The organism is Bacillus bruguierae, assembly GCF_037104725.1.
GTDB classification, from domain to species: domain Bacteria; phylum Bacillota; class Bacilli; order Bacillales; family Bacillaceae_G; genus Bacillus_A; species Bacillus_A bruguierae.
Genome location: NZ_JBAWSX010000006.1, coordinates 55741 through 260208, shown reverse-complemented (window position 1 = coordinate 260208; position 204468 = coordinate 55741). Strand labels below are relative to the sequence as shown.

The 204468-nt window shown below is 35.3% G+C and carries 192 protein-coding genes, 9 pseudogenes and 3 other annotated features (1 of these 204 only partly in view); of the genes and pseudogenes, 144 read left to right on the top strand and 57 right to left on the bottom strand.

From position 1 onward, the window contains the following. The 3 genes from WAZ07_RS13090 to WAZ07_RS13080 form a co-directional block, all read left to right on the top strand. On the top strand, nucleotides 1–126 hold a 126-nt coding region (locus WAZ07_RS13090; RefSeq protein WP_336472815.1), incomplete at its 5' end, for a CocE/NonD family hydrolase C-terminal non-catalytic domain-containing protein. Nucleotides 127–841: 715 nt separating this feature from the next. Then, nucleotides 842–1546, top strand: coding sequence for an alpha/beta hydrolase (locus WAZ07_RS13085; protein WP_396548272.1), 705 nt, complete (start codon nucleotides 842–844; stop codon nucleotides 1544–1546). A 329-nt stretch (nucleotides 1547–1875) separates the two neighbouring features. After that, nucleotides 1876–2493: an HAD family hydrolase gene (locus WAZ07_RS13080; RefSeq protein ID WP_336472799.1), complete on the top strand. Its 618-nt coding sequence runs from the start codon at nucleotides 1876–1878 to the stop codon at nucleotides 2491–2493. Nucleotides 2494–2860: 367 nt separating this feature from the next. On the opposite strand, the gene WAZ07_RS13075 is transcribed toward WAZ07_RS13080, so the two are convergent. Next, nucleotides 2861–3328, bottom strand: a complete 468-nt coding sequence (locus WAZ07_RS13075; protein ID WP_336472798.1) for a DUF4240 domain-containing protein — start codon at nucleotides 3326–3328, stop codon at nucleotides 2861–2863. Between the two features lie 206 nt (nucleotides 3329–3534). On the opposite strand from WAZ07_RS13075, the gene WAZ07_RS13070 reads away from it, so the two are divergent. Next, nucleotides 3535–5871: a glycoside hydrolase gene (locus WAZ07_RS13070; RefSeq protein ID WP_336472797.1), complete on the top strand. Its 2337-nt coding sequence runs from the start codon at nucleotides 3535–3537 to the stop codon at nucleotides 5869–5871. A gap of 471 nt (nucleotides 5872–6342) precedes the next feature. Next, a complete protein-coding gene (locus WAZ07_RS13065) occupies nucleotides 6343–6471 on the top strand; it encodes a hypothetical protein (RefSeq protein ID WP_090911976.1) in 129 nt (42 codons plus the stop codon). A 50-nt stretch (nucleotides 6472–6521) separates the two neighbouring features. Here WAZ07_RS13065 and WAZ07_RS13060 read toward each other — a convergent pair whose 3' ends face one another. Continuing rightward, the gene (locus WAZ07_RS13060) at nucleotides 6522–7373 is read right to left on the bottom strand and encodes a LysR family transcriptional regulator (RefSeq protein ID WP_336472796.1); all 852 of its coding nucleotides are present in this window, start codon (nucleotides 7371–7373) and stop codon (nucleotides 6522–6524) included. Nucleotides 7374–7471: 98 nt separating this feature from the next. Here WAZ07_RS13060 and WAZ07_RS13055 point away from each other — a divergent pair, with 98 nt between their 5' ends. Together WAZ07_RS13055 and WAZ07_RS13050 are read left to right on the top strand one after the other, a co-directional pair. Next, complete coding sequence (locus tag WAZ07_RS13055; RefSeq protein ID WP_336472795.1) at nucleotides 7472–8623, top strand: MFS transporter; 1152 nt, start codon at nucleotides 7472–7474, stop codon at nucleotides 8621–8623. 363 nt (nucleotides 8624–8986) lie between these two features. Continuing rightward, the gene (locus tag WAZ07_RS13050; protein ID WP_336472794.1) at nucleotides 8987–10798 is read left to right on the top strand and encodes an acyltransferase family protein; all 1812 of its coding nucleotides are present in this window, start codon (nucleotides 8987–8989) and stop codon (nucleotides 10796–10798) included. Between the two features lie 306 nt (nucleotides 10799–11104). Here WAZ07_RS13050 and WAZ07_RS13045 read toward each other — a convergent pair whose 3' ends face one another. Continuing rightward, a complete protein-coding gene (locus WAZ07_RS13045; RefSeq protein ID WP_090911967.1) occupies nucleotides 11105–11869 on the bottom strand; it encodes an alpha/beta fold hydrolase in 765 nt (254 codons plus the stop codon). Between the two features lie 824 nt (nucleotides 11870–12693). On the opposite strand from WAZ07_RS13045, the gene WAZ07_RS13040 reads away from it, so the two are divergent. The 3 genes from WAZ07_RS13040 to WAZ07_RS13030 all read left to right on the top strand — a co-directional run bounded on the left by WAZ07_RS13040 (nucleotide 12694) and on the right by WAZ07_RS13030 (nucleotide 15807). Beyond that, nucleotides 12694–13590, top strand: coding sequence for a LysR family transcriptional regulator (locus tag WAZ07_RS13040; protein WP_336472793.1), 897 nt, complete (start codon nucleotides 12694–12696; stop codon nucleotides 13588–13590). Nucleotides 13591–13642: 52 nt separating this feature from the next. Then, entirely contained in the window at nucleotides 13643–14476 is an 834-nt protein-coding gene (locus WAZ07_RS13035) for a YitT family protein (RefSeq protein WP_090911963.1), read from the top strand. 335 nt (nucleotides 14477–14811) lie between these two features. Then, nucleotides 14812–15807, top strand: a complete 996-nt coding sequence (locus tag WAZ07_RS13030) for an LCP family protein (RefSeq protein WP_461781908.1) — start codon at nucleotides 14812–14814, stop codon at nucleotides 15805–15807. 159 nt (nucleotides 15808–15966) lie between these two features. On the opposite strand, the gene WAZ07_RS13025 is transcribed toward WAZ07_RS13030, so the two are convergent. Continuing rightward, nucleotides 15967–16578: a LysE/ArgO family amino acid transporter gene (locus WAZ07_RS13025; protein ID WP_336472791.1), complete on the bottom strand. Its 612-nt coding sequence runs from the start codon at nucleotides 16576–16578 to the stop codon at nucleotides 15967–15969. A gap of 155 nt (nucleotides 16579–16733) precedes the next feature. Between WAZ07_RS13025 and WAZ07_RS13020 the strand changes: the two genes are divergently transcribed. Together WAZ07_RS13020 and WAZ07_RS13015 are read left to right on the top strand one after the other, a co-directional pair. Continuing rightward, a complete protein-coding gene (locus WAZ07_RS13020; RefSeq protein ID WP_336472790.1) occupies nucleotides 16734–18185 on the top strand; it encodes an aminotransferase-like domain-containing protein in 1452 nt (483 codons plus the stop codon). Nucleotides 18186–18410: 225 nt separating this feature from the next. Next, nucleotides 18411–18578, top strand: a complete 168-nt coding sequence (locus WAZ07_RS13015; RefSeq protein WP_090911955.1) for a DUF3933 family protein — start codon at nucleotides 18411–18413, stop codon at nucleotides 18576–18578. Nucleotides 18579–18880: 302 nt separating this feature from the next. Here WAZ07_RS13015 and WAZ07_RS13010 read toward each other — a convergent pair whose 3' ends face one another. Both WAZ07_RS13010 and WAZ07_RS13005 read right to left on the bottom strand, forming a co-directional pair. Then, a complete protein-coding gene (locus WAZ07_RS13010; RefSeq protein WP_336472789.1) occupies nucleotides 18881–19846 on the bottom strand; it encodes a patatin-like phospholipase family protein in 966 nt (321 codons plus the stop codon). A gap of 95 nt (nucleotides 19847–19941) precedes the next feature. After that, nucleotides 19942–20106 (bottom strand): YjcZ family sporulation protein, encoded by a 165-nt coding sequence (locus tag WAZ07_RS13005; protein ID WP_090911948.1) that lies wholly within the window; start codon nucleotides 20104–20106, stop codon nucleotides 19942–19944. 307 nt (nucleotides 20107–20413) lie between these two features. On the opposite strand from WAZ07_RS13005, the gene WAZ07_RS13000 reads away from it, so the two are divergent. Further along, complete coding sequence (locus tag WAZ07_RS13000) at nucleotides 20414–21187, top strand: YwqG family protein (protein ID WP_336472788.1); 774 nt, start codon at nucleotides 20414–20416, stop codon at nucleotides 21185–21187. A gap of 520 nt (nucleotides 21188–21707) precedes the next feature. Further along, nucleotides 21708–22865, top strand: coding sequence for a transglutaminase domain-containing protein (locus WAZ07_RS12995; RefSeq protein WP_336472787.1), 1158 nt, complete (start codon nucleotides 21708–21710; stop codon nucleotides 22863–22865). Nucleotides 22866–22907: 42 nt separating this feature from the next. Here WAZ07_RS12995 and WAZ07_RS12990 read toward each other — a convergent pair whose 3' ends face one another. Then, nucleotides 22908–23216, bottom strand: a complete 309-nt coding sequence (locus tag WAZ07_RS12990) for an ArsR/SmtB family transcription factor (protein ID WP_336472786.1) — start codon at nucleotides 23214–23216, stop codon at nucleotides 22908–22910. A gap of 117 nt (nucleotides 23217–23333) precedes the next feature. Here WAZ07_RS12990 and WAZ07_RS12985 point away from each other — a divergent pair, with 117 nt between their 5' ends. Together WAZ07_RS12985 and WAZ07_RS12980 are read left to right on the top strand one after the other, a co-directional pair. Continuing rightward, nucleotides 23334–24272 (top strand): aldo/keto reductase, encoded by a 939-nt coding sequence (locus WAZ07_RS12985; protein ID WP_336472785.1) that lies wholly within the window; start codon nucleotides 23334–23336, stop codon nucleotides 24270–24272. A gap of 247 nt (nucleotides 24273–24519) precedes the next feature. Continuing rightward, nucleotides 24520–25704, top strand: coding sequence for an MFS transporter (locus WAZ07_RS12980; RefSeq protein WP_336472814.1), 1185 nt, complete (start codon nucleotides 24520–24522; stop codon nucleotides 25702–25704). A gap of 64 nt (nucleotides 25705–25768) precedes the next feature. Here the strand turns inward: WAZ07_RS12980 and WAZ07_RS12975 are convergent, their stop codons facing one another. Continuing rightward, nucleotides 25769–25993 carry a hypothetical protein gene (locus WAZ07_RS12975; protein ID WP_139207577.1) on the bottom strand — a complete coding sequence of 75 codons (225 nt, stop codon included), beginning with the start codon at nucleotides 25991–25993 and terminating at the stop codon, nucleotides 25769–25771. A gap of 85 nt (nucleotides 25994–26078) precedes the next feature. Continuing rightward, on the bottom strand, nucleotides 26079–26426 hold the full coding sequence (locus tag WAZ07_RS12970; RefSeq protein ID WP_035438188.1) for a DUF4257 domain-containing protein: 348 nt from the start codon (nucleotides 26424–26426) through the stop codon (nucleotides 26079–26081). A 310-nt stretch (nucleotides 26427–26736) separates the two neighbouring features. On the opposite strand from WAZ07_RS12970, the gene rsgA reads away from it, so the two are divergent. Then, a complete protein-coding gene (rsgA, locus tag WAZ07_RS12965; protein ID WP_336472784.1) occupies nucleotides 26737–27789 on the top strand; it encodes a ribosome small subunit-dependent GTPase A in 1053 nt (350 codons plus the stop codon). Between the two features lie 203 nt (nucleotides 27790–27992). Then, the gene (locus WAZ07_RS12960; RefSeq protein ID WP_336472783.1) at nucleotides 27993–28364 is read left to right on the top strand and encodes a DUF3979 family protein; all 372 of its coding nucleotides are present in this window, start codon (nucleotides 27993–27995) and stop codon (nucleotides 28362–28364) included. Nucleotides 28365–28789: 425 nt separating this feature from the next. On the opposite strand, the gene WAZ07_RS12955 is transcribed toward WAZ07_RS12960, so the two are convergent. Beyond that, nucleotides 28790–29830, bottom strand: a complete 1041-nt coding sequence (locus WAZ07_RS12955) for a YkvI family membrane protein (protein WP_336472782.1) — start codon at nucleotides 29828–29830, stop codon at nucleotides 28790–28792. Between the two features lie 338 nt (nucleotides 29831–30168). Here WAZ07_RS12955 and WAZ07_RS12950 point away from each other — a divergent pair, with 338 nt between their 5' ends. After that, complete coding sequence (locus tag WAZ07_RS12950; RefSeq protein ID WP_336472781.1) at nucleotides 30169–30624, top strand: DUF3939 domain-containing protein; 456 nt, start codon at nucleotides 30169–30171, stop codon at nucleotides 30622–30624. 76 nt (nucleotides 30625–30700) lie between these two features. Then, entirely contained in the window at nucleotides 30701–31957 is a 1257-nt protein-coding gene (locus WAZ07_RS12945) for an MDR family MFS transporter (protein ID WP_336472780.1), read from the top strand. A gap of 287 nt (nucleotides 31958–32244) precedes the next feature. On the opposite strand, the gene WAZ07_RS12940 is transcribed toward WAZ07_RS12945, so the two are convergent. Both WAZ07_RS12940 and WAZ07_RS12935 read right to left on the bottom strand, forming a co-directional pair. Further along, nucleotides 32245–32661, bottom strand: coding sequence for a DUF1259 domain-containing protein (locus WAZ07_RS12940; RefSeq protein WP_336472779.1), 417 nt, complete (start codon nucleotides 32659–32661; stop codon nucleotides 32245–32247). A gap of 430 nt (nucleotides 32662–33091) precedes the next feature. Continuing rightward, nucleotides 33092–33283 carry a DUF3896 family protein gene (locus tag WAZ07_RS12935; protein ID WP_090911924.1) on the bottom strand — a complete coding sequence of 64 codons (192 nt, stop codon included), beginning with the start codon at nucleotides 33281–33283 and terminating at the stop codon, nucleotides 33092–33094. 180 nt (nucleotides 33284–33463) lie between these two features. Here WAZ07_RS12935 and WAZ07_RS12930 point away from each other — a divergent pair, with 180 nt between their 5' ends. Further along, a complete protein-coding gene (locus tag WAZ07_RS12930) occupies nucleotides 33464–34936 on the top strand; it encodes a flavin monoamine oxidase family protein (RefSeq protein ID WP_336472813.1) in 1473 nt (490 codons plus the stop codon). 39 nt (nucleotides 34937–34975) lie between these two features. Here the strand turns inward: WAZ07_RS12930 and WAZ07_RS12925 are convergent, their stop codons facing one another. Further along, complete coding sequence (locus WAZ07_RS12925; protein WP_336472778.1) at nucleotides 34976–35878, bottom strand: aldo/keto reductase; 903 nt, start codon at nucleotides 35876–35878, stop codon at nucleotides 34976–34978. A 181-nt stretch (nucleotides 35879–36059) separates the two neighbouring features. Between WAZ07_RS12925 and WAZ07_RS12920 the strand changes: the two genes are divergently transcribed. Beyond that, nucleotides 36060–37010, top strand: coding sequence for a CobW family GTP-binding protein (locus WAZ07_RS12920; protein WP_336472777.1), 951 nt, complete (start codon nucleotides 36060–36062; stop codon nucleotides 37008–37010). 30 nt (nucleotides 37011–37040) lie between these two features. Here the strand turns inward: WAZ07_RS12920 and WAZ07_RS12915 are convergent, their stop codons facing one another. Together WAZ07_RS12915 and WAZ07_RS12910 are read right to left on the bottom strand one after the other, a co-directional pair. Then, nucleotides 37041–37511, bottom strand: coding sequence for a GNAT family N-acetyltransferase (locus WAZ07_RS12915; protein ID WP_336472776.1), 471 nt, complete (start codon nucleotides 37509–37511; stop codon nucleotides 37041–37043). Nucleotides 37512–37849: 338 nt separating this feature from the next. Then, nucleotides 37850–38788, bottom strand: coding sequence for a metal ABC transporter substrate-binding protein (locus WAZ07_RS12910; RefSeq protein ID WP_336472775.1), 939 nt, complete (start codon nucleotides 38786–38788; stop codon nucleotides 37850–37852). A 272-nt stretch (nucleotides 38789–39060) separates the two neighbouring features. Between WAZ07_RS12910 and WAZ07_RS12905 the strand changes: the two genes are divergently transcribed. Together WAZ07_RS12905 and WAZ07_RS12900 are read left to right on the top strand one after the other, a co-directional pair. Beyond that, on the top strand, nucleotides 39061–39204 hold the full coding sequence (locus WAZ07_RS12905; protein WP_090911915.1) for a hypothetical protein: 144 nt from the start codon (nucleotides 39061–39063) through the stop codon (nucleotides 39202–39204). A gap of 77 nt (nucleotides 39205–39281) precedes the next feature. Next, nucleotides 39282–39941 (top strand): oxidoreductase, encoded by a 660-nt coding sequence (locus tag WAZ07_RS12900; RefSeq protein ID WP_336472774.1) that lies wholly within the window; start codon nucleotides 39282–39284, stop codon nucleotides 39939–39941. A 136-nt stretch (nucleotides 39942–40077) separates the two neighbouring features. Here WAZ07_RS12900 and namA read toward each other — a convergent pair whose 3' ends face one another. Next, nucleotides 40078–41118, bottom strand: coding sequence for an NADPH dehydrogenase NamA (gene namA, locus WAZ07_RS12895; RefSeq protein WP_336472773.1), 1041 nt, complete (start codon nucleotides 41116–41118; stop codon nucleotides 40078–40080). Between the two features lie 175 nt (nucleotides 41119–41293). On the opposite strand from namA, the gene WAZ07_RS12890 reads away from it, so the two are divergent. From WAZ07_RS12890 to WAZ07_RS12865, 6 genes are all read left to right on the top strand, one after another. After that, a complete protein-coding gene (locus WAZ07_RS12890; protein ID WP_272191512.1) occupies nucleotides 41294–41746 on the top strand; it encodes a methylated-DNA--[protein]-cysteine S-methyltransferase in 453 nt (150 codons plus the stop codon). A gap of 382 nt (nucleotides 41747–42128) precedes the next feature. Continuing rightward, nucleotides 42129–43787: a peptide ABC transporter substrate-binding protein gene (locus tag WAZ07_RS12885; protein ID WP_336472772.1), complete on the top strand. Its 1659-nt coding sequence runs from the start codon at nucleotides 42129–42131 to the stop codon at nucleotides 43785–43787. Between the two features lie 56 nt (nucleotides 43788–43843). After that, nucleotides 43844–44260, top strand: coding sequence for a FosB/FosD family fosfomycin resistance bacillithiol transferase (gene fosB / locus WAZ07_RS12880; RefSeq protein WP_090911906.1), 417 nt, complete (start codon nucleotides 43844–43846; stop codon nucleotides 44258–44260). Between the two features lie 21 nt (nucleotides 44261–44281). Beyond that, nucleotides 44282–44827 (top strand): short-chain dehydrogenase, encoded by a 546-nt coding sequence (locus WAZ07_RS12875; RefSeq protein ID WP_336472771.1) that lies wholly within the window; start codon nucleotides 44282–44284, stop codon nucleotides 44825–44827. A gap of 14 nt (nucleotides 44828–44841) precedes the next feature. Then, entirely contained in the window at nucleotides 44842–45459 is a 618-nt protein-coding gene (locus WAZ07_RS12870; RefSeq protein ID WP_336472770.1) for a phosphoserine phosphatase 1, read from the top strand. Nucleotides 45460–45673: 214 nt separating this feature from the next. Next, on the top strand, nucleotides 45674–46099 hold the full coding sequence (locus WAZ07_RS12865) for a hypothetical protein (RefSeq protein ID WP_336472769.1): 426 nt from the start codon (nucleotides 45674–45676) through the stop codon (nucleotides 46097–46099). A 21-nt stretch (nucleotides 46100–46120) separates the two neighbouring features. On the opposite strand, the pseudogene WAZ07_RS26255 reads toward WAZ07_RS12865, so the two are convergent. After that, nucleotides 46121–46165 (bottom strand): annotated as a pseudogene (locus WAZ07_RS26255) (hypothetical protein); the annotation flags it as partial. Nucleotides 46166–46586: 421 nt separating this feature from the next. On the opposite strand from WAZ07_RS26255, the gene WAZ07_RS12860 reads away from it, so the two are divergent. The 7 genes from WAZ07_RS12860 (at nucleotide 46587) to WAZ07_RS12830 (ending at nucleotide 54529) form a co-directional block, all read left to right on the top strand. Continuing rightward, entirely contained in the window at nucleotides 46587–47660 is a 1074-nt protein-coding gene (locus WAZ07_RS12860; protein WP_336472768.1) for a CotH kinase family protein, read from the top strand. An 82-nt stretch (nucleotides 47661–47742) separates the two neighbouring features. Continuing rightward, nucleotides 47743–48360 (top strand): NUDIX hydrolase, encoded by a 618-nt coding sequence (locus tag WAZ07_RS12855; RefSeq protein ID WP_336472767.1) that lies wholly within the window; start codon nucleotides 47743–47745, stop codon nucleotides 48358–48360. A gap of 807 nt (nucleotides 48361–49167) precedes the next feature. After that, nucleotides 49168–49770 carry an undecaprenyl phosphate transporter UptA gene (gene uptA, locus WAZ07_RS12850; RefSeq protein WP_336472766.1) on the top strand — a complete coding sequence of 201 codons (603 nt, stop codon included), beginning with the start codon at nucleotides 49168–49170 and terminating at the stop codon, nucleotides 49768–49770. A 269-nt stretch (nucleotides 49771–50039) separates the two neighbouring features. Beyond that, nucleotides 50040–51419 (top strand): putative polysaccharide biosynthesis protein, encoded by a 1380-nt coding sequence (locus WAZ07_RS12845; RefSeq protein WP_336472765.1) that lies wholly within the window; start codon nucleotides 50040–50042, stop codon nucleotides 51417–51419. Between the two features lie 187 nt (nucleotides 51420–51606). Continuing rightward, the gene (locus WAZ07_RS12840) at nucleotides 51607–52548 is read left to right on the top strand and encodes a magnesium transporter CorA family protein (RefSeq protein ID WP_090911894.1); all 942 of its coding nucleotides are present in this window, start codon (nucleotides 51607–51609) and stop codon (nucleotides 52546–52548) included. A 211-nt stretch (nucleotides 52549–52759) separates the two neighbouring features. Next, on the top strand, nucleotides 52760–53656 hold the full coding sequence (locus tag WAZ07_RS12835; protein ID WP_090911892.1) for a permease: 897 nt from the start codon (nucleotides 52760–52762) through the stop codon (nucleotides 53654–53656). Between the two features lie 3 nt (nucleotides 53657–53659). Continuing rightward, nucleotides 53660–54529 (top strand): TIGR03943 family putative permease subunit, encoded by an 870-nt coding sequence (locus tag WAZ07_RS12830; RefSeq protein ID WP_336472764.1) that lies wholly within the window; start codon nucleotides 53660–53662, stop codon nucleotides 54527–54529. A gap of 602 nt (nucleotides 54530–55131) precedes the next feature. Here the strand turns inward: WAZ07_RS12830 and WAZ07_RS12825 are convergent. After that, the gene (locus WAZ07_RS12825; protein WP_020060957.1) at nucleotides 55132–55221 is read right to left on the bottom strand and encodes a YjcZ family sporulation protein; all 90 of its coding nucleotides are present in this window, start codon (nucleotides 55219–55221) and stop codon (nucleotides 55132–55134) included. 657 nt (nucleotides 55222–55878) lie between these two features. On the opposite strand from WAZ07_RS12825, the gene WAZ07_RS12820 reads away from it, so the two are divergent. The 3 genes from WAZ07_RS12820 to WAZ07_RS12810 all read left to right on the top strand — a co-directional run bounded on the left by WAZ07_RS12820 (nucleotide 55879) and on the right by WAZ07_RS12810 (nucleotide 57818). Then, on the top strand, nucleotides 55879–56337 hold the full coding sequence (locus WAZ07_RS12820; RefSeq protein WP_336472763.1) for a spore coat protein: 459 nt from the start codon (nucleotides 55879–55881) through the stop codon (nucleotides 56335–56337). 560 nt (nucleotides 56338–56897) lie between these two features. Further along, the gene (locus WAZ07_RS12815; RefSeq protein ID WP_336472762.1) at nucleotides 56898–57092 is read left to right on the top strand and encodes a hypothetical protein; all 195 of its coding nucleotides are present in this window, start codon (nucleotides 56898–56900) and stop codon (nucleotides 57090–57092) included. Between the two features lie 105 nt (nucleotides 57093–57197). Next, complete coding sequence (locus tag WAZ07_RS12810; protein WP_336472761.1) at nucleotides 57198–57818, top strand: NAD(P)-dependent oxidoreductase; 621 nt, start codon at nucleotides 57198–57200, stop codon at nucleotides 57816–57818. A gap of 25 nt (nucleotides 57819–57843) precedes the next feature. Here WAZ07_RS12810 and WAZ07_RS12805 read toward each other — a convergent pair whose 3' ends face one another. Both WAZ07_RS12805 and WAZ07_RS12800 read right to left on the bottom strand, forming a co-directional pair. Beyond that, entirely contained in the window at nucleotides 57844–58326 is a 483-nt protein-coding gene (locus WAZ07_RS12805; protein WP_336472760.1) for a DUF456 domain-containing protein, read from the bottom strand. Continuing rightward, a complete protein-coding gene (locus WAZ07_RS12800) occupies nucleotides 58323–59636 on the bottom strand; it encodes a hemolysin family protein (RefSeq protein ID WP_336472759.1) in 1314 nt (437 codons plus the stop codon). The genes WAZ07_RS12805 and WAZ07_RS12800 overlap by 4 nt, the downstream gene beginning before the upstream one ends. Nucleotides 59637–60255: 619 nt before the next feature. On the opposite strand from WAZ07_RS12800, the gene WAZ07_RS12795 reads away from it, so the two are divergent. From WAZ07_RS12795 to WAZ07_RS12760, 8 genes are all read left to right on the top strand, one after another. After that, complete coding sequence (locus WAZ07_RS12795) at nucleotides 60256–60540, top strand: hypothetical protein (protein ID WP_336472758.1); 285 nt, start codon at nucleotides 60256–60258, stop codon at nucleotides 60538–60540. 501 nt (nucleotides 60541–61041) lie between these two features. Continuing rightward, a complete protein-coding gene (gene cbpA, locus WAZ07_RS12790; RefSeq protein ID WP_336472757.1) occupies nucleotides 61042–61689 on the top strand; it encodes a cyclic di-AMP binding protein CbpA in 648 nt (215 codons plus the stop codon). Nucleotides 61690–62200: 511 nt separating this feature from the next. Next, complete coding sequence (csaA, locus tag WAZ07_RS12785) at nucleotides 62201–62530, top strand: chaperone CsaA (protein WP_090911877.1); 330 nt, start codon at nucleotides 62201–62203, stop codon at nucleotides 62528–62530. Between the two features lie 16 nt (nucleotides 62531–62546). Continuing rightward, the gene (locus WAZ07_RS12780; protein WP_336472756.1) at nucleotides 62547–63062 is read left to right on the top strand and encodes a DUF1572 domain-containing protein; all 516 of its coding nucleotides are present in this window, start codon (nucleotides 62547–62549) and stop codon (nucleotides 63060–63062) included. Nucleotides 63063–63222: 160 nt separating this feature from the next. Continuing rightward, complete coding sequence (gene spoIIP, locus WAZ07_RS12775; RefSeq protein ID WP_336472755.1) at nucleotides 63223–64377, top strand: stage II sporulation protein P; 1155 nt, start codon at nucleotides 63223–63225, stop codon at nucleotides 64375–64377. 583 nt (nucleotides 64378–64960) lie between these two features. Continuing rightward, nucleotides 64961–65701 (top strand): M15 family metallopeptidase, encoded by a 741-nt coding sequence (locus WAZ07_RS12770; protein WP_336472754.1) that lies wholly within the window; start codon nucleotides 64961–64963, stop codon nucleotides 65699–65701. 398 nt (nucleotides 65702–66099) lie between these two features. Further along, nucleotides 66100–66531 carry an NfeD family protein gene (locus WAZ07_RS12765; protein ID WP_336472753.1) on the top strand — a complete coding sequence of 144 codons (432 nt, stop codon included), beginning with the start codon at nucleotides 66100–66102 and terminating at the stop codon, nucleotides 66529–66531. Further along, nucleotides 66531–67490 (top strand): SPFH domain-containing protein, encoded by a 960-nt coding sequence (locus tag WAZ07_RS12760; protein ID WP_090911864.1) that lies wholly within the window; start codon nucleotides 66531–66533, stop codon nucleotides 67488–67490. The genes WAZ07_RS12765 and WAZ07_RS12760 overlap by 1 nt, the downstream gene beginning before the upstream one ends. Before the next feature lie 108 nt (nucleotides 67491–67598). Here the strand turns inward: WAZ07_RS12760 and WAZ07_RS12755 are convergent, their stop codons facing one another. Beyond that, nucleotides 67599–68060 carry a DinB family protein gene (locus tag WAZ07_RS12755; RefSeq protein WP_336472752.1) on the bottom strand — a complete coding sequence of 154 codons (462 nt, stop codon included), beginning with the start codon at nucleotides 68058–68060 and terminating at the stop codon, nucleotides 67599–67601. 166 nt (nucleotides 68061–68226) lie between these two features. On the opposite strand from WAZ07_RS12755, the gene alr reads away from it, so the two are divergent. Further along, the gene (alr, locus tag WAZ07_RS12750) at nucleotides 68227–69402 is read left to right on the top strand and encodes an alanine racemase (protein ID WP_336472751.1); all 1176 of its coding nucleotides are present in this window, start codon (nucleotides 68227–68229) and stop codon (nucleotides 69400–69402) included. A 114-nt stretch (nucleotides 69403–69516) separates the two neighbouring features. Here the strand turns inward: alr and WAZ07_RS12745 are convergent, their stop codons facing one another. After that, on the bottom strand, nucleotides 69517–69933 hold the full coding sequence (locus WAZ07_RS12745; RefSeq protein WP_336472750.1) for a GNAT family N-acetyltransferase: 417 nt from the start codon (nucleotides 69931–69933) through the stop codon (nucleotides 69517–69519). 828 nt (nucleotides 69934–70761) lie between these two features. Further along, nucleotides 70762–72156 (bottom strand): MocR-like pyridoxine biosynthesis transcription factor PdxR, encoded by a 1395-nt coding sequence (pdxR, locus tag WAZ07_RS12740; RefSeq protein ID WP_336472749.1) that lies wholly within the window; start codon nucleotides 72154–72156, stop codon nucleotides 70762–70764. A gap of 130 nt (nucleotides 72157–72286) precedes the next feature. Between pdxR and WAZ07_RS12735 the strand changes: the two genes are divergently transcribed. Continuing rightward, complete coding sequence (locus WAZ07_RS12735; RefSeq protein ID WP_336472748.1) at nucleotides 72287–72715, top strand: GNAT family N-acetyltransferase; 429 nt, start codon at nucleotides 72287–72289, stop codon at nucleotides 72713–72715. 76 nt (nucleotides 72716–72791) lie between these two features. Here the strand turns inward: WAZ07_RS12735 and WAZ07_RS12730 are convergent, their stop codons facing one another. Then, complete coding sequence (locus tag WAZ07_RS12730) at nucleotides 72792–73808, bottom strand: ABC transporter permease subunit (RefSeq protein ID WP_336472747.1); 1017 nt, start codon at nucleotides 73806–73808, stop codon at nucleotides 72792–72794. After that, nucleotides 73805–74707, bottom strand: coding sequence for an ABC transporter permease subunit (locus WAZ07_RS12725; RefSeq protein WP_336472746.1), 903 nt, complete (start codon nucleotides 74705–74707; stop codon nucleotides 73805–73807). Before WAZ07_RS12725 ends, WAZ07_RS12730 begins: the two co-directional genes overlap by 4 nt. A 385-nt stretch (nucleotides 74708–75092) precedes the next feature. Here WAZ07_RS12725 and WAZ07_RS12720 point away from each other — a divergent pair, with 385 nt between their 5' ends. The 4 genes and pseudogenes from WAZ07_RS12720 (at nucleotide 75093) to WAZ07_RS12705 (ending at nucleotide 77539) form a co-directional block, all read left to right on the top strand. Then, complete coding sequence (locus WAZ07_RS12720; RefSeq protein ID WP_336472745.1) at nucleotides 75093–75578, top strand: GNAT family N-acetyltransferase; 486 nt, start codon at nucleotides 75093–75095, stop codon at nucleotides 75576–75578. A 23-nt stretch (nucleotides 75579–75601) separates the two neighbouring features. Then, entirely contained in the window at nucleotides 75602–76048 is a 447-nt protein-coding gene (locus WAZ07_RS12715) for a GNAT family N-acetyltransferase (protein WP_336472744.1), read from the top strand. Nucleotides 76049–76096: 48 nt separating this feature from the next. After that, a pseudogene (locus tag WAZ07_RS12710) lies at nucleotides 76097–76942 on the top strand (phosphotransferase family protein). A gap of 306 nt (nucleotides 76943–77248) precedes the next feature. Next, a complete protein-coding gene (locus WAZ07_RS12705) occupies nucleotides 77249–77539 on the top strand; it encodes an antibiotic biosynthesis monooxygenase family protein (protein ID WP_336472743.1) in 291 nt (96 codons plus the stop codon). A 71-nt stretch (nucleotides 77540–77610) separates the two neighbouring features. On the opposite strand, the gene WAZ07_RS12700 is transcribed toward WAZ07_RS12705, so the two are convergent. Beyond that, nucleotides 77611–78396, bottom strand: coding sequence for a GNAT family N-acetyltransferase (locus WAZ07_RS12700; protein WP_336472742.1), 786 nt, complete (start codon nucleotides 78394–78396; stop codon nucleotides 77611–77613). Between the two features lie 130 nt (nucleotides 78397–78526). Between WAZ07_RS12700 and ytfJ the strand changes: the two genes are divergently transcribed. The 4 genes from ytfJ (at nucleotide 78527) to WAZ07_RS12680 (ending at nucleotide 80540) form a co-directional block, all read left to right on the top strand. After that, nucleotides 78527–78952 (top strand): GerW family sporulation protein, encoded by a 426-nt coding sequence (gene ytfJ, locus WAZ07_RS12695; protein WP_336472741.1) that lies wholly within the window; start codon nucleotides 78527–78529, stop codon nucleotides 78950–78952. 161 nt (nucleotides 78953–79113) lie between these two features. After that, complete coding sequence (locus WAZ07_RS12690) at nucleotides 79114–79890, top strand: oxalate:formate antiporter (RefSeq protein WP_336472740.1); 777 nt, start codon at nucleotides 79114–79116, stop codon at nucleotides 79888–79890. Nucleotides 79891–79938: 48 nt separating this feature from the next. Next, on the top strand, nucleotides 79939–80259 hold the full coding sequence (locus tag WAZ07_RS12685) for a hypothetical protein (protein WP_336472739.1): 321 nt from the start codon (nucleotides 79939–79941) through the stop codon (nucleotides 80257–80259). A 68-nt stretch (nucleotides 80260–80327) separates the two neighbouring features. Continuing rightward, complete coding sequence (locus WAZ07_RS12680; protein ID WP_090911836.1) at nucleotides 80328–80540, top strand: hypothetical protein; 213 nt, start codon at nucleotides 80328–80330, stop codon at nucleotides 80538–80540. A 117-nt stretch (nucleotides 80541–80657) separates the two neighbouring features. On the opposite strand, the gene WAZ07_RS12675 is transcribed toward WAZ07_RS12680, so the two are convergent. Then, the gene (locus tag WAZ07_RS12675; protein ID WP_090911835.1) at nucleotides 80658–80996 is read right to left on the bottom strand and encodes a permease; all 339 of its coding nucleotides are present in this window, start codon (nucleotides 80994–80996) and stop codon (nucleotides 80658–80660) included. A gap of 210 nt (nucleotides 80997–81206) precedes the next feature. Here WAZ07_RS12675 and WAZ07_RS12670 point away from each other — a divergent pair, with 210 nt between their 5' ends. The 4 genes from WAZ07_RS12670 to WAZ07_RS12655 all read left to right on the top strand — a co-directional run bounded on the left by WAZ07_RS12670 (nucleotide 81207) and on the right by WAZ07_RS12655 (nucleotide 85512). Continuing rightward, complete coding sequence (locus WAZ07_RS12670; protein ID WP_336472812.1) at nucleotides 81207–81887, top strand: class I SAM-dependent methyltransferase; 681 nt, start codon at nucleotides 81207–81209, stop codon at nucleotides 81885–81887. A gap of 129 nt (nucleotides 81888–82016) precedes the next feature. Beyond that, nucleotides 82017–83705, top strand: coding sequence for a formate--tetrahydrofolate ligase (locus WAZ07_RS12665; protein ID WP_090912618.1), 1689 nt, complete (start codon nucleotides 82017–82019; stop codon nucleotides 83703–83705). Nucleotides 83706–83795: 90 nt separating this feature from the next. Beyond that, on the top strand, nucleotides 83796–84323 hold the full coding sequence (locus WAZ07_RS12660; protein WP_336472738.1) for a hypothetical protein: 528 nt from the start codon (nucleotides 83796–83798) through the stop codon (nucleotides 84321–84323). 19 nt (nucleotides 84324–84342) lie between these two features. After that, a complete protein-coding gene (locus WAZ07_RS12655; RefSeq protein WP_336472737.1) occupies nucleotides 84343–85512 on the top strand; it encodes a DEAD/DEAH box helicase in 1170 nt (389 codons plus the stop codon). A gap of 426 nt (nucleotides 85513–85938) precedes the next feature. On the opposite strand, the gene WAZ07_RS12650 is transcribed toward WAZ07_RS12655, so the two are convergent. Both WAZ07_RS12650 and WAZ07_RS12645 read right to left on the bottom strand, forming a co-directional pair. Continuing rightward, on the bottom strand, nucleotides 85939–86559 hold the full coding sequence (locus WAZ07_RS12650) for a hydrolase (RefSeq protein ID WP_336472736.1): 621 nt from the start codon (nucleotides 86557–86559) through the stop codon (nucleotides 85939–85941). Between the two features lie 31 nt (nucleotides 86560–86590). Beyond that, nucleotides 86591–87574, bottom strand: coding sequence for a quinone oxidoreductase family protein (locus WAZ07_RS12645; protein WP_336472735.1), 984 nt, complete (start codon nucleotides 87572–87574; stop codon nucleotides 86591–86593). A gap of 184 nt (nucleotides 87575–87758) precedes the next feature. Here WAZ07_RS12645 and WAZ07_RS12640 point away from each other — a divergent pair, with 184 nt between their 5' ends. Next, nucleotides 87759–88334, top strand: a complete 576-nt coding sequence (locus WAZ07_RS12640) for a sigma-70 family RNA polymerase sigma factor (RefSeq protein ID WP_336472734.1) — start codon at nucleotides 87759–87761, stop codon at nucleotides 88332–88334. After that, nucleotides 88334–89017, top strand: coding sequence for a DUF3600 domain-containing protein (locus tag WAZ07_RS12635; RefSeq protein WP_336472733.1), 684 nt, complete (start codon nucleotides 88334–88336; stop codon nucleotides 89015–89017). The genes WAZ07_RS12640 and WAZ07_RS12635 overlap by 1 nt, the downstream gene beginning before the upstream one ends. Nucleotides 89018–89290: 273 nt before the next feature. Here WAZ07_RS12635 and WAZ07_RS12630 read toward each other — a convergent pair whose 3' ends face one another. Continuing rightward, on the bottom strand, nucleotides 89291–90235 hold the full coding sequence (locus WAZ07_RS12630) for an MBL fold metallo-hydrolase (RefSeq protein WP_336472732.1): 945 nt from the start codon (nucleotides 90233–90235) through the stop codon (nucleotides 89291–89293). Between the two features lie 88 nt (nucleotides 90236–90323). Further along, complete coding sequence (locus WAZ07_RS12625) at nucleotides 90324–90545, bottom strand: DUF3925 family protein (RefSeq protein WP_170857689.1); 222 nt, start codon at nucleotides 90543–90545, stop codon at nucleotides 90324–90326. A 213-nt stretch (nucleotides 90546–90758) separates the two neighbouring features. Between WAZ07_RS12625 and WAZ07_RS12620 the strand changes: the two genes are divergently transcribed. Continuing rightward, nucleotides 90759–91238, top strand: a complete 480-nt coding sequence (locus WAZ07_RS12620) for a glutathione peroxidase (RefSeq protein ID WP_336472731.1) — start codon at nucleotides 90759–90761, stop codon at nucleotides 91236–91238. 187 nt (nucleotides 91239–91425) lie between these two features. Here WAZ07_RS12620 and WAZ07_RS12615 read toward each other — a convergent pair whose 3' ends face one another. From WAZ07_RS12615 to WAZ07_RS12605, 3 genes are all read right to left on the bottom strand, one after another. Next, nucleotides 91426–92175: a hypothetical protein gene (locus WAZ07_RS12615; protein ID WP_336472730.1), complete on the bottom strand. Its 750-nt coding sequence runs from the start codon at nucleotides 92173–92175 to the stop codon at nucleotides 91426–91428. 141 nt (nucleotides 92176–92316) lie between these two features. Beyond that, nucleotides 92317–92661 (bottom strand): hypothetical protein, encoded by a 345-nt coding sequence (locus WAZ07_RS12610; protein ID WP_336472729.1) that lies wholly within the window; start codon nucleotides 92659–92661, stop codon nucleotides 92317–92319. A 20-nt stretch (nucleotides 92662–92681) separates the two neighbouring features. Next, nucleotides 92682–93050 (bottom strand): hypothetical protein, encoded by a 369-nt coding sequence (locus WAZ07_RS12605; RefSeq protein WP_336472728.1) that lies wholly within the window; start codon nucleotides 93048–93050, stop codon nucleotides 92682–92684. Between the two features lie 207 nt (nucleotides 93051–93257). On the opposite strand from WAZ07_RS12605, the gene WAZ07_RS12600 reads away from it, so the two are divergent. Next, a complete protein-coding gene (locus WAZ07_RS12600) occupies nucleotides 93258–93701 on the top strand; it encodes a hypothetical protein (protein ID WP_336472727.1) in 444 nt (147 codons plus the stop codon). Nucleotides 93702–94024: 323 nt separating this feature from the next. Here WAZ07_RS12600 and WAZ07_RS12595 read toward each other — a convergent pair whose 3' ends face one another. From WAZ07_RS12595 to WAZ07_RS12585, 3 genes are all read right to left on the bottom strand, one after another. Next, nucleotides 94025–97669: a copper oxidase gene (locus WAZ07_RS12595; RefSeq protein WP_336472726.1), complete on the bottom strand. Its 3645-nt coding sequence runs from the start codon at nucleotides 97667–97669 to the stop codon at nucleotides 94025–94027. An 89-nt stretch (nucleotides 97670–97758) separates the two neighbouring features. Further along, nucleotides 97759–98919 carry a copper resistance protein CopC gene (locus tag WAZ07_RS12590; RefSeq protein WP_336472725.1) on the bottom strand — a complete coding sequence of 387 codons (1161 nt, stop codon included), beginning with the start codon at nucleotides 98917–98919 and terminating at the stop codon, nucleotides 97759–97761. 131 nt (nucleotides 98920–99050) lie between these two features. After that, nucleotides 99051–99464: a hypothetical protein gene (locus WAZ07_RS12585; RefSeq protein ID WP_336472724.1), complete on the bottom strand. Its 414-nt coding sequence runs from the start codon at nucleotides 99462–99464 to the stop codon at nucleotides 99051–99053. 78 nt (nucleotides 99465–99542) lie between these two features. On the opposite strand from WAZ07_RS12585, the gene WAZ07_RS12580 reads away from it, so the two are divergent. The 3 genes from WAZ07_RS12580 to WAZ07_RS12570 all read left to right on the top strand — a co-directional run bounded on the left by WAZ07_RS12580 (nucleotide 99543) and on the right by WAZ07_RS12570 (nucleotide 103511). Beyond that, complete coding sequence (locus WAZ07_RS12580; protein WP_336472723.1) at nucleotides 99543–100298, top strand: hypothetical protein; 756 nt, start codon at nucleotides 99543–99545, stop codon at nucleotides 100296–100298. A 505-nt stretch (nucleotides 100299–100803) separates the two neighbouring features. After that, nucleotides 100804–101331, top strand: a complete 528-nt coding sequence (locus WAZ07_RS12575; protein ID WP_336472722.1) for a hypothetical protein — start codon at nucleotides 100804–100806, stop codon at nucleotides 101329–101331. Nucleotides 101332–101594: 263 nt separating this feature from the next. Next, the gene (locus WAZ07_RS12570; protein ID WP_090911813.1) at nucleotides 101595–103511 is read left to right on the top strand and encodes an LTA synthase family protein; all 1917 of its coding nucleotides are present in this window, start codon (nucleotides 101595–101597) and stop codon (nucleotides 103509–103511) included. 115 nt (nucleotides 103512–103626) lie between these two features. Here the strand turns inward: WAZ07_RS12570 and WAZ07_RS12565 are convergent, their stop codons facing one another. Next, entirely contained in the window at nucleotides 103627–103713 is an 87-nt protein-coding gene (locus WAZ07_RS12565; protein WP_244547989.1) for an excalibur calcium-binding domain-containing protein, read from the bottom strand. A gap of 340 nt (nucleotides 103714–104053) precedes the next feature. On the opposite strand from WAZ07_RS12565, the gene WAZ07_RS12560 reads away from it, so the two are divergent. Next, nucleotides 104054–105076, top strand: a complete 1023-nt coding sequence (locus WAZ07_RS12560) for a GH25 family lysozyme (protein ID WP_336472721.1) — start codon at nucleotides 104054–104056, stop codon at nucleotides 105074–105076. Between the two features lie 250 nt (nucleotides 105077–105326). Here the strand turns inward: WAZ07_RS12560 and WAZ07_RS12555 are convergent. The 5 genes and pseudogenes from WAZ07_RS12555 to WAZ07_RS12535 form a co-directional block, all read right to left on the bottom strand. Then, nucleotides 105327–106028: pseudogene (locus WAZ07_RS12555) on the bottom strand (LVIVD repeat-containing protein); the annotation flags it as partial. 63 nt (nucleotides 106029–106091) lie between these two features. After that, nucleotides 106092–106490 (bottom strand): annotated as a pseudogene (locus tag WAZ07_RS12550) (hypothetical protein); the annotation flags it as partial. A gap of 941 nt (nucleotides 106491–107431) precedes the next feature. Beyond that, a pseudogene (locus WAZ07_RS12545) lies at nucleotides 107432–107758 on the bottom strand (hypothetical protein); the annotation flags it as partial. Nucleotides 107759–108517: 759 nt separating this feature from the next. Further along, nucleotides 108518–108838, bottom strand: a pseudogene (locus tag WAZ07_RS12540) (hypothetical protein); the annotation flags it as partial. 685 nt (nucleotides 108839–109523) lie between these two features. Then, nucleotides 109524–109883, bottom strand: coding sequence for a hypothetical protein (locus WAZ07_RS12535; RefSeq protein WP_413788887.1), 360 nt, complete (start codon nucleotides 109881–109883; stop codon nucleotides 109524–109526). A 109-nt stretch (nucleotides 109884–109992) separates the two neighbouring features. Between WAZ07_RS12535 and WAZ07_RS12530 the strand changes: the two genes are divergently transcribed. The 10 genes from WAZ07_RS12530 to WAZ07_RS12485 all read left to right on the top strand — a co-directional run bounded on the left by WAZ07_RS12530 (nucleotide 109993) and on the right by WAZ07_RS12485 (nucleotide 119948). Next, nucleotides 109993–110640, top strand: coding sequence for an HD domain-containing protein (locus WAZ07_RS12530; protein ID WP_336472720.1), 648 nt, complete (start codon nucleotides 109993–109995; stop codon nucleotides 110638–110640). Next, nucleotides 110637–112529, top strand: coding sequence for an ABC-F family ATP-binding cassette domain-containing protein (locus tag WAZ07_RS12525; protein ID WP_336472719.1), 1893 nt, complete (start codon nucleotides 110637–110639; stop codon nucleotides 112527–112529). The genes WAZ07_RS12530 and WAZ07_RS12525 overlap by 4 nt, the downstream gene beginning before the upstream one ends. 75 nt (nucleotides 112530–112604) lie before the next feature. Then, nucleotides 112605–113336, top strand: a complete 732-nt coding sequence (locus WAZ07_RS12520) for a Bax inhibitor-1/YccA family protein (protein WP_336472718.1) — start codon at nucleotides 112605–112607, stop codon at nucleotides 113334–113336. A gap of 159 nt (nucleotides 113337–113495) precedes the next feature. After that, complete coding sequence (locus tag WAZ07_RS12515; protein ID WP_336472717.1) at nucleotides 113496–113834, top strand: single-stranded DNA-binding protein; 339 nt, start codon at nucleotides 113496–113498, stop codon at nucleotides 113832–113834. Nucleotides 113835–113897: 63 nt separating this feature from the next. Further along, nucleotides 113898–115025, top strand: coding sequence for a conserved virulence factor C family protein (locus WAZ07_RS12510; protein WP_336472716.1), 1128 nt, complete (start codon nucleotides 113898–113900; stop codon nucleotides 115023–115025). Nucleotides 115026–115030: 5 nt separating this feature from the next. Next, nucleotides 115031–115414 (top strand): thiol-disulfide oxidoreductase DCC family protein, encoded by a 384-nt coding sequence (locus WAZ07_RS12505; protein ID WP_090911711.1) that lies wholly within the window; start codon nucleotides 115031–115033, stop codon nucleotides 115412–115414. Between the two features lie 84 nt (nucleotides 115415–115498). After that, on the top strand, nucleotides 115499–115933 hold the full coding sequence (locus WAZ07_RS12500) for a BrxA/BrxB family bacilliredoxin (RefSeq protein ID WP_090911710.1): 435 nt from the start codon (nucleotides 115499–115501) through the stop codon (nucleotides 115931–115933). A gap of 194 nt (nucleotides 115934–116127) precedes the next feature. Continuing rightward, the gene (locus WAZ07_RS12495) at nucleotides 116128–116904 is read left to right on the top strand and encodes a class I SAM-dependent methyltransferase (RefSeq protein WP_336472715.1); all 777 of its coding nucleotides are present in this window, start codon (nucleotides 116128–116130) and stop codon (nucleotides 116902–116904) included. A gap of 41 nt (nucleotides 116905–116945) precedes the next feature. After that, nucleotides 116946–117161: a binding site (T-box leader), on the top strand. Nucleotides 117162–117209: 48 nt separating this feature from the next. Beyond that, nucleotides 117210–118898 carry an arginine--tRNA ligase gene (gene argS, locus WAZ07_RS12490; protein WP_336472714.1) on the top strand — a complete coding sequence of 563 codons (1689 nt, stop codon included), beginning with the start codon at nucleotides 117210–117212 and terminating at the stop codon, nucleotides 118896–118898. A gap of 495 nt (nucleotides 118899–119393) precedes the next feature. Continuing rightward, on the top strand, nucleotides 119394–119948 hold the full coding sequence (locus tag WAZ07_RS12485; RefSeq protein ID WP_336472713.1) for an SMI1/KNR4 family protein: 555 nt from the start codon (nucleotides 119394–119396) through the stop codon (nucleotides 119946–119948). 210 nt (nucleotides 119949–120158) lie between these two features. Here WAZ07_RS12485 and WAZ07_RS12480 read toward each other — a convergent pair whose 3' ends face one another. After that, complete coding sequence (locus WAZ07_RS12480; protein ID WP_336472712.1) at nucleotides 120159–120848, bottom strand: YjjG family noncanonical pyrimidine nucleotidase; 690 nt, start codon at nucleotides 120846–120848, stop codon at nucleotides 120159–120161. A gap of 810 nt (nucleotides 120849–121658) precedes the next feature. Between WAZ07_RS12480 and WAZ07_RS12470 the strand changes: the two genes are divergently transcribed. Next, entirely contained in the window at nucleotides 121659–123893 is a 2235-nt protein-coding gene (locus WAZ07_RS12470) for a GW domain-containing glycosaminoglycan-binding protein (protein ID WP_396548187.1), read from the top strand. Between the two features lie 443 nt (nucleotides 123894–124336). Here the strand turns inward: WAZ07_RS12470 and WAZ07_RS12460 are convergent, their stop codons facing one another. Further along, nucleotides 124337–124573 (bottom strand): hypothetical protein, encoded by a 237-nt coding sequence (locus WAZ07_RS12460; RefSeq protein WP_336472711.1) that lies wholly within the window; start codon nucleotides 124571–124573, stop codon nucleotides 124337–124339. 185 nt (nucleotides 124574–124758) lie between these two features. Then, nucleotides 124759–125000 (top strand) — a binding site (T-box leader). A gap of 54 nt (nucleotides 125001–125054) precedes the next feature. Between WAZ07_RS12460 and ileS the strand changes: the two genes are divergently transcribed. The 3 genes from ileS to aspS all read left to right on the top strand — a co-directional run bounded on the left by ileS (nucleotide 125055) and on the right by aspS (nucleotide 134235). Further along, a complete protein-coding gene (gene ileS / locus WAZ07_RS12455) occupies nucleotides 125055–128159 on the top strand; it encodes an isoleucine--tRNA ligase (protein WP_336472710.1) in 3105 nt (1034 codons plus the stop codon). A gap of 113 nt (nucleotides 128160–128272) precedes the next feature. Beyond that, nucleotides 128273–132481, top strand: a complete 4209-nt coding sequence (locus tag WAZ07_RS12450) for a tetratricopeptide repeat protein (protein ID WP_336472709.1) — start codon at nucleotides 128273–128275, stop codon at nucleotides 132479–132481. A 139-nt stretch (nucleotides 132482–132620) separates the two neighbouring features. Next, nucleotides 132621–132833 (top strand) — a binding site (T-box leader). A gap of 109 nt (nucleotides 132834–132942) precedes the next feature. Continuing rightward, nucleotides 132943–134235 carry an aspartate--tRNA(Asn) ligase gene (gene aspS, locus WAZ07_RS12445; protein WP_336472708.1) on the top strand — a complete coding sequence of 431 codons (1293 nt, stop codon included), beginning with the start codon at nucleotides 132943–132945 and terminating at the stop codon, nucleotides 134233–134235. A 57-nt stretch (nucleotides 134236–134292) separates the two neighbouring features. On the opposite strand, the gene WAZ07_RS12440 is transcribed toward aspS, so the two are convergent. After that, on the bottom strand, nucleotides 134293–135090 hold the full coding sequence (locus WAZ07_RS12440) for a lipid II flippase family protein (protein WP_336472707.1): 798 nt from the start codon (nucleotides 135088–135090) through the stop codon (nucleotides 134293–134295). Nucleotides 135091–135273: 183 nt separating this feature from the next. Between WAZ07_RS12440 and WAZ07_RS12435 the strand changes: the two genes are divergently transcribed. The 5 genes and pseudogenes from WAZ07_RS12435 to WAZ07_RS12415 all read left to right on the top strand — a co-directional run bounded on the left by WAZ07_RS12435 (nucleotide 135274) and on the right by WAZ07_RS12415 (nucleotide 139388). After that, nucleotides 135274–135915 (top strand): class I SAM-dependent methyltransferase, encoded by a 642-nt coding sequence (locus WAZ07_RS12435; protein WP_336472706.1) that lies wholly within the window; start codon nucleotides 135274–135276, stop codon nucleotides 135913–135915. A 14-nt stretch (nucleotides 135916–135929) separates the two neighbouring features. Further along, nucleotides 135930–136586, top strand: a complete 657-nt coding sequence (locus WAZ07_RS12430; RefSeq protein ID WP_336472705.1) for an HAD family hydrolase — start codon at nucleotides 135930–135932, stop codon at nucleotides 136584–136586. A gap of 167 nt (nucleotides 136587–136753) precedes the next feature. Further along, complete coding sequence (locus WAZ07_RS12425) at nucleotides 136754–138193, top strand: GntP family permease (RefSeq protein WP_336472704.1); 1440 nt, start codon at nucleotides 136754–136756, stop codon at nucleotides 138191–138193. 330 nt (nucleotides 138194–138523) lie between these two features. Further along, nucleotides 138524–138951 (top strand): annotated as a pseudogene (locus tag WAZ07_RS12420) (TrmO family methyltransferase domain-containing protein). Continuing rightward, on the top strand, nucleotides 138948–139388 hold the full coding sequence (locus WAZ07_RS12415; RefSeq protein WP_336472703.1) for a GNAT family N-acetyltransferase: 441 nt from the start codon (nucleotides 138948–138950) through the stop codon (nucleotides 139386–139388). Before WAZ07_RS12420 ends, WAZ07_RS12415 begins: the two are co-directional and overlap by 4 nt. A gap of 468 nt (nucleotides 139389–139856) precedes the next feature. Here WAZ07_RS12415 and WAZ07_RS12410 read toward each other — a convergent pair whose 3' ends face one another. After that, nucleotides 139857–140396 (bottom strand): HAD-IIIA family hydrolase, encoded by a 540-nt coding sequence (locus WAZ07_RS12410; RefSeq protein ID WP_090911681.1) that lies wholly within the window; start codon nucleotides 140394–140396, stop codon nucleotides 139857–139859. Between the two features lie 215 nt (nucleotides 140397–140611). On the opposite strand from WAZ07_RS12410, the gene WAZ07_RS12405 reads away from it, so the two are divergent. From WAZ07_RS12405 to WAZ07_RS12385, 5 genes are all read left to right on the top strand, one after another. Beyond that, the gene (locus WAZ07_RS12405; protein WP_336472702.1) at nucleotides 140612–141337 is read left to right on the top strand and encodes an ABC transporter ATP-binding protein; all 726 of its coding nucleotides are present in this window, start codon (nucleotides 140612–140614) and stop codon (nucleotides 141335–141337) included. Beyond that, entirely contained in the window at nucleotides 141315–142532 is a 1218-nt protein-coding gene (locus WAZ07_RS12400; protein WP_336472701.1) for an ABC transporter permease, read from the top strand. Before WAZ07_RS12405 ends, WAZ07_RS12400 begins: the two co-directional genes overlap by 23 nt. 260 nt (nucleotides 142533–142792) lie before the next feature. Next, entirely contained in the window at nucleotides 142793–143368 is a 576-nt protein-coding gene (locus WAZ07_RS12395; RefSeq protein ID WP_336472700.1) for a YpjP family protein, read from the top strand. 119 nt (nucleotides 143369–143487) lie between these two features. Beyond that, nucleotides 143488–144117, top strand: a complete 630-nt coding sequence (locus WAZ07_RS12390) for an HAD-IB family phosphatase (protein ID WP_090911673.1) — start codon at nucleotides 143488–143490, stop codon at nucleotides 144115–144117. A 28-nt stretch (nucleotides 144118–144145) separates the two neighbouring features. Next, nucleotides 144146–144538: a VOC family protein gene (locus WAZ07_RS12385; protein WP_336472699.1), complete on the top strand. Its 393-nt coding sequence runs from the start codon at nucleotides 144146–144148 to the stop codon at nucleotides 144536–144538. 220 nt (nucleotides 144539–144758) lie between these two features. Here WAZ07_RS12385 and WAZ07_RS12380 read toward each other — a convergent pair whose 3' ends face one another. Further along, entirely contained in the window at nucleotides 144759–145241 is a 483-nt protein-coding gene (locus WAZ07_RS12380) for a hypothetical protein (RefSeq protein ID WP_336472698.1), read from the bottom strand. A gap of 126 nt (nucleotides 145242–145367) precedes the next feature. Here WAZ07_RS12380 and WAZ07_RS12375 point away from each other — a divergent pair, with 126 nt between their 5' ends. Together WAZ07_RS12375 and WAZ07_RS12370 are read left to right on the top strand one after the other, a co-directional pair. After that, complete coding sequence (locus tag WAZ07_RS12375) at nucleotides 145368–145655, top strand: L-lactate permease (protein ID WP_336472697.1); 288 nt, start codon at nucleotides 145368–145370, stop codon at nucleotides 145653–145655. Between the two features lie 72 nt (nucleotides 145656–145727). Beyond that, nucleotides 145728–146759: a serine hydrolase domain-containing protein gene (locus tag WAZ07_RS12370; protein ID WP_336472696.1), complete on the top strand. Its 1032-nt coding sequence runs from the start codon at nucleotides 145728–145730 to the stop codon at nucleotides 146757–146759. A gap of 147 nt (nucleotides 146760–146906) precedes the next feature. Here the strand turns inward: WAZ07_RS12370 and WAZ07_RS12365 are convergent, their stop codons facing one another. Further along, nucleotides 146907–148364: a serine hydrolase gene (locus tag WAZ07_RS12365; protein WP_336472695.1), complete on the bottom strand. Its 1458-nt coding sequence runs from the start codon at nucleotides 148362–148364 to the stop codon at nucleotides 146907–146909. 268 nt (nucleotides 148365–148632) lie between these two features. On the opposite strand from WAZ07_RS12365, the gene WAZ07_RS12360 reads away from it, so the two are divergent. From WAZ07_RS12360 to WAZ07_RS12340, 5 genes are all read left to right on the top strand, one after another. Further along, nucleotides 148633–149589, top strand: coding sequence for a thymidylate synthase (locus WAZ07_RS12360; RefSeq protein WP_336472694.1), 957 nt, complete (start codon nucleotides 148633–148635; stop codon nucleotides 149587–149589). A gap of 20 nt (nucleotides 149590–149609) precedes the next feature. Next, nucleotides 149610–150098: a dihydrofolate reductase gene (locus tag WAZ07_RS12355; protein ID WP_336472693.1), complete on the top strand. Its 489-nt coding sequence runs from the start codon at nucleotides 149610–149612 to the stop codon at nucleotides 150096–150098. A gap of 745 nt (nucleotides 150099–150843) precedes the next feature. Further along, nucleotides 150844–152838, top strand: a complete 1995-nt coding sequence (locus WAZ07_RS12350) for a penicillin-binding transpeptidase domain-containing protein (protein ID WP_336472692.1) — start codon at nucleotides 150844–150846, stop codon at nucleotides 152836–152838. 224 nt (nucleotides 152839–153062) lie between these two features. Next, nucleotides 153063–153698, top strand: a complete 636-nt coding sequence (locus WAZ07_RS12345; RefSeq protein ID WP_336472691.1) for an FMN-dependent NADH-azoreductase — start codon at nucleotides 153063–153065, stop codon at nucleotides 153696–153698. 113 nt (nucleotides 153699–153811) lie between these two features. Further along, nucleotides 153812–154531, top strand: a complete 720-nt coding sequence (locus tag WAZ07_RS12340; RefSeq protein ID WP_336472690.1) for a lysophospholipid acyltransferase family protein — start codon at nucleotides 153812–153814, stop codon at nucleotides 154529–154531. Between the two features lie 40 nt (nucleotides 154532–154571). Here the strand turns inward: WAZ07_RS12340 and trhA are convergent, their stop codons facing one another. Further along, entirely contained in the window at nucleotides 154572–155228 is a 657-nt protein-coding gene (trhA, locus tag WAZ07_RS12335; protein WP_336472689.1) for a PAQR family membrane homeostasis protein TrhA, read from the bottom strand. Nucleotides 155229–155421: 193 nt separating this feature from the next. Between trhA and tatA the strand changes: the two genes are divergently transcribed. The 4 genes from tatA to WAZ07_RS12315 all read left to right on the top strand — a co-directional run bounded on the left by tatA (nucleotide 155422) and on the right by WAZ07_RS12315 (nucleotide 157863). Then, nucleotides 155422–155586 (top strand): twin-arginine translocase TatA/TatE family subunit, encoded by a 165-nt coding sequence (gene tatA, locus WAZ07_RS12330; RefSeq protein ID WP_035430399.1) that lies wholly within the window; start codon nucleotides 155422–155424, stop codon nucleotides 155584–155586. Nucleotides 155587–155708: 122 nt separating this feature from the next. Next, complete coding sequence (tatC, locus tag WAZ07_RS12325; protein WP_336472688.1) at nucleotides 155709–156464, top strand: twin-arginine translocase subunit TatC; 756 nt, start codon at nucleotides 155709–155711, stop codon at nucleotides 156462–156464. A gap of 155 nt (nucleotides 156465–156619) precedes the next feature. Next, a complete protein-coding gene (locus WAZ07_RS12320) occupies nucleotides 156620–156871 on the top strand; it encodes a DUF2535 family protein (RefSeq protein ID WP_336472687.1) in 252 nt (83 codons plus the stop codon). 149 nt (nucleotides 156872–157020) lie between these two features. Next, nucleotides 157021–157863 carry a DegV family protein gene (locus tag WAZ07_RS12315; RefSeq protein WP_090911658.1) on the top strand — a complete coding sequence of 281 codons (843 nt, stop codon included), beginning with the start codon at nucleotides 157021–157023 and terminating at the stop codon, nucleotides 157861–157863. A 179-nt stretch (nucleotides 157864–158042) separates the two neighbouring features. On the opposite strand, the pseudogene WAZ07_RS12310 reads toward WAZ07_RS12315, so the two are convergent. Then, nucleotides 158043–158144: pseudogene (locus WAZ07_RS12310) on the bottom strand (MBL fold metallo-hydrolase); the annotation flags it as partial. Nucleotides 158145–158635: 491 nt separating this feature from the next. Here WAZ07_RS12310 and WAZ07_RS12300 point away from each other — a divergent pair. Both WAZ07_RS12300 and WAZ07_RS12295 read left to right on the top strand, forming a co-directional pair. Next, entirely contained in the window at nucleotides 158636–159094 is a 459-nt protein-coding gene (locus WAZ07_RS12300) for a helix-turn-helix transcriptional regulator (protein WP_336472686.1), read from the top strand. 118 nt (nucleotides 159095–159212) lie between these two features. Further along, nucleotides 159213–159800, top strand: a complete 588-nt coding sequence (locus WAZ07_RS12295) for an SCO family protein (protein ID WP_336472685.1) — start codon at nucleotides 159213–159215, stop codon at nucleotides 159798–159800. Nucleotides 159801–159942: 142 nt separating this feature from the next. Here the strand turns inward: WAZ07_RS12295 and WAZ07_RS12290 are convergent, their stop codons facing one another. Further along, a complete protein-coding gene (locus tag WAZ07_RS12290; RefSeq protein WP_090911652.1) occupies nucleotides 159943–160401 on the bottom strand; it encodes an Hsp20/alpha crystallin family protein in 459 nt (152 codons plus the stop codon). 414 nt (nucleotides 160402–160815) lie between these two features. Here WAZ07_RS12290 and asnB point away from each other — a divergent pair, with 414 nt between their 5' ends. The 9 genes from asnB to WAZ07_RS12245 all read left to right on the top strand — a co-directional run bounded on the left by asnB (nucleotide 160816) and on the right by WAZ07_RS12245 (nucleotide 169094). Further along, entirely contained in the window at nucleotides 160816–162717 is a 1902-nt protein-coding gene (gene asnB, locus WAZ07_RS12285) for an asparagine synthase (glutamine-hydrolyzing) (protein WP_090911650.1), read from the top strand. An 89-nt stretch (nucleotides 162718–162806) separates the two neighbouring features. Beyond that, nucleotides 162807–163166, top strand: coding sequence for a GNAT family N-acetyltransferase (locus WAZ07_RS12280; RefSeq protein ID WP_336472684.1), 360 nt, complete (start codon nucleotides 162807–162809; stop codon nucleotides 163164–163166). 16 nt (nucleotides 163167–163182) lie between these two features. Beyond that, the gene (locus tag WAZ07_RS12275) at nucleotides 163183–163671 is read left to right on the top strand and encodes a GNAT family N-acetyltransferase (protein WP_336472683.1); all 489 of its coding nucleotides are present in this window, start codon (nucleotides 163183–163185) and stop codon (nucleotides 163669–163671) included. An 18-nt stretch (nucleotides 163672–163689) separates the two neighbouring features. Beyond that, on the top strand, nucleotides 163690–164019 hold the full coding sequence (locus WAZ07_RS12270; RefSeq protein WP_139207584.1) for a hypothetical protein: 330 nt from the start codon (nucleotides 163690–163692) through the stop codon (nucleotides 164017–164019). Nucleotides 164020–164124: 105 nt separating this feature from the next. Next, on the top strand, nucleotides 164125–165111 hold the full coding sequence (locus WAZ07_RS12265; RefSeq protein WP_336472810.1) for an N-acetylmuramoyl-L-alanine amidase: 987 nt from the start codon (nucleotides 164125–164127) through the stop codon (nucleotides 165109–165111). Between the two features lie 607 nt (nucleotides 165112–165718). After that, a complete protein-coding gene (dat, locus tag WAZ07_RS12260; protein WP_336472682.1) occupies nucleotides 165719–166594 on the top strand; it encodes a D-amino-acid transaminase in 876 nt (291 codons plus the stop codon). Between the two features lie 422 nt (nucleotides 166595–167016). After that, on the top strand, nucleotides 167017–167664 hold the full coding sequence (locus tag WAZ07_RS12255) for a nitroreductase family protein (protein WP_336472681.1): 648 nt from the start codon (nucleotides 167017–167019) through the stop codon (nucleotides 167662–167664). Nucleotides 167665–167921: 257 nt separating this feature from the next. After that, nucleotides 167922–168410: a putative periplasmic lipoprotein gene (locus tag WAZ07_RS12250; protein WP_336472680.1), complete on the top strand. Its 489-nt coding sequence runs from the start codon at nucleotides 167922–167924 to the stop codon at nucleotides 168408–168410. A gap of 135 nt (nucleotides 168411–168545) precedes the next feature. Next, nucleotides 168546–169094: a cysteine hydrolase family protein gene (locus tag WAZ07_RS12245; protein WP_336472679.1), complete on the top strand. Its 549-nt coding sequence runs from the start codon at nucleotides 168546–168548 to the stop codon at nucleotides 169092–169094. Between the two features lie 42 nt (nucleotides 169095–169136). Here WAZ07_RS12245 and WAZ07_RS12240 read toward each other — a convergent pair whose 3' ends face one another. Then, nucleotides 169137–169727 carry a class I SAM-dependent methyltransferase gene (locus WAZ07_RS12240; protein ID WP_336472678.1) on the bottom strand — a complete coding sequence of 197 codons (591 nt, stop codon included), beginning with the start codon at nucleotides 169725–169727 and terminating at the stop codon, nucleotides 169137–169139. A gap of 114 nt (nucleotides 169728–169841) precedes the next feature. Between WAZ07_RS12240 and WAZ07_RS12235 the strand changes: the two are divergent. The 14 genes and pseudogenes from WAZ07_RS12235 to hcp form a co-directional block, all read left to right on the top strand. Continuing rightward, a pseudogene (locus WAZ07_RS12235) lies at nucleotides 169842–169964 on the top strand (alpha-crystallin domain-containing protein); the annotation flags it as partial. Nucleotides 169965–170180: 216 nt separating this feature from the next. Next, on the top strand, nucleotides 170181–171329 hold the full coding sequence (locus tag WAZ07_RS12230) for a GAF domain-containing sensor histidine kinase (RefSeq protein ID WP_396548147.1): 1149 nt from the start codon (nucleotides 170181–170183) through the stop codon (nucleotides 171327–171329). Next, nucleotides 171326–171961, top strand: coding sequence for a response regulator (locus WAZ07_RS12225; protein WP_090911631.1), 636 nt, complete (start codon nucleotides 171326–171328; stop codon nucleotides 171959–171961). The genes WAZ07_RS12230 and WAZ07_RS12225 overlap by 4 nt, the downstream gene beginning before the upstream one ends. A 154-nt stretch (nucleotides 171962–172115) precedes the next feature. Further along, nucleotides 172116–172652, top strand: coding sequence for an NADPH-dependent FMN reductase (locus WAZ07_RS12220; protein ID WP_336472677.1), 537 nt, complete (start codon nucleotides 172116–172118; stop codon nucleotides 172650–172652). A 1-nt stretch (nucleotide 172653) separates the two neighbouring features. Further along, nucleotides 172654–173883 (top strand): MFS transporter, encoded by a 1230-nt coding sequence (locus tag WAZ07_RS12215; protein ID WP_336472676.1) that lies wholly within the window; start codon nucleotides 172654–172656, stop codon nucleotides 173881–173883. Nucleotides 173884–174169: 286 nt separating this feature from the next. Next, on the top strand, nucleotides 174170–174724 hold the full coding sequence (locus WAZ07_RS12210) for a YdcF family protein (RefSeq protein WP_336472675.1): 555 nt from the start codon (nucleotides 174170–174172) through the stop codon (nucleotides 174722–174724). Between the two features lie 101 nt (nucleotides 174725–174825). Next, nucleotides 174826–175779 carry an ABC transporter ATP-binding protein gene (locus WAZ07_RS12205; protein ID WP_336472674.1) on the top strand — a complete coding sequence of 318 codons (954 nt, stop codon included), beginning with the start codon at nucleotides 174826–174828 and terminating at the stop codon, nucleotides 175777–175779. Between the two features lie 3 nt (nucleotides 175780–175782). Further along, the gene (locus tag WAZ07_RS12200) at nucleotides 175783–177294 is read left to right on the top strand and encodes an ABC transporter permease/substrate-binding protein (RefSeq protein WP_336472673.1); all 1512 of its coding nucleotides are present in this window, start codon (nucleotides 175783–175785) and stop codon (nucleotides 177292–177294) included. A gap of 388 nt (nucleotides 177295–177682) precedes the next feature. Beyond that, entirely contained in the window at nucleotides 177683–179110 is a 1428-nt protein-coding gene (arcD, locus tag WAZ07_RS12195; protein WP_336472808.1) for an arginine-ornithine antiporter, read from the top strand. Between the two features lie 148 nt (nucleotides 179111–179258). Further along, nucleotides 179259–179519, top strand: a complete 261-nt coding sequence (locus tag WAZ07_RS12190) for a LemA domain protein (RefSeq protein ID WP_336472672.1) — start codon at nucleotides 179259–179261, stop codon at nucleotides 179517–179519. Nucleotides 179520–179603: 84 nt separating this feature from the next. Beyond that, nucleotides 179604–181415 carry a hypothetical protein gene (locus WAZ07_RS12185; RefSeq protein WP_336472671.1) on the top strand — a complete coding sequence of 604 codons (1812 nt, stop codon included), beginning with the start codon at nucleotides 179604–179606 and terminating at the stop codon, nucleotides 181413–181415. Further along, a complete protein-coding gene (locus WAZ07_RS12180) occupies nucleotides 181405–183255 on the top strand; it encodes a hypothetical protein (protein WP_336472807.1) in 1851 nt (616 codons plus the stop codon). The genes WAZ07_RS12185 and WAZ07_RS12180 overlap by 11 nt, the downstream gene beginning before the upstream one ends. A gap of 267 nt (nucleotides 183256–183522) precedes the next feature. Further along, on the top strand, nucleotides 183523–184119 hold the full coding sequence (locus tag WAZ07_RS12175; RefSeq protein ID WP_090911610.1) for a hypothetical protein: 597 nt from the start codon (nucleotides 183523–183525) through the stop codon (nucleotides 184117–184119). 106 nt (nucleotides 184120–184225) lie between these two features. After that, nucleotides 184226–185512 (top strand): hydroxylamine reductase, encoded by a 1287-nt coding sequence (gene hcp / locus WAZ07_RS12170; protein WP_336472806.1) that lies wholly within the window; start codon nucleotides 184226–184228, stop codon nucleotides 185510–185512. A 47-nt stretch (nucleotides 185513–185559) separates the two neighbouring features. On the opposite strand, the gene WAZ07_RS12165 is transcribed toward hcp, so the two are convergent. Further along, complete coding sequence (locus WAZ07_RS12165; protein WP_336472670.1) at nucleotides 185560–186051, bottom strand: chromosome segregation protein; 492 nt, start codon at nucleotides 186049–186051, stop codon at nucleotides 185560–185562. Between the two features lie 758 nt (nucleotides 186052–186809). Between WAZ07_RS12165 and WAZ07_RS12160 the strand changes: the two genes are divergently transcribed. Beyond that, complete coding sequence (locus tag WAZ07_RS12160) at nucleotides 186810–188165, top strand: hemolysin family protein (protein ID WP_413788886.1); 1356 nt, start codon at nucleotides 186810–186812, stop codon at nucleotides 188163–188165. A gap of 176 nt (nucleotides 188166–188341) precedes the next feature. On the opposite strand, the gene WAZ07_RS12155 is transcribed toward WAZ07_RS12160, so the two are convergent. Further along, nucleotides 188342–188734: a YueI family protein gene (locus WAZ07_RS12155; RefSeq protein WP_336472669.1), complete on the bottom strand. Its 393-nt coding sequence runs from the start codon at nucleotides 188732–188734 to the stop codon at nucleotides 188342–188344. A 178-nt stretch (nucleotides 188735–188912) separates the two neighbouring features. Between WAZ07_RS12155 and WAZ07_RS12150 the strand changes: the two genes are divergently transcribed. Beyond that, on the top strand, nucleotides 188913–190046 hold the full coding sequence (locus tag WAZ07_RS12150; protein ID WP_336472668.1) for a BA2291 family sporulation histidine kinase: 1134 nt from the start codon (nucleotides 188913–188915) through the stop codon (nucleotides 190044–190046). Between the two features lie 268 nt (nucleotides 190047–190314). On the opposite strand, the gene WAZ07_RS12145 is transcribed toward WAZ07_RS12150, so the two are convergent. Both WAZ07_RS12145 and WAZ07_RS12140 read right to left on the bottom strand, forming a co-directional pair. Then, the gene (locus WAZ07_RS12145; RefSeq protein ID WP_336472667.1) at nucleotides 190315–191547 is read right to left on the bottom strand and encodes an aminopeptidase; all 1233 of its coding nucleotides are present in this window, start codon (nucleotides 191545–191547) and stop codon (nucleotides 190315–190317) included. A 91-nt stretch (nucleotides 191548–191638) separates the two neighbouring features. Next, nucleotides 191639–192403, bottom strand: a complete 765-nt coding sequence (locus tag WAZ07_RS12140; protein ID WP_336472666.1) for a DUF4397 domain-containing protein — start codon at nucleotides 192401–192403, stop codon at nucleotides 191639–191641. Between the two features lie 212 nt (nucleotides 192404–192615). Between WAZ07_RS12140 and WAZ07_RS12135 the strand changes: the two genes are divergently transcribed. The 12 genes from WAZ07_RS12135 to WAZ07_RS12080 form a co-directional block, all read left to right on the top strand. Further along, entirely contained in the window at nucleotides 192616–192771 is a 156-nt protein-coding gene (locus WAZ07_RS12135) for a YjcZ family sporulation protein (protein WP_090911596.1), read from the top strand. 367 nt (nucleotides 192772–193138) lie between these two features. Beyond that, the gene (locus WAZ07_RS12130) at nucleotides 193139–194611 is read left to right on the top strand and encodes an NAD(P)/FAD-dependent oxidoreductase (protein WP_336472665.1); all 1473 of its coding nucleotides are present in this window, start codon (nucleotides 193139–193141) and stop codon (nucleotides 194609–194611) included. Between the two features lie 421 nt (nucleotides 194612–195032). After that, nucleotides 195033–196343, top strand: coding sequence for an aspartate aminotransferase family protein (locus WAZ07_RS12125; protein WP_336472664.1), 1311 nt, complete (start codon nucleotides 195033–195035; stop codon nucleotides 196341–196343). Beyond that, entirely contained in the window at nucleotides 196340–197038 is a 699-nt protein-coding gene (locus tag WAZ07_RS12120) for a CoA transferase subunit A (protein ID WP_336472663.1), read from the top strand. The genes WAZ07_RS12125 and WAZ07_RS12120 overlap by 4 nt, the downstream gene beginning before the upstream one ends. Then, nucleotides 197023–197685, top strand: coding sequence for a CoA transferase subunit B (locus tag WAZ07_RS12115; RefSeq protein ID WP_336472804.1), 663 nt, complete (start codon nucleotides 197023–197025; stop codon nucleotides 197683–197685). The genes WAZ07_RS12120 and WAZ07_RS12115 overlap by 16 nt, the downstream gene beginning before the upstream one ends. Nucleotides 197686–197700: 15 nt before the next feature. After that, nucleotides 197701–198969: a peptidase gene (locus tag WAZ07_RS12110; RefSeq protein ID WP_336472662.1), complete on the top strand. Its 1269-nt coding sequence runs from the start codon at nucleotides 197701–197703 to the stop codon at nucleotides 198967–198969. Continuing rightward, nucleotides 198966–199811 (top strand): putative beta-lysine N-acetyltransferase, encoded by an 846-nt coding sequence (gene ablB / locus WAZ07_RS12105; protein ID WP_336472661.1) that lies wholly within the window; start codon nucleotides 198966–198968, stop codon nucleotides 199809–199811. The genes WAZ07_RS12110 and ablB overlap by 4 nt, the downstream gene beginning before the upstream one ends. Nucleotides 199812–199973: 162 nt before the next feature. Then, entirely contained in the window at nucleotides 199974–201353 is a 1380-nt protein-coding gene (locus WAZ07_RS12100) for a sigma-54 interaction domain-containing protein (protein ID WP_336472660.1), read from the top strand. 245 nt (nucleotides 201354–201598) lie between these two features. After that, on the top strand, nucleotides 201599–203017 hold the full coding sequence (kamA, locus tag WAZ07_RS12095) for a lysine 2,3-aminomutase (RefSeq protein WP_090911579.1): 1419 nt from the start codon (nucleotides 201599–201601) through the stop codon (nucleotides 203015–203017). Then, nucleotides 203014–203286: a YokU family protein gene (locus WAZ07_RS12090; protein WP_336472659.1), complete on the top strand. Its 273-nt coding sequence runs from the start codon at nucleotides 203014–203016 to the stop codon at nucleotides 203284–203286. The genes kamA and WAZ07_RS12090 overlap by 4 nt, the downstream gene beginning before the upstream one ends. Nucleotides 203287–203361: 75 nt before the next feature. Continuing rightward, complete coding sequence (locus WAZ07_RS12085) at nucleotides 203362–203577, top strand: YozE family protein (protein ID WP_336472658.1); 216 nt, start codon at nucleotides 203362–203364, stop codon at nucleotides 203575–203577. 345 nt (nucleotides 203578–203922) lie between these two features. Next, nucleotides 203923–204468, top strand: the 5' end (the start) of a protein-coding gene (locus WAZ07_RS12080) for a recombinase family protein (protein WP_336472657.1). The gene runs 930 nt beyond the window's last position; 546 of the gene's 1476 nt are visible here — the first part of the coding sequence; it begins with the start codon at nucleotides 203923–203925; its stop codon lies beyond the right edge, outside the window.

The window sequence follows — 204468 nt, the reverse complement described above, 5'->3', positions numbered from 1 at the left end:
TTTCAAGCCGGCCATCAAATAGGAGTCGTATTAATTGCAAGTGACTATGACTATACGATTCGTCCAAAAGCAGGGACGAAACTTACAGTAAAATTAAGTGAAGTAACATTACCAATTGTAAAATAGATAGAAGCCTCCGAATAGGGGCTGTTGACAAACTCTTCGAGTTTATCAATTTCTTCAAGCGTTTTAAGAGCCTGTGTAGTAACGATAGACTACACAGGCTCTTTTATTTGCTTTCAATGACTTCTCTCTGTCAATTTTCAATAAAAGCACCAGTTATGCTATTCCGCAGTCGGGCCATTTAATAGAATGAAATTTTAACATATTTCCAAAAGAATTCCCCCTTCCTCAAGGAATGAGAAGGGTTGAAGCCCAATGAATAGGAAGGGGATGAATTTGGGTTGGCGTAAGTCGAACGTTTTTTCTTTCTATTTCTGGTTCTGTTGCAAGGAGCTGATATTTTAAAAGTTTGTATTTGTGATATAATTTACATATATAGGAAAGGTGGGGGTTATGATTTAGCTAAGTTTCGTACATAGTGTACCCCTAAAGTAAAGTTTGATAATTTAAAACAAAGTCTGATCATTTATAAAAAAGTTTGATAAGAAATCCTGTGAGCTAGGATTTCTTATTTCACTAACGGAGCAGATCAGCTCAATAAGGGAATCAAAGTCGATAAACTTAATTCACAGTCTCGATGTTATACAGATGTAGAGAGATATTATAATTCATTCATGGTAAATTAGGAATAGTTTGATTTGTTTAAAACTAAGTAGAAGAATATAAAATGTATGCGATTTTTTGCCCAATCTCATATGTCTTATTCTATGGAGGAAATATGCTTAAAGATAATTTTAAAATTAGTAATATTCCCGCGGTTTTGTGGGGAGAAAAGAGTGAAAAAATTTTTATTGCAGTACATGGAAACATGTCAAATAAGGAAGATGCAGTTATTCAAATATTAGCTGAAGAAGCCAATCAAAAAGGTTATCAAGTGTTAAGCTTTGATTTACCTGAGCATGGAGAAAGAAAAAATGATAATACTCCTTGCAAAGTACAGTTTTGTGTTAATGAATTATCTATAATTATGAATTACGCAAAAGAACATTGGAAAGAAGTAAGCTTGTTTGCATGTAGTATGGGGGCTTATTTTAGCCTTTTAGCATATCAAAATGATGTGTTAAAAAAGGCATTATTTTTATCACCAGTAGTTAATATGGAACGAATTATCGAAAATATGATGAAATGGTTTAATGTAACACCAGAGCTTTTGCAAAAAGAAATGACTATAGAAACACCTATTGGTCAAAAGTTATATTGGGATTATTTATGCTATGTAAAAGAACATCCTATTAATACATGGAATACAGATACATATATTATGTATGGAGCCAAGGATGAACTGTGTGAATTTGAAACTATTAACTATTTTACAAAAAAACACCGTTGTGAATTAGAGGTCATGGAAGCAGGTGAACATTACTTTCATACTGAAGAACAGTTGAAGGTATTTGAGCAGTGGTTACACAAGCATATCGATTAACAAATTACAATTTATCTAAAGATTTAATGAAGAACCTGCTAGAGAAGAATTGTGAATATATAAACTGATATTATATTTGAGAGACATTATAAAGGTGAATTTATTTACTTAAATTATCGGGTGCGTTTGTTCAATAAGGAGCATTAAATCATCAAACTTTTTTATAAAAACTGTACACACAATCCCAGGGAAAAAGTCGATTTTGATCAATCTTTTTTCAAAATCGATTCTTTTTGTGTACCATAGAATGTAAGTTTGTAAGAGGTTTTTGATCAAACTTTATTTCAAAGCAACACATAGATGTTATAAATGATGAGGAGGACATACATATGGATAGCATAATTTTTGATTTGGATGGAACTATTTGGGATTCTATAGACACCGTACTACTTGCATGGAATAGTATAGTTGAGGAAAATAAACAAGTAGAAAAGAAATTAACAAGAAGAGACTTCGAAGGTACTATGGGACTGCAAATGGACGACATAAGTAGCAAGTTATTTCCAAACTTAGATTTAAACACTCGAACACAAATAATTAAACAGTGCTTTGAAATTGAAGGTAAATATATAGAGGAACACGGTGGAGCTCTTTTTGAAAACGTGGAAGATGTACTACATAACCTTTCTAAGAAATATAAACTTTTTATCGTCAGCAATTGTCAACAGGGTTATATTGAGGGGTTTTTTCGGTATCATAAACTTGAGAATTACTTTTTAGATTATGAAAACCCTAGTAGAACGGGTCTTACAAAAGGAGACAATATCAAATTAATAATTGAAAGAAACAATCTTTCAAAACCTGTTTATGTTGGAGACACAGAGAGTGATCTAAAAGCGTCTAGGCATGCAGGTATCCCTTTTGTTTACGCAAAGTACGGTTTTGGAAATGTAAGTGAATATGATCAAGTTATAGAGAAATTTGATGATCTTTTAGACCTATTCTAAAGAATAATAACAAATGATTAACAGAATAACATAATAACAGATTTTTACTTTAACAAAAAGCAAATTGAACACGCATTAGTATTATTAGAAAGTCATTCTTATAAATAAGTTGAAGAAATAAGAGGTATTAGTAAAAATATATTAATTTGAGCCAAGAAGAAAGCGCAAATCAGCATGCCTTTCAACTAAAAATAAAAGGACTCATTAATTGAGTTCTTTTATTTTTAGTTAGTGCCTTTTTCTTTGTTCGAATCAATGTACTTGAGGTTTGTGTAGTAATGGCACAGAAACGGTAGCTTGTTTAGAAAGAATAACGTTTTTTAGTATTTAGAGTTGATGAGCATAGTGTGCGCCCCCTATTAGCAATTTATCCTGTCCATTTGCTCTTATTACTGTATGTTTCATAATCAAACTTTGGCAGATAATCAAAATCCTCATCATTTTTCTGTTCGTATGCTTCTCTACTTATACTCAATAAAGATTCAAACTCCATATCTTTTGGCATTTCCTCTGGATGCTGCAACACATGATAATAAAAATCCCGCCCATTTGCTATAACCACGCATCTTGCATACAGAAAGTTATCTACGGAGAAAAACTCTTCTTCATCTACAAAGGAATACTCACCAATATTTTTGGCGTATTCAACCCCGTCCAAATCATAAAGTAATTTGGAGAGCATGTCCTCGAAAGCAAATATCTCTTCATTGGATTTTTTACTTAAATAATTTACCGCTTCTTCCAAAACTGTTTCATCATCACCTTCATGTTCCCAATCGAACATATCAATGATTTTCCAAAACTCGTTCTCGTCCATCTTTAAATCGTTAGACATATAAACCTTCTCCTTTCACTTCTTTAACTAAATAACATCTTTTAATTTTATCAAAGAGCATATGTTGAATACAATTTTCTTACCTGTATGCGCACCATATGAGACGTTATCAGAAGTTAATTAGATTTGTCTTATAAAATAATATTGTAACATTTCTGTCACAATACATGTCTATGATTGAAATACAAATAAGGGAGGTTATAAAAATGAAGAAAAAAGTTAAAAAGTTAGTTATTCCGATTTTGATGAGTTCGATATGCCTTACGTTGCCTTCTATGAGTTATGCGCAACAAACGAATTCTATGATAAAGGTTGAAAATACAGTCTCTCAATATAAAAACTTTACTTTTGATGTAAATCCTGAAACAGGTGAACTTTTTGTAGAAAAAGATGGTGTAAGAGAAAGTGCATCTCTACCATTACCAAAGAAAAAAGTAGAAAATCTTATAAGATCAAATAATTGTATATCGTGGAGTTATCCGGATGATCAAGTAGATGTAAAAATTGAAAAGAAAGAGTCCTATTTAAGCATTAAATTAAAATCTACTAAGTCTGAAGGAGCTAATGAATTTACTTGGCCAAAAGTAAGTGCTGACAGTTATACATTACCATTATGGGAAGGGAAAAATATACCTAGCAATGATTCAAGCTGGAAACAATTCTTAGGAAATCAAGATTTTTCATTTATAGAGAGCTTTTCTATGAGATTCTTTGCATTGAATAAATCTAAGTATTCTATCATGTATATTGCCGACAATATGTATAATGACAATATTCATTTTACTGCTGATTCTAATATACAGTTTAGTTTTACACATCAATATCCATCTATTAATAAAAACAAAGAATATGGATTTAGATTATATGTAACAGATAAAAATCCTGTTTCAATTGCAAACATTTACAAAAATTTTATAAAAGAACAGGGAGAATTTAAAACTCTAGAAGAAAAAGCAAAAGAAAATCCGAACATTAGAAAATTATATGGTGCTCCTCATATCTATTTTTGGAATCACCCTGGGATTTCAGTAGAAAATATCAAATGGGATAAATTTGCACAAAAAATAGATGAGAAATTTACAAATTGGATTGCTCAGTTGTTACAGGTAAATACAGAAGACGGATCAAAAGACTTTGAAACTGTTATGCAAGATATAAAGAAGCAAAAATCTATTAATAAAAGCCAGCAAAAAGTAATAGTGGATGCTATAAATCACGTATTACAATTAGAACAACTTTATAATAAAGATATTTTTGGAGGTCTAGGTACTCAGACAAATGATTTATTGAAAAAAGGAATTTATAATTTGAGTGAGCAAGAACTATATACTCTTAATAAAGAATTAATTAAAAGTAAATTAACAGATGCAGTGGATAGAATAAACCAATGGGAACAAAAAGAATCCACCGATGTCTTAACTGATATAAAGAAATCAGGTATTAATCAAGCGTGGATTGGTTTATCAAATTGGGCTAATGGATTAATGAATCCCAAAATGGTAGAAGAAGCAAATAAACTAGGTTATTTAATTGGACCTTACGATTCTTATCATTCTATTCACGAAGTTGGAAGTAGAGATTGGAATACTGCTTCTTTTAAAGATAAAACTTTATACCAAAATGCAACAATTTCGAATGAGAAAGGCGAAAAAATAGAAGGATTTGCAGGTAAAGGAAGAAAGTTAAATCCAACATTATCTTTACCGAGTGTGAAACAACGTGTGGGAGATATTTTACAAAATAATATACCGTTTAATTCTTGGTTTGTGGATTGCGATGCTACAGGCGAGGTTTATGATGATTATTCTCCAAATCACATTACTACTGAGGAGCAAGATGTTAAAGCAAGATTGGAAAGAATGAAATATATTAGCCAAGAAAAACATATGGTAGTTGGATCAGAAGGTGGAAATGATTTTGCAAGTACTGTTATAGCTTTTGCCCATGGAATAGAAACAATTGGGCCTGGACCTTGGCTTGATTCTGATATGGGAGATAAAAAAAGCCTGTACTACTTAGGAGGTTATAAGCCAACTTCACCAAATGGTGCCGTTCCAGAACAACTGGGAAAAACTATTCCTATTAAACCTATTTTTAAAGATATCTATAGTAATCCTATATATTCAATTCCTTTATATAAACTTGTATATAATGACTCAATTATTACTACCCACCAATGGGGATGGGGAAGCTTTAGAATTAAAGATGAAATAGGAAATAGAATGTTATCTGAAATGTTGTATAATGTACCACCTTTATATCAAATTGACAAAAATGAATGGGAGAAAAATAAATCCCTTATTATCTCATACTTAAAAGTATGGTCTCCATTTCATAAGAAAGCTGTCACAAAGCCAATGACAAATTTTGATATATTGTCTGAGGATCGTCAAGTTCAAAGTACGACATTTGGAAAAGATATGAAAGTAATTGTAAATTTCTCCAACCAAGATTTTAAATATAATAATGAACATATTAAAGCTAAAACTGCCCTGGTATATGATGGGAAGAAAAAACGCATATTAGAGGTTCCTAAATATTAAAATAGTGGAATAAATTTGGGATAATGCGAATTTTACTACTTCTTATAAAAAACTTAAGATTGGAAAAAACCTTATTCTTTCTGGAAAATGATAAGAAAGGATAGCGTTTGTTGGTTTAGGAGTACCGCTCCATCACCAACAAGTTAAGAAATTTATTGTTTCCCAAAACGAAAAAAATGAACTGAATTCCCATAGACAACTATGAGGAGATAAAATTTTCGTTTTGGGGATACTTCAAGATATTAGCTTGATGGGCATGCGGCAAGACCCCTGTATAAATAATATTGAATATATATTATTTAGAACTTTTTGTTAAATTGTTGTGAAATTGGAAATGGAGTAGATGGGTAAGAGTTCTAATTTTAGGGAATAAATATGAAAAAACAATGTTTCATTTACAACTAGTCAAAAAAATTCAATTGTACTTTATAAAAAGTAGTATGTATTAATTTTTAAAAAAGGATGTGCAGTATGAACAAAGAGAAAAAGTACACTGTTGTTGGTACCGATATTGATGAAGTGAAGAAGCTGAATAAGAACTCTGGTTTAACATATAACGAGGTAAAGCAATTATTAGCAAAACAAATGAAACAAAAGTGATTATCCATGAAACCGAAAGTATATTATTATTTTTGGTTCCATGGATACCGCTATAATTGATTGCACACTAAAAAGGCGTTTATAATAGGAGTTTGTTCTTTAAATGCAAGGCTAATTTGCCGATATTTTTTTTGTTTTAGTTTTTTTATTTCAATGTTTTTATGAGATTTAAAAAATAGTTCAGGTCCCATGCTAATTCCAATATTTTGTGAAATCATATTAACAATCGTTTCACAATGCAATACTTCTAATATAATGTTTGGATACACATCATAAGCGGATAAATTTTCTAAAACTAATGACTGATAGGAAGATTTTGGCATAATAAAGTCCATATTAGCAATAGTTTTTATATCAATTGTTTTCTCATTAACCAGTGGGTGATTTTTCGGTAACCCTAAGACAATTTCATCTTTTGTAATAGGTATTGATGGGAACTGTTTTTTTGTATCTTCTTCGATAATGAATCCTATATCTACAGTACCGTTATGAATCCAATCTACAATCTCCATATAAGTACCTTCATATAGTATTACCTTAATTTCTGAGTAGTTCTTTTTAAGCTGAGATAGCATTTTGGGTAATATTTGAGCTGCAGCACTTGTAAATGCGCCTATTTTTAAAGTGCCCTCTAGTTGATTGTTTTGAAGAGATATTTCTTGTTTAATAATAGCCTCACTGTTTAAAATTTGCCGAATGTGAGGAAGAATTCGATCTGCAAAAGCAGTTTTTTGAATCTTTGCTTGTTTGTTTCGATGTAATAAAGGATAACCAAATTCTTTTTCTAAACTAGAAATAGCATGACTTACTGCGGATTGTGTCATGTTAAGTTGTTCAGCCGCCCTAGTGAAATTCCCTAGTTCAACTACTTTTTGGAGTACCTCGTATCTTGCTATAGTCATGAGTTAAATTCATACCTCCTATGCTAAATATTAATTTCACTAATCATATTATACCCTTTACGATAGAAAAAGGAATAATTGACAAAAGGGTGATGATATTGAGAAAGATTGTTTTATTAACAATAGGGATGTTTGCGTTAGGGGTAGATGCTTATGTAATGGCAGGAATTTTACCAAGTATTGCAGATGAATTTCATGTATCTATAGGGAAAGCGGGGCAGGCGGTAAGTGTATTTACATTATGTTATGCGCTTGCAGCACCTTTGTTTGCTGCAATGATGAGTAAAACGAATGCAAAACATACATTATTAATAGCGTTGTCTATTTTCGTATTAGCCAATGTAGTAAGTACAATTACAAACAATTTTATCATGTTATTAATTTCAAGAGGAATAGCAGGTATAGGTGCTGGTTTGTATTCACCATTTGCTTCATCTGCAGCTGTTACATTCGTTCATGAAAGTAAAAAAGGTAGAGCGCTAGGCATGATACTACTTGGAATGAGTGCAGGAACCGTAATAGGTGTTCCTATCGGTATATATATTTCGGATATTTATGGGTGGCGTATGACAATATGGTTTATTGTTGCAATCGGTGTAGTAGGAATATTAGGCTTATGGTTTAGGCTTCCAGTCATACAATCAACCCATTTACCAACATTAAAAGAACGACTAGCGATGTTTCAAAACAAGGTTATTTCATTGGTCATGTTTATAACAATGATACTAAGTTTTTGTAGCTTAGGGTTATACACATATTTAGATCTTATCATAGCCTCTTATGGCTTTGAAAAATCCGTAGTCTTTATATGGATGTGGGGAATAGGTGGCATAGGAGGAAGTTTCATTATAGGATATATAATGGATTTTTATAAGAAACCTAAAATCATATTAATATATCTAATGATTATTATGTTTTTATCTTTAATATGTATGGGGATTTTTCAACAAATAGCAATTTTGGTGGCTATCTGTTTAATTCTTTGGGGAGCTACTGGATGGGGAGCAGTAGCGACTCAACAAAAAACATTAATTGAAATAAGTCCAGAACATGCCACTATTTCTATTGCCTTGCTTAGTTCTATTAATTATTTTGCTGGTTCAATGGGAACACTGGCAAATGGTATATTTCTAGAAAAGGGTATAGATCCTTTAAATTTTCCGTATTTTACAGCTGGTATATTAGTAGTTGCAATTGGATTGCAATCTACTTTAATAGTAAAAAAGAAGTATAGTGAAATAAATCAGTAAGGTATTGTTTGTACAAAAATAGTCTAAGTCGCGTATTATGACTTAGACTATTTTTATTTGTTAAGGATTATTTAAAGAGTCTAATACAATATTTTATTCTTTTTTCACTTCACTTTCGGTAAGGGAAATGTAATGAAGTAGTTATTTTTATTTGCATAAACAATTTTATAATAATAGATGATATGGTAGAATTTTATGTATGGTGTGCATTATTATACAAGATAAGTATGTTTATTATGATAATGTACTATTTTTGTAAACCTTTTATTTCGAAATTCGTTTATACTTGTTAAGTGTAAATTCGTAGAATTTCGTAATGTGAATAGTTACATAGTTTCTAGAGAAAGATGGGGGTGACTGTGAATGCCCACACCATTAAAGAAAAATAGTCGTTATATGGTTGGATTAGACAGTTTAAGGGGCCTAGCCATACTAGGTGTTATTTTGTATCATATCAATTTTAACTGGATACCTGGAGGATTTTTAGGTGTTACTGTGTTTTTTGTACTTTCGGGTTATTTAATTACGGATATTCTTGTTGTTGAATGGAAGGAAAAAAGAAGAATCGACTTGAAGAATTTCTGGTTGCGCCGGGCAAGGAGATTGCTCCCGGGAATGCTTGTCATGCTTGTTATAACTTTAGCTTGGATTACAATTTTTCATAGTTCATTACTTGGAAAAATGCGTGGAGATTCGGTAGCAGCTTTATTTTATTTTAGTAACTGGTGGTATATTTATCACAAATTATCATATTTTGATAGCTTCGGTAAACTGTCTCCACTAAATCATTTTTGGTCGTTAGCTGTTGAAGAACAGTTCTATGTGGTCTGGCCTCTTATCATTAGTTTAGGACTTTCTTATATAAAAAAACAATCACGTTTGACTTTATTTATTTTTCTCGGAGCGATTGCTTCAGCTGTCGCAATGGCAATAATATATGTACCAGGCGCTGATCCAAGTAGAGTGTATTATGGTACTGATACAAGGGCGTTTTCCTTACTAATTGGTGCAGCACTTGCTTTCATTTGGCCGAGCAGTAGATTAGCTAATAAAATTATCCCACCAGCTCGTCTCGTTCTTGATATAATTGGAGGAATTGCTCTTCTTATTATTCTCGTTATGTTTTGGAAGACGAATCAATATGATCCATTCCTATACCGCGGGGGAATGTTCCTTTTATCGATTGCTACTGCATTATTAGTAGCGAATCTTGCTCATCCAGCTAGCCGTATTAGTGTTTTTTTAAGATTCAGACCTTTGCGCTGGATTGGAGTTCGATCTTATGGGATATACCTTTGGCATTATCCGATCATCACATTGACAACTCCACAAGTAAGTACTGGAGAATTTCAGCTTACGAGAGCTATTTTTCAATTTTTTCTTATTTTGTTTATTGCGCAGCTTTCATGGAAATTTATCGAAAATCCAATTCGTCAAGGCGCATTGAGGAATATTCGTTTACATAACTTAAGAATAAGAAACTTAGCGTTAGGTGGTAAGTTAGCTTTAGCGTTTGCAATATTGGTTACTATGACAGCTAGTTTTGGTTTATCAACAGCGGGCAAAGCGAAAGAAAGCCCTAAAAACAAAGTAGAGGCGGTACAAACACAGCAAAAAGATCAGCCTAAACATCCAGACGCAGTTTTGGAAGAACCGGCTGATAAACCATCACAAAACAAAGAAGAAGTTAAGTCTGCGGGGGCTAAAGAATCTGCGCCGATTACAGCTATTGGAGATTCAATTATGATTGATGTCTCTCCCAATTTAAAAAATGCATTTCCTAATATTCGGATTGACGCGAAGATTGGAAGGCAAATGTCTGAAGCGACCTCTGCGGTAGACAGAATGAAAAAAGAGGGTACTTTAGGGGAGTGCGTTATTATTGGATTAGGTACAAATGGAGCATTTACTACTGAGCAAATAACATCACTAATCCAATTAATAGGTAATGAACGTAAAGTAGTATTAATTAATACAAGAGTACCGCGTCCATGGGAATCATTAGTTAATAAAAAGTTAGAAGAAGTAGCATCAAACTTCTCAAATGTTACGCTAGTTGATTGGTATTCAGCTAGTGCTGGGAAGCAAGAATACTTTGAACCAGATGGGGTTCATTTGACGAAAGCAGGAGCGGAGGTATATTCTTCGCTTATAGTGAAGAGTATTAAAAAGTAGAGTAATAGCAAATTGATAATTTTTTCACTTGATTTCACTTGGATGTGTAGAATTTTATTTTTTTTAATATATTTCTATATGTATACAAATTGAAAAAACAACATAATCCCCTTTTTTTAGGAGGGATGAGAGCGTCCGGCCATACATACAATCGGCTTAGATGTCGAAAAATTAAAATGGATTTTAAAAACATATGGATTATTAGGTGGGGATAAAAAAGAGAGATTGTACTCACATATAGTTTACATATGAGAAGAGAGTCGTGTTGATATGCGACTCTCTTTATTAAATAAAAAATGTTTTATATTATGACGATGTGTCTCGTAAAAATTGAGAGTACAAATCGAAAAAATAATTTGGCCGAAAGATATTTGCAGCATGACCAGCTAAGGGAATTTCTTTATATGAAACATTTGGAAGAATGGATTTTAAATCAAATAAACAAGATTTATAGAGATGATCGTGTTCTCCCATCACCCATAAAATTGGTTGTGTAAGTTCTCGTAATCGGGATTTTAAATCGAATTCCAAACGATGCCGCAGTGACTCTCGAATAATAGATGAGTGTAATTGTAACCCGAATCGATAGTAAATATTTTTGGAAACAATCGCAAATGGGTTGGCTTTTAGTATGCCACTTGGAAATATAGTACTTGCATACTGATGAAGCCAAGAAGAGTATTCATTATTTCGTTTGTCCCAAAACTTTTGGAAGACATTAAACAAAATAGATGGGTTATTATAATGACCTCCAATATGACAAAGGCTCAATACTTTTTCTGGGTACTTATGAGCAAATATAGAGGCAATATAGCATCCATAGCTTAGGGCGCAAATATGAGCTTGCTGGATCCCTTCTTTTTCATATAAATTTGACAATTGCTCTACTAATCGATCTAAAGAAAAATCAATGGCTTGTCCTTTGTCATCACCATGGCCAAGTAAGTCATATGTGATGATGTTATAAGATGAGGAAAATAGTTTACATTCTTTTTTAAATGCACGACGATTTCCAACTAGTCCATGAATGAATATAATCGTTTTTTTCTCAAAATCTTTTTTTGTTTGCAAAAGTATGCCCCTTTCAAGTCTATGGTAGAAAAAAGAAAATAAGTTCTACTAGAATGGTGTTATTACTAGTAAGCTTAGGCACCGATTATGCTCGGAACATTGAAATGAATGAATATATAATGATAGAAAACATGTTTATGGAAAGTGTATATAAAAATAACACAAGAATTCTTTGTACTAAGTTAATTTATTTTTCATGTTTAATAGATTGAGTACAACTAATTTTAAGTACCAGGTAATAATACCAGATAATTGTGGTGGTTGTAAAGGTAACTTTCCAACGAGGGTGTATTCATCTTAAATATGCCGGGAACTGTAAAATGATTTAATTTGATAATTGCTGATGGAGTGATCGTAAATGAGGATCTTCCGAATATTTGTACAACTTTTAAATTGTAGAAGTATAGTGAAAAGTATGAGAACTTCATTTCATGCTTTTAATTAAATCCATCCATCATTTTTTTAAATGGTTTCTATTAAAATAATTCATTTTATTTATTTTTATTATAAATATATAATAGCGATTAGGTGAGTGTATAGGACTGTTATCTATTTTTTCTTTCGTTTTTCATTCAGATGTGAAAGATTAAGAATGTATAAAGTTTACCTATGAAGCTAACTATTTCTATCAAAATAGTTAGCTTCATAGGTGTTTTAGAAAAGATTTTATTTCATATACTTTCTAATATCATTTTTCGTTATGATGGAAATATGATTATAACAATAAATTGATGATACGAGAATCTTGTAATCTTTATACATACATAAACCGTAATTTATGCTATTGAGGATGAAATAATGATTGTACAACAGGAGGCATTATTATGGAGCTGCGTCATTTGAAAACGTTTATTATTGTAGCAGAGAGCGGAGGATTTACACGGGCCGGAGAAAGACTCGGATATACACAATCAACAATCACAAATCATATTCAATCGCTGGAAGAAGTAATTGGAAGCCCGTTGTTTGATCGCCTCGGTAAAAAGATAGTTTTAACTGAAGTAGGAGAGCATATGCTTTCTTACGCGCAAAAAATATTGGCATTATCAAATGAAGCACTTGAATCATCTCAAATGAACGGCAAACCATCAGGAACGATACGTATTGGGGCAAATGAATCTTTAATGATATATCGATTACCTGTTATTTTATATGAATTTAAAAAGAAGTATCCGCAAGTTCATATCATTTTACAGCCATCAGAGAGTCAGGAGTTGCATAATGAATTAAAGTCAGGGAAATTTGATTTTGCTTTATTTACAAATCCAGAAAAACTAGGTGTAGATATTGTCACTCGTTCGCTTGTTAGAGAAACAATTGTGCTTGTTGCTCCGCCAGGGCATCCGTTAACGAAGCGAAAAATTGTTACTCCTGCTGATTTAGAAGGAGAAATGTTATTGCTTACCGAGCCAGGGAGTTATCGAGACTTACTAGAAAAATGGATAAAAGAAGAAGGGATTAGTTGTTCACGTATTCATTTTTGGAGTATAGAGGCAATTAAACAAACTGTTATGTGCGGGTTAGGGTTATCGTATTTACCGCTTATTACAGTTAAAGAAGAAATTGAGCGTGGAAAGTTAATTGCCTTGCCATGGATGTACAGTGAAGATTTTGTCACAACTGAACTGGCGTATCATAAAAGTAAATGGTTGACACCAGCGATGAAGAAGCTAATAGAAATGATAGAGAAACATGCAGAGAGATGGAGAGAGACAATTTAGTTTCCTATGATGTATAGAGATTAAACATAGGAATAGACGGGAGGAAAACGTAATGAATGAACGTATGAAAGAGATTATACTTGTTGTACTTGGATCGTTATTGTTTGCAATTGGAATTAACTTTTTTGCTATTCCAAACCGATTATCAGAAGGAGGAATTATCGGTCTTACGGTAATTACTTACTATTTGTTTGACTGGTCTCCTGGTGCTGTAAACCTTATAATGAATGCCATTTTACTTGCAATTGGTTATAAATTTTTTGATAAGAAAACGATGGTATATACAATTCTTGGTATTATATCTACATCTTTCTTTTTATATATCACAGAAGATGTGGCCACTCCGGTAAATCATGATACATTATTAGCAGCTCTGTTTGCAGGGGTTTTTGTTGGTGTTGGTTTAGGGTGTATGTTTCGTGCAGGTGGTACATCAGGTGGTTCAGCTATCATAGCTAGGTTAGCAAATCAATATTTAGGCTGGAGTGTTGGAAAAGGTGTGCTAATTATCGATATCGTTGTTATTGCTGGCTCAGTATTTATTATTGGACAAGAGAAAGCGATGTATACACTTGTAGCAGTCTTTATCGGTGCAAAGGTTATTGATTTTATTGTGGAAGGATTAAATACAAAAACAGCAGTGACGATTATTTCAAATAATCCAGATATTATTCGAGAATCCATTATGCAAAATATGACACGCGGTGTAACGGTATTAGAAGGACGAGGTGGTTACACAGGAAATAATAAGGAAGTGTTATATGTTGTCATTAATAAACAAGAACTCGTCCAATTAAAACAAGTTGTAGGTCGAAAAGATCAAAATGCATTTGTTGTGATTCATGATGTACGAGATGTATTAGGTGGCGGCTTTAAAGCGAGTTAAAAAATCTAGCCCTCAAATGTTTGAGGGCTAGATTTTTTGTCTATATAGCCAAAATGTCATTTATCTCCAATTAGTTCATAAAATAGTGTTGAAAATTATGCCAAATAAGTGAAAGATTACTTGGGATTTCAAAAAATATTTGTGTTAAAATTTCGTTGTCATCATTTTGTTACAAAACGATGTTATTTTTTTTGTAGCGAAAAGCTATGATTCGTACGTTGTAGATTCTTACAAAAATGTAAGGTTGATGAAATGTAATTCGATACAAAGGATGTTACATTTCAATTAAACTAATAGAAGATGTTCTGAAAGGGGGAAGTGAAATGAAAACGAACATGGAAGCAACAAGTAGAATTGAAAAGAAAAAGAAGCGCTCTAAAAAAAGAGGTTTTTTATTGTTTTTGATCATTCCTGTTTTATTTCTCGTTATTGGAGGAATAAGTTACAGTTCCTTTATATATAGTAAAGCAAAAGCGGTTGTAAGTAATTCTTATGCAGAAATAAATAAGTCTAATAAACGTGATACAGAGGTGGCTCCTTTAAAAGATAATATTTCTATTTTAATTATGGGTGTTGATGAAAGTGAGCAAAGAAAAAGTCAATATGGCGAAGCAGTTCGTACGGATGCATTGCTACTGGCAACGATTAATAAAAATGATAAATCGGTAAAGTTAGTGAGCATCCCTCGTGACTCGCGCGTATATATACCGTCACGAAAGAAATTAGATAAAATTACACATGCACACGTATTTGGCGGTGTGGAAAGTACACGTGATACGGTTGAACGCTTTTTAAATGTACCTGTTGATTATTATGTGAAATTTAATTTTGAATCGTTCATTAAAATAGTGGATTCACTTGGTGGTATTGATATTGATGTGCCGGTTACTTTTACGGAACAAGATAGTAAAGACCAAGCTGGTGCCATCCATCTTGAAAAAGGATACCAACATTTAAATGGAGAACAGGCGCTTGCGCTAGCGAGAACACGGAAAATTGATAGCGATGCAATGCGTGGTCAAAGACAGCAACTTGTAATCGAAGCAATTATGAAAAAAGCGGCATCAGTCCATTCAATCCCAAAACTTAGTTCATTATTAGATGCAGTGGATCAAAACTTGAAAACAAACTTAACATTCAATGATATGTTGGCAATTACAAAAAATATGGCAGGAACAGACTTGAAGTTAGAAAAAATACAAGTACAAGGTACAGACAAACGTATGAATGGTATTTATTATTATCAACCAGATGAGAAAAATGTTAAAGAAATATCAAAACAATTGAATGATCATCTTGGAATTGCTGAGAAATCAGAATCTAATAAATAAGGAAAAGGTTGGTTTTTTGCCAGCCTTTTTCTTATTTATTATTACCACTCTTATGCCCGGCTAGATGCTCTCGTTTTCCTATAAAAAGGAAAGGGGTTTTATGTCGGTTTTCTAACTTATATACATATATATCAGGATATTTTGAATATTCGACTGTAATTAAGTGAATAGTTTTACCAACATATAAAACGCAACAGCCCAAATTATAACACCAGAAATTTTATTTAATAGTTGTATTCGTTTTCCGGATGCATCCACTTTCCCTAGTATCCGTCCAGCGAATGCTAATCCGATAAACCATAGCCAAGAAACGAAAATTGTCGCGAAGGTAAACGCCCATTTTTCAGCACCAATGTACTGAATAGAGTTCGTTCCAATGACTCCAATCGTATCTAAAATAGCATGTGGATTGAGTAAAGAGACAGAAGCTGCAAATGCAATTTGTTTTTTTATTGTAATTGTTTGCTCTTCATTTTGGGAAGCGGTAGGTTCACTTTTCCATATCGCCCACCCCATGTAAAGAAGAAAGAAAAATCCAACTGTGTAGAGTGTAGTTGTTAGCCAGGAAAATGTTAATAGCACAAGAGATACGCCCTGCACAGCTACCAAAATCAAAATAGTGTCACAGATTGCCGCTGTTATAACAACTGGAGCAGCCTGTAATAGAGTAGATTGACTGGCACCTTGATTAAAAACAAACACATTTTGAACGCCTAAAGGAATAATAAGTCCAAATGAAAGAATGATGCCGTGAAGAAATGCTTCGCTCATTTTTTCGCCTCCTATGTAAAAGCATATTTTTTTGGGGTTACCTATTGGTGTCTAGTATATAAAGCGAAATATCAATTGTATCCATCCATATGGATGGATGATGACCCAACCAAAGTGTATACTACAAATTGTAGATACATAATTGGGGTGATGTTATGGAACGGTTTGATTGGCAACCAAATGCTTTATCTCCAATACCTTTATATAAGCAAATTGAAGATTATATAAAAGAGAAAATTGCAAATGGAGAATGGACAATCGGGATGAAATTACCATCTCAACGAACGTTAGCTGATGCATTTAAAGTTAACAGAAGCACAATTGTCACTGCACTAGATGAATTAGCTGCTCAAGGATTGATTGAAGGAAAAGGACGACAAGGAACGAGAGTGATAAATAATACATGGGGGTTATTAACTTCTTCGGCACCTCTGAATTGGAATTCATATGTTGATACTGGAATGCATTATCCTAATTTACCTATAATTAGAGAAATTAACCGAGCAGAGTTTGATCCGAATATCATTCGATTAGGAACAGGAGAACTCTCATCAGAACTTTTGCCGCAAGAGAAGACCAAACATATTATGAATATACTTTCGAAGCAGTATATACCTTTAGGGTATGAAGAACCAAAAGGAGATATTTTACTACGTGAACAGCTAGCAAAATATTTACAAACATTAGGAATACAGGCATCAACATCATCTATTTTAGTTGTTTCAGGTGGCATTCAGGCTTTACAGTTAATTTCTATGGGGCTATTACAAAAAGGAGCAACAATTTTAGTAGAAAAACCCTCTTACTTATATTCTCTTAACATTTTTCAGTCAGCAGGGATGCGTTTAATTGGTATTCCGATGGATCAGGATGGAATGCAATCAACACTTATTTCAAAATATAAAAAGCAATTTTTTAGTTCACTTCTTTATACCATTCCTTCTTTTCATAATCCAACTGGGATTTTGATGAGTGAAGAGAGAAGAAAGGTTGTTGTAGCAACTTGTAATGAAATTGGTCTACCTATAGTCGAAGATGGAGTGTATCAAGATTTGTGGTTCGGCTCGCCATCTTCAAAGCCCTTAAAGGCATATGATAGAAGTGGGAGTGTTCTTTACATAGGAAGTATGTCTAAGACAATTAGCCCAGGATTAAGAATTGGCTGGATTGTAGGGCCAGAGGCTGTTATTAATCGATTAGCAGATATTAAAATGCAAACAGATTATGGATCAAGTTCTTTGTCACAACGAGCTGCTGCTCAGTGGTTTTTAAGCGGATTGTACGAAGAACATTTAGATTGTATTCGGCAACAATTACAAATACGTAGAGATATTGCATTACATGCGTTGGAAAAACATTTTGCACATATTGCAACGTGGAATGTACCAGAAGGTGGTTTTTACATTTGGTTACATATAAATTTGAGATTTTCTATGCAGAAACTATTTTATAAAGTATTACAAGCAGGAATTTTGCTTAATCCAGGAAATTTGTATGATCGGCATGCTGAGCAACATTTGCGAATTTCTTACTCCTATGCATCGTTGCACGATATTGAAAGAGGAATTGAAAAACTTGCACGAATTATACAAGAAATAAAACAATAAATACGATAATATATAAATCCAAATTAAAAACCTGACATAAACCCCTTTTCTTTTTAGATGGTCGAGAGCGTCTGGCCATGCGTAGAAGCGGTCAGGGCCTTTTTCTTCCACGTGCGAAGTTCAAACAAAGAGAGAAAGAAAGTAGCAGGTTATTTTTTGTTCAGCATGGCGGCAACTTGTGTGTTGGAAAGTCAAGTTGGATTTATATATAAAAGGAGAATGAAAATGAAACGCTATGTCATTTGCCAAGTGATAAATGGAACAAAATATTTAGCTGCTTATGCAGAAACAAAACAAGAAGCAATTGAAAAAGCAGAACTGTTAGGGTTAAGAACGGGAGAACGTTATATTGTTATTACGGAGGAAGAAGCAGAGGGATTGCAATATCCGTAAAAGGACGGTAGTCATTATGGCTACCGTTTTTTCTTCTTATATTTATTTTTTTAGCAGTTTTTCTCTAATTAGCTGTATACAGTGAATTTAGACTTGAGGAGGGAATTATATGTCCCAATGCGAATGTATATGCGTGGTACATAGCCAGTCCCTCTCGACCACTTAAAAAAATGCTTTTCTATCGGTTTTTCATAGAGTGACTGAGTAGTTACACCATTTGAAAATATATAAGTAAGTCTCTTGAATTTACGTTTTGAAGGAAAGAAGAAATGAACTAAAATCTTACCGCTGGTAGTTTTATATTATTGTTTATCGTAATTAGTAGTTTGGCTGTGTATAGCACGAGATGATTCGCTACGATATTGACGTATATACTCTTTAAAATTCCAAGAGCTCAGAAATTTTTTAGCTGCCTGATAGCCAGAATGATAAAGCCAATCTCTTTCTTCATCACTTAAATTAAAGTGGGTACTCGTAATACTTCCAGTGGGGATTTTAATTGTGCGTGCGCTTGTTTCTGTATTGAGGTAGCGTAAATCGTGGGCTTGCATCATTGTTTTAAATAGCCCTTTAAACATAGAAACAGGTTCTTCATAATGCACAGGTTCAGCTTGAATTTCGTCTTTCATGAAATGAAATCCAAAGGTAGGCCAGCGAGGGATGTTTGGTGAGTCGAAAATCCATATCGGATAATTACTGAGAATGCCTCCATCAAGCATATAGCAAGGTTTATTCCACTTAGGGGTTTTCCATTTTACAGGTTGAAAAAAGAAAGGAATTGTTCCGCTCATTCTTGCTGCTTTTGCAATAGAAAATTTTTTATTTGGAAATCCATAATGCGGTAAGTCATCAGGGAAAATTACCATGTTCCCATTGCTAATATCAGAAGCGATAATTTTTAAGCCGCTCGGGTTAGGTAAGTCACTAAAACAATAAACGCCCTTTTGAGATAATAAATCCTCTAACCATTGTTCTATAAAATCGTTTTTATATATACCCATTTTGAACCATATATTTACTCCTTTTCCAATAAGGGGAATTTTATCTAACCATGTTTTTGTTATGAAGTTTGTATAATCAGCACTATTTATAATTGTTCGTAGTTCTTTTCCTGTATAACCGCATGCGAGCAGTGCGGCTATAATAGCACCGGCTGATGTACCAGCGACTCGCTCCCATTCATAACCATGTTCTTCTAATGCACAAATTGCTCCAACATGTGCAATGCCTCGAACGCCGCCGCCTTCAAAGACACCATCTATTTTCATGAAAATACCTCTCTTCAATTCATTATTTATAAAGTTAAAGAAAATAAAAAAGCACGACAAATGCGTGCTTTTCTACAATAGTTGTTAAAGATTACTTAGAAGACAAAGCCATTACAGCAGCTTGCTCCAATGATGATAAGAAGGATAAATAAAACGATTAATAAAGCAAAACCGCCAAATCCACAACCGCCATATCCTCCACAGCCGCCATATCCTCCATAACCGTAACCAAATCCACAACCGCCATATCCATAGCCCATATTTATTTCCTCCTTAATATAAGAATTTTGAGTAAAAAAAGTGGGAATTACGAGGGTGTCTTACAAAGGATGAAAAGTTTGCATGTTTGTAGGAACACTGTATATTATGTGTTAGAAAGGCATTCCGATTATAATGAACAAGCCCTTTTTCATAATGGGCAGTACAGGTAGAGATAAAGAAAAAAACGAAAGAAGCTTTATCATACCTAGCGAGATGACCCTCACCTCAAGCACGAAACGGTAGGTGGGGGTAGTTCAATAAATTTTATGATATGATGTAGGTAATCATGTAGAAAAAGGAGTTTGTATGACGAAGCATATTGAAGAATTAATTGACAAGTATCAACTGAATCATATAAAAGATGAATTGTTAGCCACAGCATTTGAATGTATAAAAGTGGTACCAAAACAAGAAGAGATATTGCCAATAGGGTGTTCAAAAATGGGAGGATCACCTGATTTACCAGCAGAGTTGGCGTATCCAGCTTATAAAGGGCGTCCCCTTCACTTTGTTGCACAGTTTAATTTAGCTGAAATTCAAGCTGTAGATATAAAAAATGATTTGCCTGAAAATGGCATGTTATATTTTTTCTATTTTGCTGATGATGAGCAAGAAGACTTTTATGAAGTGTATGGAAATGCAAACATAAAAGAAGGCTGGCGTGTTTTATATTATGAAGGAGCAATCGAGGATTTACAAAACACGAATCAAATGAAAGGGCAATTTTCTCAGTGCAGAATTACATTTGAAAAAGTGCAAAAACTTCCGGAGTTGTTTATTGAAAATGAAGATGATTCAGATCGTTTCTTGCAATTGTTAGAGGAATTAATACCTGACCACTATGACAATCATCAAATTTTTGGTACACCATTTTCCGTTCAAACAGAAGTATTTGAGGAAGCACAGGAATATATGAATGTGCATCATAGTGAGATGACATTATTATTTCAAGTAGATTCTGATGAGCAACATTTAAACATGATGTGGGGAGATATGGGAATGTTATATTTCTGTATTGCAAATGAAGATATAAAGCAACGCCGTTTTGAAAACGCTTGTTGTATTTTACAAAGTTTATAATTTAAAGAAGTTTCGCGTGTGAACGGAAATTACTTTTCCATATATACAAGTTAAAAAACCGATATAAAAACCCTCTTTTTTTAGGGGAGGACGAGAGCATCTGGCCGCGCATAGAAACGGTCAGAGCCTTTTCCTGCCACATGCAATGTTTAAAACAAAAGGAGGAAGCGAGAGTAGGTCATGTTGTATTCTCTATAGCAGTGACTTATATGTCGGAAAATTAAAATGGATTTATATAGTTCACCGTTGTTTGAATTACTTCACTTACGTGTATGTAATCTTTATATCTAGCACATACATTTTTAGGTGATGTCAACGAGTTTTTGTTGTCTAGGTCCGTATACTTAACTGGAAAAACGCGGAACTGCTGCCCGTTACGTGCTTAAAGATGTGGGTTTCTTTCGGAAATACGTTAAAATATCAAAAAAATGTATTTTCTTTTTTGATAGAATTAATATATGTTTATATATATTAGAAAATCATTTTTTATAATTACTTTATATTACGAGGATGTGATTAAATGAAGAAATCTGTAAAATGTTTATCAACTATAGTACTTTGTTCGTCTATTATAAGTGGAACGCTTCATATGCCTTCAGTATCATATGCTGCTACAAAACAGGTAGATAGTTCTGTAAGCGATGCAAAACTGATTGCAGCGTTTCAACAAGAGTTACAAAAGCATTTAAATAATCATGAAACAAATATTACAATTGTTTATAAGACAAAGAATTCAAACATAAAAGAAGTGTTAAATACACTGGTGCAAGCCTATAACCAAACGTTGGAAAAGGATGAATATTTAAAATATAATGTAAGTGGTACGAAATTTTCGATTCGTGGTGTACCAGGGAATTATTCATTTACATTGAATATTTCATACCGAGAAACGAAAGAACAATCACAGTACGTGATGAAGCAAGCAAAATCAATTGTAAATTCAATCATTACAGCCGGAATGGACCAAAATGAAAAAGTAAAAGCCATTCATGACTATGTAGTGAAAAATGTTTCATATGACACATCACTACGTTCTTACACTGCATATGAAGCGTTATCAAAACATTCGGCAGTTTGTCAAGGATATGCACTATTAACCTATCAGTTATTAAAAGAAGCGGGAATTCAATCTCATATTGTAACGGGAACTGGAAATGGGCAGTCTCATGCGTGGAACCTTGTGAATGTTGAGGGGAAATGGTATCACCTCGATACGACATTCGATGATCCCGTTCCGGATAAACAAGGACGTGTTACGTACTCTTATTTTAACTTGTCCGATGAGCAAATGAGTAAAGATCACCAGTGGGATCGTAGTAAATATCCAGCTGCAAATACAAGTTATTATAATGAGTTAACAAATAAAATTAAAGCAGGAAATAAGAAAGCTCCTATTTATCAACAAATCTTAAAAGATACAAATCTTGTTTATTTAGCAGCAGAATTTGGAGCTGAAAACTATAATCAGTTAAAACAAAAATTACAGCAAAAATTTACAACGAAACAAGAAAAGGTAGAACTTCGTTACCATCAAACAATTGATAACACGATGAACGATGTGAAAAAAGTACTGAATGAAGTTGCTTGGCCAAAAGGAGCAAAGCGAGTGTCATATCAGGTAGCTCCTTACCAGGCGCAAAGTGGATATTCATTGTTAACAATTACATTTTCATATTAATAACAAACAGGAGCATCTTTATGAAGATGCTCCTGTTTGTTATTAATAAGGTTCTGTCGCTTGTAAAATAGCGTCTAATAACCCTGGAAATCTCTTGTTTAAGTCTTCTGTCCTAATGGAGATGAAACGCTGTGTTCCTTCGATTCTCGTATACATAACACCGGACTCTCGTAATACTTTAAAATGATGAGAGAGTGTAGATTTTGCGATAGGGATGTTTAAAGCGCCGCAAGACTGTTCACCGCATGTCAGTAAGTCGTTTACAATCTTTAACCGGATTTGATCGCTAAGTGCATATAATACAGAGGAGAGTTGAATTTCCTCACGATTTGGATGGTATAGAGTTCGCATTTTTCCACCTGCTTTTCGTAACGTATTTTAGTTTCTATTTGCACTATAACATATATCATGATATATTTCTATTGTTCGAATATATTAGAACAATAGAAATATAAAGGGGATAGAAAAATGAAATTAGTAACTTTACAGAAGGCAAAATTGGAAGTTTCACAAATTGGTTTTGGAACAAATGCGGTTGGTGGCTATAACTTATTCTCAAATATTGATGAGGCAGAAGGAACGAAAATGATAGAAGAAGCTTTATATCAAGGAGTTACTTTTTTTGATACAGCAGACGTATATGGATTTGGACGTTCAGAAGAGTTATTAGGAGAAGTATTACGAAGGAAACGAAAAGATATTACACTTGCTACGAAAGGTGGGGTTCAAAAGTTATTAGGAGCTACTACTCGTATAAACAATAAACCTAGTTACATAAGAACAGCTGTAGAAAATAGTTTGCAACGATTACAGACAGATTATATAGATTTATATTATTTACACTTTTCAGATCCAGGAATTCCATTTTCAGAGTCAGTGGGGGAACTAGTACGTTTAAAAGAAGAAGGAAAGATACGAGCGATTGGTATTTCAAATATCAATATTAAACAGTTAAAAGAAGCGAATCAGCATGGGGATATTGCTGTTTTGCAATCACCATATAACATGTTGGATCGGACTGCGGAAAAAGAATTAATTCCGTATTGTATTGAACAAAATATTGCATTTATTCCATATGGACCTCTTGCTTTTGGAATTTTAGGTGGTAAATATCCGGAAAATTTGCAATTGAGTGAAGGAGACTGGAGAAGAAGTGTTTCTTTATTTGAAGAGGATGTATATAAGAAGAATTTTGTGAAGGTAGAAAAATTAAAGAAATTCGCAACGGAAAGAAATACGACTATGCCGAATTTAGCGTTAGCTTGGTTGCTTGCACAAGACGGGATTGATGCGGTCATTCCAGGAGGAAAACATGTAGAACAAATAAGAGAAAATATAAAAGTAAATCGAGTTACTTTACTCGAGAGTGATTTGCAAACGATTCAATCTATTTTAGAAGAGGAATAAGATAAAAGCTGCATGTGTTGCTTTTATCTATAAATATATATAAGTTAAAAAACTACATAAAAACCTCTTTCTTTTATGGGAGGATGAGAGCATCTGACCGTGCATAGAAGCGGTCAGGGCCTTTTCCTGACACATGGCAAGGTTTAAAACTAAGGGAGCAAGCGAATACAGGGCATGTTGTATTCTACATAGCAGAGACTTATATGTCGAAAAATTAAAATGGGTTTATATAGAAAGGGTGTTTATGGTGAAGAAAACGATGCTTTTATTTTTTATGATCATGTTTATGATAGGAACAGATACATTTTTAATTTCACCCCTCTTACCGACATTGCAAGAGTTATATAATGTCTCTACGGAAATATCAGGTTGGATGGTAAGTGCATACGCATTAGGGTATGCTCTATTTGCATTAATTGCTGGTCCTATTTCTGATGGTCTAGATAGAAAGCGGGTTATAATAGGTGGAATGATATTTTTTTCAATTAGTACGTTTTTATGTGGTATAGCTCCTACTTTTTGGTGGATGATTACCTTTCGTTTTTTAGCTGGTGTTAGCGCAGCATTTGTATCACCGCAAGTATGGGCGTCTATCCCGCTCCTTGTATCACCTCAGCATATTATGAAATGTATAGGAATTGTTACAGCTGGATTATCTTTGTCACAAATGTTTGGATTACCTATCGGAGCTTACCTTGCATCTGTGCATTATTCTACTCCGTTTTTTGTAATTGGAATTTGTTCTGCTATATTGGGGATACTCATATATTTTACGCTGCCTCATTTACGACCGCTACAACAAGAATCTCAAAAACAAACAGTTTTTAGTCGTTATAACCAGTTATTACATATATCAAAAACAGTACCGTCATTTTTTGCGTATTTCTTATTTCAAACCGGTAACTTTGCAGCATTTTCATTTTTAGGAAAATGGTTATCAGATCAATTTCAATTAGAAGTAAATGAAATTGGAAGCGCCATGCTTATATTAGGATTTGGGAATTTAACAGGCAATTTGTTTGGCATTAAACTTGTCAATAAGTTTGGTAAGACCCGCTCGTTATATGGGGGAATAATTGTGCTTGTTGTTTTGTATTTGATATTGCCTCAATTAAAATATGTGTTATTTATAGAGGTATTTTTCTTTATTATATTTTTTATAACAGGTATTTTGTTTACTATTATGATGAGTGCATTACAAACATTATCACAGACAGCAAGAGGTACTATTGCCGCGCTGGCTAATTCATCAATGTATATTGGGCAAATGATTGGAGCAGCTTTAGCAGGTTTTTTATACGTTATATTTCATAATTTTTCTGCTATCGGGATGTTTACAGCTAGCATGTATATCTTTTCTCTATTCACGTTTAAACGAGCTGGAATTATAAAAAATATAGAATCTGGAACAAAACAAAAAACAGTTTCATAATGTATATAAAAAACATATATACACTATGTAAACTGAAAGGAAAAAGCACTGTTTCATGTATATACTAAAACAGTGCTTTTCGTTTTGGATGGATTGTTGCAGCATTTTCATCTTTAATGCCGGCTTCTTTAATAATACGTTGCTTTGCTTTATCTAACAAATCGTTTACTGTTTCGCCAAAATAGTTTGCTTCTCGCTTTGTGCGGGCTTCTCGTAAACATTTGTAGTTTTCTATCAGCTCCTCTTTTTCAGGGTCTGTTAAGAAATCTTCTATTTTTTTGCTTGCCATACGAAACACCCTCTCTTCTGACAGACGCTTTCATTCAGCATTTTTATTTTTCATTATATCAGTAAATTGCAAATTGTAGTACATATTAACGCCTTAATAATTTGTCAATTTCTTGTATTTTTTCATTTGCTTTATTCATCTGTGTATTCTTTGCTTGTTCTCCTCCAAGCGCTTGATGGAGTAAAAATGTTTGGCCAGAAATAGCAGTAACGATTGCAACTTTAATGATTTCTTTTATAGTTGTCGCATCAAATAAAACAAGGCCAAGTAGGGCAGCGAGGCTGCCAGTGATGATATCAGCTAAAAAGCCAAGATGGAAAAATGTTTTTAATCGGCGTGGAAGCAATAATTTGCCTTGATGATTGATAAGATGGGCAACAAAACCGGTAATTCCACCAACGAGAAGAGCAGTTAGCCACGAATACATATCCATCAAACCCACTCCTTTTAGTAAATATCATTCTGTTTTTGGCGCATTTACTCCTTTTTAAATTTTATGTGTATAGATTGAGAAAGTTTGTTTTTGTTATATATGCTTTTTAGTCTGATAATTCTGTTATATAGGGTGGATATTTTATTTGAAATTTCATATAATATAATTAAATCTAATAAGAACGGAGTGATGTATTATGTCGATTGTTTATAAAATTTACACGGTTAATACAAATAAGGAAGGAACGGACGAAACTTTATAAAGAATCGTTATATCCTTCCCCATTAAACATTTTAGGGAGGATTCGAGATTGAATCGTAATTATTTAGTAGAATTTGGATGGGATATGCATTTTGAAGAGCAATTATCAGAGCAATATGAAGTAGGGCGTGTTCTGTTAGAGCATAAACATATGTATCGGATTATATGCGAAGATGGTGAATATGTAGCTGAATTAACAGGGAAATTTCGTTATGAGGCAATTGAGAAAGGTGATTATCCTGCAGTAGGAGATTGGGTAGGCGTAACAAAATTACCAGAAGAAAAGAAAGCAATTATTCACACTGTGCTTACAAGAAAAAGTTCTTTTTCTAGAAAAGTAGCTGGAGAGAAAACAGTGGAACAAATTGTCGCAGCAAATGTGGATTATCTCTTTTTAGTTAATGCTTTAAATGCAGATTTTAATGTAAGGCGAATTGAGCGTTATTTATTGTTAGCATATGAGAGCGGAGCGATGCCTGTCGTTATTTTAACAAAGAGTGATTTATGTACAAATATAGAGCAAAAAATAATGGAAACAGAGACGATTGCAATTGGAGTGCCTATTTTTGCAGTTGATAGTTTGCATCAAACAGGCATAGATCGATTGCAACAATTTTTACAACCAGGAAAAACGATTGCGCTTATTGGCTCTTCAGGAGCAGGGAAATCCACGTTACTGAATGCTTTAATGGGAAATGAAGTGGCCAAAACAGGTGGAATTCGTGAGAGCGATAGTAAAGGAAAGCATACGACAACACATCGAGAATTGTTCCAATTACCAACTGGTGCACTTGTTATTGATACACCGGGAATGAGAGAACTTCAGCTTTGGGAAGGAAGCGGCGCCATGCACGCAACTTTTTCTGATATTGAAGAAGCTGCTCAAAAATGTCGCTTTCGAGATTGTCAACATGAAAATGAGCCTGGTTGTGCAATTCGTGCTGCGATTGATGAGGGAACATTGGAGGAAGCTCGATTGTTCAATTATAAAAAACTACAAAAAGAAATTGCTTATGCGATGAGAAAGCAAGATGCTCTTTTAGCCCGTGCAGAGCGTAATAAATGGAAAAGTGTCACAAAACAAATGAGACAGAAAAAATAAAAAAGCTCCAAAGGCGTAGTTACAAGTGTTAATTGAGAGATTTAAAGTATAATAAAAAAGCGTGTGGATCAAATGATTCACACGCTTTTCGTTTTTAATTTGTGTTTATATAGTTTTGAGCGGAGAAATACAGCTGTTATAGTCGTTTGTGGTAGAATAAATGTATATAGGGTATTGAGAAAGAGGTAAGAGAGGGGTATTGTATGCTGCACGAGGAGATTACATCATTTTTTAAAGTTCTTCCACAAGAAGACGGGACACGAGGCTGGAAGTATTATATTCAAGAAGAAAAAGGTACATATTTTATAACAAATACAATCTCATTAACAGGTACAAGTATAGAATTGTTTTTTAATGAAGACGATGAGATTGGTCTTGTTTTATATAAAGATGGTCAGGCGGTAACAAAAATCCAACGTATTGCTGTCAAAAAGGTGGATATTATAAAAGAAGAAGAAGAAAGCCTTCAATTTGTACTAGATCGTATGCCAAGCCGCATGATTCGATTACAGTTAAAACCATTTTTAGCAGTTGAAATGGGATTGTATTGGGAAGTGTGTGAAGATTGCGAGTAAAAAACATCCAGTTACTAACGGATGTTTTTTATTTTGCCATTTGCAGTAAGTAAGAAATTTCTTCCTCAAGATCTTGAGGAATTCAAAGAAAATAAGTTAGTTCAGTAGCTGGAACGTTATCAAAAATGGCCGAAGAGTTACAAATATGAATTGAAAGATGTAAGGTGTAATGAAAAAAGCACGTAAATAAGATGATTCACGTGCTTTTTGTTTTCGTTTGATAGAGGTCCAATCCGTTCAACTCATTCGTAGCAAGGGATAAGAAGTTTCACTTTATCCCGCATTAACGGGCAGTAATACTCCCACCTCAAAATTTGGCGAAAGCAAAGAAGTTAGGTAGGAGATAAACTGCCCGTAAAAGCCCGATTGGTTCAACTAATAATCAGTGAGGGATGAAGAAAACCCCCACTGATTAAAGTTTCACTTTATGTATTTTGCTGTTGTTTGAATGCAATAATTGGAAGGAAAATCAAGTTGATCCACCCAATCACAGGATATAATATATGAAGTAATTCACTATAACCAATATAACTAAAACAATAACTAATCAGTAAGATGAAATAAATAATGCTGTTACTTTTCCAGCCGGTGATAGATTGAAGTTGTTTAGTCATACCAAATATGTTACCGACAAGTGTTGTAAATACTTCCCCAAAAATAATTAATACAAAAAAGAAATGAAAAGTAGCATTGAAGCGACGTACAACTTCTGCCATTGGAATATTATATTGATAAAATTGCTCGATAGTTAAAATGGCGAAGTGACTACATAATAAAATTAAACAGAGACCAGCCCCGCCTAACATACCACCCCATTTAATGGCTTTTTGATCTTTTACTTCACTTGCTAACGGTACAAGTACACTTTGAGCGAGTGAGAGGTTGAGTGCAACATATGTAATTGGACTTGTAACCCATTTGATATTCCAATTTTCAGAAGGTGTCATGTTGAAAAAGGAAGGTACATCATGAAAGAGTGTTGTAATGGATAGCCCCACAATAAAAATCATCATAATTGGTACGACGAGTGAATTGACTTCGAATACCCCTTGTAATCCTCGGCCGCCAATTATCATACAAGCAAGTATCGTTATAAAGATTCCAAGTTGTCTTGGAAGGCGAAGTTGCTCTTCAAATACCGCTCCAGCTCCGGAAAGCATGACGCTTGTTACACCAAATAATACGAGAAGTAATAAAATATTTACAACGCTCCCAAAGACATCACCAAATAAATATTTGTTAAATTCTTGAGCAGAAAATGCATTGATTTGTGAAGAAAGCAGCATCATTTTTGTACCTAACCAAATAAAGAAAATGCCGCTTACTAAAATGCCGATTGTTCCATATGTGCCATGGATTGTAAAGAATTCCACGATTTCTCTTCCTGTTGCAAATCCAGCTCCAACGACAGTTCCTATATAAGTAGCAGCAATTTTTTTAGCTACTTTCCATTGCTCATTGTCCATGTAATCCCTCTTTCTTATGTTATGAGCTGATTGATTTGTTTCCTAGACTTTGAGAGTAGGGTGAGACAAAGTAAAAAATTCATCAATTATTTCTTACTTTTTTAAAAATTTTTCTTGAAATTTGTGATAAGAGAAGTTTCACTCTCTACTGAAAACGTTACTTAATTTCATACATATGAATGAGTTTGGACAAACATACAATAAAGTGATAATTTCGCATGATTTTTTTAAAGGTGAGATTAGTGAAGGGACTTATTGGTAATGTAGAGGTGTGTTTTTTCATTATTCATATTTATCTTGTAATTTATGGTATAATAAAGGAAAAGGGGGCGGAGAAAATGTTTCGCTTTTTTACAAAAGGCAAGGAAGAAAGAGAGATTACGAAAGATGAATTAGAACTTGCTATGGCAAAATTTCTTGAAACGAATGCTAACGTCGTATATACAGTATTAGTAAATGATGACTACACAGTTAATTATGACTTATTAAAACCTTATTTACCTGCTTTTCCTACAAATACATTCATTATTACAAAGGAGACACTTGAAGTCTTCGAGAATACACAAGAAAACCTTGATCTTGTTAAAGAAATTGATGATGTACAACGTGCTGTTGATCAATATGTAACGGACAAAGAAGTTTTTCCAATCGTTGAAGGAAATGAGAATCGCCTTATTTGTTCAATAAAGTTAGGTCCATATTTAAAAAGAAAACTAGAACGAAATTTATATGTTTCAGAGAAACATTATTTAGTGACAAGTAAGCCTGATAAAATAAATACAAGCATTGTATAATAAAGAAACAACAATACTTCATTGTTGTTTCTTTATTGTAAGCATCATGCGGAAAGTGTAGAGAAGAGGAAACTTCATGATTCTGAGGGAATGGGATTTAAATTTAAAGATTCGTCTAGTAGGGGAATGGCTCTTCGGCCTTTTCTTCTGGATGCTTCTTCCGTTTATGGCCATATATTTCGCGGAAGAACTAGGAAAGACGATGGCTGGAATATTACTTGTATTGTCGCAAGTATTATCTGTTTTTGCCAATTTAGTAGGCGGCTATTTAGCGGATACGTATGGCCGTAAGCGAATGATGGTAATTGCTACATTTGTACAAAGTGCTGCCTTTGTACTATTTGCTTTTGCTAATTCACCGTGGTTGCAATCGCCTCTCTTAACATTTGTAGCTTTTTCACTTATCGGTATTATGGGTTCTTTATATTATCCGGCAAGTGCAGCAATGGTTGCCGATTTAGTACCCGAAGAGCAGCAAAGTAAAGTATTTGCGGTTTTTTATACAATGATTAATATTAATGTTGTGTTGGGACCGATTTTAGGAGCGTATTTCTTTTTTTCTTATCGTTTTGAATTGTTACTGGCAAGCGTTGTCATTAATTTTATATTAGCATTTGTACTACTTAAATTTATAAAAGAGACGTTACCAGAGAACAGAACAAAAGTAGAAAAACAAAGCGGATGGCTGACTGTTGTAAATGAACAGATAAGGAATTATCGGATTATTTTTCAAGATGGTGTCTTTCTGTTGTTCATTGTTGCAGGTATTCTTGTTGCTCAAACTTTTACACAGCTTGATCTATTGTTAGCTGTATACATAAAAGAAAATGTTCCTACGCAAGAGTTTTTTAATCTAATGATAAATGGGGAGAAATTGTTTAGTTGGATTATCGCGGAAAATGGATTTTTGGTTGCTCTATTTACTGTATATGTAACAAGGCTAGCAAATTACTTTTCTGAGCGGGCTATTTTTGTTTTATCTTCTTTTGCATATGGGATAGCAATGATTATGTTTCCTCACACTATCTCAGTCTGGGGGCTCATTATTGCGATGCTCATTTTCACGTTCGGAGAGCTATTAGTTGTTGGAATTCAAAATAGTTTCGTTTCTAAATTAGCACCTGAACATATGCGAGGACAATATTTTGCGGCAGCAACACTTCGTTGGTCTGTTGGCCGAACCATTGCACCAATTGCGATTCCTTTAACAGCATGGATAGGTTATCAATACACATTCTACATTATTGCAGCACTTGCGTTTTTGAGTGCAATTTTATATTATGTGATGTTTCAGTTGTTACAAGGGAGAAAAATTAAGGTGATAAATGAGTAAGTCTAGCTTTAGAATAAAGTTTAATTAGATTAACACTTTTAAACTTGATATAAAAACAAATATAAAGAGCATGTTTTGAAAAAAGATTGATCAAAACATGCTCTTATTTATGTCAAAAATATTGACTCAAATTCAAGGATTATTATACATTACCTCACTAGAAGTATGTATTTTTTCAAGAATAATATCTTGTATTGATAGAGTAATAGATTTACGAATTTTTCATTCGAAGGGATCGGAACTTCACGTTAAAACTCATATAAAAAATATATATGATTCACTTCGCATTAACTCCCATCATCAGCAATAGGGTAGCTACTTAGGACTGAAAAAGAATTTGCCAATTTTTTCGCAAAATGTAATGGTGGTTCTACTGATTGGACATGAATATACATGATCAATGGATTCATATATAACCAATGATTATGTAAGGCACTAACAATAATTCCTTGTTGTGTAATTGACCGCATAAATGAGGGGATTTCTTCTTGCAGAATAGCAATTTCACCTAAATTCAATGCATTACCATTTTGATCCAAAGATTCGAAGCCTACTCCTACAGGTACTACAGACATACTCGGTTTTCCTTGGACAAGCACCTTGAAATTGCGATGGAAAGATACTGAACAAGAATTTTGATTGATTTTACTTTTCCCTTTAAGAATGGTAGCAAATTGTTCGCAAAGAAAATGAAAGTTGTTCATAAGTTAAATCCCCCTCTATTAGGAAAATGGGAATTTTATTGTAAAAATTATGAATGTTTCCATAGTCGCCAACTACTATTTTGCCCTTCCTCTTTTTTCTAATTAACACTCCAAAAAGAGAATATTTATATAACCATATGCGTAAATTGTCTGTTTTAGAATGGAAAATAAGAATTTCAGATAACAATATAGAAAATCTTAAAAAAGTCTGCAGGAGTTTCACTTCTATTTAATTACTGTTATCAGAAGTTCGACTGTTGGAAAAGATATATCTATATGAATAATGAGGGCGGTATAGAAGGGCGGGAAACAATTGCTGTTATGTGCTAGCTTGGACAGGGTTTCCATCAGTGGGGATGAAGAAAAAACCGACTGATGGAAGTTTCACTTTATTTTAACCTCTATGTCCTGTTAATTTGTACACCCGTTTTCAGTGAGAAATTCCTCTTTCAAAATGATTCATTTCAACTAAGTTAAGAATATATTCGTAATTGTCAATCATTCTCTTGATTTCATTGCGCTCATTTTCTGTTAATTTTACATCTGTTAATCGTTTACATAAGTGAGATTTTTGGCTTTCTAATTGTTTTTTAATCTCATGATAGTTGTAAGAGCGTTTCATGTTTCCATCCCCTTCCTTACATTTCCTATCTACATTTTTATTATACGGTTAAATAAAAGGAAAGAGTGCATATTTATTTGAACTTTTTGTGAATATTCAGAAAAAATAGAATGATTCATCCTTTTCATGAATACAATGCATTGAACTATGAATTTGTGTTGATGAGTAGGGGTGGGGATGATGCGATTAAATATGCAATCCCATTTTGCAACAAATGAGATGGTATCTATTATTGACAATGGCTTACCAAAAACGACAGTACCGAAAAATATTATTATTATTGGAGCGGGCATGGCTGGATTAGTGGCTGGATCATTATTAAAGGCTGCTGGTCATCGTGTGAAAATACTAGAAGCAAATAATCGAATTGGTGGGCGTATTTATACGATGAGAATGCCAGAAACAGGCTTATATCTAGATGTTGGAGCCATGCGGATTCCTTATACACATGAATTAACGATTTCGTATATTAAGAAGTTTGGGTTGAAGTTAAATCCATTCATTAATCGAAATGAAACGGATATTATTTATGCAAATGGTCGCAAGACAACATTGAAACAATATGAGAAAAATCCGAGTATTTTACGTTATCCAGTTGCAGCGAATGAAGAAGGAAAATCATCGGAAGACCTGTTGATGTCAGCAATACAACCAATTCTTGATTTTATTAAAAGAGACCCGGAAAAAAATTGGAGTATTGTAGAGAAAGATTTTGGTCGGTATTCTACAGCAGAGTTTTTAAAGGATTATCCTCACCAATATAAAGTGCCTTTTTCACCAGCTGCTGTAGAGATGATAGGGGTGCTTCTTGATTTAGAAGGATTTTTAGAAAGGTCTTTTGTAGAAACATTGCGTTTTATTTTCATTTTACAGCAATCTACAGGTTTTTATGAAATTGAAGGCGGCAATGACGCGTTGCCAAAGTCTTTTTTACCGCAATTGCAAAATGATATTATCTTTCAACAAAAGTTAATGAAACTAGTGCAGCACGAAAAAGGAGTTACAGCATATTGTCGTAATGAGAAGACGTTTGAATATACCAGTATTACAGGTGATATTGTCATCGTCACCATTCCATTTACAACAATGAGATTTGTTGAAATTGATCCGTATGATTCTGTTTCTCATGAAAAGTGGAAAGCCATTCGAGAACTACATTACATGGCTGCGACGAAAATTGGAATCCAATTTAAAAGTCGTTTTTGGGAAGAACAAGGGCAACGTGGTGGCCGCATCATTACGGATTTGCCTATTCGTTATGCATATTATCCAAGCTATGGAATTGGGACAAAAGGGCCTGGAATGGTACTGGGGAGTTATACTTGGTCGTATGATGCGTTATTGTGGGATGGTTTATCTGAAAATGACCGTATTTATTATACTTTACAAAATTTAGGTGATATACTTGGAAATCAAGTATATGATGAATTTATTTCTGGTATATCGAAGAGCTGGACGTTAGACCCGTACGCATTAGGAGGGTTTGCAATCTTTCAGGCAACTCAAGAAACAGAATTGCAACCTCACATTGTGAAACCAGAAGGGAGAATATATTTTGCGGGTGATCATACTACGTTGTATCATGGCTGGATACAAGGAGCAATTGAATCAGGAATTCGGAGTGCGGCAGAAATAAATCAATTACAGATTTAAAAAGAACATGAGAATGAATCTCATGTTCTTTTGGTGTACTTATGGAACAGGATGACCATTTGAGCTTTCAAAGATGGTAAACCATTGCTGACGGTCCAATGTTAGTTTTGTTGCTTCAACAGCTGTTTTGATACGTTCTAGTTTACCAGAACCAACAATTGGTAGCATATTAGCTGGATGAGCAAGTAGCCATGCATACATAATCGAATCAATTTCAGAAATATCACAATCAGTAGCAATTTTCTCTAGTGTGTGACGTAAGCGAAGTATAGGCTCACTTTCTTTTTTGAAAATCTCACCCCCAGCAAGCGGAGACCAAATCATAGGAGAAATTCGATTTTCTTGGCACTGTTCAATCGTACCTTTTTCGAAATGCTCAAGCTGCATAACAGATACTTCGATTTGATTGGTAATGAGCGGAAAATCTAAATACGAACTTAACATATTGAATTGGGAAGGCAGAAAGTTTGATACACCAAAGTGTCGTACTTTTCCCTCTTGCTTCAAACGAGAAAAAGCTTCTGCAACTTCTGCTGGATTCATAAATGGATCAGGGCGATGAATGAGCAATACATCAATATAGTCAGTATTTAGGTTTTGTAGTGATTGTTCGGCACTTTTTAAAATATGTTCAGTACTTGTATTATAGTGAGCAACGTAACGCTCTGGAAATTTAGATGATGGGGGAGCGATTCCACATTTTGTAACGATTTGCATGTTGTCACGTAAACTTGGTTTTAATTGAAGTGCTTTCCCAAATAAAGCTTCACATGTATAATCGCCATAAATATCGGCATGGTCAAACGTTGTAATGCCCATTTCCATGCAAGATTCAATGAAAGAGAGTAATTCCTGATCTGTCATATTCCATTCTGCTAAACGCCAAAACCCTTGAATAATTCGAGAAAACTCTAGGTTTTGGGCCATTCGAATTCGTTCCATTTATGTAGATCCTCCTTGCTGATATGTATGAACCTATTCGATATGAAAAGGTTTTCTTATTTGCTGCTATTATATATTCGTGTAGATATACTTACAACTAATATGTTCTATATTCGAAAAATAAAAAGACAACCTATGATATAATTATGTAATTAGACATATAACAAGGAGATGTAGAATCGTGATTCCAGTAACAATATTAACCGGATTTCTCGGATCAGGGAAAACAACATTATTAAATCGTATTTTATCTGAAGAGCACGGAAAGAAACTTGCGGTTATTGTAAATGAAATTGGACAAATAGGTATCGATAATCAATTGATTATGAATGTAGAAGAAGAAATTATGGAAATGACAAACGGTTGTTTATGTTGTACAGTACGTGAAGATTTGCTTGTTGCACTAAAGCATCTACTAGAAGTAAGAGCAGAAGGTAAAATGGATTTTGAAGGTTTAGTAATTGAAACAACTGGGCTTGCAAATCCTGGTCCAATTATTCAGACATTCTTTTTAGACCCTATTATTCAGTCCGCATACCAAATTAACGGTGTAGTAACTGTAGTAGATAGCTATCATATATATAAACACTTTGAAAAAGGTTTAGAAGCAAAAGAACAAATTGCTTTTGCTGACATGGTATTAATAAATAAATTAGATTTAGTAGAGCAGGAAGAAAAGGAGAATTTACTCATTGAATTACAAGGGATCAATCCAACTGCAAAATTAATCCCAACAATAAATTGTGAAGTAGATATTTCATCCTTGCTAGATATACAAACGTTTAAAACGCGTGACAAGTTAGAAATTTATCCCCATACAGAGCAGCATCATTTAGAAGGGGTAAAGGCCTTTGTGTTAAGAGAAGAGCGTCCTCTTGATCTGCAAAAAATAAATGAATGGATGTCAGCCGTTGTACAAGAATTAGGAGAGTATTTATATCGTTATAAAGGAATATTGTCTATTGAAGGAGTAAATCGCCGCGTTGTGTTCCAAGGCGTACATACGTTATTTGCAGCTTCCTATGATAGAGAGTGGCAAGAAGGAGAAAAACGAGTAAGTGAGATTGTTTTTATTGGTAAAAATTTAAATAAAGAATGGTTTCAACAACATTTTGAAGAATGCATAAAATAAGCCTGCGTTTGCAGGCTTATTTATGTTGGTTTATGGAAGTTTCACTTTATCTATAAGTAACTCCATTACAACTCCAGCAACAGGACCTTCATCGTCAATATCACCAGTTAGACGAAAGCTAAACGATTCATATAGTTTCATTGCTAATTTGTTGTTAGGATGAAGACTTAAATAAATCTTTTTACATTGATATTTTTCTTGTAAATATGAAATTAATAAATGGAGAAAGCGTTTCGCGTAACCGTTTCCTTGAAAGTTGTGATCAATCATAAACCGGTCTAACCATATGCTTTCATTTTTTTCAGAATACCATCCATACATTGCGTATCCAACAAGTGTTTCTCCATCATATAAAGCTAACGATGTTGCATTTCCTTCATATAATGATTCGGCTAAAGAAAATGCGTTGCTTTCAATAAATTGTCGCTGCTCCGCTGCTACGTCTAAGGCAGCGACTGAACGCCAATTATGTACTGTTACTTCACAAATGTGAAGATTCATAGTTTCATCTCACTTTCCTATTTATTATAACTATATAAATACAAATTAAAAAATCGGCATAAAAGTTCTCTTTCTTTTTAGGCGGGCGAGAGGATCTGACCATGCATAGAAGCGGTCAGTGCTTTTTCCTGCCACGTGCAAGGTTTTAAAACAAAAGGAGAAAGCGGGTGCAGATCATGGTGTATTCTGTATAGAAATGACTTGTATATTGAAATAATATATAAAACTAATATGGATAATTTTACTATATGTTTTTTATAAGTCAAGGCAATCAGGAAAGAAATGGCATAAGAAAAGACCGCAGAAACATTTTTTCGCGGTCAGAAATGAATGTTATATTAATTTGTAGCTTCTTTTAAAGTTTTCATGTTCTCTTCCATTAGTGTGAAGTAATCTTTATTTTTTTTCGCATCATTATCAGAAATAGTTGCAAGATGATTTAAGCGTAAAATTTTCGTTCCTGTTTCTTTTTGAATAACTTCTGCTACTTTTGGTGTAGAGAATGTTTCAAATAAAATATATTTTAACCCATGCTCTTTTGCTGTTGCCGTGATAGAAGCTAGTGCTTTTTGGGATGGTTCATCAGAAGCAGAAATACCTGCAATTGGAATTTGTTTTAAACCGTAACGTTGTTCCCAATATCCGTATGCTGCATGAGAAACTAAAATTTCTTTCGTTTTTGCATGATCAACAACTTCTTTAAATTGATTATCTAAACTTGTGAATTTGGTTTGCAGTGCAGCAAAGTTTTTCTCGAATTCTTCTTTATGCTCTGGTTGTAGTTCTACAAGTGCATTTTTAATTGCTTCAGCTTGTTTCGTTGCAAGTGTTGGATCTAGCCAAACGTGAGGGTCTTTATCATGATGATGTTCTTCTTTATGACCTTCCTCGTGTTCGTCTTCAGTCGAAGCTTGTAGTTCGATATCTTTTGATGCATTCACAACTTTAACCTTTTCATTTTTTAATGTTTTTTCCATTTTTTCAGCAAATGGCTCTAATCCAGCTCCGTTATATACAAATAAGTCTGCTTTGGCAACTTGTACTGTTTGTTTTTGACTTGGCTCATACGTATGGGAATCTGCACCTGGTGGATATATAGTTGTTACTTCTACGTAATCGCCACCGATTTTTTTAGCAAAGTCAGCTAAAGGAAAAATAGTTGTATAGACAGAAAGTTTACCATCTTTTTTATTTGCTGTGTTATCTTTGTTTGAACATCCAGCAAATATAAGGGTAAATATTAGTACGAATGAAAATATAAGTGATCTTTTCTTCATTTTGTTTGCCTCGTTTCTTTACTTTCTAAAATGTATTTTCTCCAAATAAAAGAAAGAATAACTTCTTTTTTTATAAAGCGTAATAATTACGTTTTATACCACCGGTTTAGTATAATACATCTTTGACAATGTTGCAATAAATAATAATGATTACGATTTATAGTTTGTTCTAAATTTGTCACAATGCTCTGGTTTATTTTTTTTGTTTTTGCATATATCCTTTCAGTTTCTTCATATAGTGTGATAGAGGGTGCAGAGAAGGAGATGAGTGAATGGAATATGTGAGCGAAGCAGTTTTATTAATATTGGCTGTTATTTTTCCATTATCATGTGTGCTGTTTTTTTTGAAAGCGCTTATTCGGAATTTAGGAGATACAAGTACAGTTACTGAGGTGCCAAAAGAAGAAAAAGAGTAAACAAAGGGCTTGCATATTGTATTATGCTTTGCATATGATAGAGAAAGATATTAGAAGATAAAGAGGTATGGAAACGGATGAAAACAAGAACAGCCTTGGTACTTGGAGCTAGTGGTCTAGTTGGACAGGAAGTGACACAATTACTGCTTGATTCGGACTATTATGATTCAGTTACAATTTTTGTGAGAAGATCACTAGAATGGGAGCACGAAAAGCTTCAACAAAAGCAGGTGGATTTTTCGATTTTGGAACAATATAAAGAGTTTTTTGCTGTAGATGATGTTTTTAATTGTCTTGGTACGACAATTAAAAAAGCAAAGACGAAAGAAAATTTTAAAAAGGTTGATTATGATTATACAATACGAGCAGCTCGTGTAGCAGAAGAACAAGGGGTACAAAATTTTCTTGTTATTTCTTCGATGGGGGCAAATCCGAAGTCGCTATTTTTCTACTCGCAAGTAAAAGGAAAGATGGAGGAAGGTATTAAAAAGCTAGTCATAGGAGGCATTCATATTTTTAGACCATCTCTTTTACTTGGAGAACGAGAAGAGTTTCGTTTTGGAGAAAGAATGGGAGAAAAAATTTCGGGAATTATGCCGTTTTTATTTAAAGGGTCTTTTTCAAAATATAAACCGATTTCAGCAGAGCAAGTAGCAAGAGGAATGTATGTAACAGCGCTGCGAGAAGAGTCTGGAGTTCATATACATGAATCTTTGGAAATTGCTAAGATGAAATAAAGTGAAACTTCCATCCGAGGGGGGGTCTTCATCCACCTCGGATAAAAGTGGTTTTCACTAGATATTTTTCTCTTTAAGAAAATATTGCTGGTGTAAAATAAAGGAGCTGCCCAAAGTACTATTTTGGGCAGCTCCTTTATTTATTAGTATTTTTTAGTTTTCCTGGAGCACGACTATATTGAAACGGCTCAGCTAATTCAAAACCAAGCTCATTAGCTGCTGTTCTTGGGAAATATGGGTTTCGTAATAGTTCACGGCCGATAAAAATTAAGTCAGCAGAACCTTGTTGTAAAATTTCTTCTGCCTGTATGCCGCTTGTAATAAGGCCAACAGTACCTGTAGCAATAGAAGCGTGTTCTTTTATATGTTTTGCATAGGGTACTTGATAACCAGGATACACATCGATATGTGCTGGTACAACAGCTCCCGAACTACAATCAATGAGGTTAACACCTTGTTCTTTCATCCACTGTGCAAACATTACGTAGTCTTCTACAGTTAAACCTTCTGGATGATAATCATGAGCGGAAATACGAACAAATAATGGTCCAGTCCAAACTTCTTTAACCGCATCAATGATTTCACGTAAAAAACGATAGCGATTTTCACAAGATCCACCGTACTCATCTGTACGATGATTTGTGAGCGGAGATAAAAATTCATTAATTAAATAACCATGTGCTCCGTGTAATTCAATAATATCAAATCCAGCCTTTTTGGCACGTGTTGCTCCATTTTGAAAGGCTATGATAGCTTCTCTTATTTTTTCTTTGCTCATTTGCACAGGGATTTTCATAGAGGAATCAAAAGGAATAGCTGAGGGTGCAATAGGATCTGTATCAAGAACAGCTTTTCTACCGGCATGTGCAATTTGAATAGCAGCTTTTGCACCGTGTTCATGAATCATATTGACAACTTGATGTAGGCCATCTATATGCTCATTATCCCAAATACCTAAATCTTTATGGGAAATGCGTCCTTCTGGTGTTATGGCTGTAGCCTCTAACATAACAAGTCCAACTTGACCAGCTGCACGTGATGCGTAGTGGACGAGATGGAAATTCGTTATTTTTCCGTCTTCGTTTTCAGAGGAGTACATACACATAGGTGACATAACAATTCGATTTTTTAGTGTAACATCTTTTATTGTATACGGTGAAAATAATTGATTGTTCACAATAAGAATCCTCCTTTATTTTCTTAAATGAACATATACCCAAGTATCATTTCTTAACTAATGGGAGTGCCACTTTATTGTAGCACCTTGCACCCTTTTTCCATAACAAAATGCTTAAAGAAATGTTATGATGAGTCTATGTTTAGTGAATATGAAGAGAGGTGGAGTATTTTTCATGTATCAAGCATATTACAAAAGTGAACTTGGATGGATTGAAGTAAAAGGGGATGAGACTGGCATTTCCTCTGTATTATTTGTAGAACAAAAACAAGAAGATATTCCTCATCCAATTGTTGAGCGATGTGTAATGGAGCTAGATGAATATTTTCATAAGAAGCGAACGGAATTTACTGTCCCGCTACGAGCGAAGGGAACTCCTTTTCAAAAACAAGTATGGAATGCACTTTGCAGTGTTCCATATGGAAAAAGTGCTTCTTATCTTGATATGGCAGAGAAAATCGGCAATCCAAGGGCTGTACGAGCAATCGGCGGAGCGAATAGTAGAAATCCTATTTCGATTATTGTGCCTTGTCACCGAATTATTGGGAAGAGCGGGAAGTTAGTAGGTTATGAGGGTGGACTTTGGCGGAAAGAATGGTTATTAAAGCATGAAGGTTTTTTAAGATAATGGAATATTTCAAATGAAACAATTTAGTTGAGCTATATATACAAGTTAAAAAAATGACATAAAAACCTCTTTTTTTAAAAGGGAGACGAGAGCAGCTGGCCGTGCATAGAAGCGGTCAGGGCCTTTTTTTGCCACATGCGAGGTTTAAAACAAAGAGAGAAAGCGAGTACAGGTCATGTTGTATTCTGCATAGCAGTGAATGATATGCCAAAAAATTAAAATAGATTTATGTAGATGATAAGGTAGTGAAAAAAGTGACGTGTGTCACTTTTTAATTTTTTAAAAGATAGTATTTGAAATTATCAGAAAATTATGTATAATACTATTCAAGAGAGTTGGTCTTATTTTTAGTTGTTACAAAGAGAAAGAGGGGAAATGGTCTATGAAAAAGAAGGTTTCACTTATTACAGCACTTGCACTTTCTACGAGTGTGTTAGTTGCAGGGTGTGGAAATGGGGAAAAAGCATCAACAACTGAAAAGGGAAAAGAAGGAAATGCAGCACTTGCTGATAAACAAGTATTAAATTTACTAGAAACAGCAGAAATTCCTACTATGGATACGTCAAAGGCAACTGATGGTGTATCATTTCGGGTATTTGTAAACGCGATGGAAGGATTATACCGCTTAGATAAAGAGAATAAACCAACACCTGGTGTGGCAAAGGACGTGAAAATTAGCGAGGATAAGAAAACATACACATTTCATTTACGAGATACAAAGTGGTCTAATGGAGAATCTGTAAAAGCACAAGACTTTGTGTTTGCTTGGCGTCGTGCTGTCGATAAAGCAACAGCATCAGAATATGCTTTTATTTTGTTCGATGTTAAAAATGCTGAGAAAATTAATAAAGGAGAATTACCGCTTGAACAGCTTGGTGTTACAGCAAAAGATGATAAAACATTAGTGGTTGAGTTAGAGAAACCTACACCATATTTTCTAGATCTTACAACATTCCCAACATTTTTCCCATTGAATGAAAAATATGTAAAAGAACAAGGGGACAAATATGCATTAGAATCAGATAAGTTATTATATAACGGACCATTTGTGATGAGTGAATGGAAGCATGAACGAAGTTATCAGTTAAAGAAAAATCCGAACTATTGGGATAAAGATAATGTGAAATTAGAGGAAATTAATGTAAGTGTTGTAAAGGAAACATCAACAGCTGTAAATTTATATGATAGTAACGAAGTAGATCGAGTCATTTTAAGCTCGGAGTTTGTTGATAAATATAAGAAAAGTGAAGAATTTAAATCGGAATTAGATTCACGTATGTATTTTATTCGTTTCAATCAGAAAAATCAGATTTTTTCGAATAAAAAAGTACGTCAAGCTATTGATTTATCATATGATAAAAAGGGAATTACAAATGTGATTTTAAACGATGGATCATTACCTGCATATTACTTAGTAGCACAAAAATTTACAAAAGGACCAGATGGAAAAGACTTCCGCGAAACAAATAAAAACTTTCATGATGGTAAAGATAATGCAGCAAAAGCAAAAAAACTATGGGAAGAAGCGAAAAAAGAGTTAGGGCAAGATACAATTACAGTTGAAATGTTGAACTATGATAAGGATAACTTGAAAAAAGTTGGAGAATATATTAAAGCAGAATTGGAGAAAAACTTACCTGGTTTGAAAGTGAATATGAAACAGCAGCCGTTTAAACAAAAGTTAGAGTTAGAAAAGAAATTAGAATATGAGTTCTCTTTATCATCATGGGGCCCAGATTATCCAGATCCAATGACATTTATTGATATGTTTATTACAGATAGTGCATTTAACGAAATGGCATATTCTAATAAGAAATATGATGAACTAGTTGCGAAAGCAAAAGGTGAGTTGTTAACCGATGAGAAAGCACGATGGAAGGCTCTTTCTGAAGCAGAGAAAATTTTATTTGATGATGCAGCCATTTCTCCGGTTTATCAGCAGGGCGTTGCTTTTCTTGAGAAATCCAAGGTGAAAGGAACTGCTAAGCATACATTTGGAGGAGATTTTAGTTATAAATGGACATATATTACAAAAAAATAGTACGATAAAGATGCGCGAATATTGCGCATCTTTTTTGCTGTGAGGGGATAATGACAATGATAAAAGGAATGAATCATCTTTGTTTTTCTGTTTCAAATTTAGAGGAATCTATACAATTCTATGAACAAGTGTTGGAAGGGAAGTTACTTGTGAAAGGTAGAACACTTGCTTATTTCGACCTGTGCGGAATGTGGGTTGCATTAAATGAAGAAAAGGATATTCCAAGAAGGGAAATCTATCAATCGTATACACATATTGCGTTTTCGATAGAAAAAGAAGATTTTAAAGCTTTATTACATCGTCTTGAAGTGAATAAAGTACATATTCTACAAGGACGAGAGCGTGATGTACGAGATTGCCATTCTATTTATTTTACAGACCCAGATGGACATAAATTTGAATTTCATACAGGGACGCTGCAAGAGAGATTGCAATATTATAAAGAAGAAAAACCGCATATGCTGTTTTACTAAATATGGAAAGGGGGAGGGGATATGCATGTACTTATTGTTGGGGGAACTGGCATGTTACAGAAAGTATCAAAGTGGTTTGCTGAGCAAGAGCTTCATACTTCTGTAATCGGTCGAAACATAAAACGCCTAAAGGAAATAGAAGATTCATGTGATATTCCTAAAAGAGTTACATGTCTAGCGGTTGATTATCATAATAGTGATGAGTTGCGTGTTAAAATTAAAAGTTCAATTCAAAAAAACGGACCAGTCACGCTTGTAGTTGCTTGGATTCATTCAACGGCTGTAGATGCATTGCAAATCATTAGTGAGGAGATTGAAAGATTTTCAAAAGAATGGGAATTGTTTCATATAATTGGAAGCAGTGCTTACAAATCAGGGAAAAAAATAAGATGCTCTTCTTTATGTAGATATTATCGAATTATATTAGGTTTTATAGTAGAAGAAAAACGTTCGAGATGGTTAACACATGATGAGATTGCGAGTGGTGTTATAGCCGGAATTCAACACAAACAACGGGAATGGATTGTCGGAACATTAGAACCGTGGGATGCTAGACCGAGTTGGTAAAGGAGAAAATGATGATGAAAACAATGTTATATATTACGCGTCACGGGGAAACAGAATGGAATGTAGAAAAAAGAATGCAAGGCAGAAAAAATTCAAATTTAACGGAAACGGGAATACTACAAGCAAAACAATTAGGGAAACGTATGAAAGATATGCAGCTTGATGTTATTTACAGCAGTCCAAGCGGAAGAGCAATGCATACAGCTCAGTTAATTAAAGGAGACAGAGATATTCCAATTGTAGCAGATGAACATTTATATGAAATTGATATGGGAGTTTGGGAAGGACATACACAAGTTGAATTACAGGAGAAATATCCGAAAGAGTTTCATTTATTTTGGAATGCACCGCATCAATATGAATCAAAATCAGGGGAAAGCTTTTATGATGCAAGAACACGTATGTTAAATGGACTTGAATACATACTAAAAAAACATGAAGGAGAAAGTGTTTTAATTGTTTCTCATGCTATTACTTCATTACTTATGATGGGGTATTTTGAACAGCGCCTCATTGAAAACATATGGAATGGTCCTTTTATGCATAGCGCAAGTTTAAGTATGATTGAAGTGAAAGAAGGAGAAAATAAAATTCACTTATTTGCTGATATTGCGCATTTTGAAGAGGTGTAAATGTTTATAAAGGAAAATTTTTATTCTTGGTGGAGATGAAAAAGTAATTTGTTTTAATAGATAAATAGACCGCTTAAAGCGGTCTATTTGCATTTTTGAAAAAGAGAAGGATATTTTTGCTATGTTATAGAGCGGAATTAGAGCATATATTATATTATCAATCAGAGCGACGAGAACGACCGAGAGAACCGAGAGGGCCAAGAGGACCGGAACGATGAGAGCGACGAGAACGAGAGCGGCGAGAACGAGAGCGGCGAGAACGAGAGCGACGAGAACGAGAGCGACGAGAACGAGAGCGACGGGAACGAGAACGACGGGAACGAGAGCGACGGGAACGAGAGCGACGAGAACAGCGGGAACGACGAGAACGAGAGCGTTTAGAACAGCGGGAACGACGAGAACGAGAGCGTTTAGAACAGCGGGAACGACGAGAACGAGAGCGTTTGGAACAGCGGGAACGACGAGAGCGGTGAGAACGAGAACGGCAAGAGGAAAGAAAACGCCAAGAGCGGCAAGTGCAACGAGAACGATGAGAACGAGAACGTTTAGAGCAACGAGAACGACGAGAACGAGAGCGGTCAGAACAGCGGGAACGACGAGAGCGGCGAGAACAGCGAGAGCGCTTAGGTTCTTGGCATAGAAAGGTTTCCATTCCAGCACCTTTTACCTCTTCTACTGCTTTTTGAATGTCATTTCTTGAATACATTTAAGAAAAGCCTCCTTAATAAAAAATGAGATTGTATCTATTGTTGAATTTTGAATAATAAACTTTCTATTAATAAGGTATGTCGACTAGATAAATTGTGTTTGTTCTTTTTGAAAAATGGTGTTATATCCTAAAGGAAACAGACTGTGATAGGTAGCCTGCTTTTTAGGAATTAGTATTTTGATCTGCAGGAACGATGTGAGTATTTTGAGAGTTTTCATCTTTTTGAATAGTACCTCTGTAAAGGGCGCCTCCTTATTTCGAAAAGGAAATTCTTTTCGTACTATTACATTATGAAGCATTTATTTTTTTGCATAGGAGAAGCGTATATAGCTAATCAAAATGAATATATAGTGGATGTGGCAATTGGGGAAGGAAGGGCATACATTGGTTGTAGATGAAAGAGAAGGGAAGGGAGAAAATGATACCTTCTTATGATTTTTTTATTCACCCAATGTATATCGTTGAGTTACGAAAAGATGTTTGGTCTGATGATCCTGTTCCAGCTAAGTTAACATATGATAAAAGAAAGTATGATATTGATATCGTATATCGCGGCTCTCATATTCGGAAATTGAAGAAAAAATCATATCATGTGATGTTCTATAAACCTAAATTTTTCCAAGGTGTGCAAGAGCTGCATTTTAATTCGGAATTTAATGATCCTTCTTTAATACGAAATAAGTTATCACTAGATTTTTTTTCAGACATTGGCACGTTATCACCGAAGGCGCAACATGTTCTTGTGAAGGTTAATAATAGATTTGAAGGAGTTTATTTACAGTTAGAATCGGTAGATGAAAATTTTTTGCGGAGACGAAATTTACCAAAGGGCTCGATTTACTATGCAGTCGATGATGATGCGAATTTTTCATTAGTAAGTGAGTTAGATAAAGATATAAAAAAGAAATTGTCCTTAGGGTATGAGTTGAAATGTGGAAATGAACATAGTGAAGGATATATTAGTGAATTTATCTATCAACTGAATACAATTTCCAGAGCAGCTTATGAAAAAAAAATCGTAAAATATGTCGATGTTGATAAATATTTAAGATGGTTAGCGGGTGTTGTATGCACGCAAAACTTTGATGGATTTGTGCACAATTATGCACTCTATCACAATGAAGAAACAAAGTTGTTTGAAATGATTCCATGGGACTATGATGCAACGTGGGGACGAGATGTACAAGGTCGAAAGATGGGGCATGATTACATTCGTATTCAAGGATTTAATACGTTAAGTGCTAGATTACTTGATGTTGATGTTTTTAGAAAGCAATATAAAAAAATTTTGAAAGATATACTCTCTCATCAATTTACAGTAGAATATATAAAACCGAAAGTAGAGGGAATGCACGAAGAACTTCGTCCACATATTGTGCAAGATCCGTATGTGAAATCGAAAATAGATGTATTTGATAGTGAGCCAAGTTTGATTTTTCGATATATAGAAAAACGTCGTGAATTTATACGAGAACATTTAGATAAATTATGAAGATGAACAAAAAAGAGATTGAACAATCAATCTCTTTTTTTGTTATATAATAAGTGTAAACTAAATTGAAGAAGGTGAAATAATGGAAATAAAATGGATTGAATGGGTAAAACAAATACAAGCAATTGCGCAGGCTGGATTAGCATATTCAAAAGATGTATATGATATAGAACGTTTTCAAGACCTTCGGAAATTATCAATTGAAATGATGGCACATTATACAAAAACAGATTGGGAAGTGATTGAGCATTTATTTGCCAATGAAACGGGTTATCAAACTCCCAAAGTAGATATACGAGCGGTCGTGTTTCAAGAAGGAAAGTTACTTTTTGTAAAAGAGAAAAGTGATGGAAAATGGGCACTTCCAGGTGGATGGGCTGATATTGGATATACACCTACGGAAGTTGCGCGAAAAGAAGTTTTAGAAGAAACAGGTTACAAAGTAGAAAACTTTCGTTTACTATCTATCTTTGATAAACAGAAACATCAGCCATCACCTTCTGCAATAGATGTATATAAAATATTTATTAGCTGTGAAATAGTAGGTGGTGAAAGACAAGTTGGTATTGAAACGGAAGATGTTCGCTTTTTTGGAGAAGAAGGATTGCCAGAACTATCAATAGGAAGAAATACAGAATGGCAAATCCGGCAAATGTTTGCTTATATGAAAGATCCGAATAAAGAAAGATTGGTTGATTAAGCAATAACGAAGATTATATAAATACAAATTAAGAAATCGACATAAAAACTCCCTTTCTTTTTAGGCGGGCGAGAGTATCTGGCTATGCATAGAAGCGGTCAGGGCCTTTTCTGCCACATGCAAGGTTTCAAACAAAAGGAGAAAGTAAGTAGTGGTCGTGTTGTATTGTACATAGTAACAACTTATATGTCGAAAAATTAAAATGGATATATATACGAAAAGCTATTTTGGTCATTTATAATGTTTTTTCTAATATGATTTTTGGTTCGCCTTTTTCATCAGTATATGTACGATAATATTAAATCTGTGCTTAATACTTAATATTAGCATGCTTCTCCATTTGTTTTTTGTTTGGATTGTTTTGTAGCTATTCTCTTTACACCATTTATGCTGCATATGCATAAGTTCTGAAGAAATGCCTTGTTTTCTGTAGTTTGGATGTACATCACCAATCCAACTATAGAAATGATTTTCTCTTCTTTCAAAGCCAATTACAGTTTCATGATCGAGTGCAAGTGCTAAAAGTAGACGTCTTTTCGTTCATTTCTTTTAGTAGATTTGTATTAGGAACTTGGAAAATTTCTTTGTGAAGAATTAGTAAATTTTTTATAACTTGCTTGTTTTTTGGAATAATTTCTAGTAATCTATATTCCATCGTGCACTTTCTCCTTTCGAAATAGAAATGTTAAGTATGTTTTTTTATTATTGCATAATTTTATACTATTAAGTAGTAGCATATTGGCAAGGATAGATTTTTATGAAATAATAAGAAAGTGTGTGTGCGTAGAAAAAAGGAGATAATGAAGAATGTTAGCAAATTTAGTTGAGCAGTTACTACAATTTTTTATAAGTCTGGGCTATTCTGGGATTGCGCTAGGACTTATGATCGAAATTATTCCGAGTGAAATTGTATTATCTTATGCGGGTTATTTAGTTGCTAAGGGAGAAATTAATTTCGTTGGGGCAGTGATTGCCGGAACGATTGGTGGAACGTTAGCGCAAATTTTCTTGTATTGGCTTGGATATTACGGCGGACGTCCGGTTGTTGAAAAATACGGTAAATATTTATTAATTAAAAAGCACCATTTAGATGTAGCAGAAGAATGGTTTAAGCGATATGGTGCAGGTGTGATTTTCTCTGCACGCTTTATCCCATTTGTACGTCATGCAATATCGATTCCAGCAGGACTAGCTAAAATGTCATTGCAACGATTTACAGCATATACAGTACTTGCAATTATTCCGTGGTCTATCCTGTTTATTTATTTAGGTGAAAAACTTGGCGGGAATTGGCGTCATATTAAAGAATATGCTGCTGACTACACGCATTATTTCATCGCAGGGGCGATTCTTTTTATTGCTGTATACATAGGTATGAAATTATTGAAAAAAAGAAAAGCAGGTCGTTAAAGTCAATGAATTTTCATTGGCTTTTTTTCTTTGTTTATCCCGCTATTTGTGGGCAGTAAGACTCCCACCTCAAGATTCAAAGAGAAACAAAGAAGATAGGTGGGGGATGAAGAAAACCCCCACTGACGGAAGTTTCACTTTATTGTACTATTCGCGGGCAGTAAGACCACATCTTAAGGCTCTGAGAGATTAAAGTTTTATCTTATATAAGTTCTAAAAGTAGAAAGTTGTCCATATGGTGTAGTAAAACAGTATAGCGGAGGAATTTCATGAAAGGGTCACCGTTTTTACGCGGAACATTCTTTTTAACAATGGCAACGATGATTTCGAAAATGTTAGGTTTTATATATGTAATTCCTTTTACAGCGATGGTTGGAACGGGAGGATATGTATTATATACATATGCTTATCGTCCTTATACACTTATGCTTAGCATCGCAACGATGGGACTTCCTTTAGCTGTCTCCAAAATGGTATCTAAATATAATGAATTAGACGATTATTATACGGTGAAACGAGTATTAAAAAGCGGGCTTATTTTTATGGGGTGTATGGGAGTTATAGCGTTTTTATTGTTATACTGTTTAGCTCCCTATCTCGCAAAGGTTGTTATTGATAGCGGAGATCAAACGGGTAATAGTGTAACTGCTGTTACATATAATATTCAAATTGTAAGCTTTGCTTTACTAATTGTTCCTTCTATGAGCTTATTACGTGGATTTTTTCAAGGGTTTCAATCGATGGGACCATCTGCTTTAAGCGTAGTAGTAGAACAGTTTTTTCGCGTGTTAACAATCTTAATCGGAAGTTTTGCAGTGCTTCATTTATACAAAGAATCAACAGCGTTGGCGGTTGGAGTTGCTACGTTTGGTGCCTTTATAGGAGCTGTAGCAGGACTTGGAATATTAATTGCATATTATTTAAAGAGAAGGCGTCATTTAAAGAAAAAAGAAAATATGAGTGTTCCGCAAACAACAAAATCATTTTTCGCACTGTACAAAGAATTATTTGCATACTCTATTCCATTTGTTGTTGTTGGTCTTGCAATTCCCTTGTATCAAACAATTGATACATTTACAATTAATAAGCTATTAATGCAAATGGGATATTTACAGCGGGAAGCGGAAAAAATAAATGCTGTGATTGGGCTCGTACAAATGGTTGTGTTAATTCCAGTTTCGGTTGCTACAGCTTTTAGTATGTCACTCGTTCCTGAGATGACAAAGGCGTATACAGCAAAAAATGACCAGTTATTATATAAACACTTTACGAGAACAAATTTACTTGTAGTATTCCTAACGATTCCAGCATCGTTAGGAATGATGGTTTTAGCTGAACCAGTATATACATTACTATTTGGTATGGGAAATGATCCTGCGTTAGGAAGTGTGATTTTACGCTATTACGCCCCGGCTTGTATATTATTTTCGCTCTTTGCGGTAACAGCGGCCATGCTACAAGGGATTAATCAACAGGGAAAAACAGTAATTGGTTTGTTTATAGGAATAGGGATAAAAATTGTGCTAAATATTGTGTTGCTTCCACAATTTGACTATATTAGTTTTGTTATTGCGACATATGCTGGTTATACTGTTTCTGTTTCGTTTAACTTGTGGATACTTTCTAAATATGTTATAAAAGCAACATAATGTCTATAAAAGACAGAGAATGCTCTGTCTTTTTCTATTTGAATAATTTGTGAAGAAAAGCGTTTTCAAAATAATTTTCTATTGAAATCTTTTCATTTGTTTCATATGCTGAAAATGGCGGTTTAAAATAGACTGTTATTTCAAAGTGAGGTTGATTCCTACATGTAAAAAGAATCGGGGTGATAGTATGTTAAATATTTATTTAACAGACCGAAACGGAAAACTACAAGAGATTGAGGAGATTCAAAAAGGTTGTTGGATTAATGTACTCCATCCAACAGAGGAAGAAATTCAATTTTTAGTTCAAACATTAAATGTTGAACTGGACTTCATTAAAGACCCCTTGGATGATGAGGAACGTTCGCGTATTGAAAAAGAGGATGATAATGCCTTAATCATCGTTGATATCCCAACAGTGAGACATGATGAAGAAGGGAATTCAATGTATGATACGATTCCAATTGGTATGATTGTCATGCCGGAATGTTTTGTTACAATTTGTTTGGAAGAAAATCCGATTTTTGAACGCTTTATTAATCAGCGTATTAAAGAATTTTATACTTTTAAAAAGACACGTTTCGCACTGCAGCTCTTATATACGATCTCTACTTATTATTTACGTTATTTAAAACAGATTAATCGAAAAACAACTGATTTAGAGCAGGAGCTCAATAAATCGATGAAAAATAAAGAGATTTTTACGTTATTAGGGCTTGAAAAAAGCTTAGTGTACTTTACGACATCTTTAAAGGCAAATAAGATTGTGATTCAAAAATTGATGCGAAATAATACATTTTTGAAAATGTATGAAGATGATCAAGATTTACTGGAAGATGTCTTAATTGAAAATAAGCAGGCAATTGAGATGGCCGAAATATATAGCAATATTTTAAGTGGTATGATGAATACATTTAGTTCTGTCATTTCTAATAATTTAAACAGTGTTATGAAGTTTTTAACTTCGATGACAATTATATTATCAGTGCCAACAATGGTTTCCAGCTTTTTTGGAATGAATGTTCCAGTTCCTTTAAGTGAAAACCCTCATGGTTTTTTAATGGCTATGATTATATCTGCAATCTTATCTTGCGTAATGGCCTTTATTTTTTGGAAGAAACGTTATTTTTAATATGAAACTCAGCTGTTTTGGAAATGTTCCAAAACAGCTTTTTTGCTATAAAGTGTCGAGGAATTAGCATTTTTGTGTAGTGCTATTCATTAATTTACGAAATAAAATGTGTATAATATACCATTTAGGTTAATTTTTATAACTACTTGTTCAATCTGTGGATTACAGTTACAATTACATATTGTTAATGAAAAGATAGGGGATATGCATCATGGAAATGTTTCATTTACCAAAAGCGTTCCTGCAAATGAATACGATTTTTATTTCAATTTTAATTGAAGCACTGCCATTTGTATTAATTGGTGTATTTATTTCAGGATTCATTCAAATGTTTGTGACAGAAGATATGGTAGCAAAATGGATGCCAAAGAATCGTTTTCTGTCTGTATTATTAGCAGTTTTTCTAGGGATGATGTTCCCAGGGTGTGAATGTGGAATTGTTCCAATCGTTCGGCGCCTTATTGGGAAAGGAGTACCACCATATGCAGGGATTGCTTTCATGCTGACTGGACCAATTATTAATCCTGTCGTTTTATTTGCGACATATGTAGCGTTTGGTAGCAGTATGCATATGGTTTGGTATCGCGCTATTGTCGCCATTATTGTCGCTGTTATTGTTGGTCTTGTTTTATCGTTTATGTTTAAAGATCATCAACTACGGAATACTAATTTTCCGGTGGTAGATCATAATCGACCATTTCGTCAAAAATTTTGGGACGTATGTACACATGCTGTTGAAGAGTTTTTCTCAATGGGGAAATTTTTAATTATTGGTGCACTAATTGCGGCAAGCGTACAAACTTTTGTGAAGACTTCAACACTCCTTGCAATTGGACAAGGACCGTATTCTTCACCAATTGTTATGATGGGACTTGCTTTTATTTTATCATTATGTTCAGAAGCTGATGCGTTTATTGCATCTTCATTCCAAAGTACATTTTCAACAGCGTCTCTCGTTGCGTTTCTTGTATACGGACCGATGGTAGATATTAAAAATATGTTTATGATGCTTGCGACTTTTAAAACACGTTTTGTTATTGTTGTTATCGTTTTAATTACAGTTGTTGTTTATGCAAGCTCACTACTCATTTATATGATGGGGTGGTAATCGATGTTTCGAGCTTATATTTTACTTGGATTTACAATTTTGTTGGCACAACTTCATATTTCTGGTGATATCACAAAATATATAAATATGAAATACGCGTATCTATCAAAAACAGCAGCGATTATTTTAGGATTTTTAACTGTGATCCAAATGATTATTGTATTTCAAAAAGAGCATGGAAAACATAATCATAATCATGAATGCGGGTGTAATGAAAGTCACTGTGGTCATGATCATTCAAAAGATGAAAACACATGGTGGAAACGTACTATCGCGTATACGCTATTTTGCTTTCCAATTATTTCGGGACTCTTTTTTCCGATTGCAATGTTAGATTCTGACATCGTAAAAGCAAAAGGATTTCATTTCCCGGTTGCGCAGCCAGAAAGTAAAGACCCGTTTATGAATCGGCAGTTTTTAAGACCTGATACGAGCATTTATTATGCAAAAGAAGGATATCGGGAAGTTATGGAAAAAGAGAAGAAGCAATTTGTGACAAAAGATAAAATCGCTTTAGATGACGCAAACTTTTTGAAAGGAATGGAAGTTGTTTATAACTATCCTGGTGAATTTACCGGTAAAACAATTTCTTTTAAAGGTTTTGTCTTTCGTGATGATTCTGCTAAAAAAGAACAATACTTTTTATTTCGCTTTGGAATTATACACTGTGTTGCGGATTCAGGTGTATATGGAATGCTGGTCAAGAAGCCTGAAGATGCCCAGTGGAAAAATGATGAGTGGATTCAAGTTGAAGGAACAATTTCAACAGAGTTTTATCAGCCGTTTCATGCAAATATCCCTGTATTAAAAGTTACAAAATGGAACACAGTAGAATCACCAAAAGAGCAATATGTATACCGAGGAGCCGATTGATAAAATCGGCTTCTTTTTTATAGATGTAAAGTAGATAAGGGAGACTCCTGTTGTTTAAAATTTCACCTTATCATTATATATATCCGTTTTAATCTTGCGATATCTTTGTCTAGCTCTGCCTCCTAAGCCCTCATGTCTAAGAACCTTCCACACGAGAAGGTAAAAAGCACCTTCTGTGTGAAAGAACCTTAGCCAACGGGCCTAAACAGTCGGCGGCGCTTTTCTTTATGATCCAGCTCCAGCGGCTAGAACAGTCGGTGGCTTCGCGTCTTCCACCGAGGCAAAAAGCGCCTCTATGTCAGAAGCTCCATCCCCCTCTTGTTCTGAGCGAGCCGCTTCCGCTTTTCTTTATAAGTTGCTGCTATGCAGAATACAACATAATCGCTACTTGCTTACTCCTTTTGTTTTAAACATTGCATGTGATAGGAAAACGGTCCTGACCGTTGTTATGCATGGCCAGATGCTCTCGCCCGCCTAAAAAGAAAGGAGCTTTTTATGTCGGTTTTTTAACTTGTATATATAGAAAAAGAACATCTAAACATTAGATGTTCTTTTTCATAGTTTTTTTGTCTGCATAAAAGTTGTATGAAGCGGATAGCTAATTAGCAAAAGCAAGCAGCACCAACAATAATTAAGAGGATAAATAATACAACAACTAATGCAAACCCGCCGCCGTGAGATCCAAAGCCCATTGTTTTTTCCTCCTTTTGTTATAAGGTACATAATACAATATGCACTTTTGTAATGGTTTGACTGGGATATATGCCATATAAAGATGTTTTTTTATCTCGCTATTCGTGGGCAGTAATACTTCCACCTCAAAATTCGGTAAAGCATTGTCCAGCTCCAGTGGCTAGAATGTTCGGTGGCTTCGCTTCTTCGTACGAGGTAAAAAACCCCCTCTACGTCAGAAGCTCCATCCCCCTCACATTCTGAACGAGCCACTTCCGCTTTTCTTAAGAAGTTAGGTGGGAGATAAACTGCTGGCATGCGCCCGATTGGTTTAACTAATAATCAGTGGGAGATGAAGAAAACCCCCACTGATTAAAGTTTCACTTTATTGTATAGGGATAGAGGGAGAAGGAAACATATAAGAATGATGATTTAAAAGCGGTGCTTTGTTATGAAAGCAGGCCTTATAAATTACGGGGTTCTAGAGCGGAAGTATATCAACATTGAGATGGTTTTTTCATGGGAAAGTGACACTTATGGATGATGGAGTTGTATATAGATTTTCAGCAAACAACACAATTTTTGAAAACATAAGTATAGGGGAGTTTTGTAAGATTCACAAAAGTTCTGTCGTTCTATTTAGAGCATACATATCAGTAGAGAGGAGGGAATATTGAATGGACTATATTGAAAAACTCATGGTATATAGTTATGAAGTGATATGTGTGATTGGTGAATATATGAAAGAAGTACGAGATCATGAATTAAAAGAATTGCTACAACAACATTTACCGTACTTATTGCAGGCATACAATGAGCAGATTAATTTTCAAGAAGGTGAAAATGTGCAGCATATCATTGGCCAGTATCCAGTTTCATCCTCAATGGAAATGATTCATACAAACTATAATGGACAAAAAGGTGATATAGAAATTGCTTTTTCGTATATTTCATATTTAAAACGGTTGGCACTTGAATATGCGCAAGTAGCAACTCAAGTAGCAAATCCAGAATTTCGCTCCTTTTTAGAAAGTTGTTTTTTGAAAATGAATCGAAATGCATACAGTGTATGGCAATATGTGATGAAAAAAGAATATAGCATACAAGCAATAATGGATGAAGAAAAATATGGGTGAAAAAGACAGCAATACCGCTGTCTTTTTATACTTATTTTGTTAAAATTCTACGTTTCTAAGTCGCTATATTCTCAAAAGACAAAACCTGATTAGTATCGCAATCGTATGAACTAAAATGTTATATATAAAGCCGTTTTAATGTTCGACATTTTTGTCTAGCTCTGCCTCCTAAGCCCTCATGTCTAAGAACTTTCCACACGAGAAGGTAAAAAACACCTTCTGTGTGAAAGAACCTTAGCCAACGGGCCTAAACAGTCGGCTCCGCTTTTCTTTATAAGTCACTGCTATGCAGAATACACCATGACCGCTACGGCTTGCTCCCCTTTGTTTGAAAACCTCGCATGTGGCAGGAAAAGGCCCTGACCGCTCCTATGCATGGCCAGGTGCTCTCGCCCTCCCATAAAAAAGAAAGTGGTTTTATGTCGCTTTTTAACTTATATATAGTTAAAATTTAGAAAATTAACAATGATTTACTATTTCTTTACTAATTTATAATATTTCCTTTAAAAAAGAGAAGTAATATGAGAATGTACATATTCTATCAAAAGGGGGATAAGCAAATGAATAAATGGGTTAAATCGTTAACTGTAGTTGCACTTGCTAGTTCTTTATTTGTGGTAGGTTGTGGTAAGAGTGAGGAAAAGAAAGAAGAGACGACGCAACAAGAAGATAAGACAACTGATAAAGAAACAAGTGGGGAAGTAAAAGATAAAAAATCGAAAGAAAGTTCTTCAAGCTCTACTGAAAAGAAATAAATGTTATATGATGATAGAAGCTTTCTCGATCAATGAGAAAGCTTTTTTGTTGTGTATTTTTGCTTTTTCAGAAATAATAGAGAGATTGAAAGGGTGTGATTTAGTATGAATATATGTTTATTTGGAGCAACAGGTCGAGTTGGAGTCGAAATTTTAAAATTTGCATTACAGGATAATCATAAGGTGACAGCGCTTGTGAGAAATAAAGAGAAGCTACAAATACAACATGAGAATTTTCGTGTAATAGAAGGAAATGTATGGAATGAAGAAGATGTGAAAGAGTGTGTAAAGGGAGCGGATGTTGTAATTAGTGCACTTGGTACCGATGGAAACGGCACGTTATCAAAAAGTTTGCCAAATATTATAGACGCTATGAACAAGGATGGGATTATAAGAATTATAACAATTGGAACGGCTGGAATTTTGCAGGCACGTGTGAATCCGCAATTATATCGCTTTCAATCCAGTGAATCACGTCGAAAGACAACGGCTGCAGCGGAAGACCATGTAGCGGCCTATTTAGCTTTAGCGAATAGCAAATTACAATGGACGATTGTCTGTCCAACACACTTAATAGATGGAGAAGAAACAGCTATTTATCGTACTGAAGAAGATGTGTTACCGCTAGATGGTATGAAGATTACAGTTGGAGATACAGCTCATTTTGCTTATCAATTACTTTATCATGATATTCATTATAAAAAACGAGTTGGCATTGCCTATTAAAAAGCCATCCTTATGATAAGGATGGCTAAAAAAGAATATAGCATACAAATATAATAATCATAATGATTTGTAAAATCGCTTTAGCTATCGTGCTGCTTAGAAATCCGATGACGGTTGCAACCCCAACCATAAAGGCTTCTTGCGGTGCTTTTTTATGCATTAATTCTGTTACGAAAACGGAAAGGAATGGGATAATAATCAGTCCAAATGGAGGAAAAAAGAACGATCCAACAATGATCGAAACCATACCGATACGTTCGCTCCATTTTGTACTTCCGTACTTTTTTAAGAAATAGCTATTTGTAATAAAATCAGCAATGAAAATAATAATTGTAAATATAATTTGAACGATCCAAAATGACGTTGTTAATTGCAAGTGGTTAATTCCAAATTGATAAATGAAAAATCCAGCCCATAAAGCGAGTATACCTGGAATGACCGGGTAGATGAACGCGATAAACGATATAATAAAACAAGCGATAATACATATAGTTAATAAGATATTCACGACATAACTCCTTTTTGTGCATCTATTTTATTAACCGCAATTTTTTTTACTTGATGTCCATCTAATTCTAATGCTTTAAACTGATAATTTTCATATTGAATCATATGACCAGGCTCAATATTTATGTCAATGGTTTGTGACAAAAACCATCCTCCAATTGTATCTAAATCACTATCATCAATATGAAGACCTAACATATCATTTACATCAGAAATAAGTACTTTTCCATCAAGTACCGTTAATGTCGGATTGCGTTTCTCAATCATTGGTGTTTCATCTATGTCAAATTCGTCTTGTATTTCTCCAATAATTTCTTCAATAATATCTTCCATTGTAAGAAGACCTGCAGTTCCACCGTATTCATCCATAATAATTGCTAGTTGGACACGATTTTTTTGTAGATGAATGAGTGCCTTTTTAATTGGTACAGTTTCGAATACTGTTAAAACAGGATGTATGTATGATTGTAGCGGTTTGAAAATCCCCTTTGTTTGATCATGGAAGATTTCTTTTGTATTAATTATACCGACAATATCATCTTTATCTTTTCCGATAACTGGATAGCGCGTATATTTTTCATTGGATATAATTTCCATATTTTCCGTTGATGAATTTTCAGTTGACAAACAAATCATTTCAGTACGCGGAACCATAATCTCTTTTGCGACACGGTCATCGAATTCAAAAATATTGTTTACATATTTGTATTCTGATTGATTAATTTCTCCGCTCTTGTAGCTTTCACTTAAAATAAGGCGTAACTCTTCTTCAGAGTGAGAAAGTTCATTTTCTTTTACTGGTTGTAATCCAAATAGTTTTGTGAAAAAGAGCGCGGTGCTATTTAATAACCAGATAAAAGGATACATTATTTTATCAAATAGAATTAAAGGTCTTGCGAACTTTAATGTAATTTGTTCGGCCTTTTGAATAGCAAATGATTTCGGAACGAGTTCACCTAGTACAACATGAAAGAACGTAATAATGCTAAAAGCCATAACAAAAGATAACGTATGTGCCATGGCGCCTGTTATATTTATTTTTTCAAAAAGCGGCTTCAATAAATGTTCCACAGTAGGTTCACCAAGCCAACCGAGCCCTAAAGATGTAATCGTAATGCCAAGCTGACAAGCAGATAAGTATACATCTAAATTTGAAATAACTTTTCTTGCTAGGATTGCTTGTTTGTTACCTTCATTGGCAAGTTGATCAATCCGACTTTTGCGTACTTTAACAACAGCAAATTCTGATGCAACGAAAAAGCCAGAAATAAGAATGAGTAAAGCTATGAGAAAAAGATTTAATATGTCCAAGGATATTCTTTATTCTAAAATAAAATTAGAATAAAGATGTCACCTCCTGAATAAAAGTTTTACTTTAATAATATATGGAAAAGGAAAGAATAGTCAAAGAAAGCAGAGAGAGAATGTAATATTTTAATAAAAATCCAGCTATAAGAGGGATAGGAGGGGCGATAAAAGTTTTGATGTATTGGTCCTTATTAGCGATTTTAAAGAGGGAACCGCCAATAAGGATCTCAATTCGTTAACTAATAATTAGTTGGAAGAAATGGTTTACTTTATTGTTGTGCGAGATAGGTTATAAATGTGCTCGGTATGGCGATTTCTTTTCCATATGATTTGTAAGAGAGAAAGTAGCTTGTATGGGATGTACAGTAATAAAAGGCTTATTGTAACAAGGGTGGGGGAAGTAACACAGTATTGCACAATAAATTGAAATATCCCATTTACATGAAAAATACATTCCATATATGTAAAGGAAATCAATATAGAACCAATGATAGACTTATGATTTGCAAGCAGAGAAACGAGCAGTGTATTACTAAAAAAAGCTGAATCATGTATATGTGTTGTTTTTTGAGCTGTATACAAGAAAGGAATCCATTTTTTGATGCTCTGGATTATAATGACCATGGACGTACTACAAATAATTAAAAGAGAGGAAAAGTATGGAAAGGATATGTATGATGCTACGAATAGACAAAGAATAATGACGCTACATTGTAGTAAAACAGTGCCAAATGAAAATGGAACCCAACGTAAAACTAAAAAATGCTTTCTATTTTTAGGAGATAATCTAGTAAAAAATCGACCAATTCCAAGGCTGATGAAAAAACCAACAGTAAGTGAAAAGAAGAATCGTATCATAGATAAAAAATATAATTTCCATATGTATGGGAACGATGAAGTTGAATGAAATGATTTTGTCATATTTTCTGGATGGTAAGAAAAGAAAAAGAATGGTTCATGAATCCAATCTGTTATTGGAATAGCAATGGAACGAAAATGTATTAAATGATTAATCATTGTATGTAATACTTCAGAATAGGATTGTTCACTGTTTAGAAAAACAGAAGGAATTGGACTAATAAGGATAATGACCATCATCCCCAAAAGACAACGATATACATAGGAAATAATAGAAGTCGCCATATACCTCCACCTTATCTCGGAATATTCTGAAAAATATTTCTATTATTGTAACGTTTTTTTCTAGAATACACAAGCTCTTTTAGGTAGGAAAGAAAATCTTTATATAGTATTTCCCTCGATATTTGTTGGGAAAATGAAAGGTTTAAGAAGAATTTGTGACGGATAATAAATAGAATTCAGAAAAATTAAATAAATTTATTTATTTTTGTCTAAAAATATTATATATTTATGTCACAGAAATTATTTTAACATAAGGGGGATTTTTATGAGAGTAAAGGGAAACTATGTTTTAAAAAAAGAAGTGTTATTTTGTAAGGAAACATATACATTGCAAGAAGCATTAGATCATTTAAATAAAACGGGATATCGATGTGTTCCAGTTCTAGATGAAAAAGAAGAAATATTTTTGGGGAATATTTACAAGGTGGATGTTTTAGAATACAAAGGATCTTTAGATGATAATGTGAAAGAATTATTGCGCAATAAAGATGGTTATGTAAAAGAAGACTCTTCATTCTTTAAAGTTTTCTTTACAATTAAGGAATTACCATATATCTCTGTTGTGAATGATAACGGAATCTTTCTTGGAATTTTAACGCATAAAAAAGTGTTTGAGTTACTAGAAGATGCATGGGGTCTTCATTCTAGTGTATATTCAGTTATGATAGGAACACAAGATTATAATGGGGCTATTCAAAAACTATCAACTGTATTGAAAAAGTATAGTGGGATTCAAAGTTTAATGACATTTGATAATAATGCACTATATGTACGTAGAATTGCGTTTACATTAGGAGAAGCATTTGCGGCAGAAGAATTACAAACACTTTTAACAGATTTAGAAAATCATGGATTTCGCGTTATACATGTAGAAGAAATGAAAAATTCACGTGAAGTGGAAATTGTAGAGTAAGAGGGAAATCCATCTCTGGAAATTAGAGATGGATTTTTTATATATAAGCTAAAAAACGACATAAAAACTTCCTTTCTTTTTAGGAGAGGACGAGAGCATCTGGCCGCGCATAGAAACGGTCAGGGCATTTTCTTACCATTAAAACAAAAGAAGAAAGCGAGTAGCGATCATGGTGTGTCCTGCATAGCAACGACTTGTATATCAAAAAATAAAATGAATATATAGTTCGAAAGCATTACAGGAAGTTCAAAAGAAAGGCGTGTAAGCATTTTTCTGTTGTGAAGGAAAATGCAGGGGATTGTCTAATATATATACAGATTGAGTAACGACATAAAAGGCCCTTTCTTTTTGTTGGACGAGAGCATCTGGTCATGCATAGAAGTGATGAGGGGCTTTTCCTGCCAAATGCAAGGATTCAAACAAAGAGAGAAAACGAGCAGGTCATGTTTTGTTCTACATAGCAGCGACTTATATGTTGATAAATCAAAATGGATTTAGGAGGAATATAGAAATGGCTACCTTTGAAGATTTCATGAAATTAGATATTCGTATTGGAACAATTTACCGAGCAGAAGTATTTCCAGAAGCCAGGGTGCCTGCAATTAAGTTAGAGATTGATTTTGGTGAACTTGGAATGAAACAGTCAAGTGCACAAATCACGAAACGATATGAACCGGAAGAGCTTATTGGAAAGCAAGTTGTTGCGGTTGTTAATTTTCCGCCCAAACGAGTAGCTGGATTTAAATCTGAAGTCCTTGTACTTGGCGGTGTCCCTGAAAAAGGAGATGTTATTTTACTAGAACCGGGTATGGAAGTGCCGAATGGGACAACGATTAGCTAAAAATAGGAGGAGAAAAGTGGACATAGCAAAAGCGTATTTACAGTGTGCCGTGGAAAATTTTCAAGCTATAAAAAAGCAAGGGGATCGAACGTTTTCACAGCTTACTTATGAGGAGTTGTGCTGGATTCCCCATGAAGAAGCAAATAGTATTGCGATTCTTGTAAAACACTTATATGGTAATATGCGTTCCCGGTGGACAAATTTCTTAATGACAGATGGGGAAAAGAAAGATCGAAATCGTGATGATGAGTTTGAAGGTGGATACGCTTCAAAAGAAGAATTGTTACATGCTTGGGAAGAAGGATGGTTATTTGTATTTCGGACGTTGGAATCTATTACAGTTCATGATGTTCTAAAAACAGTATATATACGCCGAGAGCCGCATACTGTGATGCAAGCGATTGAACGACAAATTGCCCACTATGCTTCACATGTTGGACAAATTATTTATATTGGAAAACTATTGAAAGAAAAAGAATGGACATGTTTAAGTATTCCTAGAGGAAAGTCTAATCAGTTTTTGCAAAAATAACGTTGAATGTACCGTAAGTAAAACAAAGAAACACGATAACACAATAGGAAATAATCCAATCATCAGCTTCAATTTCATTCACCTCAATGCCGATATTTCCAAATTTTAGTTGGTCTATTCTCTGTAGCTTGTACATATGTTCATAGAGAGAGGTGATCTAATGAGTCGAAGCTATTTTTATGTGAAACGGACAAGTCTTCCAAAATTTATTTTTTTGCTTTTATTGGGTATGATGGCTGCTTTTTTGTTTGTTAGTATGATCGTGACATCATTAAAAGAAACGAAGTCAACGTATTTATATAAATGGTTAAATGAGCTTTCAATGAATGGATATATGTATGTGCTTGGTTCAGAAAATCGTTATTTTACACAAGAATATCGCCATTTAAATACAGATTTTTCGATTTCTTCTTTTATTTTATCTGCCGCGACAAATATTCGCTTTGATGACGTTCGTAGTTTAATAGGAATAGAGCTTCCAGGACTTTCGAAATATGACACGGAAATTATAATTGCTGGAGAAGGAACAAATTATACAAATTTACCGATTGAATCAAGTGTACCTTTAGAAGAGCTTGTAAAAGAGCGGACGGGGGAACAAGAAAAATCTCAAAAAAACGAATCACCTGAAGAGAAAAAGAAGCCAGCACAAACGACAGGAAATCGAAAAGTAGCATTTATTTATCATACACATAGCTGGGAGTCATATTTACCATTGTTAAATTTAACGAATAATCCAGATCCAAATAAAGCAACGAGCTCAGTAAAGAACATTGCTGTATTTGGGGATAGATTTCGTGAAAAGCTAGAAAATTATGGGGTAGGTACAACAAATGATAAAACAGATGTTGGAAAGATGTTGGTGAGCCGAGGATTAAATGATCGCAGTTCTTATAAAATGTCTCGTGGGATTGTGCAAGAAGCAATGACAAATAATAGAGAGCTGCAATACTTTTTTGATTTGCATAGAGATAGTGCTAGGAAGGAAGTAACAACGAAAACAATTGGTGATAAATCATATGCAAAGTTGGCATTTGTTATTGGTAAGGGAAATAAAAATTATGCGAAAAACCTGCAACTGGCAACAGCGCTACATGAATCATTAAAGGAAAAATATCCTGGATTAAGCCGAGGTGTTATTCAAAAGGATTTTAGAACGGGAAATGGTGTATACAATCAAGATTTATCTGGTCAAGCTATTCTCATTGAAGTAGGCGGTGTTGATAATACAGAAGAGGAACTCGATCGTAGTATAGATGCACTCGCAGAAGCATTTAGTGAGTATTATTGGCAAGCTGAAAAGGTGAATGGTTAAGCGTAAGCAAGTGTTGCTTACGCTATTTATTTTGCGCAAAAGTTGTTTCTTTATCTTGTGAAAAAGGATTTGGAAGAATGATAGCGAATTTTCATTTATCCCGCTATTTGTGGGCAATAAGACCCCCACCTCAAAATTGAGAAAAAAACGTTGTCCAGCTCTAGCGGCTAGAACCTCCGGTCGTTTCGCCCCCTTCGACGAGGCAAAAAGCGCCTCTTTGTCAGGGACGTGGGCGTCCTGCGCTTCTGAGCGAGCCGCTTCCGCTTTTCTAAAGAAGATAGGTGGGGGGATAACTGCCCGTAAAAGCCCGATTGGGCGGGCTTTCCATCAGTGGGGGATGAAAAAACCACTGATGGAAGTTTCACTTTATAAAGCATCCTTGCTAATAATTATATTATATAAATAAATGTTAGAAGTATAAATATTCTTAGAATTAGATAAGTAATTGTACTGTATTTGTTTAAGGAAGTAAAAAAATGGGCAACAATACATGGTATGTGATGGAAATAATCAACTGATATGAACTGTAGTGCAAGTTGATAAGTGTGTTGTGGAAAAAATTATTAGAATAAAAGGATGTTATATGAAAAAAAAATGGATGCTGTTTAGTATAGTCATTGTTGTTGGAGTGATTATGATTGCAATACCCCAATATGTAAAGCATAAAGAAAAACAAGCGATAGAAGCACAAGGAAACATTGTGTTTCCAAAGGTACAAGAAACAACCGCAAAAATAGAAGAAGGACTTGCGGTTGTTAACAATCCAAATTCAACTCTTGTTCTTGTAAACAAGAAGAGACGCTTGCCTGATTTGTATGAGCCACAAGATTTAGTGATACCCCAAGTTCGCTTTTTATATGAAGGCGACAATGAAAAAAAGAAAATGCGTAAAGAAGCAGCTCTAGCATTGGAGCGTATGTTTCAACAAGCAAAGCGTGAAAAAATCTTTTTATTTGCAGTTTCGGCATTTCGTTCATTTGAAAGGCAAAAAGCATTAAATACGATGTATAAAAAGCAAGATGGGGAAGCAAAAACAGCGATGTCTAGTGCAATTCCTGGTACAAGCGAACATCAAACAGGATTAGCAGTTGATATTACATCACAATCGGCAAAATTTCAATTAGAACCTTCCTTTGGAGAAACGAAAGAAGGAAAGTGGCTTGCTGAAAATGCTCATAAGTTTGGGTTTATTATCCGTTATGAAAAAGAAAAAGAAGAGGTAACAGGGTATATGTATGAACCATGGCATGTTCGTTATGTTGGAAACCCATATGCTACGTATTTATATGAAAATCAGCTTACTTTAGAAGAAGCTATAAAGTGAACCATCTATTAGTGGCTTTTTTTACTTTTCGCTAATAGATGGTTTTTATCAATTAAGGTCTTACTGCCCGTCAATGCGGGGGAAAGGATGAAAAGAAAAAAGTATATGCGTAAACAAAAAAGCGATGTTTCTTAGACGGAAACATCGCTTTCTTGTTATTGTAATGTAAATCACTTACTGCATAATGAGAACCTTTCTTTTTTAGAGAAGATTTTGATTTTTTGTCACTTTTTGAGAGGATTTATCATGTATAATAAAGAATATATTAATATATAATTTTAATATGTTTTTCATCTATTAATAGATGTTGCAGCTTTAAATTGGTTATTCAATGCAACGTGATAAAGTTTTCTTTCTCTCATATACATATAAAAATAGAATGGAAGCGAGGGTTGCACATGACAGGGTGGGTGATTTGGTTTGTCATTGCCGGTCTTTTATTTATTGCGGAAATGCTGACTGTAACGTTCTACTTATTATGGCTTGGGATAGGTGCTGTGGTCGGAGGTCTAATTGGCTTATTTGTACCAAACTCTTTGCTACTTCAAGTTGTGATAGCATCTGTTGTCAGTCTTAGTTTGACATTTTTTACAAAACGAATTTCTAAAAATTTTCGAGAAGCAAAAGGATATACAGATGCAGTAGATCAGCTTATTGGAAAAAAAGGCATAATTGTGCAAGCGGTTACAAATGGAGCGAATGGTATTGTAAAAATAGAGGGAGATATGTGGACTGCTGTGTCAGATGAACCAATTTTAGATGGAGAAAGAGTTATTGTTGTAAAAAGAAGCAGCACGGTAGTGCACGTAAAAAGGGAGTGTGAATTATAATGGTTGGTTTAACATTATCAATTATTTTAGCATTAATTGTTATTGTATTTATCGCATTATCAATTAAAATTATTCCGCAGCAAAGAGTAGGTGTTGTAGAGCGTTTAGGTAAATTTCAGCGTGTTATGCATCCGGGTTTAAACATGGTTATCCCGGTTATCGATCGTGTACGTCTTTATCATGATTTGCGTATCCAACAAACAAACGTCCCACCGCAAAAAGTAATTACGAAAGATAACGTACAAGTTGAGATTGATACAATTATTTTCTATCAAGTTATTGACCCAGAACTTGCAACGTATGGTATTTCCAATTATGAATTTGGGGTTCGTAATATTACATCTGCAACAATGCGACAAATTATCGGGAAAATGGAGCTTGATGAAACATTATCTGGACGTGAAAAAATTTCAACAGAAATCCGTTTAGCACTTGATGAAGCAACAGAAAAATGGGGTGTTCGTATTGAACGTGTTGAAGTTGTAGATATTAACCCTCCAAAAGATATACAAGCAGCCATGGAAAAACAAATGAAAGCAGAGCGTAATAAACGTGCCATTATTCTTGAAGCTGAGGCGGCAAAACAAGATAAAGTTCTTCGAGCTGAAGGGGAGAAACAAAGTAAAATTTTAATGGCTGAAGGGGATAAAGAAGCACGCATTCGTGAGGCAGAAGGTTTACGACAAGCGAAAGAATTAGAAGCACAAGGGGAAGCGAAGGCAATTGAAGAAATTGCAAAAGCAGAACAAATCCGGATTCAAATGTTACGTCAGTCAGGACTTGATGAGCGAGTACTTGCATATCAGTCATTTGAATCGCTAACTGAGATTGCAAAAGGACCTGCAAATAAAGTATTCCTTCCGTCAAACGCCGTTGAAACATTAGGAAGCTTAGGGGCAATTGGAGAGTTGTTTAAAGAGAAAAAGCTGCCTTCAATAGATACGAAAAATGAACAATAGAAATGAGGAAGAGAGATGGATACCATTTCTCTTCTTTTTTTGAAGTCGGTGTCGTTGATAATACATTAGAAGAGTTGGATAACTCTAGTGAAGTGATCCTCAAATTTTTTATTCGAACAAAGAAATTTGAGGATCTTTTGCATGTTCTGCTAATAAGGTATGTAATTGACTACGATGATGATAAAAATGAGCAACAATTTCAAGTAGCCACTCAAATCGAGAGTAGGAAGCGCCCCAGTAGGAATGGGTGACTTCTTCAAGTTCTGCTAAGGAATAGGCTTGAAATGTTTTAGAAAGAAGATGGAAACCTTCTTTCATTGTCTGTTGTACCTCTTCAAGCGTATGCGGTGTATGTTGCATGTAAAATATATCTAACTCTTCCTTTGATGCTTCGGCTAAAATAAGGAAATCAGCATGACAAATTAGAGAAAGATGTGTGCAAATTTCAAAGAGAGAGCGTTTATTTTTGAGCGGTCGTTGCTGTAACTCATCGTAAGTAACCTGTTCTAACATCTGTATTGTAGAATCAATCGCAATTTCTAATTGGTGCAGTGCTGCTTGAACAAACATTGTATTTCCCCTCACATCTGTTTATAATAAGATTTTACAGGTATTATATCACGCTTAAGATTCTGAAGATTCTAGTAGTTTGACTAGGAAAATGAAAAGTATTATAGTGTTAAAGGTCCTATTGAACGATAAATAGAATGGGATTATTCAGTTAGGAGTTAAAATAATGATTGCAAGATACGGAAGAAATACAATTGTTGAGGTTAATTTAGATGCTGTAAAACATAACGTAAGAGAATTTAAAAAACGTGTAAACGATGAAAATATTGCAATGATGGCAGCTGTAAAAGCAAATGGATATGGTCATGGTGCCATTGAAGTTGCAAAAGCGGCGATTGAAGCTGGAGTAAGTCATATTGCGGTTGCTTTTGTAGATGAAGGAATTGAACTCCGTGAAGCGGGTATAACAGTACCGATTTTAGTTTTGGGCTATACACCGGAGGAAGCTATAATAGACGCAATTGAATACGATATTATGATGACCGTATATAGAATTGACGATTTAAGAAATATTGATTGTATAGCAGAGCGTCTGCAAAAGGCGGCGCGTATTCAAATAAAAATTGATACAGGTATGAGCCGGATTGGTTTACAAGAAGAAGAAGTGGTACCGTTTCTACAAGAATTGAAAGCAATGCAACATGTAGAAGTAGCAGGGATGTTTACACATTATTCTACTGCTGATGAAGTAGACAAAACATATACATTGATGCAAAAAGACTTATTTGAGAAGGCTGTAAATATTGCAAAAGATATGGGGCTGCATTTGCCGCTTATTCATAGCTCGAATAGTGCAGGAACAATGGAGCTAAATAATGAATTTCAAAATATGGTTCGCGTTGGGATAGGGATATATGGAATGTATCCATCAAAAGAAGTGAATCATAAAACAGTAACAATTCAGCCGATTTTAACATTAAAGTCCAAAGTGGCTCATGTGAAACGGGGTAAACAAGGAAGAGGGGTAAGCTACGGCAATACGTATGTTGCGGCAGGGGATGAGTGGGTTGCTACAATTCCAATCGGATATGCGGATGGATTTAGTCGTCAACTGTCAAGTAGAGGGTATGCCTTAGTCAATGGTGTGAGAGTACCTATTATTGGCCGTGTTTGTATGGATCAGCTTATGCTCGATGTAACGAAAGCGATGCCTGTACATGTTGGAGATGAGGTAGTCTTTTACGGTAAGCAAGGCAATGAAGAGATTGCGGTAGAAGAAGTTGCTGATATGTTAGGGACAATTAATTATGAAGTCACGTGTATGTTAAATCGAAGAATTCCGCGTGTATATAAAGAAAATGATAAAATTGTTAGTGTTGTAAATCCATTAAGAAGAAAGTGATTCATAAATAATCTAAGGTTTTTTCTATATATGAAACAAAGAAAAGGATAGATAAAGCAGAATGGTTTCTGTGTTATCTATCCTTTTTGTATAGCTATACAATCACTCACTATTTCATATTTTCTTCTGTAAATAATAATGAGTGTGTCCTTTTGGAAAATCTTCTATAACACCATATACTTCATAACCATACTTTTTATAAAATTCGGGTGCTTGGAAACTAAAAGTATCAAGTTTAATGAGTGTACAATCCGTCTCTTTCGCTATTCGTTCGGCTTCCAATAGAAGTTTACTGCCATAACCTTGGTGACGCAGGCTATCATCGACCCATAAAATATCAACATGTAGGCACTGCCAAAAAATAATACCGATTAAACCAGCTACGATCTCTTCATTCTCATTTTTTACTGTTAAACAGACGTCTTTCACAAGCGATTGCTTACTTCCTGAAACTTGCGAGTTATTGAATGAAATGAGTTGTTTTCTAATATAATCGCTGTCTTTTTTACTCCATTTGTTTTGAATCTGCATATTATAGTCTCCTTTTTATAGTGTGTGAATTAAAAGAAAGATGGGCGTTCTATTCATCTATATAAAGCCATTTTAATTTTTTAACATATATAAGTCGCTGCTATGCACGGCCAGATGCTTTCGTTCCCTAAAAAAGACAGGGGTTTTCAGCTAACGCTCTACCATAATTTTGTAGTGTTATCCTTACTGTTTGTTTATTGAAAGATTTACTATATTGCCAGTTTTATTACTTATTCTTCTTGTTATCGTATATTGATTTTCCTAAGATTAAGATAAAGAAAGTTAATATAGATAGTAAAGGTTTCCCAACAATTAAGAAAAATAATCCTACTGTGGGTATGAGTAATAGATATATGATTGCCAGTTCTTTTCACCTCTATTGCCAGATTATCTATTTAAGTCTTTGTTTCCAACATAAATCAAAAATAAACATAATAGAAAAATACCTATTGCTGTTAGTATAATATCTTGTTTATCTTTACCCTCTCTATGTCTTTTTACGATTGCTAAACATACCGAACCAGTCAAACCTAAACACGTCATGATTATATCCATCAGTTTAAACATTCCTCCTATTGGCTATAATAAGTGTCCATATTGTATGTTTCTTATTCTACGATAACAATTACTAAGACCGTCAAAATATGTCGTTTTAGCACGTATTCTAAGAACAAACAGTTACTATAGATAAATGCTTCCTTGAACAGATAGTAAATGATAGGAGAAGAAAAAAGATTCTGTAACATCATATTTATATAGATTTGTTTATCTGAAAATTCCCTCAAATAATTATACAATATTTATAGGAATAATAGGGGAAATAGTAAATTAAAACCAAGCTTTCTTCAATAATTGAATGGCACAGGGAATGTCAGCTATGGATATTCCTCCAAATCCCATCAAAACGTAAGGTTCTTCCTGGAGATTATTTACCATATCATACGGAGATAAAGGATATACCTTTACGCTTTGTTCTGCCGCTTTATTTATAAGCTCTTGTTCATTCATCCCGTTATGAACATGTAATACAATATGAAGACCAGAATCAGAACCTATGATATCTACTAGAGGTCCCATCTCTTTTTGGATGGTCTGTACTAAGAAGTGATGTTTCTTTTTATATACAGTACGAATTCGATTTAAGTGTCGCTCCCAATATCCCTCTTTCATAAATGTTGCAAACGTAAGCTGCTGTATTTTGGAGACGGTTTGCTTGAAAATGGTTCCATCATGCTCATAGTTTTTTAGTAGAGTTTGCGGAAGAACCATGTAACTCATTCGGAATGAAGGTAAAAATGATTTTGAAAATGTGCCCATATAAATGACACGCCCGTTAGTATCTAACCCTTGTAAGGAAGGAATCGGTTTTCCTGTGTAACGAAATTCACCGTCATAATCATCTTCTATAATGCACCCGTTATTGTCGTTAGCCCATTTTAGTAGTTCCATTCGGCGAGAAAGCGGCATAATCATTCCATATGGAAATTGATGAGACGGTGTTACATATACGACATTCGCACGACTTTCATATAAAGAAGAAATATGAATCCCTTTTTCATCTAGAGAAATTGGCTGTATATGTAAGCCGCAGCTTTGCATGACAGCTCTTACGCGGTGGAATCCTGGATTTTCCATTGCATAGTTGTTCTCATAACCAAGTAATTGCAAAAGTAACCAAAGAAGAGGTTGTGTACCCGCTCCAATAACAATTTGTTCTGGAGTAGATTCAACACCGCGTGCTTGATAGAGATAACGAGAAATTTCAGAACGTAGTTGCCATTCGCCTTGAGGATCTTCTTTTGTAAACAAATCATTCTCATATTCTAAGAGACAATTATTTGTGATCTTTTTCCAAGTAGACAATGGAAAGGAAGAGGTATCTATGCTTCCGTGACTGAAATCGAAACGGAAATTCTCCTGAACAGATTTTCTTTTATTTACTATATTTTTATTATTTGTTGTTTGAATCATATCGTAATCTATACTCGCTACAAATAATCCACGTCTATGTTTACTCTCTACATATCCTTCAGCTATTAACTGTTGATAGGCATATTCCACTGTATTACGGCTTACATTAAGCTGCAAAGATAAATTCCGATGAGATGGCAGACGACTGCCGATTTCAATCCTTCCTTGTAAGATTTCTTTTTTCATGTAGTTATAAATTTGTATGTAAAGTGGTATGTTACTTTTTGAGTCTAATGGGATGGTGAGTTCCACTGTTATCAACCTTTCAAACTGCCCTTGTAAAAAAGAGTAAAACTGTCACTTATAAAAGGGGGCATATAATTTTTATAATAACAATCATAAAACATTTTGAATTTTTGATAAATAGTTGGAGGGGAAGAATATGAATACACATGTACAAGAGGTAAAAACAGAACAAGAATTTTGCAAGGTGCTACCAGTATTACAACAACTGCGACCTAAACTCTCTAGAGAAGAAGTGCTGTCTCTTTTAGAAAGGATGCAAGAAGAAAATTATCGTCTATTTGCTTTGTTTAATCATGAAGGAGAAGTAGTGAGCTTAGCCGGAGTGGCAATTTGTACAAATTTTTATAATGCGAAACATGTCTTTATATATGACCTTGTTACAGCAGAAGCACATCGTTCAAAAGGACATGGAGAAAAACTACTCTCGTATATTGAAGAGTGGGGGCAAGAGAATAATTGTACTTGTGTCGTATTAACTTCAGCGTTTCCAAGAGTAGATGCACATCGTTTTTATGAGAGAGAAGGATATGAGAAGGTGAGTTATTCATTTCATAAGGAAATATAAAAAAGAGGAGGATTTTCAAAAAGCAGACCTTTTTGAAAATCCTCTTTTGTGTTTTTGAAAAGGAATGATAAGGTTGTTATTTATTATTAGCAAAAGTGAAGGAATGCTTGTTTTGTATGTGTGGATTTGTTTCTTTGTGTCTTTCCATTTTTTTTATAGAATATTTTTGTTTGGTTAAAGCATCTTGTACTCCTGTTGTCATTAGTTTTAAGACAAGAATAGTTAAAAATAAAGCAATAAGTGTACTAAAAACAATCCACATAGATACGTTTAGTTCAAAATAGTTGAGACCAATAAGTCCTGCCCAGTCGTTAGAAAGTGAAATAAATTTATCTTCTGCTAAATCTGCACTTTTCTTTTGTACCCCTCCGATAAATTGCTTTACTAGCGCGAGGTGCATAATTAACAGAAGTGTTTGCACAATGTGCTGCATAAATAATAAGAAAAGACGATCTTTTAATAATACGCGTAAATGCATACGAACAATATATAGACGACTGGCGCCCATTAATTGTGAGCTTAAAATATAGTCTTGTTTCATAAATTCATCAATTTCAGAAGATACATATGTTGTTATAGTAGGTAAAACAACAAGGACAAGAACGATAGCTTGATAAGATAGAAGAGAAAAGTTCACGTCGAGTTTACTATCTAAGTTTGAAAAAATCATTTTGTTCATAGGCTGCATTAATATATATGCAATGAAAACGGTTGGTAAATAATAAAATACTTCTGTACATGTTTTTACAAAAGATTTTAATCGCGTTACATATAAGCTTAATAACACACCAAGTATTGTACCAAGGAAAACGCGTAATAAACTAATTCCAATCGCGAATAAAATCGTAAACTTCGCACCGTCTAGTATTTGGAGAAAAATAGATTCACCAAAACGATCTGAACCAAGCGGTGGCATTTGCTTTGGTGAAAATGGCGAGGCGGCAATTAATTCTCCATTTTCATCGTATAACAGTCTCATTGGTTTTAAAGTATCTTCTTTGAAGTAAAAGCCGTAAATAAAACTAGCGATGACAAGTACAACTATATATGTTAATCCGATAACAAAGCGTTTTGATTTCCAAATAGCCTTCATATAATCTCTCCATTCATTTGTGTTTGCCATCTTTTCATAAAGTAAGAACAAATTTGAAATAAAAGGTAAACAGGCATAACAATCATTATAAGTACAATAAATGTAATGGATGTTGAAAAATGATTTGTGAAAATAAGGAATTGAATAATGCCTGACATGTGAAACACGGATTCTAGTACAAATAAATTGGAAAGTAAAAAGACAAAAATCATTTTTGAATGATGGAATAGGTGAATGAAAATGTTTTTAAATAAATGTATACGGATGATATAGCTTGATGAAAGTCCTTTCCCGTAGGCAACTTCAACATACGGTTTTATACGCTCTTCCTCTATGTACAATATCATCATTCGAAACATTTGAATGGTAGGGAGTATCGACAAACAAATAATAGGAAGTATGTACGCTCTGTTTTCATTGAATGTCATAATATGTACTGGCAATTCACCTGTTTGACGGAAATACCACATAAAAAACATTTGTAGACAGATCATAATCATGACATCAGGGATGGCCTCCAATACGAAAACAGTGCGCTCTATCATATTTTTAATCCGCTTTGATGATAAAAAATAAAGGTAAGCAATACTTGCTGCAACAAATAAAGAAAGAAATAGGGCAGCAAATAAAATTGTAAATGAATATACGTATGGTTCTAATACAGTAGGAAACAAGGAAACGGTTTTCATGTTTCCTGTAGATGCAGGAATTTGAAAAGTAAGCGAGTGTACAGAAAAAATTTGTTTTCCCATATTAGTGATGGCCTGTATGAACTTGATTGGTTGAAATGAAATGTTTCTGCTTTCGTTTATAAATAGGGCTGGGATGTTTAATAGAATAAGTAACATAATGAAAACAGTTAATAGCTGTATAGAAGATTTCCATAGTTTCCTTAGCATAATATCCCTCCAAAAATACATTTTTACAATATTATACAAAATAATTGGAGATTTGTTTTGATTTTTCAGAAAAAATATTATAATAAATAAAACTAGTAAAAAATATCATATTTATCCCGCATTAACGGGCAGTAAGACCCCTACCTCAAGATTCAGAGAGAAACGAGGAAGATAGGTGGGCGAGTACATCTGGCCATGCATAGAAGCGGTCAGGGCTTTTTTCTACCACATGCAAGTAATTATGCATAGCAGCGACTTGTAAAGAAAAGCGGAGCCGACTGCTTAGGAGGCAGAGCTAGACAAAGATGTCGAAAAATTAAAATAGATATTATAACGTTCAAACAATGATTTACAAGATGTATAAAAAGAAGTAGGAGGAGCCTCTATGAATTTTGTAATTCGTGAGATGAAAGAAGAAGATATTCCATTTATACAATATGTGGCTAAAGCTTCATGGAATGATACGTATAAGGATATTATTCCGGCAGCAGTACAAGAGAAATTTTTAGGGCATGCCTATTCCCCTAACATGATGCAGCATCGTTTACAACATTCACATTTATTTGTAGGAGAAGTAGACGGGAAAGTTGTAGGATTTGCCAATTTTTCGCCAATAAAGCATCAAAATGAAGCTGAGTTAGGAGCGATATACTTATTGCCCGCATATCAAGGGAATGGTATGGGAACAGCGTTATTACGTAAAGGAATTACAACGTTAGAAGGTGTCAAGAAAATTTGTATAAACGTAGAAGCAGAGAATAAAACAGGAAAAGCATTTTATACTGCAAAAGGATTTGCAGTGGTAGATGCGTTTGAAGAAGATTTTGATGGACATACGCTGAAAACATTAAGAATGGTATTACATGTTTAATAGGAGAGAGGAAAGATGTTTTTATGATCCAAAGAGCAACTGAAAGTGATGTGGAAAAAATTTTAGTTCATTCGGCTGAGTCTTTATATGAAGGAACGATGAAAACAAGTAAGTTTAGCCAAGAGAAAGTACTGGAAATTACGACGCCACTTTTAGAAAAAGGAGCATATTATCTTGTTATTAAACAAGATAATATTTTAAAAGGATGGGTATTAATTGGGAGCAATAAGGACTATTTTTCTGGAGAAGAAATAGGTTTTATTTATGAATTGTATGTGTTGCATCCTTATCGCGGACAAGGGTTTTCACGTCAGCTTATGAGAGTAGCTGTTGATGAACTTGATAAGCTGGGCTACTCAGAAATTCGTTTGAATGTATTTGCAGGGAATTTCGCGAAAGAGTTGTATAAAGAAATGGGATTTGTTGAAAGACAAGTTGTTATGAGTTTGAAACGTGAAGATGAAAAATAGAAATAAAGGTAAAATTTTCGCGATAATTAGAGTCAAGAGGGTGAAGAAATGGTAAAAGAAAATGAGTACGTTCAATACTTGGAAAAGGTTTACCCGAATCTTGATGTGCAGACTGCTTATGTAAATGATATTGGTCAAAATAACGATGTACTAATTGTAAATGAAAATATAGTGTTTCGTTTTCCAAAATATGAAGAAGGAATTACAAAACTCATTGCTGAGACAAAGCTGTTAGAGAAAATACAAAACTATGCTTCACTCTCCATCCCTTGTCCAAGCTATCAGCATTTTCTGGTTATCATAAAATTAATGGAGAGCCATTTTGGAATACAACATTTCTTCAATTGTCCGAAGAAGAACAAAGTACAAGCGCAGCGCAACTAGCTAATTTTTTAAAAGAATTGCATAGTATACCAGTGTCAGAAATTAGTCCAATGCTAAAAGGAAGTACTGCTGATATATATAGTGAAATAGAAAGTTTATATTTTCAATTGAAAGAGAATTTATTTTCTTATATGAAAGAAAGTGCAAAGCAAGATGTCTCTCAATCTTTTGAAGCTTATTTAAGTGATAATAGTCATTTTACATTTCAGCCGTGTCTTATTCATGGAGATTTTGGAATGACAAATATTTTGTATGATGGTGAGGAGAAGAGAATCTCGGGGATTATTGACTTTGGCGGGTATTGGTGATCCGGCATACGATTTTGCAGGGTTATTATCTAGCTATGGCAGTCATTTTTTAGAGGGATTTTCATCGCTGTATCCGAATTTTGATCAAGTGATGGATAGGATGAATTTTTATAGAAGTACGTTTGCTTTGCAAGAAGCATTATTTGGGTTAAGGAATAATGATAGAAAAGCATTTGAACAGGGGATAAAAGATTACATTTAAGAATGGTATACGTAATATATATAAGTTAAAAAAATGACATAAAACCTCCACTTTCTTTAGGGAGGACGAGAGTATCTGGCCGTGTATAGAAGCGGTCAGAACTTTTTTCTGCCACATGCGAGGTTTAAAACAAAGGGAGCAAGCAAGTACAGGTCATGTTATATTCTGCGTAGCAGCGACTTATATGTCGAAAAATTAAAATGTATTTATATAGAAAGTATTATGGAACAGTGATAACAGGCCTATTACGAGAAGAATAGAATTTGCAAATTTCGACGTGTAATAAAAAGTTAGGAGATGATGGTGGTGATATTAGAAGCAGCAATGCTCCAAGTAAAGCTTGGAATGGAAAGAGAATTTGAACATGCCTTTCAAGAGGCTTCTAACATTATTTCTTCTATGAAAGGTTACCGTGGTCATACACTTCATAAATGTATAGAAACTCAGGGGAAATATCTTTTATTAGTGAATTGGGAGACCTTAGAGGATCATACGGAAGGATTTCGAAAATCAAGTGAGTATGAAGAGTGGAAGAAGAGATTACACCACTTTTATGAGCCGTTTCCAATTGTAGAGCATTTTCAGTATGCAGAATGAGATGGATTGAACCTGAATAAAATTGCCATCAGTGGGGAATGAAGATATCCTATGCTGATGGCAGTTTCGTTTTAGCGATACATCGTCCAAGTTCCAATATCCTCAAAGCCTAAGCGTTTATAAATTCGTCCAGCAGCAGGGTTGCTGTAAAATAAACAAAGCGTTCTTCCTTCCGCGATGAAATCTTGAATCATTTTACTTACGATTTGCGAAGCATATCTGTTTCCGCGGTAATTTGGGTGTGTACATACCCCTACAACCATGGCAGATAATGAATTTTCAGCAGATGTGGATGCACATGCAATAATTTCTCCATTTTTCTCTATGTAATATGTCCGGCCTGTATTTGTTTCAATTGCTTGGCGCAGGAGTTTTCCGCTATTGTCTGCCAGTTCAAATTCAGTTATTTGTTTTCGTAAATGCATAATACGATCTACGTCCAAGGCAGTTGCTATTTTTATATCCTCTTTGCTTGTATCTTTGACTAACTGTGTTTCAACTGTGCACTCACAAAAGTATGTGTGCAGTTTTTTACCAAGTTTTAAGTTAGTGAGATTTTCAAACTGTTCGACAACCTCTGATTTTCCAGAGAGTTTAATATGGTCATAGTTAATGAATTGATTCATGAATGCTTCTGGCTGGAATGAATTTCCAAAATAAGTAATAAAGGAATCATGGAAACGCAATAAGACAGCGTGTAATTCATTTTCTATTGTAAATTGCCCCCATAGTTCTTGAAAGTCTTGATCATATCCAAATGCCTCAATATCACCAATTAAGAATAAATTAAATGCAGCTTCTTTCTTTAGGAACGAAATTACTTGTTCATGATCTTGTTCTGTTAACTTACGAATCATGTTTGCTCCCCCTTTTTTTGTATTTTCTAAATATTAGTATGTATTATTTTGAAAATCAACAAAAAATGTATGTTTAGTTCACAATGTTTAGGAAAAACTAGGAAGGATATGAAAAAGGAGGTTATGAACGGTGGATCATCCAATTCAAGGGCTGATGAAAGCAGCTATGGAAAATTTGAAAGAAATGGTTGATGTAAATACAATTGTCGGTGAGCCTGTTCAAACAGCTGATGGCGGCATTGTATTAACTGTTTCAAAGGTAGCGTTTGGTTTTGGCGCAGGTGGATCAGATTTTTCAGCAAATGATGTACAAAAGGTACAAGGTCATCCTGCATTTGGTGGTGGTAGTGCTGGTGGAGTTTCTATTACACCGGTGGCTTTTCTTGTTGTAAATAAGGATGGCGTAAATATTCTTCATTTACAAAATGCAACGCATCTGGCAGAGAAAGTAATTGAACTTGCACCGCAAACCATCGATAAAATTCAGTCGATGTTTCAAAATAATAAAAAGCAAGACCATTCACATTATCCAAAAAATCCAGATGAAATCGCATGAAAAATGCCTGTTTATAAACAGGCATTTTTTCTTGTAATGGAGATGTAATAAAACTCATAAAAATGTAAATAGTTTTTGTAGTTTTTTCTATATTTCTAAAAATTTTCGTGATAAAATATCCTATAGTATTGAAACATATAAAACGAAGGTGGCTAGGTGCTTTGTCTGGAGGATCTGACCAAATCAAAAATATGATTTATATTAATGGTAATCGTCGCAATCATTGTTTTATCACATCTGGAATTACGTTTGAGGAGTTTGCAAACAATATTCCTTCACCGCTTCATCAAATGCTGCTTTTAAAGCATAGTTTTGAATGGACGGATTTTCATTATCATACTTTATTCGAATATGTAGAAGAAGAGAATATACATAAATTAATTTCAGCAGATGTCGAGGAGTTTGAGGAATTTTGTTGGATTGATTTTGATGATGTAAATGACTTGGATGAATTGGCGCCAAAAGAAATTGCAGAATTGCTTTATTTGGCGCACAAAAAGGAACCGCTTGGGAAGGCTTTTTTCCCGCTTTTGAAAAATAGATTTGTTTATCTTTCTCACGATGACGGATGGTATAATAAAGTGTACTATCGAAGAATGCAGGAATTTATTGGCATGCTTAGTAAGGTAATTCCTTATAAACTTGGCTCATTTGGAAAAAAACGATTCGCATTCTTTCAAAAATCGAAAATTTATCCAGCAATTTCAAAAGAGGTTATTCTTGAACTTCTGCCATTTATGGAAGATGGCTTATACTTAGATTTAGCCGGAAAAATAGAATCAAGACGCGGTTTAGAGATTCCTGTTTATGTCATCGGTTCGTATGAAAGTACAAATGAAGTCCTAGATGGTTTAGAAGATTTGAAAAGTGAAGCTTCTAAAACAGGATGGCTTATCTTTGATAAGAAAGAGCAAGAGTGGCAGTGGATAATGAATTAAGAGAACTTGACGATATGAGTCAAGTTTTCTTTTTTGAAAGGAGATAAAATGGAGAAGAATTTTATTATAGTAGGTATTAGTAGTATTGTACTTGTCGCAATCATGCTATTAACATGTCCGAAAGAAGCGGATTTTCAAAAGCATTTAGAAGACAAATATTCAATTGTGTGTAATGAAGTAGATTTTAATTGTACGCAGAAAAAAGATCAAAAAGAAGAGAAAATGGAGTTTGTTAGTAAGGATGTTCGAAACGGCGTATTTTTTATAAAGATAGAGCAGACGTTTCAAACAGAAACAAAGATAAAGAAGACGTATAGCGCTGTTGGGATATTCGGCATGTTTCTCTTTTCCTCTGAAAAGACTTTCTAAAATGTAGAAGGTCTTTTTTTTGTACTCTCTTTCATATAGTTAGGATAAGACAAGCTTAGGGGGGAGTTATGGTGAATAAGATTTGCATGGTTTGCGGGGGAGAAGATTTTTTTTCGTCCACCTTATATGCTCGTACAAAACAAGACTGGGCATATGCACCGAATATGTATCGCTTTGAAAAAGTATTTATTGAACAGCGAGATGAGGAGAATTATCCAGTGTTTCAAGAAATTACTGCTTATCATTGTAGTAGCTGCGGTTATGTGATGTTATTTCGTTAATATGCACCTGGCGCATAAGGGATGTAACAATTGTTGCATCCCTTACATAAGAAAAAGGAGTGGCAGATTCACTCCTTTTTCTTGGTGTGTAAATAGTTTGTATCAAACAAGTGTTTTTTAAAGTGCTGATAAGAAGAACGGATATAATAAACTGAACAGTAAAGAAAATCCTCCAAAACCAATGGCTGTATATCCCAGTGTTTTTGCTTCGTAATGAACAGCAAGAAGTCCAATTAAAATGGAAAGCGATCCAAGTGTAATGGGATAGAAAGCAATTGAAAATAAGGAGAGAAATAATGCAACGTATCCAACAATGTTACCGATGTCCGTCCGCTCTTCTTCTTTATGAATTTCTTTACGACGACGTCTAATTGGAAGTCGCTGAGGGGTAATTTCTATTGCATATTCTTCCTGTTTTTCTCCGCTTTTTAGATGATGTGTTCGTTTTTTCGGCAAGGAATGTCCCTCTCTTTCGAATTAGGGTATGCTTAGTATTTTTTATTAAATAAGAAAACATGCTTATTATTTATATACAACTAAAGAAAAAAATGGAGAAACAATTATCTGTTGCTATATTATCCATCTCTTCTTAAGAATAAACAGGAAAAATGTAAAATGGTGTAGAATGACTTTTACATAGATGTAAAATGGAAAGGTAGGAGAAAAATAATGAAGTTTAATTGGCATGAAGCAGCGCAGCAAAAATGGGATGATAATGCGGATTTCTGGAGTCAAAATAGTCAAGAAATGTGGGATAATGGTAGCCGCAGTACAATTATTCCGTTTTTCCAAAAATATATACGAAGCGGAGAAACCGTTCTTGATGTAGGGTGCGGGGATGGATATGGTACATACAAACTAAGTAAAGCTGGTTACAAAGCTTGTGGTGTCGACTTATCGGAGCAAATGATTGAAAAAGGGAAAAGTCGAGGTGAACATTCTAATTTATCATTTATAGTGGGCGATCTTACTTCGTTGCCGTTTCAAGATGGGGAGTTTGCCTCCGTGTTAGCGGTAAATTCATTAGAATGGACCGAAGCACCTCTTGAAGCGTTACAAGAAATAAAGCGAGTGTTAGGAAAAGAAGGTTTTGCCTGTATTGCTATTTTAGGACCAACTGCAAAACCACGTGAGAATAGCTATCCGCGTTTATATGGAAAAAATGTCATTTGTAACACAATGATGCCATGGGAGTTTCAAAAACTTGCACAGGAGCAGGGGTTATATTTGGTAGATGGAATGGGAGTATATAAACGAGGGGTAAACGAAAAGATGATTGGACAACTTCCCCTTGAATTGCAGCAAGCTTTAACATTTATGTGGGTATTTATGTTTCAAAAGAAGTAACTTTTCTTGCTACTAATGGGCAATAATCCTTACGGATAGAAGTTTTATTGTAAAGGTGGATTATAAGTGCGGAAAATACAAAAAACTGATACAATATTTTCAGAAACAATTAAAGGGGGACTAGGGAATATGGCAGCAACTACTACAGTAAAATCTGATATTGAAATTGCACAAGAAGCAAGTATGAAGAAAATTCAAGAGATTGCAGCAGAATTAAACATTTTAGAAGAAGAATTAGAGCCGTACGGTCATTATAAAGGGAAACTATCTCTTGATATTTTTAAACGCTTACAAGGAGAAGAAGATGGAAAAGTTGTACTAGTTACAGCAATTAACCCTACTCCAGCAGGGGAAGGAAAATCAACGGTAACAGTTGGTTTAGGACAAGCGTTTAATAAAATCGGTAAAAAAGCAGTGATTGCGCTTCGTGAACCATCTCTTGGACCAACTATGGGATTAAAAGGCGGTGCAGCAGGCGGAGGTTACTCGCAAGTTGTACCAATGGAAGATATTAATCTTCACTTTACAGGTGACATTCATGCGATTACAACTGCAAATAATGCACTTGCAGCATTTATTGACAATCACATTCAACAAGGAAATGATTTGCGTATCGATACGCGTAAAATCGTATGGAAACGTTGTGTAGATTTAAATGATCGTGCACTTCGCAATGTTGTAATCGGCCTTGGCGGACCAGTGCAAGGTGTGCCGCGTGAAGACGGCTTTGATATTACAGTTGCATCTGAAATTATGGCTGTATTCTGCTTAGCGACAGATGTACAAGACTTAAAAGGACGTTTAGCACGTATTGTTGTAGCTTATAACATGGATAACGAACCTGTAACAGTAAAAGATTTAGGTGTAGAAGGTGCATTAACACTGTTATTGAAAGATGCGTTAAAACCAAATTTAGTACAAACGTTAGAAAATACACCAGCAATCATTCATGGCGGCCCATTTGCTAACATTGCACACGGCTGTAACAGTGTAATCGCAACGAAAATGGCAGCAAAATTAGGTGATTATGTGATTACGGAATCTGGCTTTGGTGCGGATTTAGGTGCTGAGAAATTCTTAGATATTAAAGCACGTGCAGCAGGAATCAAACCAGAAGCAGTTGTTATTGTTGCAACAATTCGTGCCCTTAAAATGCATGGCGGCGTAGCGAAAGATGGATTAAAAGAAGAGAATGTTGATGCGTTAGCAAAAGGTATGGAAAACTTACAAAAACATGTTGAAACAATTCAAGCATTCGGTGTTCCATTTGTTATCGCAATTAACAAGTTCATTACAGATACAGATAAAGAAGTTGTATACTTACAAGAGTGGTGCAATGAGCGCGGTTACGAAGTATCTTTAACGGAAGTATGGGAAAAAGGCGGTCAAGGCGGTGTTGACCTGGCAGAGAAAGTATTAAAAGTAATTGAAAAAGGTGAGAATACATACGCACCTTTATATGATTTAGAGCTTCCGTTAGAAGAGAAAATTCGTACAATTGCTCAAAAGGTATACGGTGCAAAAGATATTGAATTTGCGCCAAAAGCTCGCAAACAATTAACGCAATTTGCAGCAGAAGGTTGGGGTAACTTACCAATTTGTATGGCAAAAACACAATATTCTCTTTCTGATGATCCAACAAAACTAGGACGTCCATCTGACTTTATTGTGACAATTCGAGAATTTAAACCATCTATTGGTGCTGGCTTTATCGTCGCATTAACAGGAACAATGTTAACAATGCCAGGCCTTCCAAAGAAACCAGCTGCTTTGCAAATGGACGTAAATGAAGATGGAAAAGCAGTAGGTTTATTCTAAAAGGTTGTATTTCTTCTCTTTTATCGGTAAACTATACGTACATCATACGGCGCCTTTCGATGGAAAGGCGCTTGTTTTTTGGAGGAATATATGTTTGATCCAACTGCTTTTGAAAATTTAAAAGTTGTCGTTGAAGGAGCTGTATATGATTTTGATCTACATGCTGATATCGTTGTAACGAATCGAAAGGATATAATGGATCTGGCATCATTTAGTCGTACATATACCATTTCGTTTCAGCTCACAGAATATATAGAGCCATTAGTGGAAGCGACGTTTTTATTATCAGTTGATGCAAAGAATTTATCAGGTGAGATATTAGCGGTACCAAATTTTGTTCCTGGCTGTGAAATGAAACTTTTCTTTGCATTTCCTATGGGGTATCCAGAAAAAGATTGCCAAGAAATCGAAGCGTTGCTACAATCCATATGGGGAAAAGAACGAATGATTACGCAGCAAATTTCATACGAATATAATAAGCAAGCGATTTCATATCATAATAAAGTAGACATCTTATTTCAAAAAGCGATTACAGAAGACCATGTTGATGACTTAATAACTGTTATTTCTCATATGATAGAAACGATGCGAATAATACAACAATTTCTTCAAAAATAGAGATAAAGGAGAAAAAGAAATGATAAAAGAGATGCAACCATTTTTGCAACAAGCTTGGGAGAAGGCTGGTTTTAAAGAGTTTACTGAAATTCAAAAGCAAGCTATTCCAACGATTTTAGAAGGACAAGACGTTATTGCTGAATCTCCAACAGGAACAGGTAAAACATTAGCGTATTTATTACCACTTTTACATAAAATTAACCCTGAAGTGAAACAACCTCAAGTGGTTATTTTAGCACCAACACGTGAACTTGTGATGCAAATTCATGAAGAAGTACAAAAGTTTACGGCAGGTACTGAGATTTCAGGTGCATCTTTAATCGGCGGTGCAGATATTAAGCGTCAAGTAGAGAAGCTAAAGAAGCATCCGCGAGTAATCGTTGGGTCACCTGGACGTATTTTAGAACTAATCCGTATGAAGAAATTGAAAATGCATGAAGTGAAAACGATTGTATTTGATGAGTTTGATCAAATTGTAAAACAAAAGATGATTGATGCCGTGGCCGATGTAATTAAATCGACAATGCGTGATCGTCAAGTCGTATTTTTCTCAGCAACAATGACAAAAGATGCAGAAGAAGTAGCGCGTGATTTTGCGGTTGAACCAGAATTGGTTCGCATTAAACGTGCGGAAACAAAAAGTTTAGTGGAACATACGTATATTGTTTGTGAAAGACGTGAAAAAAACGATTACGTGAGAAGAATTATGCATACTGGCAATGTAAAAGCAGTTGCTTTCTTAAATGATCCGTTCCGTTTAGATGAAATTGCTGAAAAATTGAAATTCCGTAAGATGAAAGCGGCGGCTCTTCATGCAGAAGCAAGCAAACAAGAACGTGAAGCAACAATGCGTGCATTCCGTCAAGGAAAAGTAGAAATCTTGTTAGCGACAGATATTGCAGCACGCGGATTAGATATTGATGATTTAACACATGTTATTCATTTAGAATTACCGGATACACTTGATCAATATATTCATCGTTCAGGGCGTACAGGACGTATGGGAAAAGAAGGAACAGTCGTTTCGCTTGTAACACCACAAGAAGAGAAGAAGTTACTTCAATTTGCAAAGAAGCTAGGCATTCAGTTTAAAAAACAAGAAATGTTTAAAGGATCGTTTGTTGAATCGAAACCGAAAGAACCAAAGAAAAAGAAACCAGCATTCACTGGGAAGAAAAAGCCTAGATAAAGTGAAACTTTAATCAGTGGGGGGTCCCTCCACTGATTTTTAGCCCAACCAATCGGGCTTTTACGGGCAGTTTATATCCTACCTAACTTCTTAAGAAAAGCGGAAGCGGCTCGCTCAGAATCGCAGGACGCACAGGGCGGAGAGGCGCTTTTTGCCTCTTCCGAGGGGGCGGAACGAGCGGAGATTCTAGCCGCTAGAGCTGGACAATGAAGAAAAGTGGAAGTGGCTCGTCCAGAATGTGAGGGGGATGGAGCTTCTGACGTAGAGGTGTATTTTACCTCGTAGGAAGAAGTGAAGCCACCGAACATTCTAGCCACTGGAACTGGACAATGCTTTCACTGAATTTTTAGATGGGAGTCTTACTGTCTACAAATAGCGGGAGAAAAGCCGTAGCTACGAATATGATGTAGCCACGGCTTTTCTTTATCAGGTAATATGCAGCTGTTCTAAATAAAACACACTCTTATGAAGAGAAGTTTCTATATAACCAATAATTTGATTCATTGTAAATACTTGTAGAGGCTCATATAAATCTTGCTGTGAGTACAGCATATCTTCAAAAACTAATGATTTAAAAGAATGGATGTGTTCCCCTGGTACTTCCTCAATACCTATCAAATTCGCGTTCATATTTAAGATATGAAATAAGTTCTTATCCCTATCATAATAATGTAGCAACTTTCCGTTTAAAATCTTAAAGTCGTGATGGTACAAAGAAAGGATATTAGGATCATGATCGATTCGATTTTTGAGCCAGGGAAGATAGAAGCCTTGCAGCCATATATCATCAGCAACGAGATGTGTGTAATATCCTAATATGAAAGGAGAATCTTTGTACGCCTTATATTTATGTAGGAATGCTTCATAATCAATTTTTCTTGTATAATTCTTTACTGTGCCTTTATAAAAGTGCGATATTTCTTTTTCCTCTTTTGAATGAACTGCATCTGCCGCAATTCCTCCGAGTAGGAAAGAAGTTTTGTCTGGAATCTCTAATTTTTTTGCAACCAAATTCGCTATAATTACATGCATAATTCTTGATCCCATGAAAGGTACCTCCGCTTGAAAGAGAATCATGTTATGTTGGCTGAACATTTAATAAAACTTTTCCGGTACTTTGTCTACTTTCGACCCATTCATGTGCTTTCCCTGCATCATCAAGTGAAAAACGTTTTCCGATTTTAATTTGTAAATTGCCATTGCTTAAAAGAGGAAATATTTCCTCAGCAGTATGTTGGAGCAGATGAGGGCGTTTTTTTCGAGTTGTTCCAAAGCTAAAGCCAAGAACAGATCGGCAGCTTGCATGTAAATCTTTTGTTTGAAATGTTCCGATAGCACCGCTTGCATTTCCAAAATGGACAAGGCGCCCATAGAAAGCAAGACATTGCAAGCTTTGTTCTGATATGGTACCGGAAATAGAATCCAATATAACGTCTGCACCTTCTCCATTCGTAATCTCATTCACTTTATGTACAAAATCTGCTTCCTTATAACAAATAACATAATCTGCCCCGGCTTCTAAAGCGATTTTCTTTTTTTCTTTATTTCCAACTGTTCCAATGACTTTTCCAGCACCTAAAATGTTAGCGAGTTGAATAGCTGTTGTGCCAATTCCTCCTGCAGCGGCATGGATCAGTACAGTTTCGCCTTGTTGTAACCTTGCAATATTTGCTAGCAGTGTATAACTTGTAAACGCAACAATTGGACAAGCCGCAGCAGTTTCAAAATCAATTTCGTCTGGTAATACAAAAGTAAGTTCTTCATTTGCTACAACATATTCGGCATACGATCCGTTTAATGGAAAAGCAATAACGCGCTGTCCCACTTTAATATTCGTTACGTTAGATCCGACCTGTTCCACGATTCCAGCAGCATCTATACCAGGTATAAAAGGAAGATTTCCGGTTCCTTTTTTTCCATATCGAGATTTAATATCAGCAAAGTTCACACTTGTTGCGACAACGCGAATTAAAACTTGATTCGCGTTAATAGACGGCATAGCTATGTCTATATATTTCATCATTTCAGGGCCTCCAAAGGCAGTTACAACAATTGCTTTCATGATCTGTCCTCCTAAAGTAGATTCTATAGTTTATTATAAAAGGCCATCATAATTTGGAAAATTATATAATGGTTATGAGGAGTTATAAGAAAACGTTATGAAAAATTAATTTCAAAAAAATCGAACGGAATTTTCTGTTCTTGCCAATATATAGTGTACGACATAAGAGAGGAGGGGAGTAAGGATGGAGAAAGAAAGCGAATATGGTTATCTTATTGAGCAGACGTTATTAGGAAATCAGGAAGCATATAGTGAACTATACGATAAAACAATTGAAGATGTGTATAAGACGGCCCATTTTTTGATAGAGGAAAAGTCGGATGTAGATGATGTTGTTCAGGAAATATATATGCAATTGTATCAATCGCTTAGTCAATTTGATCAAGGGCGTCCTTTTCGGCCATGGTTAATCGGTCTTACTGTAAGACAAATTCATTCTTATAGAAGAAAGAGATGGATGCGTCTACGGATTGTGAAAAAAGCAGAAGAGCAGCGAAAACCAATTGAATTTGATTTTTCTAATGATCTTGTTAATAAACTGTCCAATCAAGAACTTGTTACTTTGATACATAAGTTACCTTATAAATTAAAACAAGTCATCATCCTGCGATATTTACATGATTACTCTCAAGAAGAAGTAGCAAATATTTTAGATGTACCAGTTGGAACGGTTAAATCGAGAATTCATGCAGCCTTAAAGAAATTACGGCAAAAAGAGCGAGAAGGAAATATTCTTTTAAAAGAAGTGGGGGATGCATAATGAGTCTTGAATACAAAGTAAGAGAATCTTTGCAAGAAGAAGCAAAAGGAATTGTACCATCACCGGAATTGAAAGAAAAAGTAATGAATCAAATAAACGTAGAACGCGGAGGGAAAACAATGAAAAAACGTCTTATAACGAGTGTGTTAGCAGCAACATTACTTATTCCAACGAGTGCTTTTGCGTATCAATCTCTTGTGGCAGATGGTGTGTATGGATCATTTGATAATGTAAAGCAACATTTTGTAAATGCAACACTACAAGGGTATATGCATGTAAATGCGAAGTTATCGCAAGCAAAAGGTGAAATGGGAGACAAAGAGTATACAGAGTTTACAACATTGTTAAAAGGACTACTAGATGCAAAAATGAAGTATGGAGATGCAAATGGTAATATTGATTACGATCAACTTTCTCAAGAGAAACAAGAGGAAATGATGAAGGCTTCAATGGTAATTCAACCGTATTTTGATAAGTTAAACGGAGAGAAATCAAGTAAAGAAGTGTTAACTTCTGAAGAATTTAAGCAATATATACATGCTCAAATGACATGTGAAAAAATACAAGCGAAAATGAAATCAAGTGAACCAATAACGATAGATGAGGTTCCTGAAGAATATAAAGCAGAATTTCAAGAAGCAGATCATTTCATGAATTATGTTAGTGAAAAAGTACAAAAGTAACATATCGAATAAACTTCAAAACAGAGTCCATGACAAGAAAAATGGACTCTGTTTTGTTACAGCGACAAATATTTTGGTCAAGATAGTAAAATCCTTATTTTGGAGTTGTTTCTGTTTGTTCTCGTTTTATCCCGCATTAACGGGCAGTAAGACCCCCACCTCAAGATTTAGAGAGAAGCGAGGAAGATAAGTGGGGGATAACTGCCCATAAAAGCCCGATTGGTTCAACTAACCATCAGTGGGAGATGAAAAAACTCTCCACTGATGGAAGTTTCACTTTATCAAATAATCAATAATTCCCATAGCCCCGATTTCTAAATCGAGTTTTAGCAAGTCATAAATAGAATGCGACGCTGGGACGCCTTGGTTGGTAAGGTGTGATGATACTTTTTCAAGTAATAAATCGGACAGCTCTTGGCTTGCTTTTTCAAAGTTTTGTTCTTGTTGAAACACTTGCTCTCCTGCTTCAACAAAGATCGGGAGCCAATGTTCTAGCTGATTGCAAATTTCAGAAATATGAGAAGAAGCACCGTAATGACCGAAATAAATAAAATCGACATTCATATTTTGAATACGGTCTTTTGAAGCTAACATAGCTTCAGGCTGAAACTGTGTAGGAGATGTTGTTGGCAAATAAAGTTCAACACCTAGTTCAGCTAATTGACGGTAGTAAATGCCAATCGTATCGCCTGTAAATATACCATTTGTTAAAGAATCATGAATGCTAATGTGATGCTTCGCATGACCAGGTGTATCGTAGAATGTCAGTGTCCGGTTTTTGGCAATTTGTAATGTTTCACCATCTTGTACGATGTGAACACGTTCTTCGGAAATAGGTAAAATGGGATGAAAGAGTGTATCAAATGAATCACCGTAAACAGCTTTTGCACCTTGAATGAGTTTTGTCGGATCAATCATGTGACGAGCGCCCCTAGAATGAACGAACAGCGTTGCATTTGGACATTTTTCCATCATTAAGCCAGCAGCACCAGCGTGGTCCAAATGAACATGTGTAACAATAATATTTTTTATATCGGTCAGTTGGATATTCAATTGTTGTAATCCATCTAATAGATAAGGAAGAGAAGGTGCGGCGCACGTTTCAATTATCGTAATCTCATCACCAAGTAAAACATATGTACCTGTACGTTGTTCATGTTGTAAGTCGTAATCATCGATAAGGTATAGCTGTGAAGATAGTTTTTCTACTTTTTTCAAATTTATCACTCCTTGTATTTTATTATTCTTTTATTATAAAAGAAAAGGCAGAAAACGAAACATCGTTTTCTGCCTTTATGTAATACGTTTAGTTATTTTGTTGTTTGCTAAGAGACATAATAAAGTAGCCGACAAGACCGCCGATTGCTGGAACAGTAATCATTCCTGCGAGTGTGAAATATTTGCTTAAGAAAATACCGTTAACATCCATAAACCAACCTAAAACAAGTAACATCATCATGTATAGTACGAAATAAAATTCGCGATTAGAAAGCTTTTCACTTTGTGCAGTTTTCATTATCAACACCATCCCTATTTTTAATAATGGAATTGGAAATGTCACAATTTAGAAGATAAAATGTCACATTTTGTTCACACTTTTATTGTAAAACTTTCCAAGTAAAATGTCTAGTTAATTGTGACGATTTTTTGAACAAAAATAAAACATTCTCATTAGACAATGTACACCATACATTTTATGATGGATATATAGGCGTGTATGAACTTAAGGAGTCGATATAATATGACAATTTATAATTTTTCTGCAAAAACAATAAAAGAAGAAGAAAAGTCGTTATGTGAATATGAAGGAAAAGTAGTATTAATTGTGAATGTTGCCAGCAAATGTGGTTTTACACCGCAATATAAAGGATTGCAAGCTTTGTATGAAAAATATAAAGAACAAGGTTTTGAAATACTTGGATTTCCATGCAACCAATTTGGCGGACAAGAACCAGGGACAGAAGAAGATATTACAAGCTTTTGTGAATTAAATTACGGTGTATCTTTTCCGATGTTTGCGAAAATTGATGTAAAAGGTGATAGTGCGCATCCGTTATATAAATATATGACGGAGCAGGCACCGGGCATACTTGGCATGAAGGCGGTAAAGTGGAACTTTACGAAGTTTTTAATAGGGCGTGATGGAAAAGTAATTGAGCGTTTTGCGCCGCAGAAAAAGCCGGAAGAATTAGAGAGGGAGATTGAAAAAATACTTTCATAAAGTGAAACTTTTCTCAGTGGAATTTTCTTCATTCACTATTGAATATTAGGTAAACCAAGGGCTTTTCTTGTTATGAATGTCGAATAAAATGTAAGAGTAAATCTAAAAAAAGTAAATAAGGTGAATAGGGAATAAACTACCATTATGTATGCTTAGGTAGTTTATTTCCTATTGTTCGTGAGTGCTATTAATGAGGACAGACGGAAATAAAACATACGTCATCTAGATTTATCTCTACAATTTTATTAGAAACTTTTACTTTTATTTTAGCTGGAGGCCTTAAATCATCATCAATATCTTCTTCCTGAACAGCAATTAATATTCCTTGTATAGGTTCTTCTTCATTTTGCAGTCGGATGATAATGTTTTTTCTAACAAATCTTTGTAAGTAAAGTACTAAAGAAATACCAAAAAAAGTATTAATTAAAACTGGATTTGCCGCTACTGTTTTTCCAAAATGTAGTATTAAATCTTGTCGCAGTTGTGGAGTCAAATTAAATGTGAAAGATTGCGACGTAGGTTTTTGTTTGTGATTTCGCTTCAATAAACAAAGTTGTAAATATGGAATTAGTAATTTTTCTTGTTTTTCGTTAGTTAACTCAATAAAATCTTTTCCTGCATTTGTTAACGTTCCTATCAGTGTTTCTTTTGTAGTGTCACATGCAACAATTGCTTGTACTTCTAGATTGCGAAGTGTTAAGAGAAACAGCTGTAAAGCTCTTGTGATTTCTGGATCTCTTGGATTTGAAATAACATGAAGTAAGTTGTTGGCCTCTTCAATGCACGTCTGTAATTGATCTAATTCATCTTGTGGAAGTGAACTGTTAGGGGAAGGAAAGCCCGGTGCGGCATTGGGAAAGCAAGTAGATAATGGATGACAGGGGGAGACATCAAAATGAGTTGGAAACCAAATTTGGCTTCGGTTGTCCGTTTTCATTGTTTGTAGAATGCTCCTTTCATATCAAAAAATGTAGCTAGTATAATAGATGTGCTTTTCATACATTCTGTGTCATCATTCACCTATTGCAATTGAAAAAGGCTATCACCTACTCTTGATAAGAGGGATAGCCTTTTTGAATTAATTTCCTGATATTTGTTGAATGTTTGGAATTTCAAATCTTCCATCTTCAATAAAGAATACTTCAATATTGTCAATGTGTATACGTGCCGTCATATTATCAAATTCATTAATATGAGTTGTTTCAATTTTAATAAAAGCGTAGTCTGCGTTTATTTCTAAAATGGTACCGATAATCATAAATGGAAACTGGGCAATTAGAATCAATACTCGGGAACCAATGTGGTTTTCAAATTCTTGTGTAACATTGGCACGACGTAATTCATTAATTAAAGGATTATTAACTGCACTTCTACAAGCTGGAGAAATTGTTCTTTGCCCTTTAACTTGATCTTGATTCTTCATTTTTTACACCACCTTTATTATTATGGGATTGGGAAGCGAGTATTAGGGTCAAATGGTAAGAAGAAGGCAATCATCTCAATTGCAAAATTAAGAGGCGTAGGAAATTGGAAAAATGGTGCATTATTCATTTTAATTGTGACAGGATAAAGTGTAATGAAACCGTCTGATACTCTTATAATACTTCCAGTAAAAATAGGACGAAATGTTTGGCCCAATATATTTAACTGATCAGAGCGAGTAGTCAATAAAATATTTTTCCCTAATAGATCGCTAAATACTTGGTTTTCAGGTAATGTAGTGTTGTTTTTTAAAGGGATTTTTTTCTTTTGTGAATTTTCCGATTCAGTTGTTCGTTTTCCGGGCTGATGTTTTATATTGTTTTTTTGCATATGTATGGCGTGAGATCTCGTGGCATGTACCAGGAGAACAGACGCATATGCCCCCTTTCATTATGAATTTTAACTACCAATCTATTATTATGCGAATCATTTTACTTTTATTTACATTGAAGTGAAATACCCCCTATTTACTTTGTGTGTCCTTTTATTTTTCTTCTTCATACGCTAAAGAGAATAAGTGAAAGGAGATGTTGTCTTTTGTGGATTAATAAACAAAAAACAGCGGTATCACGTCCATATTTTACTGTTCCAAGTGTAGTCCAAAAGCAGAACAGCCTGGAATATAAAGAACAAAACATAAAAATTCCAATTGTTATGGAGACACAAGTAAAAAAAACGATAGGTAATAGAGATCCTGTATGTGAAGAATTGTCCTCATTGAATTTTAATGGTTTAAAGGATAGATTGAATTTCCGCCTTTTAAAAAATATAGGAAATGTAATAGAAGTGACAATACGCCGTGATGGGAATGAGGAAGAAATCATTGTTGGGACGATTCAAGAAGTAGGTACGGATTTTATCGGCGTACTACAGAAGCAAAAAGTGATAGTGACAATATTATGGAGAAATATTAGAAAGATTCGTTTTAAAGATGGAGAAGTGATAGTGATTGAGAAACTAGATGAAGAAGAAGTGATTTAGCTTGTGCTTTAAGTAGGAAATATGAAGGCTATCCTAATAAAGTGAAACTTCCATCCGAGGGGGGTTCTTCATCCCCCTCGGATGGAAAGCCCACCCAATCGGGCTTTTACGGGCAGTTATCCCCCGCCTATCTTCTTTAGAAAAGCGGAAGCGGCTCGCTCAGAAACGCAGGACGCCCACGCCCCCTCCGACGAGGCGCTTTTTGCGGGGCGGAAACGACCGGAGATTCTAGCCGCTAGAGCTGGACGACGCTTCTCTCTGAACCTTGAGGTGGGGGTCTTACTGCCCACAAATAGCGGGATAAAATAGGGATAGCCTATTTTTTAAGAGTTATATAAAGGTGATAGTTTGCTATTTTCTTTTTTTAGTACACGAAGGATACCCCACATTCCGAGTTCAATATCCCAGCGAATATTACCAGAGCGGTACATATAATCTCCTGGTATTCCATTAAGTCCCCCAGCTCCATATGCAATGACTAAATTTGCTCTAGAACCAACACTATTTTCTCCTTGGACAGCGGTAAAGGTTGAGTTTAAATTATTCTCGTTTCGAAGCCATGAATGACCATGTAATGTAAAAGTATGCGCTCGAGGTTTATCAGCAGGGAAAGTATAACGAAAGATAATTGGATCATCTACATGTGCAAAAAATATTGGTGTAGCAGGATCTCCATGTACTTTCGAATTAAATATTTTTGAGACATCAGGATTTCTTTTCAAACGATGGATAATACGCTCAGAGCGATAGTTAAAACCACGAGATCCTTGATCTTCGGTGTCTTCCAGTTTTTCTTCCGGTATGATAAGAATTGGCTCGGGATCGATAATAAGATTTCCGTTTTTATTTACAAGGCGAACACCGTCATGCATTAATAATGCAAATTCACGAAATTCTGGGAAAAGAGGATGTGAAATAATTGCTTGATTTCCAATTCGTATTGGAGTGCGTGTTATAGGATCTAGATGAGCGGCCCCGGTTTGTTCGGTAATTAGCATACCAAAAGCTCCGTGGTGCCGGTGACTGCGTAAATCAGCCATATCCCATAGATTACAAGCGCCAAAATTACGATCAATAAACCAACGATACGTAATACTTTCCCCTGGTGCCACAGTTTGATCAGGATTAAATCCAACTGTAGCACCGTCTGAGCCAAGGGTGTCATATGCGACCATTTGTGCATGAAGGGAAAGTCGTCTTGATGGTGTGAAAATAATATCTTCATCAGGAACTTCTGGATAGCCATGAAATTCTCTTTCATTATGAAATGGATCTGCTAATTGGTTGTGGAGTGTAATTTCTACACATTCACCAGTATTTGCACGTATTATAAATGGTTCAGGATTTATTTTCTTGTTTTTAATATTCTCAACATCTTCTTTTAAAGCAAAAATAATGCCAAATGGATCGTGATCACCAGCTTTGTTATAAGTAATCTTCGATCGGAAGGCAACGACTTCAAATCTTCGAACTGGTGTACCTGGGGGACAAGGATCACCAGGATCTGTTGCTGGTGGTGGATTTTCCCCAGTAGGTTTTGATAGTAGTATTGTTCTTTTTGGTGGCTGTGGTCGGTCTGGTAGAGGGAATAGGTTTGGAACTCGCTCTTTAAATGTCCGGAAAATCCCCCAAGCTCCGAGCCAAATATCATCAATTCCACCGTAATAGTATAGCATATCAAAATCACCATCGCCTTCAACCGCAAATTCAGCGGTAAAAGCTTCTGAAATTCCAAGGATTTGTTGCTGAGTAAATTCTGATTCTAAATCCGGACGATTTCTACGCCAACGTTGTCTGTGTAAGTTAAAGCTATGAGATTCCTCATGGGCGCCTTGAAATAATCGGATGCGTACTGGATCACCATTATAAGTTTGTAATAACGGTGTCACAGGATCTCCATGAAGGAAAGAGCTAAAAACAAAAGCTGGATCGGTTTCAGGATTTGTTAATCGTGCTGATAGCGGTTCATTTCGATAATTAATTGCCATAACGCCAGGGTCACCCTCGGAACCTGAAAATCTAGGTGGATTAAGTGGTTTACCCTTACGATTAAATAGAAGTGAAAAATCATGAACAAACAAGGCAAACTCACGAAAGTCAGGAATGAGTGGATTTGTAATAATAGCTTGTGTACCAGATGATAAGGTGTCTCCTGAACAAGGATCGAGAAATTTTGATCCTTTCGGTTCGATACATATTCCTGCAAATAACCCATGTTGTTGATGTGAATTTGCAAATAAATGATCATGAAAGAAGACTGCTTTCAATTCAACATCTGCAAACCATTGCATTTGAATTGTTTCGCCTCGCAAAGCACTACTATCATAATTCCAGCCAACATTAGCACCATCGGCAACAAGAGGATCGAATTTGACGAAGTGTACATGAGTAGCTGCCTCATATGTTCGCTCTACAAGTTGGAATGCATTTCCACCTAATGTTTCTGGAAACTTATTTGTAAAGTTAATACGAATACATTCGCCGGCATTTGCACGTATGACAAATGGTTCTGGTTTTTTACGACCAGATAACACATCTTTTTCATCTTCTTCTAATACATATATACGACCTTCTGGATCATTCCAGCCTTCTTCGTTATATATTATAGGTACTTGAATACCAACAACATTAAAAATGCGTTCTACTCTTGAACCTTTTGGACAAGGATTCACAAATACGGCACCTGGACGAGCGTTTGGATCAAATTGATTAATTTCAAGCTTTGTTGACTTGCGACCTCCAACAATTCCAAGTGGTGGACGAGGGGCTTTACAACCAAAAACACCAGGAATAAAGTTTGGAAATCCAGGCTTTTCGCGTGTAGGAGCAGGTGGAATTGGTCGATCAGGAAGCGGCTGTAATGCTGCAATTGGTACACCATTCGGATAAAACTGGCTACCATCCTGTAGTGTATTGAAAATGCGATTCATTCCCCACATTCCCTCCCCAAAATGAGGGTAAAGATGACAATGAATAATAACATCGCCAAATGCGCCTTGTAAGCTGCCTGCACCGTATAAAGGGGAAACGGTCAACGCATTTTGTGGGCTGATAGATAATGAATCGATCTGCAAGGAATTAACATTATTACGTTCAAACAACCACTGATGAACATGATAATGAAAGACATGTGTTTCTTTTATCCCCCCATGAATAACACGGATTTTAAGGGGGTCACCTACATAAGTACGTAAAATAGGAGTGGTTGGATCACCAAATACCCAAGAATCATGGTGAACTTCTTCGCCCTCACAATCAGGACAAACAATACCTTCTTGGATGAGACGAACACGATTTCGCATCGGTTCGGATCGATAATTAATGGCGTGTGTTGCACTATTTTGTAATGTATGAGGGTCAATTGGTTTTGCACCTGTTAAATCTTTCACTTCCATTTCATCATGAAAAAACCATGCGAATTCCCGAAAGGAAGGCAAAAACGGGTTATGAATGTCAGCGTAAACGCCGCTGTTAATAGGTAAGCCAGTTATAGGATCGGTCCATGTAGATCCTTTTGGCTGTGCAATTAATGCCCCGAATAAACCATGTACATTACTTCCTTTCTCGCTAGAAAGTGGGTTACCTAAATCAGAGAAAAGGTGAATTTCTTCATGGAGGATTTCCCATGTGTAAATCCGTTTCTGACCGGGTGGAACAGTAGTGTTTTCGTTATTTCCGACAAACGCACCATCTGAAGTTTGAACATCGTATTCTGCTAATTGAATATGCATGGAAGTACTAAATAGCAATTGATTTTCAAAGATGATTTTTACCGTATCACCTACGTTGGCACGAATAACGAGTGGTTGCACGAGATCTACTGTTGAAAACGGATTTTCCTCTACAAGCTTTTTTACTTTACTGACATTTTCTTTTAAAACATATATTTTACCTTCAGGATCGTGATCGCCAAAGTTGTTAATAACAATACGAATCGGAATGGCAACTACATGATACTCCCTCAGCATTATATCAGGCCCCTTCCAATTAAAAAGAATCGCACTCTATCTCAAATATAAAAAGTAATATGAAAAAATATTCATTTTTAACTGGTTTTTTACAAAAAAAGGTAATTATAAAACCCTGTCCATTCGTGAAATATTATATTGCATAATAAAATACTTGCTTGAAAACCAAGCGAAAGATATGTGCTTTTTTTAGATTTGATAAACATGTACAGATGTATCAAACAAAGGAGAATGGTTAGTAATTGAATCGTGAAAAATGTTGCTCCAGATGTATTTAAATTCAAATAAGTAAAATAAACAAACAGATTATAGATAAATAAAATGGCTGTCAAAATACAGACATATAAATGAATTTTAGGGAGAAGTGATTGAATAAAGAGCTGTTTTTGAAAAACAGCTATAAATAAATAACCTCCTCCTAAAACAGTAATAATATATAAATAGATATTTTCAAAAACTATTGTAAAAGGGGATGGGAATATAATTAGAGTGTAGGCTGTCATACTTTTTATAAACAAAGTAGAGACTACCCATAAAATACAGATTAAATTTGAGCGAGATAGACAGAAAAAGCTAATAAAAGCTAGCGAAACTAAAAAAATCCAGGAAACTCCATATAATATATCGATTGGTAGTGTTACTATTTTTTCATTCAGGTCAAAATCGATCGTATTAATGGATTGGAATATGAGTAAAAGTAATGTCGTTAGCAAAAAGAATAATTGAAAAATAAGAAGTGTAGCTTGATAGCGTTTGAAATTTATGGAATCAGTCGGTTTAAGCAGATATCCCCATATAATCCATCCGATTAATATAATAATTCCAAAATAATGAAGCACGCTTGTAGAATAAAGAAGTGTAATCCAAGTTTGTTCTGAAGTGGTTGCGAAGATATTTCCGCAAAATTGCGAATCATATTTGAGTTGGAAGAGTGAGCGAAATGAAAAGATGGATTGATTAGCTGTCTCTTCTGAAAATACATCAATTGTAAATATGTAAGAATCACGAACGATTTCTCCAGTGTTCATCGGTATATAATAAATAACCGTATATACACCATTTGTTAATGAAGGCAAACGTAAAGATAAAGTTGTTTCGTTGTTCGAAAATTCAATTGAGTTTTTAACTATGTTCAATCCTTTTTCATCAAAAATTTGAACAGTAGCTTTTTCTTTATTGATTTGAGATGAAAAAGTCATTGAAAGGTTTGATGGAGCGTTTGTCAGTTTCTCATCTGGTTTAGGATTCATTTGTATAGTGTTCGTTTCTGCAAAAACATGTTTTGTTTGTAAAAAAAGATAGATAAAACTAAATAAAATGAGTATATGTTTCCGTCTAAGAAGTTTGCACATAACTGAATCGTTCCTCCACTAAAAATTCGTTAATTTCGAACAGAAAAACGTAGTAAAATGAAAGATAAAAATACGACTACAGTTGTACAAATAATTAAGAAAGCGGGCTGTGTTGAGTGTAAACCAAGCATTGGTCCCATGAGTCCAGACATAATACCACTTGCGACACCTGTTAGCAGTGTCTGATAATCAACTAATGCTCCAAACACAGCGCCAACAGCAACAGCAATTATTGTTGTTACAATTGTAATTACACCTTCATCTAAAGGCAATTGTGATCCGAGAACGGTACCGACAGCTAAACCAATAGCCGTACTAGATAGCATTGCAATATTCATACCTAAGTGATAGCCTATGAGATGCCGAGATTGGTATAAATGGTAGTATGAAATAGCTGCGATAAAAAAATAGCTAAATAAAATAATGCCACTTAAAAAATTCATTTGTGTTTTCACCTCCATAATAAACTATGAGTTAGCATCATAAAATATTTATGATGAGTAAAGAAAAAGGAGGTTTGTATGGAGGAGAATGGCATAATGAAGGTTCGTGATGAGGAGAGTCTTGTTTTGGACTATAAGGAAAAAAGGGGAGAAGGATATACATCTCCAGCTAGTGCTTTACCGACTCATGAATTAAAGATGCTTCAGGAATATATGCATGGTGCTAATTTAAAAGTATTAGGTGAATGTTTACCAGAGCGAAAACAAGTGATGATGCTAATGAAGTTTTTTAAACATAAACGTTATCAGCGTGTGGAAATATTTTCGAATCGAGGCGGGGGCAGTGTACACACACTAGCGAAAGTAAATGAAATCGGTAGAGATTTTGTTGTGCTTACAACATTAACGGAACGTATTTTCATCCCGTACACAGCGATTCAAAGTGCGAATATTCCTTATGCGATACCTAATGTTTCTACATCTCATCAGCATTTAATATATGATGAAACTCTTCGAAAGAAATTGATGCTACAGTTTGGGAAAACTGTAGCAGAACAAGTGAATTTGAAACAGCAGTTTTTTGAACAAGCATTTATGAATCATTTGCAATTGTGGGAAGGTATGTATATAAAACTATACGACCAAAAAGAAATGTATACAGGACGAATTACGAAAGTGACGAACAAATATATTCACCTAAAAAAACGTAGTAAAACAGAAGTAATATTAATAAAAGATATTACCTTTATTAATATCATGCGTGTTTTCGCTATGTGTGCGGGTTTTATAAAAGGGATAAAGAAAAGAATTTATCAATTGCGTAAAAAAACTTAGAGATGATGTATGCTCAAGTTAATGATTCATTATGATAGATTTAATAAAGACATAGAAAAATAAGCTTCGGTATGAGCTTATTTTTCTATTTATATACAAGTTGAAAAAACGGCATAAAACCATTTTTCTTTTTAGGTGGGCGAGAGCATCTGGCCATACATAGAAGCGGTAAGGGCCTTTTTTTGCCACAGACAAGGTTAAACAAAAGGGGCAAGCAAGTAGCGGTCATGTTGTATTCTGCATAGCAGCGACTTATAAAGAAAAGCGGAAGCGGCTCGCTCAGAACAAGAGGGGGATGGAGCTTCTGACATAGAGGTGCTTTTTGCCTCGGCGGAAGACGCGAAGCCACCGACTGTTCTAGCCGCTGAAGCTGGATCATAAAGAAAAGCGGAAGCGGCTCGCTCAGAGCTAGACAAAGATGTCGAAAAATTAAAATGAATATATATAATTGATGTGGTACCTTCGAAAATAATATAGTAGTATAAGGTTGTAGGGGGAAAATAGCTTGAAAAAACGTATTTTAACTATAGGATGTTTATTTATTATGTTAGCCGGCTGTAGTACTAGTAATTATGGTGCGCATGTTGAAGCTGGTATGAAAGCATTGAAAGATGAGAAGTATAGTGATGCAATTATGTGGTTTAAAAAAGCTGACCAAGAAAAATCTACTGATGAAACAAAAACATTTATGAAAGTTGCAAAATGGATGGAACATGGTGCGACCGCATTAAAAGATGGAGATTATAAACAAGCGATGGAAGACTCGAATCAAGTGATAAATATAAAAAAAGATACGACACTTGAAAAAGCTGTAAAGTCCAATGCTGAAGATATGTTGCAAAAGGCAAAAGATATAGAGAATAAAGAAATAACGAGAGAAGAAAAGAGAAAGAAAATAGAAGAAAAAGGCATTGATAAAGCAATTAAAGCGGTAGATAGCGTTGATGAAATAAGAGAAAAGCAAAAAGAGATTGGGGAATCTTTAGATAAAGCCGAAAAAGTAAAAGAAAAAATAGAGGCAAAGAAAAACTAACATATAGAAACAGTAAACCTTAAGAAACAGGGCAACAAGCAAGGTGATTCTTCCCTTTCTACAAGGAGCGAATTTGAAGGAACTATAGTAAAAGAGAAGCTCATATAGAAGAGCTTCTTTTTTCATGTATTCATTTTACATAAAAAAAGAAAAAGTTCACACGGAATACAAATGTATTCGATACAATGTGTCGGTGAGAAAAAAACCATAAATATATGAAGAGATATTATGCTACTATTGTTCAGTCAGAGAGGAAGAGAGAAATGAAAGAAACGTTAAAAAAACAATTTCAAAATATGCGTTTTCCGTTATTAGTTGCTATTTTGATTTGGTTAAAAACATATATTGTTACGCGAACTAGTTTTGACTTAAAGCTAGAATCTGCTATGCAGGAATGGATTCTCTTTATTAGTCCATTAGCGTCTTCTTTAGTGTTAGTTGGACTTGCTTTATTTGCAAAGGGTCAAAAACGGAATTATATAGCTATCATTATTAACCTTATTATGACCATTATCTTAATTGGTAATGTGATGTTTTATGGTTTTTATAATGATTTTGTTACACTTCCGGTATTAATGCAAACGTCGAATATGGATGGATTAGGATCTAGTGTCAAAGCATTGTTAAACGTTAAATTTATCTTAATGTTTATAGATATTATCGTTTTATTTTACATTGCTAAAAAGAAGCCTAATTTTGCAAAAACAGCACGTGTTTCTGGCTCTATGAAGTCACTATATTTTTTAATCTGTATCGCAGTTTTTATGGTAAACCTTAGTTTTGCGGAAAAAGAACGCCCTGAATTATTAACTCGTTCATTTGACCGTGTTATGCTTGTGAAAAACCTTGGATTATATGTTCATCAATTATATGATCTTGGCTTGCAAGTAAAGACAAGCTCACAAAAAGTATTTGCGGATGGAAGTAAAATTCAAGAAGCAGAAAATTATATGAAGACGGTGGAGGTAAAGCCTGATCCAAATATGTTTGGAATGGCAAAAGGAAAGAATGTTATCGTTGTATCTTTAGAATCAACGCAGTCTTTTTTAATTGATTCTAAAGTAAATGGACAAGAAGTTACACCGTTTTTAAACCAATTTAAAAAAGAAAGTTATTATTTCGAAAACTTTTATCATCAAACAGGACAAGGGAAAACATCAGATGCAGAATTTATGATTGATAATTCTTTATATCCGTTAGATCGTGGTTCTGTATTCTTTACGAATGCCGGAAACGAGTATGTAGCAACTCCAGAAATTTTACATCAGCAAGGCTATTATACAGCTGTATTCCATGCGAATAATGCTACGTTTTGGAATCGTAATATGATGTATCCGTCATTAGGATATGATCGATTCTACAATGAATTAGATTATAAAGTTACTCCAGAGACGAAACTTGGCTGGGGATTAAAGGATAAAGAATATTTTGATCAATCTGTGGATAAATTACAAAAGATTCAACAGCCGTTCTATACTCGTTTTCTTACGTTAACGAATCATTTTCCGTTTGCGTACGATGACAGTATTAAAATGATTGAACCATTTAATTCAGGTGATGAAACATTAGATAATTATTTTGTTACAGCGCGTTACGAAGATGAAGCTTTGAAACATTTTATTGAACGCTTAAAAGAAACGGGATTATATGACAACTCAGTTATCGTATTTTACGGTGATCACTACGGTATTTCAGATAACCATAACCGTGCGATGGCACAATTTTTAGGGAAAAATGAAATTAATCCATATGATCACATGCAGTTGCAACGTACACCATTATTTATTCATGTTCCAGGTCAAACAGAGGGGAAAACAATGACTGCTCCTGCTGGTGAAGTAGATGTAAAACCAACAATTCTTCACTTATTAGGAGTTGATACTTCTAACGATATTGAGTTTGGTCATGATTTATTTTCACCAGAACGCAAACCATTTGTTGTAGAACGTGATGGAAGCTTTATTACAGACAAATATATTTATTACAATAACACATTTTACAATCGTCAAAACGGTCAAGTTGTTCAAGTGCCAGAACAAGAAGCAAAACCGCTTATTGATAGAGCGCAGACAGAATTAAAAATGTCCGATAGTATTATTCAAGGTGACTTGTTACGCTTCTTTGATGGGAATAAAGTAAAATCAGGAACGATCAAAACAGCTATTAAAGAAAAAGAATAATGAAAACCCCGATGTCTGGGCATCGGGGTTTTCATTATCCATTAATATTATATTTTACAGAAAAAACTTCAAAGAGGTGGAACTGAGCCAAAAGAAATGATTTTAAATATGTATATTATTTTTCACAGGCAATACCGTCACCGTCTTTATCTAATTTACGACTATCGTCAGGTTCACCTACATGTAAAGGTGGCTTTTCTATTTTTCTTAAAGAATGAAATAAAACATAAAATAAGTAGAATGGGAGTGGTATAATTTTACAATGTAAGTATGTTAATTAAATTAAGGATTAAAATGAAGGGAGTAAGAAATGAAATCTAAAAATATAGCACACCATTTTCAAACATTACAACAGAAGCGGCACTGTTTCTTTCAAAAAGTACAAGGTATTTTAAAGGTGCGCTTTTTTCAAACTTAAATTCATCCTCCAAGTATAAGATTTGAAGATAAATCTAGTAAACTATTTATTTGAATGATAATAGGTATTCGGACAGACCATAAAATAGATTCTGAATATAATAATAAAAAGGAGATATTCAGAAATGGGACATATTATTGACATTTCAAAGTGGGACGACGATATCGATTGGGACGTAGCAGCGCCGCAATTAGACTTGGCTATTTGTCGTGTACAATACGGTTCGAGAGTAATAGATGAAAAATATAAGGAATACGTTGCAAATTTAGAACAACGTAACATTCCACACGCTGCATATGCTTATGGATGCTATGTCAGTGTAACGGATGCTGTAATAGAAGCTAAGGATTTTATGGCTCGTACAAGCCCTAATGCTAAATTTCTTGTGTTAGATGTTGAGGATGATACATTAGCGAGTTGTGGTCCTAGTAAACTAGCAGAAGCATCGCAAATGTTTATTAATACTTGTAAAGCAGCTGGTTGGAAAGTTGGGTTGTACGTAAGTCATCACCTGTATGGTTCTTATGGATTACAAAATGTACAAGCTGATTTCCTTTGGATCCCGCGTTACGGTGGGAAGCGTCCAGATTATGCATGTGATTTATGGCAGTATACTGATACAGGATATGTAGATGGAATTGGTGAATGTGACTTAAACTATATTATAGGAGACAAATCTCTTGAATGGTTTATAGGTGGAAATGATGACGGTGAAATTATTCTTCCTCCAGATTGGCAAACAAACAACTTAGGGAGTATCACTATAATTGTCCAAGTTGCTAATGTTCGCCAAAGGCCATCTTTAGATGCAAAAGTCATGCGGCAAGTTTATAAAAATTCAGGTCACGTTTATCTCGATTGGTATTATGATGACTCTCACTTTTGGTACAAAATTGCGGAAAACAACTGGGTTCGTGATGATGTAGCGCAAATCAATAAAGATGGGAAAACAAAAGGAGTTGTTTGGATTTCAGGAACAAACATTAACCTTCGCAAAGGAGCATCAAAAGGTGATCCAGTTGTAGGGCAAGCAAATGTTGGAGCTTGGGATGTCCATTTCAGATACGAGGATTGGATTTATGTGTACAAAGAAGGTGTTGAAGGTTGGATGTATTTTGACGAATCTTACGTAAAGTGGATTCGATAATAAGGAAGCTTCCGCTCAATTTTGAGTGGAAGTTTTCTTATTATGCTGATACGGAAGCTTTTGTTTTGCGGTACCGACCTATTAGCCTACCGATTAACAATGAAAATTGGGAAAGTGAGTGAAAGAGGCGAGAATCTTTGTTTCATAAAGGATTAGGACTGAGAAAGACTGACGATAATGATATGTTATGTAAACATGACATAAATACGGTATACATTATGAAAAAGGAAGGGCTCCAAGACAGAACCCTCTAGCCTCCTATTGTAAAAATTGCCAATCCGAAAGGGCCATTTAAAGCTTCTGCACCAAAGTTCGCTACACGTACAGGATTCGGAGGAATGGTAATATCAAAAATTGTTACCGTACTATTGTTAAAATTTGCTGCATACAGAGTCGTATCTGTAATCGCCAATCCCTCAGGGCCATTTAAAGCTCCGGTATCCAAATTTCTTACATGTACAGGATTTGGAGGAATGGAAATATCAAAAATATCCATGGTACTATTGTTGAAATTTGCTACATACAACGTGGTACCCGCAGTCGTCAATCCAGTAGGGCCATTTAAAAATCCTGTACCAAAATCCGTTATACGTACAGGATTCGGAGGAATGGTAATATCATAAACTTCTACCGTACTATTGCCCAAATTTGCTGCATACAGCGTGGTACCTGTGGTCGTCAATCCAGTAGGCACACTTAAATTCCCTTCATCCACTTGCTCTACAAAGGAAGGCAACGCAGGTGAAGAAATATCAAAAATGGCTACTGCGTCGTTAGGGGGATTTGATACATATAGAATGTTATTTGCAATTGCTAATCCGGTAGGGTTATTGAAAATTCCTGGAAAATCTATTGCACTTAACTTACTCACAAATACAGGAGATCGAGGATTGGAAATATCAAAAATTACAAGGGAGTTATCGAATTGATTTGCGATATACAGCGTGGTTCCTGTAATTGCTAATCCGGTAGGACCATTAAAAACGCCTGGAAAATCTACTTCACCAAACTCTCTTACAAGTACAGGACTCGTAGGATTGGAAATGTCAAAAATGGCTATCGTGTTATCGTTACGATTTGATACAAGAAGAAATTTAGATATCACAGCTAATAGATCCAGAACGTTTTCAAACTTGAACTCCAAGAGCATTTCCTTCTTGATGACGTCACGAAGTGTTCTTTGTACACTTGAGTTGACAGCAAGAAGATTAGATATCGTAACTACCGGAGGAGAAAGAGTAGTTCTTCCCGGCGGTAATGTTCCTAAAACAAATTGAAGCTTCTCAGCCTCAGCGTTGACAATATGAGCTAGAGCTAATTCTTCTAAGGCAATGGAGCTTAAAAGCAATGGAATGGTCTGTGCAGTCGTAACAGAAATGGTAGGTGTAATATTGGGGATGTTCGGAAAAGACAATATACATGCATCCTTTCTAGGAAACCTTCGAATCATCTGATTCCATGTATACATAGATAGGTCTCCTATTTTTGTGATTGGAACGTTCATAATGTTAAAAATAATATAATAAAGTGAAACTTCCATCAGTGGGGTTTTTTTTCATCCCCCACTGATGGAAAGCCCTCACCAATCGGGCTTTTACGGGCAGTTATCCCCCACCTATCTTCTTTTAGAAAGGCGAAACGACCGGAGATTCTAGCCGCTAGAGCTGGACAATGCTTCTCTCTGAATATTGAGGTGGGGGTCTTACTGCCCAAGAATAGCGGGATAAACAAGGAATTTACCAGTTATTCTCTCCATTTTATGTAACAAGCGTTTGGATGGCTGAGCACTTGTCCTGCTGTAGAGGTACATTTCTTGTTGAAAGAGTCCCTTTTATTGAATCGATGAAGCATCTAGGATATTAGTGAAAACACATACTACAAATCCAATTCTCCTCATTTTTTTTCATGTATGTATAAAAAACGAGCTAATATTCATTCAGCTCGTTTTTATTTCTATCATCAATCAATACCCATCTAGAAAAGTAGTATTCGATTCTTTTATGGAATCATTCACTACATATTTAGCAGTAGATAAAATAATAGTTACCCAATGCAGTTCATAATGTTAATAGTGACGGAATTGCTGTCTACGCCCAAAGCGGTAGCAGTAACAATTAATATTCCAAAATCGCCGGTAGATGAGAAAGTGGCAGTAAAATTGCCGGATGCATCTGTAAGAGCAGGATTAGGAGCTATGGTACCAAAAATATCATTCACTGTAAAAGTGACCGGTGTACCTGCTGGAGGAGGGCTTCCATTCACCAACACTTGACCAGTAAGAACAGATTCATTTGGTACCCCTGTTCCCAAACCGCATATCGTGGTTGGATCAGCATTCAAGGTAATCGTTGCTGTGGGTGGAGGAGTAATAGTAGCTAACAAATCCAGCACATTTTCGAATTTGAATTCCAAGAGCATTTCTTTCTTGATGACGTCACGAAGTGTTCTTTGTACACTTGAGTTGACAGTAAGAAGATTAGATATCGTAACTACTGGAGGAGAAAGTGTAGTTCTTCCCGGCGGTAATGTTCCTAAAACAAATTGAAGCTTCTCAGCCTCAGCATTGATAATGTGAGCCAAAGCTAATTCTTCTAGGGCGATGGAGCTTAAAAGCAATGGAATGGTCTGTGGAGTCGTAACAGAAATGGTAGGTGTAATATTAGGGATGTTTGGAAAAGACAAGATGTATTCATCCTTTCTAGCTAGGAAACCGCCGAATCACCTTATTTCGTGTATAGATAGGTTTCCTACTTTTGTGATTTGAGTGTTCATAATGTTAAAAGTAATATTATGAACAAGGAATTTACTAGGTATTCTCTCCATTTTATGTAACAAGCGTTTGGATGGCTGAGCACTTGTCCTACTGTGGAGGTACATTTTTTGGTGAACAAGCCCTTTTTATTTAATCGATGCAGCACCTAGGATGTTAGTGGAAACACAGACTATAAATCCAATCCTCCTCATTTTCTCCCATGTATGTATAAAAAACGAGCTAATATTCATTCAGCTCGTTTTTATTTTTATTATTTATCAATACTGGTCTAGAAAAAGTAGTAGTATTCGATTCTTTTATGGAATCATTCATTACATGCTTGGTAGTAGATAAAATAATAGTTAATCGCAGTTAATAACGATAATAGTGACACTACTAGTTACTCCAGGAAAATCAGGCAGCGAAGCGGTAACAGTTGCAGTCCCGCCAGGTAGGACGTTTGCTGAGAAAGTGGTGGTAAAATTGCCGGATGCATCTGTAAAAGCAGGGTTAGGAGATACAGTACCAAGAGAAGGGTTATCTACTGTAAAGGAAACCGGTGTACCTGTTGGAGGAGGACTTCCATTCACCAACACTTGACCAGTAAGAACAGAGTTATTTGGTGCCCCTGTTCCCAAAGCACATACTGTGGTTAGATTAGCATTCAAGGTAATCGTTGCTGTGGGTGGAGGAGTAATAGTAGCTAACAAATCCAGCACATTTTCGAATTTGAATTCCAAGAGCATTTCCTTCTTGATGACGTCACGAAGTGTTCTTTGTACACTTGAGTTGACAGTAAGAAGATTAGATATCGTAACTACTGGAGGAGAAAGTGTAGTTCTTCCCGGCGGTAATGTTCCTAAAACAAATTGAAGCTTCTCAGCCTCAGCATTGATAATGTGAGCCAAAGCTAATTCTTCTAGAGCAATGGAGCTTAAAAGCAATGGAATGGTCTGTGGAGTCGTAACAGAAATAGTAGGTGTAATATTAGGGATATTTGGAAAAGACAAGATGCATTCATCCTTTCTAGGAAACCGTCGAATCACCTTATTTCGTGTATAGATAGGTTTCCTACTTTTGTAATTTGAGTGTTCATAATGTTAAAAGTAATATTATGAACAAGGAATTTACTAGGTATTCTCTCTATTCTATGTAACAAGCGTTTGGATGGCTGAGCGTTTGCCTTGCTGCAGAGGTATATTTTGGGGTGAACGAGCCCTTTTTATCCCGCTATTTTTGGGCAGTAAGACCCCCACTTTAAGATTCAGAGGGAAGCTAGGAAGATAGGGAGGGATGAAAAATCCTCCTCTGGTTGTTTATAAAAAGCTTCCGATAACATTGATTATGCCACCAAAAACCAAAAAAGGGGCTATTTTGTTTCCTTAGCATAGGGAGACTAAGGATTTGTCTTCCAATAAATGTATTGGTGTGCAATATCTGCGTTTTGGCAGTAAGCTTCTCTAAAAAGTTGAAAGATCTGTGATGTAATGAAAACGAGTACTTTGCTATTTTTACAAGGAATATTGGTACATAACATGCTCACACTTTGTTCACAAGCTATATAAATTTATATGAAAATGAGTGAAAAAATAATATTTTAATAAAATAAAACCAAGAACTATAAAGCGCCAAAGACCTTTATTAATAAAGGTCTTTGGCGCTTTATAGTGTTTGAGAATTACAAAATGAATTATTTTAAAACTGCTCATTCTTCTCCCAAGATTCAACAATGTAATGAGCAACTGTTGGATTGTAACCTTTTCCAATTAAGTACGTGATTGCAGCAATTTCCGTCATTGCGTGTGGTACAGATGTATATTTAGCTTCTTTTACGCCGTATTCTACCCACGGTTTTATGAGATTTAATACGGGTTGTTTTAAGTGTTGAAATTGCGAAGCGTATTGTTGGATTTGTTGCTCAGTTGGTTCTGATGGTATTGGGGGGCCGGATTGAGGGAAACGTGGATCATAATGGTATTGGTAGTGTAGATGTTGTTCGGGATATGGTTGATAATAGGATTGCTGCGGATAAGGCTGTTGTGAGTTATAAAACATTTTTTTTCCTCCTTCATGATACTGAGTACAACATATAGTATGGGCGGACAAGAAAATATGTGATGAAAAAATGAGGGCGTGTTACAATAGTGAATTGGGTGAAGATATTATGAACAAACAAGAACAAATTGAAAAAACGATTATATTTGTTAAAGACATATTAGAAAAAGATGCAAGTGGTCACGATTGGTATCATATTGAACGTGTACATAAATTAGCGATTGCATTGTTTGAAAAAGAAGGTGGGAATCGCTTCGTTATTGAAATGGCAGCTTTACTTCACGACGTTGCAGATGAGAAGTTAAATGAGAGTGAAGAAGCTGGTATGAAGAAAGTGACAGACTGGCTTGAGCTATTATGTGTTAGCCAAGAAGATGCACGGCATATTGTTCATATTATTGCTAATATGTCTTATAAGGGTGGACACGGCGGAACTGTGGAGACGTTAGAAGGGAAAATTGTTCAAGATGCAGACCGCCTTGATGCACTTGGAGCAATCGGGATTGCACGAACATTTGCTTATGGAGGTGCAAAGGGACGTTTACTGTATGATCCAAACATTCCACCGCGTGAAACGATGACGAAGGAAGAATATCGAAAAAGCGATGAACCATCGCTCAATCATTTTTATGAAAAATTGCTAAAGTTAAAAGATTTAATGAATACAGATGCAGCGAAGGAAGAGGCTGAGGAGCGTCATCGCTATATGGAGCAATTTATTAATCAATTTATGAAAGAGTGGAATGCACAAATATGAGAATGTTAACAGTTGAAAATGTATCGAAATCATATGGAGATAAACCGTTATTTAATGGTCTATCTTTTAGTATTACCGAGGGACAGCGCGCTGGTATTATCGGTGTAAATGGAACTGGTAAATCAACGCTATTAAAAATTATTGCGGGCGCGGAAATTCCAGATACAGGGGAAATGACGCATACACGTGGATATACGATTAGTTATTTATCACAGCAGCCAGATTTTAAAGAAAATTTAACTGTACTGGAGCAAGTGTTTCATGGTGATACACCGTTAATTCGTCTTCTTCGTGAATATGAACAAACATTATTGAACTTAGAAAAAAATCCAGCAAGTGAAAAAGCACAGGAAGCATTATTTGCAGTGCAGCAGCGTATGGATGCAATGAATGCTTGGGAAGCGAATGCAAATGCAAAATCGTTGTTAACAAAGCTCGGTATTACTGACTTTTCGGCGGAAGTAGGAAATTTATCAGGCGGACAGAAAAAACGCGTTGCGATGGCGCAATGTTTCATACAAACACCAGATTTATTAATTTTAGACGAGCCAACGAACCATCTCGATCATGAAACAGTAGAATGGTTAGAAGAATATTTATCACGTTATACAGGTTCTGTTTTACTTGTTACACATGATCGTTATTTTTTAGATCGTGTAACAAACCGTATTTTTGAATTAGATAATGGTAAGTTATACAGCTATGAAGGAAACTACGGTGCTTTTTTAGAAGCGAAAGCACTTCGAGAAGAACAAGAAATGGCACAAGAAGCAAAGCGTCAAAACTTATATCGCCGCGAGCTTGCTTGGATTCGCCGCGGTGCGAAGGCGCGCTCTACGAAGCAAAAGGCACGTATTCAGCGCTTTGAAGAATTGCAAAAGAAAGAAGGACCAAGTGCAAAACAAAACGTTGATATTGCGCTTGGAGGTAGCCGACTAGGAAAGAAAGTACTGGAATTAAAAGATGTGACAAAAACATTTGGTGATAAAACTGTTCTTCGTAATTTTGGGTATATTGTGAAACCAGGAGATCGCATTGGTATTATTGGTGCGAATGGTAGCGGGAAATCTTCTCTATTAAACATGTTAGCTGGTAGAATCAAACCGGATAGCGGTGAGATTGAAGTTGGACAAACGGTAAAAACCGCATATTATACGCAAGAAAATGAAGATATGAATTTAAATCAGCGGATGATTGAGTATATTAAAGAAGCAGCTGAAGTCATTCATACAACAGATGGAAAAACGATTAGTGCTTCGCAAATGTTAGAACGTTTCTTGTTCGAGCCGCATACACATGGTACACCGCTTAGTAAATTATCAGGTGGTGAAAGAAGAAGATTATATTTATTGCGTATTTTAATGGGAGAACCGAATGTTTTACTTTTAGATGAGCCGACTAACGATTTAGATACGCAAACATTGACAGTGCTTGAAGATTATTTAGAAGAGTTTCCTGGTGTTGTCCTTACTGTATCGCATGATCGATACTTCCTTGATAAAATTGCAGAAGAACTGTTTGTATTTGAAGGTAACGGAAATGTTCGAATCTTCTTTGGTAGTTATAGCGATTATTTAGATGAGAAAAAAGAACAAGAAGCATTATTAAAAGCAGAAGTGCAGAAAGAAAAGAAAGTAGAAGAAGCTCCAAAACAACAAAGGAAACGCAAGCTTTCCTATAATGAACAGCGTGAATGGGAGACGATTGAAGATAAGATTGCAGAATTAGAAGCGAAAATTGAAAGTATTACAGAAGAATTAGAAAAAGTGGGCGCTGATTATACGAAAGCACAGCAACTCTCTGAAGAGCAGCAGCGAACAGAAGAAGAATTAGAACAGACAATGGAGCGTTGGAGTGAATTATCTGACATTATTGAAGGTTTAAAGTAAAAACAAGCCGCATATGTTGAAATGTAAAGGGAAAAACTTTACACTATTGGTAGAATCTATTTTAGGAGGGAAATCATGCGATCATCTAATCCAATGTTAAAGAAAGATGCGTTTCGTAAAGAGAGCGTAAGTACTTCAGCGATGACAATCGGTGGTACAGTAGGAAAAACGTTTATTATGCTCATATTGTTATTGGGAACGTCTGTGTACGCATATATGCAGATGATTCAAAATAAAATGCAAATGCCAGTGTTAATAGGTGCTTTAATTTTTGCTTTTATTATTTCGCTTGTATCGATATTCGTACCGCGTATTTCACCAATTACAGCACCGATTTATGCTGCTGTCGAAGGGATTTTATTAGGAAGTATTTCTGCTGTATATACAATGCGATTTGGTGATTTTATTATTTTACACGCAGTATTATTAACAATTTCTATTTTACTAGCAATGTTAGTGTTATATGCAACACGTGTTGTGAAAGTGACAGATAAGTTCCGTACGGGTGTGATGGCAGCGACATTTGGAATTATGATTATGTATTTAATCGTTTTAGCTTTACAACTATTTGGCGTACCAGTGCCATTCTTACATCAAGGTGGAACGATTGGTATGATCGTCAGCGCAGTTGTAATTGTTGTTGCTGCATTAAACTTAATGTTAGACTTTGATTTCATTGAAGGCGGTGCACGCAGCGGTGCTCCAAAGTATATGGAGTGGTACGGTGCGATGGGCTTAATGATGACATTAGTTTGGTTATACTTAGAAATTTTACGCTTCGTTTCTTATTTTGTAAAAAATGATTAACGTACTGAAATCCTGCATGTTTGTATCATGCAGGATTTCTTTTTGAAATTTTATAGAAATAAAGATGAGTTTTCATATAAAAAAATATTTTTTTACATTTTTTACTACACGTTTCGTTTTTTCTACAATAAAGAAAAAACGAAGAGGTGACATACTTGTATGATGAATCGAGTTGCGTTAATTGGCAGATTAACAAAAGATCCAGAGTTACACTATACAAAGCAGGGCATTGCTTATGCGCGTATTTGCGTAGCTGTAAATAGAGGTTTTCGTAACAGTTTAGGAGAGCAACAAGCAGATTTTATTCATTGCATGATATGGCGGAAATCAGCGGAAAATGTAACGATGTACTGTAAAAAAGGGGAACTTGTTGGTATAACAGGACATATTCATACGAGTGGGTACAATAATGAGAGCGGCAAGAGAATATATAAGACAGAAGTTGTGATTGAAAGAATTACATTTTTAGAGAAGAAAAAAGAGCAAGCACCTCAGTAGGAGTCTTATTTGAGAACATGTTACAATACAGCTAAGAACAGCAATAAAGGGGAGACTATATACGTGAAGATTAAAGGCATTGAACCGACACCAAGTCCAAATACAATGAAGGTTATTTTAAATGAAGTATTACCAGCAGGAGCGCGTAACAATTATACACGTGAAAATGCTAATGAGGCTCCAGAGAGAGTGCAGCAAATTTTGCAAATTGAAGGTGTAAAAGGTGTATATCATGTAGCCGACTTTTTAGCGGTAGAACGTAATGCGAAATATGATTGGAAACATATTTTACAGCAAGTTCGCACAGTCTTTGGTGAAGAAGTCGTAACAGAGAGCGAACAAGAACAAAATGCCCATTTTGGGGAAGTAAAAGTGTTTATTCAAATGTTCTTTACCATTCCGATGCAAGTGAAACTAACAGATGGTACAACTGAGGAACGCGTAGGGTTACCAGATCGTTTTAAGGAAGCGATTATGAAAGTGCAAATGTCAGCGCCAAATGTTGTGAAAGAGCGTAAATGGATTGAGCAAAGTACGCGTTATGGTAACTTTGAAGAGATTGGAAAAGAAGTTGTGGAAGAAATTGTTGCGACATATCCAGCCGATCGTGTAGATGCGGTTGTACAAGAATTATTACAACAAGCAGGAGAGGTAGAAGTAACGATTACAAAGCGTGAGCCATATAAAGTAACTGAGGAAATGATGAATGATTCTGATTGGACAAAGCGCTATGCAGCGCTTGAACAAATGGATCCAACAGAAGAGGATATTCCTGTACTAGAGAAAGCGTTAGAAGATGAAAAAGTATCGATTCGCCGCTTAGCAACTGCTTATTTAGGAATGGTCAAAGGAGACCGCGTTTTACCTTTACTCTATAAGGCGTTATTAGATAAATCAGTCAGCGTACGCCGCACAGCAGGTGATTGCTTATCAGATATCGGTGACCCTGCTGCGATGTTTGTGATGATTAAAGCATTAAAAGATTCAAGTAAACTTGTACGCTGGCGCGCGGCAATGTTTCTATTTGAAATTGGTGACGAAAGTGCAATCCCAGCACTTCGCTTAGCGCAAGAGGATCCAGAATTTGAAGTCGCAATGCAAGCGCGTTTAGCACTTGAACGCATTGAGGGCGGTGAGGAAGCAAAAGGTTCTGTTTGGAAGCAAATGACGGAGTACCGAAAAGGAGAATAATAGCTATGATTGCCTTTTACGATAGCTGGTGTCCGATGTGTACAAAGATTGCAAATCGAACAAAGGAACTAGATAAAAAGGGGAAAATAACATTTGTTTCTTTTCGTGAAGAAGAAATTGTTCAGCAATATTGTTTATCAGAAGAGATGCAGCAAAACATGGAGAAACATTTGTACATTTATAAGGATGCGCGCTGGTATAAAGGGATTCGAAGTATATATGTCTTAGCGAAAGCAATTCCTGCATACTGGGTAATCGCACCTTTTATTAAACTATCGATTTTTTTCGGATTTGGTCATGTCTTATATGATTATATTGCGACAAAGAGAGAAATTGTCCCTGTTGGACATTGTAAAAATGGTGTTTGTGAAATCCAAAGGAAAAAATAAGAAAGTTATAATGTTTCTTTTGCGTCTAGTATTAGAGCGTGATATGATGAATTTGGAATGAAAGTTGAAGGAGAGATTGGTAACATGACAAATGCATACGAAGAATACATGCGCCAAATGGTAATTCCAATGCGTCAAGAATTAGTACGCGCAGGATTTAAAGAATTAACAACAGCAGAAGGTGTACAAGAATACATGGAAAATGCAGAAGGGACAACATTAGTTGTTGTGAACTCTGTTTGTGGTTGTGCGGCAGGTCTAGCGCGTCCATCAGCTGGTCAAGCGGTTGTACGTTCTGAGAAGCAGCCTAACAATCTTGTCACTGTATTTGCAGGTCAAGATAAAGAAGCAACAGCGATGATGCGCTCTTACTTTGATGATATCCCGCCATCTTCACCATCTATGGCATTATTAAAAGGAAAAGAAGTTGTTCATTTTATTCACCGTCATGAAATTGAAGGTGCAACAATGGAAGAGATTATTCAAAACTTAGAACAAGCTTTTGAAAAGCATTGCTAAAAAGGGAGAGATTTTCTCCCTTTTTCTTTGTCCCGCACTAACGGGCAGTAAGTCCCCCACCTCAAGATACCAAGAAAATGAAGAAAGTAGGTGGGGGGATAACTGCCCATAAGAGCCCGATTGGTTCACCTAACCATCATTGGGGGATAAAGCCCCCCAATGATGGAAGTTTCACTTTATAATGAGGTGACAGAATGATTGTAACGACAGCAGGACGAACAAATAAAGAAATGACTGCATATGCTGAAAAAATAGCAACGGATTTACAAAGTTCTTTTCTTATGAGAAATGATCGTCCTATTTATGAATTACATGAGCAATATAAACAAGATGTACTTGTTGCTCAGAAAAATCGATTAGCGATTTATCCGCAAGGAACGGAAGAATCGTTCTTTTTTCATCCGAACTCTGCTATGTTTCGCGTGAAGCGATTAATGCGTGGTGAACATGATCCATTTCTGCAAGCCGCGCAGCTAGATAAAGGGATGACGCTGTTAGATTGTACACTTGGCATGGCATCTGATAGCATTGTGGCTAGTTATGCTGTAGGAGAAGCGGGACAAATCACTGGATTAGAAGGTAATCGCTATATGGCATATTTGATCGGAAAAGGTCTTCAGCAATGGGATGCAGGTGTAACAGAAATTAACGAAGCAATGCAGCGAATTACAGTAAAACATACAGAGCATTTATCTTTTTTACAACACTGTGCAGATTATAGCTACGATGTAGTATATTTAGATCCGATGTTTGAAGAAACGGTATTAGAATCAGACGGTATTCGTGGTTTAAAACATTTTGCACTGTACAATGATATTACGGATGAGACAGTTAAAGAGGCTAAGCGTGTAGCGCGAAAACGGGTTGTATTAAAGGATCATTTCCGCAGCAAGCGTTTTGAAAAACATAATTTCTTTGTCTATAAACGAAAAAGCGCAAAATTTCATTTTGGTGTAATTGAAACTTGCTAATTATTAGACAATATGTATAATAGATTATAATAAATTTTTATAGAAAATCTTGGATGAAGATAGTAATTATTTTCAGAAGCAATAGCGAGCTAGGGACGGTGAAAGCCTAGTGCGGAGAAAATAATGAAGCGCACTTCGGAGATGCTGCTTGAACGGTGTAGTAGAGTAAGCCGGGGCTCCCTAACCTCGTTATAAACGGGAAAGTGGTTCGTTATGAACAACAAGGGTGGTACCACGGGTGTAAACTCGTCTCTTTTTTAGAAAAGAGGCGAGTTTTTTTTATTGATAAAAGGAGGAAGATACTGATGGAATATAAAATGAAGTTTGCACAGCATGTATTCGATGTATTAGAACCAGCTTTATCATTAGAACAAATTGCCGCTTTAATTGAAACACCAAAGCAAGATGAGTTTGGAGATGCCGCTTTTCCTTGTTTCACATTAGCAAAACAATATAAAAAGGCACCAGTAGTTATTGCGCAGGAACTAGCAGATAAATTATCTCACCCATCCTTTACAAAAGTGAAGGCAGTTGGACCATATGTAAATGTGTTCTTCAATCGTCAAATTGTAAGTAATGAGGTGTTAAATACGATACTAGATGAAAAAGAAGAGTACGGAAACCTGTACTTTGGGCAAGAAAAAACAGTTGTGATTGACTATTCATCTCCTAATATCGCTAAACCGTTTTCGATGGGGCATTTACGTTCTACAATGATTGGAAATGCCTTAAAACATATATGTGAAAAATGTAGTTATGAAGTTGTAGGCATTAACTACGTTGGTGATTGGGGAACACAGTTTGGAAAACTCATTACCGCCTATAAAAAATGGGGCAATGAAGAGCTTGTTAGAGAAGATCCGATTCGCGAGTTATTTAAGTTATACGTACGTTTTCATGAAGAAGTAAAAGAGTATCCAGAGCTTGAAGAAGAAGGGCGTGCTTGGTTTAAGAAGCTAGAGGATGGCAATGAAGAAGCGGTATATTTGTGGAACTGGTTCCGTCACGAATCGTTAAAAGAGTTCTCTCGCATTTATGAACTGCTTGGCGTAGAATTCTCGAATTTTCAAGGTGAAGCATTTTATAATGATAAGATGGATGATTTGGTCAAGCTTCTAGAAGAAAAATGTTTATTAGAAGAATCAGATGGAGCGCAAGTTGTTAATTTAGAAGAAGAAGGAATGCCGCCATGTTTAATTAAAAAATCAGATGGTGCTACTCTCTATGCAACGCGTGATTTAACTGCAGCATTATATCGTCAAAATACGTATGCATTTGATAAAGCATTATACGTTGTTGGAGAAGAACAAAGCTTGCATTTCTCTCAATTTTTCACTGTACTAAAAAAAATAGGATTCCAGTGGGTAGAAGGCATGTCTCACGTTCCGTTCGGACTTATTTTAAAAGATGGTAAGAAAATGTCTACTCGTAAAGGGAAAGTTGTTTTACTAGAAGAGGTGTTAGAAGAAGCAATTGCGCTAGCAAAGAAAAATATTGAAGAGAAGAATCCGAACTTAAAGAAGAAAGATGAAGTAGCAAGACAGGTCGGAGTTGGCGCAGTTATTTTCCATGATTTGAAAAACGAACGCATGCATAACATCGAATTTTCACTTGAAAAGATGCTGAAATTTGAAGGAGAAACAGGACCATACGTACAATATACGCACGCACGTACTTGTTCATTATTGAAAAAAAGTGATGTAGACATTGAGAAGCAAGACTTACAGTTAACAGACGATATAAGTTGGACAGTGATAAAATTACTTCATCGTTTTCCGCAAGTCGTTGAAACAGCGTTTGCTAAATACGAGCCATCTCATATTGCAAAATATTTATTAGACGTGGCACAGGCGTTTAACAAATATTATGGTAACGTTCGTATTTTAGAAGAAAATGCAGAGAAAGAAAGTAGACTTGCGCTTGTATATGCGGTGGCAGTTGTATTGAAAGAAGGATTACGTTTGCTGGGAATGGGAGCGCCTGAGGAGATGTAAAAGAGAAAGGGATTTGATCATTGACAAGTAGTAGTATTCCTGGAAAACATAATAACAAATCATTATGTTCCTATTGATGCGGCGCATTTTGAGTCACGAGACCGGGCGACTCCGCAAAAAAAGAAATCAAAATCACAGCCGAAAAAGCGCGGTCATAAACCGAAAGCGGAACGGAAAACGTTCTAATCAGAAAAATAAGACCGAGAAAGTCAAAAAACATCTATGAAAAGACAATAGAAGATCAACTAGATATTAGTCTTGAAACTGTATAAGAAGATATGTAAGAGTAATTTTCAAACAAATCAAGCAACACAATATACAGAAAAAATTGACTTATTTGAAAATAAAGAATGGGTTAGAGATAAGTAGTTGAAAAGTAAATAACCCTCTTAGCTTTTAAAAGGTGAAGAAAAATACTAAATGAATTGTTAACAAATGAGCTTCGTCTATTATTTAGATTGCAAGACATTGAGAATGATTGGGGGTATCTGGCATATGTCGAAGGAAAAGAATCCATTATGTTCGATGGAGGAACTTCAAATTAAGTTGAAAGAAAGAATGCTTCCAATGGCAGAATACTTAGAGATTGATTCATTTTTATTAAAGAACAATATTCATCAGGAACCTATTCAAGAATTTCAAGAGAAATTTCAGCTTCATCCGAAAAGTGTCTTTTTAAATTTTGTTCGTCAATATGACTTGAATCAGTGGGAGTTCTTTAATATTTGGTTTGGACGCGGAAATTATTTGGAGGAATTGATTGAAATTAATACAGGATGGGATTGTTGGTGGGGAGAAGGGGAGAGACCAAGTGAATGGTTAATGATTGCTCAAACGGATCCTTATACATTTTTGCTTCACCGACAGACGGACAAAATTTACGCCATTACAAGCGATGATAAAGATACGGAGTGGCAGGCAATTGCCCCAAATTTTGAACAGTGGATTCGAGGAATCGGAACATACTATATAGAGAAGCGTGATATTGAAGAAATTATCTGCCTTGTACAAGCTGAAAACAAAAAATATTGGAGAGAATTGAATACTTGAATATTAAGCAATTCCTGTTGGGACAGGGTGGAAAATAGAAGAACATCATTGTCAAAGAACGTACAGAGAAGCGAGTGGATTTGAAAAGCTCCTTAAGCCATTTGAGTGCCTAGAGGAGCTTTTTTATACGGTAGGAATTTATTTTAATCAATCTTTTTCAAAATGTATTCTTTTAAATCTTTTTGAGATAACTATTCTCTTAATATATGACTATTTTTTTAGTATCTTTTTAAGCTCCATCAAATTTGAAATCTCATAAGTAGGTTTTAATTCTGATGTATTTACAATTTGATTAGGATTAAACCAACATGTATCTATGCCAAAATTGTTTCCGCCTTGTATATCAGAAGTTAAGCTATCTCCTACCATTAATACTTTGTTTTTGTCAGTATGCTTTAAATTGTTTAAGGCGTGCTCAAATATTTTAGAATCTGGCTTCGATACATTAACATCCTCAGAGACTACTATATCTTCAAAATATTTTGCTATAGTAGATTTCCGTATTCGATTATCTTGAACATCTTTGAGACCATTGGTTATTATCGAAAGTCTATATTCTTGATGTAGACTTTCGACAAGGGTTATACTCTCATCATATAAAAAAGAAGCATTAGATAAATGTTTCATATATAATTGTGCGAGTTCAACTTCATCAAATTTAGCATTTAATTTATTTGATAACCGTTTAAATCGTTCAACATTTAAGTTTTTCTGAGTAATAAGTCCATCCTCTAGCTCTTTCCATATAGCTGTATTGATAGCCTTATATATTTTTAAATGATAACTTTCATCATATTTTATATTACATGCCAGCATCGTATTTTTAAGAGCGTGTTTTTCAGATTTTTTAAAATCAAATAAAGTCTCATCTGCATCAAATATTATAACTTCGTACTTCATATTAATCCTCCAGATATATATAAATACAAATTAAAAAACCGGCATAAAAACCTCTTTCTTTTAGATGGTCGAGAGCATCTGGTCATGCATAGAAGCGGTCAGGGCCTTTTCCTGCCACATGCAAGGTTTAAAACAAAATGACAAAGCAAGTAGCAGTCATGTTTCGTTCTGCATAACAGCGACTTATATGACGGAAAATTAAAATGGATATATATAGTTAATTTTTGTAGTGGTCACATACAAACTGTCTTATAAAAATGTCTTATCAACGTACTCATATGAGGTCCTGTCATACGTTAAAGCGCTAGGTTATAAATAAAATATCTTCTATGTTTTACGACACTTAATAAATTACAATATTTATTAAGTATTGTATATGACATATGTCATACTAAGCAGGGATTATGAGAAAATCTGAGCACGGGAAAATTATTTGTATGTAGTCTTCTTTATATTTTGTGTAATTTTGCATAGTCTAAAAAAACTGTTAATTCTGCTACTAGTAGTGTATTCGCGGCTTTTTCTAAGTGCCCATGAAAATCTCTGTAATATCTTGTTTTGGACTAGTGCTTCCATGATTTTTGATGTAAACTGATTCATAGGAAGGCTCTTTTCTATGAATTTTTGCGGTAACCCAATTCTATTAAGAAAAGGTCTTTTTTTTTGTTTTTATTTACACAAAATAGTGCATACTCTCTAAGTATTTGAATAAGACAACAATAAATCAATTAAACTTACAATTTAAATTTAATAGGAGATAAGATTATGAGTGAAAATAATAAGTTAAAGGTACGTAGTAAATCAGTTGCGGTGATAGGAGTAACTGGCGTATGTTTATTGTTAGCAGAACCAACGTTTATAAAAGCTGATAACTTACAGGGTGAAGATATTAAATCAAATAATTTACAAGATCAATCACAAGATAATAGTTTTAAAATAGATAATTCACAAAACTTACAAGGCAGTAATATAAAATCAGATACCCAGAAAGATAATGATAGTAAGTTAGAAAATGTACAAGATAGAGATGTACATTCAAATAATCAACAAGATAGCAGTGCCAAATCGTATAACATAGAAAGTAATGAGGTTAAATCATCTAATCCACAAGAGAATGTTAGTCAACCATCTACCTCACAATCTAGTGCAACAACAGTACAAGAGACTCAATTTATTAAGTTTTCACAAGGTAATGGCATTTGGTCTGTACCATATGGATTACAAGGTGCAAACTATGTTGATTCCACAAATAAGTATGTAGGAAAAGAAGTTCAGCTGATTCAAAAAATGACAGTAAACAATATAGTATGGTATCAATTTAGTGTAGACGGACAAACAATCGGTTGGCTTGATAGTAGAGTGTTAACTGATTTGACAAACGTACAAGAAATAGATGAAAACGCCGTAATGGGTGCAACATCAAATAATGGTATATGGTCTGTACCTTATGGTATTAGCGGTGCAAACTACATAGACTTATCAGATAAATACGCTTACCAAAACATTAAATTAATAAAAAAAGTAACTTTTGGAAATGCGACATGGTATAAATTTAGTTTAAATGGTCAAGTTATCGGATGGATTGATGATAAAGCATTAGATAAAGGACAATCGACTTCTGTTAATTTCAATGTAATGATTGGAAATACAAATGGTAATGGGATATGGTCAACGCCGTACGGTATCATTGGTGCTAGATATTTAGGTTCTACAAATGATTATACATATCAAACTGTACAAGTAATAAGAACTGTAAAAATAGGAAACACAAATTGGTATCACATAAGTAAAGACGGTAAGTTAATTGGTTGGATAGATGGTGATAGAGTTGTAACGGATTTAGAAAACGTACAAATTGAAAATAGTACCTTAACAATAAGCGGTTCTATAAAACCTTCTGACGGTATTTGGAGTGTACCATATGGAGAATACGGTGCAAATTGGATTGCGCCTGTTAGTGATTATAGTTATAAACAAGTTCAAATTATACAGAGTGTAAAAAAATGGGGTGTAACTTGGGATAAAATCAAGTTAGGTGATAGAGTGTTAGGGTGGGTTGATGCAAAAACATTAGCAAATCTTACAATACAGAATGAAGATAGAACTGCAATGATTGGAGACACTAATGGTCATATTGTATGGACTTTACCTTATGGTGAAAGTAGTGCTAAATATGTTAACCCTGCTGTAAAGTACATAAATCAACCAATTCAAATCATTCGTAGTACGGAAAAAGATGGAGTACTTTGGTATAACTTTAAAATTGGTAACAATGAAGAGGGTTGGGTTGACTCCAGAGCAATTTCTAGTGCATCTAATATAATAGAAATGAATGAAACGTATCATGTATCAAATCCTGAGGGTCATACTGTATGGTCAAGACCTTATGGTATGCAAAACGCATCTTATATTGGCTTTGCTTCTAATTTTGCTAATAAGAACTTAAATGTAAAATTATCTGTAAATTACAACGGTGTAACATGGTATGCTTTTAGAGACAATAAGGGTGGTTTAAATTGGATAGATAGTAGAGCTGTTGTTCAAGGTTCTACTTATCCACATATGGATGTGCCGATTATTAGCCAACGTGATCCTTATATGCCATCAAGAAATTTAGTATCTGGTTGTGAGATAACTTCTGTAACTATGATGTTACAATATGCAGGTGCGAACGTAGATAAAGTTCAACTTGCATACGAAATGCCGTATTCTAGTTTTGATCCAAATCTAGGTTTTGTAGGAAACCCTTTTGGTAGAGGTTGGACTATATATCCACCTGCTCTAATGGATTTAGTACGTAAATACGCAGGTAGTTCAATAAATTTAACTGGGCAAGATATAAAAAGACAATTAGATGCTGGGAAACCTGTTGTAGCTTGGATGACTATGCATGGTTTTACAGTTCACGCTATTACGCTTGTAGGGTATGATGAAAACAATTTTTATTATAACGATCCTTGGACTGGTGAGAAAAATGCTTCTATGTATTGGTCTGACTTTTATAACAATTGGTCTACTCAAAATAGACGAGCAATTTCATATTAAAGTATTGGGTAGAGTTTAAAAATAACTCTACCTTTTTATATGGATGTATGGAAACAAGAAAATATGAGTTAAAAAACCAACATAAAACCCCTTTCTTTTTATGGGAGGACGAGAGCATCTGGCCGTGCATAGGAGCGGTCAGGGCCTTTTCCTGCCACGTGCAATGGTTTAAAACAAAGGGAGCAAGCAAGTGCAGGTCATAATGTATTCTGCATAGCAGCGACTTATATGTCGAAATATTAAAACAGGTTTATATAAATTTGGACACATATTATCTTTAATCTCAGATTGTTTCTTGAGGTATCTAGTGTTTACATTCTATAGAATGCGTTCTTCTTTGCATAATAAATGCCCCCTTGTTTGGTGATATTAAGAATAAAACGATTCTTAATAAGTGTCCAAATTCATTAGGAGGCTAATGGGAAAGTACAAATATCATATAATTAATGATTAAAAAATCCTAAAGCATATTTTACCCCTTCATGGATATCGGTTGTTTCATACCCTGCTAATTCTTCATAGGTAATTTGCATTTTGACATTTTCTAATTCGTAACCGCTGTCTAAATCAATATTCAACAGAACCTCATACCCATCAGTAGTAACGTTTGTTTCTATAATGTTAAAGGTTTGAATCGCTGTACCTGTTTCATACTCGATTGGCTCTAAAAGATCTGACATAAAAAACACCACTTTTCCTAATAATAAACATGTTTAGCTCTTTCAGTAGTTTAACCATGCGGCATGCTGTTATGCATGTCACATTCCAATAAGTGTAGAATTTAAATAAATATAATTTAAAAAACATTCTAAAATGATTGACAATTGATAGTGCATTGGAATAAAATAACTGTTAACAAAAGTATACAAATCTGATGACGAGAACAAGTAAAATATATCACTGTTCCCCAGAGAGCCGGTGCTGTGCTGAAAGCCGGTGTTCGGTATATGTTTGAAAATCATCTCCGAGGAGTCGAGCTGAACATAGTAAGTTCGAACGGTTGTCTACCGTTACAAGGAACGCGTATGATTGTACGTTGCTGAGTGCTATTGATGAGCCATTGATCAATAGAAGTAGGGTGGTAGCGCGGGTAAACCCGTCCCTAATGATAGGGACGGGTTTTTTGTGTACTTTTAATTATTTCTTAAGGAGTGATTGTAGATGAAGAAGGTAGATGTGAAAGAATTAGCTGTAAGGAGAGAAGCACGAATTCGTAAGCAATGGAATGAACAGGATACCTTTATGCAATCGATTCGAAATCGTGAAGGTGCACAATCTTTCGTATTTTATGAAGGACCGCCAACTGCGAATGGGCTTCCGCATGTCGGTCATGCCTTAGGGCGAACCATTAAAGATTTGGTTGCAAGATATAAAACGATGACAGGATATAAAGTGCTGCGTAAGGCTGGATGGGATACACATGGATTACCAGTGGAATTAGGTGTTGAAAAGCAGCTTGGCATTTCTGGGAAACATGATATTGAAAAGTACGGTGTAGAAGCCTTTCTAGCCAAATGTAAAGAGAGTGTATTTACGTATGAAAAGCAGTGGCGTGAGTTTACAGAGAGTATTGGTTACTGGGTTGACATGAATACGCCGTATATCACGTTAGATAATTCCTATATTGAAAGTGTTTGGCATGTTCTTGGAACGATTCATGAAAAAGGATTGTTATATAAAGGTCACCGCGTTTCTCCTTATTGCCCAAGCTGTCAAACGTCGTTAAGCTCACATGAGGTGGCGCAAGGATATAAAACAGTGAAGGATTTAAGTGCAACAGTTAAATTTCAGCTTGCAGATCAGGAAAACGAGTATATTCTCGGTTGGACAACGACGCCGTGGACGCTTCCCGCTAATGTAGCGTTAGCAGTTCATCCTGAGATGGAATACGTGAGGGCGCAGCAAGGGGATGATGTTTATATTGTTGCGAAAGAGTTAGTGGAAGATGTACTGCAGCAAGAGTATAAAGTGTTATCTGTTCACAGGGGAAGCGAGTTAATAGGTCTTTCTTATGTACCACCATTTCAATTTGCAGAAGTTACAAATGGTCATTGTGTAGTAAATGCTGATTTTGTCACAGCCAATAGCGGTACAGGAATTGTTCATATCGCACCTGCTTACGGAGAAGATGATTATAAAGTGGTTCAAGAACACGGTCTATCATTTGTGAATGTTGTAAACGAGAAGGGAGAATACACATCTGATGTTCCTTTTTTACAAGGGAAATTTGTAAAAGAGTGTGATGTTGATATTGTTCGCTATTTAGCTGAGCATGGTCTTCTTTATCATAAGGAGAAGTATGAGCATAGTTATCCGCATTGTTGGCGCTGTGATTCACCGTTACTTTATTACGCAAATGAAAGTTGGTTCATTCGAACAACTGCTTTAAAAGAGCAATTTTTACAAAATAATAATGAAGTAACATGGCATCCAGAGCATATTCAACATGGCCGGTTCGGTAATTTTTTAGAAAATATGGTTGATTGGAACATTAGCCGAAAACGATATTGGGGTACGCCGCTTAACGTATGGGAGTGCGATGGATGTCATCATCAATTTGCACCGAAAAGTATTGAAGAACTTAGAAATTTTGCGATTAGCGCTGTAGATGAAAATATTGAGTTGCATAAGCCATATATGGATGAAGTGAAGGTAAAGTGTTCAAAATGTGGTGAGACGATGAATCGTACGCCAGAAGTAATTGACGTTTGGTTTGATAGCGGTTCGATGCCATTTGCTCAGTATCATTATCCATTTGAAAATAAAGAGTTATTTGAAGAACAGTTTCCAGCGGATGTTATTGCTGAAGGAATTGATCAGACGCGCGGATGGTTTTATAGTCTACTTGCAGTATCTACTCTGTACACTGGAAGAGCACCGTATAAGCGTGTATTATCACTTGGGCATGTGTTAGATGAAAATGGGCAAAAAATGTCTAAAAGTAAAGGGAATGCGTTAGATCCAGTAGATTTAGTAGAGAAATTTGGAGCGGATGCCCTGCGGTGGGCACTTCTTGTAGATAGTGCGCCGTGGAATCCAAAGCGATTTTCAGAACGAACTGTACAAGAAGCAAAGTCGAAACTCGTTGATACGTTGTTAAATGTATACAGTTTTTATGTATTGTACGCGAATTTAGATGGATACAATCCAAAACAGGAATATAGTACAAAGAAAACAAAATTGGATGAATGGGTATTATCAAGATTGCATAGTACGATTCAAAAAGTAAGCATTGCTTTAGAGGATTATCAATTTACAACAGCTGCGCGTGAAATAGCCGTATTAGTTGAAGAGGTAAGTAATTGGTATGTAAGACGTTCCCGTAGTCGTTTTTGGGCATCTGGTATGAATGCTGAAAAAGCAGCAGCATACGATACACTTCACGAAGTACTTGTTACGCTTAGTAAGCTACTTGCGCCGTTCACACCATTTTTAGCAGAAGATATTCATTTTAATTTAGAAGGCAGTAGTGTTCATTTAGCAGATTATCCAGTATGTGAAGAAGCGCTAATTGAGAAACAGCTTGAAAGAGAGATGGCAGCTGTTTTGCAAGTAGTTGAGCTTGGACGTAGCATTCGTAATCAACATACACTAAAAGTAAAACAACCATTAGCAAAACTTGTTGTATTTGAGAATGCGAAGCAAGAAATGGAGTGGGATTCTTATAAAGAGATTATAATGGATGAGCTTAACGTGAAAGAAGTTACGATCGAACATAGCGAAGCGGAGTATATGTCATATCAGTTAAAACTAAATTTTAAACAAGCAGGACCGAAATTTGGAAAACAAATCAATACGGTAAATCATTGGCTGCAAAATTTATCTAGTGAAGAAGTAAAAGTGTTTATAGAGGATCAAAAGGGAGCATGTCAAATGTCGTCTGGAGAAGCTGTAACAGTAACATTAGACGATGTGTTTGTTGAAAAAGTGCCGAAAACAGGATTTGCTGATGCTACGAATGGATTATATACCGTTATGATGGATACGAATGTAACGGATGAATTGCTGCAGGAGGGAACGGCGCGAGAATTTATTCGCGCTGTACAGGAATATCGAAAACAATTGAATTTACCAGTAAATTTGCGAGTAGACATTGAAGTTGAATGTGACGAGGAATTACAGAATGTAATTATGAAGTATAAAGAATTACTACAAGAAAACTTACTTATGAAACAATTATTCATCAAGGAATCGATGCAACAAGCAAAGCAAATCCAAGTAGGGAATAAGCATATGTTGATTCATCTTAGAGCGAACGAGATATAAGATAAGAAAAACAGAGTATACGCTCTGTTTTTTTCTTTTGAAGAAACTGTGAAAAAGCATTGTAAGTTCTATAACTAGTATATAAAATTATGAAAAAAGAATGGAGTGAAAAGATGCGAGACTTTGAGAAATTAAGGGTATACGTAAAAAGGAAAGAATTTTCAAATGGTTTATCGGAAATTCAAAAGGAAATTGAGGAAATAAGAGCAAGAAAATCCCTTTCATATATGAAAAAATGGCTCGGTCAAATTTCTTCAGAAGAAGATTTTTATACACTTATTCAATTGTTGGATGAAGGGTTAATGCCATCTTATAGTAGATTTATGGTACGGTATGCGCATCGTCGTTTTAACAGTTTTCGTACTCTTACTTGGTTTTGTGATGATTTAATTGATGAACGAAAATCATTAGATGCAGAAGATTTGTTAAAAGAGGCATTGCGAAAAAAAGGGAATTCTGTTAAAAAAGAGCACCTTGCAAAGACATATTTCGTATTGGCACGCTGCATACTGGAAATGCGTCGTTATGAGGAAGCTTATACATATATGAAGAAAGCAGAAGAGTTAAGTGAAATTCCGATTTTTGATAAATGGGGTTACTTCTATTTATTTAAAGGCGATTGGCTAAAGGCAGAAGAAGTACTTCGAAAAGGAATGAATTATGAAGAATGCGCAGATACGTCAACATATTTATTGGCTGAGCTACATTCTATGAAAGGGGAACATGAAGAATCATTACAAATCATTACGGAAGCGATGAAGAAATTTCCACAAGTTCCGTTCTTTTATTTAGAAAAGATTAAAAGATTATATGATCAAAAAGCATATGATGAGCTGAGCCAAGTTTTACATGAAGTTCAAAAGTTGTTGCCATTTCATAGTTATCAATCGTTTTTCTTACAAATTTGGGCGGAAATCTATTATACGAAAGGTGATTGGGCTACTCTGCAAACATTGTTAGAAAATGAGAATAGTTTAAAAGATTCCCCTTATCACAACGCACTGCGTTTTGCTGAGCAAAAAGAAGTGATGTTACCAATTATACCTGTCGTGCAGAAAGATAACTACTGTGTACCTGCAAGTATCGAAATGATGCTGAAGCTTTTTGGAAAGCATGAAAATCAAGATGAAATTGCTAAGCATATTTTTGATGGAATCGGATCGAAGTTGTCAAAAACAGTTGAATACGTAGAAGGGATTGGTTATAAAAGTCGCTTTTTTGTAGGTGCAGTAGACATGTATAAAAGATTTATCGATGCGGGTATTCCGGTTATGCTTAGTGTCGATATAGATCATGTTTCGCATGTGCAATTGGTAGTTGGTTATAATGATCAGCTGCAAGTTTTATATATTCAAGATCCAAATTTTGCAGAGCGCATACTTGTCACATATGAAGAATTTGCAAAGCAGTATGTAAATACAAACTATTTATCTATCGCAATTGTTCCAAAAGAGAAAAGTGAGCTGCTTTCTTCTTTATGTGAAGAAGATGATTTGTATTTCCGTCGCATCTTTTCGTTAACAGATCACATGGAATTTGCTGAACACGACGATGTGGAAAATTTATTAAGGCTTTTACATGAGCATAACGAAAATCCGTATACATGGCTATATGCGATTAAGCATTTAGATTTACAAGATGGAAAGGAGTTTATATTTAGCTGTGCGAAGCGTGCTTTACATGCCTATCCGGAATCCGATTATGTAAACCTTCATGCAGCGCAATGTTTTGTGCGTATTGAAGAACTGGAACAAGCAAATAAAGTATTAGAACAAGTGAAGCATAAAACTTCTAATTCATTCTATCATTTTATTGAAGGACGCATTGCGTTAGATGAATCTCGTTATCATGATATGATCGCCAGTTTTCGCGCGTCGCTCCAGCTAGATCCTGACCAGCCAGTAGCTTGGAGTTATATGGCAATTGGATATATGTATTTAGGTGATTTAGAACAGGCTCTAAAGTATTCGTCTATTGCAACGGGGCGTTACGAAGATCGTTTTGTTTTTGTTAATCATGCTCTTATTTTAATGGATGCAGATCGAGATGAAGAAGCATATGAAGTGTTTACTATATTGTTAAAACAATATAAACGAGACGGATATGTCTGGTGTGAGCGTGCGAAGTGTGCTCATAAATTAGGAAAGGTACGATCGGCAATTCGCGGACTGCGAATCGGCAAGGAATTAGATCGTCAACTGCCGCTTCCGTATATCATGTTAGCTGATATTTATGAAGCAGAATTAGATGATGAAAGAAAAGCAGAAGAGATTTTACTAGAAGGAGTGCAAAATGATGTCCAATCAGCTGCACTATATGCGAATTTAGGAGACTTTTATTTAGAACGAGAGCAATATGAAAAAGCACTGAACATGTATGAAGTAGGACTTCAACATGACGAGGAAGATGTATCCTGTCATATAGGGATAGGTGAAGTCTACATGAAACAAAGAAGCTATGAAACAGGAAAACAATATATTTTTAGACTGAAAAAACAGTTTACTGAAGATAGTGACTTCCTTATTAATGCTGGGAAAGTATTATGGAATGCTGCTATGGATCAAAGCATAGAGCAAAAAGAAGTGGAATCGGCTTTAACAATCATGGAAGAAGGAATCGTTTGTATACAAAATAATTTCCGGGATGCACTAGATATATATGTGACGCAGCTAGAAGATACACCATTTTTACAAAGAGGGATTTCATTTTTAAGTACTTTAGTTGAAGAAGATAATCATAATATAGATTATTTATGTTATTTAGGAATATTACAGGAGTCGGCTGGAAATTATATGAAAGCTATTTGGCTATATGAGCAAGCGGCGCGGATCACTGAAGATACATTCCCGCATTTTAGACTCGGAGAAGCGTATAAAACATTGGAAGAATGGGAACAAGCAAAAACAGCTTATTTACAATGCGTGAAACGAGATTCTACTTTTGCAATGGCGCATTTAAAACTGGCTGAAATTTACTATGTTGAAGAAGATTTAGAGAACGAACAGCATCATATGTTTGAAGGTTGTAAAAATGCCCCCCTTTTAGTAAATATGGAGCATTTAGCGAATATATCAGTAAAAGCCGGGCGTCATAAGGAACTGATTTCGGCTTTAAACAAAAAGAAAGGGATTGTTCCTGAGTCATGGCGTTTAAATAGTCTTGCATATGTATACGGGGCATCTGGTAATGGCCAGAAAGAACGTGTTTATGTAGAACAGGCGCTGGCAAAGGAAAATAATCATGAAGAGATATTACATCATTATGCGAAAATATTACTTGCCTCGCATGAAAAAGAAGGTTTACCTGTTATTGAAAAGCTTATTATGCAAAATGTTCACAATGAAGAAGTGTATGTAACGTATATAGACGAATTGCAAAAGCGAAGAAAAAGTATAAGTGATAGTTTAGGAGATTTAGACATATCAAAAGAAGAAAAGAGTTATGCGTTTATGTATGCAGCTTCCGCACTTGAACAAAAATGTATGGAACAGATGGAGCAAGAAGAACAAACAGGAGCATTTTTTATAAAAATGTATCGCCGCATTCGAAAGCGTGCGCAAGATGTACTTTCTATTACATCTATTATTGATTTGTATGAAACGGCAATCCACCTAAATCAAGAAAACGGCGGGGCGGTACAGCGATTTGTACACTTTTATGTAAATGGCAATCTCATTGATGATGCAATAGAAACATTACGTAAATCGCTCGAAAACCATTGGAATTATGAAATTGCACATCAGTTTATTATGCTGCTTTTAGAACATGTAGATGACAATGGGGAAAGGCTGCAAGAGGCATTGCGTGAAACGGAGCACATTTTGCAAGAAAGGCCGACGGACGCATCGATTCGAATGTTGCAGGGCACGATATTACTAGATTTACAAAGGGAAGAAGAAGGAGAATATATTCTCCATGCTTTAACAGAAGATGTTCCAATGATGAGTGGTAGTTTTATACATTTAGGTGCTCTTTACAGTAATCAAGAGCGTTACCAAGAAGCGATTGCTATATTGGAAAAAGGATTAGAGCATCATCCAGAAGAGGATGAACTATATATCGGTCTTGGTGTTTCCTATCATTTAAACGGTGATACAGAAAGAGCGTTGCAGCTTATGGATGAGGTATTATTGATGGATGAATCACATTTAAATGCCAGGTATAATAAAGCATGCTATTTATCTGTATTGAATCGAAAGGAAGAAGCGACCACTGAATTAGAGCGCGTACTGCAAGAAGATGAAAGCGGCTATTTTGCAGAATTAATGGAAGAGGACCCAGATTTAATACGTATTAAAAAATATGTAAAGCAATATATTTGATGAATTTTGGGAAAGTTTATAACAAGATAATAACGGATGTATAGAAGAAGTAAGAGAAATAATCTTTCGAATTATTTGAAAAAATAAAGAAAAATAACTTGCATTTCATTGTTTGAAAGGATAGAATATTCCGTAAATATAAAAAGCGATGAGCAGGAAAAGTACATCGTGAACTGATCTACAGAGAGCAATCGGTAGCTGAGAAGATTGCGGTGCAGCGTGATGGAAAGACACCTGTGAGTGTTATTTTGAACGTGAACAACTAGTAAAAGTAAACGGAACCTACCGTTATCAGGCAAAAAGTGGTCAATATGACAATTTGGGTGGTACCGCGGTGAAATCCGTCCCTTATATAGGGGCGGATTTTTGTATTCTTTGAAAGGGGTGAGCGGCCGTGGATGATGATGACAACGATAATAATAAATTTATAATCATACAATTAATTGTAGGAGGCGGAATGTATGCGTCAACAAACGAAGCGGTCGCTTATTAGCGAATGTACACCGCATGAAACAGTTGTGTTACAAGGATGGGTAAAGAAAATTCGTCATCTAGGGAATATTAGCTTTTTATTACTTCGTGATCGAACAGGAGTCATACAATGTGTACTTGAAAAAGAATGGGCTGGATATAAAGTAGAAGTAGAAAGTGTTGTGCAAGTTACAGGAAAAGTAATTGGGACAGAGAAAACGAGACTTGGAGTAGAGTTATTAGTTGAAGATGTAAAGCTCATAAATGGTGCGGAGCCAATTCCATTTGAAGTGAATAAAAAGAAGCTGCAGGTCGGTTTAGATCAAATGTTACATTCGCGAACGTTATCACTTCGACATGAACAAGTGCAAGCGATTTTTACAATTAAATCAATGTTTGCACATGCCTTTAGTGAATATTTACTACAACATGATTTTACAAGAATTTTCACACCGAAAATTGTTTCACAAGGAGCGGAAGGCGGAGCAAACGTATTTCAGTTTCAATATTTTGAAAAAGAAGCATATTTAGCACAATCACCGCAGTTTTATAAGCAAATGATGGTTGCGGGCGGATTAGAACGTGTTTTTGAAGTGGCACCAGTGTACCGCGCTGAACATCACAATTCATCTCGTCATTTAAACGAATACATTTCCTTAGACGTCGAATTTGCATTTATTGAAGACTTTTATGAAGTAATGAAGCTTGAAACAGATGTACTTCGGCATATGTTTGAAAAAGTACAGCAATACTGTACAAGGGAGTTACAGTTGCTGCAAATTGAAATTCCGGTCATTACAGACATTCCAAAATTAACGGTGACAGAAGCGCAAACCATTTTACAAAAAGAGTATCGAAAAGAATCTCCGATAGGCGATTTAGATTCAGAAGGAGAAAAATTGCTTGGGAAGTATGTAAAAGAAACATACAATAGCGATTTTGTCTTTATCACTCATTATCCGAAAGAAACACGTCCGATGTATACAATGCCAAGTCAAGAGAATCCTTCTGTCACAGACTCTTTTGATTTATTGTATAAGGGATTAGAAATTACATCAGGTGCGCAGCGTATTCATAACTACGATATGTTAGTTCGTTCTTTTGAAGAAAAGGGATTAAATGTAGAGAACTTTCAATCGTATATCGATACATTCCGATATGGATGTCCGCCGCACGGTGGGTTTGCGATTGGATTAGAACGGCTTGTATATAAATTTTTAAACTTATCGAACGTTCGTGAAGCAAGTGCATTTCCGAGAGACTGTACAAGGTTAGTACCGTAATATAAAGAGAAATAATCCCCGGTACACTAACCGGGGATTTGTTGTGAGTATCTTTTTTCAATTCGTAATCGAAATAATCCACAATATCCAATGAGCTCCTGGTACAAAAAGAAGCTGAGCTAGTAATGTTCCTAAAAATCTAGAAATCATTAACCATCCATACATTTTTCCCATTGTTTCTGTACCGTTTTCTTTTTGAAGGGCTCGTTCGGTTAGTAAGGCAATTTGCGGGTCTAGCAATACTGTAAGTAGAATGGTAGCAAATCCATTAATAAGACCAGATGCAGTCGTTGCAGTCGTAGCATAAGTTGGGTTTAATACAGAAGCATACAAGGCAGAAAGTACGCCAGCGGTATAAATTGCTGTTACAACCATATTAATGAGCATAATCCGTTTTGGAATACCACCAACGCGCAAACGGTGAATCATTTCTAACTTTGGGAATCGAATATATTTTTTTGTATAGCGCAGTTTTTGCACATTAATTGTTTTCATCATCCGGATGAATGATCCTTCTATTTCAAATTGCTGAATGACATATCCAAATAACTTTGTAAGCGTTGGATACAAAAAGAGTGCAAGTAATGTTCCTGTGGAAGCTGCTAACAATATAAGGCGTATTGTAGTTTCCATATCGATATCACCATGTGCTCGAGCTCTATCTGCAATATTTCCAAGCATAACCGCTTGGAAAAGGTTCGATGTTCTGGAAACGAGTAATACAATTCCTATAATCGCTAGTGCTACCGCAAGCTTTTTTAATCGAACTCCAGCTAAGCGAATGCTATAGGAACTTGTTTCCACAGCATGGATAATCATTGTAAAAACCATAATAAAAATTAATTTTGTCGTCATATGTATTCACCATCTATTAAAAATTGGAAAATAAATCTAATCATACATGATGAGAAGGGTTTTGTACATCTTGAATTTTGTTTTGATGGTGACTTATAGCATCTTATTGACTGAATGTTTACATTTGAATGATTCTTTTGTAAAATAGTGAAGGTTGTGGCTAGAATGGTAAGGGGGATAAGAATGAAAGCATATTACAGTAACCGAGCAAAAAGTTATGAAGAAGTATATTTTCGAGAAGACCCTATTAGGCAAGCAGAACTGATACAAATAAAAGATGTTTTGAAAGAAAAGTTTATAGGAAGGGATGTACTTGAGGTTGCTTGTGGCACAGGATACTGGACGCAATATGTTGCTGAAACGGCTAAGTACATTACTGCAATTGATTATTCGGAAGAAGTACTTGCGATAGCGAAAGAAAAGCAGCTTTTGCCATCTAAAGTTTCTTTTGTACAAGGAAATGCATATAAACTAAATCAATTAGCAAAAACATTTAATGGAGCATACGCAAATTTTTGGTTTTCTCATATTCCGAAAGAAAATATTTTTTCCTTTTTAGAACAGTTTCATGAGGTTTTAGAATCAGGTTCGATTGTATGCATGGTAGATAATATGTATAACGAAGGAATGGGTGGAACACTTATTTCTAAGCCGAATGATGAAAATACATATAAAATCCGTTCATTAGCTAGTGGGCAGCAATATGAAATTATAAAAAATTATTACTCGAAAGAAGAACTTACAACTATTTTTGAACCATTTGCAGTAGATTTAGAGATTCATATGAATACATGTTTTTGGATCGTAACATATAAAGTAAAGTGAGTGGAGGAGAATATATGTATACAACTTTTTTATTCGATTTAGATGGCACATTGACAGACCCAAAAGAAGGTATTGTAAATTCGGTCATATATGCGCTGCAAAAAATGGGAATAGATGAGCAGGATAATTACAAATTACTTTCTTTTATCGGTCCGCCGATTCAACATTCATTTGCAAATATATATGGAATGAATGAAAAACAAGTAACAGATGCAGTCACGTATTACCGTGAATATTTTAAAACGAAGGGAATGTTTGAGAATCATGTATATGAGCATATTCCTAGTGTTTTACAAGATTTAAAGGATGCAGGAAAGCGGTTATTTGTGGCAACGTCTAAGCCAACTGTATTTGCGAAACAAATTTTGGAACACTTTCAGATGGCACATTATTTTGAAGAGATTGTCGGCAGTAATTTAGATGGAACACGCATTGCAAAAACAGATATTATTCAGCATATTTTACATACATATCACGATTTAGAAAAAGAGCATGTAGTTATGGTGGGCGATCGAGAGCACGATATAATTGGAGCACGGCAAGTTGGTATCGATTCTATCGGAGTCATGTATGGATACGGTAGTAAAGAAGAATTAGCGGTGGCGGGAGCTACTCATATGATTAAAGATGTAGAAAATATAAAGAAGTTTTATTATGTGGTAGAACAGTAATTGACTGAAAAGATAAGGTTGTCACCTTGTCTTTTTTTGTATAGAGACGTTGTAAAAAATGACTAGATTTAGAGTTTGAAAGAGGGATTTTCGTTATAAAGTGGAATTGTAGTAAATAAACTGAAAATTCTATAAATATTTCCTTGGAAATTAAAAAGGAGGAACTCATGGAATTAGTCATTATTTTACTGGCACTTAGCATGTTAATGTTTGTAGCGTATCGCGGATTTTCTGTTATTTTGTTTGCGCCTATTTGTGCTCTGTTTGCTGTTTTGTTTACAGAGCCGACTTATGTATTACCTTTTTTCTCAAATATTTTTATGGAGAAAATGGTTGGCTTTATTAAATTATATTTCCCTGTATTTTTACTAGGAGCGATTTTTGGAAAAGTAGTTGAGATGTCAGGAATCGCAGAATCTATCGCAAAAACGATTATCCAAATTGTTGGTGCAAAACGAACGATACTGGCGATTGTATTAATGGGAGCTATTTTAACATATAGTGGTGTCAGTGTATTTGTTGTGGCATTTGCTATCTTTCCATTTGCAGCTAATTTGTTTCGTGAGGCAAATATACCGAAACGTCTCATTCCTGGTACAATTGCACTTGGAGTGCTTACTTTTACAATGGATGCACTTCCAGGAACACCGCAAATTCAAAATGTTATTCCGACAACATTTTTCAAGACAGATATTTATGCTGGCCCATTACTAGGAGTTACCGGAGCTATTTTTATTTTCATAATCGGTATGGTGTATTTAGAAAGTCGACGCCGCAGGGCAGAAGCGCAAGGCGAAGGGTATTATGGATTTGACGATGGACATGTAGAAATGGCGGCATCTGTCGAAGTAGAACAAGGTGTAAAACAGTCACTCCCAACGACTGAAATTACACCACTTCGTCAAGTACTTGCCTTCGTACCGCTTATTTTAGTTGGTGTCATGAACAAAGTTTTTACAATTACTATTCCAAAATGGTATCCAAATGGTTTTGATTTTGCAGCTATTGGTTTAAAGAGTTTTGGGAAAGTAGAATTGTCTGGAGTACTTGGAGTATGGTCAGTAGAATTAGCACTTATCATGGGGATTATTGCAACACTCCTTTTAAATTGGAAGCGTGTATTTGTAGACTTTCAAACAGGGTTAAATGTAAGTATTGGCGGAGCATTGTTAGCAGCAATGAATACCGGTGCAGAATATGGATTTGGTGGTGTAATCGCATCTCTTCCAGGATTCGGCGTAATCCGTGACGGTATTTCAACTACTTTTACAAATCCGCTTATTAACGGAGCAGTTACAACAAATGTGCTTGCGGGTATAACAGGATCGGCTTCTGGGGGGATGGGAATTGCATTAAGTGCGATGGCAGATAAATATATTGCAGCCGCAGAGCAGTTCCATATTCCATTAGAAGTGATGCATCGTATTATTGCAATGGCATCAGGCGGGATGGATACATTGCCGCATAACGGAGCGGTTATTACATTACTTGCAGTAACCGGGTTAACTCATAAACAATCGTATCGGGATATTTTTGCAATTACAATTATTAAAACGACAGCTGTGTTTGTTGTAATTGGTATGTATAGCTTAACAGGTCTTGTATAATTTTCAGAAAGAAGAGAGCACTACGTACTCTCTTCTGTTTAACTTATAATATTATTATGTAAACTAAAATATTATTCATGGAAAATATTCAGAAAATATATTATAATGTAAGTGGTTACAAAAAGGGGGCATACGATGTTCTCGTTACAACCAATCGCTTTTGTACATAATAAAGTGAAACTTCCGTCAGTGGGGGTTTTCTTCATCCCCCACTGACGGTTAGCCCGCCCAATCGGGCTTTTACGGGCAGTTATCCCCCACCTATCTTCTTTGCTTCTCTCTGAATCTTGAGGTGGGGGTCTTACTGCCCACAAATAGCGGGATAATTGAATCAATGTAGAAGATGATTTGTGGGGAGAAATTGAATCTGTTATTGAGTTGACAGATTTGTATACGAGAGTTTGCAAGGGGTTGAACAATTTTTACATATTGAAGTGATTTTTTATTTTAATAGAATGAGAGAAGAGAACATTCAGTACACAGCAAGACATCCCCAAAATAATGAAGAGTACCCGAAAGTGGGTATTTTTGCACAGCGCGGGAAAAATCGTCCGAATCGATTAGGTGCTACGGTTGTAAAAGTAGTATGAAGAGAAGGAAAGCGCTTAGTTGTGCAAGGGTTAGATGCGATTGATGGTCCCCCTATTTTAGATATGAAACCAGTTATGAAAGAGTTTTTGTCAAAAGAAGAAATTAAGCAGCCTGACTGGGCAACGGATTTAATGAAGAACTATTGGAAAGGAAGCGAAGAGAAGTGAAAATATATCAAGCAACTATGGAAGACTTACAAGGAGTAGCATCATTATTTAATGAGTACCGTATGTTTTATAGACAAAATTCTAATATGGAAGAAGCAGAACAATTTTTGCGTGAACGTATAGATCGAAAAGAATCCATTATTTTTGTGGCAGTAGATGATGAAAAATATGTTGGATTTACGCAGCTATATCCTTCTTTTTCTTCTGTTTCGATGAAAGAGTTGTGGATTTTAAATGATTTATTTGTGCGGAAGGAAGCAAGAGGAACTGGAGTAGGGAAAGAATTGTTAGCAAGGGCGAAGCAATTTGCAGTAGAGACAGGGGCAAAAGGGTTAAAGCTCCAAACGGAAGTAGATAATGCAACAGCGCAGCGTTTATATGTAGGGAACGGTTATATAAGAGATGATCGCTGTTTCTATTACGAATTAAATTTATAAAAATTCATATATAAATACAAGTTGAAGGGCCTAAAAAGCCCTTTTTTTTAGGAGAGCGAGAACATCTGGTTATGCATAGAAGCGGTTAGGGCCTTTTCCTGCCACATGCAAGGATTAAAGTAAAGGGAGAAAGCAAGTGCGAGACTGCTGAAAAAGCACCTGCTTTGAGTAAGTAACAGAATTTTTATCAATATACAGAAATTAAAAAGAAGATATCCTCCTATATATAATAGGGGGTATCTTCTTTTTCTCTTTTAATAGACTTTTTCAGTGACCTCGGCCAGTGCGGGTCATTTTTTATTCTGTATAGTAGCGACTCATATGTTGAAAAATGAAAATGGATTTATATAACTAGATATATCACGATATAAAATGTAAAGGTGCAAGCCTTTCACAGAGAAATGGTTTAAGTATTTTTGCAGTTGAGGTATGCAGAACGAGTGGAATGAATAAAACAGCAATGCCGTTTTATTCAGAATGTGAAAAGAGCCATGAAACAGCATCCTCTAAATTTGTGGCAATATAATCAGCATTCATGTTCGCCCATTTATGACGATACGTATGCAGTGCATCGTATCCAGCACCTGTTTGCACTAAAATCGTTGTGGCACCAACCTTTATACCTGCAACAATATCGCTCCACCGATCGCCGATTACAACACATTTTGTTAAATCAAGATGATGTTTTTCCGCTGCTTGAAGAAGCATTCCTGTTTCAGGCTTACGACACCTGCAGCCATCACCGTGCCGATGTGGACAAAGATAAATGTCGTCAAAACCAAATGCTTCTAACTCTTGAATAAAGTCTTCTGTTGTTGCTTTGCCATCAGCAATGCCCGGTTGGTTTGTAAAAGAAAATAGTTGTATGTTTTGTTCTTTTAGTTTAGTTAGAGCTATCTTAGTAAATGGGAATAACTGTAGTTCTCCAGGGTAATGAATCGTTGTATCGCCGCCGATTGTACCGTCACGGTCGATGAAAATCGCTTCGATGTTCCGTTTAATTGTCATAATAAATATCCTTTCTCGTCGTTTGCTAGAAATGTTTTAGAATGCAAAATAAAAGATTTTTGAACTTATAATATAAAATATTCTATTATTCGTGTTATTTTCCTGCATATGAATGATATCTTCACTACCTTTAGATTGAAAAGTATTTTAATTGAAAAATATGTTATTATTTTCATAGGAATTTATTGTAATTATATAGAGGAAGAGGGATTTAGTTGCTGCAAGTGAATATAAAATCAGCTGGATACGAAGCTGGAGAGGAAACGATACATAATATCGCCTTTTCAATTGAACAAGGTGAACTAGTTGCTTTAATTGGCGCAAATGGAGCAGGAAAGAGTACAACGATAAAAGCGATTCTTGGATTATTGGCGCATATGGAAGGGGAGGTCTCATTTGGAGAGAAAAAGAATCCGTATGCATATGTACCTGAACATCCGACGTATTATGATTATTTAACATTATGGGAACATATTGAACTTTTAATGGCCGCTAGGGATGTTGAATCAGGAAGCTGGGAAATACAGGCGGAAGAGTTGTTGCGTACATTTCGTATGGACAAGCATAAGCATGAATATCTATCGAAGTTTTCAAAAGGAATGAAACAAAAGTCAATGCTCATTTTAGCTTTTTTAACAGAACCAGATTTTTATATTATTGACGAGCCGTTTATTGGATTAGATCCGACGGCAACTCGTGATTTTCTCAATTTTTTATATAAAGAAAAGGAGCGCGGAGCAGGTATTTTACTTTGCACACATGTGTTAGATACAGCAGAAAGAATATGTGAGCGTTTCTTATTAATTTCAGAAGGAACGTTATTTGCAAATGGAGATTTACGTAGTATTCAAACGCTTGCTAACATGCCAGAAGGTACATTGTTAGATTGTTTTGATGTCATTGTAAGGCGGGAGCAACATGATCAGAACACTATTTTATAAAAGGTTGTTTCATGAGATAAAACGAAAATGGAAGGCAGTGCAATCTGTTGTTGATTGGACGATTGCATTATATGCAGTTGTTCCAGTACTTGTATTTAGCTGGATATACTACGCTTCACTTTGGAAAAATGGACCAAAAGATGAAGATGTATTATATTTGTCTATCGGACTTTTTGTTTTTTACATTTCAACGTACTCAAGAAGTGTGCGGTCATTTTTGGAACAAGCAGACAGTTTATTTTTAATTCAATTTCCAGATCGGATTAAACAAATGATGAAATATGGAATGATATATTCATTTTGTCGTATTTGCTTCACAAGTGCACTTGTAACAATATTATTCCTACCCATCCTTTTGAAAAGTCTGCATGGAACTGGTATACAAGCTTTTTTCTGCTTTGTATTTTTAACATACTTTCGTTTCACACTTTCTTTGCTGCAACGGTATATTGATGTTCGGTTTCATAAACAGTGGCAAGTGATCATTATTAAAAATATTCTCTTTTGTTTAGGTATTGTATATGTAGGACTGGCATGTAGATATATATTACAGCAGCCTTTTTACACGATTTTGTTTTTTGTTTTTCTCCTTATCATCAGTTTTTTCCTAGTAAAAGAAAAAATGAAGTACTATCGCTTCTTCTTTAAAGAAATCGAAAAAGAAAAAGGAGAAGAAATGAGATGGACAACGCAAATTATGGCACTTGGGGGTCAAGTACAAAAACCTACAAATGCAGCGAAGCCCTGGTTATTTCCACGTTCTAAACGTATATTACTAGGAAATAGTAATGACGCTAGAATCATTGAAGCTTTTCTAAAGGAATATTTTCGTTCGGGTGATGCAAGTGGCTTTTACATTCAGGTTATCTTTGCAAGCGCAATTGTCATTTGGCGTGCGCCGTGGTGGATTACTGTAATCGTTATTTCGTTTGCGTTATTTGCAATATATCGTTATTCAAGTGACAAATGGAAAGTTTTTTCTGGAAAACTATTTTTACAGTTATATTGTTCAGAAGGGAAGATACTGTGGCTTTCACAGAAAGCAAAGGCATATCTCTTTATACCAGCTTTATGTGTATATGGCATTGCAGCACTAGCTCAATTTTATATGATTCCTGCTGTAGTTTGTGCAGGGATTGTCATTGGATTAACAGTATGGATTTTATTTATTCCTAACAAAAAAAGAGCTGAATAGCTCTTTTTTTGTTAATCCGTAATCGACACATACATAAAATAAATGAGAACACAAATGCTTACGGCTGAAAAGAGAAGGTCAAGGTTCAAATGGAAAACCTCCTAGTAAAATTGAGGAATGATACTTATTATATGAAATCTTACTATTTCATATTCAAATGATGTTAACGTTATTAAAATTGTAAAGTGCAAAAATTGGCATCATTTTGTATAATAGAAGAAATAGTTATAAAAATATAAAAAGAAAGGGAGGGATACAACATGCCAAATTGGATGAAAAAGACACTCGTCGCGTTAATTACTGTATTTACATTTGGATTAGTAACACCTCCTTCTGCGCTGCTTGATACTGCAAAAGCGGACAAGCCTACAAAACAACAAAATCTAGAGCAACCGTCGTATACACTGGATGAAAAGTCAAGCGATATAAGTTCAGAAGCATTTCTTTCCTATGCGATGCAGGAAGCTGAGCGGCAATCAATAGAGAAATTCGGATCAAAAATCGGCCCAGTAATTGAAGATGAGTTTAGAGATGTTATATTGCCGAAAATAGAAGAAGCACTTGCAAACCTTGCGAATCATACACCGGAAGATTCGTTACAGTCTTTAGCAATTTCACAAAAACCAGCCGGTGGAAAAAATGAAAAGATTTTTCATGTTTATGATACAAAAACTGGTGATGACTTACTTCGTTTTCACGTCAGACGAGATCATCCTCCGCAAGATGGTTATTATTTTAATTTTCATTACCATCGTTATGATGATAACTTTACAGCACACCATGAGCTTGGTGATATTTATTGGAATACGAATACACCGCCGCAATGGCTGTCATAAAAAAGGAGAACAGGGAGATATACCTTGTTCTTTTTTTATGAATAAAAGGTTATATCGATTTGAAAGAGAATTCATAAGTATAAATAATATAAAAGAAATGATAACAAGGAGTATTGGTGATGAATAAATATGTTATGTTTGATTTTGATGGTACATTAGTGGATTCTAAAGATATTTTTATCCCTATTTTCAATGAAATAGCAGAGAAACACCGTTTTAAACAAGTAAAAGAAGAGGATGTTGAAGCATTGCGGAAGTTATCAATTCCAGAGAGATGTAAATTGCTTCACGTGCCTCTGTATAAAATTCCTATGATAGCATTAGAGTTCTATAAATTATATCAACCATCGATTCAAAATCTTACTTTGTTCGATGGAATAAGAGATGTTTTGCAGGCGTTGAAAGAGAGCGGCTATGAAATTGTCATTGTATCCTCGAACGCTGAGGAGCATATTCGGGAATTTTTACGTCAAAATGAAATTGATTATATTCATGATGTTTTTTGTTCTAACAATATTTTCGGAAAAGACAAGGTAATAAAGAAATTTTTAAAAGCAAACAAACTAAAAAATTCAGATGTGATTTACGTAGGAGATGAGCTTCGAGACATTGTATCTTGCAAAAAAATTGGTGTAGAAGTGATTTGGGTAAGCTGGGGATATGATGTGATAGAAACGGTACAGGCGGAATCTCCGAATTACATAGCGAATGTACCAGAAGAAATTGTAAGTGTTGTACATTCAAAATAATGTGAAGCGGGAAAGGGAGCAAGGGAGTATGTCGGAAAAAACGTTTGAACCAGGTATTCACCATATTGAATTTTGGGTAGCAAACTTAGAGGAGTCTATTGAATTTTATCGTCAATTATTTTCGATTATTGGCTGGAAACAACTAAATGAAACAGCTTTTAGTACAGGGAAAACAGAAATTTATTTTAAAGAGATTGATGCAGAGCTTGTACGAACATTAGGGCCAAGACATATTTGTTATCAAGCAATGAATCGTTCTGTAGTTGATGAAGTAGCAAGTTTTTTACATAATGTTCAGGCTACAATCATTCGTGGTCCGATCGAAGTGAAAGAGTATTCGGAAGGATATTATACAGTAGATTTTTATGATCCAAACGGTTACATCTTAGAAGTTGTGTATGCGCCGAATATGGAGATGTAAATGGAGTATAAGTAGAATGACTTCTATTAGTTAAACAAACTATAACTAGAAGAGGATACTATGATCAAGATTATCGGAAATTCTCTTAACACTGAAATTAGCAAGAATGATTCACTCCTTATTAAGAAATACATCAAAAAGGATGTAATAGGAAAGTAGAGACTTTCATCCCAAAACAAGCAATGCCTAGAAGGAGCATTGCTTGTTTGTTTCATTCACCTTATGCAATTTTTGTAACAACAAGTGAAGGATTGTCATAAACGGAAACTCCTGAACCACCACCAGCAACTGAAGTAAAACGAAGAGATACTTGATCTCCTGCATTGAGATTTCGCTGTATGGTTTTAGATGGGGTCGATACAATAGTTAGAAAAGCATTATCTATTGGATTGATTATAAAAGGATTTATTATAAAAGCCGCAAAACTTGTCAAATCATCTACGCCATTAACATTTGCAATAACTGTCACAACTTCGGATTGGGCGCTAGCATTGACAGCTATAGCAATAACAATACTAAATTCGATACTATAAACTCCCGTACTTAAAACAGTAATAGTATTTGTTGCAAGATCTAGAATTGTTCCGGATGATGGTCCCGTCATCTTAAAATCAACTATACCATTAGGAGTGACAGGAATACTAGAATCATCTCCATAAAGGGAACCATATACTGGTTTAAATGGTGGTCCTGGTGGTACCATAAATTATCAAACTCCTTTATTTATATTTAGTATATTAAATGAAAAAGGAGTTTTTTTTGCTTGTATGCTTGTCCAACATAATTTATAAACACGAATACCTCATTCATATGAGGTTGACATAACATAATGTTATCAGAATTTTCCCTCATCCTTTGTGAGGCAAAGATTCTCGTCCTTCCTTATATAGGTTTTTTAACAGGAAGTAATACTGCATCAAATACAATGTTTATCAAATTACAAACACAGACTGCAGTTCAAGTTGGATTATCTCCAGTCTTATTAGCTTGTATTCAAAACGTAAGTTCCTCTTTCATGACGATGGTTAATTCTTCTAGGATAGCATTAAGTACTTCGATTTGCCAGATTAGTAGTAAAGAAAATGAGATACAAAAACAAATGACGCTTGCGGGATAAAGATAAAAACAATTTACGAACATACATTCTTTTGTTAAAATTTACATGGGATAATATGGAGGTGGATTTGATATGGAATTAAGGAATATAAATATTTCAGAGCGTATGGAGCACTATAATGTATCTGGTTTAAGCATTGCTTTCATTGAAAATGGTATGATACATATGACAAAAGAATTTGGTGTCATGAAAGCGGGAACGACTAGAAACGTAGACAGTCAGTCTATTTTTAACGCGTGTTCGATTAGTAAGTTTTTAACGGCAACGCTTGTTTTAAAGTTAACTGACCAAGGTATCCTTCATTTAGATGAGGATATAAATAATAGACTTATATCTTGGAAAGTTCCTGAAAATGAATATACGCAAAATAAAAAAGTTACGTTGCGAACATTACTTAGTCATCAATCTGGAGTAATCGATCCTGAAGGGAGTTTTAATGAACTTAATTCCATTCTAGGTAATCCTACGATGGCTGAACTATTAGAAGGAAGAACACCGTATTGTCAAGAACGTATTGAAGTGAAATACGAACCAGAAAGTGACTTTCAATATTCCGATGCAGGTTTTTGTATCATACAGCAATTAATAGAAGATGTTTGTGGTAAACCTTTTGAGCTGTTAATGGACGAGCTTATATTTGAACCGTTACATATGAAAAACAGTACATTCAAACAAACAACATTAACAGAAAGAAGTGGACTATTTTCTTGTGGTCATAATAAAAAAGGCGAAGTCGTTTCTAGTAAATATCCGATTTATCCATATCCAGCAGCTTCCGGACTTTGGACAACGCCAACAGATTTGGCAATTTTGCTAATTGAAGTTATAAATGCGTTAAAAGGTAAAAGTAAAATTGGTCTTTCTGAAAGTAAGGCAAAAGAACTCATTACTTCACAAGGTTGTAAGGAATGGGCTGGTTTAGCTGTTTTTCTGGATGGCTCAGGACAAGGAATTGAATTTTCGTCACTTGGTTGGGGAATAGGGTTTCAATGTATGCTCGTTGCTTATCCATATTTAGAAACAGGTGTAGTTATTATGACAAATACAGATTTAGGAGTTCATCAAATGAAGGGGATTATTGGTGAGATAATACACAGAATATAGAAAAAATTAAGTTTTAATAAGGATAAGGGAGGAAGGATTCAAAGGGAGAAACTTTCGACAGTTAAAACTTAAATTTTACAAATAGAAGAAAATGATTGAATAAAAAACGCAGGGTTTCGAAGGCCCTGCGTTTTCTTAACTAAAATTTTATTTTTCTATTTTTGTAAACAGAAGCGGCTTTGTGCTTAACGTTGCTGGGAAGTGTACTTTCAGTTCATGCAGTTCACCTGCTGGATTCATTTCATAAGAAATTAATATGTCCATTTCTGCTTGGAAAACATTCCATTTCGTATTGAACATATCATAGTGGTGATGGTTCATTTCAATGTCAAATGACGCAAATTTAAAATATAATGATTCATTTCGTTTGTGTACCTCAATTGTACCGTATGCAGGGTGTTCGAATGTTCCGATATAATCCTTTAACGGATGGGAAAGAACAGTTTCCTTTACTTGTGGTAGCGGTTTGTTTATTTCTTCTATTATTTCTTTAAGCTTTGCTGTATCTTCTATTGCACGTTTATGCCAATCAATTGGTTCTAATCCAAGCAATTCATCATAAATTTGATGTGCGAGGTAAGAAGGTAATAATGTATGACCGGAATTTGTTAGTACGACAAGACCGGCATTTTTTTCTGGCATAAAAGAAACAAGAGCTGAGAATCCGTCGATACTCCCTCCATGATGGATTTCTTTATGGCCGCGATAGGCAGTAATAAACCAGCCAAGACCGTAGCTGTTTAATGGTGTTTCCGGTATAGTAAACATTGGATCATTTGGAATTGGAATGTGCGGTGTATACATTTGTTCAAGCAAATCTTGTGCAAGTAATTCATGTTCGCCAACTTTTCCTTTATTTAAATGAAGTAACACCCATTTTGCCATATCTTCTATATTAGAGTTTATACATCCAGCAGCACCGATTGTATCAATGTTGCAAAAAGGTACTTCTGTTATGTTTCCATCTTTCTCAATGTAAGGAAGTGCATGATCATCTGATTTTTGCGAAGTGGTAACTGAGAAGTTTGTACATTCCATTTGAAGTGGGGTTAAAAGATGTTCTGTAACATATTGTTCCCATGTTTCATTTGTAATGTTTTCTGCAATAGAGCTAATTGTGGCATACATTAAGTTGTTATATAAAAACGCAGAACGGAACGGCGCATCTAGTTCTAAGTGGCGAATGTTTTCAACAATGTTTTTTCTACTTAAGGAGGCTGCATACCATAGTAAATCGTGGCGACTGACACCGGTGCGGTGAGATGCTAGGTCGCGAGCGGTTGTTTGTACGCTTGCTAGCGGATCGTGAAGTGAAAAAGTTGGAATATACGTTTGTACAGGTGTATCCCAATTAAATTTTTGCTGCTGCGCGAGTAAACTTAAAGAAAAAGTACCAAAAGCTTTTGTTGATGAACCGATTGCAAATAGTGTTTTTGGTGTAACGGGTTTTTTATTTTTTGTATCACGGTACCCATAACCTTCTGAGAACACTACTTCACCATTTTTTACGATGGCCACTGCAGCTCCTGGGACGTTCAATTCTTTCATCATGTTTTGGATTGTCGTATGTAATTTACTTGTAAGAGGCATTTCAGTTTTTTGCATAGTAAAACCTCCACTCATATATTATTTACTACCGCACTATAGTTTCTTGAAACGGATGGGAAATCCCTTTTTCTTTTTAGAAGAAAAATTGACGAAAGTATGTCAGATTGTAAAGATGAAAAATTTTTTAATACTGAGTTTTTGCGTGTGTATTCTATATTAAAGAGTTTTTATAAAAAAGTCCGTGTGAAATTCGAAGGCATATATGATAAACTCCATATAGGAAAAAATAATGTTACATAAAGCAATTGTGAAAGAAGGTTACTTGATGAAACACGCAGAGTATGAATATTTAAATATGTGCCGTCATGTTATGGAAAACGGTACGAGAAAAGAAGACCGCACTGGTACAGGAACAGTATCTGTATTTGGGTATCAAATGCGCTTTGATTTAAGTCAAGGTTTTCCGTTACTTACGACAAAACGTGTGCCGTTTCGTTTAGTAGCGAGCGAACTTCTTTGGTTTATGAAAGGTGATACGAACATTCGGTACTTGCTGCAGCATAATAATAATATTTGGAACGAATGGGCGTTTAAGAACTGGGTAGAGAGCGATGCATACACTGGTCCGGATATGACAGATTTTGGACTTCGTTCCCAGCAAGATGAAGAGTTTAATAAGCAGTACGAAGAGCAAATGGAATTGTTTAAAACAAAAGTGCTTGAAGATGACGAATTTGCAGGGCGTTACGGTAATTTAGGAGATGTGTATGGGAAGCAGTGGCGTGCATGGAAAACGACTGCTGGGGAAACGCTTGATCAATTACAAGATGTAATTGATATGATTAAGAAAAATCCGGATTCTCGCCGCCTTATTGTGTCTGCATGGAATCCAGAAGATATACCAAGTATGGCGTTGCCACCTTGTCATACGTTATACCAGTTTTATGTGGCAGATGGAAAATTATCTTGTCAGTTATATCAACGCAGCGGTGATATTTTCCTTGGTATTCCATTTAATATAGCGAGTTATTCTTTATTAACACATTTAATTGCCCATGAGTGTGGCTTAGAAGTAGGAGAATTCGTTCATACAATTGGTGATGCTCATATTTACACAAATCATTTTGAACAAGTGGAAAAACAATTAGCACGTGAACCGCGTCCATTCCCGACGTTAAAGCTAAACCCAGATGTGAAGTCTATCTTTGATTTTGAAATGAATGATCTTATGTTAGAAGGATACGATCCACATCCAGCAATTAAAGCACCAGTAGCTGTGTAAACAAAGATAGGGGGATATATATGATTTCATTACTTGTAGCGATGGATAAAAATCGACTAATCGGTAAAGACAACCAATTGCCATGGCATCTACCGGCAGATTTGGCATACTTTAAAAAAGTGACGATGGGTCACCCGATTATTATGGGGAGAAAAACGTTTGAATCCATTGGCAGACCTTTACCTGGCAGAACGAATATCATTTTAACTCGTAATCAAAATTATGAAATGGAAGGCTGTGAAGTCATTCATTCTATTGATGATGTGAAGAAAATGGACGAGCAAATGAATGAAGAACTTTTTGTAATTGGCGGTGCAGAAATTTTTAAAGAAGTGCTTCCTTTTGCCGATCGCTTGTATATTACACAAATTGAAGAGGTATTTGAAGGTGATACATTTTTCCCCGAAATAAACTACAATGAGTGGGAAGAAATATCTGCAACACAAGGCGTGACAGATGAGAAAAATCCATATACATATGCTTATCATGTGTATGATAGAAGGAAATAAGGAGAGAAGATTGGTGTGTTACATACCAATCTTCTTTTGCTGTTGCCGGTGATGGAATTTGTTTAACTGGATCAAAGAATCGATTGATTGTTTGAGAAACAAAGGAAAGAGGTCTTTTATATCGATCTTTTAATTTGTATTTATATATATATCAAAATTAAAAACCTAACATAACCCCCTTTTCTTTTTAGATGGTCGAGAGCGTCTGGCCATGCGTAGAAGCGGTCAGGGCCTTTTTCCTCCACGTGCGAAGTTCAAACAAAGAGAGAAAGAAAGTAGCAGGTTATGTTTTGTTCAGCAGGGCGGCGACTTGTGTGTTGGAAAGTTAAGTTGGATTTATATATATATTAAGGAATCGTAACTACTCGGTCACTCTATGAAAAACCGATAGAAAAGCATTTTTTTAAGTGGCCAGGGAGGGACTGGCTATGTATAGGAGCGGTCAGGGCCTTTTCCTGCCACGCGCAAGGTAGCAAGGCGTAGGTCCATTTTTATCTTCATGGCAGCAATTATAGGGAAGCGTATTTTCGTTGGAATTATACTCTTTACCAAGCTTCTAAATGAAATGTATGGCTGAGTAGTTACAAGGAATCAATAAAAATAAAGCCTTATATAAAAATTTTTTGAATGTTATACTGGTAATATAAAGAACGGCGCATATTGTGTCGTTTTTTTATATTGGGTGAATTTTGTAAAGTTGGATTTTTATAGTATGATAGTATCGAGATATAAAGGAGGAGAAAATGTGAAAAAGATATGGGGAATGCTTCTTATTTTTTCATTGCTACTAGTAGTAGGATGTGGCAAAGAAGAAAAGCCAGAACAAGCAATGGATACATATGTAAAAGCATGGAACGAAAAAAAGTTTGATAAAATGTATGAACAGTTATCGAAAGAGGCAAAGCAGTCAATTACAAAAGATGATTTTGTAAAGAAATATGAAAACGTTTATACAGGTATTGCAGTGAAAAATTTAAAAGTAGCAGCAGAAGCGAAAAAAGAAGACAAAAAAGATGAGAAAAACAATGCGAATGTACCTTTTAAAGTAAGTATGGATACAATCGGTGGAAAGATTTCGTTTGAAAATGAGGCAAAACTTGTGAAAGAAAAGGATGGAGATAAGGACGTCTGGAAAATTGATTGGAATCCATCGTTTATTTTTCCAACCATGAAACAAGATGATAAAGTACTGGTGCAATCGTTTTCGCCAAAGCGCGGTGAAATTTATGATAGGAATGGAAACGGATTGGCGACAAATGGGAAAGCGGCAGAAGTTGGAGTTGTCCCTGGGAAGTTAGGTGAATCGGCACAGCAAACGAAAGAAACGTTAGCGAAATTATTACAAATGCCAGTTGAAGATATCGAAAAAAAATTAACAGCGAAGTGGGTACAACCAAGTTACTATGTGCCACTTTCTACTTTACCAGAAGGTGCAAATGAAAATGATTACATCTCTATGCCTGGTGTCGCAATACGCTCTGTAAATGCTCGGACATATCCTCTAGGAGAAGCTGCCGCTCATTTAACGGGCTATATGGGCAAAGTAAATGCAGAGGATTTGAAAAAATTAGAAGAAAAAGGATATAAGGCTGATGAGCCGATTGGAAGAACAGGCCTTGAAAGTGTCTTTGAAGATAAACTCCGCGGGGAAAAAGGCGGACGTGTTTATATTGCCGATGCAAAAGGAAAAGAATTAAAAGAGCTTGCGAAAAAACAAGCGAAAGATGGCGAAAATATTACATTAACGATTGATGGGAACTTGCAACAAAAAATTTATGCAGAAATGAAGGATGAAGCAGGTTCAAGTGCAGCAGTACATCCGAAAACAGGGGAAACATTAGCGCTTGTAAGTAGTCCATCATACAATCCGAATGTCATGATGAGAGAGTCAGCGAAAGCAGAGCGAGATGCTTTGAATAATGACTCAAAAAAGCCAATGACAAATCGCTTTACACAAGTATACGCACCGGGTTCTGTTTTTAAACCGATTACAGGAGCAATTGGTCTTGAAACAAAAGTGCTTGATCCGAAAGAATCTCTTAAAATTGATGGTGTAAAATGGGCAAAAGATTCTTCTTGGGGTAACTACTATGTAACGCGTGTAAAAGATGCAAATCCAGTTGATTTTGAAAAAGCAATGATGTATTCCGATAACATTTATTTTGCACAGGAAGCATTAAAAATTGGTAAAGATAAGTTTGTAGAGGAAGCGAAGAAATTTGGACTTGGTGAAAAGTTACCAATTGAATATGGATTTGCAACGTCGCAAGTCGCAAAAGATGGTATAAAAGATGATATTGGACTTGCTGATACAGGATATGGTCAAGGAAAAGTCTTAATGTCATCTCTTCACGTTGCATTATCGTATGCGCCAATTGTGAATGAAGGAAATATTCCATCCCCGCACCTTGTAAAAGACGAAAAACAGGTAAAGGCGTGGAAAGAAAAAGTGGTATCTAAAGAGAACAGTGATATTTTGAAAAATGCTTTAATAAAAGTTGTGAATGATCCAGAAGGAACAGGTAAGATTGCAAAATTAGATGGCATTACACTTGCTGGAAAAACAGGAACAGCTGAATTAAAAGAATCAAAAGATGCCGATGGTAAAGAGTTAGGGTGGTTTGCTGCATTTGATGCAAATTCTCCAAATATGATTGTCGCAATGATGATTGAAGATGTAAAAGGAAGAGGCGGAAGTAGTATTCCAGCTGAGAAAGTAAAGCATGTATTTCAAAAGTAATAGAAAAGGGGCTGTCTCGTTCATAAGCGAGGTAGCTCCTTTTTTATCTTTTACTGATGGAAGTCTAATTTCATATAGTTATTTACTTACTAAAAAAAAGCAGCTATTTTTTATTGACAAAAAAATATTAATTAGGTATTATTGCTTACATAAGGTAAGTGATTTACTTTTTATATTGAAAATCTCAAATTGAAGATATTTATGAACAAGGGAGAGAAATGAACATGACAAAAGTATTATTTATTACGGCAAATCCAAATCCAGTAGAAGTATCATTCGGTATGGCGGTAGGAGAAGCGTTTATTGAAGCTTACCAACAAGCTAATCCACAAGATGAAGTTATAACAATTGATTTATTCCATACAAATGTACCTGCAATTGATGGTGAAGTGCTTGCTGCTTGGGGAAAACTTGGGGCAGGAGAAGGCTTTGAAACATTAAGTGAAAGCCAACAACAAAAAATTGCAGCAATGAACGGAAACTTAGAAACGTTTATGCACGCAGACAAATATGTATTTGTAACACCAATGTGGAATTTGAGCTATCCACCAGTTGTAAAAGCATACTTAGATAACCTATCAATAGCAGGTAAAACATTTAAATATACTGAAAATGGTCCAATTGGTTTATTAGAAGATAAAAAAGCTCTTCATATCCAAGCGACAGGCGGCGTATATTCTGAAGGACCATACGCAGCAATGGACTTTGGTCGAAACCACTTAAAAGCAATGCTAGGCTTCATGGGTGTAACGGATGTAGAATATATTGCTGTAGAAGGTATGAGTGCAAATCCTACGCAAGCACCTGAAATTAAAGAACGAGCTATTGAAAAAGCACAAGAGTTAGCAAAACAATTTTAATCTATCATATTATGAAAAATGTTCAAACGCTTGCCGTTTGGACATTTTTTCTTCTTTTTCCTTCGTTTGTCTAGTATAATGAAGTACGGAATGACAATATGTGGGGGTTCTATATGATTCAAACAGTTTTTAAGATTTTGTACTTAATTTTAATTGTAATTGGTATTACGCCAAGAATGTGGCGTATAAAACGAAAGGTACATACACTATCACCGCAAGAAAAAGATCAGCTGGTGTATAAAACAACAAACTGGTTTGGCAAGAAGATGGTTCGTGTAGTTGGATCAACAATACAAGTAAATGGACTGGAAAATGTACCACAAGATAAACCGGTACTCGTTGTAAGTAATCATCAAAGTGACATGGATATTCCAGTTTTACTAGGTTATTTAAATAAACCAATTGGATTCGTTTCAAAAGCGGAAATTAAAAAATTTCCAATTGTATCAACGTGGATGGAAATGATGAGTTGTGTATTTATGGATCGCAAGAATCGCCGTCAATCGTTACAAGCGATTAAAGATGGGATTGAGTTGTTAAAACAAGGACATTCTATCGTTATCTTCCCAGAAGGCACTCGTAGCAAGGGTGATAAAATGGGAGAATTTAAGGCTGGTAGTTTTCATCTTGCTGTAAAAGCAGGTGTAGCGATTTTACCTGTAACATTGGACGGAACTTATAAGATGTTTGAAGCGAATGGCAATCGAATGAAGCCGGCGCATGCAACGATCACAATTTCGAAACCAATTACAGCAGAACAATATCAAAATATGGATATTAAAGAATTAACGAAATATACGCAAGATATCATTGCAAGTCAGCTAAAAAAGTGAGTAAAAAAGGTCTCAGCTACAGTAAAAGCTGAGACCTTTTTTATGCTACAGGCAATACATAAAATAATACGCAGAAAAACATCATCGTGCTTCCACCTAATACAAAGAGGTGCCAAATTGCATGATTAAACGGGAGTTTCTCCCACAGGAAGAAGATGGCTCCGACAGAATATAAAATTCCGCCAATTAATAATAATGTGAAGCCGCTACCTGTTAAGTTTTCATATAATGGTTTAATAGCAACGATAATGAGCCATCCCATTAGGACGTAAAATAAGGTTGATAGTTTAATAAAGCGACGTACAAAAAATATTTTGAAAATGATTCCTGCAATTGCAAGTGTCCATATAATCGCAAGTAATGTCCAGCCTATTGGTCCGCGCAGAGTAACGAGTAAAAATGGTGTATATGTGCCAGCGATGAATATATAGATGGCAGAATGATCTAAAATAGTAAATAATTTTTCTACTTTTGGATGATGGATACTATGTAATAGTGTTGAACATACATACAGTATAAGCATGCTAACACCGTATACAGTAAATCCTACAACTGCTGATGCAGTTCCATGTTTTGATGCGTGAATAATTAAAATAATTAACGCAGGGATACTTAAAATGGCACCGATGCCATGTGTAATTGCATTTGCGATTTCTTCTTTAACAAACTGAGTCATTCGAGTCATTTTTTGAGTCATGTTTCGACTCCTTTCTCATGTAGTCCAATGAGGAATATAGTTTCTTTCACCATATCATATACAAAAGGAATAGGAAATGAAAAATGTACGAAATTTATATTTTCAAATTTTTTCGACAAAAGATAGCGGATACATTGACGTTTACAGACTTTTTTGACAAAATGAAGTTAATTGAAAATAAGGGGGAAGCAGTATGCCGAATATTGGGTTTCCAGGATTAATTTTAATTTTAATTTTAGCATTAATTATTTTTGGACCGAAAAAATTACCAGAAATTGGACGAGCGTTTGGAGAAACCTTAAAAGAATTTAAAAAATCTGCAAAAGGTTTGCATGATGATATAGATGAGAAAAAATGAAGTTTTTATCAGTAGGGGGAGTTCCTGCTGATTGTTAGTCGAATCAAACGGATGCCTATGTCCGTTTGTGAGGGACTAAAGATGTAAGAGAAGCTTGCATCTTTTTTTCAGTGACCAGAGAAATGGGTGAGAATATGAACGATCACGAAATGAGCATAGTAGATCATCTTGGAGAGTTGCGAAAACGACTTCTTATTACAGCAGTGGCATTTTTATTTTTCCTTATTATTGGTTTTTCTTATACGAAAGAGATTTATAGTTTTATTGTAAAAGATTTACATATGAAATTAACAGTTCTTGGACCGAGCGATATTTTATGGATTTATTTTGTTATTGCGGCTGTGTTTTCAATCGTATGCACCATTCCAATTGCAGCCCTGCAGCTATGGTTATTTGTCAAGCCAGCATTGCTTCCAAATGAGCGGAAAATGACGTTATTATACGTACCAGGATTATTTATATTATTCATTGGTGGACTATGTTTCGGATATTTTATTATCCTACCATTTGTACTGAACTTTTTGGTTAGTCTTGGTGATGAAATGTTTCAAACAATGTTTACAACAGAGAAATATTTTTCTTTTGTTATGAACATGACTGTACCATTTGCTGTGATTTTTGAATTACCTGTTGTAACCATGTTTTTAACAAGCATTGGAATTTTAAATCCAGTAGCACTACAAAAAATTAGAAGATATGCGTATTTTATATTAATTGTCATTGCGGTGTGCATTACACCACCTGACTTTATTTCAGATTTTTCCGTAGCAATTCCATTGTTGGTAATTTATGAATTAAGTATTACAATGTCAAAAATTGTATATAAAAGAAAGATAAAACGAGAATTGCAATCTTCATCGAAAAGTGCCTCTTTATGACGGGCACTTTTTTTATTTCTTTGTTATACTATTAGTGTAAGCGTATACAATATAAAAAAGAAAAAAATTAATGCTTCTCTAAAATTTAGACAAACTTTTTGCCTTTGTCGGTTTATACTAACATTATAAATCCAAAAAAAAAGAGGATTGATATCGTGATTATGAAGAGTTTTTATTTCACTCATCCAACAGGAAAATGTGTAAAGGTGGTTGAAATCCCTGTGCTACAAACACAGCACCCATTAGCGTTTCAAATTCAGTCGCGTCTTCAGCTCTTTATTTCTAAAATTCAAAAACAAAAGCAACCAAGGTTTTCGTACTCATTTCGAGAATATTTGCAGAATTGCTTAAAATGGAATGATTATTCAAATGTATATGAAATAAATACGTTAGAAAAAAATGCATAAGAAAACGGCAGAGCAAAAGTGCTCTACCGTTTTCTTTTTTAGACATAAAAAACAAGAATTTCGTCAGAAAATTACCTTAAACTGTTGAAAGCAGTGGGAATACTAGTATAATAACAGGGAGAGCGTAGTGGAAAGGGAAGAAATAAAACATGCAAAAAATTAAAATTGTCACAGACTCAACGTCGGATTTATCACCAGATGTGATTGAGAAATATGATATTCATGTTATTCCATTATCAATTTCTGTGAACGGACAAACTTATTTAGATCGCGTAGATTTACAACCAGATGAGTTTATTGAAGAAATGCAAAAATCAGAAGAATTACCTAAAACATCGCAACCAGCAGTTGGTTCATTTGTTGAAATGTATGATCGCTTAGGAGAGGACGGCAGTCAAGTTCTTTCGATCCACTTAACAAATGGATTAAGCGGATCAGTTGCAACGGCAAATAGTGCAACAACGATGACAGATACAAAAGTAACAGTAGTGGATTCTTTATTTATTAGTCACGCTTTGGCTTATCAAGTAATTGAAGCAGCGAAAATGGCACAAGAAGGTCGTTCTTTAGAAGAGATTTTAAAACGTATTGAACAAGTTAGAAAAAACACACGTTTATTCGTTGTTGTTGATACGTTAGAAAACCTTGTGAAAGGCGGTCGTATCGGTAAAGGAAAAGCAATGATCGGGTCTTTATTAAATATTAAGCCAATTGCTGGTATTGAGGACGGAGTCTATAATCCGATTGCTAAGGTACGTAGTCAAGGACAAATCGTAAAAACATTAGCGAAAATATTTGAAGAAGATATAGCTGGTAAGACAGTAAAAGCCGTTGCGATTCCACATGCAAAATCATTACCGTTAGCGCAGAAAATGAAAGAAGCAGTTGAAAAGATTAGTGGATTTACACAATCAGAAATCTTCTTTACAACACCGGTTATTAGTACACATACAGGCGTTGGCGCAATTGGATTCTCTTATTTTGCAGAATAGGAAAAAGCTACTTGATTATATTCAAGTAGCTTTTTTCGTGCAGGATACATATTAATCATAAACAGGCACTGGTTTTGCGTGCTATACATACAAATTTTCTCTATCTACTTTTTTCCTTGAACGGAAGGAGAAGAGGCTGTATATATTTTCTCAAAAAATAAAACATGCAATTGTTCCTATGGGACCATTCGTAAATTCCAATTGTTATGAAGTCTTGTGATAGCTACTTTGGGCGTTTCATCTGCGAGTGGGAATGCACTGTAATATATTGAAATAAAGTGAAACTTCCATCAGTGGGTTTTTTTTTCATCCCCCACTGATGGAAAGCCCTCACTAATCGGGATTTTACGGGCAGTTATCCCCCACCTATCTTCTTTAGAAAAGCGGAAGCGGCTCGCTCAGAAACGCAGGACGCCCACGTCCCTGACAAAGAGGCGCTTTTTGCCTTGTCGGAGGGGGCGAAACGACCGGAGACTCTAGCCGCTAGAGCTGGACGACGCTTCTCTCTCAATCTTGAGGTATGGGTCTTACTGCCCACGAATAGCGGGATAAAATGTTTTTCCTTCATGGCTAAAAATGCTTGCACGGCTGTTTCTAGGAAAATATGCGAAACCATTCAGGCTCATAAACTCCAATTGGCATGAGGGCAATATCAATTGTAAAGTAATCTCAAATTTCTTGAAAAACACAAAAGGAAAGAAAATTGACTAAGTATTAAAAAAGTATAAAAATACAATAAGATACTATTTACATAGTAAGAAGGGGTGCTCAAATGAATAAAGACGAAGTCGTACTAATAATTGCGAAAAAAATGAAGTTGGTTCGAACAGAATATAATTATACACAAGAAGAAATGGCAGAGATTTTAGGTCTTTCTAAAAAGACGCTTGTTCAAATTGAAAAAGAGCGCATTTTGCCTTCGTGGACGACTGTTGTTGCGATATGTGCCTTGTTTCAAAGTAGCGAAATCGTGCAGTCTGCATTTGGAGGCTCTGCTCTTGAAGTTGTCCAAACAATCGCTCACCATCAAATGGAGTATAAAAAAGAAAAAACGATGGGTGGACATATATGGTGGAAAGAGATTGAGAAAAGAGGAGATTTCTGTTTACAACAAAACATTGTTAGTCAACATTATCGAATTTTAGACGGTGAAAATTATAGGTGGTTTAGTACATTTCATAAAGAAGAAGCAATTGAAAAATTAGTACGATTTGGTGAACAAGTGAAGTAAACAGTTCCCTCATAGTGTTTACCTTTGTTACAATAAAGTGAAACTTCCGTTAGTAGGAGGTCTTTACTGCTCGTTAGTATGGGATAGAAGAAATTGAAAGAGAGAAGGGTGTTCTAGAATGAAGCGATATCAAAAATGGATTGGTATTCTTACCGCTTTTTGCTTGCTACTCTTAGCTGGATGTAGTTCAGGATCGAAACTTCGAAATCCGTTAAATTGGGATGTTGAAAGTTTTCAATACATAAATCAAAATGGTGAAAAATTTGGTACAAAAGATTTAAAAGGAAAAGTGTGGGTAGCAGATCTTGTATTTACAAACTGTCAAACAGTATGTCCGCCGATGACAGCGAATATGGCTAAGCTGCAAAGATTGGCAAAAGAAGAAAAACTAGATGTTCAATTTGTATCATTTAGTGTTGATCCAGAGGTAGATAAGCCTGAAAAGTTAAAAGCATTTGTGCAGAAATTTACTGAGGATACGAAGAATTGGAATTTGTTAACAGGTTATTCGCAGGATGACATCGAGAAATTTGCGAAAAATAATTTTAAAACGTTAGTTGATAAACCAGATAATCAAGATCAAGTTCTACACGGTACAAAATTTTACTTAGTGGATCAAAACGGAAAAGTGATGAAGGAATATAGTGGAATGAATAATACACCATATGATGATATATTACGTGATATTAGGCGTTTAACACGATAATAAGGATATAAATTGGTTATCCCTTTTGGATAGACAGTAAAAAAGAGTCCATCTAGTATGATGGACTCAGTATTGTTTATCTGGAGGGATTTTTAGATTATTGTCTATTTGAAGAGAAGACGATTAACTTAACATTCTTTTCTTATTCAATCGATAAAATATCATGTTGCTGTGGAAGCTTTGGTGCACGAATTTCTAAAATGCCGTTTTGATAAGAAGCTTTTGCTTGCTTTTTGTTAATGGGATACGGTAATTTTATAACGCGAGAAGCTTCTGACATTGTGCGTTCGCGGCGATAATAATTATATGATTCGTTCATTTCTTCGTCTAAAACATCTTCTTTTACGGCAATTTTTAAGTATTCACCTTGTATTTCAACTTGAATCTGTTGTTTTTGAATACCAGGAAGTTCAGCTTTTATAACAATGTCCTTTTCCACTTCAAATAAATCAACTGGAAATGTTACTAAACGGTTTCCTTTTTGGAAAAAGTGGTTCATATCAGCAATAACATCACGAAGCGGAGTCTGTTCGAAAAAGTCATCAATTTGTTTTAAGTAACTTCGAAATTGTGGACGTGAAGGTTTTTTTTCATCACTCATAATTTCTCCTCCTAAAGATAAATTTGAAATATCATATGAAAAAAAAGCCTAAATGTGAGTATGTTTTTTAGCTAAGTAAGAAATTGAAAGATAGGGTAAGAATAGAAGCGTTTTTAGTATATAAATACAAATTGAAAAAACGACATAAAAAACCCCTTTCTTTTTAGGGGGGCGAGAGCATCTGGCTATACATAGAAGCAAGCGGTCAGGTCCTTTTCCTATCACATGTATAAAATAAAGGGTGAAAGCAAGTAGCGGTCATGTTTTGTTCTACAAAGTAGTGACTTATATGTTGAAAAAAACAAAATGGATTTATGTACTTTTTGTCGCCATATTGCTATGATTATGCTAGTATAAATAGGGTTGATATAGTAGTATAGAAAAAGAATGAAAACCGAAAGAGGGTAAGAAAGTATGTGTGGTTTTGTAGGATGTTTATGTGAAAACCCTAGAGGGTTTTCGGCAGAAGAAAAACATCAATTTGAAAATATGAATACGATTATCTTTCACCGTGGTCCAGACGATGAAGGGTACTTCCGTGATGAACACGTACAATTTGGCTTCCGCCGTTTAAGTATTATTGACTTAGAGGCAGGACATCAGCCGTTAACGTATGAAAACGATCGTTATGTAATTATTTTTAATGGTGAAATTTATAACTATGTAGAGCTTCGCGAAATGCTTCTTGAAAAAGGTGCAACATTTGCGACACAATCTGATACAGAAGTAATCATTGCATTATATGCTCATATGAAAGAAAAATGTGTAGATTATCTTCGTGGTATGTTTGCATTTATGATTTGGGATCGCGAAGAGAAAAAACTTTTCGGTGCGCGTGATCATTTCGGTATTAAACCGCTTTATGTTGCACAGCACGAGGATACAACATTCTTTGCATCTGAAAAGAAAAGTATTTTACATGTGATGGAAGATAAAGGGGTAAATCCAGCTTCTCTGCAACACTACTTTACGTATCAATATGCTCCTGAGCCTGAAACGTTAACAGTTGATATTAACAAAATTGAGCCAGGTCACTACTTTGTAAAAGAGCTTGGTAAAAAGATGGAAATTCGTCGTTATTGGCAACCATATTTCAATGCATCTGATGCGACGAAAGAAGAGCATATTCAGGCAATTCGTGATGTGTTATACGATTCTGTGAAAATGCATATGCGTAGTGATGTGCCAGTAGGTTCATTCTTATCTGGCGGTATCGATTCATCGATTATCGCGTCTATTGCAAAAGAAATGAATCCAAATCTATTAACTTTCTCTGTAGGATTTGAACGTCGTGGTTTTAGTGAGGTGGACGTAGCGAAAGAAACAGCAGAAAAATTAGGTGTAAAAAACTATAGCGTATTCGTAACACCACAAGAATTCATGGATGAATTCCCAAAAATTATGTGGCATATGGATGATCCATTAGCGGATCCAGCAGCTGTACCATTGTACTTCGTTGCAAAAGAAGCACGTAAACATGTAACAGTTGTTCTTTCTGGGGAAGGTTCAGATGAGTTGTTTGGCGGATATAACATTTATCGTGAGCCAAACTCTTTAAAAATGTTCTCTTACATCCCTAGCCCAGGAAAACGTGTATTAAAAGCGTTAAGTGGTGCATTAAAAGAAGGATTCAAAGGAAAAAGCTTCTTAGAGCGCGGATGTACACCGATTGAAGAGCGTTACTATGGAAATGCGAAAATCTTCCGTGAAGAAGAAAAAGCAGCACTTATGAAGCACTACAATGAGAGTGTGAATTACATGGATATTACGAAGCCGTTGTATGATGATATCAAGAACTATGACGATGTAAGCAAAATGCAATACATTGATATGTTCACATGGCTGCGCGGCGACATTTTATTAAAAGCTGATAAAATGACAATGGCACATTCATTAGAACTTCGTGTACCATTCTTAGATAAAGAAGTATTTGATGTTGCATCTAAAATTCCGACAGAATTAAAGATTGCAAATGGTACAACAAAAGCAATTTTACGTGAAGCAGTACGTGGTATTGTACCGGATCACGTATTAGATCGTAAGAAGTTAGGCTTCCCAGTACCGATCCGTCACTGGTTAAAAGATGAAATGCATGATTGGGCTGTAAATATCATTAAAGAAAGCAAAACAGAGCATTTAATCGATAAGCAGTACGTATTAGATTTATTAGAAGCACATTGTGCAGATAAAGGCGATTACAGCCGTAAAATTTGGACAGTACTTGCATTTATGGTATGGCATCAAATTTTTGTTGAGCACAAATATGATACAAATGCGTTTCACGAAGAAACAAAGCGCGCTTATAGCTTAGTATAAAGTGAAAACCTTAAGATAGCATTGCTATCTTAAGGTTTTTTTCATAAATACTTGTCCTGTTTGATACAATAATAAGGAGTGAAATAAATATGTTAATGTTTGAAAAAGTAACAGGCGAAACAAAACTAGTAGTAAAAGAAATGTTTTCTTCTCATGATCTACCAATTCAAGATGTAGCGTATTGTATAAAAGCAGATGATACATATATAGGTGTTGTTGACTACACTGTGAAACAAGAGAAAGCGATATTATCGTATCTTCTTATTCATCACGATTATGAGGGATACGGATATGGAACAAATGCTTATTACACGTTTGAGGAGATAGTAAAAAGAGAGCATGTGAAGGAGATTCAAATCATATTTATAAATAAAAATGAAAGAATAGAATCATTTTTTGAACAACTTGGTTTTCAAAAAAATAATCATGTTTACATAAAGAAAGTGTAACGGGGGAGACGAAGAAATGGAAATTCGCAGCGCATATAAAGAAGACGTAAAATCAATTTTACATATATATAATGATGCAATTATCCATACAACCGCTACATTTGATTTACAAGAGAAGACATTAGCAGAAATGAATATGTGGTTTGATGCGCATAATGAAATGTATCCAGTCATCGTTGCTGAAGACGATGGTATTGTGCTTGGGTATTGCTCTTTATCACCATTTCGCGAAAAAGAAGCATATAAGCAAACAGTAGAAATTTCAGTATATGTGGAAAAACAAGCGCGCGGGAAAGGTGTAGCGAAGAAATTGATAGGGCACATACTTCAATTGGCAGAAGAGGCAGCTCATCATACTATTATTGCTGGGATTACAAAGGGAAACGATATAAGTGTGAAGCTACATGAACAGATAGGATTTACATATGTAGGATGTTTTCAAGAAGTAGGTTATAAGTTTGATGAGTGGCAAGATGTGTTGTTTTATCAGTACATTATAAAATAAGGTGGGAAGTATATGGGAATGACACTAACACTTATGGTAATTCTTGGCTGCTTTTTGTTTGCAGAGCTCTTTCAATTATTTATAAGAAATATATTAAGTAAGAGACGTACACCATATGAATTGCAGTATTTCCCATTATTTTTAATGTTATTTTTTATGCTATATATTTTGCAAAAAGTCACGCTTTTTCCACCAACCATTGAAATTTTTTTGAAATTAGGTTTGCTATATAGTTGCATCGGAATGGGAATCTTATGTTGTTTATTTTTTCTGAGATATGTCCACTATCAAACTTATATTTTGATTTTAAATTGGTTGAATCGAGATGATGGAAACCGTCTTTCATAAGATGGTTTTTGTCTATCATTGTCACATTCTATCAGTTCTATGAATAAAATAGGACGAGCATATAATATATGCTTTAGAATGAAGGGGAAAGAAAGGAATTGAGTGATGAAACTTGTCATTGATGCAGGACATGGCGGATATGACTCGGGTGCTGTTGGAAATGGTTTAGAAGAAAAGAATCTCACGTTACAAATTGCGCAGCGTGTTCGCGATATTTTACTAGCAACTTATTATGTGGACATTGAGATGACACGTGATAGTGATGTATTCGTAGCGTTATCAGAACGGGCAAATATCGCTAATTCATATAATGCAGATTTCTTCATTTCATTTCATATTAATAGTGGTGGCGGGACAGGCTATGAAGATTATATTTATAATGGCCTCCCAAGCGGTAGTTCCGCGGCTATGAAACAAGCGAAAATGCATGAAGCTGTTCGCACTGTTTTAAATCAATATGGATTGCAAGACCGCGGTGCTAAAACAGCGGATTATGCGGTATTAAGAGAAACAGCAATGGACGCTCTCTTAACAGAAACAGCATTTATTGATACGACGTTAGATGCAAATTTACTAAAAAATCAACAGTTCATTGAAGATTTGTGTCAAGCGTATACAAAGGGGATTGCAAATATTATGGGATTGTCTGCGAAAGAGAACCCGAATCCTCCAGCACCAGATCCACAAGCGATTGGTGTAGTAAATATTCTTGGAACGAACGTAAATTTACGAACAGGTCCCTCAACAAGTTATTCAGTTATTCGTCAATTAAATGCACCGGAATCGTATGTTGTTTTTAATGAGAGTAATGGATGGTTAGATCTTGGAGCGAGTCAGTGGATTTATTACGATCCATCTTATATGCAATATATAAAGTATAGAAATCAAGATGGAAGTCCGATTGGTGTAGCCGAAATTCGCGGAACCAATATCAACTTAAGAACAGGACCATCAACGAGCGCTTCAGTTATTCGTCAATTAAATGCACCAGAATCATATGTAGTATATCAATACCAAAACAGTTGGCTTGATCTTGGAGCGAGTCAGTGGATTTATTATGACCCCTCTTATATTAAATACACTTCATATTAAGTTGGAAGGAAAGAATCCATGTTCTATAGATTCTTTTGATTTTAACTTTGCCAAATGAAGTGAACGTATATAAAAACACCTAGGGTTTCTTGTATTTTATAAGAGATCCTAGGTGTTTTTTGAGTAGAGAGTTTTTCTATTGAGACTTTTCATCATGGCAATTTCTTTAGATAATACCGTCTTCTTTTATTTGTTCGCAGTATTAGGCGTTGTTTTTTGTGAACTCTTTGTTTCCACCGCTGGCCATAAAAATGAATGGAACGAACTATTAGAGGAGAAAATGCTCCACTGAAATTATTATATCCCTCAAGAAACCCCAAGTTATTCCCTCCTTTTTAGGAGATAAAAATAATGAGAACAAATAGTTTGCGTCTCATATTTTATGTTTTGATATCCAATATGAGCAAGTCTTTTTGAAAAAAATAATTACTAATAACATGGGTTATTAGTAGGTGGGTAAGAACACTTGGGTATATGTTGAAAAAGAAAATTCAATATAGCTAGTAAATGGAGAGAATATTTTGTTGTATAATAGTTAGAAAATTCCTTCTTTTTGAGGGGATTAAATTATACAATGGGGGTATATAGGAAGAGGAGGCGAGGAACAATGTACAGTACTTATAAAGATTGGATATTACTTAATGGAAGTATGATAAATACGAGAGAGAAAGAGCCAATGATTTCATTAGATGAGCGAGGATTACAGTTTGGAGATGGAGTATATGAAGTATTTCGTTTATATGATGGGAAGCCTCATTTATTAGATCTCCATTTAGATCGTTTTTTTCAATCTATGAAAGCAATTGAATTAGAACCGCCCTTTACAAAAGAAGAATTTATTTATCAAATGCAGCAATTAGTTGAGAAAAATGAATTTAAAGAGGATGGAAATGTATATATTCAAATTTCAAGAGGTGTACAGCCTAGAAACCACTTGTTCGAGTCCAATCTTCAGCCTACATACTATGCAAATATCGTACCATTTCCAAGGCCAGATACTTTGATGGAAAACGGAATTAAAGCAACAGTTGCCGAAGATATACGTTGGCATTTTTGTCATATAAAATCCCTTAATTTACTTCCGAATATCATGATTAAAAATAAAATTGCAAAAGAAGGCTATTACGAAGCGATTTTAGTTCGTAATGGCATTGTAACAGAAGGGTGTCATTCTAATTTCTTTATTGTCAAAAATGGAACTCTTATTACACACCCTGCGAACCAATTTATTTTGCATGGAATTACACGTCATCATGTCATTTCTTTAGCAAAGAAGTTGAATATTCCTGTTGAAGAACGACAATTTTCTCTTCCAGAAGTATATGGTGCAGATGAGTGTTTTTTTACAGCTACACCCATTGAAATTGTACCAGTGACGCAAATTGGAGGAGATTGGTATCAAACGGGAGAACAACCAATTATAAGAAAGTTGCAGGAAGCGTATAAAGAAAGTATTTATAACAAAGTAACGCCGAACAATTAATAAATTACGGCTTCAGTTTGAATGCGGTCATTCCAGTAACTTGAATCAGTACAGTTGTTTGAACAAGTGACAGAAAAATCGCTTCATGGATGAGTAACGATCCTAAAGGATTTTTATAACAGGCATTGCATATCGGTACTTTTTTCAATGAGGGAGTGATGGTATATCCATATGCACGTCTCTTCGATGTGTCTGTATCTTATAAAAATGCTGTTCGAGCTATATATACTAGGTAAATATTGTATTATTTCCAAAGCCAAATACGCTGATGGAAAATGGAATGAAAGTGAAACTGCGTTTTATTGAACGTTAGAAGTGAAAAAATACGTAAAAAGCTGGAACATGTCCAGCTTTTTTTGTTATGTGATATAATCAGACTGGCAGGGATTTTGAAAATGTTATAAAAGGGGATTTTAAATTATATGGATTATCAAGCATTCAAAGATATTATTCACGGTCGTCGCAGCGTTCGTAAATTTACAGAGCAAGATGTTTCTGTGGAAGAGATTGAAGAAATTATCGATTGTGCGAGATATGCACCGAGTGATACAAATTCGCAAACATGGGAATTTGTCGTTATTATGAACCGTGACAAAATTAAAGAAATAGAAGAGATGACATGGAATGCATTACATAAGCGAGCAGAAGAAGCAGCACAAAAAGGGGAGGAAAAAGCAGGGAAATTATTGACTCGTTCTTTTGGACCATATGCAACAGCATTTTCAGATGCACCGGTTTTAATCATTTGTTTAGCAACCCCATATCAATCTAAATTTCGTGAAAAGATTTTTGATCCAATTGAGTTTGTTCCAGAGTCTGTTTGGGAAGAGGAAGGCATCAAAAGTAGTTGCTTAGCCTCGCAAAACTTAATGCTTGCGGCTCATGCTAGGGGCCTCGGTACATGCCCGATGACAGGACCGGTGTTATTAGCACAGAACGAGCTAAGAGACTACTTAGAAATTGGATCTGATAAACAAATCAATATGGTGATTGCATTAGGACATCCGAAAGAACAGCCCAAAAAATTAGCTCGAAAAGAAGTAGCGGAAATTACGAAGTTTATTCGATAAAATGAACTCTTCGTTAGTAAGAAGAGAAAAGTTGAAATAATCTTAGTTATAAGGGCTAAGATTATTTTTTTGTGGAAATGAATAGTAAAAAAGATTTACTAAAAATTTCTTGAAGAAATAATGGTGATAAACAGGGAATAAGTGTGGTACAGTTAATGATGTAAGTAGAGAATTTGTTTATGAAAGTAATAAGTGTATATATTTAAGAGTTATTCTTGTATAATAAATTATACATTGAGATACAGGGGGAATGGATTTTGAAAAAATTCATAGTCACTGGATTATCTGTTATGTTGTTAGTTGGTTGTGGAGTAACAGAAGAAAATAACGTCAAAGAAGAAAAACAACAAGAACGAGTTGTTAATGCACAGCAAGAAATAAAATATTCATTCCCAGAGGGAGTAACTTCAGTTGGTGAAGGAAAAGTAAAAGTTGTTACACCAGATGGTACATCGGAAAATGGGAATATACCTGTCGTATTTATTAAAAAAGATACGCTTATTCAACAAGTAGAAGTTGAACTTGAAAATTTTCAAGAGGATAAAGAAATATTTATATACGTCGATAAACAGTTTGAAGACAAGCACCAAGTAAAAAAATTAGCACAAACAACAATGTCGTTAAAAGAAGAGACACTACAACCAGGTATTCATACCGTAACAGCAATCCAGTATGAAAATAATGATCCGAATGGAAAAGTAATCAACTTTGTTCAAGCGAAGTTTGAAAATAAACCAGCACAGTAAGAAGAAATCTGCTTTTTAAGCAGGTTTCTTTTGTTTGTATAGGGATTTTCATTTTACCTGTCGAATATGTATGTAATAAAGCGTCGTTATAACGCGTTTTCTATTGTTTACTGTGAAACGAAAGGAAGAGAAAAGATGAAGCGAGCACTTATTAATATTGATTATACATATGATTTCGTAGCAGAAGATGGAGCTTTAACGTGTGGTAAACCTGGGCAAATGATAGAAAAGAACATTGTAGAAATTACGAAGCAGTGCATTGAAAATGGAGATTATGTTATATTTGCTGTTGATAAACATGTAGAAAATGATTTATATCATCCAGAGAGACAATTATATCCACCTCATAATATAGCAGGAACAAAGGGAAGAGACTTATACGGTGAATTACAAAAATTATACGAAATACATAAAGATGATGAAAATGTATATTACATGGATAAAACACGGTACAGTGCCTTTGCAGGAACAGATTTAGAAATTAAACTTAGAGAAAGAGGGATACAAGAAGTGCATCTTGTTGGTGTTTGTACGGACATTTGTGTGTTACATACAGCAATTGATGCCTATAATAAAGGATTCCGCATTGTAGTTTACGAAAAAGCAGTTGCCTCATTTAATCAACAAGGGCATGAATTTGCCCTGCAGCATGTGAAGTCTTGTCTGCAAACTACAGTAAAATAGGAAGAAACGACCGCCAGAAAAATAAAAATTCTGGCGGTTTCGTTATTTTCTTGCAATTATACAAATTGAACCTCTATACTCATGAAATACTACGTTGCTAAATCCAGTTTCTTTCAATAATTTTTCTATATCTTCTTTTGTTTTGAATTTTCTCATATGATAATTTATTTTATATAGCTCAGCTGCGATAATAAAATAGCCATTTGATGTGAGGACCCGAAATACTTCTTTTACATCATTCTCTAAATTTGGCCAAAAATAATGGGTTTGAAAAGCAGTAATAATATCAAAAAAGTCATTTGAAAAAGGCATAGCCGATACGCTTGCTTGTTTTATAAGTACTTTTCCTAAATCTATATCTTTTTTATTCAGTTTGATAGAGTTTTCTACTGCTTGTTTGGAATAATCAATACCATATATTTTTCCGTCCTGATTCATTTTCGAGAGAGTATGTATTGTTTTTCCACCGCCGCAACCTATATCGAGCACGTTTGCATGCCCATTTATTTTAACATTACTTAAAGCCCATCTTGTCATATTAGTATGAGCGGCATTCATGATGCATAACATAGATGCCCCCACAAAACCTCTTGGATTTTTAGCTTGTTCTATTAATTTAGTCAATACACTCAATTTTATATCACCTTTCTTGATTATTTCATATAAAAATTTTTTATGAAGCTTCTCACTGTATATGTTTCTTTATACTTTTTTCAAATTCCTTTCTTATGGAAGAGGGAGATAGGAAATATTAAAGTCGACTTTGAAAAGGATATGTTAACAATTCAAGCGACGCAAAATGATGAAATAGAAGAAAAAAGTGAAAGTGGCACATATATTCGAAAAGATACAGGATCGGTTATTCGCCGGCAATAAGATTCCTAGAAAAATAGAGATGCAGACATTCGAACAATTATATATTTCCATTTTAATTTTTCGACATATAAGTCGCTGCTATGCATGGCCAGATGCTCTTGCTTGCCTAGAAAGAAAGAGGGTTTTTATGTCGCTTTTTTAATTTGTATTTATATAGTGATATGAGTTTTATTTGTAGTATTTAGAAATTTCATAATGTTATAATGAGAAATGGTGATGAACATGAATGAAAATGATAGACAAATGCATCGATTGCAAGCGTTAAAAGAAATTGCGGAGTTATTAAATGAAGCGACTGATTTGCAGCAAATGTTAGAAAAAGTTCTGCATACGCTCTTGCAAGTGATGGATTTACAAACAGGATGGATTTTTTTTATTGATGAAAAAGGAACGCATCAAATGCTCGTTGATACAAATTTACCACCAGCACTTACATGGGAAGAAAAGAAACCAATGTGCGAAGGTGATTGTTGGTGTATTAATCGATTTGTTGCGGGGCGTTTGCAAAAAGCAACAAATATTATTGAATGTAAGCGTATAGAGGATGCGATTGAATATGAGTGGGGAGAAACAGAGAGTATTACGCATCATGCGACGATTCCACTTCAGGCAGGAGAGGAGAAGTTTGGATTATTAAATGTTGCTTCTCCTCATAAAACGTACTTTACAGAAGAAGAATTAGCTTTATTAGAAGCGATTGCCTTTCAAATAGGGACAACGATTCAACGGATTAGGCTAGTTGAGAAAGAGCGGAAATATGTAATCGTTGCAGAAAGAAATCGCCTAGCACGTGATTTGCATGATTCTGTTAAGCAACTTCTCTTTTCCATTATGCTAACGGCTAGAGGAACAATGGATATGACGAAAAATAAAGAATTAAAGGAGATGTTAACGTATATAGGAGAGTTATCACAAGAGGCGCTGCAAGAGATGACATTATTAATTTGGCAGTTACGGCCTGAAGGTTTAGAAAAAGGTCTTGCTGAAGCAATTCAAAATTATGGGAAGCTCCTTGGTATTCATGTAATTATGCGAATTGATAGGGTTATTTCGATGGATGATGAAATAGAAGAAATGTTATGGCGTGTTAGTCAAGAAGCACTTCATAATTGTAAAAAACACGCTTCTTGCGAAAACGTATTTGTACATATAAAAATAGAAAACAATATGTTGAAGTTTCAAATCGAAGATGACGGAATCGGATTTATGAAAGAGAAAGTAAGAGATTCTGCGCTTGGTTTGAAAAATATGCAAGAGCGTATTGAGTTAATGAAAGGGAAGTTTCATATTCAAACGAAACTAGGTGAAGGAACGAAGATTGAGATTCAGTTACCAGTTCAAAGGGGAGACATGTATTGAAAATTAAATTACTGCTTGTAGAAGATCATCATATTGTCCGAAGAGGACTTGTTTTCTTTTTAAAAACAAAAGAAGAATTTGACATTATTGGTGAAGTGGGAGATGGAGAAGAGGCATTACAATTTATTCAAACAGAACGACCTGATGTTGTATTAATGGATGTGTCGATGCCGAAAATGGACGGAATTGAAGCAACGAAGCGTATAAAACAATATGACTCATCTATTAAAATACTGATGTTAAGCAGTTTCTCAGAACAAGATTATGTTCTTCCAGCAATGGAAGCAGGTGCAGATGGATATCAATTAAAAGAAGTGCAGCCCGATCAACTTGTAGCTTCTATTATTGCAGTTCATCAAGGGAATGCTAATTTTCATCCAAAAGTAACGCCTGCCTTATTAGGTCGCCCTGCGGCAATTGAGAGTAAGCAAGATCACTTGTCTATGTTAACGAAACGAGAAAAAGAAGTGCTGCGAGAAATAGCCAAAGGAAGAAGTAATAAAGAAATTGCGTCAGAACTACATATTACAGAACAAACTGTGAAAACGCATGTTTCAAATGTCCTAGCTAAATTACATGTAGATGATCGAACGCAAGCAGCCTTGTATGCGGTAAAACATGGTGTTGTATAGGAAGAGTAATGACAGAAACTCATACGAAAGTATGAGTTTCTGTTTTGTTTTTTCATACTATTTTCTCAAGTGGTTTCCGCCTTTCTTACGGTTTATAAGAGGGAATTTTCTGATAAGATAAATATAGAAATTCAAACAAGGGAGAGAAATAATCATGAAACTAGTTGTCATTAACGGTACGCCACGTAAATTTGGTAAAACTCGCGTCATTGCAAAGCATATTGCACAGACTTATAACGGAGAATTATATGATTTAGCTGTTGAAGCGCTTCCGTTATATAACGGAGAAAATTCTCAATATGAATTACAAGCAGTAACAAAATTAAAGAAACTTGTTAAAGAAGCAGATGGTGTTGTCCTATGCACGCCGGAATATCATAATGCGATGAGCGGTGCACTAAAAAATGCATTTGATTTTCTTGGAAGCAGCGAGTTTATGCATAAACCGGTTGGGCTTCTTGCAGTTGCAGGTGGAGGTAAAGGTGGTATAAATGCCTTAAATAGTATGCGCATTGTGGCAAGAGGCGTATATGCAAATGTGATTCCGAAACAAGTTGTTATTGATAGTCTTCATGTACAGAACGGAGAATTAGGGGAAGATGCGAAACCGCTAATTGCAGATTTGCTAAAAGAATTGAGAGGATACATGAGCATTTTTCCAGAACTGAAAAAACAGCTAGGAGCTGATTAATATGTCATCTCTTTACCGTGATTCCCGGTTGTACTATATTCTTGGAGCCAATAGCTTATCGGCGATTGGCTCTGGGATTACGATGATTACGATTTCATGGCTGCTTGTAACGGCGCCTGGTGGCAATACAATGTTTGGTTATATTTCGATTATGTCTACACTTGTTATGTTTTTGTGTACACCGTTTATCGGACATTGTATTGATCGCTTTTCTCGTAAAACGTTACTCTTAGTGAATGAAGCCATCGGAGCAATCGCAGTCTTTGTTATGGTATATTGGGGATTTACAGGTCACTCCTATGAAACAATCCATTACATTGTGCTGTATATAGCAGGTTCGTTTTATTATCTAGTATTTTATCCGAATATTTTCGCATTTAATCAAGAAGTGTTTGCACCAGAGCATTATAAATCACTTAGTGGTACGATGGAAATACAGGGACAATTGACACAAGTTATTGCTGGTGCAGTTGCTAGTTTTATGATTACAATTGTTGCTGTCAAATGGATTTTATTTATTAATATGTTAGCGTATGTCGGTGCATTTGTACTGCTATCGTTTATTCCATATACAAAACAGAGAACAAAACTAGGAAAGCAACCATTTGCAAAACAAATTTTTGAAGGCGTTCATTTTATGAAGAAAAGAAAGCAATTATTTTGGTTTTTATTTGCATCTTATATGCCGTTTATCGGTGTAATGATGACGAACTACTTAATGCCGGTATACATTTCAGACGTATTAAAGGCAAATGGATCAGTATATGGAACAGAAGGAATGATGTACGGAATTGGTGCGATGCTTGCGGGAATTGGCATTCCAATTCTTATGAAATATGTAAAAACCGAAGTATCTATTGTATTCACAATGCTCATATATACAATTTCAATTACCGTAATGGTTATACAACCATCCGTTTACTTGGTATACGGCCTTGCTATTTTTAAGGCAATGGGAAATGCAGGAACACGTGTTGCACGAAGCGTGCTTATGATGGAAGAGGTTCCAAATGAAATAATTGGGCGTGTTGACAGTCTATTTCGATTTGTTGGTACAGGTGTACGAGTTATTCTTCTTATTGCCTTTACAACGTTTGTGTCTCAAATTGGTGTCATGATTCCGTTTTATGCACTAAGCCTATTATTAATTGGCGCAACGTGTATTGGGATTTCATATGTGAAAATGCAGCAGAAAGAACAAATTCACGTTACCAATAAAACGGTTGTATAGTAACGAATCTAATACACATCCTATAAATGTAACATTTAAAAAAGGTGTGAAAAGATATGGGAAAAACAAAAGCATTAGGTTCAGCGAAGCATAAAGGTAATCAAACGCAAGATCATACGTCTTCAAAGAAAGCACGTAATGCTCAAAATGCAGGACAGCGTCAAGGATAGGGAAAGTAGCGAGGATTGTCTCCTCGCTATTTTTTTGAAATTTACTAGATGTAGGTAAAATACTTCTGCATGATCTCTTTCTTTTATATAATATAAAAAAGGGAGAGAACTGCTATATGAATAAATGGTTATTATTACTGTTGTTATTACCGCCAGTATATGTTGTTTATATAACATACTGCATGAAGAAAACTGCTAATGAGAAAGTAAGTCATACAGCACCGTGTGTTTTAATTTTAGGTGCAAAACTATTTGGTGATAAACCGTCATTATCACTACAAAATCGATTAGATGTAGCGCTAGGCTATTTACATTCGCATCCAAAAGTAAAAGTAGTTGTATCTGGCGGACAAGGAGACGATGAAGATATTTCAGAGGCTCTTAGTATGAGTCGCTATTTAATGGAAAACGGCATTGGAAAAGAAAGAATTTTACTTGAAGATCGTTCTACAAGTACATATGAAAATATAAAGTTTTCTAAGGATTTATATGATATAAAACATGCGGTTGTAGTAAGTAACACCTATCATTTATACCGAGCAAAAATTATTGCAGACCGCATAGGAATGAAGATGGAAGCACTTGCTGCACCAACGCCAAAGCGTTCGCGGAAAAAGGCATATATACGTGAGTATGCGGCGGTCATAAAGACAATTTTAAAAGATTATTAGAGCTCAAAATAGAGCTCTTTTTATTTTGAAAAGACAAATCATTTGAAAATAGCTCAAATTTCCATGAGAATAGAGGAAAGAATGAAAAAGGAGTTGTATTTGTGATTCGATTTGAACACGTTTCAAAAACGTTTGATGATAAAACAAAGGTGGTAGATTCTCTAGAGCTAGAGATTCGTAAAGGAGAATTTTTTGTTTTGATTGGTCCAAGTGGATGTGGAAAAACAACGACAATGAAAATGATCAATCGATTAATTGAAACAACAGAAGGTTCAATTTTTATTGATGGGAAGAATATTCGGGATTATAACATTCATGAATTACGATGGGATATTGGATATGTATTGCAACAAATTGCGCTATTTCCGCATATGACAATTGCAGAAAACATTGCGGTTGTACCAGAAATGCGCAAATGGAGTAAAGCGAAAATTCAAAAGCGTGTTGATGAATTATTAGAAATGGTTGGTTTAGATCCTGATACATATAGGGGACGTATGCCAGATGAATTATCTGGCGGTCAAAAGCAGCGCGTTGGTGTTGTGCGAGCGCTTGCGGCCAATCCGAAAATTGTTTTAATGGATGAACCGTTTAGTGCGCTTGACCCTTTAAGTCGTGAGCAGCTGCAGCGTGATTTAGTAGACTTACAAAAAAAGATTCAAAAAACAATTGTTTTCGTAACTCATGATATGCAAGAAGCATTAGCACTTGGTGATCGTATTTGTATAATGAAAGATGGAAAAGCTGTCCAAATTGATACGCCAGAAGTAATTTTACAAAACCCCGCAAATACATTTGTAGAAGAATTTATTGGGAAACCACGATTATCTTGGTATGATCATAGAAAAGTAGAAGATATAGTATCAATATTAGCACAAGAAGGAAAACAAGGTGAGGGTAATCCACTTTCGACTGAAGCTCCTTTGCAAGACGCTTTACTTCGTTTAGAACGCGAAAAAGAAATACCAATCGAACAAAACGGTACATACATTGGTACATTAACAAGTCAACATATCGTTCAATATATAGTAGAGCAAATGAAAGTGAGGGGATAGACAGTGACATCCTTTTTACAAACGATACAAGAGCGTAAACAAGAACTGTTAAGTGCCCTTTTGGAACATTTACAAATTTCGTTGATTGCTTTATTTTTCGCAATTCTTATCGCAGTGCCACTTGGAATTTTGTTAACAAGAAAAGAGCCTATTGCTGAATGGGTAATTGGTACTTCTGCTGTAATGCAAACGATTCCTTCTTTAGCACTTCTTGGGTTATTAATTCCGTTAGTTGGTATCGGAAAGGTTCCAGCTATAATTGCCCTTGTGATTTATGCACTGCTTCCTATTTTAAGAAATACATATACGGGGATACGTGAACTAGATCCATCGCTTATTGAGGCAGCAAAAGCGATGGGAATGAACAATTGGAGGCGTTTATGGAAGGTAGAAATACCACTTGCTTGGCCTATTATTATGGCAGGAATTCGGACGGCAATGGTATTAATTGTTGGTACGGCGACATTAGCTGCTTTAATTGGAGCAGGAGGGTTAGGAAAGCTTATTCTGCTTGGAATTGATCGAAATGACCATGCTCTTATTATATTAGGGGCTATTCCAGCTGCATTATTAGCACTATTCTTTGATGGTGTGTTACGCATGACCTTGCATGTAAGACGTTCACCGAGACGAACAATAGTTGCAGCAGTTGCTGTATTTGGAATCATCATCGCACCTTTTCTTTGGAGTGTGCAGAAGAAAGATATCGTAATTGCTGGTAAGCTTGGTTCAGAACCGGAAATTTTAATTCAGATGTATAAACAATTAATCGAACAGGATACTGATTTAAAAGTAGAGGTAAAACCAGGATTCGGAAAAACATCTTTTATATTTGAAGCGTTAAAATCTAAAGAAATCGATATTTATCCAGAATTTTCAGGAACAGCTTTATCAACTTTCGTAAAAGAAGCACCAAAAAGTACAGGTCGTCAAGAAGTATATGAGCAGGCACGAAATGGGATGGAGCAAAAATTTAATATGAAGCTGTTAAAGCCAATGCAGTATAACAACACGTACGCATTAGCAGTACCAAAACAAATAGCGAAGCAGTATAATATCAAGACAATTTCTGATTTGAAAAATGTTTCTTCTGAAATGAAAGCTGGCTTTACACTTGAGTTTGCAGATCGTGAAGATGGATATAAAGGAATACAAACACTATATAATATACAGTTTCCTCATTTGAAAACAATGGAACCGAAGTTGCGTTATAGTGCAATTCAATCTGGTGATGTGAATGTCATTGATGCTTATTCAACAGACAGTGAATTACAGCAATACGGTCTACAAGTATTAGAAGATGATAAAGGGCTGTTTCCACCATATCAAGGAGCGCCATTAGTACGTGAAGAAACGTTAAAGAAATATCCAGAAATTGAAAAATCATTAAATAAACTTGCGGGGAAAATTACTGACGAAGAAATGCGTAACATGAATTATGAAGTGAACGTAGAAGGTAAAGCAGCAGAGACTGTAGCAAAAGAATTTTTACAAAAAGAAGGACTATTAAAATAGATGAAGTAAAACTTCCATCAGAGAGGGTTTTATCACCCTCTGATGGAAACCTCGTCCAATTGGGCACATAGCGGCAGTTATCCACCATCTATCTTCTTCGGACTCCTCACAATCTTGAGGGCGGGATTTTACTGCTCACGAATAGCAGGATAAAATTTACAGATGTAACATAAAAAAGTCGTTTATATAAAAATAAACGACTTTTTTTATGCATACTTATACTTTTTTTCGAAAAAGTATTCCATTTTTGCTCATTTTCTTTTAGAATAGGTAATGTTTTTCTGAAAGAATATAAAGTGATACAGTTCGTCATTTTCAGGGTACGTATTTTTTATATAAATAACTCATAATATGAATGCCTGGTGGAACGGAATGAACACATCAAGAAATTGCAGACGGGGTGATACCAATAGAAAAGAAATTAGGATTTTTTCCATTAATTGCACTTGTAGTAGGAACAATGGTTGGAGGCGGGGTGTTTAGTTTACCGCACGATTTAGCAGCAGGAGCAAACAGCGGTGCTACCTTAATTGGTTGGTGCATTACAGCTTTAGGAATGATTCCGCTTGCTCTTGTATATCAATCATTAGCACATCGAAAGCCAGAGCTTGAGGGTGGCATTTATAGTTATGCACGCGCTGGTTTTGGAGAATATATTGGATTTAACAGCGCATGGGGATATTGGATTGCTGGAATATTAGGTAATGTTGCAACAATTATGTTGTTATTTAACTCATTAGCATATTTTTTCCCGATTTTTAAAGGTGGTAATAATGTTCCATCTATTGTCGGTGCATCACTTTTATTGTGGACACTTCATTTTCTTATATTACTTGGAATTCGTGAAGCTTCGATTATGAATTTTATTGCGACAATTGGTAAGCTTGTCCCAATTGTATTATTTATTGTGATTATGGTTACTGCGTTTCGGTGGGATATATTTACGCATGACTTTTGGGGAAAAGCTCCGGTTTCATTATCTTCTGTACTTGGACAAGTTAAAAATACGATGCTTGTTACGCTTTGGGTATTTATTGGCGTAGAAGGGGCAGTCGTTTTATCGGGCCGAGCAAAGCATAGCCGTGATGTCGGAAAAGCAACTGTATTCGGTTTACTGTTAGTAATGGGCATTTATATTTTAATTTCTGTTTTATCATTAGGGGTAATGTCACGAGAGGAATTAGCGGCACTTGAAACACCGTCAATGGGACATGTATTAGAGCATGTCGTTGGTTCATGGGGCGCATTTGTTATTAACTTAGGATTAATCGCCTCGCTTATTGGTACATTAATTGGTTGGTTTTTACTTGTTTCGGAAATTTCTCACGTTGCTGGAAAAGACGGCGTATTTCCGAAGGTCTTTACGAAAACGAACAAAAATCATACACCACATATGGCATTATGGATTTCAAACTGTGTTGCCCAAACATTATTTATTATTGTGTTATTTTCAGCATCCACATATCAGATCATGTATTTTATTGCATCAACATCAATTTTACTCCCATATGTATTTTCAGCACTATATCAGTTGAAATTAGTGATTACAAAAGCATATGAAGGAAACAGATGGAAAGATGGGATACTTGCTTCTATGGCATCTGTATATGGAGTTTGGCTTGTATATGCAGCCGGATTGAAAAATTTATTACTTGTTTCTTTAGTTTATGGCATCGGACTTATTGTGTATGTCGCTGCAAGAAAAGAGCAAGGAAATCGCTGTTTTACTCGCGCTGAACAATATGTGATGATTATCATTTTACTTGCAGCAGGTACTTCTATTTATATGCTGGTTACTGGGAAGATTGGAATGTAAAGATATCAATATACAAAAAAGGATTTATGCTACAGTGTGGGCATAGATCCTTTTTTTGATGGGTGAACAAGATTTCTTGCGTGGTTAGCAGGAATTTTTAGGGATTAACAGAATATATAGTTTTAAGAATGTGTAGGAGGGGATTGTTATGGAAGAAAAGGAAAAATTGATGCGGATTGTAGAGTTAGCACAAGATGTTCGGAAATTATTAGTGCAAGAAGCGTTCTTTAATCGAAATCCCGAACTGCGCGGAGCGGTAGAAAATTTAGCGTGTTCTGTAGAGGTTTTAGCTAATATGCATGTACATGAAGATAAAAATGCAGAAGATACATTACGTTATGTATTAGCGAAAATGAAGATTGCTCACAATGCAATTTCTCACGAAAAAGGAGACTTTCATTTAACCTGACAATAAGTGTCAGGTTTTTTGTTTCTAGTTTGCTTTTATTATTCATACAATGATAAAAGCATTGAAAAAAAGAAGGTGAGCGAGATGAAACTTGAGAAAGCTCTTCACCCAAGTTTTGTAAAGAGATTACAGCATATGCGTTTTGTTGGGAAATTTGCAGAAGAGCCAAAGAAGAAAGGATCATTTTTTGTCGTTTGTCTTTCGCCAATTCCAAACATAATTGAAGTGGCTTTTGGAGAAGATTCTTATATATTTGAGGGTTTATATAAAAATAAACAAAATGAAAAATTTTTCGCAAGTATAAAAGAAGGAAAACGAGAAAAACAATTGTTGTTATTCCGACTTTCTTATATGGAGAACACTTTATATGTAGAATTAATAGATGCTGAAGAACGAGAAATTGCAAACTCCTATAAAATGATTCCTTCTCCTAAACTATCAGTCACAAAAGCGAGAGAAGTGTTTGAAAGAAAACTTGAGAAAGGATATGTTTCATTTCTAGTGCCCAAATTTCCACATGATTTTGGTACGCCAGGGTTGTTATGGTATGAAGGGCGGATATATGGAAATGTATCTTTAAAACCTTCTATTAGTGCCATTACATATCGAGAACAGAGGCGGGATGTTCGTTACCTCGATGTGGATGATTGGATGCAGTATGCCGATATGAATGTAGAGAATAGTTTGTTTTTTGTGCGAACAGAAGTATATGAGCAATTAGAAAAACAAATAAAAGAGAATGGAAAACAAATTGAAATCAGCGATACACGTAAACAAGAAAAGGGAAATGAATGGAATGAACGTGAGTATTCTTTTATACAATGCGTAAAGCAAATTATCGCAGAAAAAGAATTATATATTGATGAAAGTGATATTTACAATTTTCATATTTGTGTAAAGACAAATTTATTGACAATAGTAGGTGGTATGCCTGGAATCGGAAAATCACAGTTTGTGCAAGCCTATGCAGAAGCGCTTGGATTAACATTTGGGAAAGATTTCATTTGGATTCCTGTGTCACCATCTTATCAAGAGCCTCATGATGTATTAGGTTATCTTCATTCAAATGGAACGTATATGGAAAGTGAAACAAAACTTGTTCGAACATTGTTAGATGCTGCTGAAAATCCAAATCAATTATATATGATTGTATTTGATGAAATGAACTTGTCATATATTGAGCATTGGTTTACTCCTTTTCTATCACTCTTGCAGCTAGATCGAAAAAACCGTATTTTAACTTTATATGCGGCTAGTAATGAAAAAGAACAGGATGTACCACCGCAAATAGAAATTGGTGATAATGTCATTTTTATTGGTACAGTTAATTTTGATGAAACAACAAAGGAGCTATCTGACCGTTTATTAGACCGTGTAAATGTTGTATTCCTTCAAAAAATTCCATTCTGTGAGATGAGTATGGTCGAGAGAAAGATGATAAATATTCCGTTTTCATTATCTGTTTCAGCCTTAGAATTTCGAATGAACTGGGTTCATCACAAGGCAATGCTTGATGTGTTTACAGAAGAAGAATTGGAGTTATTAGATAAAGTGCATCAGCTGTTATTTCTTCACGATGCTTCAAAAGGAATTTCTTTTCGCGTTGCGTCGGCAATTGCATCTTATTTGCAAAATATCCCATATGATGAAGGGAGATCTTTGTTAATAAGTCGTGAAGAAGCATTTGATTTACAAATAAAACAACGTATTTTAACGAAGTTACGTGGTACAGAAGCGACAATGAGGGCATTGCTTCGTGAAGAGGGAAAGAAAGAGATGTCTCTTGTACAACTATTACAATCATCACTTGCAAATCGTGTATCAACTTTTGAACACTCACTGCTGTATATGAAACAAAAACAGCGAGAGTTGGAGCTGTATGGATATGTTAAATGAAGGTACGTATGAAACAGAAATCATGGAGACAGGGGAGAGGCTTCCCTTTGTATTGAAAGTAATAGTAGGAGCAGAAGAGAAGGGGGAGCATATTGTATTAAATAAACTTTGTGTTTCGCCAGTTACGATTTCTTCATGTGTGTACAAAGTACAAGAATTAAAACCGCTTCGGCTACATATACAATCAAGGTACCCAATAAAGATTACGTTCATTTGGAATAAAGTATATGAAGGACAAAAGCAACATATGGAATGGAAATATGAACTGCATGAAAAGCAACGTACTGTTTTACTATATGAGCATGGAAAAACGGATTATTTATATCCATGGCGCTGCGGTGTATATCACTTTGAAGTGCAAGTTGGAGAAGAGGTGTTTTACGGGGCATTTCAAATCGTTCCGAAAAATTTTTTTGATGATCAACTAGAGTTAATTCAGCAATATGTAAAGTCTGTACTAGGTGAAATCATTTTAGATCGTGGATATTATAAAAAGACATTTGTTACGTTTGCAGATATTGAAGATTATTCATATATGCGTATGCTCCGTATGTTGCCGCAAAAAATGAAAAAAGTAAAGCAGTTATATTATGAAATGCAGCAAAAGAAATTTTTTGAACAAGAACATATATGGGAAATAAAAGAGAGAAAACCCACAAGAAAGAGCGCCATTATACATGAGAAAAAACCGTATGCAAAATGGTATAATCGCCGCTTTAAAGAGCAAGAGCATTGTAAAGAAAATGGTTATGTAAAATATAAAACGAAGTTGTTTTATAATAAACTATTAGAAATTGATTTATTTTTGCGCGAAATTATTCAGAAACTAGAGCGGGCACAGCAAACACGAAGAGAAGAGAAAAAAGCAGTGTATACCATTTTACAAATGATTGAGCGAAATGGCTCTGTGACTGAGCGAGACAAACAAAAATATGGCAACATTCATTTGTTAAAAGATACTGATTTGCGCAAAATTGCGATGAAAATTCAAGAATATAAAGTGTTATATACCATTTTGCAAAGTACACTTACGTATTTTTCACATCTTTTATACACACCATTTTGGAGAGGGGTTCAGGAAGAAATTACACTTACAACACATTCACTTCCTCCTTTATATCACCAGCTATTACGTCAACTTGAATTTTTACCGCAGCACAATGAATTAGAACCATCGTTTTTATTTGTTTATAAGCCGACATTTTTAATTTATGAGTATTATGCATATTTTACTATTGTGGAAATTTTACAGGAGATTGGTTTTAACGATGCTCCGTCAATTGCAGAACAAATTCAATCGTATTTTTATTTAGATGGTTTACAAGATGGAACAACAATTGTGTTAGAAAACGAAGAGTTGCAGTTGCATGTGGCATTCAATGATTTAATTGAAATACATCCGCTTATTGCGCTCAGTAAACAGAGTCATTTTTATAATGGAGAAGATACCAAAAAACCAGATATTCGTATTGATTGTTATAAGCGAGGAGAAACTGCCTATATATATCAATCATCTATTATTATTGAAGTGAAATATAGTCCGATGTATAACATTTTTCAGCCAGTTGGAAATACGAAAGCAACCGAGCAGATGTACAAATATTGGTCAATTAAATATGTAGAAGAGCAGAATGGAAAACGATTATTTCACCGCCGTGCAATTTATGAAGTTATATGTGTATATCCAGGCAGTAATATGCATGCCAAAAAAATTGAAGCAGGTTGCGGTATATTTTTACAATTGTATCCGTATAAAACAAAAAAAGGCGAAGAGAGGCTAGCGGGGAAAAAAGAATTAGTGAATATTTTTCAGGGGTGGTTGGCGGGGATAAGGAAATAATGTTTTATCTTATCCCCCTAGTGGTCAGTTTTTCTTTTGAATTTTGAGGTGAGGAAGGTATTTTACAAAATGTAACATGTTTTTTATGAATATTGTTATGTATATATGGAATTTTTGTATAAATGTAAAAATAATACAGGAATCATCATTTATATATGGAAACTATAAATGGAAAAACAATTTTTCTTGCATAGCATGTTTCCTTTTTATATGATAGGTGATGAAAGCGCTAACAAAAGTAAAGGGTAATGGGAAAGGCGGGGTAGTATGTTCCAACGTGTTCAAACAAAGGAAGAACATTTTTGGTTCGAACAATTATGGGGAGATTTTTGTGAAGAACGAAACTTAATGTTTGTAGAACGAAATTTAACACCTTCAAGATTTTTATTGATAGAAGACAATCATTATATCGGAACGGTTGAATGTATACATTATACAACACCTGAACAATCGAATTCCGAGTTTTTTTATCCGTTTTCTGAAAGTGAATATATAAAAGGGTTAAAAAACGTGTACGAAATTGGAAAGTTAAGTATTGCAAAAACATCTCGCGGTCGTGGACAATTTAAACAACTTGCGACGATTTTATTTATACATGCGTTAGAAGTAAAGGCGGAGTGGTATATTGCGGTTGTAACAAAGCGTATGTATATGTACTTACGTTCATTAGGATTTCCAATTGAGCCAATCGATGAAGCATTGACTGTTAATGATGAACTACAAGGTGTACCAGTTCGTATTCATGTTATGAAGGGATTGACGCATATGTATTCTTTGAAGGAATTTCGTGATGTGATTCAAGGAAATGCACATGCACAAGCATTGATTAAAGAGAACAGTAAAAATATTATGTTAACAAGATAAAAATTGTCACAAAATTGCATCATTCCATGTGATTATCATCACATCTTTCGATAGCGATTTGTATTACGCTTACACTATAAAGATTGCTAGAGAGGGGATGGGAATGATGTTTTGTCATCAATGTGAACAAACGCCTACCGGAGGATGTAAAATTATCGGAGTTTGTGGAAAAGATGAAACCATTGCAAGTATACAAGATATTATCGTCTTTGCTTTAAAAGGAATTGCTGCCTATCGTACCCATGCAGCACAGCTTGGATACACAGACCCATTTGTAGATGCAGTAACGCACGAAGCGTTATATATGACGTTAACAAATTCAAACTTTAATGAACAAGAACATTTAGATATGGCAATGAAAGTTGGGAAAGCCGCGATTCGCGTGATGGAATTACTTGATAAGGCACATACTGATCATTTCGGAGTGCCAGAACCAGTACAAATTACACAAAATCGCGCTTATGGGAAAGCAATTGTTGTTACAGGACATAATTTGTTTGCGCTAGAAGAGTTATTAAAGCAAACAGAAGGAACAGGTATCAATATTTATACACATTCTGAAATGCTGCCGGCACATGGTTATCCCCAGTTGAAAAAATATGCGCATTTAAAGGGGAATATCGGAAAGGCTTGGTATGATCAGCGTCGTTTATTCGAAAAATTTTCAGGAGCTATATTAGCAACGACAAATTGTGTGATGCCAATCAAAGGAACATATGCAAATCGCTTCTTTTCCTACGATGTTGCAGGATTAGAGGGAGTACGCAAAATTGAAAATAATGATTTTACATCGCTTATTGAAACGGCGCTGGAACTTCCAGATGTACAAATGGAGTCAGAAGAACAATTAACAACGGGATTTCACCATGAAACCGTATTATCGCTTGCACCGGAAATTATTGATGCGGTGAAAGTTGGTAAAATTCAACGTTTCTTCGTCATTGCTGGTTGTGATGCACCTGGAAAAGGCGGGGAATATTATCGTGAATTAGCAACATCCTTACCACCAGAAACAGTTATTTTAACGACATCTTGTGGGAAATTTCGATTTAATGACGTAGATTATGGCTTTGTGCCAGGAACGAATATACCGCGTTATATTGATCTCGGACAATGTAATAATTCGATTTCAACAGTGAAAATTGCAGCCGCTTTAGCGGAAGCATTTCAATGTGAAGTGAATGAGTTACCAGTCAGCATTGTATTGTCTTGGTTTGAGCAAAAGGCTGTAGCCATTTTACTCGGATTATTTAGTCTTGGTATTCAAGATATTCGTATCGGTCCGAAAGCACCGGAGTTTATATCACCAGGTGTACTACAAGTGTTACAAGACGCATTTCGTTTACAACTCATTACAACAGCAGAAGAAGATATGAAAACGATGTTATCATAATAAAAAAGGTGATGTTCGATGAACATCACCTTTTTTATTACAGAATATTAAAATCCAAAAATATTCAAAATCATTTTACGTCGTTTTGGTTTTTCTTCTTGTTTTGATGCTGCGACTTCTGGGGTAATATAGATAGGTTCTTTTCGTTTAAGTGCCGCTTCTAATTGTTCAATTTTTGCATGCATTTCTTCTATTTCATTACGGTGCTGTAACAATTGATAGCTTACAACATCGTCTGCCTTTTCTTGTAATTTTTCTTCTAGACGATCTAATCGTAGGGAAATATGTTTTAATTCTTTTATAAATTGTTGCATTTCATTTGATGGTGCTGCCTCAGCAGCAGGATTGGAAGGGAGTTTATGTTCGTGACTTGATGTAGAGCGCTGAAATTCAAGCATTTGCTGTAAATCTTTTTCGTAAAAAACATAGTGTCCAAATTTATTCTTTTTTAATTCTAATCCAATTTGCTGCGCAAGGCGGATGACAGCTTTTGGACTAATACTTAACGTTTTGGCAATCATCGGCGTTTTATATTCCACAATAATCCCTCCTACGTCTTATTGTTAGAAGGATTCGTGATAGCTTTTTTGTTCCCTGCATGCTTGACAAAAGAAGTGAGAAATCGGCAAAGAAAGTGCTTTTTCACAAAAATAATTTTTTTAGGAAGGAAATATCCCGAAAATAAAAAAATTGTCTATATAAATCCATTTTAATTTTTCGGCATCTTGTCTAGCTCTGCCTCCTAGGCCCTCATGTCTAGGAACCTTCCACACAAGAAGGTAAAAAACCCCTTCTGTGTGAAGGAACCTTAGCCAACGGGGCTAAACAGTCGGTGGCTTCGCGTCTTCCGCCAAGGCAAAAAGCGCCTCTATGTCAGAAGCTCCATCCCCCTCTTGTTCTGAGCGAGCCGCTTCCGCTTTTCTTTATAAGTCGCATCTATGCAGAATACAACATGACCGCTACTTACTTTCTCCTTTTGTTTTTAAACCTTGCATGTGGCAGAAAAAGGCCCTGACCGCCTCTATGCATGGCTAGATGCTCTCGCCGCCTAAAAAGAAAGAAGTTTTTTATGTCGACTTTTTAATTTGTATGTATATAATTTCAGCTGTTTCTCTTATTTGACGGAGAGTATAAGTTTCGTTATCATAAACGTAAATATCTTTTTTATGCATGCATATAATGTATAAAAGGTGATTATTAGTGTAGAAACTTGTAAGATTGTTAGAGAAGTTTTTTCTTTAGAATAAAACAATTAGGAGGTGGCTTCCTTACTTACAAGGTGAGTAAGGAAACGTATTTGGACATATTTAGTATAAGTATGGTGATTGTTTTAATTGCCTTAACTGCTTTCTTCGTTGCGTCTGAATTTGCAATTGTCAAAGTTAGGAGCTCGCGCATCGACTATTTAATTGCAGAAGGAAATAAACGTGCAATTGCTGCGAAAACAGTCATTACAAACTTAGACGAGTATTTATCAGCGTGTCAGCTAGGGATTACAGTGACAGCGCTCGGCCTTGGATGGCTAGGGGAACCGACGGTTAAACGTATGCTTGATCCGATTTTTGCAAGATTGGAGGTGCCTCCCTCGGTAGCAACTGTCTTATCGGTTTTTTTAGCTTTTATGTTTATTACCTTTTTTCATGTTGTGGTAGGTGAGTTAGCTCCAAAAACGTTGGCAATTCAAAAGGCGGAAGGGATTAGTTTAGCAATTGCAAGACCGCTTATTTCTTTCTACCGACTTGCATATCCGTTTATTTGGACATTGAATGGTTCCGCGCGTATTGTTACGAGAATGGTTGGGCTTAAACCAATGCAGAAGCATGAAGCAGCACATTCAGAAGAAGAGTTACGTATGCTTGTATCAGAGAGTTATAAAAATGGTGAAATTAATCAATCAGAATATAAATATGTAAATAAAATTTTCGAATTTGACGATCGAATTGCGAAAGAAATTATGGTTCCGCGTACAGAAATGGTAATTTTAGAAAAAGAGCAATCTGTTACGGAAGCAATGAAAATGATGTCAAATGAGAAGTATACAAGATATCCTATCATTGATGGAGATAAGGATCATGTTATCGGTTTTGTAAACTTTAAAGATATTTTCACAGATTTTGTGAAACATGATGGGACAAATAAAGAAACTGTTGCACAGTATGCCCGTCCGATTATTCAAATTATTGAATCCATCGCTATTCATGATCTATTTGTAAAAATGCAGCGCGAACGCACACATATGGCAATTTTAGTGGATGAGTACGGCGGAACGTCTGGACTTGTAACAGTTGAAGATATATTAGAAGAAATTGTTGGCGACATACAAGATGAATTTGATACAGATGAAAAGCCAGAAATTCAGCGCATTAGCGAAACAAAAACAATTTTAGAAGGAAAAGTACTTGTTAGTGAAGTTAATGCATTGTTAGGACTTTCAATTGATGATGAAGACGTTGATACAATTGGAGGCTGGATTTTAACAGAACATCTTGAAATTGAACAAGGTGATAGTATTGATATTGAAAATTATAAGTTTCGTATTGTTGAATTAGATGGTCATTACATTAAACAAATTGAAGTGACGAAGCAGCTTGCAATGCAGCCTGTAGAAGTTGCAAAGCAACATGTCTCACTTCAAGAACAAGTCAGTTCATAACCTTTTCCTATATGGGAAGGTTTTTTGTTTATCCCGCTATTCGCGGACAGTAAGATCCCTACCTCAAGATTTAGAGAAAAGCAAAGAAGATAGGTGGGGGATGAAGAAAACCCCCACTGATGGAAGTTTTACTTTATCGTAAAAAATACGCCCGGTTAGAGGCCAGGCGTATTTTGTCAGTTCATCTCTTGCTTATAAATCTCATCTTCCACATAAATATGTTCTTTTTCAACTGCTGTATTATGTGCGAGTACAAGTCCAATTGGTGTATTTGCATCTTTATTTTGTACAATTGTAAACGGCACTTGTTTTTCATTTGCTAATTTAATGTATTTAGATAAATGTGGATATGCGATGTTACCGTTCACATACAATGTTAATCCTTGAGAAGAACCCATACTTTTTTTAATTTCTGAATAAACGTTCGTTTGCATTACCTGTCCAATCGTTAATGCAATTTCCACACGTTCACGCAATGTGCTTAAAAACATGTTACGCTCTTCAGGCTTGTTTTGTTTTTGCCCGTGAATGCCTTCTTGAAGATAGTCTTCCACATTTTTATTTACCATTTTTTTCACACCTTTCTTGTTTCTATTGTATGAAAAAAATGAAAAGGATGCAAAAAAAAATAATTTCACATACTATATTGAAAAATTTTATCAACATGAAATAACAAAATGTGACAATAGTATCTTAACGAAAAATGTTTTTTGTGTTAATATTCAAAATATATAGGGTGTTTTTCGTATGGAGATGGAGGGAATGGGGGTTTTTCCGATCGATAAAGATATTAGTAAAATGTTTTGTACGTACTTAGAAATGAATAAACAGCTATTCGTAGAGAACTGGAAAAACAAAATTATTATTTCAGAAAATGATCCTTTTAGACAAGAAATTAATGAAAACGGAGAAAAATTGTTATCATTAATGATTGAGCTTATTATGAGTGAGAAAGGTATTGAACTTATTAGACCATTATGTGAGAAAATTGCCATTGAGCGCGCGGGGGCAGATGCAAATATTGGTGACTTTGTCTATAATGCGAATGTCGGACGGAATGAATTATTTGAAGCAATGTGTGAATTAGATGTGAGTGCTCGTGAATTGAAACCAATCATGGCAAAAATACATATTTGTTTTGATCGTTTAATTTATTATACGGTTTTGAAATACTCAGAAATTATATCGAAAAATTTGGAGGAAAAGCAAAAATTCATTAACGAAACGCATAAAGAGAGATTGACAATATTAGGACAAATGTCAGCAAGTTTTGTTCATGAGTTTCGTAATCCATTAACATCTATTATGGGATTTGTAAAGTTGTTAAAATCGGATCAACCGCATCTCCCGTATTTAGATATTATTTCGCATGAGCTTGATCAATTAAATTTTAGAATTTCTCAGTTTTTACTTGTGTCAAAAAAAGAAATATGGAATGAAGCAGAAAAATTTTGGTTGAATGATTTATTTCATGATATTATCCAATTCTTATATCCGAGTTTAGTAAATGCAAATGTTTCTATCGAGAAAAATTTGTCGCATCCAATATCATTTATGGGATATCGAAGTGAAGTTAGGCAAGTGTTTTTAAATATTTTAATGAACTCTATCGACGCTCTTGAAGGAATAGAAGAAAGTAAGAGAATTGTTATTGATGTGTGTGAAGATGAAGAGTTAATACATATTTTTATTAAAAATAATGGACCAATGATTCCGCAGGAAAATATAGAAACAATATTTGAACCATTTGTAACTACAAAAAAGTTAGGAACTGGGATTGGTTTATTTGTTTGTAAACAAATTGTGGAGAAACATAAAGGATTCATTACATGTAAGTCAACAAAAGAGTGGACAGAATTTCATATTTCGTTTGAAAAGTAATAAATGTATATAGTAGAGATGTAGATCATTGTATCGATTATATATACAAGCTGAAAAGCCACATAAGAACGTCTTTCTTTTTAAGAGGGGCGAGAGCATCTGGCTGTGTGTAGCAGCGACATGTGTGTCGAAAAATGAAAATGGATTTATATATTTTTTAAGAAATGCCATAGTGTGGTAGTTTGTTACATTTAAAAACACACCGTTCTCATTTTGAACGGTGTGTTTTTGTTAAATGGAAGTTTCACTTTATGTTTTGACACAAAAATTAAAATGCCCAATTCCCTTTTCTAAAGATAGGCTCAAGTTTTCCACTTGATGTTTCGCCATCAATATCGAGGTTGGCAGATCCAATCATAAAATCAACATGAGTAATACTATCATTTAATCCGTTTTCTTGAAGCTCTGCTTTACTCATATTAATACCGTTTTGAATACACATAGGAAGTGCATTGCCTAATGCGAGATGACAGGATGCATTTTCATCAAATAATGTGTTGAAAAAGATAACGTTTGTATTCGAGATAGGTGAATCGTGTGGGACGAGCGCAATTTCTCCTAAATGCAGAGCTCCTTCATCTGTTTCCAGTAATTTTTTCAAAGTTTCATAGCCGGTTTCAGCTGAACAATCTATAACTTTTCCCTCACGGAAAGTCAGAGAGAAATTATTAATTAATGTGCCACCGTAATTTAAGGGTTTTGTACTCCTTACTACACCGTTTACCCCTTTTTTTAATGGGACAGTAAATACTTCTTCTGTTGGCATGTTCGGTATAAATGGAGTATGTAATTTATTTTGAAATTGTGCACTTAACCATTTGTGGTTATTAGGAAGTTCGATTGTTAAATCTGTTTTGTCAGATTTATAATGTAGTTTTTTATACTTTCTCTCATTTAAATGATGTGCTTTACTATTTAATAATTGAATATGGTTTTGCCATGCCTGTATAGGGTTATCATCAGTTACTCTTGTAGTTTTAAAGATAAGATCCCATAATTTATTGACACCTTCTTTGGCATCGAGTTCAGGGAAGATTTGAGAGGCCCATTCAATGGTTGGCATAGAGATAATTGACCAACTACATTGACTATTAATTCGATATTCGTTAAGTTCCTTCATACCAGAGGCATTTGTTTTCATAGCAATTGCAAGTCTTTCTGCATCAATGTCTTGAAAAAGAGTAGGATTAGATGCAGCAATATATAAAAAAGCAGCATTGTTTTTCGCTAATTCAACAAGCCCTTTTGCTTTCCAGTGGGGGAATTCCTTCAAACCTTCTAGTGGTGAATGTAAGTATTTAATTAACGTTAAATCTTCATCGGAGTATTCGACATGGACATTTTTTGCTCCGGATTTATAGGCTTGCTTTGATAATTCACGAACTAAGCGAGAAGATGTAATAGGTGCATGGATAACGAGAGTTTGTCCTTTCTGAATATTAATCCCAACTTGTATAACTAATTGCGCGTACTTTTTTAAATTTTCTTCAAAATGAGTCATGAGCAACCTCCTGAAAATATATAGATTACTATAAAATTATAAAATAAATTGATTATTTTTTCTATTCTGGTTTTTAGTATTTGCAGAAAATTTAATTTGTCAAAAATAAACTTTCCAATTTTGGAGATTTATGAGCATAACCAAGCGTAACAACCGTATAAATCTTATTTGCCTCAATTTTCACCTCAGGAATTGTTAATATAATGTTTTTTGTTCCTGCAGCAGCTATTTCTATATCTGCTACGCCAGGACTCACTTGTAAATAATCTGTTGATTGTTTAAATGAAACCTTTTCAAACAGTTTTTCCCCATCCTTTAAAGCTACATCTACTTGAGGTGCATCAGGAGATAAATGAACGAATCGTATTTTTGTTTGTCCATATGGAAGAGGTGTATTATCAGTTAAATTTAACAGTTGCAGTTTATTAACATTACCAACTGCTGCAAGAGTATATGTATGATTTCCCATTACAGGAGTGAGAGTTGAAAAGATGGGAGTTTCCCCGCCAGCAGGTACGATATCAACGCGGTATTGCCCTTGTGTAAGTGAAAGATATGGGCTATATTGCTTAAACGAAATGTTTTTTACTACTTTTTGTCCATTTATAACAATATCAATGGCAGATGAATCAGGAGAAGCGTGTAAGATTCGAATGTAAGAGGGCAATGCTTGCTCGCTTGAATACGGTGGTGATACACGGCTTTGCTCGTAAGCTTGTACAAGTTGTTTCATCGCCTCATAGTGTCTTAAGTATACCTCTATATATTTTTGCGGATTTGTATATTTGTAATAACAAGCAAGTTGTTTATACATTGCAGCTTGCTGGGCATATTTTTCTACTTCAGATGAATTCATTGATTTGCCTCCCTCTATTATCATTATTACAACTATATGCATGTACAATGAGAAGGTATGCAAAAAAGTCTTGCTAATCTTTAAGGAGATGAAATCTCTAGCTAAGCTGGAGATTTTTTTTATTTCTAGGCAAACACACATACAAATAGATGTTTGTCCTACATATTTTGTGAATGTAAACTATTTTAAATGGATGTAAGGAGTGAAAAACTATGTGGGGTTACGGTGGAGGATATCCAGGTTATGGCTGTGGATATGGCTACGGTGGATATGGCGCTGGAGGCTGTGGATATGGTTATGGCTTTGCGATCATTGTTGTGTTGTTTATTTTATTAATTATTATTGGAGCTACTTGCGTACGCTTCTAGTTATGCAGAAAGAGCGTCATGGTGAACCGATTAATAATAAAGTGAAACTTCCATCAGTAGAGAGCTTCATCCTTCACTGATGGAAAGCCTGCCCAATCGGGCGCATGCCAGCAGTTATCCTCCACCTAGTTTCTTTGCCTTTTTTAATCTTGAGGTGGGGGTCTTGCTATTCAGTGGTACGGGATGGATTAATCGGTTCTTTCTTGTTTTTAATGCTTTTTTTAATTCCATATACATAAAAAACGGATTTTTCACGAACGTTTAAATAGGGTTTATGAAAATCGTTCGTTCGTTTTGTTGACATTCCAAATGGAACATGCTACCTTTAGTAAGGGTTTTCTAAGGAATGCAATGGGGGAATGAATATATGAATACGAACTATGATGTAATTGTTGTAGGTGCAGGTCCTGCGGGAATTTTCGCTTGCTATGAAATAATTGGTAAAATGCCAGATGCAAAAGTGCTATTAATTGATAAAGGACATGATATTTATCGGCGCAATTGTCCGATTCTTCAGAAGAAAATAACGAAATGTCCGCCTGCTGCTGGAAAGAAAGAGTATGCAGGATGTTTACCAGCATGCTCAATCACAAATGGCTTCGGCGGGGCAGGAGCATATTCAGATGGTAAATTTAACATTACAAGTGAATTCGGTGGTTGGATGACAGATTATTTATCTCCATCGACAGTATTGGACTTAATCAAATATGTAGATGAAATTAACTTAGCACACGGTGCAACTACATCAATTACAGATCCATTAACGGATGAAGTTCGTGATATTGAAAAGCGTGCTTATGCAGCAGGATTAAAACTATTGCGTGCACAAGTTCGTCACTTAGGAACAGAACAAAACTTAGAAATTTTAAAAAGCATTTTTGAATATTTAAAAGAGAAAATTGACATGAAATTTAAAGTGGAAGTAGACGACATCGTAACTGAAAAAGCAGAGTATGAACATACTGTACGTGGAATTGTTTTAAAAGATGGAACAATACTATCAGCGAAAAAAGTAGTCATTGTACCAGGGCGTGATGGATCTGCTTGGCTCACAAAAATTATGAAAAAACGCCGTTTAAAAATGAGCACGAATCAAGTAGACATCGGTGTTCGCGTTGAAACTTCAAATATCGTAATGGAAGAAATAAATAAGCATCTCTATGAAGGAAAATTCGTATTCAACACATCTGTCGGAACGCGAGTACGCACATTCTGTAGTAACCCGTCTGGTCATGTTGTTGTTGAAAATCACTCTGGTATTATGACAGCGAATGGTCATGCATATAAAGATCCTGTGCTAGGAAGTGATAATACAAACTTTGCGCTTTTAGTATCACATCAATTTTCTGAACCGTTCGATCAGCCGAACGAATACGCACATGAAGTATCACGCTTAGCAAATCGTATTTCAATGGGTGGAGTTACGGTACAAAAGTATGGAGATATTTTAAAAGGTCGTCGTTCTACGCCGAAGCGTATTCAAGAAGGGTTTCTTGAGCCAACATTAAAAGAAGCAGTACCAGGAGACTTAGGTCTTGTATTGCCATACAATACAATGAAAAGCTTAATTGAAATGACAGAAGCATTGAATCATGTCACACCAGGTATTGCATCTGAACATACATTATTTTACGGTGTAGAAGCGAAATTCTACTCCGCAAGACCAAAACTAAACGAACATTTTGAATCCGAAATTTCCGGCCTATACTTAGGCGGAGATGGCGCTGGAGTTACACGCGGACTCGCACAAGCAAGTGCATGCGGTGTTCAAATTGCTCGTAATATCGTAGAACATTTAACAAGGAAAACAGAAAAAAGAGAAGAAGTTGTAGTAGGATAATATATGTTTATAGAAGAAACTCGTCTTATCATAGGACGAGTTTCTTTTTATGAAAATTTTGTCTAAATTTGTTTGAAAGTATATGAAACAAAATGAAGAAGCAAGAAGGAAAATCCTCAGAGTGCTGTCGAAGTTTACACATTAGCAACATATTTTCATTTTAAATGATATTTTAGAAGAGAGGAGTAAGAAGATTTTTAGTTGCTGGTTTCGCTTGGATGGGGGGGATTAGAGAGAATATTGTTGATTTATAGATTATTATTTCTGAAATTTCTTTCTATTTTGTTTTTATGCATTTATTTTTATATTCTATAATAATGACTTTTTAATAGAATCACTGCCTAGGCAGAGAATTTTTTTATGAAAGAAGAATTGATTTTCTACATATTTATATATGAGTTGAAGAAACGGGGGGAACGTCATGCGTGATTACTTAATTAAGCCACTTGTTGGTCAACCGTATCCGATGATTTCACACGGGAAAGGTGTTTACTTATATGATCAAAACGGCAACAAATATTTTGATGGTTCGTCAGGAGCGATTACAGCAAGTATCGGACATGGCGTAACGGAGATTGCAGAAGTTATTAAGCAGCAAGCGGAGGAGATTGCCTTTGTGTATCGTTCGCAGTTTACGAGCGAACCGGCAGAGAAGCTCGCAAAAAAGCTGAGCGACTTAAATATGGGGGATTTAAATTGGAGCTTCTTCGTGAATAGCGGTACAGAGGCAAATGAAACGGCAATGAAAATTGCAATTCAACATTTTCAAGAACGCGGTATTCAAGGGAAACATAAAATTTTATCGCGTTGGATGAGTTATCACGGAATTACGATGGGAGCATTATCCATGTCTGGGCATCCGCTGCGTAGGCAACGTTTTGTTTCCATATTGGAAGATTACCCGACATTACCAGCCCCGTATTGTTTCCGTTGTCCAGTCCAAAAGGTGTATCCGACATGTCAACTTTCGTGCGCAACAGAGTTAGAGCGATCCATTGAACGTATTGGAGCAGAGCATATTGCAGCGTTTATTGCGGAGCCGATTATCGGTGCAGCTGGGGGAGCTGTTGTACCACCGAAAGATTATTATAAGGTGATTAAGGATATTTGTGAGCATTATAATATTTTATTTATTGCTGATGAAGTTATGACAGGACTTGGCCGCACTGGAGCATGGTTTGCGATGGAACACTGGGGTGTCCAGCCGGATATTATGACGCTCGGAAAAGGGTTAGCAGCTGGCTATGCGCCAATTGCTGCAACGATGGTAAGTGATCGTGTGATGGAACCGATTTTACGGGGGTCCCGTTCTGTGATGAGTGGGCATACATTGAGCGCAAATCCACTTTCTGCAGCAACAGCTTTAGCGGTAATTGAATATACAGAAAAGCACCATTTGCCAGAAGAAACTGCTGAAAAAGGGAAATATTTAATTGCAGGTTTGCAAAAGATGCAGCAACAATCGACAATTATTGCTGATGTACGCGGGAAAGGTTTTCTGATTGGAGTAGAATTGCAACCGTTTACAAAAGCATCTGAACTTATTTCGGTTGCGGCGAAAAATGGTCTTCTTTTATACCAAGCTGTATCAGGGCAAGCGGGTAAGGAAGATAGTGCATTGTTAGTTGCGCCGCCGCTTACGACTACATATGCAGAGCTGGATGAACTACTTCATATTTTTGCGAAGAGTGTAGAGGAAATGACACAAAAAGGAGGGCATAGTATCGCATGACAACTATTACAAATACATTTAAAAAGCTAAAAACAATACAAGATGTTATGCCATATTTTCATAATGAGATGACGCTTATGTTTGGAGGGTTTGGAGGCATTGGCTCCCCTCCCTCTTTAATTCAAGCGATTTTAGATAAAGGAATTCATGATTTACATTTAATCGGTAATGATACTGGTTTTCCTGATGTGGGAATTGGTCGCCTTGTGACAAATGAGCGTGTAAAGTCATTAATTACATCGCATATCGGTTCAAACCCAAATGCAGGACGGCAGTTAAATGAAGGGAGATTGCAAATTGAATTTTCCCCTCAAGGTACATTGGCAGAACGAATTCGAGCTGGAGGAGTCGGACTAGGTGGTGTTCTTGTTGATGTTGGAATGGATACAATTGTAGAAGAAGGAAAACGAACAGTTGAAATAAATGGGAAGACATATTTGATTGAAACCGCATTAACCGCAGAAGTGTCCATCGTGTTTGCGAAACAAGCAGATCCGTTTGGAAACCTCGTGTTTGATAAAAGTGCACGCAATATGAATCCACATGTCGCAATGGCTGGAGATATTACGATTGTAGAGGCTGAAGAAATTGTTCCTCTTGGGGAACTCGATCCAGAAGAGATTATAACGCCTGGTGTATTTGTTGATTATATCGTTCCATCGGGAGGAGTGAATTGGAAATGGGCATGGGAGTAGATGTTCGCAATAAAATTGCAAAGCGTGCTGCGAAGGAAATTCAAAACGGAATGATTGTGAATCTGGGGATCGGCATCCCATCTCTTATTCCGAATCACTTGCCAGATGATATGCATGTTATGTTTCATGCGGAAAACGGTATCGTTGGTATGGGACCAACACCTGTAAAAGGCGAAGAGGATGAAAATTTATGTAATGCGGCTGGCTTGCCGACATCAATTATTGCCGGAGCTAGTTATTTTGATAGTAGCACAGCATTTGGGATGATTCGAAAAGGATTACTTGATATTACCATTCTCGGGTCACTGCAAGTAAGTGAAAAAGGTGACTTAGCAAACTGGATTGTACCAGGTAAGCGTGTACCGGGAATAGGTGGTGCCATGGATTTAGCGCAAAAGGCAAAACGTGTTGTTGTTGTCATGAATCATGTCGATAAATACGGAAAATCAAAAATTGTTTCAGAATGTACGCTTCCGCTTACATCAAAACGATGTGTAGACGTAATTATTACAGATATGGCAGTAATGGAAGTAACACCGGAAGGACTAGTGCTGCAAGAATTAATGAGTCCGTACACAGTAGAAGATGTAAAAAAATGCACAGAAGCTGCTTTTCATGTAAGTCCGTCTTTACTAGTGATTGACTGAAGGGAGATGTAACAATTGGAGCAATATAAAAAACAGGTGTGTGAATATATTGAAAGTCATGAAAATATGAGTGTGAAATTATTAAAACGTTTAATTCAAGAAAAAAGTACGAGTGGAGATGAAAGCGGAGCACAGGCAGTTGTAATTGAAAAGCTTCGTGAGCTTGGTTTAGATTTGGATATTTGGGAGCCGTCGTTTACGAAAATGAAAGATCATCCGTATTTCGTCTCACCGCGTACAAGTTTTAACGATAGTCCTAATATTGTAGCAACGTTAAAGGGAAGCGGCGGCGGAAAGTCGATGATTTTAAATGGTCATATTGATGTTGTGCCTGAAGGCGATGTGAATCAGTGGGAGCATCATCCGTATGCAGGAGAACAAATTGGGAATCGTATATACGGACGCGGTACAACCGATATGAAAGGTGGTAATGTATCGCTCATGCTGGCAATCGAAGCAATTGTAGCAACAGGCATTTCTCTAAAGGGAGATGTATATTTTCAAAGTGTAATAGAAGAAGAGAGCGGCGGCGCAGGTACGCTTGCAGCACTTTTACGAGGCTACGAGGCAGATGGTGTGATTATCCCAGAGCCGACGAATATGAAATTTTTCCCGAAACAACAAGGTTCAATGTGGTTTCGTTTATTCGTAAAAGGGAAAGCTGCACATGGTGGGACACGTTATGAAGGTGTAAGTGCTATTGAAAAAAGCATGCTTGTTGTGAGGCATGTGAGAAAGCTAGAAGAAAAACGAAATGAACGGATTACAGATCCTTTATATAAAGGAATCCCGATTCCAATTCCGATTAATATCGGGAAAATTGAAGGTGGCAGCTGGCCAAGCTCTGTACCAGATTTTCTTACTTTAGAAGGAAGATATGGTGTTGCGCCAAATGAAAGTATGGAAGAGGCAAAAATAGAATTTGAAAATTGGATAGGACAGTTAAATCAGGTAGATCCATGGTTTGCAAAACATCCAGTAGAAGTAGAATGGTTTGGCGCAAGGTGGGTTCCTGGTGAATTAGAAGAAAAACATCCGCTTATGACGACGCTAAAGGGCAATTTTGTACATATTGAAGGTACAGAGCCAATTATTGAGGCATCACCGTGGGGAACAGATGGAGGCTTATTTACACAAATCGCAAATATTCCAACTATCGTGTTTGGTCCAGGTGAAACGAAAGTCGCACATTATCCAAATGAATATATTGAAATTGATAAAATGATCGCAGCAGCAAAAATTATTGCATGCACACTGCTAGATTGGTGCGAGGTGGACAAATGAAATATTACGAAGAATTTGCAGAACAGACGAAGTACTATACAGTAGAAGGCACGTTAGATTATTTTAATAAACGTATTCGAGTTGACCATTATAAGGGAAATGTCGAACAAGTAATGTATAAAGTTGAAGAACTCGCAAACTCTCATTCTTTCACGAAATTAATTATAAAAGGAAAGAGAGAGCACGTTTCTGAGTGGCTCTCTCTTGGCTTTATATTAGAAGCAAGTATTCCGCAATACTTCCAGGGGCATGATGCATATTTTATGGTGAAATATCGGGATGATGAACGCCGAAATAGTGTGCAGTGGGTGAAGGAAGATGAAATTGTAAGTGGTGTAATTGCGAAGAAAGTAATAGAAAAAGAAATACCAGCACAGTTTGTTTTGCGAAAAGCGACAGAAGAAGATGCAAAGCAGCTTGCAGACGTATTTGGAAAAGTATTTGAGATTTATCCAACACCTTTGAATAAAGTCGATTATATTGTGAAAACGATGAAGGAAGATACGATTTATTATGTGTATGAAACGGAAGGAAAGATTATAAGCACCGCTTCAGCAGAAATGAATGTAAAAGAAGGAAATGCAGAACTAACAAATTGCGCAACATTACCAGAGTATCGAAAGCATGGTTTTATGAAAAGTTTACTTATGAAGTTAGAAGAAGAACTGCAAGAGAGAGGTATTTTTTGTTCGTATACAATCGCACGGGCACTTTCATTTGGTATGAACGCAGCATTTTATCAGCTTGGATATACGTACACAGGACGGCTCGCAAATAACTGTTATATTTTTGATAAGTTAGAGGATATGAACGTTTGGGCAAAGGATTTATCCCGTATTTAGTACATAGTATAAGAGAGAAATAAAGGTTCGAAAAGAATCAATTTGTTCAACTTCCATAAGTGGGGGAGAAAAAGTCCTCGCTGATGGGAGTTTCATTTTAGCGGTAGGTGCTCAAAATCTGGCACAATAATTGCTGATTTTTGAGCAAAGGAGGAGAGTACGTTGCTGGCGATTTCAACACAAGAAGTGATTGAAGCGATTTTAAGTAGCATTGATGAAGCCATTCACGCGGTAGATGAAAATGGAGTTACTATTTTTTATAACACAGTAGCAGCAAAACATGATGGATCGAATGTAGAAGATGTACTTGGTAAGTATTTATTAGAGGCATTTCCTTCGTTAACACCAGAAACGAGTACACTGTTAAAGGTATTGCAAATGAAAAAGCCAATCCTGCATCAAGTGCAGCGATACCAAAATCAAAGTGGAGAAGATGTTTATACGGTGAATACAACGCTACCGATTTTTATAGAAGGACGCATTGCTGGCGCTGTTGAAATTGCAAAAGATTATTCTACTATGCAAAAGTTGACAGAAAAAATTGCTGACTTGCAGTCGAAAATGAAGCGATCACCAGCGAGAAAAGCACCATACAGACATGTAGCATTTGATACGATTATAACGAATGATAAGCGCTTTTTACAGACGAAACAGCTGGCGCAAAAGGTTGCGACTACTAATGCGAACGTACTTATTTACGGTGAAACAGGAACGGGAAAAGAGCTATTTGTACAAGCAATACATGAAGCATCGAAAAGAAGAAATAACGCGTTTATCGCTCAAAACTGTGCTGCCTTGCCAGAATCATTACTTGAGAGCTTGCTGTTTGGAACAACAAAAGGCAGCTATACAGGTGCCATAGAGCGCGCAGGTTTATTTGAGCTTGCGGACGGTGGCACATTATTTTTAGATGAACTCAATTCGATGCCGTTAGATTTACAAGCAAAAATGCTTCGTGTATTAGAAGATGGTATCATTCGCCGCATCGGTGATAATAAAACAAGAAAAGTTGATGTACGCGTAATTACAGCAATGAATCAACCTCCAGATGAGTGCCTTCGTGAAAATAAAATTCGTACAGATTTATATTATCGATTAAATGTGTTTTCTTTATTTATTCCGCCGCTTCGCGAGCGAAAGGAAGATATTTTATTGCTAGCCCCGTACTTTTTGAAGGCTTATAACAAAGAATATAAAAAGAATGTGATTGGTATAGGTGAAGATGCAAAAGAGAGATTGCTTCAGTATCATTGGCCAGGTAATGTACGTGAATTAAAGCATATGATTGAGCATGCGGTCATTGTAGCAGAAGGGAAAATGCTAACGTTATCTTGTTTGCCACGTTCGTTTCGGCAAATGCCACATCCGCAAAAACAGCCAATATTACCGCTTCGGGAAGCGCTTTACAAAACGGAAAAAGAGTTGATTGAACAAGCGATGTTAGAAGCGAAAGGGAATGTTTTACAAGCTGCAAAGTTGTTAGGTATTCCAAGACAAACTTTGCAGTATAAATTAAATAAATATGCGAAATATGCCGAATAATCGGCAGCTTTTTGTGCATTTGCACGAATAAATGAGCGCTTACATATATAAAAGTAAAGAAAATTCTGTTTTTTAAAGGGGTATTTTTATTTTTCTTTCGAATAAAACGATATTTTTATAGTCAAGAAGCTTGTAATAGTCAAGGTTGTACGAATAGAAAGGAATCAAAATCTAGACGTAACCGTTAAAGTTGGCATGATTATTGCTTTAATAAATAGTGAGCGTTTGAAAAAGGGGGAATGGCAATGTTACACGACGTATATAAACCAGAACGTCATTGGAAAGAGATTGAATTATGGAAAGATGTTACAGAGGAGCAATGGAATGATTGGATTTGGCAGTTAACAAATACAATTAAAACATTAGATGATTTAAAGAAAGTAATTAATTTAACACCGGAAGAAGAAGAAGGTGTTAAAATTTCAACAAAAACAATCCCATTAAACATTACACCATACTATGCATCCCTTATGAATCCAGATGATCCACGTTGTCCAATTCGTATGCAATCTGTACCGATTTCAGAGGAATTATATAAAACGAAGTACGATTTAGAAGATCCGCTTCATGAGGATGAAGATTCACCAGTTCCAGGATTAACACATCGTTATCCAGATCGTGTTCTTTTCCTAGTAACAAATCAATGTTCTATGTACTGTCGTTACTGTACACGTCGTCGTTTTAGTGGACAAATTGGAATGGGAGTTCCAAAGAAGCAATTAGACGAAGCGATTGCTTATATTCGTGAAACGCCGCAAGTTCGTGATGTGTTAATCTCTGGCGGTGATGGACTTCTCATTAACGATAACATTTTAGAGTACATTTTAAAGAATTTACGTGCAATTCCGCATGTGGAAATTATCCGTATTGGAACGAGAGCTCCTGTTGTGTTTCCGCAGCGTATTACGGAAAACCTTTGCAATATCATTAAAAAATATCATCCAGTTTGGTTAAATACACATTTTAATACTTCTATTGAGATTACAGAAGAATCTAAACTTGCTTGTGAAATGCTTGCGAATGCAGGTGTACCGCTTGGAAACCAGGCTGTTATTTTAGCGGGTATTAACGATAGCGTACCAATTATGAAAAAATTGATGCACGATTTAGTAAAAATTCGCGTGCGTCCTTACTATATTTATCAATGTGACTTATCTGAAGGAATTGGCCATTTCCGTGCACCAGTTTCTAAAGGCCTTGAAATTATTGAAGGGTTACGCGGACATACGTCTGGTTATGCAGTGCCAACATTTGTTGTAGATGCACCGGGCGGCGGTGGTAAAATTGCTGTTCAGCCAAATTATATTATTTCACAAAGTGCTGACAAAGTTGTTCTTCGCAACTTTGAAGGTGTTATTACAACGTATCCAGAGCCAGAGAATTATGTAGCAGGCAGAGCAGAAGGATATTTCAAAGAAATTTATCCTACTTATGAAGAAAAGAATTCTGATGTTGGTATAGCAGCACTGATGAGCGATAAGAAGTTTAATCTTGTACCAGAAGGCTTGCAACGTATGAATCGCCGCAAAGATTATGAAACAAATAATACGCATGCTTCATTAAAAGATAAACGTGAAAAGCGTGACGAGTTGAAAGATAAAAAATATCAAGCACAAATGGAAAAATTAAATGAGAGTAAAAAAACTGAGGGAGATGCAGTATGAGATGTATGTGGTGTGAAGGTGAAGAAGCAATTGAAAGTGTAAATACTGTCTACTGGGAGTTACCAGATGGAACACAAACAATTACAATTGAAGAAACACCTTGTATCGCATGTTCAACTTGTGGAATGCATTATCAATCAGAGGTTATTGTGAAAGAAATTGAAGATCAGCTCTTTTTAATTTATACGAAAGATTTGCCAAAACAAGTCACATATACAGAACTTATGGAGCGCCCTCGTTTACTAAAGCGAAATTATTTTGATTTTTAACCAGCATTTTTCATGCTGGTTTTTTTCTTGTTTGCCTTGTATAATGTAGCCAAGTTAGAAAGGTAGGGAATAATATTGAAAAAGTCATTTTATCATTATATGATGAAGCACCGTGCTTCTTTATTGAAAGATGAACTATGCGACTTGGCGGAAACAATGTATGAAGATCATAGTTTTCCAAAACAATCGGAGGATTATGATGAAGTTAGTTCATACTTAGAGTTAAGCGGTTCATTAGAAAGTATGAGCATTTTTGATCGTGCATGGGAATTATATATGCAAGAGCAGTAGAGTGAAACGTCTATTTTCAGATCGTTTTACCACTATTCATTTTTAATTTGTGTTATGTACACTCCTACAGAGGAGTGTATTTTTTTATGAAAAAATATTCAATTATACAACCTCATGTGATAAGCGTTTTTGTAATGGGTCGCATATACTGTTATCGTCACATACTTAAAATCACGACTTGAAAAGGAGAGAGAGACATGACGAGAAAAAAGCAGCCCAAATACAATATAGGAGATATAGTCGTGATTACGTTATATGGTACCGTTGGTAAAGTCACAAATGTTAATTTTCTATTTTTATTGGTTATGTGTTATGAATTTAATATGACACATTGGGGGCTATAAAATGGCGTTGGCTGCTATGTATTTACGTTTATCTAGGAATGAAGAACAATTAGATATTGAGGATATCTTAACAAATCATCGAAATGCTCTAATTAAACTTGCAAAGCAACATAAGTTGACATATGACATTTATCAAGAAATTTCGAGTGGTGTAAACATACAAAGACCTCAGCTGAATTTATTGTTAAGTAAATTAGATGAATACGATTATCTTTTGGTAATGGATATAGACCGGATTTCTCGTGACAATGCATATGCTGAACAAATTAAATCAGTGTTGATTGCACATGACATCAAAATATTAACACCACAGGGTGCTATTGATCTAAATCAAGAAAGTAATGAAATGTTATTTTCTTTCCAAGCAATGATGGCAAATTTTGAATATAAGCAAATTAAAAAGCGTTTGGGGCGAGGTCGATTGGCAGCAGCAGAACAAGGAAGATGGACAATGAGTAATAAGGCACCTTTGGGATATGAAAAGGACAAAAATCAAAGATTAGTCATTGTTGAGGATGAAGCAAAAATAATTAGATACATATTCCAA

Bases quoted from the DNA above. Each gene is read 5' to 3' on its own strand.
- WAZ07_RS13085 (WP_396548272.1), top strand. From the start codon at position 842: ATGCTTAAAGATAATTTTAAAATTAGTAATATTCCCGCGGTTTTGTGG.
- WAZ07_RS13080 (WP_336472799.1), top strand. From the start codon at position 1,876: ATGGATAGCATAATTTTTGATTTGGATGGAACTATTTGGGATTCTATA.
- WAZ07_RS13075 (WP_336472798.1), bottom strand. From the start codon at position 3,328: ATGTCTAACGATTTAAAGATGGACGAGAACGAGTTTTGGAAAATCATT.
- WAZ07_RS13070 (WP_336472797.1), top strand. From the start codon at position 3,535: ATGAAGAAAAAAGTTAAAAAGTTAGTTATTCCGATTTTGATGAGTTCG.
- WAZ07_RS13065 (WP_090911976.1), top strand. From the start codon at position 6,343: ATGAACAAAGAGAAAAAGTACACTGTTGTTGGTACCGATATTGATGAA.
- WAZ07_RS13060 (WP_336472796.1), bottom strand. From the start codon at position 7,373: ATGACTATAGCAAGATACGAGGTACTCCAAAAAGTAGTTGAACTAGGG.
- WAZ07_RS13050 (WP_336472794.1), top strand. From the start codon at position 8,987: ATGCCCACACCATTAAAGAAAAATAGTCGTTATATGGTTGGATTAGAC.
- WAZ07_RS13040 (WP_336472793.1), top strand. From the start codon at position 12,694: ATGGAGCTGCGTCATTTGAAAACGTTTATTATTGTAGCAGAGAGCGGA.
- WAZ07_RS13035 (WP_090911963.1), top strand. From the start codon at position 13,643: ATGAATGAACGTATGAAAGAGATTATACTTGTTGTACTTGGATCGTTA.
- WAZ07_RS13030 (WP_461781908.1), top strand. From the start codon at position 14,812: ATGGAAGCAACAAGTAGAATTGAAAAGAAAAAGAAGCGCTCTAAAAAA.
- WAZ07_RS13025 (WP_336472791.1), bottom strand. From the start codon at position 16,578: ATGAGCGAAGCATTTCTTCACGGCATCATTCTTTCATTTGGACTTATT.
- WAZ07_RS13020 (WP_336472790.1), top strand. From the start codon at position 16,734: ATGGAACGGTTTGATTGGCAACCAAATGCTTTATCTCCAATACCTTTA.
- WAZ07_RS13015 (WP_090911955.1), top strand. From the start codon at position 18,411: ATGAAACGCTATGTCATTTGCCAAGTGATAAATGGAACAAAATATTTA.
- WAZ07_RS13010 (WP_336472789.1), bottom strand. From the start codon at position 19,846: ATGAAAATAGATGGTGTCTTTGAAGGCGGCGGCGTTCGAGGCATTGCA.
- WAZ07_RS13005 (WP_090911948.1), bottom strand. From the start codon at position 20,106: ATGGGCTATGGATATGGCGGTTGTGGATTTGGTTACGGTTATGGAGGA.
- WAZ07_RS13000 (WP_336472788.1), top strand. From the start codon at position 20,414: ATGACGAAGCATATTGAAGAATTAATTGACAAGTATCAACTGAATCAT.
- WAZ07_RS12995 (WP_336472787.1), top strand. From the start codon at position 21,708: ATGAAGAAATCTGTAAAATGTTTATCAACTATAGTACTTTGTTCGTCT.
- WAZ07_RS12990 (WP_336472786.1), bottom strand. From the start codon at position 23,216: ATGCGAACTCTATACCATCCAAATCGTGAGGAAATTCAACTCTCCTCT.
- WAZ07_RS12985 (WP_336472785.1), top strand. From the start codon at position 23,334: ATGAAATTAGTAACTTTACAGAAGGCAAAATTGGAAGTTTCACAAATT.
- WAZ07_RS12975 (WP_139207577.1), bottom strand. From the start codon at position 25,993: ATGGCAAGCAAAAAAATAGAAGATTTCTTAACAGACCCTGAAAAAGAG.
- WAZ07_RS12970 (WP_035438188.1), bottom strand. From the start codon at position 26,426: ATGGATATGTATTCGTGGCTAACTGCTCTTCTCGTTGGTGGAATTACC.
- WAZ07_RS12960 (WP_336472783.1), top strand. From the start codon at position 27,993: ATGCTGCACGAGGAGATTACATCATTTTTTAAAGTTCTTCCACAAGAA.
- WAZ07_RS12955 (WP_336472782.1), bottom strand. From the start codon at position 29,830: ATGGACAATGAGCAATGGAAAGTAGCTAAAAAAATTGCTGCTACTTAT.
- WAZ07_RS12950 (WP_336472781.1), top strand. From the start codon at position 30,169: ATGTTTCGCTTTTTTACAAAAGGCAAGGAAGAAAGAGAGATTACGAAA.
- WAZ07_RS12945 (WP_336472780.1), top strand. From the start codon at position 30,701: ATGATTCTGAGGGAATGGGATTTAAATTTAAAGATTCGTCTAGTAGGG.
- WAZ07_RS12940 (WP_336472779.1), bottom strand. From the start codon at position 32,661: ATGAACAACTTTCATTTTCTTTGCGAACAATTTGCTACCATTCTTAAA.
- WAZ07_RS12935 (WP_090911924.1), bottom strand. From the start codon at position 33,283: ATGAAACGCTCTTACAACTATCATGAGATTAAAAAACAATTAGAAAGC.
- WAZ07_RS12930 (WP_336472813.1), top strand. From the start codon at position 33,464: ATGCGATTAAATATGCAATCCCATTTTGCAACAAATGAGATGGTATCT.
- WAZ07_RS12925 (WP_336472778.1), bottom strand. From the start codon at position 35,878: ATGGAACGAATTCGAATGGCCCAAAACCTAGAGTTTTCTCGAATTATT.
- WAZ07_RS12915 (WP_336472776.1), bottom strand. From the start codon at position 37,511: ATGAATCTTCACATTTGTGAAGTAACAGTACATAATTGGCGTTCAGTC.
- WAZ07_RS12910 (WP_336472775.1), bottom strand. From the start codon at position 38,788: ATGAAGAAAAGATCACTTATATTTTCATTCGTACTAATATTTACCCTT.
- WAZ07_RS12905 (WP_090911915.1), top strand. From the start codon at position 39,061: ATGGAATATGTGAGCGAAGCAGTTTTATTAATATTGGCTGTTATTTTT.
- WAZ07_RS12900 (WP_336472774.1), top strand. From the start codon at position 39,282: ATGAAAACAAGAACAGCCTTGGTACTTGGAGCTAGTGGTCTAGTTGGA.
- WAZ07_RS12890 (WP_272191512.1), top strand. From the start codon at position 41,294: ATGTATCAAGCATATTACAAAAGTGAACTTGGATGGATTGAAGTAAAA.
- WAZ07_RS12885 (WP_336472772.1), top strand. From the start codon at position 42,129: ATGAAAAAGAAGGTTTCACTTATTACAGCACTTGCACTTTCTACGAGT.
- fosB (WP_090911906.1), top strand. From the start codon at position 43,844: ATGATAAAAGGAATGAATCATCTTTGTTTTTCTGTTTCAAATTTAGAG.
- WAZ07_RS12875 (WP_336472771.1), top strand. From the start codon at position 44,282: ATGCATGTACTTATTGTTGGGGGAACTGGCATGTTACAGAAAGTATCA.
- WAZ07_RS12870 (WP_336472770.1), top strand. From the start codon at position 44,842: ATGAAAACAATGTTATATATTACGCGTCACGGGGAAACAGAATGGAAT.
- WAZ07_RS12865 (WP_336472769.1), top strand. From the start codon at position 45,674: ATGAGAGCGACGAGAACGAGAGCGGCGAGAACGAGAGCGGCGAGAACG.
- WAZ07_RS12860 (WP_336472768.1), top strand. From the start codon at position 46,587: ATGATACCTTCTTATGATTTTTTTATTCACCCAATGTATATCGTTGAG.
- WAZ07_RS12855 (WP_336472767.1), top strand. From the start codon at position 47,743: ATGGAAATAAAATGGATTGAATGGGTAAAACAAATACAAGCAATTGCG.
- uptA (WP_336472766.1), top strand. From the start codon at position 49,168: ATGTTAGCAAATTTAGTTGAGCAGTTACTACAATTTTTTATAAGTCTG.
- WAZ07_RS12845 (WP_336472765.1), top strand. From the start codon at position 50,040: ATGAAAGGGTCACCGTTTTTACGCGGAACATTCTTTTTAACAATGGCA.
- WAZ07_RS12840 (WP_090911894.1), top strand. From the start codon at position 51,607: ATGTTAAATATTTATTTAACAGACCGAAACGGAAAACTACAAGAGATT.
- WAZ07_RS12835 (WP_090911892.1), top strand. From the start codon at position 52,760: ATGGAAATGTTTCATTTACCAAAAGCGTTCCTGCAAATGAATACGATT.
- WAZ07_RS12830 (WP_336472764.1), top strand. From the start codon at position 53,660: ATGTTTCGAGCTTATATTTTACTTGGATTTACAATTTTGTTGGCACAA.
- WAZ07_RS12825 (WP_020060957.1), bottom strand. From the start codon at position 55,221: ATGGGCTTTGGATCTCACGGCGGCGGGTTTGCATTAGTTGTTGTATTA.
- WAZ07_RS12820 (WP_336472763.1), top strand. From the start codon at position 55,879: ATGGACTATATTGAAAAACTCATGGTATATAGTTATGAAGTGATATGT.
- WAZ07_RS12815 (WP_336472762.1), top strand. From the start codon at position 56,898: ATGAATAAATGGGTTAAATCGTTAACTGTAGTTGCACTTGCTAGTTCT.
- WAZ07_RS12810 (WP_336472761.1), top strand. From the start codon at position 57,198: ATGAATATATGTTTATTTGGAGCAACAGGTCGAGTTGGAGTCGAAATT.
- WAZ07_RS12795 (WP_336472758.1), top strand. From the start codon at position 60,256: ATGGACGTACTACAAATAATTAAAAGAGAGGAAAAGTATGGAAAGGAT.
- cbpA (WP_336472757.1), top strand. From the start codon at position 61,042: ATGAGAGTAAAGGGAAACTATGTTTTAAAAAAAGAAGTGTTATTTTGT.
- csaA (WP_090911877.1), top strand. From the start codon at position 62,201: ATGGCTACCTTTGAAGATTTCATGAAATTAGATATTCGTATTGGAACA.
- spoIIP (WP_336472755.1), top strand. From the start codon at position 63,223: ATGAGTCGAAGCTATTTTTATGTGAAACGGACAAGTCTTCCAAAATTT.
- WAZ07_RS12770 (WP_336472754.1), top strand. From the start codon at position 64,961: ATGAAAAAAAAATGGATGCTGTTTAGTATAGTCATTGTTGTTGGAGTG.
- WAZ07_RS12765 (WP_336472753.1), top strand. From the start codon at position 66,100: ATGACAGGGTGGGTGATTTGGTTTGTCATTGCCGGTCTTTTATTTATT.
- WAZ07_RS12760 (WP_090911864.1), top strand. From the start codon at position 66,531: ATGGTTGGTTTAACATTATCAATTATTTTAGCATTAATTGTTATTGTA.
- WAZ07_RS12755 (WP_336472752.1), bottom strand. From the start codon at position 68,060: ATGTTTGTTCAAGCAGCACTGCACCAATTAGAAATTGCGATTGATTCT.
- alr (WP_336472751.1), top strand. From the start codon at position 68,227: ATGATTGCAAGATACGGAAGAAATACAATTGTTGAGGTTAATTTAGAT.
- WAZ07_RS12745 (WP_336472750.1), bottom strand. From the start codon at position 69,933: ATGCAGATTCAAAACAAATGGAGTAAAAAAGACAGCGATTATATTAGA.
- WAZ07_RS12735 (WP_336472748.1), top strand. From the start codon at position 72,287: ATGAATACACATGTACAAGAGGTAAAAACAGAACAAGAATTTTGCAAG.
- WAZ07_RS12730 (WP_336472747.1), bottom strand. From the start codon at position 73,808: ATGAAGGCTATTTGGAAATCAAAACGCTTTGTTATCGGATTAACATAT.
- WAZ07_RS12725 (WP_336472746.1), bottom strand. From the start codon at position 74,707: ATGCTAAGGAAACTATGGAAATCTTCTATACAGCTATTAACTGTTTTC.
- WAZ07_RS12720 (WP_336472745.1), top strand. From the start codon at position 75,093: ATGAATTTTGTAATTCGTGAGATGAAAGAAGAAGATATTCCATTTATA.
- WAZ07_RS12715 (WP_336472744.1), top strand. From the start codon at position 75,602: ATGATCCAAAGAGCAACTGAAAGTGATGTGGAAAAAATTTTAGTTCAT.
- WAZ07_RS12700 (WP_336472742.1), bottom strand. From the start codon at position 78,396: ATGATTCGTAAGTTAACAGAACAAGATCATGAACAAGTAATTTCGTTC.
- WAZ07_RS12685 (WP_336472739.1), top strand. From the start codon at position 79,939: ATGGAGAAGAATTTTATTATAGTAGGTATTAGTAGTATTGTACTTGTC.
- WAZ07_RS12680 (WP_090911836.1), top strand. From the start codon at position 80,328: ATGGTGAATAAGATTTGCATGGTTTGCGGGGGAGAAGATTTTTTTTCG.
- WAZ07_RS12665 (WP_090912618.1), top strand. From the start codon at position 82,017: ATGGCAGCAACTACTACAGTAAAATCTGATATTGAAATTGCACAAGAA.
- WAZ07_RS12660 (WP_336472738.1), top strand. From the start codon at position 83,796: ATGTTTGATCCAACTGCTTTTGAAAATTTAAAAGTTGTCGTTGAAGGA.
- WAZ07_RS12655 (WP_336472737.1), top strand. From the start codon at position 84,343: ATGATAAAAGAGATGCAACCATTTTTGCAACAAGCTTGGGAGAAGGCT.
- WAZ07_RS12650 (WP_336472736.1), bottom strand. From the start codon at position 86,559: ATGGGATCAAGAATTATGCATGTAATTATAGCGAATTTGGTTGCAAAA.
- WAZ07_RS12645 (WP_336472735.1), bottom strand. From the start codon at position 87,574: ATGAAAGCAATTGTTGTAACTGCCTTTGGAGGCCCTGAAATGATGAAA.
- WAZ07_RS12640 (WP_336472734.1), top strand. From the start codon at position 87,759: ATGGAGAAAGAAAGCGAATATGGTTATCTTATTGAGCAGACGTTATTA.
- WAZ07_RS12635 (WP_336472733.1), top strand. From the start codon at position 88,334: ATGAGTCTTGAATACAAAGTAAGAGAATCTTTGCAAGAAGAAGCAAAA.
- WAZ07_RS12625 (WP_170857689.1), bottom strand. From the start codon at position 90,545: ATGGTGTTGATAATGAAAACTGCACAAAGTGAAAAGCTTTCTAATCGC.
- WAZ07_RS12620 (WP_336472731.1), top strand. From the start codon at position 90,759: ATGACAATTTATAATTTTTCTGCAAAAACAATAAAAGAAGAAGAAAAG.
- WAZ07_RS12615 (WP_336472730.1), bottom strand. From the start codon at position 92,175: ATGAAAACGGACAACCGAAGCCAAATTTGGTTTCCAACTCATTTTGAT.
- WAZ07_RS12610 (WP_336472729.1), bottom strand. From the start codon at position 92,661: ATGAAGAATCAAGATCAAGTTAAAGGGCAAAGAACAATTTCTCCAGCT.
- WAZ07_RS12605 (WP_336472728.1), bottom strand. From the start codon at position 93,050: ATGCAAAAAAACAATATAAAACATCAGCCCGGAAAACGAACAACTGAA.
- WAZ07_RS12595 (WP_336472726.1), bottom strand. From the start codon at position 97,669: ATGCTGAGGGAGTATCATGTAGTTGCCATTCCGATTCGTATTGTTATT.
- WAZ07_RS12590 (WP_336472725.1), bottom strand. From the start codon at position 98,919: ATGAATCCTAAACCAGATGAGAAACTGACAAACGCTCCATCAAACCTT.
- WAZ07_RS12585 (WP_336472724.1), bottom strand. From the start codon at position 99,464: ATGAATTTTTTAAGTGGCATTATTTTATTTAGCTATTTTTTTATCGCA.
- WAZ07_RS12580 (WP_336472723.1), top strand. From the start codon at position 99,543: ATGGAGGAGAATGGCATAATGAAGGTTCGTGATGAGGAGAGTCTTGTT.
- WAZ07_RS12570 (WP_090911813.1), top strand. From the start codon at position 101,595: ATGAAAGAAACGTTAAAAAAACAATTTCAAAATATGCGTTTTCCGTTA.
- WAZ07_RS12560 (WP_336472721.1), top strand. From the start codon at position 104,054: ATGGGACATATTATTGACATTTCAAAGTGGGACGACGATATCGATTGG.
- WAZ07_RS12535 (WP_413788887.1), bottom strand. From the start codon at position 109,883: ATGTTTTATAACTCACAACAGCCTTATCCGCAGCAATCCTATTATCAA.
- WAZ07_RS12530 (WP_336472720.1), top strand. From the start codon at position 109,993: ATGAACAAACAAGAACAAATTGAAAAAACGATTATATTTGTTAAAGAC.
- WAZ07_RS12525 (WP_336472719.1), top strand. From the start codon at position 110,637: ATGAGAATGTTAACAGTTGAAAATGTATCGAAATCATATGGAGATAAA.
- WAZ07_RS12520 (WP_336472718.1), top strand. From the start codon at position 112,605: ATGCGATCATCTAATCCAATGTTAAAGAAAGATGCGTTTCGTAAAGAG.
- WAZ07_RS12515 (WP_336472717.1), top strand. From the start codon at position 113,496: ATGATGAATCGAGTTGCGTTAATTGGCAGATTAACAAAAGATCCAGAG.
- WAZ07_RS12505 (WP_090911711.1), top strand. From the start codon at position 115,031: ATGATTGCCTTTTACGATAGCTGGTGTCCGATGTGTACAAAGATTGCA.
- WAZ07_RS12500 (WP_090911710.1), top strand. From the start codon at position 115,499: ATGACAAATGCATACGAAGAATACATGCGCCAAATGGTAATTCCAATG.
- WAZ07_RS12495 (WP_336472715.1), top strand. From the start codon at position 116,128: ATGATTGTAACGACAGCAGGACGAACAAATAAAGAAATGACTGCATAT.
- argS (WP_336472714.1), top strand. From the start codon at position 117,210: ATGGAATATAAAATGAAGTTTGCACAGCATGTATTCGATGTATTAGAA.
- WAZ07_RS12485 (WP_336472713.1), top strand. From the start codon at position 119,394: ATGTCGAAGGAAAAGAATCCATTATGTTCGATGGAGGAACTTCAAATT.
- WAZ07_RS12480 (WP_336472712.1), bottom strand. From the start codon at position 120,848: ATGAAGTACGAAGTTATAATATTTGATGCAGATGAGACTTTATTTGAT.
- WAZ07_RS12460 (WP_336472711.1), bottom strand. From the start codon at position 124,573: ATGTCAGATCTTTTAGAGCCAATCGAGTATGAAACAGGTACAGCGATT.
- ileS (WP_336472710.1), top strand. From the start codon at position 125,055: ATGAAGAAGGTAGATGTGAAAGAATTAGCTGTAAGGAGAGAAGCACGA.
- WAZ07_RS12450 (WP_336472709.1), top strand. From the start codon at position 128,273: ATGCGAGACTTTGAGAAATTAAGGGTATACGTAAAAAGGAAAGAATTT.
- aspS (WP_336472708.1), top strand. From the start codon at position 132,943: ATGCGTCAACAAACGAAGCGGTCGCTTATTAGCGAATGTACACCGCAT.
- WAZ07_RS12440 (WP_336472707.1), bottom strand. From the start codon at position 135,090: ATGACGACAAAATTAATTTTTATTATGGTTTTTACAATGATTATCCAT.
- WAZ07_RS12435 (WP_336472706.1), top strand. From the start codon at position 135,274: ATGAAAGCATATTACAGTAACCGAGCAAAAAGTTATGAAGAAGTATAT.
- WAZ07_RS12430 (WP_336472705.1), top strand. From the start codon at position 135,930: ATGTATACAACTTTTTTATTCGATTTAGATGGCACATTGACAGACCCA.
- WAZ07_RS12425 (WP_336472704.1), top strand. From the start codon at position 136,754: ATGGAATTAGTCATTATTTTACTGGCACTTAGCATGTTAATGTTTGTA.
- WAZ07_RS12410 (WP_090911681.1), bottom strand. From the start codon at position 140,396: ATGACAATTAAACGGAACATCGAAGCGATTTTCATCGACCGTGACGGT.
- WAZ07_RS12400 (WP_336472701.1), top strand. From the start codon at position 141,315: ATGATCAGAACACTATTTTATAAAAGGTTGTTTCATGAGATAAAACGA.
- WAZ07_RS12395 (WP_336472700.1), top strand. From the start codon at position 142,793: ATGCCAAATTGGATGAAAAAGACACTCGTCGCGTTAATTACTGTATTT.
- WAZ07_RS12390 (WP_090911673.1), top strand. From the start codon at position 143,488: ATGAATAAATATGTTATGTTTGATTTTGATGGTACATTAGTGGATTCT.
- WAZ07_RS12385 (WP_336472699.1), top strand. From the start codon at position 144,146: ATGTCGGAAAAAACGTTTGAACCAGGTATTCACCATATTGAATTTTGG.
- WAZ07_RS12380 (WP_336472698.1), bottom strand. From the start codon at position 145,241: ATGGTACCACCAGGACCACCATTTAAACCAGTATATGGTTCCCTTTAT.
- WAZ07_RS12375 (WP_336472697.1), top strand. From the start codon at position 145,368: ATGTTATCAGAATTTTCCCTCATCCTTTGTGAGGCAAAGATTCTCGTC.
- WAZ07_RS12370 (WP_336472696.1), top strand. From the start codon at position 145,728: ATGGAATTAAGGAATATAAATATTTCAGAGCGTATGGAGCACTATAAT.
- WAZ07_RS12365 (WP_336472695.1), bottom strand. From the start codon at position 148,364: ATGCAAAAAACTGAAATGCCTCTTACAAGTAAATTACATACGACAATC.
- WAZ07_RS12360 (WP_336472694.1), top strand. From the start codon at position 148,633: ATGAAACACGCAGAGTATGAATATTTAAATATGTGCCGTCATGTTATG.
- WAZ07_RS12355 (WP_336472693.1), top strand. From the start codon at position 149,610: ATGATTTCATTACTTGTAGCGATGGATAAAAATCGACTAATCGGTAAA.
- WAZ07_RS12345 (WP_336472691.1), top strand. From the start codon at position 153,063: ATGACAAAAGTATTATTTATTACGGCAAATCCAAATCCAGTAGAAGTA.
- WAZ07_RS12340 (WP_336472690.1), top strand. From the start codon at position 153,812: ATGATTCAAACAGTTTTTAAGATTTTGTACTTAATTTTAATTGTAATT.
- trhA (WP_336472689.1), bottom strand. From the start codon at position 155,228: ATGACTCAAAAAATGACTCGAATGACTCAGTTTGTTAAAGAAGAAATC.
- tatA (WP_035430399.1), top strand. From the start codon at position 155,422: ATGCCGAATATTGGGTTTCCAGGATTAATTTTAATTTTAATTTTAGCA.
- tatC (WP_336472688.1), top strand. From the start codon at position 155,709: ATGGGTGAGAATATGAACGATCACGAAATGAGCATAGTAGATCATCTT.
- WAZ07_RS12315 (WP_090911658.1), top strand. From the start codon at position 157,021: ATGCAAAAAATTAAAATTGTCACAGACTCAACGTCGGATTTATCACCA.
- WAZ07_RS12300 (WP_336472686.1), top strand. From the start codon at position 158,636: ATGAATAAAGACGAAGTCGTACTAATAATTGCGAAAAAAATGAAGTTG.
- WAZ07_RS12295 (WP_336472685.1), top strand. From the start codon at position 159,213: ATGAAGCGATATCAAAAATGGATTGGTATTCTTACCGCTTTTTGCTTG.
- WAZ07_RS12290 (WP_090911652.1), bottom strand. From the start codon at position 160,401: ATGAGTGATGAAAAAAAACCTTCACGTCCACAATTTCGAAGTTACTTA.
- asnB (WP_090911650.1), top strand. From the start codon at position 160,816: ATGTGTGGTTTTGTAGGATGTTTATGTGAAAACCCTAGAGGGTTTTCG.
- WAZ07_RS12280 (WP_336472684.1), top strand. From the start codon at position 162,807: ATGTTAATGTTTGAAAAAGTAACAGGCGAAACAAAACTAGTAGTAAAA.
- WAZ07_RS12275 (WP_336472683.1), top strand. From the start codon at position 163,183: ATGGAAATTCGCAGCGCATATAAAGAAGACGTAAAATCAATTTTACAT.
- WAZ07_RS12270 (WP_139207584.1), top strand. From the start codon at position 163,690: ATGACACTAACACTTATGGTAATTCTTGGCTGCTTTTTGTTTGCAGAG.
- WAZ07_RS12265 (WP_336472810.1), top strand. From the start codon at position 164,125: ATGAAACTTGTCATTGATGCAGGACATGGCGGATATGACTCGGGTGCT.
- dat (WP_336472682.1), top strand. From the start codon at position 165,719: ATGTACAGTACTTATAAAGATTGGATATTACTTAATGGAAGTATGATA.
- WAZ07_RS12255 (WP_336472681.1), top strand. From the start codon at position 167,017: ATGGATTATCAAGCATTCAAAGATATTATTCACGGTCGTCGCAGCGTT.
- WAZ07_RS12245 (WP_336472679.1), top strand. From the start codon at position 168,546: ATGAAGCGAGCACTTATTAATATTGATTATACATATGATTTCGTAGCA.
- WAZ07_RS12230 (WP_396548147.1), top strand. From the start codon at position 170,181: ATGGTGATGAACATGAATGAAAATGATAGACAAATGCATCGATTGCAA.
- WAZ07_RS12220 (WP_336472677.1), top strand. From the start codon at position 172,116: ATGAAACTAGTTGTCATTAACGGTACGCCACGTAAATTTGGTAAAACT.
- WAZ07_RS12215 (WP_336472676.1), top strand. From the start codon at position 172,654: ATGTCATCTCTTTACCGTGATTCCCGGTTGTACTATATTCTTGGAGCC.
- WAZ07_RS12210 (WP_336472675.1), top strand. From the start codon at position 174,170: ATGAATAAATGGTTATTATTACTGTTGTTATTACCGCCAGTATATGTT.
- WAZ07_RS12190 (WP_336472672.1), top strand. From the start codon at position 179,259: ATGGAAGAAAAGGAAAAATTGATGCGGATTGTAGAGTTAGCACAAGAT.
- WAZ07_RS12185 (WP_336472671.1), top strand. From the start codon at position 179,604: ATGAAACTTGAGAAAGCTCTTCACCCAAGTTTTGTAAAGAGATTACAG.
- WAZ07_RS12180 (WP_336472807.1), top strand. From the start codon at position 181,405: ATGTTAAATGAAGGTACGTATGAAACAGAAATCATGGAGACAGGGGAG.
- WAZ07_RS12175 (WP_090911610.1), top strand. From the start codon at position 183,523: ATGTTCCAACGTGTTCAAACAAAGGAAGAACATTTTTGGTTCGAACAA.
- hcp (WP_336472806.1), top strand. From the start codon at position 184,226: ATGTTTTGTCATCAATGTGAACAAACGCCTACCGGAGGATGTAAAATT.
- WAZ07_RS12155 (WP_336472669.1), bottom strand. From the start codon at position 188,734: ATGGTAAATAAAAATGTGGAAGACTATCTTCAAGAAGGCATTCACGGG.
- WAZ07_RS12150 (WP_336472668.1), top strand. From the start codon at position 188,913: ATGGAGATGGAGGGAATGGGGGTTTTTCCGATCGATAAAGATATTAGT.
- WAZ07_RS12145 (WP_336472667.1), bottom strand. From the start codon at position 191,547: ATGACTCATTTTGAAGAAAATTTAAAAAAGTACGCGCAATTAGTTATA.
- WAZ07_RS12140 (WP_336472666.1), bottom strand. From the start codon at position 192,403: ATGAATTCATCTGAAGTAGAAAAATATGCCCAGCAAGCTGCAATGTAT.
- WAZ07_RS12135 (WP_090911596.1), top strand. From the start codon at position 192,616: ATGTGGGGTTACGGTGGAGGATATCCAGGTTATGGCTGTGGATATGGC.
- WAZ07_RS12130 (WP_336472665.1), top strand. From the start codon at position 193,139: ATGAATACGAACTATGATGTAATTGTTGTAGGTGCAGGTCCTGCGGGA.
- WAZ07_RS12125 (WP_336472664.1), top strand. From the start codon at position 195,033: ATGCGTGATTACTTAATTAAGCCACTTGTTGGTCAACCGTATCCGATG.
- WAZ07_RS12120 (WP_336472663.1), top strand. From the start codon at position 196,340: ATGACAACTATTACAAATACATTTAAAAAGCTAAAAACAATACAAGAT.
- WAZ07_RS12115 (WP_336472804.1), top strand. From the start codon at position 197,023: ATGGGCATGGGAGTAGATGTTCGCAATAAAATTGCAAAGCGTGCTGCG.
- ablB (WP_336472661.1), top strand. From the start codon at position 198,966: ATGAAATATTACGAAGAATTTGCAGAACAGACGAAGTACTATACAGTA.
- kamA (WP_090911579.1), top strand. From the start codon at position 201,599: ATGTTACACGACGTATATAAACCAGAACGTCATTGGAAAGAGATTGAA.
- WAZ07_RS12090 (WP_336472659.1), top strand. From the start codon at position 203,014: ATGAGATGTATGTGGTGTGAAGGTGAAGAAGCAATTGAAAGTGTAAAT.